Genomic DNA, 227,451 nt, shown 5'->3' on the forward strand with positions numbered 1-227,451 from the left:
CGCCTGCCACCTGCTCGACGTGCCGCTGACGTTCGGCAACTTCCACGGTCCAACGGCGGCCATGCTCTTCGGCGACTCGGTCCCGCCGGAGGCTGTCGGCCTGGCGCAGGAGGTCCGCACGTCGTTGACGGCCTTCGCCGCCACCGGCGACCCCGGCTGGCCGCAGTACCGGAAGGGTGAGGCGCTCACGCGGATCTGGGACGTGCCCGTCTCGGTGGTTGCCGACCCCGTGTCGGCGTCCCGGGAGATCTGGGCGGACAAGGTGTGAGCCAGTCACCTTGATCGCGAGGGGATCGTTGATCACTCTCGGGTTCGACGGCCGCGGAGGTCACTGCGGCGGGACACCGTGTCCCCGGCATGCCGCAGGGGAGGGTTTCATGAGCCACCCGGGCCGGGAAGACGGTTCCAGGGCAGCGCCACGGCGCCCCACGACGATCGCGGGACCGCTGCGATTTGAACAGTTTCCGCTGGTAGAGCGGTGCAACGGAAGGACCTCCACAGTGGGCGACAACGTGTACCACGTCACCGAGATCGTCGGGACTTCCACGGAGAGCGTCGACGACGCCATCCGCACGGCGATCCGCCGCTCGGCGCGCACCTTGCGCAACCTCGACTGGTTCGAGACCACCGAGATCCGCGGGCACCTGGAGGACGGCGAGATCAAGCACTTCCAGGTGACGCTCAAGGTCGGGTTCCGCCTCGAGGACCTCACCTAGTACACGGACGAGACCGGCCCGGCTCCCCCGGAGCCGGGCCGGATTGTTCGCCGACAGGTTTCAGTGCGTGAGCGCGTGGGCGCGCTTCTTCGCGTCCTTCGCGACGCCCCCGGCCTGGTGCGCGGCCTCGGCCCCGAGCGCGGACGCCCGAGCGGCCACGTCCTGGCCGAGCTTGGAGGCCTGGTCGAGGACGTTGGCGGTGGTCCTCTTCTCCAGCGCGGCACGCTTCTTGCCTGCCGCCTTCTGCAGCTCCGCGGTGCGCTTGGCCGCCCGCTTCTGCAGCTCGGCGCCTCGCTTCTCCGCGACCTTCTGCAGCTTCGCCCCGCGCTTCTCGGCCCGCTTCCTCGCCTTGGCGGCGCGCTTGGCCCAGTCGGCCGAGAGATCGCCGGCCCGGGACGTCAGCTCGGAGCTCGTACGGGCGGCGCGGGCGGACACGGCGGCGCCGGCGCCCGGTGCGAGGCCGGCCAGCCCGGCGGCGATCCCCGCGACCGCGCCCGTGGCGTCGGAGGCGGTGCCGGAGAGCTTGCCGGTGACCTCGTGGGCCACGCCGGAGACCCTGCCGGAGACGTCGGAGGCGCCACCGGAGAACGACGCGGCCTGGGCACCCGCGGCGGCGGCGGCGAGCTTCGCGGCCTTGCGCCCGCGCCAGGTCAGCGAGGGCTTGCCCTCGGTGTCGGCCGCGGCGATCAGGAGGCCACCGAGCATGCCCATGTTCTTCAGGAAGTGGACGAGCTGGTCCTGCTTCTTCTGCTCGTCGGTCTCCTCCCAGAACCGGTGGCCGGCCAGCGTGGTCGGGATCAGCGAGGCGGCGAGGGCGGCCGACGACAGGCGGGGGAACTTGCCGAGCGCCAGCATCGTGCCGGCGACGACCTTCACCCCGCCGTCGATCCTGACCAGCATCACGTCGTCGGGGCGCTCCTCGATGGGAGCCACCTCGATCGCTTTGTCGACCGCGGGCGCGACCGCGTCGAGCACGGGTTTCGCCACTTGCGCGTGACCCTGCGGCGACCGGAGGGCCTGGATGCCGCCGTGTATGAACAGGGCGGCGAGCATAGGTCGGGCAACACGTCGAAGGAGCATGTCGAGCCGTTCCCCACATCGACCTGGACCAAACGCTGCGAACCGCCGCCAGATGCCAAGATGCCCGGGTGACGGACACGAGGCTCGCCATCGGACTCGACATCGGTGGCACGAAAATCGCGGGTGCGGTGGTCGACGCGCGCGGCACGGTGGTGGCCGAGCACGTCGAGCCGACGCCGGAGGAGTCGAGCGGCGAGGCCGTCACCGAAGTGCTGCTCTCGATGATCGAGCGCTTCCGCTCGGACCACAGGGTCTCCACCATCGGGGTCGGCGCGGCCGGGATCGTCTCGTGGCCCGTCGGCATCATGCTCTGGGCGCCCAACAACGCCTACCGCGACTGGCCCGTGCGTGAGCAGCTGGAGAAGGCCACCAGCCTGCCCGTCATCGTCGACAACGACGCCAACGTCGCCGCGCTCGCCGAGGCCCGTCTCGGCGAGCCGTACCGCAACATGGTGCTCGTGACGGTCGGCACGGGCATCGGGGGCGGCCTCGTGCTCGACGGCCGCATCTACCGCGGCCCCACCGGGCTCGGTGCCGAGCTCGGCCACATCATCCTCAACCCCGACGGGCCTCGGTGTGGCTGTGGCAACCACGGCTGCTTCGAGGCCTACGCGTCGGGCACCGCGCTCACCCGGATGGGCCGCGACGCCGCCGCCGACGACCCCAGCGGGCTCATCGCGCGCCTCGGCGCCGAGGACGGCGAGGTGACCGGCCACACCGTCGTCAAGGCCGTGCAGCAGGGCGACGAGATCGCGAAGGCGGTCTTCGCCCGGCTGGGCCGGTGGCTCGGGGTCGGCATCGCGTCGCTGGCCAACATCTTCGAGGTCGACGCGGTGGTGGTCGGAGGCGGCCTCGTCGAGACCGGGGAGCTGCTGCTGGCGCCGGCCCGGGCCGCCGCGCGGGAGTTCGCGTACGCGCCCACCGCACGCGGCATCGCCCCCGTCGTCCCGGCGACGTTCGGCGGGGACGCCGGCAAGATCGGTGCCGCGCTGCTCGCTCTGGAGCATGTCTGACGCGCCACTAGGGTGAGGCGCGTGTCACTCGTACTGGGTCCCGTCCTGCGCCATGTCGACGAGACCACCGCGTCGGTCTGGGTGCAGACGGAACACGCAGCCACCGTCTCGGTGCTGGGCTGCGAGGCGCGCACCTTCGAGGTGTCCGGGCACCACTACGCGCTCGTCCCCGTCACCGGTCTCGCACCGGACAGCCGCATCGCCTACGACGTGGAGATCGACGGCGAGCGGGTGTGGCCCCCGGCCACCAGCCCGTTCCCGCCGAGCGTGATCCGCACCCGCGGCCCGGAGTCCGACCGCAGCAACCGCATCGTCTTCGGGTCCTGCCGCTACCCGAAGGTGGCCGACCCCTCGATCGCCGCCGGCCTGGGCATCGACGCGCTCGACGCCTACGCGGCGCGAATGGCGAAGCGCGCGCCGGAGGAGTACGCCGACGTGCTGCTGCTGCTCGGGGACCAGGTGTACGCCGACGAGCTGACGCCCCGGAACCGGCGCCGTATCGCCGGGCGGCGCGACCGGCACCCGGACTGGCCGGACGAGGAGATCGTCGGCTTCGACGAGTACGTCGAGCTCTACCGCGACTCGTGGACCGACCCGGAGATCCGGTGGCTGATGTCCACCGTGCCCACCGCCATGATCTTCGACGACCACGACGTGCGCGACGACTGGAACACCTCGGCGTCGTGGCGCGACGAGATGCGCGGTACGCCGTGGTGGCGCGACCGCATCCGCGCCGGGATCGCCTCGTACTGGGTGTACCAGCACATCGGCAACCTCCGTCCCGACGAGCTGGCATCCAACCCCGACTACCGCAAGATCCTCGAGCACGACGGCGACACGTGGCCGCTGCTCGTCGAGCTCGCCGACCGCGCCGACGCCGAGACCGACGGCGCGAAGGGGGTGCGGTTCAGCTTCCGCTGGGACCTCGGCCGCAGCCGCTTCATCATGATCGACTCCCGCAACGGGCGCATCCTCGAGGGCGGCGAGCACCTCATGCTCGCCGACGCCGAGTTCGACTGGATCGAGGCGCAGGTGGCCGCCCCGGGACCGGTGGAGCACCTCGTCATCGGCACGTCGATCCCCTGGCTGCTGCCCCACGCCATCGGTGAGCTCGAGACGGTCAACGAGATCGCCTCGGGCCGGCCCGGCTGGCGGGGCCGGCTGGCCGAGCGGATCCGGCAGGCCGCCGACCTGGAGCACTGGGCGGCCTTCCGCGCATCGTTCGACCGGCTCACCGCGATGATCGACAAGGCCGCAGCAGGCGGCCCCGTCACCGTCAGCGTCGTGTCCGGGGATGTCCACCACAGCTACGCCGCCCGCGCCGACCTCCCGTCAGGCGCCACTGCCCGGGTCCACCAGCTGACGTGCTCCCCTGTGCACAACACCATGAGCTGGATGATCAAGCCGGGGTTCCGGCTCGGCTGGTCGCGCACCGTGGGCAGGCTCGCGAGCCGCTGGGCGGCCCGGGTCGGGGCGCCGCCCATGCCCCTGTCGTGGAACCGGCTGGCCGGGCCGCTGTTCGGCAACATGATCGCCACCCTCGACATCGACGGCGCGAGCGCCGCGGTGGTCTTCGAGCAGCCGCGCACCGCGGCCACATTGACGGAGAAGGCACGAGTGGAGCTCACCTCATGACCGGGCTGACAAGCGAAGCAGCGGCGCAGCGGATCAACGCCATCGCCGGCCAGACCGTCGTGCTCCGGCCCACCACCGCGGCACACGTCCCGGCCTTCCTGGAGATCCTCGGACATCCGGAGATCGCGAGATGGTGGGGCGGCTACGACCTGGAACGGGTGCGCCGCGAGCTGCTCGGCCCGCACTGCTACGCCATCGAACTGGCGCGCGAGGTGGTGGGGCTGATCATCTACCGCGAGGAGCTCGACCCCGACCACCGCCATGCCGCCATCGACCTCGCCCTGCACCCCGACCACCAGAGCCAGGGCCTGGGCTGCGACGCGATGCGGGCCATGGCCCGCTTCCTGTTCCGGCACAGGGAGCACCACCGCGTCGTGATCGACCCGGCTGCGCACAACGAGCGGGCCATCCGCAGCTGCGAGCGCGCCGGCTTCCGGCGGGTAGGGGTGCTGCGCAGCTACGAGCGCTCCAGCGACGGTCAGTGGCACGACGGGCTGCTGATGGACCTGCTCCCGGACGACCTGAGCTAGTACTCCGCTGCCGCGGATCGTCAGGCCCGGTGCGCGACCGGAGAGGCTCGATGCGGATTCTGATCATCACGGCGGGCTCGCGGGGTGATGTCGCCCCGTTCACGGGCCTGGGCCGGCGGCTGCAGCAGGCCGGCCACCAGGTGGCGCTGGCCGCCCACGGCCGGTTCGCCGGTCTCGTGCGCGAGTGCGGGCTGGAGTACCGGGCCCTTCCCGGCGATCCGGTCGAGCTCGTACGCGCCCGCACCGCCGCCCCCTCCCCGGAGGCCGCGCGATCGGTCTTCGCCGCGTTCCTCGACGAGCTGAGCGAGGGGGTGACGGCCGCCGTTGCCGCCGGCACCGACGTCCTGCTCACCGCGTTCGGGCCGGCCCCGCTGGCCCGGGTCGTCGCCGACGGCTTCGGCATCCCGAGCGCCGGGGTCTATCTCGCGCCCGGGGTCCCCACCCGGGAGTTCCCGCCACCCGGCTGGCCCAGCACCGGGCAGCTCTCACCTGCCGAGAACCTCGCCGCGGGTCGCGAGGTGCTCACCCGGACCGGCTCCCTCTACGCCGACGTCCTGCAGCGGCTGCGCACCCGGCTCGGTCTCCCCGCCACCACCACGGAGGCGTCCGGCCCGCAGGACGACTGGCCGATCTTCCACGGCTTCAGCCCGGCAGTGGTCCCCCGGCCCGCCGACTGGCCCGCGACCGTGCACGTGACCGGATACTGGTGGCCGGCCGGACCGCCGGCATGGCAGCCCCCGGATCAGCTGGTCGACTTCCTGGCGGCCGGTCCCCCTCCGGTGTTCGTCGGGTTCGGCAGCATGACCCCGGCCCACGAGCGACTCCACGACGTCGTCGCGGCCGCCGTCGAGCGTGCCGGCGTGCGCGCCGTCGTCCAGTCCGGGTGGGCCGAGCTCGGACCCGCCGGTGACGACATCCTGGTCGTCGGGGACCTGCCACACGACTGGCTGTTCCCCCGGACCGCTGCCGTGGTCCACCACGCCGGAGCCGGCACCACCGGGGCCGGGCTGCGCGCGGGAGTGCCGGCGGTCCCGGTGCCGGTTCTGGTCGACCAGCCCTTCTGGGCGGACCGGCTGCACCACCTCGGCGTGGCGCCGCGCCCGGTGCCACTGCACGAGCTGACCGCCGACACGTTGACCGACGCGCTGCGCTCCTGCCTCGACCGGCCGGCCTACCGCGACCGCGCCACCGAACTCGCTCGCACGATCCGCGCCGAGGACGGCCCCGCTGCCGTGCTCTCGCACATCACGCAGCTCGACCAGCAATGACGCGGGTCAGAAGGCGGTGCGGTCCCGCCAGGCCGTCCAGGTGGGCCCGTCCCCGATCACCTGCAGGCCCGGGGCGTCCGCGTCGATGCGGCGCATGAGCGCCAGCAGGAGGTCGGCGGCAGTCCCGCGGACGGCCGCGGTGCCCTTCCCGTGACCGTGCTCCCAGGCGAGCCCGGTCTCGCCGCCGCGCACCATCCACTCCCCCGCCGCGCCGAGCCCCTCGTCGGTGGCGTGCAGGTGCAGCATGGCCCCCGGAGCGAGCGGAGGTGCCTCGTCGGACGCGGGGCGCGCGGCCAGCAGGTCCAGCCACTCGGAGACGCCGTCCGCCGCCACCTCGGGCTCCACGGCGTACGGGACGCCCAGGGCGATGGCCACGTCGGCGCGGTGGACGACCGACTCGTGCAGCCGCCGCCGGACCCACCAGGCTGCGGGTCGCGACCCGACGAACGTCCACACAGGGGCGTCCGCTCCGGTGGCCGCGACGGCGTCGAGGATCAGGCGGGCACTGTCCGTGAGCCAGTCGACAGCGGCGGGCAGCTCGGCGGGCGGCTTCCCGTCGGGGACCGAACGCACCTCTACGCGGGCATCGGCCCGCTCGCGCACGATCATGGCTGCCCACCGGTCCAGGCGCCCCACATGGGTGAGGAGCTGGTGCACGTTCCAACCGGGGCAGCTCGGCACCTCGAGGGTCGGGTCGGCTTCGGCGATGAGCTCACCGAGTAAGCGGTTCTGCTCGATCAGCGCGTCGGCGTGCTCCACGTCCGTGACGGTAGTCCCTCCACGGCCCCCACCTGTGACGGCGCGTACGCATCGGGGGGCGCCCGCATGGGTGATACCCGGATCGGGTAGGAAATTGCCATGGCGCGCGACGCACGGGAATGGACAGTCCCCGCCCCGCTGCGGGCATTGATGTGGTGGCCGGCAACGGCATTTGTGCTGGTCATGGTCGCTCCGGAGGCCGCGGCCACCTCGATCGCGGCGGCCGGCGTGGCCCTGGTGGCCCTCGGCGCGGTGACCCCCCTGGTGAGCAAGCGGCTACGGCGGCCCGCCGTCAGCGCCCCAACGGTGGAGCCGCCCGCTCAGGACCCGCCCACCATCGAGATCGAGATGCCCACCATCGAGATCTCGCCGACCCGCCGGGTGGCCTGACCACGACCCATGACGTGATCGCCGGCACGCGCGCTCGTGCCGGCATCGCCGCCTTTCCGACCGCAAGCCCGTCCCCTGCGGACCGTCGCGACGGGTGACCCCCGTCCGGCCGGTCCAACACTCGTACTTCCGATAGTAGGATTCCCTAGTATCTGGTCCTGCCTGAGGAGGAGTGTCGTGGCCGAGCTGCACGTGCCCACCCACCCGGTCCGGTTCGTCACCGCTGCCAGCCTCTTCGACGGCCACGACGCCGCCATCAACATCATGCGGCGGATCCTGCAGCGCCAGGGCGCCGAGGTGATCCACCTGGGCCACAACCGCTCCGTCGACGAGGTGGTCGCCGCGGCGATCCAGGAGGACGCACAGGGCGTGGCCGTCAGCTCCTACCAGGGCGGGCACGTCGAGTACTTCACCTACCTCGTCGAGCTGCTGCGCGAGCGCGGCGCCGGGCACGTGAAGGTCTACGGCGGGGGCGGCGGCGTGATCGTGCCCGCCGAGATCGAGCTGCTGCACTCGCGCGGCGTCTCCCGCATCTTCTCCCCCGAGGACGGCCAGCGGCTCGGCCTGCCCGGGATGATCAACCTGATGATCCGCGAATGTGACGTCGATCTCGCCGAGCAGCCACCGCCGTCGTTCGACGGCCTGTTCGCCGGCGAGCACACCACGCTCGCCCGCACGCTCACCCTTGCCGAGGCCGGCCGGCTGCCGGCGGGCCTCGACCTCGAGCCCCGCCGCCCGGTTCCCGTGCTGGGGGTCACCGGCACCGGAGGGTCGGGCAAGTCGAGCCTCACCGACGAGCTGGTGCGCCGGTTCCGGCTCGACCAGGAGGACAAGCTCCGCATCGCCGTGCTCGCCGTCGACCCGACCCGCCGCCGGGGCGGAGGCGCGCTCCTCGGTGACCGGATCCGGATGAACTCCCTCAGCGGCGACCAGGTCTTCTTCCGCTCGATGGCCACCCGGGGCGCCGACGCCTCGCTCCCGGAGCGGCTCGGTGACGTGCTCGCCGTGCTCAGGGCCGCCGCGTTCGACCTGGTGATCGTCGAGACGCCGGGCATCGGGCAGGGCGACGCCGGCATCGTGCCGTTCGCCGACCGCTCGCTGTACGTGATGACGCCCGAGTTCGGCGCCGCGTCCCAGCTCGAGAAGATCGACATGCTCGACTTCGCCGACGTCGTCGCGATCAACAAGTTCGAGCGGCGCGGCGCGGAGGACGCCCGCCGCGACGTGGGCCGCCAGCTCGTGCGCAACCGCGAGGCGTTCGGCGCGTCGTGGGAGGACATGCCCGTCTTCGGCACGAGCGCCGCCACCTTCAACGACGACGGCGTCACCGCCCTCTACCAGCACATCGTCCCGCTGCTCGGCGAGAACGGGCTGGTCACCGGCGAGGGCAGGCTCCCGCGCACCGACCGGAAGACCTCCTCGGAGCACGCCGCGATCATCCCGTCCCAGCGCACGCGGTACCTCTCCGACATCACCGCCACCGTCCGCGACTACCACGCGAGGACCGCAGCGGCCGTCGACGCCGCCCGGCAGCGCCAGCACCTCCGCACCGCGCGCGCGGCGCTGCAGGCGGCCGGCGCCGACGAGGGTGGCCTGGCCGGCGTGCTGGAGCAGGCGGAGCAGGCCCTTCCCGCGGAGGCCGCCCAGCTGCTCGACACGTGGCCGGAGGTCGTCGAGGCCTACTCGGGCGACGAGATGGTGGTGCAGGTCCGCGACAAGGAGCTGCGCACCCGGCTCACCCGCGAGACCCTCTCGGGCAACCGGGTGCGGCGGGTCGCACTGCCCCGCTACACCGAGGACGCGGAGCTGCTGCGGTTCCTGCGCAAGGAGAACCTGCCCGGGAAGTTCCCGTTCACCGCGGGGGTGTTCGCGTTCAAGCGCGAGGGCGAGGACCCGGCGCGGATGTTCGCGGGCGAGGGCGACGCCTTCCGCACCAACCGGCGCTTCAAGCTGCTGTCGGCCGACTCGGAGGCCAAACGGCTCTCCACGGCGTTCGACTCCGTCACGCTCTACGGGCGCGAGCCCGACACGCGCCCTGACGTCTACGGCAAGGTCGGCACCTCCGGCGTCTCGATCGCGACGCTCGAGGACATGAAGGCGCTCTACGACGGGTTCGACCTCACCTCGCCGACGACCTCGGTGTCGATGACGATCAACGGCCCGGCCCCGACGATCCTCGCCTTCTACCTCAACACCGCGATCGACCAGCAGGTCGAGAAGTTCCGCGCCGAGCACGGGCGGGAGCCGTCGGCGCAGGAGCACGAGGAGCTCACGGCGTTCGCCCTGCAGAACGTCCGCGGCACGGTGCAGGCCGACATCCTCAAGGAGGACCAGGGCCAGAACACCTGCATCTTCTCCACCGAGTTCTCCTTGCGGATGATGGCCGACATCCAGGAGTGGTTCATCCAGCACAAGGTGCGGAACTTCTACTCGGTCTCCATCTCCGGCTACCACATCGCCGAGGCCGGGGCCAACCCCATCAGCCAGCTCGCGTTCACCCTGGCCAACGGGTTCACCTTCGTCGAGAGCTACCTCGCCCGCGGGATGGACGTCGACGACTTCGCCCCGAACCTCTCGTTCTTCTTCTCCAACGGGATGGACGCGGAATACTCGGTGATCGGGCGGGTGGCGCGGCGGATCTGGGCCGTCGCCATGCGCGAGCGGTACGGCGCGAACGAGCGGTCACAGAAGCTCAAGTACCACGTGCAGACCTCGGGGCGGTCGCTGCACGCGCAGGAGATGGACTTCAACGACATCCGCACCACCCTGCAGGCACTGTGCGCGCTCTACGACAACGCGAACTCGCTGCACACCAACGCGTTCGACGAGGCGGTGACCACGCCGACCGAGTCGTCGGTACGGCGCGCGATGGCGATCCAGCTGATCATCAACCGCGAATGGGGCCTGTCGATGAACGAGAACCCCTTGCAGGGTTCGTTCGTCATCGACGAGCTCACCGACCTCGTCGAGGAGGCCGTGCTGGCCGAGTTCGACCGGATCTCCGAGCGCGGCGGGGTGCTCGGCGCGATGGAGACCGGGTACCAGCGCGGGCGGATCCAGGACGAGTCGATGCTCTACGAGCACCGCAAGCACGACGGCACGTTGCCGATCGTCGGCGTCAACACGTTCGTGCGGGAGGGGTCGGAGGCGCCGCACGAGATCGAGCTCGCCCGCGCCACCGAGGCGGAGAAGAAGAGCCAGCTCGACAGGCTCGCCGACTTCCGCACCCGGCACACCGGCGAGGCACAGGCCGCGGTCCGGCGCCTGCAGGACGTGGCGACGGGTGGCGGCAACGTCTTCGACGAGCTGATGAAGGCCGCCCGCGTCTGCTCGCTGGGCCAGCTGACGGACGCGTTCTTCGAGGTGGGCGGCCAGTACCGGCGCAACATGTAGGTCGCGATCACGACCCTGCTGCGGCGGGCGGGAGCGCGATCTCGTCGAGCAGCCCGGCCGCGATCCCGGCCGCCGCCGGGTCGTACCGGGCAGCCAGCGTGCGGAACACCTTCTCCGCGCGGACGGCAGGCCAACCGGCCGGGAGATGCTCGGCGGGCAGGTGGGGGTCCTGGCGGACGAGCTGGAGCCAGTCGGTGTGCAGCAGGAGCTGCCGGGCCAGGTCGTCACGGGCCTCTACGGCCGGAGCGGGGACATCCCAGCGGCTCAGGAACGCCTGGTAGCGCGCGGCGATCGTCGGCAGGTCGAACGCCTTGCCCACGAGATCGGCCGACTCGGTCGGTTTCGTGGCCTGTGCGGTCAGCACCGTGACGGCGTCCGCGAGCCCGAGATCCTCGACGATCCGCACGACGTCGACCTCGCCCGCCGCGATCCACAGGCCGTTCTGGAGCGGTCCGAATCCCGCCCATACCAGCTGCGATCGCAGGTCGTGGCGTTCGCTGCGGCGTGAGTCCGGCAGCGAGAAGCCGACGAGCGTCCAGCTGCCGTTCCAGTCGCGGTTGACCGCACCGGTCTCCCAGATCCGCCGGTACCCGTCCTCGAGGACGGCCACGGCGCGCGGGGTGAGCGCGAGGTACACCTTCCGGCCACGCCGGTGCCGGGCGAGGAGGTCACGCGTGGCCATTCGGGTCAGCGTCGAGCGCACGGCCTCCTCGGAGATGCCGATCCGCTCGAAGACCTCGATGACGCTGCCCGAGTAGACCGCGGTGTCGCGTCCGCGCACGTAGATGCCGAGGAAGGTGAGCATGAGCGACTGCGGGCGGGCGCTCGCCACGCCCGGTTCGTCGTCTCGGATCGGCACCCGGCGAGGGTAGCCCCGGGCAATACTGGGCACAACATTGACGGTCGTCACAGTTGCGCCTAACGTTTCGCCGCATTCGAGCAAGGGATGTGGCGATGGACCTGACAGGACGGGTGGCGGTGGTGACCGGCAGCGGTCGCGGCCTCGGGCTGGCCTACGCCGAGGCGCTGGCCGCTGCGGGCGCCGCGGTCGTGGTCAACGACGTCGACGCCGACGCGGCCGAGCGCGCCGTACGGCGGATCGGCGAGCGCGGCGGATCGGCCGTCGCCGAGCTCGTCGCGGTGGGCTCGGCCGACGCCGCCGACCGGCTCGTGGACCGCGCGGTGTCGGCCTTCGGACACCTCGACGTGATGGTCACCAACGCCGGCATCCTGCGGGACAGGGTTCTGTGGAAGATGACCGACGAGGACTTCGACGCCGTGGTCGAGGTACACCTGCGAGGGACGTTCACGTGCGCCCGCGCGGCCGTCGTACAGATGCGCGCGCAGGGCACCGGCGGCCGGCTGATCCTCGCCGCGTCCCCTGCCGGACAGCGCGGCAACTTCGGTCAGACGAACTACGCGGCCGCCAAGGCCGGGATCGCCGCGATGGCGCGGACCTGGGCGTTGGAGCTGGCGAAGGCCGGGATCACGGCGAACGCGATCGTCCCGGTGGCGGCCACCGACATGACCCGCACGATCCCGGCGTTCGCCCCGTACGTCGAGGCGCTGGAGCAGCGGGCCGAGCCGCTTCCATCATGGCTGCGCCACGACGAGGGGTTCGGTACGGCCCAGGACGTCGCCGGCCTGGTGGTCTTCCTGGCCTCTGACGCGGCGGCGGACGTCACCGGGCAGGCCATCGGCATCGGCGGCGACAAGCTCACCCTGTGGGCCCACCCGCACGAGCGCGCGACGGCCTACGCCGAGGGCGGCTGGAGCGCCGACGCCATCGCGGCCGCGTGGCCGGGCGGCCTCGGCAGCACCCCGGAGACCTACGGCATTCCGATGCCCGCCGTTCGGGCGGGGCAGCCGTGAGCGCATCCACCGCCACGATCGACGTCGACGCGCTCGTCGCGATCGACGTCCACACCCACGCCGAGGTGTCCGCCACCGGTCACGTGTCGTTGAGCCCCGAGCTGTTCGATGCCTCGGCCGACTACTTCGGCGCTCACGACCACCGCCGGCCGACGATCCCGGAGATGGCCGCATACTACCGCGAACGCCGCATGGCGGCGGTGGTGTTCACGGTCGATGCGGAGCACGCCACGGGACACCCGCGGATCGCCAACGAGGAGGTCGCGCAGTCCTGCGCGGAGCACGCCGACGTGCTGATCCCGTTCGCCAGCGTCGACCCGTGGAAGGGCCGGGCGGGCGTGCGCGAGGCGCGGCGGCTCGTCGAGGACCACGGCGTGCGCGGGTTCAAGTTCCACCCGAGCATGCAGGGCTTCTCCCCGAACGACCCCATGGCCTACCCGCTCTACGAGGCGATCGAGGAGCTGGGCGTCCCCGCGCTGTTCCACACCGGCCAGACCGGGATCGGCGCCGGCGTGCCCGGCGGGGGCGGAATCCGCCTGAAGTACTCGAACCCCATGCTCGTCGACGACGTGGCCGTCGACTTCCCCGACCTGCGGATCATTCTCGCCCATCCGTCGTTCCCGTGGCAGGACGAGGCGCTGGCCGTGGCCACCCACAAGCCGTCCGTCTACATCGACCTGTCCGGGTGGTCGCCGAAGTACTTCCCGCCGCAGCTCATCCGGTACGCGAACTCGCTGCTCAAGGACAAGGTGCTGTTCGGCTCGGACTACCCGGTCATCACGCCGGACCGCTGGCTGGCGGACTTCGCGAAGCTGGAGATCAAGCAGGAGGTCCGGCCGAAGATCCTCAAGGACAACGCCGCCGCGCTGCTCGGCCTCACGGAGCGGCGGTCATGACCAACGCTGCGACCACCGTTGCCACCGGCATCGAGGAGCTCACGGCGCTCGCCGGCGCCGATCTCGGCGTCACGGCATGGCACGAGATCACCCAGGACCGCGTCGACACCTTCGCCGATGCGACCGATGACCACCAGTGGATCCACGTCGACGCGGAGCGGGCCCGCACCGGCCCCTTCGGCACGACGATCGCGCACGGCTACCTGACGCTGTCCTTGATCATCCCGCTCTTCGGCGAACTGCTGGAGATCCGCGGGACGTCGATGAGCGTCAACTACGGGCTGGAGAAGGTGCGCTTTCCCAGCCCCGTCCCCGTCGGCAGCCGGATCCGGCTGCACGGCACGGTCGACTCCGTCGACGAGGTCGGCGGGAACGGCGTGCAGATGGCCCTGACCTTCACGATCGAGATCGACGGCTCCACGAAACCGGCCTGTGTCGCACAGGCGCTGTTCCGGCACTACGCATAACCCCTCGCCCGCGCCCAACGTAGGGATGTCCACCATGGCGAACCCGGCAGCCACCACCCACTCCACCGTCCAGCTCCGACGTGCGGTCGCATCCAGCTTCGTCGGGAGCGTGATCGAGTACTACGACTTCCTGCTCTATGCCACCGCCTCCGCGGTGGTGTTCGGGAAGGTGTTCTTCTCCACGCTCGATCCGTTGACGGCAACCGTGGCGAGCTTCGGGACGTTCGCGGCGGGCTACCTCGCCCGGCCGCTCGGCGGGATCCTGTTCGGCCACTTCGGCGACCGCATCGGCCGGAAGAAGATGCTGGTCACGACCATGACGCTGATGGGCGTCGTGAGCTTCCTGATCGGGGCGCTCCCGACCTACGGGCAGATCGGCATCTGGGCGCCGATCATTCTCGTCACGCTGCGCATCCTGCAGGGCGTGGCCGTCGGCGGCGAATGGGGCGGCGCGGTGCTGATGTCGGCCGAGCACGCCACATCCCGCCGCGGGCTGTGGGCGAGCTTCACCAACGCCGGTGCGCCCTGCGGCATGGTGCTCTCGACCGTCGCGCTCACGGCGTCCGCGGCGATCGCCGGCGAGGAGGCGTTCCTCGTCTGGGGGTGGCGGGTGCCCTTCCTGCTCAGCATCCTGCTCCTCGGGATCGGCCTGTTCATCCGGCTCAAGGTCGAGGAGACGCCGGTCTTCGCGGCAGCCGGGAAGACCGCGCGCGTCCCGCTGTTCGACGTGCTGCGCAACCACCCCCGCAACCTGCTGCTCGCCGTGGGGATCGGGCTGGCCGCGTTCGTGGCGCAGGGCACGCTGACCACGTTCCTCATCGCCTACGGGGTGGAGGCCGGCTACAGCCGCCAGACCGTGCTGAACGGCCTCACCTTGTCCTCGGTGCTCGCCGTGATCGGCATCATCGGCTTCTCGGCGCTGTCGGATCGACTGGGACGCCGGCCCGTCGTCCTCGCCGGGGCGGTGGCGATGGCGGTGTTCAGCTTCCTGCTGTTCCCGATGGTCGACAGCGGTGACGTCGTGGTGCTCGTGGTCGCGCTGGTGATCGGGCAGGCCGTGATCCAGCCGGCGATGTACGGGCCGCTCGCCGCGTTGTGCACGGAGCTGTTCAGCACCCGCAGCCGGTACACCGGCGCGTCGCTGGGCTACCAGCTGTCCGGGCTGGGCGCCGGGCTCGCGCCGGTGCTGTTCGCCTCCGTTCTCGCCGGCGGCGGCTCGACGACGACGATCTCGCTGATCATCGCCGGGTTCTGCCTGCTCACCGTGGTGTGCGTGGTGCTGCTCGCGGAGACGAGCGGGAACAGCCTCACCGAGAACCCACCGTCCCCGGCCGCCGCCACGACGACGACGATCAGCTGAGCATGCGCAACCACGGCATCGGGGGGTGGCCTGCGCGGCGGGCGCAGATGTCGCCGGGGCGCGCCGCGTTCGTCCACGAGGATGCGACGACCACGTTCGCCGAGGTGTACGAGCGGGCGACGAGGCTGGCCGCACAGCTGCGTTCGGCCGGTGTGCGCCGCGGCGACCGGGTCGCCTTCCTCGGCCCGAACCACCCGGCGTTCGCCGAGACGCTGTTCGCCACCCACCTGCTCGGCGCCGTCTTCGTGCCGCTGAACTGGCGGCTGGCCGCCCCCGAGATCGGGTACATGATCGAGCACTCCGGAGCCTCGGTGCTGGTCCGCGCGCCGAACTGCCCGGCACCGGCGGACCGGGGGGCGCTGCGGGCGGTCGTCGCCCTCCGCGACCCGGCGGCCGGCGAGATCGACTACGAGCCCTGGGTGCGCTCCGGTGACCCGACCCCGATCGACGAACCCGTGCACCAGGACGAGCCGGCGCTGATCCTCTACACCTCCGGCACGACCGGGCGCCCGAAGGGAGCCGTCCTCACCCACGCGAACGTCGTGTGGAACTGCGTCAACATCATGATCGGTGTCGACGTCGCCTCCGACGAGGTCACGCTGGTCAGCGCCCCACTGTTCCACGTCGCGGCCCTGAACCAGACGCTGCTGCCCACCTTCCTGAAGGGCGGCTGCTCGGTGATCATGCCGCGCTGGGACGTGGACTCCTGCTACGACCTGATCGCGCGGCACCGGATCACGTGGATGTTCGGGGTCACCACGATGTTCGCCGAGCTCGCCCGGTCGCCGCGGTGGTGCACCGCCGACCTGTCGTCGCTCCGCAACCTCATGACCGGTGGTGCGCCCGTGCCACCGGCCCTGATCACGACCTTCCAGGACCGCGGGCTCGTGTTCTGCCAGGGCTACGGGCTCACCGAGACCGCGCCGGGCGCCACGTTCCTGGAGGCGCGGGAGAGCGTCGCCAAGGCCGGGTCGGCCGGCGTGCCGGTCTTCTTCGCCGACGTGCGGGTGGTCCGCCCCGACCTCACCGACGTCGAGGTCGGCGAGCCGGGCGAGGTGCTCGTGCGGGGGCCCAACGTCACCCCCGGCTACTGGGGCGACCCGGCAGCCACGGCCGCGGCGTTCACCGACGGCTGGTTCCACTCCGGGGACCTCGCGACCGTCGACCAGGACGGGCACCTGCACATCGTCGACCGGCTGAAGGACATGTACATCTCCGGCGGGGAGAACGTGTACCCCGCGGAGGTGGAGGGCGTGCTGTTCGAGCACCCCGCGGTGGCCGAGTGCGCGGTCATCGGCGTCCCGCACGAGAAATGGGGCGAGGCAGGCAAGGCGTTCGTGGTGCTGCGCCCCGGCGCCACGGCAGGCGCCCGGCAACTGCACCAGCACGTGGCCGAACGGCTGGCGAAGTACAAGGTCCCCGTCGATTTCGAGCTGGTCGACGCGCTGCCGCGCACCGGCTCCGGCAAGGTGCAGAAGGGCAGGCTGCGCGCCATCGCGCCGGGACCGGCGTAGCTCCGGCGGAGTATTACGGTCTGACAAGGGCCGTCGCCAGGATGTCCCGGCAAGGAGTCCGCCCCGTGCCCCAGCGCAGCGTCGACGTCAACGGCATCGAGATGCACGTGGTGGAGGAGGGGAGCGGGCCACCGGTGATCTTCGCCCACGGGTTCCCGGAGCTCGCCTACTCCTGGCGGCACCAGATCGGCGCGGTCGCCGCGGCCGGCTACCGGGCGATCGCCCCCGACCAGCGGGGATACGGCCGGACGTCGGCCCCGGAGGGCATCGACCAGTACGACATCCTGCATCTCACGGGTGATCTCATCGCCCTGCTCGACGAGCTCGGCGAGGAGAAGGCCGTGTTCGTGGGCCACGACTGGGGCTCGTCGGTCGTCTGGCAGACCGCCCTGCTGCACCCCGACCGCGTCGCGGGTGTGTGCGGGATGAGCGTGCCGTTCACACCGCGGGCACAGCGGCCGCCCACGGAGCTCTGGCGCGCCGCGACCGGCGACTCGTTCTTCTACATCCTCTACTTCCAGGAGCCCGGCGTCGCCGACGCGGAGCTGGACGCCGACCCCGCGCGGACGATGCGACGGCTGCTCGCCGGCACCCGGACCGAGCGGGGAGCCGGCGAGATCCTGCGCGGCGACGACGACGGCCGCGGGTTCATCGACCGCTTCCCGGAGCCGCAGGAGCTGCCGGGCTGGCTGGAGCCTGCCGAGCTGGAGCACTACGTGGCGGAGTTCCGTCGCACGGGCTTCACCGGCGGCCTGAACTGGTACCGCAACGTCGACCGCAACTGGGAGCTCACCTCACAGCTCGCCGGCGCGCACGTCACGGTGCCGAGCTTCTTCATCGGCGGGCAGCTCGACCCGGTGCTGGCGATGACCTCGCCCGGCAGGCAGGACGAATGGCTCGACGACCACCGCGGCACGGTGATCGTCGACGGGGCAGGCCACTGGGTCCAGCAGGAGGCGGCGGAGCAGGTGGACCGCGCGCTGCTCGGCTTCCTCGACTCGGTCACGCCGTAGCGGCGACGTGCTGCGGGGCGGGGACCCTGCGCAGCCACAGGGCCAGTCCCAGCGCCGCCACCAGCAGCCCGCTCACGTAGACCACCACACCCAGCCAGCCGGCCTCGTCGTAGGCGATGCCCCCGACGGCCCCGCCGATGCTGCTGCCCAGGTAGTACGTGCAGAGGTACAGCGAGGACGCCACGCCCGGCGACCCGCCGGGCAGGAGCGTCGCGCGCCTGCCGACCCAGCTGCTCGCCAGGGAGTGGGCGCCGAAGAACCCGATCGTGACGAGCAGGAGGCCGGCCAGCACGGCGAGCAGGTGGTCCGGCACCGTCACCCACGCACCCAGCACACCGACGAGCACCGCACCCCACATCACCTTGCGCCGCCCGATCCGGTCACCGAGCCGGCCGGCGGTCGTCGACGCCCAGGTGCCGGCGATGTAGCCGAGGAAGATCAGGCCGACGAGCTGGGGCGGCAGGTCGAACGGCGGGGCCAGCAGCCGGAAGCCCAGGTAGTTGTAGACGGTCACGAAGGCGCCCATCAGCAGGAACCCGATACCGAACAGGCACACCAGGCCGGGGTCGCGCAGGTGCACGCGCACGAGCGGGCCCAGCTCGCCGAGCCGCACCTGCGCGGGCGCCGGAGCTTGCGCGGGAGGCAGCAACAACCGGAACACCACCGTGCAGATGATCGAGAGCACGCCGATCACTCCGAGGGCGATCCGCCAGCCCGCGACGTCGGCCACGGCTCCGGCGATCAGCCGCCCCGAGAGCCCACCGAGGGTGTTCCCCGCGATCAGGAGCCCGACGGCGCTGCCGAGCCACCGCGGCGCCACCTCGCGCGTCATGTGGGACATCGCGAGCGCCGGGAGCGCGGCGATCGCCACCCCCTGCAGCGCCCGGATCCCGACGAGCGCGGGGAAGTTCGGCGCCAGGGGGGCGAGCACGCCCAGCACGGCCGTGGTCGCCAGTGCCATCGTCATCACCCGCACGCGGCCCCACGACTCGGCCAGCGTGGCGAGCGGCACCACGGCGATGGCGAGTGCCCCCGTCGTCGCGGACAGCGCCAGGCTCGACGTCGACGACGAGAGGTGGAACTGGTCGGCCAGCGTCGGGAGCAGCCCTTGCACGCAGTAGACCAGCACGAACGTGGCGAGACCCGCGCACCACATCGCCGCGCCGAGCCGGCGGTAGCCGGGGGTGCCCCGCTCGTGGCCGGTGGTGGCGGCGGGAGCGGCGTCAGCAGAGGTCGTTGTCATCGCTATCGACCGTAGGACGGGAAGACCGATGCGTCCAATGCATCTTCGGCTAGGCCATGATGCAGTTATGGATGAGATCGGCGCCCTCGCCATCGCGCCCCGGCTGAGCCAGTTCGTCGCCGTCGCGCGGGCCGAGCACATGACCCATGCGGCGGAGGAGATCGGCGTCCCGCAGTCGACGCTCAGCCGCAGCATCGCCCGGCTGGAGGCCGATCTCGGCGTCGGGCTGTTCGTCCGGACCGGTCGCACGGTGCGCCTCACCCGGGAGGGCCGCACCCTCCTGCGGCACGCGGAGCGCGCGCTGGGCGAGATCGCCGCGGCCGTCCGGGAGATCCGGGGCGACGCCGACGAGCTGCGCGGCCGGGTGGGTCTCGCCTTCCTGTCCACACTGGGCGCCGCGGCGGTCCCCCGGCTCCTGCGCGACTTCCGGGCGTTCCACCCCGGTATCCGCTTCGACCTGGTGCAGGGGCCCCACGCGTTGCTGCTCGATCGGCTCCGGGCGGGAGACGCCGACCTGGCCCTCACCTCACCCCTGCCGGACGAGCCCGGGCTGGAGACGGAGCCGCTCGGCGAGGAGGAGCTGCGGCTCGCGGTCCCGGCCGACCATCCGCTCGCGGCGCGCACCGGCGGCGTCGCACTCGCCGAGGCCGCCCGGGACCCGTTCGTCGGCTTCCTGCCGGGCTTCGGCATGCGCGGCACCGTGGACGCGTGGTGCCGGGAGGCCGGGTTCGTGCCGCGGGTGGCGTTCGAGGGCGGGGACGTCGAGACCCTGCGCGGGCTCGTCGGCGCCGGCCTGGGCGTGGCGCTGCTACCGGTAGCTGCTCACCCTGCCACCCCCGGCGTGGTGGAGCTGCCGATCACCGAGCCCCGCACGACACGGACGATCGGTCTCGTGCGGGTACGCGACCGCCCACTCACCCCGCCGGTCGGGGTGCTGCAGGACTTCCTGCGCAGCAGACCCCTCCTCCCACCCCCGCCCCCGCCCGCACCCCCGCGGTGAGGGCCTCCCCGAATTGCAGCAAAGCCACTTTCATGCAACCTCGTTGCGTGAAAGTGGCTTTGCTGCAACGGAGGCCGGCGTGCGCAGGGCCGCGAACTGCACCCGGCGGCGCAGGGTGAAGCCCAGGTGCTCGTAGAGCCGGATCGCCGTGGTGTTGCTCCCCGCCGCGTGCAGGAACGGGACGTCGCCCCGCTCCCGGATCACCGCGCCGACCGCCCGGAGGAGCCGCGACGCCAGGCCCCGGCCCTGGTAGGCCGGGTCGGTGCACACCGCGCTGATCTCCGACCAGCCCGGCGGGCGCACCCGCTCCCCGGCCATGGCGACGAGTGCGCCACCGTCGCGGATCCCGAGGTAGGTGCCCATCAGGCGGGTGTTCGGCTCGAACGGGCCGGGGCGCGTGCGGGCCACCAGGTCCAGCATCTCCGGCACGTCGGCGGCACCGAGCAGGACGGCCTCGGGATCGGGGCGAACCTCCAGCGCGGAGCCCTCCATCTGCACTCCCTCGCCCGCGCCGAGGACCTCCCAGCCGGACGGCGGCGTGCGCGGGCGGCCGGTGATCACGACCTCCCCGCTCGGGCCGGCGACGGCGGCGAGGTCGGCCCAGTCCCCCTCGTCCGGCTCGCTGGGCAGGGCGGCGAACGGCGACACGTCCGGCCGGTAGCGGGCCGTGCGGCCCCGTCGTTCTGCGAGGTCGGCGTGCGCTCCTGTGAGCGCAGCCCACACGGCGTTGTCCAGGACGTGTTCCACCACGACGGGAAGAACCACATCGCGGAGCAAACAGTTCCCGTTCCGGGCGTGATCTCAGGCGAGGCGGAGCAGCGCCGCTGTCACGGGGCCGACACTGCGCGCTCGCCCATCGCGCACAGCAGTTCGTAGCCGACGTGTGCGGCGGCGATCCCCGTGAGCTGCGCGTGGTCGTAGGCGGGAGCCACCTCCACGATGTCGGCCCCCACCAGGTTCAGCCCACCGAACACGCGCAGCGCGGCCAGCAGCTCGCGGCTGGTCATCCCGCCTGCCTCGGGTGTGCCGGTACCGGGGGCGTGCGCGGGGTCGAGCACGTCGATGTCGACCGAGACGTACACCGGCCGGTCCCCCACCCTGGCCCGGATGCGCTCGAACACCCCGCGCATCCCCTCGGCCTCGATGTCCGGGCACGTCACGGTGGCGAAGCCGAGGCGCAGGTCGGTGTCGAGGTCACCCGAGCCGTACACGGGGCCACGGATGCCCACGTGCAGGCCGGCCTCCGAGTCGAGCAGCCCCTCCTCCGCAGCGCGGCGAAACGGGGTGCCGTGGGTGTAGGGCGCGCCGAAGTAGGTGTCCCAGGTGTCGAGGTGGGCGTCGAAGTGCACCAGCGCGACGGGGCCGTGCCGGCGCGCGACGGAACGCAGCAGCGGCAGCGCGATGGTGTGGTCGCCGCCGATCGTCAGCAGCCGCGTCCCCGAGCCGCTGAGGGCGTCGGCTCCCCGCTCGATCGCGGTGATCGCCTCCGCGATGTCGAAGGGGTTGACGGCGAGGTCACCGGCATCGGCCACCTGCTGCACCGCGAACGGCGCCAGCCCGGTGGCCGGGTTGTAGGGCCGGAGCAGCCGCGAGCTCTCCCGCACGTGCGACGGCCCGAACCGGGCACCGGGCCGGTAGCTGACCCCGGCGTCGAACGGGACGCCCAGCACGGCGACGTCGGCACTGGTCACCTCCCCGAGCCGAGGGAGCAGCGCGAACGTGGCCGGCCCGGCGTAGCGCGGGGTGAGCGAGGCGTCGATGGGGCCGACGTGCCCCGTGGCCTCGTCCACCACCCGGGACGGGCCCGGCTGCGGCACGGGGCCGCTCATGCGGTGGCACCGATCATGGGGACCTCCCGGAGATCTGCGGGCGAAGCGTCGGGCGACCAACTCCGGGCCAAGCTAACCCAGCACCCACGCCCCGATCTCCCCGCCGATGACGTTCCTCACGCGGCGATGGTCGCTGCGAGACCCCGCTTTCGGCCCGGCAGAGGGCGAACAAACAGATCTCGCACCGATCAACGGCCGCCTCCACGGAACCCGGGCGACTCGCGCGCCGAAACCGGGCGACTCGCGCGGCAAATCCGGGCGACTCGCACGGCGAATCCGGGCGACTCGCGCGGCGGATCCGGGCGACTCGCGGAGGGGTGGCGCTGCACACCCGCGAGTCGCCCGTCCCGCGTGCGCGAGTCGCCCGTCCCGCGTGCGCGAGTCGCCCGCGACGGACCGGCCGGGCGGTCCGGGGGCGGATAGGGTCGGGGGGTGGTGGTCGACGACGAGGGTCGGGCCGTGCCGGTGGCCGCCGACGTCCGGCGGGTGGTGTCGATCGTCCCCTCGCTCACCGAGGCCGTGGCCGAGACGGCGCCCGGTCTGCTGGTCGGGGCCACCGCCTGGTGCACCCATCCCGCCGGCCTCGACGTCACCCGGGTCAAGGGCACCAAGAACCCGGACGTAGCGGCGATCGTCGACCTCGCGCCCGACCTCGTGGTGGCCAACCAGGAGGAGAACCGCCTCCCCGATCTCGATGCGCTGCGCGCCGCGGGCGTGCCCGTGTACGTCACCGACATCCGTACCGTCGACGGCGCCTTCGCGTCGCTGGCCCGGATGCTGGGGGCGTGCGGGCTCGACCGGCCGGGCTGGCTCGACGACGCCGAGGCCGCCTGGAGCGCGCTACCGGAGCCCACCCACCGCCGCCGGGCCGTGGTGCCGATCTGGCGCAAGCCCTGGATGGCGGTCGGGCGCGACACCTTCACCGGCGCCGTGCTGGCCCGCCTCGGCGTGGACAACGTCCTGGCCGGGCACGCCGAGCGCTACCCGCGGTTCGACCCCGCCGCGCTGCCGGAGCACGACCTCGTGGTGCTGCCCGACGAGCCGTACCTCTTCACCGCCGACGACGGCCCCGAGGCATTCCCGGGCGTGCCGGCGGTGCTGGTGAGCGGCAGGCTGCTCACCTGGTACGGCCCCAGCCTGGCCACGGCGGCCCGGGAGCTGCCGCCGTTGCTCAGCGGGTGACCAGCAGTTCCTCGACGCGCTCGGCGAGCAGGGAACGCAGCACCTCGGAGTCCCGCAGTTCCGGGTCGAAGACCTCGTCGACGGCGAGCATGCGCTCGACCAGGCCGCCGTCCGAGCCCGCGGCGGCCGCGCGCAGCCGGTCGGCCAGTGGGTCGTCCAGCGGGAGTGCCCGCCCGGCGGCGTCGCGTCCCCTGGCGACGTAGACCATCCACGCCGCCACGGCCATCGCGGCCCACCGCGGTTCGGCACCGGCGCGCAGCCGGTCGCGGACCGTGCCGAGCAGCCGGACGGGCAGCTTCATCGAGCCGTCCATCGCCACCTGCGTGGTGCGGTGGCGCAGTGCGGGGTTGGCGAAGCGGTCCAGCACCGACCGCTGGTAGTCGTCCAGGTCCAGGTCGTCGGGACGGCGCAGCGTGGGCAGCGCGTCCTCCGCCATGAGCGACGCGGCCGCCGCGGCCAGGGTCTCGTCCCGGACGGCCTCGGCGATGGTCTCGTAGCCGGCGAGCGCTCCCGTGTAGGCCAGCAGGGAGTGGGTGGCGTTCAGCAGTCGCAGCTTCACCGCCTCGTACGGGGCGACGTCGGCGGTCAGCGTGGCGCCGACCCGGTGCCATGCGGGAACGGGTCCGGCGAAGTGGTCCTCGATCACCCACTGGCGGAACGGTTCGGCCACCACCAGCCCGGCGTCCCGCAGGCCCATCAGGTGCTGGGCCTGCTCCCGGTCGTCGTCGGTGGTGGCAGGCACGATCCGGTCGACCATGCTGCTCGGGAACGACACGTTCGACGTCACCCACTCCCACAGCGGCTGGCCCTCCGCGGCCGGCAGCGCGGCGCAGAAGTCCGCCACCAGCGTGCGGACGACCTCGCCGTTGCCCACGAGGTTGTCGCAGGAGAGCACGGTGAGGGGGGCGCCGTTCTCCTCCCGGCGCCGCTGCAGACCGCGCGCCAGCCTGCCGATCGCCGTCTCCGGCGCCGCGGTGCCCGCCAGGTCCGCCTGCACGGCAGTGTCACGGAGGTCGAGCCGGCCGCCGGGTTCGCGCCGGTACCCCTTCTCCGTGACGGTCAGCGTCACCACGCCGACGGCCGCGTCGGCGATCCGCGACCGCACCAGCTCCGGCTGCTCGGCGGCCGACACGACCTCGAGCACGGACCCGACCACCCGCACCGAGACCTCACGGTCGCTGCGCTCGAGCACGCCGTACAGGCCGTCCTGCGGGGCCAGTTGGTCGACGACGCCGCGCGAGCGCTGCGTCACCCCGCAGATGCCCCAGCTTCCGACGCCCTCGGCCGCCATCGCCTCCTCGGTGAACACCGCCTGGTGCGCCCGGTGGAACGCGCCGATGCCGAGGTGGACGATGCCGATCGCGGCGTCCGGGCGGCGGACGCCCACCGGCACGCCGGGGGTGATGTCGTCGAGAGTCGAGGTTGCGAGGCGGGGAACGTCCATGCTCACGGTTCGGGAGTCTCCTTGACCCTGGCCACCAGCTGCGTCGGGTTGACGAACCGCAGCGCGACGACGAGAAGGACCAGCATCGTCGACGTGTAGATCACAGCCATCGCGTCGACGGACTGCTGCGCCCTGATCCCGGCCGCCGACATCGAGTAGTACAGGGCGACCACGAGGGTCTGCGAGTCCGGCCCGGCGGTGAGGAACGTGAGCTCGAACATGCCCACCGTGCGCACCAGCACGAGGATCGCGGCCGCGAGCATCCCGGGCACGAGCAGCGGGCCGAGCACCCGGAGGAACAGCGCCCGCGTGGTGGCGCCGCACATCCGTGCCGCCGACTCGATGCTCGGGCTGATCTGCTCGATGAACGGCGTCATCGTGAGGATCACGAACGGCACCGAGGGCACCAGGTTGGCCAGCACCACACCGGAGGCGTTGCCCGCGAATCCGAACTTGTAGAGCACGGTCGCGAGCGGGATGCCGTAGGTGATCGGCGGCATCAGGATCGGCAGCAGGAACGCGAAGTAGACGATCTTCTTGCCGGGGAAGGTGCGCCGGGCCAGCACGTACGCCGCGGGGACGCCGATCAGCACCGAGATCACCACCACGAGCAGCGACACCTGCAGCGTGACGCCGACGACGTCGAGGAGCCCGAACTCCCGCCAGGCCGTGGCGTACCAGCTGGTGGTGAAGCCGTTCGGGAACCAGGTGCCGAACCACTGGGTGCCGAAGGAGCTGACGAGCACCGCGCCGATCACGCCGGCGAGGTTCACGAGGAAGAACGCGACCGCGCCCCAGATCAGCCAGCTGCTCGGGCTGCCGACGATCCGGCGCCGCGCGCGAGGCGCCACCGTGGTGGCCATCAGCCCTTGCCTCCCGTCGAGCCGGTGTAGAGCCGCGAGCGCCACAGCAGCACCACGCCGATGACGATCAGCTCGACGGCCCCCATCACCATCGCGATGGCCGAGGCCAGCGAGTAGTCGTACTGCTCGTAGGCGGCCTGGTAGGCGGCGAGGGCGAGCACGCGCGTCTCCCCCGCCGGGTTGCCCACCAGCACGGCCGACGGGAACACGCTGAACGCGAGCACGAAGGCCAGGCAGAACGTGGTGGCGAGGCCGGGCGCGAGCAGCGGCAGCGTGATGTGCCGGAACCGCTGCCGCCAGTCGGCACCCAGCGTCGCGGCGGCCCGCTCCAGGGTGGGGTCGATGCCCGACAGGTACGACAGGATCAGCAGGAACGCGAACGGGAAACCGGTGATGACCAGGGAGAAGAACACGCCCCAGTAGTTGTTCACCAGTCGCACGGGGTCGTCGATCAGCCCGAGCGTCATCAGGATCTTGTTGAACCAGCCCGCCGGGCCGAGGTAGTTCAGCAGCCCCTGCGCGGTGAGCACGGTGCCGAGCGTGATCGGCACGACGAGGATGATCGTCAGCAGCCGCTTGCCGCGGAAGCTGCCGCGCATCCGGTAGGCGATGGGCACCGAGGCCAGCACGTTGATCAGTGCGGCGGGCAGCGCCAGCTTGAGCGTGATCCAGATCGTGCCGCTCTGGTAGGGGTCGGAGAAGAACGCCTGGTAGCTGGCCAGCGGGCCGCCCTCGTCGGGGGCGAAGGACAGCTGCAGCCCGTAGAGGAACGGGTAGAGGAACAGCAGCACCACGAACAGCACGGCCGGCACCAGCAACAGCAGCTGCCGGTCGATGCCGCGCTCGGCCAGCCGGTGGCGCAGCCCGGGATCCTGCGCCTGGCGCGCCTCGCCGGGCACGCGCTCCACGGTGAGGCTCACGACGGCCCCCTCACGACGGCACCTTCACGACGACACCGGGGGCGACGAGCGGTGCGGGGACGTGCTCGCCCGCCGCCAGCGGGTAGACGAGCAACCGTTCCGGGTCGACGGTCAGGGTGACGGCGTCGCCCGGGGCGAGCCGCTGCTCGGTGCGCAGGTGCAGCGCGCGCCCGGCCGCGGTGCGGACCTCGACGGCGAGCTCGCGGCCCTGGTACCCCACGACCTCGACGGTGGCGGGCGTCGCGTTCGGCCCGTCGGCCCCGTCAGCACCTGCGGCGCCGACCAGCACGTCCTCGGGACGCACGGCGGCCACGACCCGGTCGCCGACGGCCGTCGGCGCGGTCGCCGTGCCGCGCAGGCGCAACCCCTCGCCCTGCACCACGACGTCGGTGCCGTCCACGTGGGTGGCGTCGACCTCCACGATGTTGCGGAAGCCCATGAAGTCAGCGACGTGCCAGTTCGCCGGCCGGGTGTGCAGCTCCTCGGAGGTGCCGATCTGCTGTACCCGCCCCTGGCGCAGCACGACGAGGCGGTCGGCGAGCGACAGCGCCTCCTCCTGGTCGTGCGTGACGTAGACCGTGGTGAGTCCGAGGGACTGGTGCAGCCTGCGGATCTCCGAGCGCATCTCCAGCCGCAGCTTCGCGTCGAGGTTGGACAGCGGCTCGTCCATCAGCACCAGCGACGGTTCGAGCACCACGGCCCGCGCGATCGCCACCCGCTGCTGCTGGCCGCCCGAGAGCTGGCCGGGCAGCTTGTCGGCGTGCTCCTCCAGCTGGACGAGGCGGATCGCCTCCGTGGTGCGGCGCGCGACCTCGGCGCGGGCCAGCCGGCGCATCTGCAGCCCGAAGGAGATGTTGCGGCGCACCGACATGTGCGGGAAGAGGGCGTAGCTCTGGAACACCATGCCGAACCCGCGCTTCTCCGGCGGCAGCGTGTCGATCCGGCGCTCCCCGTCCGGGCCCTGCTGCCAGATGCTCCCCGCGGTGAGGGGCAGCAGCCCCGCCAGGCAGTTCAGCGCGGTCGACTTCCCGCACCCGGACGGCCCGAGCAGCGCGATGAACTCGCCCGCCCGGATCGTCAGGTCGAGGTCGACCAGCGCGTCCTTGCCGGCGAAGCGGCGCCCCACACCGTCGAGCCGGAGCTCGGTGAACGCCCCCTCCGTCACTGCCCCCCACCGCCGATCTCGCGGTCCCAGCGGTCGAAGGCGGCGACCATGTCCTTCGTGGCCAGCGGCGTGGCCGTGGGGTGGTCGCGGATCAGCGCCTCGTACTCGGGACGGCCGAACTGGGCGATCACGTCGCGGCTCTGCTGCGGCGCCATGTCGAGCGTGACGCCCTTGATCGCGGGGCCCGGGTAGAAGTAGCCGGTGTCGTAGGCCTTGGCCTGCTGCTGCGGGGTCAGCATGAACGCCAGCAGCGCGAGCACGGCGGACTGCTTGTCGGCCGAGACGCCCTTGGGGATCGCGGCGTAGTGGGCGTCGGTGACCCAGGTGAACCCGTCGAGCGCGGTCACCTTGTAGTCGGCGGGCACGGTGCCCAGCGCGCGGGGGTTGATGTCCCAGCCGGTGGTGCTGACGACGATGTCGTAGGTGCCGTTGGCCAGGTTCTTCATCGTGTCCGCCGTGCCCGACGGGTAGGACTCGATGTGCTTGTCCAGCTCGGCGAGGTAGGCCCAGGTCTTCGACCAGCCGTTGATCGGGTCCTTGGGGTCGGAGTCACCGAGGATGTAGGGCAGCCCCATCAGGAACGTGCGGCCGGGCCCGGAGTTGGACGGGCGGGCGTAGCCGACCTTGCCGGGGTGGGCGGCGGCGTAGGCGAGCAGCTCGTCGGCGGTGTTCGGCGGGTCCGGCACCCGGTCGGGGGCGTACTCCAGGAGCGGGCCCGACGGGTAGTAGGTGACGACGACGCCCTGGTCACCGGCCAGCTCCTGCATGGCGGCGGCCGGTTCGAGGTAGTCCTTCATCCCGGTCAGCCGGCTCTCGAACTGCGGCAGCAGCGGGGTGAACAGACCCTGCTCGGCACCGGCGGAGAGCCCGTCGGTGCCGGTGAGCACGAGGTCGATGTTGATCCGCCCGGCGTCCTGCTGCGCCTTGATCTTGCCGGCCATCTCGGGCGCGGCCGCCTTCTCGTAGGTGACGCGGGAGACGACGTCCGGGTTGTGCGCCACGAAGTCGTCGATCATCCCCTGCGTGAGCTGGAGGTTGCCCGCGATGTCGAGCACGTTCAGCGTCACCGGCTCGCTCGGGCGGTCGGGCACCTCTCCGGCAGGCACCTCCGCCCCCGGTCGTCCACTCGGCGCGCCACAGGCCGTCATGAGCAGCAGCGCGCAGACCCCACCTGCGGTCAGAGCGGTGCGCCATCGCATCGTCATCGGGTGGTTCCCTTCGTGGAGTGACCGCCCGCCGTCCGGCGGTCGGGGTGGGGGGCGACGCCGGTGGTGGCGCGCACGATGAGCTGGGCGTGGAGCTCCCGGTGCGGTGCGGGAGCCCCCTCGGCCGCCGCGCCGGTGTCGGCCAGCAGGGACAGCAGCAGCGCGACGCCGGCCCGGCCTGCCTCCCGCTTGGGGATGGAGACGGTGGTGAGCGCGGGGTGCGTCATCGCCGACATGCTGATGTCGTCGCATCCCAGGACGCTGATCTGGTCGGGCACCGACACCCCGCGCGCGCCGAGGCGGCTCAGCAGGCCCAGCGCGACCACGTCGTTGTAGGCGATCACCGCGGTGGCGCCCGAGGCCAGCGCCAGGTCCGCGGCGGCGACACCGCCCTCGAACCGGGGCGGGAAGTGACCGAGGTGCACGAGGTCGGTGCCGGTGTCCTCCGCGCTGCGGTGCAGGCCCTGCTCGCGCTGGCCGTTGGACCACGACGTGCGCGGCCCGGCGACGTACGCGATCCGCTCGTGGCCCAGCGCCGCCAGGTGCTCCACCGCCTGCCGCATCCCGTCGGCGTTGTCCACGGTGACGCTCGGGCGCCCCTCGATGCGACGGTTCATGAGGACCACGGCGCTCTCGACGCCGACCCGCGCCAGCTCGGCGTCGGGGGTGCGGGGCGAGCACAGGACGATCCCGTCGACCTGCCGGGTGAGCGCCAGCAGCAGCTCGACCTCGGCGGTGGCCTCCTCGTCGGTGTCGGCGATGAACAGCGAGTAGTCCGCGGCCCGCGCCGCCGCCTGCACGCCCTTGACCACGGAGGAGAAGAAGGGGTTGGACAGATCCGGGACGATCAGCCCGAGGTTGCCGGTGCGCCCGGTGATCAGCCCGCGGGCCGCGCGGTTGGGCTGGTAGCCGAGCCGCCGGGCCGCCGCCAGTACCCGCGCCCGGGTGGCCGGGTTCACGAGGTCGGGCATCGACAGGGCGCGGGAGACGGTGGACTGCGAGACGCCTGCCGCTGTGGCGACGTCGCGGATCGTGGCGGCCACGGCGTCCCCCCAGCGTTGGATCGTGTCGCGTGCGGGAGAGTCTGAAACCGTTTGTTGCCTCCGTCAAGGCCGGATCTGTGAGCATCCTTGCCAATCGATGCGGGATGTTGCAATCCTTTGCAAACCGAATTGGAGGTCGCATGCGTCCACTGCTGCTCGATGACGACCGGGCCCTGCCGGCCGACCCCGCGACGCGGGCCGTCGCACGAGAGGTCTACGGCGCGACCCGTGACCTCCCGCTGGTCTGCATGCACGGCCATGTCGACGCAGCCGTCCTGGCCCAGGACCGCCCCTTCTCCGACCCGGCGAGCCTGTTCGTCGTGCCGGACCACTACCTGCTGCGGATGCTCGTGTCGCAGGGGGCCGACCTGCGCGACCTGGGTGTCGCCACCACCGGCGGCGGCACCGTCGAGACCGACCCCCGGGAGATCTGGCGGCGGTTCTGCGCGGGATGGCACCTGTTCCGCGGCACGCCCACCCGGTACTGGCTCGAACACGAGCTGCACGAGGTCTTCGGGGTGACCACCCAGCCCGGTGAGGACACCGCCGACGCGCTCTACGACCACCTCGCCGACCAGCTCGCCAAGCCCGACTTCCGGCCACGGGCCCTGTTCGAGCGGTTCGGGATCGAGGTGCTGGCCACCACCGACTCGCCGCTGTCGACGCTGCCCGACCACGCCACCCTGCGCGACCAGGGGTGGGGCGAGAAGGTCGTGCCGACGTTCCGCCCGGACGCCCTGCTGTACGTCGACCGGCCGGCCTGGGTCGCCGACGTCGACCGACTGGCCGAGCTGACCGGCATCGACACCGGCACCTACGACGGGTTCGGCGAGGCGCTGCGCGCGCGTCGGCGGGTGTTCGTCGAAGCCGGGGCGATGGCCACCGACCACGGCCATCTCGGCACCGACACCACGCCGCTGTCGCCGGCCGAGGCCGCCCGGGTGTACGCCGACGCGAGGGCGGGGCAGGTCGACCCCGCCGACGCCGCCGCGTTCGCGGGCCACATGCTCCACGAGATGGCCCGGATGAGCTGCGAGGACGGGCTGGTGATGCAGCTGCACCCGGGCGTCCTGCGCGACCACGACCGCGCCGCGCGGGCCCTGCACGGCCCCGACCAGGGTTTCGACATCCCGGTGGCCACCGAGTTCACCCGGGGCCTGCGCCCGCTGCTGGAGTCGTTCGGCCGCGACCCCCGGTTCCGGATCGTCGTCTTCACCGTGGACGAGACCACCTACTCACGCGAGCTCGCCCCGCTCGCCGGCGTCTACCCGGCCATGCGGCTCGGCGCACCGTGGTGGTTCCTCGACACCCCCGACGGGATGCGCCGCTTCCGGGAGGCCATCACCGACACCGCGGGCTTCTACAACACCACGGGGTTCGTGGACGACACGCGCGCGTTCGTCTCGATCCCCGCGCGGCACGACCTCGCCCGCCGCGTGGACGCCGGGCACCTCGCGAGGCTGGTGGCCGAACACCGCCTGGGCCTGGACGAGGCGCTGGAGACGGCCGTCGACCTGGCGTACAACCTGCCGAGGTCGAGCTACGCGCGCCGCACCTGACCCGTCACCCGGCATGGACACATGTCGCTGTTCCGAGGCCGGTGGCGACAGCGACATGTGTCCATGTGTGACGGAGAGGGCTCAGCGGACGCGGATGCGGGCGTTCTCGGGCTTGCCGTACTCCTCGCGGAGCGCCGGCAGCAGCTCGTGCTCGGCGAACGCGATGAAGTCCGTCTGCGTCTCCCCGCCCACCTGCACGAGCGCGACGTGCGTGAACCCGGCATCGACGAAGGGACGCACCGCCTCGACGTGCGCCGCCACGTCGGGGCCGCAGGGGAACGCGTCGGCGACGTCGTGCGGGCGCACGAACTGGGTGGCCGCGGCGAACGCGGCGGTGCCGGGCAGCTCGGCGTTGACCTTCCAGCCCCCGCCGAACCAGCGGAACTGGTCGTGGGCCCGGGCTACCGCCTCGTCGCGGTCCACACCCCAGCTGATCGGCTGCTGTCCGATCTTGGGCAGCGACACCCCGGTGGCCGCGTCGAAGCCCTGCACCAGCTCCGGGAGCGGCTCGACGGCGACCATCGCGTCCGCCACCGGGGCGAAGGTCTCGATCGACTGCTTGCCCGAGACCGCCACCGCGATCGGGACGCCGCCGTCCGGGACGTCCCACAGCTTCGCCGAGTCGACGCGGTAGTGGGTGCCGCTGCGGTTCACGTAACCGCCCGCGAACAGCTCCCCGATGATCTCCACGGCCTCGCCGAGCATCTCGTGCCGCACGTTCGCCGGTGGCCAGCCCTTCCCGATGACGTGCTCGTTCAGGTTCTCCCCCGCCCCGAGGCCGAGGGTGAAACGGCCCTCGCCCGCCAGGAGTGCGACGGTCGCCGCCTTCTGCGCCACCACGGTCGGGTGGTAGCGCATGATCGGGCAGGTCACGTAGGTCATCAGTGACACCCGCTCGGTGGCGGCGGCGATCGCTCCGAGCACGGGCCAGGCGTTGGGCGCGTGGCCCTGCGAGTCGAGCCACGGGAAGTAGTGGTCGCTGATCACCTCGAAGTCGAATCCCGCCTCCTCTGCGGCGACGGCGTCGGCGACGAGCTCGCGGGGCCCGCGCTGCTCGCACAGCAAGGAGTAGCCGAAGGCGACCATGACATCCCTCTCGTCCGTGGACAGGTCGTCCGGCGGGTACCCCCGCCCGCCGCGACCTACGCCGCGACCTGTGCCGCGGGCACGCGCCGGGTACCACGCGCTCACGAGCGGCCGGACGCCGATCCCCGGCGTGCCCACTCCGCGGCTCGGGCGGGCGGCGCGGCCGGACCCCTCGATCCCGGACGCGCCGCCTCCCGCTCAGGCCACGCCCTCGAGGGCGCCGTCGGCCCGCTTCGCGGCCACCAGCTGTGCGTGGGCCCGTCCGGTGGTCTCGGCGAGCCGCAGGGCCTCGGCCTTGGAGGCGGCGCCGGCCTCACGCAGATCGGCCATGGCCGGGACCGAGTCGGCGAGGGTCAGCTCGGCGACGACGACCGTGAGGTCGGCACCGAAGAAGTCGCCGAACATCTGCCGCAGGTACGGCGTGGCGTGGTCCCAGCCCTCGCGCGGCGTGCCCGGGGCGTAGCCGCCACCGCGGGCGATCACCAGCGTCACCGGCTTGCCGGCCAGCGGCTGCGCCATGAAGCGCGGGTCGGTGATCAGCAGGTCGATCCACGTCTTGAGGTGCTGCGCGATGCCGTAGTTGTACAGCGGGGTCGCGATCAGGACGGCGTCGGCGGCCAGCAGCTCGTCGCCCAGGTTCGACGCCAGGGTCACGGCGGCGCGCTGCTCGGGGGTGCGCTCGTCCTCGGGCACGAGACCGGCGCCGACCGCCAGCGGCCACGCTCCGGGCGGCAGCGGCGAGGCACCGAGATCGCGGTGGAGCACCGCGTCGTGCGGGTGGTGCTCGGCCCATGCGCGCTGCCAGGTGTCGGCCACCTCGCGGCTCACCGAGCCGTCCCGGCGGATGCTGGCGTCGACGCGGAACAAGGTCATCGGAACTCCTTCGAGTCATTTCGCTGTCCGGCAGATCGTCTGCCATCAAGACGATAGTGTCAACCGAACATCGCTGACTCCTGTTCCGGGCGGCTAAGCTGAGAGGGTGACCACACCGCCCACCGCCGAGTCCGATCTCGGCTGGGCGCTCGGCGCCGTGATGCGGTCCTACCTGCGGGCCGCCCACGACGCCGTCGGCGCCGTGCCCGGTGGGCCGCGGGGCTACCAGGTGCTCTCCATGGCCTTCCGCGGCGAACAGCGCAGCCAGCTCGCGCTGGCCCAGCACCTCGGCGTCGACCGCACCGTGATGACCTACCTGCTCGACGATCTGGAGAGCGCAGGGCTCGTCGAGCGCAGACCCGATCCGGCCGACCGCCGGGCCCGGCGCATCGTGCTCACCGACGCGGGCACCGAGAAGCTGTGCGACCTGGAGCGGCGGCTGCGCGCCGCCGAGGACGAGCTCCTCGACCCGCTCGACCCCGCGGAGCAGGAGGTGCTGCGCGGCCTCCTGGATCGCGTCGCCACCCGCACCGCCACCGCCACCGACAACCCCTGCGCGGTTGCGCAGGAGATGCAGGACGAGCTGGCCGCACCGGCTGTCACGCCCCGTCGCAGGCGCTGAAGCGGTACGCATCGCGCAACGGCGATCGGGGTAGGCCGCAGTCATGGCTGATGTCGACGACGAGCTGTGGGACGAGTTCCACCGCGTGGTGAACATGACCTCGCACGAGCTGAGGGACTGGCTCCTCACCCGCGACGCGGGCGAGGAGGCCGAGCAGATCCCGGACCAGGCCGGCTCCCCCACCGGGCGCGAGGTGCTGGCGATCCTCGGCAAACGGCGCCGCGACGTCACCACGGAGGACGCGCACGTCATGCGCCGTGTCGTCGACCGGGTGCACGAGCAGCGCCGCGACGACCTCGAACCTACGGCCGGCCAGGCCGCGTGGCGGCATAAGCTGATGTCGCTCGGACACGACCCGCTCAAACCGGTGGACTGACGTGCCGCGGCCGGTTCGCCCCTGACGCCGGTGACGGCGGCGAGGAGGACCTGTGGCAGGCACCACCCATCGCATCGCGATCCTCGGGGCCGGAGCCGTCGGCGGCATGCTGGGCGTGCTCCTGGCCGACGCCGGGCACGACGTCACCGTGCTGGCCACCGACCGCACCAGCACCGCGATCAACGTCAACGGGCTGAGCCTGCGCAGCGGCCGGTACGGCGACATCGACGTCCGCGTCCCGGCGCGGCCGTGGCTCACGGCCCCGGTCGACCTCGTCTTCGTCACGGTCAAGGCCCCGGCCCTGCTCGATGCGCTGACGAGGGTCCCGCCGGCGCTGGTGTCCGGGGCCACCGTGGTCCCGCTGCTCAACGGGATCGACCACGTGCCGTTGCTGCGCGCCGTCCTCCCCGGCGCCGCCGTGGTGCCCATGACCGTGGGGGTGGAGGCCACCCGCATCGGTCCGGGCGTCATCGAACACGTCTCCCCGTTCGCCGACTACGCGATCTCCGCCGGGGCCCGCGACGGCGGGCTCGACCCCGGTTCCGTGCTGCGGGAGGCGGGCCTCGACGTGGATGCCTCGGCGCCCGACGAGGCCACCCTGCTGTGGCGCAAGCTCTCGTTCCTCTGCCCGCACGCGCTGATCACCACGAGCACGCGGGCCCCGCTCGGACCGGCCCGTGAGGGCCGGCCCGATGTGCTCCACGGCCTGGTCACCGAGACCGCGGCCGCCGCGGCGGCCGACGGCGCCCGGATCGACCCGGCCGCGGTGGCGCAGCGGCTCGCCTCGCTGCCGGGGACCATGCAGTCCTCGATGCTCAAGGACGCGCTGGGCGGATCCGTCCTGGAGCTCGACGCCATCGCCGGTCCGGTGCTGCGCTCCGCTCCCGACGGTGCGCCGGTCACCCGCAGCGTCGTCGCCCAGATCGTCGGCGCAGGCGAGCCCGCCGCTACCCCTTCCTGATCACCTCGTACAGGCTCGGCCAGCCGTCCTTGCCGTGGCCTGCGGCGATGGCGCGGTCGTACAACGCCTTGACCGCCACCGGCAGGGCGGGCTCGATGCCGGTGCTCCGCGCGGTGCCCACGATGTGGTCCGCCGTCGCGCCCATCATCGTGACGTTCGCCTGGTCGCCCGGGTACCGGCCGGCGTCGATCTCCCGGGCGGCATCGGCCAGGTACATGGACAGCGAGTTCGCGTTGTCCACCGCGTAGGGGAGGAACTCCGTCGCGGACACACCGGCCGTGCCCACCAGCGCGGTCGCGTACAGGTACGCCGCCAGCGACGTGAGGAACAGCGACAGCTGGGCCTGGTAGTACAGCTGGGCCAGGCCGGGGTCCTCGCCGCGGTGGTCGGGCCGTCCGATCACCCGCAGCGTCGGCTCGTGGGCGTCGAACGTCGCCCGCGGGCCGCTGTAGAAGACGTAGGCCGCCTCGGTGCCCACCAGCTCCTCCGGCACCATGATCCCGCCGGTGAGCAGCACCGCTGCGCGCTCGGCCAGCCACGCCGCCGCCTCCCGCGTCCGCTCCGGGGTGTCGGAGCTCAGGTTGACCACCACCCGGCCCGCCAGCTCGGCTTCCGCCTGCCCCAGCACGTCGTACATCGCGGCGTAGTCGGTGAGGCTCAGGAGCACCAGCCGGTTCGCGGCCACCGCCTCCCCCGCCGTGGCCGCCCGTACCGCGCCGGCCTCCACGAGGGCATCCGCCCGGCCGGGCGTGCGGTTCCACACGGTGGTGCGGTGCCCGGCTGCGAGGAACCTGCGCACCATCGCCTGGCCCACGGGCCCAGGCCGATCACCGTCACCGGCTCGATCTCACCCATCAGTTCTCCCGTCCGTCGATCTCGTTCAGTGACCGGCGCCCCACCAGCAGCTCGATCACGCTCGTGATGTCCTCGTGGCCGTGCCCGTCGGCGACCCGGCGGTCCATGAGCCCGGCCAGCGGGAGCAGCAGCTCCGTGCCGACCCCCTGGGACTCGGCGACCTCGACGAGGTGGACGTAGCTCGCCGCCTGCATGGCGAGCGTGGCGTCCACCCCGGTCCCGTAGTCGCCCGTGTCGATCTGCTCCGCCGAGCCGGTGACGAAGTCGCTCATGCTGCCCAGCCACTCGCGGAGCACGGGAGCGAACTCCGTGGCCGAGCCGCCCGCCGAGCGGATCAGCGCGAAGGCTTGCAGGGCACCACCGAACATCCCGTACATCCCGCTGAGCAGGGCAAGGTCCTGCAGGGACGCCGCCCCCGGGTCGGCACCGGCGAAGCGGCTCCCACCGAGGGCGTCCAGGGTCGCGCGGTGGGCGTCGAACACCCCGCGCGCTCCGCTGTAGAGCACGAACGCCCCGGGCGTTCCGATCATCGGCGGGACCGCCATGATCCCACCGTCCAGGTGCTCGGCTCCCCGCTCGCGGGCCCAGGCGTCCAGCTCCCGGGCCTGCTCCGGGGTGCCGGTGGTGAGGTTGACCAGGACTCGGCCGGCAAGGGCGTCGCCCACCGGGTCGAGGACCTCGTGCACCGAACGGTGGTCCTGCAGGCAGACCACCACCAGCCGGTTCGCCGCGAGGGCCGCTTCGGCCGTCCCGGTGGTCGCGGCACCCGCGGCGACGAGCGCCGCCTCCTTGCCCGGTGTGCGGTTCCACACCGTGACCGGTCGCCCGGCGGCGAGGAACGCCCCGGCCAGCGCGCTGCCCATGGCGCCCAGGCCGAGCACCGTCACTCCCTTGTCGTCATCGGTCATGGCGTCAGCCTGGCGAGGGCCGCGCACGGTTCGCTGGTGGTCCACGCACGATTCGTGGCCCATTTCGTCGGGGCCGCCGGTTACGGTCTGTTCGTGCGCTTCGGAGTGCTCGGCCCGCTGGCCGTGTGGACGTCGGAGGGCCGTTCCGTACGCGTTCCCGAGCGGAAGGTCCGTGCGCTGCTGGCCGATCTGCTCGTCCACGACGGGCGGCCGGTCTCGGCCGAACGGCTGCTCCACGACCTGTGGGGCGAGCAGCTGCCGGGCCACCCGGGCAACACGCTGCAGACGAAGGTGTCGCAGCTGCGCAAGGCGTTGGAGGACGCCGAGCCCGGCGGCCGCGAGCTCGTCGTCCATCAGCCACCGGGCTACCGGCTGCGGGCCGAGGCCTGCTCCGTCGATGCCCGGCAGTTCCGTGCGCTCACCGCGCGCGCCCGGGCGAGCGCCGAGCCACGGGCACGCGCCGGCCTGCTGTCCGAGGCGCTGGCGCTCTTCCGGGGGCCCGTGCTGGCCGACGTCGCCCACGAGCCGTTCGCCGCCCCGGCGATCCGCGCGCTGGAGGAGGAGCGGCTGGTCGCGGTGGAGGAGCGGGCCGAGGCGCTGCTCGCGCCGTCCGGGCCCGTCGACGGCGCGCTGCTCGGCGAGCTGGAGGAGCTGGTCACCCGGCATCCGTTGCGGGAGCGGCTGCGTGCCGTGCACATGCGCGCGCTCCACCGGGCGGGGCGGCCCACCGAGGCCCTCACGAGTTTCTCCGTGCTGCGGAGACGGCTGGTCGACGAGCTCGGGCTCGAACCCGGCCCCGAGCTCTCCGCCCTGCAGCAGGCGGTACTGGCGCAGGATCCGGCGCTGGCCGGCCCTCCTGCACCCGCCCGCGCCCGCACGAACCTCCCCGCCCGGATCACCGAACTGGTCGGCCGGGCCGCCGCCGTCCAGGAGGTGCACGCGCTGCTCGGCCGCGCCCGGCTGGTCACGCTCACGGGGCCGGGGGGCGTCGGGAAGACGAGCCTGGCGGTGGAGACGGCACGCCGGCGGGCCGACGCCGGCGGTGACACGTGGCTGGTCGAGCTCGCCGGCATCGACCGGCAGGTCGGCGCGCAGTCACACTGCCCGGTCTCGGAGCGGCTGGTGGAGGTGGTGGCGGCGGCGGTCGGCGTGCGCGACGACCCGGGCGCCGCCGACCTGGTCGAGCGGCTCGCCGAGGCGCTGCGCGCGCAGGAGGCCCTGCTCGTGCTGGACAACTGCGAGCAGGTCGTCGAGCAGGTCGCGGCCGTGGCCCAGCGCCTGCTCCATCTCGCGCCCGGCCTCCGCATCCTCACCACCAGCCGCGAGCCGCTCGGCGTCACCGGCGAGGTGCTGTGGAACGTCACGCCGCTGGAGCTGCCCGAGCGCGGCGCGGAGGGCCACCTCGCCTCGGTGCGGGAAGCCCCGGCCGTCCAGCTGTTCGTCGCCCGAGCCGCCGAGGTCGCGCCCGGGTTCACCCTCGACCACACCACCGCCCCCGCCGTTGCCGCCATCTGCCGGCGACTCGACGGGATCCCGCTCGCGATGGAGCTCGCCGCCACCCGGGTGCGGGCACTCGGGGTGCACGAGCTGCTGCGCCGCCTCGACGACCGGTTCGGGCTGCTGTCCACCGGCGCCCGCGGCGCACCGGCCCGTCAGCAGACGCTCCGGGCGATGATCGACTGGAGCTGGGAGCTGCTCACCCCGCCGGAGCAGGTCGTGCTGCGCCGCCTCGCGGTCCACGCCGAGAGCTGCGGTCTGTCGGCCGCCGAGGAGGTGTGCGCCGACCAGGCCGTGCCGGCGGGCGACGTCCTCACCCTGCTCACCAGGCTCGTCGACCGCTCACTCGTGGTCGCCCAGCCGGGCCCCGCGGGCGAGCCCCGGTTCCGGCTGCTGGAGACCGTCGCCGCCTACTGCCTCCGCCGCGTCGCCGAGGCGGGCGAGACGGAGCCCCTCCACCGGCGGCACTCCCGCCACTACCTGGAGCTCGCCGAGCACGCCGAACCGCTGCTCCGCGGCCCGGAGCAGGGCAGGTGGCTCGAGCGCCTCGACACCGAGTCGGCCAACCTGCGCGCAGCGTTCGAGCACGTCTGCCGTCAGCCCGACGGCGCAGAACCCGCGTTGCGTCTGGTCGCGGCACTCTCCTGGTACTGGCTCCTACGCGGCAGGGTCGGGGAGGCCCGCCGGTCGCTGCGCCGGGCGCTGGCCGCGCCGGGAGCTGCGCCTGCCGGTCTGCGGGCCGTCGTCATGGCGTGGGAGCTCGGCATGGGTGTGCTCGACGGGGAGCGGGCGGTGGATTCCGCTCTCGACCCCGTGCTCGACCTGTCCGGCCCGCACGATCCGGCGGCCTGCGCGCGGGCGCGGTGGTTCGTCGGCTACGCGCTCACCACCGTCGGCCATGTGCGGGGCGAGCAGTTCACGGAGTCCGCACTCACGACGTTCCGTGCACTCGACGACCGCTGGGGCGTCGCCGCCGCTCTCGTCGACCGCATGAGCCAGGCCATGACGAGGGGCGACCTCGCCGGGGCCGGGCACGCCGCCACCCAGGCCGCGGATCTGTTCGGCGAGGTCGGTGACCGGTGGGGGCAGGTGCAGGCGTCCTACGCCGTGGGCACCCTCGCCTCCATCGCGGGCGACTACGAACGGGCCGCCCACCAGCACCGCGCCGGCCTGCGGATGGCCGAGGAGCTCGGCCTGTGGGCCGAGGTCTCCTACCAGCTGTCCTGGCTCGGGCGGGTCGCCCTCCTCACCGGGCGGCACGCGGAGGGCAGGCAGCTGCACGAGCAGGCGGTACGGATGGCCGTCGACCACGGCTTCGCCCCGGGCCGGATCTACGCCGAGACGGGGCTCGCGCTGGGCGCACGCCGGGCGGGCGACCTCGATGCCGCCGAGGAGCACCTGCACACCCTGTTGGGATGGCACGGCGGGGTCGCCCCCGTCCCGGGCGCAGAGCCGGGCAACGCACTCCTCCTCGCCGAGCTCGGCTTCGTGGCCGAACTGCGCGGCGATGCGGCCACGGCCCTGCGGCTGCAGCTCGAGGGCTTCGCGGCCGCGCGTCGCCTCCAGGATCCCCGCGCGGTCGCCCTGGCCATGGAGGGTCTGGCCGGAGCCCTCGCGCTCGCCGGCGAACCCACACGGGCGGCGCGGCTGCTCGGGGCGGCCGGCGCGGCGCGGGAGGCGGTGGGGGCGCCCCTGCCCGAGGCCGAACGCGGCGACGTCAACCGGATCACCGCTACCGCGCGCCGGCAACTGGGCGACGAGGCCTTCACCACGGAGTTCGAGCGGGGTGCCGCGGCACAGCCGGACGACCTCGTGCAGGACGCCACCGCCCACCCCAGCGAGTTGCCCCCTTCCCGCGCGCGAGTCGCCCCGTAACCGCGCCCGAGTCGCCCGGTGATCGCTGCGATATCCGCCGATCCGCCCTCCCCAGGGCCAACACCCGGATCTCGCACGCTCGCCCGGCGGCCCGCCCCCAGCTCCCCCGCGAGTCGCCCGATCTCCACCCGCGAGTCGCCCACTTTCCGCGCCCGAGTCGCCCTGTGCGCCGCACCGGGCCGGACCGCGCGGTACCGAGCGCGCCGCGAGGGATTCGCCCGTTCGCGCGTCTTTTCCCCATGAGGCCGGCTGCACAGTGGGCTACCGTCCGAGGCGGTGGGGGGATGCGCTGAATGCTCCGGGCGGCACCGCGATCGGACGTGCCGTCCTGGGCCGCACGGCGGCTCGGCCCGGCGCCGGTGGGCCGCCGTCGTGGTCGTCCTCGTGGCCGTACTGCTGATCGGCGCCTGCACCGCGCCCGCACCTCCGGTCCCGCTCTCCCCGCAGGTCACGGCGCCAGGCGCGCCCACCACCGTTCTCCCCAGCGACGATCCCGTCGAGCTCGCGGTGGCCACCAGCGCCGCGCTCTACGCGACCGCGCCGGTGGCGGTGCTCACCGCGGCAGGTGACGAGGCCGGGCGGGCGGCCGCGGTCGCGGAGCGGATCGGGGCGCCGCTGCTGCTGACCCCCGCCGACGGGGACACGGCCGGGGTGCGCGCCGAGCTGTCCCGGCTCGGCGCGCGGGCAGTGCTGGCCGTCGGTGACGGGGCCGCGCACTGGGCGTCGGCCGCCGACGGCTCCGCCGAGATCGTCACCGACGAGGCGGCGCTGCCGGCGGTCACCGCACCGCCGCGGCGGCAATCGGTGCTGGTGCTGGCCCAGGACTCCCCCGCCCAGGCCGCCGCCACCGCCACGGCCCGCGCCTCCGGTGCCGAGGTGGTCGTGGTGCCCGGTGCCGACCCGCGGCGCGCTCCCGAACCGCCGCGCCGTCCCGAGCACGTGCTCGCCCTCGGCAGCGCGTTCGGCACGTCCGAGGTGCTCGACCGGCGGCTCGCCGTCGCCGCCACCGGTGTGCAGCTTCCCGGTGGCGGCCAGGTGCTGTTCCCCGGACGACGCATGGTCGCCCTCTACGGCCATCCCGGCGCGCCCGCGCTCGGCGTGCTCGGCGAGCAGGGCGTCGAGGAGTCGGTGAAGCGCGCGCAGGCCCTCGCGGCCGAGTACCAGCCACTGGTGGGCGAACCGGTCGTACCGGCGTTCGAGGTGATCACCACCGTCGCCGACTCCGGCCCGGGGCCGGACGGCGACTACTCCTCCGAGTCGTCCGTCGCGGACCTCCGCCCGTGGGTGGACGCGGCGCGCGGAGCCGGGGTCTACGTCGTGCTCGACCTGCAGCCCGGCCGCAGCGACTTCCTCACCCAGGCCCGGCGCTACGAGGAGTTGCTCGCGCAGCCGCACGTGGGGCTGGCGCTGGACCCCGAATGGCGGCTCGCCCCGCAGCAGCGCCACCGCACCCAGATCGGTTCGGTCGGCGTCGACGAGATCAACTCCGTGATCACCTGGCTCGCCGACCTCACGCGCGACCGCGTGCTCCCGCAGAAGCTGCTCATGGTGCACCAGTTCCGGCTCAGCATGATCAGCGGACGGGAGAAGCTCGACACTTCGCGCGACGAGTTGGGCGTCATCCTGCACGCCGACGGCTTCGGCACTCCCGACCTGAAGCTCCAGACGTGGGCCACGCTGCACGAGGCCCAGCCGTCCGGAGTTCACTGGGGCTGGAAGAACTTCTACGACGAGGACCGGCCGATGTTCACTCCCGCCCAGACAATGGCGGTCGGGCCCGAAGCACCGGTGTTCGTCTCCTTTCAGTAGGTTCGGTCGCGCGGCGCCGGGGTGAGGATCACCACCGGGATCGTCCGGCTCGTCTTCTCCTGGTACTCCCCGAACCGGGGCAGGGCGGCCGCCTGCCGGGCGAAGAGCTCGCTGCGCTCCGGCTCCTCCGCGACGGTCGCAGTGGCGGGGAGGGTCTCGTCACCCACCTCCACCTGCACCGACGGGCTCGCGACGACGTTGTGGAACCAGTCCGGGTGCCGCGGCGCGCCCCGGTCGCTCGCGAAGACGACGAACCGGTCGCCGTCGGGGAGATACGTCAGGGGATTGACCCTCTCCTGGCCGGTCCGTGCGCCGACGGTGTGCAAGAGCAGTATCGGCGAAGCCGCGAAACGGCCGCCGACCTTTCCCCGGTTCGCCCGGAAGGTGGCGATGACGGGTGGATTGACCTCGGCCCAATTGGGCTGTTCCGACATGCTCTCCACCGCATCATCGCCACCACCGGACGTCAAATCATCGTCGGAGCAGTTCGCTCGCTTTCTCCCCGATCATCATGCAGGTGATGTTGGGGTTGATCGCCGGCAGGAACGGCAGGATCGACGCGTCGGCCACCCGCAGCCCGGCCACCCCGCGCACCCGCAGCTGCGGGTCCACCACGGCCATCGGGTCGCCGTCCGGCCCCATCTTCGCGGTGCACGCCGGGTGGTAGACGGTGTTGTGCGTCTTGGTGACGTAGTCCACCAGCTCGTCGTCGGTGACCACGTCCGGTCCGGGCGCGAGCTCGCGCGTCACCCACTCCTTGAGCGGCTGCTGCTCGCCGATGCGACGCGCGAGCTTCAGCCCGGCGAGCATCACGGCCATGTCGTGGCCGTCGGGGTCGGTGAAGTAGCGCGGGTCGACCTTGGGCCGGTCCCGGAAGTCGCGCGTGCGCAGCCGCACGGTGCCCCGCGACCGGCCCCGTGTGACGTTCGGGGTGAGGCAGAACCCGTTGTCGGTGGTCGGGTAGCCCCACCGCACGGTGTTCAGGTCGAACGGCACCGAGCCGTAGTGCATCATCAGGTCCGGCCGGTCGAGTCCGGGTTCGGTGCGCGTGAACAGCCCGATCTCCCACCACTGGGTGGACCGGGTGACCATCGGCTTCGCCGCCTCCCACATCACGAGGCCCTCGACGTGGTCGTCCAGATTGGACCCGACGCCCGGCGCGTCCACCAGCACGTCGATGCCGAAGTCGCGCAGGTGCTCGGCCGGACCGATCCCGGAGAGCATCAGCAGCTTCGGGGTGTCGATCGACCCGGCCGACAGCACCACCTCGCGGCGCGCCGTGACCGTGCGCCGACCGGGGCCGATGTCCTGCTGGTACTCGACGCCCGTGGCTCTGTTCCCCTCGAACAGCACGCGGGACGCCCACGCACCCGTGCGGATCTCCAGGTTCGGGCGCGAACCCATGATGGGGTGCAGGTACGCCCGCGACGAGGACGCACGCGTGCCGTCGGGCTCCCGGTTGATCTGGAAGAACCCGGCGCCCTCACAGACCGTGGCGCCGTCGTTGAACCGCACGGTCGGCAGCCCGACGGCGGCGGCGGCCTCCAGCACCGCCACGCCGCACGGGTCGTCCGGCTCAACCTGCATGATCGTGACGGGGCCGGAGCGACCGTGCCCCGACCACGGCCCGTCGTTGGTCTCCAGACGCTCGATCAACGGCCAGCACTCGTCGGCGCTCCAGCCCTCGCACCCCATCGACGCCCACTCGTCGAGGTCCTCACGCGGCGTCCAGAACGCGATGCACGAGTTGTGCGACGAGCACCCGCCGAGCACCTTCGCCCGCGCGTGGCGCAGGAAGCTGTTGCCGTGCTCCTGGGGCTCGACGAGGTAGTCCCAGTCGTAGCCGGAGTCGAGCAGCGCCATCCAGTCGGTGAGCTTCAGGATCACCGGGTCGTCCACATCGGACGGACCTGCCTCCAGCAGACACACCGTCACGTCCGGGTCCTCGGACAGCCGGGCGGCGAGAGCGCAGCCCGACGAGCCGCCGCCGACGATCACGTAGTCGAACAGCTCACTCACGCCTGGCTCCCCTCCGGGAACGGGTCAGCGGGCCGGGGGGACGGGTCGACGTCGAGCTGCTTCGCGAGGTGCTCGGGCAGGGTGCCGACCTGGTGCCGGCCGCGCAGCAGGAACCAGCCCAGCCCGATGACGACCACACCGCCGATGAAGATGAACGCGGTCCAGGCCAGCACGCCCTCGCCGTAGACCTCCGGGCGGGGCCACGCGAGGTTGAGGGCCATCAGCCCGCCCCACAGCACGGCGATGATGTTGACCGGCAGACCCCAGCGCCCGAGCGAGAAGTAGCCGTCCTTTCCGCCCGACGGCCCCGGCCACTCGCCGCGGAACCGCTTGACCAGCATCGGCGCCGTCACCAGCAGGTACGCGATGTAGATCATGATGATCGCGACGCTGGTGACCGCCGTGAAGATCTCCCGCGAGCCGATGTTGACCACGAGGATCAGCACCGCGGCCACGCCGATCAGCACCGCCGGGATGAGCGGGGTCTTGCGCTTGGGGTCGAGGTGGGCGAGCCGGGCGGAGCCCGGGAGCGCGTTGTCACGGGCCATCGCGAACATGAGCCGGATCGCCGCGGTGTGCACGGCGAGCGCGCAGACCGTGATCGCGATGATCACCGCGAAGAGCAGGACGGTGCCGGTGGGGCCACCGAGCACGGACAGGATGATGTACTGCAGGCCGTTCTCCGCGATCGCCGGGTCGGAGAGGTCGGGGGCGGCGAGGATGGCGAACAGCAGGATCAGCCCGCCGATGATGAACGACGCGATCACGGCGCGCAGGATCGCCGAGGGCGCGGTGCGTCGGGGGTCGACCGTCTCCTCACCGAGCGAGCTGGCGGTGTCGAAGCCGTACATGACGTAGGCACTGGCGAGCGTGGCGATGAGGAACGGCCCGAAGTAGCCGAGGTTCGTCCCGGCGCCGAGGCCCTGGGTGTCGAGCAGCACCGTCGGCGGGTTGACGATGTTGATCGCGAGCAGCACCACCAGGATCACGGCGGCGATGAGCTCGATGAAGACCCCGACGCTGTTGATGCGCGACATCAGCTTCACGCCGATGGCGTTGACGATCGTCGTGAAGGCGACGAGGACGATGCCCCAGAGCACGCCGGAGACCGCGAAGTCGGTGTCGCCCGACCCGTCCCCGATGAGCTGGAAGCCGCTCCAGATCTGCGGCAGCGTGGTCTGGTAGCCCAGCGCGACCGCGGCGATCGTGACGACCGAGGCCATGAACATCATCCAGCCCGCGAGCCAGGACGTCGTGGGGCCGGCGAGGCGCTTCGACCAGTTGTAGACCGAGCCGGCCACGGGGTACCGCGCGGCCAGCTCCGCGAAGCACAGCGCCACCATGACCTGGCCGATGAACACCAGTGGCCACGACCACCAGTAGGCGGGGCCGCCGAAGGCGTAACCGAAGTAGAACAGCTGGAACGTGCCCGTCAGGATCGAGATGTAGCTGATGCCAGCCGCGAAGCTGGCGAACTTTCCGATGCTGCGGTCGAGCGACTGGCTGTAGCCGAATTCGGCGAGCCCGTCGTCCTGGGGAGCGCTCACCGCGGACCTCCTGCTGATGGGGTGATTAGTGCGTGAACCACCGCACCGGCTTCGGTGCGGTGTTGTGCCAGATGTGCTTGTGTTCCTGGTACTCGGCCAGCCCCGTCGGGCCGAGTTCCCGTCCGTTCCCCGAACGCTTGAAACCGCCCCACTCCGCACCGGGGATGTACGGGTGGTAGTCGTTGATCCAGACCGTGCCGTGCCGCAGGGCCCGCGCCACCCGCTCGGCGCGGCCGATGTCGGACGTCCACACCGCGCCTGCCAGGCCGTACTCGGTGTCGTTGCCGAGCGCGATGGCCTCCTCCTCGTCCGCGAACCGCTCCACGGTGAGGATCGGGCCGAAGGTCTCCTCGCGGACCACGCGCATCTCGCGGTGCACGTCGGCGAACACGGTGGGCCGGTAGAAGAAGCCCTTCTGCAGCTCGGGCTCCTCGGGACGCCGGCCGCCCACCACCAGCCGGGCGCCCTCGGCCTGCGCCGACGCCACGTACTCCTCGATCTTGGCGCGGTGGGCGGCCGACACGAGCGGACCGACCTCGCTGCCCTCGTCCAGACCGTTGCCCAGCCGGATCAGCTCGGCCCGCCGTCCGATCTCGGCCACCAGGTCGTCGTGCATCTCGTCCTGCACGATCAGCCGGGCGCCTCCCGAGCAGACCTGCCCGGAGTGCAGGAACACCGCGGTGAGCGCGTAGTCGACCGCGGTCTCGAAGTCGGTGTCGGCGAAGACGATGTTGGGGTTCTTGCCGCCGAGCTCGACGGCCACCCGCTTCACGGTGGCCGCGGACGCCCGGATGATCGCCTGGCCGGTGGCGAGGCCGCCGGTGAAGCTGACCATGTCGACGGCCGGATGCTCCGTGAGCGGGGCGCCGACGCTGCGGCCGTCACCCAGCACGACGTTGACCACGCCGGCAGGCACGCCCGCCTCCTCGAGCAGCCGCACCAGCAGCACGCTCGTCAGCGGCGTCACCTCGCTCGGCTTGATCACCATCGTGTTGCCTGCCGCGATCGCGGGCGCGACCTTCCACGACAGCTGCAGCAGCGGGTAGTTCCACGGGGTGATGAGCACGCACACGCCGATCGGCTCGGGCACGACCCGGCTCAGGACGTGCGCCTGCCCGGTGTCGACGACGCGGCCCGCGTCCTTGCCTGCGAGATCGGCGTAGTAGCGGAAGACCGCCGTGACGTCGTCGACGTCGATGCGGCTCTCCACGAGCGTCTTGCCGGTGTCGAGCGTCTCGGTGCGGGCGATCTCCTCCTTGTCCCGCACGAGCAGGTCGGCAACACGCCGCAGCAGCGCCCCGCGCTCGGCCGCCGGGACCCGGCGCCACGGCCCCGTGTCGAACGCGGCCCGGGCCGCGAGCACCGCCCGATCGACGTCGTCAGGACCGGCTTGGTCGACCGTCTCGAGCACGCTCGCATCGAACGGGTTGATCACATCGGCGGTTCCACCGGACCCGGAGATCCATGCTCCGTCAACGAAGAGGCTGGGCACGCGCTGATCGTCCTCAGCCCGCTCCGGACGTCAAGCGCGGTATCCGTTTTGATGCATATAGTTTCGTTATGAGCAACATGGGGGGGCGAGACGGCGGAGTCCAGTCGGTGGATCGGGCGATCAGCGTGCTGGAGATCCTGGCCCGGCGGGGCGAGGCGGGGGTCAGCGAGCTGGCGGCGGAGATCGACGTCCACAAGTCCACCGCGTTCCGGCTCCTCGGCGCCCTGGAGGGCCGCGGCCTCGTCGAACAGGCCGGTGAGCGCGGCAAGTACCGGCTCGGGTTCGGCCTGATCCCGCTGGCCGGAGCGGTCGCCGACCGGCTGGAGGTCACGCGCCAGGGCCGGGTCGTCTACGAGCAGCTCGCCGCCGACCTGGGCGAGACGATCAACGTGGCCGTCCTGCAGGAGCACTGGGCGGTCAACATCGACCAGGCCATGGGCCCCTCCACCGTCGCCACCCACAACTGGATCGGACGCCTCACCCCGCTGCACTGCACCTCGAGCGGGAAGGTGCTGCTCGCCCATCTCGACACCGAACGGCGGGCCGCGCTGCTCGCCGCGTCCGGGATGCCGGCGCTCACCCCGAGCACGGTCACCTCCGCCGAGGCCCTCGATGCCGAGCTGGATCGGGTGCGCAAGGCGGGCGTCGCGGTGGTCGTCGAGGAGTACGAGGTCGGGCTGAACGCCGCGGCCGCCCCCGTGCTCGACCGTTCCGGCGAGGTGATCGCGGCGCTGAGCGTGAGCGGCCCCGCCTACCGGATGGACGCCGACCGCCTGTCCGAGATGACGACGCCCCTGTGCACGGCGGCGGCGGAGATGAGCAGGAGGATGGGCTGGTTCGGGCGGTGAGATGGACACCAGTGCGGCCGGATCGAGGTCCGAGAGCACTGGTGTCCATCTCACGCCCCGAGCGCCCGGCGGATCTTCGCCGCGATCTCGTCCGGTTCGCCGTACACCTCGTACTTCGCGAAGCGGTACATCCGCCAGCCCTGGTCCACCAGCGCCGTGTACCGGCCGACGTCACGCAGCACGCGCTCGGGGCTCCCGTGGTCGGCGCCTTCGTACTCGATACCGATCCGCTGCTCCGGGTAGGCCATGTCCAGCCAGACCGCCCGGCGCACGCGGTCGTCGAGCACCGGATACTGCACCTCGGGTACAGGCAGCCCGCGCAGCACGAGCACCAGGCGCAACCGTGTCTCCATCGGCGAGCCCGCACGGGCGTCCGACAGCGAGACGGCGCGCGGCAGACCGGAGCGGCCGCGCGCCCGCGGATACCGGGCGGCGAGCCGAAGGATCTGCTCCGGGGCGAAACGGCCACGGTTGGCCAGGGCATCGACGGCAACGACCGCCTCCACCGGCTCCTGCCACCTGGCCAGGTCGTAGGCCGTCCGCACGGGCGTGGTGACCAGCACCCCGTTGCACTGCTGCACCTCGTCACGGGCCAACCGGTCGCGGTGCAGCACCAGGCCGGGATGCGACCGTGGCCCACCGCCGGGCACCGTCAGTTCCGCGGGTGCACCCTGCGGTCCGCAGGAGGCGCCGAGCAGCGCGGCCGCCGAGTACCCCGACACCACTCCACGACCTCCGCCGAGCAGGTAGGCGGCCCGGGAACGCAGCACCGGGTCCAGCGGCTGCGCCCGGACCGGGGTGTAGATGTCGGGGAAGATCCGGAGGTATCTCGGCCCGCGCAGCTGGGCCTTGGTCACCAGCCCGGCCCGCACGGCAGCGGACCCCCGGAACACATCGGGCAGTGACACGCCTGGAGCATCGCGGAGCCCCCGCAGTCCCGAGGCGTTTCGCGGATATCCCCGTGTGAGATGGACCTGAGCGCTGTCCCTTCTGTGTCGAACGACGCTCCTGTCCATCTCGCGGACTTCCCGGTGCGCGGTGTGGATCACAACGTTGCGTCACCCAGGGTGACGGTCCTCTAGCGTGGCCGCGTGATCACGCGCGTTGCACTCGGCCTCACCACCGCACTGGCTGCGGTCGCCGTCGGGACCGTCGTCGGACCGGCCGCGCCGGCGAGCGCGGCCACCCCCGACACCGGCCACGCCTGCTCGCCGTCGGTGGACATCACGTCGTTCTCCGACGCCCTCGACAAGACCACCTTCGACAACACGTTCGTCGGCAACCTCTCGGCCCTCGCGGTCGACCCGGACGGCGGGATCGACGCCCTCTCCGACCGGTCGTCGCTGTTCACCCTCAACGCCACGACGTTCGCGCCGACCCGCGTGGTGAGCCTCGCCGACGAGAACGGCCAGCCGCTCGACTCCGAGGGCCTGGCCATCGACCATGACGGCACCCGGTTGATCACGTCCGAGGTCGAGCCGTCCATCCGCCGTTACGACCGCGACGGCAAGCTGCTCGGCCGGCTCCCCGTGCCGGACGCCCTGCGCGTCGCCCCGGCCGGGCGGGCGACCACGAACCTGACGTTCGAGGGCCTGACCCTGCAGCCGGGCGACCACACGCTGATCGCGTCGATGGAGGGCCCGCTCTCCGGCGACGACGCCGACCTCGTGCGCTTCCAGACCTGGAACCGCAAGGGCGCGAAGGGCGGCGACTTCACCCTCGCCGCCCAGTACGGCTACAAGGTGGACCCCGGCCTCGGTGTCTCCGACATCACCGCCACCGGTGACGGCAGGCTGTTCGTGCTCGAGCGCGGCTTCACCACCGGCGTGGGCAACACCATCCACCTGTACCTCGCCGACCCGCGCCACGCGACCGACGTCAGCGGCGTGCAGGACCTCACCGCGAAGACCGACGCGAAGCTCATCCCCAAGACGCTCCTGGCGGACATCGGCAAGTGCCCCAGCCTGGGCGCCACGGCCAAGCAGCCCCAGCCCAACCCGCTGCTGGACAACATCGAGGGCATCGCCGTCGTCGGCAAGGACCGCAACCGGCTGAAGCTGCTCCTGGTCAGTGACGACAACCAGGGCGCCAACCAGACGACCCGGCTGTACTCGCTGACCGTGGACCTCCCGAAGGGGTGAACCGCGGGTTCACGCCAGCTGCGCGGCCACCCAGGCGTGGAACTGCCCGATGTGGTGCTCACTGGGGACGAGCACGCCGCCGTCGCGGTAGGCGCGGCTGCTCATCCCCGGCTGCGTGCGCTCGCAGGCGGCGAAGTCCTGGGCGTTGACGCGGTGGAACAGCTCCACCGACGGGCCGAGGTCACGCCCCGCCGCCACGACGTCCGGGGCGAAGAGCCAGTCGCACTCCACGACCGTGCGGTCGGCGGCCAGCGGGGTCATGCGGTGCACGATCACGTGGTCGGGCACCAGGTTGACGAAGACCTGCGGCTTGATCGTGATCGCGTAGTAGCGGCGGTCCTGGTCGGCGGTGACGCCCGGGAGCCGCTCGACGCCCGCGCTCCCGTCGACCGTGAAGCCGTCGATCTGCGTCCCGAACTCCGCGCCGTGCCCCACGTAGTACTGCGCCGCGTAGCCGTCGGCGAACTCGGGCAGTACCTCGGTGAGCTCGGGGTGGATCGTGGCGCAGTGGTAGCACTCCATGAAGTTCTCGACGATCAGCTTCCAGTTCGCCGCCACGTCGTAGGTGATCCGCCGGCCCAGCGCGAGGCGCTCGACGCCGTAGCTGTCGATCGCGGTGACGTCCCCGAGGCGCGTCACGACCTCACCGAGCACCTCGGCCTCGAACGAGGGCGGCTCGGGGGCGAGGCAGATCCACACGTAGCCCAGCCACTCCCGCAGGTGCACGGCCAGCAGCCCGTACTCGTCCCGGCCGACGTCGGGCATCGACGTCAGGTTCGGCGCGGCGACGAGCCTGCCGGCGAGGTCGTAGGTCCACGCGTGGTACGGGCACTGGAGGTTGCGCCGCAGCTGCCCCGACTCCTCGGTGCACAGGCGGGCACCGCGGTGGCGGCACACGTTGAGGAACCCGCGCACCGTGCCGTCGCGGCCGCGGACGAGCACCACGCTCTCCCGGCCCACGGTCACCGTGCGGAACGCGCCGGGCGCGGCGAGGTCGGCGGCGAGCGCGACGCACGTCCAGCGACGTTCGAAGATCTTCTCCTGCTCGGCGCCGAACACGGCGGGATCGGTGTAGGCGGAGCCTGGGAGGGTGCGGATCAGGGACGGCCGGTCCAGGTTGGTCTGCACGGCGGTCATGCGAACCTCCTCGGGTCGAAAAGGGAGATCGGGTGCGCCGTTGCCCCGCTGGTGGCCAGGTCGGCGAGGATCTCCCCCACGACCGGCACGAACTTGAACCCGTGGCCCGAGAACCCGCAGGCCACGGTGACGGCTGCATGCTCGGGGTGGGTGGCGATCACGAAGTGCTCGTCGGGGGTGGTGGTGTACATGCACGGCACCGTCTTCACGACCGGCCCCACCAGCCCGGGCAGGGTGTCGGCGACCCGGGTGCGCATCTCCTCCACCTCGGCGTCGGTGACCACGCGGTCGAGCGCGTCCGGGTCGGTGTCCCGGCCGCGGCGGAAGAACGCGACCTTCACCCCGCCGCCCGGGCCGTCCATGGCGGGGAAGCCGTAGATCTGCGCTCCCCCGGCTTGTTCGGCCACGTAGACGGGGTTGCCGGTGAACGGCTCGACGCCGGCGGGCGGGTCGAACCAGTACTGCACCTGACGTTCCACGCGCAGTGGGAGCCCGAGCCCGGTGAGCAGGGTCGGCGCCCACGCTCCCGGTGAGATCACGAGCCGTTCCGCGGTGTGCTCGCCCTCGGCGGTGCGGACGCGCACGCCCCCGCCCGTCGCGTCCCACGAGAGCACCTGCTGGCCGAACCGCAGGTCGGCGCCGTCCCGCGCGGCGAGGTCCAGGTGCGCCGCCACGGCCGCCTCGGGGCGGACGAACCCGGCCCGCTCCTCGAACAGCGCCATCTCGTCGGCGGCCGGGGCGAACGTCGGGAAGCGGTCGCGGACGGCGTCGGGCGACAGCACCTCGTGCGGCAGGTCCCACTCCTGGGCCGCGCGCAGGCTGCCGGCGAAGGTCGTGCTGTCCGGCGGTCCCAGGTAGAGGCCGCCCGTGAGGGTGAGCAGGTCGGCGTCGGCCTCCTTCTCGGCCTCCGCCCACAGCTCGTAGGCCCGCAGCAGCAACGGGACGTAGGCCGGGTCCTCGAAGTACGACTGCCGGATGATCCGGGAGCCCCCGTGGCTGGACCCCTGGTCGTGGGCCGGGGTGAACCGCTCGAGTCCGAGCACCCGCACCCCCCGCGCCGCGAGGTGCCGGACCGCGGCCGAGCCCATCCCGCCCAGCCCGACCACGATCACGTCGTGGGCGGTCATGCCTTGATCCGTTTCATCTCGGGGTCGAAGAGGGGCTCGGCGGCCACCACCGCCGGCAGTCGCTCGCCGAAGTACTCCACCTGCACCGGGGTGCCGGGCTCCGCGGCCGACGCAGGCAGCCACGCGTAGGCGATGCTCGCGTCGATCGTGTAGCCGTAGGCCGCGCTGGTGACGTACCCGGCGGGCGCACCGGCATGCCACACCGGCTCCTTGCCCATGACGACGTCGGCCGGGTCGTCGAGGAGCAGCGGGACGAGCCGCCGCGCCGGATTCTCCCGCCCGGCGATCGCCGCACTGCCGACGTAGGAGCCGGGACGCACCGCGAAGCCCAGCCCGGCCTCGTACGGGTCGTGCTCGGTGGTCATGTCGGTGCCGGAGCTGCGGTAGCCCTTCTCCAGCCGCAGAGAGTTGAAGGCGCTGCGCCCCGCGGCGATCACGCCGTGGCGCTGCCCGGCGTCCCACAGCACGTCCCACAGCCGCAGCCCCAGCTCGGCGCTCGCGTACAGCTCCCAGCCCAGCTCACCGACGTACGACAGCCGCATGGCCGTGACAGGCACGCTGCCCACGTGGATCCGGCGGGCCCGGAAGTAGCCGAACCCGGCGTGGGACACGTCGTCGCGGGTGACCGAGGCGAGCACGTCGCGGGCCCGCGGCCCCCACAGCCCGATGCAGCAGGTGGCGCCGGTGACGTCGCGGATGACGACGTCGTCGCCCGCCGCGCGGGTGAGCCGGTCGAGATCCAGGTTGCCGTTGGCGCCCACCTGGAACCGCTGCTCGCCCAGGCGCGCGACGGTGAGGTCGCTGCGCACGCCGCCGGAGGGTTCCAGCAGCAGGGTGTAGGTGACCGCGCCCGGCTTCTTGTCCAGGTTGTTGGTGGTGAGCCGCTGCAACAGATCCAGCGCGCCGGGGCCGGTGACCTCCAGGCGCTTGAGCGGGGTCATGTCGTACATCGCCACCCGGTCGCGCGTGACCAGTGCCTCGGCCCCCGCGATCGGCGACCAGAACCGCGACGCCCACTCCCCGCGACCCGGGATCCGTCCGACCTCGGGCAGCTCGGCGTTGGCCTCGAACCAGTGCGGTCGCTCCCAGCCCGCACCCTCCAGGAACACGGCCCCGAGCTCCACCTGGCGCGGGTGGAAGGGGCTCACCCGCAGCGGCCGCGGCTGCGCGGGCGGCTCCAGCGGATGCAGGATGTCGTAGACCTCCACGAAGTTCCGCGCGCTGCGCGTCTCCACATAGGACGGTGCGAGCTGCGCCTCCTCGAACCGGTTGAGGTCGCACTCGTGCACGTCGACGCCGGGTTCGCCGTCCACCAGCCAGCGCGCGAGCGCCTGCCCGACGCCGCAGGAGTGGGTCACCCAGACGGCCTCGGCCACCCAGAAACCGGCCAGCCCGGGGTGCTCGCCGACGAGCGGCATCCCGTCGGGGGTGAAGGAGAAGATGCCGTTGAAACCGGTGTCGATCCCGGCGTCCCGCAGCGCCGGGAGCAGCTCGCGGGCATCGGACCAGGACGGCGCGAAGTCCTCGGGGGTGAAGTCGAGGACGCTGGGCATGCCCTCCACCGGCAGGGCGTCGAGGTCGACGGGCAGCGGGCGGTGCGCGTAGGAGCCGATGCCGACGCGGTCGACGTGCTCACGGAAGTACAGGTCACGGTCCTGGTGACGCAGGATCGGCGCGCTCGCCTCGGCGAGGTCGGTGTTGCGTCCGGCCAGCGCGGCCACCGGCGTGGTCGTCACGTACTGGTGGGCCATCGGCAGCAGCGGGATCGTCAGGTCGACCAGTGCGCCCGTCTGCGGCCCCCAGAACCCGGTAGCGGAGACGACGAGATCGGCCGGCACGTCACCGTGGTCGGTGCGGACGCCGGTGACGCGGCCCCTCTCCGACAGCACGTCGAGCACCCGGTGGTTGCCGAGGACGCGCGCACCGCGGTCCGTGGCCCTGGCGAGCTGCGCGGCGACGGCCCGTGGCGCCTTGGCCAGCCCGTCGGTAGGTGTGTGGAACCCGCCCAGCACCCGGTCGGCGCCGATCAGCGGGTGCAGGGCCGCACACTCGTCCGGGTCGACGAGCCGCGACTCGATGCCCCAGCTCGTGGCCAGGCCGTGCCGGCGGCGCAGGTCGGTGAGCCGCTCCGGTGTCGTTGCGACCTCCAGGCCGCCGACGGCGTTGAAGCACCACGGCCCGTCCAGCGCGGACAGCTTCTCCACCGTGTAGCGGGCGAAGCCGGCCATGGTCTTCGACGGGTTGGTCTGGAACACCAGACCCGGAGCGTGGGACGACGACCCGCCCGGGAGCGGCAACGCGCCCCGGTCGAGCACGGTGACGTCGGTCCAGCCGCGGGCGGTGAGCTCGTCGGCGACAGCCGCACCCACCACCCCGGCCCCGATGACGACGACCCGGGGGCCGCTCACGACGCTGCTTCGAGTGCGTCTGACGGGGATAGGACGACGTAGACGGCATCGGCCTCGACGACCACCCGGTGCGTGCGGACCGGCTCGCGCGCGAGCAGGCCGTCGGGCTCACCGGTGCGCAGGTCGAAGATCGCGGCGTGCAAGGGGCATTCGACCTCGCAGCCCTCGAGCCAGCCGTCGGCGAGCGAGGCGTCCTGATGGGTACACGTGTCGTCGATGGCGTAGAGCTCGCCGTCCGTGGTGTGGAACACCGAGACCGGCGGGCTGAGTGGGAGGCGGCGGGCGCTACCGCGAGGAAGTTCGTCGAGCGCGCAGACGTGGATCATGCTGTTCTCCGGAGCGCTGTGCGGAACGTGGTGCACGACTCGCAACAGAGTTCGCCCCAGATCGGCCGCCGTCAAGCCCCGAATCGACCCGGAAAAGCGACCGTAACCTGGGCCTCGACCCAGCCCGGGTGGCAATCAGCGGTCGACGGGCTCCCCGACCGGCAACGGCTTGGTGGCCCCCGAGACGAGAAGCCCCAGCGCCAACGCCCCGAGCACGACCAACAGCCCGCGCAGGATGCCGATGTGCTCGCCCAGCAGTCCGATCAGCGGCGGTCCTGCCAGGAACGCCGTGTAGCCGATCGAGCTGACCACCGAGACGCGGGCGGCGGCTCGGGCCGGGTCGTCCGCCGCGGCGCTCATCCCGACGGGGAAGCCCAGTGATGCCCCGACCCCCCAGAGCAGGGCACCACAGAGCGCGACCGGCGTGGACCCGCCGAACACCACCAGCAGCAGGCCGAGCAGCGCGAACACCGCGGTGGCGCGCAGCACGACGACCCGCCCGAACCGTTCCAGCACCGGGACCCCCACCCAGCGCGCGGCCGTCATCGCACTGACGAAGAACCCGAACGCCACGGCTCCGAGCGCCTCGCTCGTGCCGTAGCCCTTCACCAGCGCCAGCGCGATCCAGTCGTTGGCCGAGCCCTCCGTGAACGCGAACCCGAGCACCAGCAGGCCGATCAGCAGCGTGCGCGGCTCGCGCCACGCCGCGAGCACCCCGGAACCCGCGGCCTTCTCCTCCTCGGTGGACACCGGGACGGGCAGGAAACGGCGGGTCGCGACGGTGACCACGACGGGGATCAGCAGGGCGACCACGATCAGCTGGACCTCGATCGGCACGCCCGTGGCGGCCGACGCGGCACCCACCCCGGCGCCGGCCACCGTGCCGAGGCTGAACGCCGCGTGCAACCGGGGCATGAGCGGACGACCGAGCCTGCGCTCGACGTCGGCGCCCTCGACGTTCATCGCGACGTCCCAGACCCCGACGCCCAGACCAGTGAAGACCAGCCCGATCGCCGCCGGCGCGACCACCCCGGCGAACAGGCCCACGATCAGCAGGGCCAGCCCGAGGCTGACCGTCAGCGAGCCCGCGAGCACGGCGCGAGCCGGTCCGAGCTTGTGCACGATCGGCCCGGAGAGCGGGAGCCCGGCGACGGCACCCCCGGACACGCACAGCAGCAGCAGTCCGAGCTGGCCAAGGGACAGGCCCAGCACCCCCTGGATGGACGGCGTGCGGGAGATGAACGAGGCGAACGCGAGGCCGTTCATCCCGAACGCGATGACGGCGGCCGTGCGGGCCCGGAGGATCTCGGCGGCGGGCAGAACCCCGGTCGTCGTCACATGCGCTCCTCGTCGAATCGATTCGATCGCCGTTGACGGTACGCGTCGACCCGGCCGGGCTCAACCCGTAATCGGGCGGCACCGCTACCGTTCGAGCGTGTCCACCCGCCCGACGCTCGCAGCCGTCGCGGCGCATGCCGGGGTCTCGCCCTCGACGGCGTCGCTGGCGTTCTCCGGCAGCCCGCGGGTCACGCCCAGCACGCGGGAGCGGGTGCTGTCCGCCGCGGCCGAGCTCGGCTACGCCGGACCCGACCCCCTCGCGGCCTCGCTGCGTCGCGGCCGCAGCGGGGTGGTCGGCGCGTTCGTCGGGGAGCGGTTGCTCTACGCCTTCCGCGACCCCGTGGCCATCCAGCTCCTCGACGGGATCACCGAGGTGCTCGGATCGCACGGAGTCGGGCTGCTGCTGCTCGCCGGCGACACCGGGCGCCCCTCCACCGAACAGATCGGCCGCATCCCCCTCGACGCCGCGATCTTCGCCACCTGCGGCCTCGAGGACGATCCGGCGCTCGACCAGCTCCGCTCCCGCGGGGTACCCCTCGTCGTCGTCGAGGGCCCGGTGGTGGACGGCGTCGTGCTCGTCGACATCGACGACCGGCGCGGCACCCGTGATCTCGCCCGGCATCTGCACGACCTCGGCCACCGCCGGGTCGAGATCCTCGCGATGCCGTTGCGGCTCGACGGGCGCCGCGGCTTCATCGACCCCGCCAGGCGGTCCCGCGCCCACTACCGCGACGTGCGCCACCGGCTGGAGGGTGTGGAGGACGTCTTCGGGCCGGTGCCCGCGTTCGAGACCGCCAGCAACGCCGTCGCCGAGGGCGCCGCCGCCGCACGGGTGCTGCTCGACGTGCCGGCCCACCGCCGCCCCACCGCCGTGATCGCCCAGAGCGACGTCCTCGCCGCCGGCGTGCTGCAGGCCGCGGCGGCCCTGGGGCTGCGGGTACCGGAGGACGTCAGCGTCGCGGGGTTCGACGGGGCGGACCTGTCCTGGCTGGGCGCCACCCGCCTCACCACGGTGGTGCAGCCGAGCGACGAGAAGGGCCGCGCCGCCGCCCAGGCCGCGATGGAGCTCGTCGCGGGCGGCCACCCCCCGGACCTGCTGCTGCCCGTCACGCTGCGGGTCGGCACCACGAGCGGGCCGCCGGCGTCCTGACCCCGGCGTAGCGGTGCGGGCCGCTCGCGGCCCCGCTGTCCCCTCAGTACGGTCGCAGCAGTTGGAGCGCCGACCGGAACTCGTCCGCCCGGTCCGGTCCGAGCGGGGCGAGGAACTGCGCCTCGGCCTCGGCGGCAACGGCGTCGGCCCGTTCCAGCACCGCGGTGCCCTCCGCCGTGAGCACCAGCGTGTTCTTGCGCCGGTCGGCCGGATGCCCGCGCCGCTCGACGAGACCACGCCGCTCCAGGCCGTCGACCAGCGCCACCATCGTCGTCCGGTCGATCATCAGCAGCGCGGCCGCATCCCGCTGCGACAGCGGCTCGGGTGCCGCAGCGAAGACCGACAGCACCGCGAACTCCCGACCATCGACACCGAGCGCCGCCAGCCCGGGCTCGGCGAGGTCGGACACCCGGACCTGGGCGCGCTTGAGCAGGAACACCAGTCGATCCGGCGGCACCGGGCCACTGTAGCGCCGCACACTGATCGTCAGTAATCTGATCGTCAGTATTTCGACCTATTGGAGGGTTTTGCATGACCTTCGGCCTCAAGGTGTCGCAGCAGTTCGCGACGATCGACCAACTACGCCGGGTGTGGCGCGCCGCTGACGACGGGGGCTGGGACGGCTGCTGGATCTTCGACCACCTGGCGCCCATGGGGCCGGTGCGCAGCGGCGACATCTTCGAGGCGTGGACGCTGCTGGCCGCGATGGCGGAGGCGACGCGGCGGGTCCGCATCGGCTGCATCGTCAGCGGCAACCATTACCGGCACCCCGCGCTCCTGGCAAAGATGGCAGTCACCGTGGATCACCTCTCCGGCGGACGGCTCGACGTCGGCCTCGGAGCAGGCGGCGACGACCACGTCGACCGGCGGATCGGGCTGCCGGAGCGATCGGCGCGGCAGCGGATCGCCGCCCTCGCCGAGTCGTGCCAGGTGCTCGACGCGTTCTGGTCGGACGAGGTGGCCGACGTCGAGGGCGAGCACTACCGGCTCACCGACGCGGCCGCCCTGGGCCACCCGAAACCGGTGCAGCGGCCCCGGCCGCCGGTGTGGATCGGCAGCAGCGGCGAGCGGCACGGGCTGCGGGTCGTCGCGGAGCATGCGGACGGCTGGTTCAGCGCGGCGCTGCCGGGCGCCGGGCCGCAGGAGCACGCACGGCTGTCGCGCGTGCTGGACCGGCACTGCGCCGACGTCGGCCGCGACCCGGCCGCGATCCGGCGCGCGGTGCAGTTCCCGCTACCCGCCACGGCGGAGGAGGCGGTCGCCGCGGTGGCGGAGTACCGCGCGGCCGGCTTCGCCGATGTGGTGTTCATCGTGGGTGGCGGCGGGGCCACGGCGGCCGACCGCGTGGAACGTGCGGCCGAGCTGCTCCCGCTGCTTCGGCAGCTCGACTGACGAGCCGTCCGCCGCCGTCCTGAGGGCGCTCAGCGCGGGAACGTGCCCAGCTCGCTCACGTCGTAGCCGTCGGGATAGCTGCGGATGTTCGCCGACTGCCGGACGAACCACGGCTCCTCCCGCGGCGGCATGAACCGCACGACCCGCCCGCGCAGCCAGACCATCCGCCGCGCCAGCGCCTGCTCGAACGCGGAGATCCGCGGGTAGCGCAGCGCGGCCCGCAGCCGGTCGTCCATCAGCCCGTAGGAGAACCGCCGGACCAGCCGCGCCGGTGCCCGGTTGTTGGGCGGGAACGTCCCGAGCAGCGCCAGCGTGCTGTCGGCGACCGCCCGGGCGCCCGGGTCGTAGGCGAAGTGCTCGGCCTCGTAGGCGTCGAGATGTGCGGCGAACTCCTCGTGGCCTGACGGGATGCCGGTGATGCCCATGTGCCGGCCGAGCCGGCGGTAGTAGTGGGCCGCGGCGACCTTCTCGTGCTCCGAGAGGCGGCGCCAGCCGAACTCGTCGATCCAGCGGATCGGTACCGTGACGAACGTCGAGAGCACGTAGAGCATTTCGGCGTTCGAGATGTCGTACGCGCCGTGCATCTGGTTCATCCGACGGATCCCGGCACGGCCCTCCGGGGCGGCGAACCCGTGCTCGAGGACGGCGTCGAGGATGAGGCAGGTGTCGTCGTAGCGCTTCTGCACCCGCCCGGTGAGCTCGCCGGTCGACGCCAGCAGCGCGCCGATGGTCGGCACCGCATAGGTCCGGAACAGCGCGAACGACAACGACTGGGTGTAGTCCCAAGGGAACTCGTGGCTGACGCTGATGCGGTAGATCTCGAGGTGGTCTGTCTCCGGGTCGAGCTGTTCGATCCGGCGTAGCCAGTCGTACCGCTTCATGCGTGCACCGTAGGGCTGCGTCCGCTCCGCGGAAAGGATCACGCAGACCGCCACCCACTATCCTTCGCTGGCATGTCGTCCCCCGTCGATGCGACCTCCCCCGCCGCCCCGCGCGGGCGTCGTGAGGAACGCACGGCCACGAGCCGCGCACGCATCCTGGACGCGGCGGTCGCGTGTCTCGTCGAGTCGGGGTACGCCGGCGCCACCACCCTGCAGATCCAGGCCCGTGCCGGGGTCTCACGCGGCCGGCTGCTGCACCACTTCCCCTCCCGCGAACAGCTACTCGTCGCCGCGTCCCGGCACCTGGCCACCGAACGGCTCCGGCGCAACGGCGAGCGGATCGAGAGTCTCGCCGGCGGGCTGTCGGGAGCCGAGCGGCTGGACCGCGCCATCGAGCTGATGTGGGAGACCTTCTCCGAGCCGCACTTCTGGGCCGCCGTCGAGCTGTGGACCGCGGCCCGCACCAACGCGGAGCTGCGCGCCGCTCTCCTCCCCCAGGAACGTGAGATCGGTGCCGCCATCCGCGGCGGGCTGGACCGGTTCTTCGGCACGGCGCTGACCGGGCACCCGCGCTATCCGGACGTCCGCGACCTGCTCTTCACCAGCATGCGCGGCGTCGGGCTCGCGTACGCGATGGAACACCGCGACCCCCGCACCGACCCCCACCTGGCGCTCTGGAAGCGGACGGCCCACACCCTCCTGACCTGACGACCCCGCGAGCCGCCCCTTCCCCGCCCGCGAGTCGCCCGTTTCGCGTGCGCGAGTCGCCCGTTTCGCGTGCGCGAGTCGCCCGGTTTCCGTCCCTGAGACGCCGGGAGTCCGGGGCACATCACCAGCGAGATCGGGCGACTCGCGCAGTCAGAACGGGCGACTCGCGGGTTCAGGGTGGGCGACTCGCGCGGCAGGAACGGGCGACTCGCGGGGTCGGGACGGGCGACTCGCGGGGTCAGGGGCGGGCCGGGAGGATGCGGCCGCGGACCTCGCCCAGGCCGATGCGGATCCCGCCCGTCCCCGGCGCGGTGGCCGTGATCGTGACCTCGTCACCGTCCTCGAGGAACGTGCGGGTGGCGTCGTCGAGGAGGGGGATCGGGTCGGTGCCGCCCCAGCTCAGCTCCAGCAGCGACCCCCGTTGCTCCTTCTCCGGGCCCGACACGGTGCCGCTCGCGAAGACGTCACCCGGACGCAGCGACGCACCGTTGACGGTCAGGTGCGCGAGCTGCTGCGCCGCCGTCCAGTACATCGTGGCGAACGGCGGGCGGGACACGACGTGGCCGTTGAGCGCCACCTCCAGCTCCAGGTCGAGACCGCGGTCGTCGACGTCGCGCAGGTAGGGCAGCAGCGGTGGGTCGCGGGGCGGCGGGGCGACGCGGGCCGCCTCCAGCGCGTCCAGCGGGACCACCCACGGCGAGACGGACGTGGCGAAGGACTTGCCGAGGAACGGCCCGAGCGGCGTGGACTCCCAGGCCTGGATGTCGCGGGCGGACCAGTCGTTGAGCAGGAACAGCCCGAACACGTGCTCGGCGACGTCGCCGACCGCGACCGCCTCGCCCATCCGCGTGCCCGTGCCGACGACGAACCCGACCTCGGCCTCGATGTCGAGCCGGGCGGACGGTCCGAACTCCGGGCCGTCCTCGCCGCGGCGCTGCCCGCAGGGCCGGACGATGTCGGTGCCGGACACGACGATCGTGCCCGTGCGCCCGTGGTAGCCGATGGGGAGGTGCTTCCAGTTCGGCGAGAGCGGCTCGGAGCCGGGCCGGAAGATCTGTCCGACGTTCCTCGCGTGGTGCTCGCTGGAGTAGAAGTCGACGTAGTCCCCGACCTCGACGGGCAGGTGCAGCTGCACGTCGGCGGCCGCCAGGAGGTGGGGCCGCAGCACGTCCGCCGGTCCGTGCACCCACTCGACGAGACGCTCGCGCAGCTCGGTCCACGTGCGACGACCTGCTCCCAGCAGCGGGTTGAGCACGGGCCCGGCGAGCAGCGGCACCAGCTCGGCGGCACCGTGCGAGTCCGCGAGAGGAGCGACGTCGAGCACCTGGTCGCCGATCGCGACACCGATCCGGCGGTGTGGGTCGCCCGGGGCGGAGAACACGCCGTAGGGCAGGTTCGCCGGGCCGTACAGCGTGCTGACCGGAAGCTCGATCACGAGGCCGGCCCCCGCCCCGACCAGGTCCACGCGTAGCCCGGGTCCTCGGCGGCCCGGCCGCCCTCCCCCAGCTCCATCGGTCGGAACGTGTCGACCATGACGGCGAGCTCGTCCACCTCCTGCACCCCGATGCTGCGCTCGTAGGCACCGGGCTGCGGGCCGTGGCTGTGGCCCCCGGGGTGCAGGGAGATCGAGCCCTGCCCGATCCCCGACCCCTTGCGGGCCTCGTAGCTCCCGCCGCAGTAGAACATCACCTCGTCGGAGTCCACATTGGAGTGGTAGTAGGGCACCGGGATCGACAGCGGGTGGTAGTCGACCTTGCGCGGCACGAAGTTGCAGATCACGAAGCCGTCGCCCTCGAACACCTGGTGCACCGGCGGCGGCTGGTGCACCCGGCCGGTGATCGGCTCGAAGTCGGCGACGTTGAACGTGTAGGGGTACATGCACCCGTCCCACCCGACCACGTCGAAGGGGTGGGTGGGGACGACGTAGCGGGTGCCGGTGATCCCCCGGCTGCCGCGGTGCTTGACCAGCACCTCGACGTCCGTGCCGTCGACGAGCAGCGGCTCGGCCGGACCGTGCAGGTCGCGCTCGCAGTAGGGCGCGTTCTCCAGCAGCTGACCGAAGCGCGACAGGTAGCGCTTCGGCGGGTCGATGTGGGAGTTCGCCTCGATCACGTACAGCCGCAGCGGCGCGCCGTCGCCCGGGTCGACCGGCACCCAGCGGTGGGTCGCGCCGCGGGGCAGCAGCACGTAGTCGCCGTGGCGCGCGTCGAGCGCACCGAACACCGTCTCGACGGTGGCGGCCCCCGACTCGACGTAGACGCACTCGTCCCCGACGGCGTTGCGGTAGAGCGGTGACGCCTCGCCCGCCACGACGTAGGAGATCCGGACGTCGGCGTTGCCGAGCACGAGCCGCCGCCCGGTGACGGCGTCGACGGCCTTCCAGTCCTCGCCGGGGAACAGGCCGTGCAGCTTCAGGTGGCGCGGGACCAGCGGGTGGTTCGCCGTCGTGTCGACGTTCGGCAGCTCCCACGGGGTCGCGTCGACGATCGCCGACGGGATGCCCCGGTGGTAGAGCAGGGACGAGTTCGACGAGAAGCCCTCCTCCCCCATCAGCTCCTCGTAGTAGAGGCCGCCGTCGGGCGTCCGGTGCTGCGTGTGCCGCTTGGGCGGCACCTCACCTGACCGTCGGTAGTACGCCATGCTCGCTCTCCTCCCGGTCGGTGGCGCCGGCCAGCGCACGGCGCAGCGCAGTTTCGATGGTGACCGACGTCGGCTGCTCCAGCACGGCGGCGACGTAGGCGTCCGGGCGGACGACCCAGACCTCACCCGGCCGTACGGCCAGCGCCCCGGCCAGCACACCGGTGGGGTCGCCGTCCACGAGCTCCACGACACGCACCGGCGCGCAGATGCGTTCCGCCGCCGTGCGCGCCGCCGACACGTCGGCGCCGGGGGTCAGCAGCAGCAGGAACCCCTCGCGTGCGAGCACCCGGAAGCGGAGGGAGACGTCCCACGGAGCGTCGGGCGCCAGGATTCCGGGACCGGGGTCCTGCAGGGCACCGCTCGGCGGCCGGCCACCGACCGGGCGGCTGGGGCTGCGCGTCGTCAGTGGCGAGTCGGTGTACCAGAACGGCTCCACCAGCCGCCCGGAGTTGACCAGCGCGCGGGCGGCGGGGTCGTGCCGGGCGCGCTCGAGCACGTTGCGGCGGTACGCGGCCTGCTCGGCGGTCTGGGGCACGAGGAAGTCCATCGTCGCGCTGGTCACCGCGAGGTTCTCGCGGGCGGCGGCGTGCCGCTCGTCGTGGTAGCTCTCCAGCAGCTCCGGTGGTGCCCAGCCACGGGCGACGAACGCGATCTTCCACGCGGCGTTCTCGGCGTCGGGGACCCCGGAGTTGAGCCCGCGCGCCCCGAACGGCGCCACCAGGTGCGCGGCGTCCCCGGCCAGCAGCACCCGCCCGACGCGCATCCGGTCGACGCAGCGCGCGTGGAACCGGTACACCGACTGCCACAGGATCTCGTACGGGCGGTCGCCGATCACCGCCGTGATACGCCGGTCCAGCGCCCCCGAACGCATCTCGTCGTCGAGGTCGAAGTCGGGCGGCACCTGCCAGTCGATCCGGAACGTCGAGTCCGGCGACGGGTGCATCAGCACCTGACGGCCCGGGTTCCACTCGGGGTCGAAGTGGAAGTGCCGCTCGGTGGCCTGTTCGGGCAGCTCGGTGCGGATGTCGCAGATGAGGAAGCGGTCGTCGAAGGAATGTCCCTCGAACCTGACGCCGAGCAGCGCCCGCAGCTCGTCGGACCGGGCCCCCGCGCACACGACGACGAACGACGCTTCCGCCTCCGTGCCGTCCTCGCACGTGACGGTCACGCCGTCGGCGTCCTGCCGGAGCCCGACGACCCGCTTCCCCCAGCGCACGTCGATCAGCAGCTGGGCGGCGATGTGCTCGTCGAGGATCTCCTCGGTGCGCGACTGCGAGATGTTCACGAACGGCGGGAACGGCGAGCTGCCGGCGTCGACGAAGGTGTGGTTGAACAGCTCGGTGCCGCGGTGGAACGTCCGCGAGGTGGTCCACGTGACGCCCTCGGCCGCGATCCGGGCACCGGCCCCGACGGAGTCCCAGATGTCGAGGACGTCGCGATGCTGGCAGATCGACTTCGACCCGACGAGATCACGGGCGTGGCGCTCGTCGAGCACCACCGTCGGCAGGCCCCAGCGGGCGAGCAGCAGCGCAGCGGTCTGGCCGACCGGCCCGTTCCCGATGACGACGACCGGCTTCATGACTGCAGTTGCTCCCAGACCTCGCGGTCCCGCTCCGCCGTCCAGATGATGGGGCGCTCCACACCGGACAGCTCGTCCCACAGGCGCGAGACGTCGAACGGGAGGCAGTGCTCGAAGATCGGCCAGTGCCCGTACTGGTCGACGAGCGCGGCGTGGGTGCGTTCGAACGCCTCCTTGAGGGAGCCGCCGCGCTCCTGCACGCCGCCGACCTCGCGGATCATCACCTGCAGGAAGTACCGCGTCTGGTCGATGGCCGACCCGACGGCGGCCGCGCCGCGGCTGACCCCGCCCCGGCCGCCGATGAGCGTGTCCGCGCCGATGGCCGCGACCCGGTCGAGCGTGGTGGTCGACCAGTCGCGGTGGAACGCGTCGCCCGTGTAGAGCGCCGCCTCGGCCTCCACCAGGTCGCCGGCGAACAGGATGCGGTGCCGCGGCAGCCAGGCCACGATGTCGCCCTCGGTGTGCCCGCGGCCGCAGTACTGCAGCACGAGGTCGCCGCGGTCACCGCCCAGGTCGATCGTCATGCGATCGGAGAAGGTCAGGGTGGGCCAGGTGAGGCCGGGCACCGAGTCGGCGCCCTCGGCCAGGCGCGGCATCCGGGCGAACTCGCTCGCCCAGTCCTCCTTGCCGCGCTCCGCCACCAGTGCCCGGGTGTTCTCGTGCGCGACGATCACCTCGGCGTCGAACGCGGACGCCCCGAGCACCCGCACGGCGTGGTAGTGGCTGAGCACGAGGTAGCGCACGGGCTTGTCGGTGTGCTCGCGTAGGCGGGCCAGCCACTTCTGCGCGGCGACCGGGGTGGCGAGTGCCTCGAAGCAGACGACGAAGTCCTCGCCCTCGACGGCGCCGATGTTGGGATCGCCCTCCGCCGTCAGCGCGTAGACCCCGTCGGCGAGCACCTCGAGGGTCTGCTGCTTCGCGGACAGGTCCGTGGACGATGCGAACGGCTTCGCGGCCATCGGGGCCTCCCTTTCGATCAAACCTTTGACCATTCGGACGCTACCCGGCTCCGGTCGGCACGGGAACCGTGTGTCGGTCCATGATGGGCCCGTCGGGCCATCGAGAAGGAGTTGCGCATGTCCGCACCGAACGGGATCGACCTGGCTGTGCCACCCAGCGGCCCGGGGTGCGTGGAATGCGACCGGGACGGCGGCTGGTGGGTGCACCTGCGCCGGTGCGCCCAGTGCGGCCACGTCGGGTGCTGCGACACCTCGCCCCGACAGCACGCCACCGCGCACTTCCGCGCCACCGGACACCCGATCGTCCGCAGCTTCGAGCCCGGCGAGTCCTGGTACTGGGACTACAGCAGCAACGAGATGCTCGACGGCCCCGACCTGCCCGAACCCCAGCACCGGCCGGCGGACCAGACGGTCCCCGGCCCCCGCGACCGGGTCCCCGCGGACTGGCAGCAGTACATCCACTAGCGGCCCGGACGTTCAGGAAAGCCACTTTCCTGCCCTCTCCGGACCTGAAAGTGGCTTTCCTGAACCGGCGTGGGGGCCAGGTCAGGCCACCAGCGCGGTCAGGTCCGCCACCAACCGGTCGACGCCGGGCAGGCCGAGGATCCGGCGCTGGAAGCCGCGGGCCGCCAGGTGGAACGACGTGTCCTCCAGCACCTCGCGGCACGCCGCCGCGACCGTCGACGCGTCCACCCCGGTCGGGTCCAGCGCGACGGCCACGCATGCCTCGGCCAGCCGTTCCGCGTTGGCGGGCTGCTCCGCGAACAGCGGCACCGCGACCATCGGAACTCCCGCGGCCAGCGCTTCGCGGACGCTGTTCAACCCGGCGTGGGTGAGGAACAGGTCGCAGGCGGGGAGCAGCAGCCGCTGCTGCACGAACGAGGTCAGGTGCACGTTGGCCGGCCGTGGACCGGTCCAGTCGGACGGGTCGAGGCCGCGCCCGAGTGCCACCACCGCGATGCAGGGAAAGGTGCCGAGGGCCTCGACGATGCGGGGCAGCGGCGACGACTCGGGCGCCGGCGCGACCCCGGTGCTGCTGCCCAGGGCGGCCAGCACGAGCGGCCGGTCCACCGGGAGGCGACGATCGCCGGGTCGAGCACCTCGGGGGCCGCGTCGGGCGCCCGGTACGAGCGCACCGTGGCGCGGATGTCGTCCGGGTACCACGACTCGGGCAGCCAGCTGATCCCCGGCTCAGGCAGCAGCCCCGCCAGCCCGTCGAGCGGAGGCAGGTGGGAGTACACAGGCTGGCTCGTCAGTAGAACGCGCACGGCACCCCCGAGGTCGTGACTGCGCGAACATAACCCACCGGAAAAGCGCGTCCGTTTTCGCGCGGATTGCGCCGCGCAACCCCCGGGAGAGGTTCAGGAAAGCCACTTTCCTGCCCTCTCCGGACCTGAAAGTGGCTTTCCTGAACCTGGGGTGGGGCCGAGCCGCATCTGCCGCCGGGGCAGGATCTAGCCGTGAAACCTCTTCGGATCGGCGTTCTCGGTGCTGCCCGCATCGCCGAGGCCTCCATCGTCGCCCCCGCCCGCCTCACCGGCACCAGGCTCGTGGCCGTCGCCGCGCGCGACCGCACCAGGGCCGAGGCGTTCGCCATCACCCACGACGTGGAGCGGGTGCTCGACTCCTACGCCGACGTGCTCGCCGACCCGGAGGTCGAGGCCGTCTACAACCCGCTCGCCAACGGTCTGCACGGGCCGTGGAACCTCGCCGCGGTGGCGGCGGGCAAGCACGTCCTCACCGAGAAGCCGTCGGCCAGCGACGCCGGCGAGGCGCGGGAGGTGCGGGACGCCGCCGCACGTGCCGGGGTGATCGTGATGGAGGCGTTCCACTACCTCTACCACCCGGTCACCCGCCGGCTGCTGGAGGTGCTCGCGTCCGGTGAGATCGGAGAGCTTCAGCGGGTGGAGGTCGACATGATGATCCCCGCGCCGGCCGACACCGACCCGCGCTGGTCCTTCCCGCTCGCCGGTGGGGCGCTCATGGACGTCGGCTGTTACGGCCTGCACCTGCACCGCGCTCTCGCCCCGTGGGCGGGCGGGGAGCCGTACCTGACCGGCGCCGACGGAGCGGAGCGCGCCGGGCACCCCGGCGTGGACGAGTGGGTCGACGCCGAACTGGAGTTCCCCGGGGGTGCCACGGGCACCATGCGCTGCTCGATGGCGGCCGACGACATCCGCATGACCGCCCGGCTCGTCGGGAGCCGCGGGGAGGTGAGCGCGTTCAACTTCGTGCTCCCGCACCGCGACGACCGTGTGCTGGTGACGGTCGACGGCGTCGAGCGGCTGGAGGAGCTGGGCAGGCGCCCGTCCTACGCCTACCAGCTCGAGGCGTTCACCGCGGCCGTGCGCGACGGCGCGCCGCTGCCCACCGGCGCCGACGACGCCGTGACGACGGCCGAGCTGATCGACGCCTGCTACGAGGCGGCGGGCTTCGACCTGCGCCCCCGCACCCGGCTGTGACGGGAGGGCTACCGGAGGCCGGCGCGTAGCGCGTCGATCCTGGCCAGCGCGGCCTGGGAGGCACCCTGCTGGAGCTTCCCGTCGGACAGCGCGGTGGCCAGGGCGGCCGCCGCGTCGTCGCCCTGCTGGACGTTGCGCGACCCGGTCAGGATCAGGTCGGCGCCCGCCTGCGCGGCGAGCACCGCGCGGTTGCCGGTGGCGCCGTAGGCCTTCAGCGCACCGGCCTCCAGCGCGTCGCTGATCGTCACCCCCGTGAAGCCGGTACGGGACCGCAGCTCCTGCTGCACCACGGGCGACAGACCGGCCGGCCGCGTGGGGTCCAGCGCGGGGTAGACCGCCCAGGACAGCATGACGAGCTTCGCCCCGGCCGAGACCGACTGCCGGTAGGGCGCCTCGTCCACGTTCCGCAGGGTGTCGAGCGGGACGGGCAGGGTGACCGGCCGCAGGTCGGTGTTCTCGGCCGCGGCCGCGGGGCCGAGGCCCGGGAAGTGCTTGACGGTCGCGGCCACGCCTTCGGCCTGCTGCGCCTTCACGTAGTCGGCGCCGAGCCGCCCGACGAGGGCGGGGTTCTGGCTGAACGACCGCTGGACCTGGTCCATCAGGTCCCCCGATGCGTGATAGACGTCCAGCACCGGCGCCAGGTTGACGTTCAGCCCCATGCCGGAGAGGTCCTGGCCCGCACTGCGCCCGTCCGCCGACGCTCCCGAGTCAGGGTCGGCGGACTGCCCGACGGCCTTGAGCGACGCCGCGGGACCGCCGGGGAGGCGGCGGACCTTCCCGCCCTCCTGGTCGGTCATCAGCAGCAGCGGTCCCTTCAGCGGGCTCTTCGCGGCCGCGTCGCGCAACTGGCGCACCACCCCGGTGATCTGCTTCGGGGTGGACACGTTGTCGCTGAAGAAGATCACGCCGCCGGCCTCGCCTGCCCGGATCCTGTCGAGCAGGGCCTGCGGCGGCACCAGCCCGGGATAGGAGTAGATGATGCGCTGGCCCGCGGCCTGCCGTGGGGTCAGCGGGGCCACCGGAGGCGCCGAGGTCACCGGCGCCGCCGACGCGACCGGTGTCGCCGAGGCCACCGGGCGGGCCGAGTTGTCGGCGGCATTCGCTGATCCGTTGGTGGCCCCGCACGCCGTGGCTCCGCACATCATGAGAGGCAGAATTCCGGCATACCACCAGGACCGTCGAAAATGCCGCACCCGGTTCCCCGCTTTCCTCGTTTGCATTGGTAACGAACGCCGGGAAGTGTAGGTCGACGACGACTTCCGGTCCGCATGTGACGCCGTCGACCGGACCCTCCGAACACGGTCGGCCGCAGAAGGGGGAGTATCGACCAGGTGTTCTCCGCTTCCGACGTCGACGCCGCTGCCGCCAGGCTCACCGGCGTCGCCCTCCAGACCCCGCTGCACCACAACGAGCGCCTGACCGCCGCCACCGGCTGCCAGGTGTGGCTCAAGCGCGAGGATCTGCAGGTCGGACGCTCGTACAAGCTCCGCGGTGCCTACAACCTCCTGGCCCAGCTCGACGACGCCGAGCGCGCCGCGGGTGCGGTGTGCGCCAGCGCGGGCAACCACGGGCAGGGCGTGGCGTACGCCTGCCGGCAGCTGGGCATCCGCGGCCGGGTGCACGTCCCGAGCACGACGCCGCGCCAGAAGCGTGAGCGCATCGCGGCGCTCGGCGGCGACAGCGTGGAGCTGGTGGTGGGCGGGGAGACCTACGACGAGGCAGCGGCGGCCGCGGCCGACCACGCCCTCCGTACCGGCGCCACCGTCGTCCCGGCCTTCGACGACGTGCGCACGATCGCCGGGCAGGGCACCGTCGGCATCGAGATCGTGGCGCAGCTGGGCCGCGCGCCCGAGGTCCTCGTCGTGCCCGTGGGCGGCGGCGGGCTGCTCGCCGGGGTCGGGGGCTGGTTCGCGGCCCACCACCCCGAGGTCCGGATCGTCGGCGTCGAGCCCGCCGGCGCGGCGAGCATGGCCGCGGCACTGGCCGCCGGGGGGCCGACGACGCTGCCCGAGCTGGACACGTTCGTCGACGGTGCCGCGGTCCGCCGGGTCGGGGACGTCAGCTTCCCGCTGGCCCGCGCCTGCGGTGCGGAGTTCGTGAGCGTCGCCGAGGGCCGGGTGTGCACGGAGATGCTCGACCTCTACCAGGTCGACGGCATCATCGCCGAACCCGCGGGTGCGCTGGCCACGGCCGCCCTCGACGGGCTCGACCTGCGTCCCGACGACACCGTCGTCTGCCTGCTCTCGGGCGGCAACAACGACGTGAGCCGCTACTCCGAGGTCGTCGAGCGCTCGCTGGTGCACCGCGGGCTGAAGCACTACTTCCTCGTCGAGTTCCCGCAGGAGCCGGGCGCGCTGCGTCGCTTCCTCGACGAGGTGCTCGGCCCCGACGACGACATCGTCCTGTTCGAGTACATCAAGCGCGACAACCGCGAGACCGGCGCCGCCCTCTGCGGCATCGAGCTGTCCGAACGCGACGGGTACGAGTCGCTGTGGAAGCGGATGGAGGCGAGCCCGCTGAAGATCCAGCTGGTGGCGCCGGGCACCACCGCATACCGCTTCCTGGTCTGACGCCGGCGGCCGCCGGCTCACCCGGCCGGGTCAAAGCGAAACGGTCCGTCTCATATTGCAACGTCCAGACCCGTGACGTGGGCATACCTCGTGCGGTACGAACAGAGTGCGGGTCGGCGGCCGCGGGACCGAGGGGGGTTCCGCGGCCGCGGACACGCTCCTGGTTCAGTACCCCCAGGGGGTGTTAACCTCGACACATGGCCAGCTACAGCAGCGACAAGGACGCCTACCTCAAGCGGCTGCGCCGCATCGAGGGGCAGATCCGGGGGCTGCAGCGGATGGTCGAGGAGGACAAGTACTGCATCGACGTCCTCACCCAGGTCGCCGCGGCCACCAAGGCACTGCAGGCGTTCTCCCTGGAACTGCTCGACGAACACCTCGCCACCTGCGTCGTGCAGGCCGCGGCCGCCGGCGGCGAGGAGGCCGACCAGAAGGTGCGCGAGGCGTCCGACGCCATCGCCCGGCTCGTCCGCTCCTGACCCGCCCCCGAACCCGCGCGAGCGCCCGAATCCCGCGCGCGAGTCGCCCGGTTTACGCCCGCGAGTCGCCCCTTCTGCGCCCGCGAGTCGCCCGGATCCCGCCCGCGAGTCGCCCCCTTCCGCGCGTGTCGCCCCACACCCGTCATGTCGCCCCGGCCGCGCCGCGCACCAGATGTCGCGGTCAGGGGACGCCGAGCCCGTGCAGCAGGAGTTCGGCCAGCCGGGCGTAGGCGTCGGCGTCGTCCAGACCGGTGGCCGCGGCCACCTGCCGCTGCTGGATGCGCACCATCACCGACGTGACGACGTCCGCCACGAACCCGGTGTGCACGTTGCGGAACGCTCCGGCCGCCACCCCTTCGTCGACGAGCTGCTGCACCCGCCGGGCGGCGGCGCGGGTGTTGCGCGCGTACACCTCTGCGGCGGGCGGGAAGCCCGCGACGTCCTCCACGAACCGCGCGGACGCCGGGGCGAGCTCGATGGCGACCGCACCGAGGTACCTGCCCACGCGCCGGCTCGGGTCACCCTCCGCGGCGACGGCGGCCTCGACACGCTCGGTCGCCCCCCGGAAGAAGTGCACCACCGCGGCCCGCACCAGCTGTTCCTTGCTCCCGGCCAGCGCGTAGAGGGTGCGCTTGGAGCAGTGCAGGCGCGCGGCGAGGTCGTCGAGCGTGAGGTGCGCGAAGCCCTCGGCCAGCAGCAGCCCCACGAGCTCGTCGAACAGCTGCTCCCTGCGAGCGGCACCGCGCCGGACGGGGACGGGGGTCGACATGACGGCTACTCTAGACGGTACTGAAGTCTTCTACTCAGTACCGTTAGGAGCTCGGATGGCCGTCGACCGACTGCTTCCCACCCAGGAGGCCGAGGACCTGCTCGCGCTCACGCGCGAGATCGCCGACAAGGAGCTCGCCACCCGCGTCGAGCAGCACGAGCGCGCCGAGACCTACCCGGACGGCCTGTTCGCGACGCTCGGCGAGGCCGGCCTGCTCGGCTTGCCCTACGCGGAGGAGCTCGGCGGGGGCGGCCAGCCCTACGAGGTCTACCTGCAGGTCCTGGAGGAGCTCGCGGCCCGGTGGGCGGCCGTCGCCGTGGCGGTGAGCGTGCACGGGCTCTCGTGCTTCCCGCTCGCCAGCTTCGGGTCGCCCGCGCAGCAGGAGCGCTGGCTGCCGCACATGCTCGCCGGGGAGATGGTCGGTGGGTACAGCCTGTCGGAGCCGCAGGCCGGCTCCGACGCCGCCGCGCTCGCCTGCCGGGCGGTGAAGGTCGACAACGGCTACCGCATCACCGGCACGAAGGCGTGGATCACCCACGGCGGGAAGGCCGACTTCTACGCGCTCTTCGCCCGCACCGCCGACGGCCCTCGCGGGGTCTCGTGCTTCCTCGCGCCGGGAGCCGCCGATGGTCTGTCGTTCGGCAGGCCGGAGGAGAAGATGGGCCTGCACGCCATCCCCACCACCACCGCCCACTGGGACGGCGCCGTGCTCGACGCCGAACGGCTGGTGGGAACCGAGGGCCAGGGTCTGCAGATCGCGTTCGCGGCCCTCGACTCGGGCCGGCTCGGGATCGCCGCGGTCGCCACCGGCCTCGCCAGAGCCGCCCTCGACACCGCAGTGGCCTACGCCAACGAGCGCACCACGTTCGACAAGAAGATCATCGACCACCAGGGCCTCGGGTTCCTGCTCGCCGACATGGCCGCCGCCGTCGACTCGGCCCGCGCCACCTACCTCGACGCCGCCCGCCGCCGTGACGCCGGGCGGGACTACAGCAGGCAGGCGAGCGTCGCGAAGCTCGTGGCCACCGACGCCGCGATGAAGGTCACCACCGACGCCGTGCAGGTGCTCGGCGGCTACGGCTACACCCGCGACTTCCCGGTGGAGCGCTACATGCGGGAAGCCAAGATCATGCAGATCTTCGAGGGCACCAACCAGATCCAGCGGCTGGTGATCGCCCGCTCTCTGGCCAGGGGTTAGATCGAGCACGTGGGCGATGGGTCGGCGGCCGGCGCGCGACGGTTCGAGACCTACGCGCGCTGGTCCACGTACGGCGCCGTCTCGACCCCGGTCGTCACCCTCCTCGGTGGAGCGATGAGTGCCGACGGACTCGTCGGGGCGCACCTCGTCGTGTTCCTGGTGGCCGTCGCGCTCGCGCTCACCCTCGTCACCGGGAACATCCTCGTCAGCCGGTGGAGCTTCGACGTGCTCGGCGGCCGCGCCCGGCGGTTCGGCGCCGGTGGTGCCATCGCCTGGGGGCTCGCCCTCGTGGCGCTCGTCGCCGCGACCCTCCTGGTTCCGATACCCGCGATGGGCGTGACGGCCGCGGCGGCGATCGGGTCGGTCGGCGCGAGTGTCGTGCCTGTGCTCGACGCGCGACGCGCGCTCGTCCTCAACGCGGCGATCCTCGCCCTGGCCGTCCCGCTCGTCGGCGCGAACATCCCGCTCCTCGTCGTCGAGGCGGTGGTGATCAGCGTCATCCTGTGGGCGTCGTGGTCGAGCGCGTGGACGCTGCGGGTCCTGCGTGAGCTGCAGAGGGCGCACGAGGATCGGGCCGCCCTCGCGCTCGCCAACGAGCGTCTGCGCATCTCGCGCGACCTCCACGACGTGTTCGGCCGCACCCTCGCGACGATCGCGGTCAAGAGCGAGCTCGCGTCGGAGCTCGTTCGCCGCGGCAGCGACGACAAGGCCGCCGACGAGATCACCGGCGTCCGGCGGCTCGCCGAGGAGGCGGGCAGCGAGGTCCGTCGCGTCGTGCGCGGCGAGCTCCGCGCAACCTGGGACGGCGAGATCTCGGGCGCGCGTTCGCTGCTCGGCTCCGCCGGCATCCGCTGCACGGTGACCGGCGACCCGGTGCCCGAGGAGTGCGCCGAGGCGCTCGCGCAGGTCGTCCGCGAGGGCGTCACCAACGTGCTGCGCCACTCGGCGGCGACGCAGGTCACGCTCACGACGGCGAGGCAGGTCGGGCAGGTCGTCCTCACGATCGCGAACGACGGGGCCGACCCCGCCGGAGATGGACCCGACACCGGCACGGGACTGCGCGCGATGTCCGAGCGGATCCGAGCGCTCGGCGGGCACACCGCAACGCGCCGCGACGGGGACCGGTTCCTGCTCGAGGCCGCGGTCCCGGTCCCGGCGGGAGACCGAGCGTGATCCGCATCCTCCTCGCCGACGACGAACGGCTCATCCGCGACGCCATCGCCGGACTGCTCGACCTCGACGACGACTTCGAGGTCGTCGGGCAGGCGGCGTCCGGTGACGAGGCGATCGCGACGGCGCTCCGGCTCCGTCCCGATGTGGCCCTGCTCGACCTGCAGATACCCGGGCCCGACGGCATCGAGGTGGCCCGACGGCTCGCGACCGAGCTGCCGGACTGCCGCTGCGTCATCGTGACGTCGCACGGTCGTCCGGGCTACCTGAAGTCGGCACTCGCTGCGGGCGTGCGCGGCTTCCTGCCGAAGACCGTCTCCTTCCCGACCCTCGCCCACGTCGTGCGGAAGGTCGCGGCCGGTGGCCGGTACGTCGACCCCGAGCTCGCGGCCGAGGCGATCGGCGCGGGCGACTCCCCGCTCACTCCGCGCGAGACCGATGTCCTCGCCTTCGCGCGCGACGGCGCGCCCGTCGAGGAGATCGCGCAACGGGTCTCGCTCTCGCGCGGCACCGTGCGCAACCACCTCGCCGCCGCCATCGGGAAGCTCGGCGCTGCGAACCGGCACGAGGCGGCTCGCATCGCCGCCGAGCACGGCTGGATATGACCGAGGCCGCACCCCCATGGCAGATGTCATGCCCGTTCCGGGCAGATCGCCGACCGGCTCATGATCGACGACACTGCCGTGGCGGCGATTCCCGGACAATGCTGGAGGAATGCATTCCAGCTCCCCGGCATTCGGCTCGGACTCCCTTTCCCCCGACACCGCGCCGATCGTCTCCCCCGGCCCGTCACAGCATCGCCGCCGTCCGCGACCGATCCCGCCGGGAATTCCTTACCACCGCGTGCTGGCCGGGGAGAAGCGCCGTGTCGGACGCGGCATTCTGGCCCTCGTGCTGCTGCTCGTCGGGCTGTTCGGCATCGGCGGCGTCCTCACCGCTCTCGGCTCCGCCGTCGACCAGGCGCTGGGCCGGGTCAACCCGATCGCGGGCGGTACGGATTTCACGCCCGTCTTCCACGGCGCGAACCTCATCTCGATCGCGCTGATGACTCCCTGGAGCATGGCCATCCAGCGCTGGCTCTACGGGGTGCAGGGGTCGTCGCTGCATTCCGTGCTGTCCGTGTTCCGGCTCGCCGCGTTCGGTCGGGCCGCGCTCACCCTCGTGCCGATCTGGGTGCTCTACATGACCGGGTTCTTCCTGCTCTCCCCGTACACGGAAGGGTCGTGGCAGTTCTCCGACCTGATCGCCGTATTCGTCGTCACGCTCCTCCTGTCGCCCCTGCAGTCAGCGGGCGAGGAGTACGGCTACCGCGGGCTGGCGTTCCGGGTGGCTGCGAGCTGGGGCCGCGGGGCCCGGACCGCGCTGGTGCTCGGGCTGGCCGTGTCGAGCGTCCTGTTCGCGGCCATCCACATGTCCGGCGACCCGTGGCTGAACCTCTACTACCTCACCCTCGGCGTCACGTTCGGCCTGATCACCTGGCGGACGGGCGGCCTGGAGACGTCGACCGTCATCCACGCGGCCAACAACACGCTCGCGTACCTGTTCATGATCGTCACGCACGCCGACCCACTCGCCGGCTCGGATCGCTCGGCCGGGGCCGGGTCGATCGTGATGCTCATCCCCTGCGTCCTGCTCATCGCGGTCACCGCCGTCATCTGGGCACGCACGCGGCGGACCGGTCCGGCCCTGACACCGGGCAACAGTCCGTCCACCCGGTGATCGGCGGCGGCCGGAAACCCGATGGACGATCCACGTGCTCCGTCGCCATGGTGGGCACCGTGCGGGAGGACATCTGGGACGTCGAGGTCGCTCGTCGTTACGACACGCCCGGGACCGGCATGTTCGCCCCGGAGGTCCTCGGGCCGACCGTCGACCGGCTCGCGGAGCTCGCCGGTGGTGGGCGGGCGTTGGAGCTCGCGATCGGGACCGGCCGCGTGGCCGTGCCGCTCGCCGAGCGGGGGGTGCCCGTCACCGGCATCGAGCTGTCACGTCCCATGGCCGACCGGCTGCGGACGAAGGTGGACGAGGCGACGATCCCGGTGGTCATCGGCGACATGGCCTCCGCAGTCGCCCCCGGCTCCTACACGCTGGTCTACCTCGTGTTCAACACGATCTCGAACCTGCTCACCCAGGCCGAACAGGTCGCCTGCTTCCGCAACGCGGCCCGCCACCTCACCCCCGGTGGCCGGTTCGTGATCGAGCTCTGGGTGCCCGAGCTGCGGGCGCTCCCCCCGGGCCGGGAGGCGACGGTCTGGCACAACGAGCCCGGCTACATCGGGCTCGACACCTACGACGTCCAGAACCAGCACGTCGTGTCGCACCACTTCCGGTTCTCCGACGGCAGGCAAGCGGAGCTGTTCCGCAGCCCGCACCGCTACATCTGGCCCGGCGAGCTCGACCTCATGGGCCAGCTCGCCGGCTTCGAGCTGGAGTCGCGCCACGCGGACTGGGCCGGGTCGGAGTTCACGGCCGAGTCCCGCTCCCACGTGTCGGTCTACCGGCTCCCGCCGCAGGAGTCCGGGCGACCGTGACGGCGGTCTCGGGCAGAGCGCGGCGACGGTGACGGGGCGCCGTGCGCGTTCTATCGATCCCGTCTAATGGCCGCCGCGACCGCCAGAATGTTGACGTAGTCGCGCAGACGGACGATCTGCCCGTCGCGCACGGTGAGCACAACGATGTTGGGAAGCGCGAACTCACCGGTGAATGGGCTGACCCCGAGAGCCTCCTGCTCGACGATGATCGTTTCCGGGTCGTCGGTGTCGTGGATGGCCTGGGTGCGGTAGCGCTCATATCTGAGCGGGTAGGCCTTCCACCCTGCGGCGATCCAGTTCACGATTTCGTCCCGCCCGACGAGCCTGGACGGCACGCCTGGGGGCGTGAACGGAAACTCATGGACCGCGTCCTCTGCGTACACGCGGCTCATCTCATCGGCGGACTGGTGGACAGCGGCCTGGCGGAGACGCTCCAGAACCTCACGCGCACCAGCTTCTTGCGCGCCGAGCGCCAGGTGGTCGGTGGTGACCCGACCTTCTTCCGACGTCGCCATCAGGGCGGCCCTCCATGCTCCGGGTGGGTCATTCCACTAAAGTGAGACACGGTCCGGTTAGATGGGCACGGTACCGGACCGTGTCCCCGGTTGGGAAGGATGGCCTGGTCGCGTTGGCAGGTCCCGATCCGCGGTCACATCCCGAACGCCCGAGGCGTGCAGACGCCCGGCGCAACCACGGGTTGCTGGTCGAGCAGGCGCGAATCGCGTTCGCCGAGTTCGGCGTGGACGCGTCATTGGACGAGATCGCCCGGCGGGCCGGGGTTGCCAGCGGCACGCTGTACCGGCATTTCCCCACTCGCCTGGATCTCATAGAGGCGGTGCTCGCCGGGCAGATAGCCGAGCTGATCGACCGTGGTCGTGAACTGCTGACGGCCGAGGACGAGTTCGACGCTCTGGCCACGTGGTTGCGCGCTGCGCTGACCCACGCCCTGACCTATCGAGGTCTGTCGGCCGCGGTGATGAGTTCGGCGCTCGACCACGAGAACGGCGTGGTGTCGACCTGGCATGCGGAGCTGTTCGCGGTGGGGGCCGCCTTGTTGGCGCGGGCGCGGGAATCCGGTGTGGTCGTCGCCGATGCGGATGAAACGGATGTGCTGAAGATGGTGGGCGCTATCGCCTGGGCCACCCAGGACACCCTGGACAGCTCAGCTCGAGCCGACCGCTTGCTCGCCCTGCTCATGAACGGACTGCGCCACCGCGGCAGCCGGCTGTGACCAGACCTGGCCGGTGAGCCGACACCCGTCCCGGAGCGCCTCTACCGAGCTGGCCTTCTCATGGTCGCGAGGAGAACGGGGAGGGCACCGAGAAGGGCGAGACCCCGGATCGCGCCCGCGATGGGGTACGGGGCGCGCAGACCCACCTTCTCGGCCACCAGGCCACCCGCCAGCGCTCCGAGCGGGATCAAGCCCCAGCCGATCATCCGGTAGGCGCTGTTGACGCGCCCGCGCAGGTCATCGGGTACCTGTTGCTGGCGCAGGCTCAGGGTGAGCACGCTCCAGATCGTGGTGGCGAAACCACCGAGCGCCAGCAGGACGGCGAGGACCACGAGATCGGGCGCGATGCCCGTGACTACGAAGATCAGCGCGTTCGCCGCGAGGGACGCCAGCAACGCGGGCAACGTGCCCGACCAGGCCACCAGGCGCTCGCTGACCACGCCCCCGATCGCGCCCCCGACGGCCGCGGCGGTCAGGAGCACGCCGAAGCCACCGGCGGTGACGTGCAGGGTCTGCGTGGCGAGCAGGACCAGGGTCGAGGTGCCCATCGCGTAGCAGAAGGTGTTGACGGCCAGGAGCACCGCGAGGGTGCGCAACTGGCGGTGGCGCAGCAGCCAGCGCAGCCCGTCCCTGATCGCGGTGTGCATCGGTGCATGCTCGGCCGCTGATCGCCGCCCCGGAGGCAGCGCGGCGATGAGGGCGGCGGAGCCCAGGAAGGACACGGCGTTCAGCGCGAACGGTGCGGCGGCCGTGACTGCGAACAGGAAGCTGCCCGCCGGTGGGCCGAGGAACTGCTGCCCCGTGTTGGTCACCGTGTTCTGGTAGCCGTTGGCCCGGTTCAGCAAGGATCCCGGAACGATCTCGGGCAGCATCGCCTGCGCGGCGTTGCCGAAAACGACGTCACACGCCCCGAGCAGGAACGCCATCGCCGCGAGCAGGGCCACGTGCATCTCGCCGGTGGCGACGAGGATCGCCGCGACGGTCACGACCGCTGCCTGCGCGAGCTGCGAACACACCATCAGCCGCTTCCGGTCGTGGCGGTCGACCAGCGCGCCGGCGGGCAGGGAGAAGATCAGCCACGGCAGGTAAGCGGCTGCCGATACCGCCGCCACCAGCACGGGGGTAGGGGCCAACTGCACCGCCAGCAGGGGCACCGCCGTGACGAACGCACCGTCGCCCACGTTGTCGATCGCACCGGCCCACCACAGCCGCCAGTACGGCGTCGGGAGCCGGCCCTTCACCTCCGTCGTGGCCGCCTTCTCCGCCGTCACAACCCGCAGCCCGTCGCCATGGAGATCGAGTAGAACGTATGTTCGAGTGGCGGTCAAGCCGCCGGGCCTCCACCCCGGACAGGAGACGAGCGTCACCCGACACTCTTAATCGAACGTACTAGTCTGTTCGATTAAGGAGGTGCGCCATGGTGACACGGACCAGGAAGACCAACACCGAGGAGAAGATCCTCGCGACGGCGGCCGAGCTCTTCTACGCCAACGGGCTGCGCGGGGTGGGCATCGACCAGGTGATCGCGGAGTCCGGCGTCGCCAAGTCGACCCTGTACGTGCACTTCCGCACGAAGGACGAGCTCGTCGCGAGGTACCTGCGCAGGACGGACGACTCCTGGATGGCACAGCTGCAGGCCGCGGCGCAGCGCGCCGGGGACGATGCCGGAGCTCAGCTCGTCGGGCTCTTCGATGCCCTCCTCGACGCCTTCGACCGGCACGGCTTCTTCGGATGCCCGTTCGTCAGCGCCGCGGTCGAGACCGGGCTCGGTTCGGAGGCGCGGGCGATCACCGTGCAGCACACGCAACGTCGCCAGGCCTGGCTCACCGAGCTCGGCGCAGCGGCAGGCGCGGAGGATCCGGGCTCGCTCGCCCGGCACATCGGGCTCCTGATCGACGGTGCTCTCGCCTCCGGCCGGCTGCTGCAGGACCGCGCGGTCGTGGACGAGGCGAAGGCCGCGGCGCGCCTGCTCGTGGCGGGACACACCTCCCGGCAGAACCGATCAACGACACAAGAGACGAGGTAGCGCCATGCGCGCCGCACTGTTGGAAGAGTTCGGTAGTCCGCTCACCCTGGGCGAGATCGAGAAGCCGGTCGCCGGTCCGGGCGAGGTTCTGGTGAGGGTGGCAGCGAGTGGCGTCAACCCGCTGGACCTGAAGCTCACTGCAGCAACGGCCGCCCGGGGCGGTGCGACGCAGGGCCGCCCGACCCGGTTGCCCGCCGTGCTCGGCATGGACCTCGCGGGAGTGGTCGAGGAGATCGGCGCCGGTGTCACCGGCTTCGCCCCTGGCGACGAGGTGTTCGGGCTGACCGGTGGCATCAGGGACCTCCAGGGATCACTCGCCGAGTACGTCGCCGTGGACGCCGCGTTCCTGGCTCGCAAGCCGGCGTCGTTGAGCCTGCGGGAGTCGGCGGCGCTCCCGCTGGTCGCGATCACCTCATGGGAAGCCCTCGTGGACAGGGCGCAGGTGCACGCCGGTCAGAAGGTGCTGGTGCATGCCGGCGCCGGCGGCGTCGGGCACGTCGCCGTCCAGATCGCCCGGGCCCGCGGCGCCGAGGTCTTCGCCACCGGGTCGGCCGGCAAGCTGGCGGTCATCGAACGCCTCGGCGCCACCCCGATCGACTACACCACCACCCCGGTGGAGGAGTACGTCACGCAGTACACCGGCGGCGAGGGGTTCGACGTCATCCTCGACACCATCGGCGGAACGACGCTCGATGCGTCCTTCCCGGCGGTGCGCACCTACACCGGGCACGTGGTGAGCGTGCTGGGCTGGGGCGCCCACGACCTCACGCCCCTGTCCCTGCGGGGCGCCACCTACTCCGGCGTCTTCACGCTGGCGCCGATGCTGACCGGACGAGGACGCACGAACCACGGCGAGATCCTGCGTGACGTCGCCGCGCTGGTCGACACCGGAGCGCTGCGGCCCGTGCTCGACCCCCGGCGGTTCACCCTCGAGACCGCGGCCGACGCCCACGCCGCGATGGGCAGCGGCACGGCCTCCGTCAAGGTGGTGGTCGACGTGAGCTGACGGGCCGTGGCGAGTCCACCGGCCGTGAGCGGTGAGGGTCAGGTGACAGTCGGCGCCGGTTGCAGCGGTTTCGCCATCTGCTGGGACGTGACCTCGTAGCCGAGGCTGCGATAGAGCCCGATCGCCGCGGTGTTCCTCCCGAAGACGTTCAGCTCCAGCCGCCGGACGCCCAGCCCGAGCAGCTCCTCCTCGGCGGCGAGCAGGATGGCCCGGCCGTAGCCGTTGCCCCGGTACTCGGGGTGGACGGTGACGAAGAAGACCCAGGCCGCCTCCGGGCGGTCCGGCGGGGCGGGCAGAGCGCTCCAGATGTGGCCGACCGGCTGGTCGGCGACCCACGCGGTGCGGAACAGCATGCCGGGCGTCTCCAGAGCTCGGGGCAGCACCTCCTCGATCTTGCGCGCGGCCTCTTCCCGGGCGTCGGAGAGGGAGATCCGCCGGGCCTCGGCGACGCCTCCTGCGTGGCTCTCGAGCACGAGCAGGCGGATGGCGGCGTACTCGTCCGCAGTCGCCGGCTCGAGCCGCACGAGCGGCGTCTCCCGGTGGTGGCGACTCATCGGTTCACCGGCTGGGTGATCACGCCTCGATCATGCCCCGCCCGAGCCAGGCCCGTCGTCGTTCGGGTGGAGGGCCTTCTCAGACACCTACGCTGGACAGCGGCCTGCAGCAGCATCCTCGTGGGCCGCCGCGAACGGAGCGAGGCGATACATGGAGATCTTCGGGGGAACCGGCCGGGCGACGTGGCCGGTGATCGCGCGCTCGCCGGTGCGCCGCCGTGGCTGACGTCCCGGCGGCGAACAGCACCGAGCGGCTGTTCAAGCTCGCCATGGTCATCAAGGGGCTGGACGGCGCAGCCGAGCTGATCGGCGCCATCGTGCTGCTCCTCGTGCCCGGCGCCGCGGTGCAGCATCTGGTGGCCGAGGTCATCAGCCGGGACCTGCTCGGCGCGCCCGACGGCCTCCTGGCGCGCCACCTCGTCGCCGGCACGGCGGAGTTCGCCTCGGGTAACCGCACCTTCGTGGTCCTCTACCTCGGGTTGCACGGCATCGTGAAACTCGCGCTGGTGGTGGCGCTGCTGCGGCGGTGGGTGCCCGCGTACCCGGTGGCGGCCGTCGTGCTCGGCGTGTTCGTGGTCTACGAGCTGTACCGCGCCGTGCACACCGGCTCGGTGGTGTTGCCGCTGCTGGCCGCGCTCGACATCGTGATCATCATCCTGGTGATCCGCGAGTACCGGCTGCTACGGGCGCTCAGGACAGAGCATTGATCGCGCGGGCGACCACGAGCACCACGATGACCAGCGCGACGGCGGCCTGCACCAGCATCGTCAGCTTCGCCCACCGCGAGAGCGGCATCACGTCGGTGGGACTGAACGCCGTGGCGTTGGTGAAGGACAGGTAGACGTAGTCGACGAACGCGGGCTTCCAGTTGCGGGGGGCGAAGTCGGGGCTCTGCATCTGCTGGAACAGGAAGTCGGGCAGATCGGCCACGGCGTGCGCCCGTGCCGCCGGGCCACCCCGGTCCAGCTCCCAGTACACCAGCGCGAACGCCAGCATGTTGATCAGCCAGATCTCACCGCCCGCGAGGAGCAGCTCGACGGGAGGGGCCGGACGCCCGCTCACCAGCTCCCCGACCAGCAGCACCACCGACCACGCGTTCGCCAGCACCACGAGCCCGGTCAGGCCGAGGCTGGCCATGCGCAGCGCGGACGACTGACGGTCGATGCGGAACGGGTTGACCACGACCAGCCCGACGAGCACCACGAACTCGAGCACCGGGAGGACGTACCGGGCCTGGGGCACCACCTGGTCGGGCAACATCAGCTGCAGGCCGATCGCCACGATCACCCCCACCACGACCGGCCATCGGTGTTCCCCCGGCGTACGCCGTCTCCAGGCGGGCCGCGCCGCAGCGCCGTGCCCGTCCACGCCGTCCACCTGGTCCACCACCGCACCGAGTGTGCCTGCTCGACGCGGTGGGGCGTCGAGAACCGGACACGCACTATTCAACAACTGTTGAGTTCAAGGCCTTTCGGCGCTACCGTCAGTCATGGCCGCCGAGGGTTTCGTCATCGATCTACGCCGGCTCCACTCGGGCGCGCTCGCCGAGGTGGGCGGAAAGGCAGCGAACCTCGGCGAGCTCATCACCATGGGGTTCCCGGTGCCGCCGGGTTTCGCCGTGACCACTGCGGCGTACGCCCAGGTGGCGCGCGCCGCCGGCCTCGACCACGCGCTCGGCGGGGAGCCGGCACAGCTGGGCGAGCGGGCCCGCGCCACGCTGCTGGCCACGCCCGTGCCGGACGGCGTCGCCGACGCCGTGTGCCGGGCGTATCTGGCGCTGGGAGTGGACGTCCCGGTTGCCGTCCGGTCGTCGGCCACCGCGGAGGACCTGCCGTCGGCGAGCTTCGCCGGGCAGCAGGACACCTACCTCAACGTCGTCGGGGTCGGTGCCGTGCTCGACGCGGTGCACCGCTGCTGGGCCTCGCTGTGGACCGACCGGGCTGTCAGCTACCGGACCGATGCGGGGATCGACCATCGCGCGGTGCAACTGGCCGTCGTCGTCCAGCGGATGGTCGACGCGCAGGTCGCCGGTGTGCTCTTCACGGCCGACCCCGTGACCGGCAGGCGGACGCGCACCGTGCTCGACGCCAGCCCCGGGCTCGGGGAGGCGGTGGTGTCGGGTGCGGTGAACCCCGACCACGTCGTCGTCGAGGGCGACGGCCGGATCGTCGAGCACCGGTTGGGTGACAAGGCCGTCGAGGTGCGGCCGCTGCCGGGCGGTGGCACGGAGCAGGTCGTCACGGCCGACGGGGCGGCGCGGACGAGCCTGACCGACGAGCAGATCGCCGCTCTCGTCGCGCTCGGGCGGCGCGTCGAGGCCCACTACCGCACCCCGCAGGACATCGAGTGGGCCATCGACGGCGACGGCACGCTGTGGCTCACCCAGTCCCGGCCGATCACCACGCTGCACCCGCTCCCCCACCCGGCAGGCGCGGGCCTGCGCGTCTACTTCTGCGCCAGCCTGGCCCAGGGGCTCACGCGGCCGATCACGCCGATGGGTCTCTCGGCGTTCCGGGTGATCACGTCCGTCCCCGCCGCCGCGTTCGGCGTCCCGATCGCCGACCCGGTCGCCGGGCCGCCCGCGTTCGTCACGACAGGTGGACGGGCGTTCGTCGACATCACGCCGGGCATGCGCAGCGCGGTCGGCCGTACCGTTCTCCCCCGGATCCTCGACGTCATGGAGACCCGCTCTGCCGTCGTGCTCCGGGCGCTGTTCGACGAGCCCGCGCTCGCGGTCCGCACGACGTCGCGGTGGCCGTTCGTCCGGCGGGTGGTGGGCACGCTGGTGCACCACCGGGTGCCCCCGCTCCTCGTCCTGTCCGTGCTGCGCCCCGCCGTGGCGCGGCGGCGGGTCGACCGGATCGGTCACGGGCTACGCACCCTCACCGCGCTGCCGGTGGACGCCACCGCGGAACAGCGGCTGCACGAGGTGCAGCGGGTGCTGACCCATGTCTTCTCGATGATCCCCCGGGTCGCGCCGGTGTTCTTCGCCGGACTGGCGATGCTCGCGGCGGCACGCAAGCTCGCGGGCGGCGATCTCGACGAGGCGACCTCGCACGACGTGCTGCGGTCCCTGCCGTACAACGTCACCACGGAGATGGACCTCGAGCTGTGGGGCCTCGCCACGCGGCTGCGCGCCGACGCCGGCTCCGCCGAGGCGCTCCGGGCGGCGCCGGCGGCGGAACTAGCAGCCCGGTACGGGGAGGGCACGCTGCCGCCCGTGCTGCAGGACGGGCTCGGCGCGTTCCTGCGCCGGCACGGCCACCGCGCCGTCGCCGAGATCGACCTGGGGATGCCCCGCTGGTCCGACGACCCGACCCACGTGCTGGGTGTGCTGGCCAACTACCTGCGTCTCGAGGACCCGGAGATCGCCCCGGACGCCGTGTTCGCCCGCGGCGCGGTGGGCGCCGACGCCGCCGTCGCGGCGGTGGTCGCGCGCGTGCGGCGCCGCGGCCGCGTCCGGGCGCTCGCGGTGCGGGTCGCGCTGCGGCGGGTACGCGAGCTGGCCGGGCTGCGCGAGACGCACAAGGACTTCCTGGTCCGACTGCTGGCGCACGCGCGGACGGAGCTCCGGGCCGTCGGCGAGCTGCTCGCGGCACGCGGGCTGCTCAGCGAGCCGGCCGACGTGTTCTTCCTCGACCTCGCCGAGGCGCGTTCCGCGCTCGCGGGCGCCGACCACCGGACCACGGTGGTCCGGCGCCGGGAGGAGTACGACCGGGAGCTGCGGCGGCGGCACGTGCCGAGGGTGCTGCTCTCCGACGGCACGGAGCCGGAGACGCTCTGCCGGCCCGCCGATGTCGAGGGCGCGCTGACCGGCACCCCGGCCTCCGCCGGCACCGTCACCGCGACGGCACGGGTGGTGCTCGATCCGGTCGGCGCCCACCTGGAGCCGGGCGAGATCCTGGTCGCGCCCTCGACCGACCCCGGGTGGACGCCGCTGTTCCTCACCGCGGGTGGCCTGGTGATGGAGATGGGCGGGCCGAACTCACACGGGGCCGTCGTCGCCCGCGAGTACGGCATCCCCGCGGTCGTCGGGGTCGCCGACGCGACCACCCGGATCACGACCGGGCAGCAGGTGACGGTGGATGGCGCCGCCGGGCTGGTACGCGCGCCGGCCTGAGGCCCCCCGATCGGCCGACGACACCGGTTCGTCGACGACCCGGCGGGGCACTCCCCCGGCATGCCCGCGGATCTCGACCAGGTGGCCGACGAGCTCTACGCGCTGCCCCGCGACGAGTTCACCGCCGCACGCAACGCCGCCGTGAAGCGCGCCCGGCAGCACGACAAGGAGCTGGCCGAGCAGATCGGCGCGCTGCGCCGGCCGTCGACGGCGGCCTGGCTGGTGAACCTGCTGTCGCGCGAGCATCCCGACGAGGTCGCGGCGCTCGTGGAGCTCGGGGACGGGCTGCGCGCGGCGCAGGACCAGTTGGAGGGTGAAGCCCTGCGCCGGCTGTCGCAGCAGCGCCACGAGGTGGTGCACGGGCTCGTCCAGCAGGCGAGAGCGCTGGCCCGGTCGGCGGGGCACCCGGCGAGCGAGGCGGTCGCGCGGGAGCTGGAGAACACCTTCACCGCCGCGGTGAACAGCAGCGCAGCCGCCCAGGCCGTGGCGGGTGGCCGGCTCACCACGGCGCTCGACCCCGCCGACGTGGATGGCCTGCCGGAGCAGGTGGCCGCGACCCCGGCGGCGCGGGACGACGCCGGGCCGGACCGGGACGAGCGGTTGCGCCGCGATCTCGAACGGGCGCGTTCCGCGGCCGCCGACGCCGACGCCGAGCGCGAGAAGGCGCAGGGCGAGCTGACCGACGCCGAACACGCCGCGGACGACGCGGCCGGGACGCTGCGCGAGCTGCGCAGCCGCATCGAGGCCGCCGAGCAGGCCGAGCACGACGCGCGCAGGCGGGCCCGGTCGGCGCAGCGGGACCTCGACGCCGCCGATCGCGCGGCCCGCGAGGCGCAGCGGCGGGTGCGGGACCTGGAGCGCCGGAAGCAGCACTAACGCGGCCCGCGACGGGGTACCTGGCCGAGGACGACAGGAGGCGCGCCATGGCACGGGCGATCTGGACGGGGTCCATCAGCTTCGGGCTGGTGTCGATACCGGTCGGTCTGTTCAGCGCGACGGAGGACCACACGATCCACTTCAACCAGTTCGAGCGCGGCACCGCCGACCGGATCCGCTACCAGCGCGTCAACGAGCGGACCGGCAAGGAGGTCGAGTACTCCGACATCGTGAAGGGCAAGGACGTCGGCGGCGGTGACTACGTGCTCGTCGAACCCGACGAGCTGGCCGACATCGCCCCGGGCCGCTCCCGCACGATCGACATCGTCACGTTCGTCGACCTCGACGAGATCGACCCCATCTTCTTCCAGAAGACCTACTGGCTCGCGCCCACCGCAGAGCAGTACGCCCGGCCCTACGCCCTGCTGCGCGACGCGATGACCCGCACCAACCGTGCGGGCATCGCCACGTTCGTCATGCGCGGCAAGGAGTACCTGACCGCCGTCCGCGCCGACGACGACGTGCTGGCGCTGGAGACCCTGTTCTTCGCCGACGAGATCCGCGACCGGTCGAGCCTGGACGAGCTGCCGGGGACGTCGAAGGCCAAGGGCAAGGAGATGGAGATGGCGACGGGGCTGATCGAGTCGATGAGCGGCCCGTGGCGCCCCGAGGACTTCCGCGACACGTTCACCGAGCGCGTGGAGAAGCTCATCGAGGACAAGCGCCGCGGACGCGAGATCGTCACCGAGGCGGAGCCGCCCGAGCCCACGGCGATGTCGGATCTGATCGCGGCACTGGAAGCGAGCGTCGCCGAGGCGCGCGGTGGCCGGAAACCGGCGGGGACGAAGGCCGGCAAGGCGGGTGGGAAGGCGGAGAGGAAGACGCGGAAGGCCGAGCCCGACCCGCCGGACCTGTCGGAGCTCAGCAAGGCCGACCTCACCGCGATGGCGCGCGACCTCGACGTCGCGGGGCGCTCGTCGATGAACCGCGCCGAGCTGGAGAAGGCGGTGGCGAAGGCGTCCGGGGCGGCGCAGAAGCGGCGGAAGGCGTCATGAGCGCCGCCTGCCCGTACTGCGCCGCACAGGCCGACCACTGCCACGGCACGCTGGTCCGGCACGCGGACGGCACCGTGGAGTGCACCGACGTGACCTGCCTCGAGCTCGGGGACGAGCGCCACGATCTCGTGGTCGTCTGTGAGGTGCAGCCGGACGGGTGCACCTGCGTGGTCACCCGTCAGGCTGAGGTCAGCCACTCAGAGTAGTTTCGATCGACGTCCGCGCCGGGAACAAGATCTCGTCACCCGAGCAAAGGACGACGATGACCGCTGCCCGGACCACCACGCTCCTCTTCGGCGCCGCCGCCGCGATGGCCGCCCTGCTGGTCGCGCCGCAGGCGAGCGCCGCCGAACCGGTGGCGCCCGGCGCCCCCGGCGAGAAGTCGACCTGGGCCCCTGCCGACAAGCACGGGTTCGGCACCTCCCGCACGCCCGACAGCGAGGTGTGGTTCACGTTGCGGCCGGGCGAGCTGAGCGAGGTGTACTACCCCGACCTCGGCACCCCGGCCCTGCGTGACCTCGAGTTCGTCGTCACCGACGGCGCCGGCCTCGTGGAACGCACCTCGGAGTCGGGGGGCTCCACCGCAGCGCCGGACGCGCGGGTGCCGGCGTACGAGCAGGTCGACGAGTCCCCGACGGGCCGCTGGCGGATGGTCCGGAGCTACGTCACCGACCCCGGACGTGACGTGGTGCTGGTGGACGTCCGGTTCACCTCGCTCGACGGGCGCCCGTACTCCGTCCACGCCGTGGCCGATCCGGCGCTGTCCAACGAGGGCGACGACGACCGCGCCGCTCTCGGGGAGTCCGACCTGGTCGCCTCGGACGGCGCCGCGGCGCTCTCGCTGGCCGCCGACACCGGGTTCGACGACCGGACGGTCGGTCACCTCGGCACGAGCGACGCCCGCACCGACCTGCTCGCGGACGGCGACCTGGACGCGCGCCATGCCGCCGCCGGCCCGGGCAACGTCGTGCTCGCGGGCCGGCTCGCCGGCGTCACCGGCGTGGGTGACGCGCAGGAGACCGTGGTCGCACTCGGTTTCGGCGCCGACGCGGGCGCGGCGAGCACCGCGGCCGCCGGCAGTCTCCGCGACGGCTTCGACACCGTCGCGGCCGCCTACACCGACGGCTGGCACCGCTACGTCGACGGGCTGCACGACGCTCCCGACAGCGCCGCAGGCATCGCCGACGCCTACTGGGCGTCGGTGGTGGTGAACGCCGCGTCCGAGGACAAGCGCAACCCGGGCGCGTTCGTGGCGTCGCCGAGCATGCCGTGGGTGTGGGGCCAGGAGGTGGACGACCTGTCGTCGCCGTCGGGGGCGTACCACCTGGTCTGGTCGCGGGACCTCTACCAGCACGCCACCGCCTTGCTGGCGGCGGGCGACCGGGCGGCCGCCGAGCGGGCGCTGGACTTCCTGCTGCTGCGCCAGCAACGCCCGGACGGATCCTTCCCGCAGAACTCCGACGTCAGGGGCGCCACGGTCTGGGAGAACCTGCAGCTCGACGAGGTGGCCCTGCCGCTGGTGCTGGCCTGGCAGCTCGACCGCACCGACCAGCAGACCTATGACCGGGTCAAGCGCTCGGCCGAGTTCCTGCTGGGCTACGCCGGTGAACGCCCGGCGCCGTGGTCACCGCAGGAGCGCTGGGAGAACCAGAGCGGCTACTCGCCGGGCACCATCGCGGCGGAGGTCGCGGGCCTGGTGTGCGCGGCCGACCTCGCCCGCCGGGCCGGGGACGCGGCGTCCGCCGACCGGTGGCTGGCGACGGCCCGCGACTGGGCGGGACGGATCGAGGGCTGGACGGTCACCACGACCGGCCCCCTGTCCCCCGAGCCCTACTACCTGCGCCTCACCAAGGACGGCGACCCGAACGCCGCCACCGTCTACAACGTCGGTGACGGCGGCGCCGACCTCGACCAGCGTGCGGTGGTCGACCCGAGCTTCCTCGAACTCGTCCGGCTGGGCGTCCGCAAGGCCGACGACCCGGTCGTCCGCAACACGCTGGCGGTGGTGGACCGCGAGCTGGGGGTGCAGACGCCGAACGGGCAGTTCTGGCACCGCTTCACCGACGACGGCTACGGCGAGGACGCCACCGGGGGTCTCTGGCGGCTGACCGACCCCGGCAGCCAGCAGACCACCGGGCGGGCCTGGCCGATCTTCGCGGGCGAGCGCGGGGAGTACGAGCTGCTGGCCGGTGCCGGCGACCCCGCGGCCCGGCTGCAGGCGATGGCGGACTCGGCGAACGACGGACTGATGATCGCCGAGCAGGTCTGGGACCAGCACGCCCCCTCCGGAGAGCCGGACTTCCCGACGGGCGAGGGCACGTACTCGGCCACGCCGTTGACGTGGTCGCACGCCCAGCTCGTGCGGCTGGCCTGGTCCATCGACGCAGGCCACCCGGTGGAGCGCCCGTCCGTGGTGGCGTGCGAGTTCCTGCGCGAGGACTGCTAGACCGCCGCGTCAGGTCGCGCCCGGGTGCGCGGCCTCTGCGACGTGGTCGAAGAAGGCGCGGGCGGCGGGCGTGGAGTCCGCGCTCCCCAGCGCGATGGCCAGGGTGCGCGTGGGAGGCTGCTCGAGCGGGCGGATGACGACGCCGTCGAAGGCGGCGGGAAGGCCCAGGGTGGGCACGATGCTGACGCCGAGGCCGGTGCCGACCATCTGCATGATCGCGGTGAGCTCCCTGGCCTCGTACGCGACGTCGAGGCGCGTCCCGGCGTTGCGGGCGGCCGCCATGATCACGGGCCCGCAGCCACTGCTGGAGATGAACGGCTGCCCGGCGAGGGCGGAGATGCTGACACGGGGACGCCCGGCGAGGGGATGCCCGGCCGGCAGCGCGGCGACCATCTCGTGGGTGTCGAGCACGGCGATCTCCCGGCCGGGGGCAGGCAGGAAGATCACTCCGACGTCGGCGGCGCCCTGGTCGAGCCAGGTGCGCACCTCGGGTTCCTCGCCCTCGAACAGACGCACCTGTACCTGGGGGTAGCGCTCGGCGAAGGTGCCCAGCTGGGGGGCGATGAGGGTGCCGGTGGCGCTGGGCACGCTGGCCAGGCGGAGGGTGCCGGTGACCTGTCCGCCGATCGCGGCCACCTCGGTGCGCAGCAGGTCGAAATGCGTCAGAGCGCCGCGGGCGTGGAAGACCGCGCGGTGCCCCGCTTCGGTGAGGGTGATCCCGTCGCGGCGGCGGGTGAACAGCGACGTGCCCAGCTCGTCCTCGAGGGTGGCGACGGCCCGACTGACGGCGGGCTGGGACATGCCGATCCGCTCAGCGGCGAGGGTGAACCCGCCCTGCTCTGCGACCGCGAGCAGCACCCGGAGTTGCAACAACGTCATGACCGAACCTCCTGGCACTCATAGCAACGCCGGCAAGCAATCATATCAGTAACGGTATTATACGACTCCTCATCAGATCAGTACTGTTATATATGTGCGGGCGGGTGGCCAGGAGGGGGCATACCCGCCCGCACACACGGCGCGCCCGAGACGACGTGCTGGCCCGCGCTCGGGAGGCAGGCAATGACCTCGAACAGTGGGCGGCACATGATCTCCAGGAGAGTGCTGATCACCGGAGAGTCGAAGGGAATCGGGCACGCCCTTGCCGTGCGCCTCGCCGACGCAGGCCACCGACCGGTGGGCATGGCGCGCACCGCACCTGGCGACTTCCCGGGGGAGTTCCACACCGTCGACGGCGTGGTCGACAACGTCGCGCTCGTCCGCCCGGCGATGCTCGGGTCCGTCGACCTCGACCACCTGGTCGACGTCTACGACGTCAACGTCCGGGTCGCCGTGCAGGTCACCCAGGCCGCCCTGCCCGCCATGACCGCCCAGGGTTGGGGGCGGATCATCAACGTCACCAGCATGGTCACGGTCGGCAAATCCGACCGGACCTCCTACCGCGCCGCCAAGGCCGCGCTCGAGTTCTGCTCCCGCGCCTGGGCCGGCGAGCTCGCCACCACGGGGGTCACCGTCAACTCGATGGCACCGGGCCCGACCGAAACCGAGCTGTTCAGGGGCATCAACCCGCCCGGGTCGGCGGGTGAGGCGCGCTACCTCTCCGGCGTCCCGATGGGCCGGTTCGGCCGGCCGTCCGAGATGGCGGCGGCGATCTTCTTCCTCCTCTCGGAGGAAGCCGGGTTCATCACCGGGCAGACGCTGCGCGTCGACGGCGGGGGCAGCGTCGCCGTCGCGTGACCAGCGGGCCGGCCGACGCAGCTCAGCTGTCGAAGTCGACCGTCACGTCCTCGGTGACCGGCCGGGACTGGCAGGTCAGGACGAACCCGGCCGCCACCTCGTCGTCCTCGAGGGCGAAGTTGCGCCGCATCGTCACCTCGCCCACCGTGACGCGGGCCCGGCACGTGCCGCAGACCCCGCCCTTGCACGCGAACGGCAGGTCACCGCGCACCTTCTGCGCGGCGTCGAGGATGCTCTCGTCCCGCGGCAGCGCCAGGGTCGTGGCCCGCCCGTCGAGCACGACGGTGACGTCGCTCGTCTCACCGTCTGTCCCGGGCTCCCCGCGGGACAGCTCCGGCGGGGGCTCGTCGACGTAGAACAGCTCCCGGTGCACCCGCTGCCGGGGCACGCCGAGCTCCACGAGCACCGTCTGGGCGTCGGTGGTCAGCCCGAGCGGACCGCAGAGCCACCAGTGGTCGACGTCCGCCACGTCGACGAGCGCGCCCAGCAGCAGGCGCAGCCGCGCGGCGTCGAGTCGTCCGGAGAAGACCTCGGCGGCCATCGGCTCTCGGGAGAGCACGTGCACGAGCTGCAGGCGGGGGCCGTGGGCGTTCTTGAGGTCGGCGAGCTCCTCGGTGAACATCACCGTGTCGGTGCGGCGGTTGCCGTAGAACAGCGTGACGCGGGTGTCGTCGTGGGCGGCCAGCACGGACGCCGCGATCGACAGCACGGGGGTGATCCCCGAACCGGCGGCGATCAGGCCGTGGTGGGCGCCCGGCTCCAGGTCGGGGGTGAACGAGCCGGCGGGTGGCGCGACCTCGATCTCGTCGCCCGGCTGCACGCGGTCGACCAGCCACTCGGAGAAGAGCCCGGTGTCGACCCGTCGCACCCCGACCTTCGGCGGCGCCCCGGCCGGGGCGCAGATCGAGTAGGAGCGACGCTCCTCGCCTCCGTCCACGACCATGCGCAACGTCAGGTACTGGCCGGGGCGGAACGCGAAGGTCTCCCGCAGGTGCTCGGGCACCTCGAACGTGACGGCCACCGCGTCGGAGCAGAGCCGTTCGACGGCGGCCACGCGCAGGAGCCGGAAGCCGCCGGCAGCAGGCGCCACGACGTCGTCGGCCCGATCGGCAGCACGGTCGCGGGTGGCGGTCTCGGTGGCCGGCACCACTCAGATCTCCTTCATGTGCTCGAACGGCTCCCGGCACGCCGGGCAGCGGCGCAGTGCCGTGCACGCCGTGGGTCCGAACCGGGAGATCTCCTCGGTGGTCGGCGCCCCGCACCGCGGGCAGCGCACCGCGGCCGACGGCGCGGTCAGCGTGAGCGGCACCGGCCCGGCGGCCCGCGGCCCGGCGCGCCCTGGCGCCGCGATGCCGTGCTCCGTGAGCTTGCGCCTGCCCTCGTCGGAGATCCAGTCGGTGCTCCACGGCGGCGAGAGCACGGTGCGCACCTGCACCTGGGCGAACCCGGCCTCGGCGAGGGTGACGCGCAGGTCGTCGCGCATGGCCTCGATGGCGGGGCAGCCGGAGTAGGTGGGCGTGATCGTCACGGTGACGGCGTCGGCCACCACGTCGACGTCGCGGATGACGCCGAGGTCGGCCAGCGTGAGCATGGGCATCTCCGGGTCCACCACCGCGGCGGCCGCCGCCCGCGCGCGGACCTCGGCCCCGGTCACCACGTCGCCCCCGGGTGTTGGCGCGCCAGGCTCTGCATCTCCGCGAGCACGTGTCCCAACTGCTCGGTGTGCAGGCCCTGGCGGCCACCGCGCCCGCCGATGGTGCCGATGGCCGGCCGCTGCGGACGCGTGAGCGTGGCCGCCGCGAGCACCTCGTCCAGCACGGCGTCGACCTCCGCGCGGACGTCGGCCGGGTCGACCGCCACGCCCGCCGCGGCCAGGCCGCGTTCGACGTCGGAGGTGCGGAAGAGCTCCCCGACGTAGGGCCACACGCCCTCCAGCGCCGCCTGCATCCGCCGGTGCGACTCAAGGGTGCCGTCGCCCAGGCGCAGCGTCCAGCGGGCGGCGTGGTCACGGTGGTAGGCCACCTCCTTGACGCCCTTGCCCGCCACGGCAGCGAGCACCGGGTCGCGCGAGCCGAGCAGCCGCTGGAGCAATGCGAGGCGCCAGGTGGAGAACAGCAGCAGCCGGGCGATCGCGCGGGCGAAGTCGAGGCCGTCGCCCAGCTCCGCCAGCGCGACGTTGCGGAACTCGGCCTCGGTGCGCAGGTAGGCCAGCGCGTCCTCGTCGCGCTGCCCGCCTTCGACGTGCCCCGCCCTGGCGAGCAGGACGCGGGCCTGCCCGAGCAGGTCGAGCGCGATGTTGGCGAGCGCCACGTCCTCCTCCAGCTCGGGGGCGTTGCTGACCCACTCCGAGAGGCGGTGGCTGCAGATCAGGGCGTCGTCGCCGAGCATGAGGCAGTACTGCGCGAGCTCGCCCGCGTCGACACCCTCGGGCACCGGCGAGGTGATCTCGGCCTGCACGTCCTCGACGCCCGACCCGAACGCCCAGCGCGGGTCGTCGTGCCCGACCGTCTCCGCGAGCGACTGGTAGGCGTTGGTCGCGTCCTGCTCCTCGGTGTGCGAGTGCGTGTTCACAGGTGCGGCACGTCCTCGGGGATCGCGTAGAAGGTGGGGTGCCGGTAGACCTTGTCGCCCGCCGGCGCGAAGAACGGGTCCTTCTCCGCCGGGCTCGACGCGGTGATGTCGTCGGCGCGGACCACCCAGATGCTCACGCCCTCGTTGCGGCGGGTGTAGAGGTCGCGGGCGTTGTGCAGGGCCATCTCGGCGTCGGGTGCGTGGAGGGAACCGACGTGCACGTGGTTGAGCCCGCGCTTGCCGCGGACGAACACCTCGTAGAGCGGCCAGCTGCGCCGCTTGGGCTCCCCCGAGCCCGTCTCCACGCCCGTCGTGGGGACGGCGCCGTGCCCGCCCTCGGCGGTGTACTCGCTCATGCCGCCGTCTCCTTCAGTCGCCGGGCCGTCTGCTTCTCGGCGTAGGCCTGAGCGGCCTCGCGCACCCAGGCGCCGTCCTCGTGGGCCCGGCGCCGGTGCGCCAGCCGCTGCGCGTTGCACGGGCCCGAGCCGGCCAGCACGGCCTTGAACTCGTCCCAGTCCGGCTGGGTGTAGTCGTGCGCCCCGCGCTCGTCGTTCCATCGCAGGCCGGGGTCGGGCAGCGTGACGCCGAGCGCGGCGGCCTGCGGCACCGTCATGTCGACGAAGCGCTGGCGCAGCTCGTCGTTGGTGTGGCGCTTGATGCCCCAGGCCATCGACTGCGCGGAGTTCGGCGAGTCGGCGTCCGGCGGCCCGAACATCATCAGCGACGGCCACCACCAGCGGTCGACCGACTCCTGCACCATCTCCCGCTGGGCGTCGGTGCCGTGCACCATCGCCAGCAACAGCTCGTAGCCCTGCCGCTGGTGGAACGACTCCTCCTTGCAGATCCGCACCATCGCCCGCGCGTAGGGGCCGTAGGAGCAGCGGCACAGCGGCACCTGGTTGCAGATCGCGGCGCCGTCGACGAGCCAGCCGATCACGCCGATGTCGGCGTAGCTCAGCGTCGGGTAGTTGAAGATCGAGGAGTACTTCTGCTTCGACTCGATCAGCTTCTCGGTGAGCTCCTCGCGGTCGACGCCGAGCGTCTCCGCCGCGGAGTACAGGTACAGACCGTGCCCGGCCTCGTCCTGCACCTTGGCCAGCAGGACCGCCTTCCGGCGCAGGCTCGGGGCGCGCAGGATCCAGTTGCCCTCCGGCTGCATGCCGATGATCTCCGAGTGCGCGTGCTGGGCGATCTGGCGGATCAACGTCCGGCGGTAGGCCTCAGGCATCCAGTCCCGCGGCTCGATCCGCTGGTCGGCGGCAATCGTCTCCTCGAACCGGGCCTCGAGCGCGTCCATCGAGTTCCTCCAACCGAATGTTCGTTCGGTTAATGGTGCCGTACGTGCCCCCGGGAAGCAAGCGGCCGCCGACTCAGCCCGCGGCGGGCAGGATCCCCTCGAATACGGCACGGGTCACGTCCTCGGGGAGGGTGGCCGCGCCGGGACGTCCGGGGCGGTACCACTCGACCACGGAGTTCACGAGGCCCGAGAGCAGCCGCGCGGCCAGCGCCGGCTCGACGCCCTGGCGGATCTCCCCGGCCTCGACCGCCTCCCGCACCAGCGCCGCGATCTGCGCGTCGAACGCACGGCGGCGCTCCAGCGCCCACCGCTCGCTCTCGGTGTTGCCACGCACGCGCAGCAGGAGCGTGACGTAGGGCAGGTCGCGCTGGAGCAGCGCCACCTGCCCGCCGACGATGTGCCGCAGCCGGGCCAGCGGCGTGCCCGTGGTGGCGCCGGACTCGTCGAGCAACCCGAACAGGCCGCTCAACGCGCGCTCCAGCGCGGCCCGCAGCAGTGCCTCCTTGCCCGCGAAGTGGTGGTAGAAGGACGACTTGGTGATCCCGGCGGCCCGGGACAGGTCCTCCATGCTCGTGGCGTCGTAGCCGCGGGTGATGAACTCCCCCACCGCCACCTCGAGCAGCGAGCCGGCCCCGCCGCTGGGCCTACGCGCCCGGCGGCCTGCCGTCTCCGTCGTCATCGACCCTCGAACGTCGGGCGGCGCTTGGCCAGGAAGGCCTCGACGGCGCCTGCGTGGTCGGCCGTGACCGCCAGCCGCGCCTGGGCGGCGCCCTCCGCGGCGAGGACCTCCGGCAGGGTGGCGACCGCGCCCAGCCGCACCGCCTGCTTGACCTCGGCGTACGCCTTCGTCGGCCCGGCGGCCAGGCGCCGGGCCAGGTCCGTGGCGGTGGACAGCACCTCATCGGCAGGCACGACGGCGCGCACCAGGCCCCACGCCTGCGCGTCCTCCGCGGTGAACGGCTCCCCCAGCAGCAGCAACTCGGTGGCCCGGGAGACGCCGACGGCGTGGGCGAGGCTCGCCGAGAGCCCGGAGTCGGCGGTGAGCCCGATCCCCGTGAAGGCGGTGGCGAACTTGAGCCCGGCCGCGGCGATCCGGAGATCGCAGGCGAGCGCGAACCCGAGACCGGCGCCGACACACGGGCCGTTGACCGCGGCGACCACGGGGAACGGCAGGGCGGTCAGCCCCGCGACGATCGGGTTGTAATGCTCGGTGACGGTGTCGAAGGCCGTGGACGGCTCCGTGCGCAGCGCCTCGGCGTGCTCCACCAGGTCCTGCCCGACGCAGAACGCCTTGCCCGCCCCCGTCAGCACGAGCGCACGGACGTCGTCGGCCTTCGCGAGCTCCTCCACCGCGGCCAGCAGCGCAGACTTGAGCTCGACGGTGAGCGCGTTGTACCGCGCCGGACGGTTCAGCGTGAGCAGTGCGACCGCCGGATCAGCGTCGTCGCGCGTGACGAGCACAGCAGGGTCGTCGGGCATCGGAACATGCTAACGACCGACCGAACGATCGGTCGACAGTGTCGTCCCTCCGCGGGACGACGGCGCCACCTCGCCGCCTAGACGTTTCGCGTTCCTCGCATTCCGCAATAACGGGGACGTTCTTCCACTACGACTCGACGCGGCGGCAGCAGAGATCGACATGCGACGATTTCACCGACACTTTCCTGGAACCCTCGACGTCCCCGCGTCGGCAGAAACGGTGGCTGTGACTACTCACCCGACCTCCCCAGCAATCACTGTCGCGCCCTTCGGTGAATGGGACTCACCGATCACCGCCGTGGTGGCCACCGCGGGGATGAGCGCCGGGCGGATCGGTGCTCCCGCGTACGTCGGGACCGTCGGCGAGGAGGTGTGGTGGGTCGAGCCCCGACCCGAGGAGGACGGTCGCATGGCGCTCGTGCGGAGCCGCCCGGACCGTCCCGCACTGGCACTGCTGCCCGCGCCATGGGACGTGCGCAGCCGGGTGATCGAGTACGGGGGGCGGCCGTGGGCGGCCGCCGCCGGGGACCGGGGCGTGCTCGTGGTGTTCGTGAACCTCGCCGACCAGCGGCTGTACGCCTACGAGCCCGACGTCGACGGGGCCGAGCCACGGCCGCTGACCCCGCTCTCCTCGGTCGGGGGCGGGCTGCGCTGGGCCGAGCCCGAGATCGACCTCGGCCGCGGCGAGGTCCGCTGCGTACTGGAGGAGTTCACCGGCGACGGCCCCCTGGACGTACGCCGGGTGCTCGCCGCCGTCCCGCTGGACGGAGCGGCCGCGGAGGACCGGTCCGCCGTCCGCGAGCTGTGCGACGACCGGCGCCGGTTCGTCTCCGGCCCCCGGTACTCCCCGGACGGCTCCCGCGCGGTGTGGCTGGCGTGGGACCACCCGCACATGCCGTGGGACGCGGCGGAACTCGTGATCGCCGACGTCGCCGAGGACGGCCGTCTACACCGGGCACGCACGCTGATCGGCGGTCCGGGCGATCCGGTCGCCCAGGCCGAATGGCTGCCGGGCGGTGGCCTGCTGGTCGCCTCCGAGCGCACCGGATGGTGGAACCTCTACCGCGTCGACCCGGGCACGGGTGATGCCGTGGCGCTGCATCCGGCCGAGGAGGAGTTCGCCGGACCCCAACGCCTCGGCCTGCGCTGGTTCGTCCCACTTCCGGACGGGCGGGTCGCCGTGTTGCACGGGGTCGGCCCGCAGCGACCTGCCGTGCTCGACGCGGCCACCGGGGAGCTCACCGAGATCCCCGGGGAGCGGTCCGAGTGGTTGCCGTCCCTGGCCGCATCGGGCACCCGGGTGGTCGGCATCGCCGCGAGCCCGTCGCAGGCCTACGCCGTCGTCGAGTTCGACGCGACCACCGGATGGAGCAGGGTCCTCAGCGAGCAGCGCGACGGCGTGGACCCCGGGGTCCTCCCCGAACCGGTGGAGCGCGTCGTCACCGCCTCGGACGGGCAGCAGATCCACGCGCAGGTGTATCCGCCGCGCAACCCCGCCTTCCGCGCGCCGGAGGGCGAGCTGCCGCCCTACGTGGTGTGGGTGCACGGCGGCCCCACCGCCCGGGCCCCGCTCGCGCTCAACCTGGAGATCGCCTACTTCACCTCACGCGGCATCGGGGTGGTCGAGGTCAACCACGGGGGCTCCACCGGGTACGGGCGGGCCTACCGGGAGCGGTTGCGGGAGCAGTGGGGCGTGGTGGACGTCGAGGACTGCGCGGCGGTCGCGCGTGCGCTGGTCGACGAGGGGTCAGCGGCCCCCGGACGGCTGGCGATCCGCGGCGGCAGCGCCGGCGGCTTCACCGCCGCGGCCTCGCTGATGTCGACCGACGTCTTCGCCTGCGCCACGATCCAGTGTCCGGTCCTCGACCTGCAGGACTTCGCCTCGGGTGAGACGCACGACTTCGAGTCCCGTTACCTGGACGCGCTGATCGGCCCGCCGGCGGAGGTGCCCGAACGCTACCGGGACCGCTCCCCCACCTCCCACCCGGACCGCTTCACCGTGCCCTTCCTGATCCTGCAGGGCACGGACGACGTGATCTGCCCGCCCGCGCAGTGCGAGCGGTTCCTGGCACGGATGGCCGACCGGGGCGTTCCCCACGCCTACCTCACCTTCGAGGGCGAGGGCCACGGCTTCCGGCGCCAGGACACCATGGTCACGTGCCTGGAGGCCGAACTGTCCCTGTACGGGCAGGTCTGGAACTTCAGCCCACCCGCCATCCCCGCCCTACCCCTGACCACCGACCCCATCCCCTCACCCAGCCCGCACACCCCGGAGCCGTAGTGCTGGGCTCCTGAACGCAGAGCAGGTGGGGGCAGTCGCGTTCCGGAGCCCACCCCAGCAGCACTACGGCTCCATAGTGCGCAGCGGGTGGGGGGCTGGTGGATGTTGGTGCTGTTCCCTCGATCGGGCCCCGTGCTAGCGTCCCGAACGAACGGTCGGTAGAGCGTTTCGGGGAGGCTTGCGATGGCACCGGTGCTGGGCAGCTACGTCCGCGGCGGATGGCATGTCCCGTCCGATGAGGGACGTCCGCTGTTCGACGCCGTCACCGGTGAGGAGGTCGCCCGCGTCTCCTCCGCGGGGCTCGACATGGCGGCCGTGCTCGACCACGGCAGGCGGGTGGGTGGGCCGGCTCTGCGGGAGCTGACCTTCCACCAGCGCGCCGGGCTGCTGAAGGCCCTCGCCGGCCATCTGCGTGAGCACCGCGAGGAGCTCTACGCGGTCTCCGCCCGCACCGGCGGCACGCCGTTCGACGCGAAGTTCGACATCGACGGCGGAATCGGCGTGCTGCAGGCCTACGCCAGCAAGGGCAGGCGCGAGCTGCCGAACGACACGATCTACGTCGAGGGCGACGTCGAGCCGCTCTCCCGCGGCGGCACGTTCGTCGGCCAGCACATCGCCACGTCACTGCACGGTGTGGCGGTGCAGGTCAACGCGTTCAACTTCCCGGTATGGGGGCCGCTGGAGAAGTTCGCCCCCGCGTTCCTCGCGGGTGTCCCGTCCGTGGTCAAGCCGGCGAGCCCCACGGCGTTCCTCACGGCGAAGCTCGTCGAGCTGATCGTCGGCTCCGGCCTGCTGCCCGAGGGCACGCTGCAGTTCGTCGCCGGTTCGGTGGGCGACATGTTCGACCACCTCACCGAGCAGGATCTCGTCGCCTTCACCGGCTCGGCGTCCACCGCCGCGAAGCTGCGCACCCATCCGGGCATCGTCGGGCGCAGCGTGCGGTTCTCCGCCGAGGCCGACTCGCTGAACCTCTCCGTGCTGGGCCCGGACGCCAGGCCGGGCACGCCCGAGTTCGACCTGTACGTGAAGCAGCTGGTGCAGGAGATGACGGTCAAGGCCGGGCAGAAGTGCACGGCCGTCCGCCGCGCGTTCGTGCCGGCCGAGCACGTCGACGCCGTTGTCGAGGCGGTGTCGGCCCGGCTGGCGTCCACCGTGGTCGGCAACCCGGCTTCCGAGGGCGTCCGCATGGGAGCCCTCGCGAGCCTCGAACAGCGCGAGGAGGTGCGCCGCAGCGTCAAGGCACTCGCCGACTCCGGCCGCATCGTGTTCGGCGACCCGGAGAAGGTCGACGTCGTCGACGCCGACGCCGAGCGCGGCGCGTTCATCTCCCCGATCCTGCTCACGGGCGACCCGGACCGCGCCGAGCCGCACGAGGTGGAGGCGTTCGGCCCGGTCTCGACCGTGCTCCCCTACTCCTCCACCGAGCAGCTGATCGGCTACGCCGCCCGCGGGCAGGGCAGCCTTGTGGGCTCGGTCGTCACCGGCGACACCGGCTTCGCGCGGGACGTCGTCCTCGGCGTCGCACCGTGGCACGGACGGCTGCTGGTGCTCACCCAGGCCGACGCGAAGGAGTCGACGGGCCACGGCTCGCCGATGCCGCAGCTCGTGCACGGCGGTCCCGGCCGGGCCGGTGGCGGCGAGGAGATGGGCGGCATCCGCGGGGTGCTGCACCACATGCAGCGCACCGCCGTGCAGGCCGACCCCGACACGCTCACGGCCATCACCGGCCGCTGGGTGGCGGGCTCGCGGCGCACCGAGACCGACGTGCACCCCTTCCGCAAGCACCTCGAGGAGCTGCGCATCGGCGACGCGATCGTCGCGGGTCCGCGCATCGTCACGCAGGAGGACGTGGAGCACTTCGCGGAGTTCACGGGCGACACCTTCTACGCGCACATGGACGCCGCCGCCGCCGCGGCCAACCCGCTCTTCGGCGAGCGCGTGGCCCACGGCTACCTGGTGGTCTCGCTCGCCGCCGGCCTGTTCGTCGATCCCGACCCTGGTCCGGTGCTCGCCAACTTCGGCGTCGACCGCCTGCGCTTCCTCACCCCGGTGCGGTTCAGCGACGCCCTGACGGTGACGCTGACCTGCAAGCAGGTGACGCCACGCGACTCCGCGGACTACGGCGAGGTGCGCTGGGATGCGGACGTGACGCGTCAGGACGGCGAGTCCGTGGCCCGCTACGACGTGCTCACGCTCGTGGCGAAGAAGAACACGAAGTCGGCGTGATGGGCGCGCCCGTCACCCGCAGGTTCGGCACCGCGCCGCCTGCCGAGCTGCTCGACCCCGCCGAGCGCATGTCGGTGGACGAGCTGCGCGCCCTGCAGCTCGAGCGTCTGCAGTGGACGTTGCGGCACGCCTACGAGAACGTCCCGCACTACCGGGCGAGCTTCGACGCGGCCGGCGTGCGTCCCGAGGACTGCCGCGAGCTCTCGGACCTCGCGAGGTTCCCGACGACGTCGAAGGCCGACCTGCGCGAGAACTACCCGTTCGGGATGTTCGCGGTGCCCCAGGATCAGGTCCGGCGGATCCACGCCTCGTCCGGCACCACGGGCAGGCCCACGGTCGTCGGCTACACCGAACGCGACATCGACACGTGGGCCACCGTGATGGCCCGCTCGATCCGCGCGGCGGGCGGGCGCCCGGGGCACAAGGTGCACAACGCCTACGGGTACGGGCTGTTCACCGGCGGCCTGGGCGCGCACTACGGCATCGAGAAGCTCGGGGCCACGGCCATCCCGGTGTCGGGCGGCATGACCCCCCGGCAGGTCCAGCTCATCCAGGACTTCCGGCCCGAGATCATCATGCTGACGCCCAGCTACATGCTCACGATCGTCGACGAGTTCGAGAAGCAGGGAATCGATCCGCGGTCCTCGTCGCTGCAGGTCGGGATCTTCGGCGCGGAGCCGTGGACCGAGCAGATGCGCGCCGAGATCGAGGAGCGCATGGACATCCACGCGGTCGACATCTACGGCCTGTCCGAGGTGATGGGCCCCGGTGTGTCGCAGGAGTGCGTGGAGACGAAGGACGGGCTGCACATCTGGGAGGACCACTTCTATCCCGAGGTGGTCGACCCCTTCGAGCCCGGCGAGGGCGCGCCGCTGCCCGACGGCGAGGAGGGCGAGCTGCTGTTCACCTCGCTCACCAAGGAGGCCTTGCCGATCATCCGGTACCGCACCCGTGACCTCACCCGGCTCCTGCCGGGCACCGCCCGGCCGGGGATGCGCCGGATGCAGAAGATCACCGGGCGCAGCGACGACATGATCATCCTACGTGGGGTGAACCTCTTCCCCACCCAGGTCGAGGAGATCGTGCTCCGCACCGCGGGCCTGTCGCCGCACTTCCAGCTCGTGCTGAGCAGCGAGGGCCGGATGGACGCCCTCACGGTGCGGGTGGAGGCCCGGCCCGACACCCCGGCCGAGCGCAGGCTCGGTGCGGCGCGCGAGCTCATGACCGCGGTCAAGGAGACCGTCGGCGTCACGGTCGGCTGCGACGTGGTCGACCCCGAGACGCTGGAGCGCTCGGTCGGCAAGCTCCAGCGCCTCAAGGACCAGCGCAACCGGTAGCGCTCAGGAGGCCATCGCCTGCTCGTGAGCATCGCGGTGCTCACGGAACTCCGGGCGGTCGTCCATGGCCGCAGCGATGCGGAAGTGGACGCCTGCCTCCCGGTGGCGGCTGCGCCGCTGCAACGTGCGCCCCAGCGCGAACCGGGCGTAGGCGTCGGTCGGCGCCAGTGCCACAGCGCTCTCCAGCGCCTCCTGGGCCTTGCCGAGCTGGGCGGAGTGGTAGTACGCGCGTCCCAGCAGCAGCTGCCCTGCCGCCTGCCCGCGCAGTTCCTCCGCCAGTGGCTCCAGCAGGTTCAGCGCCTCCAGTGGCTTTCCGGCATCCAGGTACGCCCCGGCCAGCCGGTACCGCTCGTTCTCCAGCATCGCAACCACCTCCGGCGAGAGGAACCGCATACCCCTGGCCGGTATTCCGGAGATCAGTCCTCGGGCTTCGGCAGGCCGGCGAGCACGCGCTCGAAGGCGGCGGTGAGGACGGTCAGCTCGTCGTCGGTGAGGGCGTCGAAGAAGAGGCTCCGCACGGACTCGACGTGCGACGGCGCGGCCGCGACGATGGCCGCCCGGCCCGCTTCGGTGAGACGCACCATCGATCCCCTGGCGTCCTCGAAGCACTCCTCGCGCACGACGAGACCACGCTTCTCCATGCGTCCGACCTGGTGGGAGATCCGGCTGCGCTCCCAGCCCACCAGCCGGCCGAGATCGCGCGCCCGCAGCAGGCCACCCGGGGCCTCCGACAGTGGCACCAGCAGTTCGAACTCGGGGCCGGACAGCCCGCTGTCCCGGACGAGCCTGCGCCACAGCGCCCCGTCCAGCCGCACCCGGAGGCCGCGATAGCTCCGCCAGAGACGCGCTTCCCGCTCGTCGAGCCACCGCGCTTCCGTCACGAGCCCAGCTTACCGGGATGTTGACACATCATTAACGGTTACGAGTCGCGAACGTCCCGCACCCGATACGGATGCGGGACGTTCGCGTCGAGCCCTGGATCGACGCGGAGATCAGGCTGCGCGAAGGGGGGCGAGCGCGGCGCTCCAGGCGACGACCTGGTCGAGCACCGCGGAGACCTGCTCGGCCTGGTGGGCACCGGGGGTGAACTGACTGAAGTTGGTGAAGTCGGTGTGCAGGGACAGGGTGACCTGGGCGCGCACGTCGGCCACCTGCAGCTCCCCCATCACCAGGCGCAGGTGCTCCACCGCGCGGGCGCCACCGACGGCGCCGTAGCTCACGAAGCCCGCCGCCTTGTTGTTCCACTCGGCGAAGAGGAAGTCGATCGCGTTCTTGAGCGCGCCGGAGGTGGAGTGGTTGTACTCGGGGGTGACGAACACGAAGCCGTCGAAGGAGCGGATCTTCTCCGCCCAGACCTTCGTGTGCGGCTGGCTGTACTGGCCCATCGACGGCGGGATCGCCTCGTCGAGGTGGGGGAGCTTGTAGTCGAGAAGGTCGACGAGCTCGTACTCGGCGTCGCTGCGCTGCTTGGCGATGTCCAGGACCCAGCGGGCGACGGCCTCACCGTTCCGGCCGGGGCGTGTGCTGCCGAGGATGATCGCGATCTTGGTCATGACTGTTACTGCTCCTGTGCTGGACTCAGCCCCGATCGGGACTCTGATGACGCATCAACAAAGTATGCCGGGGATGATGTCGTGTCAACAACATGCGCCCGCGCTCACCGCTCGGACGACCCCGGGCCCCACATCCCGTGACGCTCCGCAGCCCGCCCTCGCCTGCCGCCATCCGATCGCCGAGGAAAGGGCCCGACAGGGTGGTTGCCGTTGAGCGAGCGGGCCGACGGGGTACCCGATGAGATGTGGATAGCCGCCATCGTCGTCCCACTCGTGTTGCTAGCAGCGCCACTCTGGCTCGCACACCTGGAGGATCGCGTGATCAGCGGCGTCCGACCGGCCGGCACGCCTGACCCCGCTCTGTCCAGCGGGCTCGAGGCGGCGCCCGAACCCACCGAACCCGACGCGGCCACCCGGGAGCTCAGCCCGGAGCCCGTGCACATCGGCGGCGCGAGCCCGTTCGCCGGCGCCGGACGCCCGGAGCACCGGGCCGCGTGAGCGTCGGCTCCGAGGAGTCGGGCCCCCTCCCTAGAGCCCACCCGGTTCGCGGCGCTGCACCACACCGCGGACGAACGCGGCCTGGCCGGCATGCTGCAGGTCGTCGCTCACGACGCTGACCAACCGCACCGCGAGCGTCACCGGCGGATCCCAGTTCGCGTCGACCACCCGCGCGAGCTCGGCCTCCTGGAGGCTCTCCAGGAACCGGAGGGTCTGCGCGTGCACGGCGTCGTGGTAGCCGAGAAGCAGCTCCGCGGAGTCCACCCGCACGCTGTCGACGTCCGCCGAGCGGTGGCCGTACCCGATCTCCGTCGCGGAGAACGGGAACCCGAACCGCTCCGCCCAGCCCTGCGCCGTGTAGACCTGCTCGACGCCCGCCACGTCGGCGATGTGGTCGTCCTGCACGCGGCTCAGGTGCCACACGAGCCAGCCGATCGAGTTGGCACTGCCGTCGATGCGGTACGCCAGCTGTTCGGCGGTCAGCCCGGTGGCCGCGCCGTGGACCTCCTCACGGATCCTGCCGAAGGCATCGGCCAGCAGCTCGGCACTCGTCACAGGTCTCTCCTCGGGGACGTGGTCGTGGGGCTCCCACGCTGCCCGCCCGGCCGAGTGTGTGCACGGCGGGGGTCGGCGGATCAGCCGGCGAACACGCCGATGCCGTTGGGCACCAGGCGCGCGGACGGGTCCGACGGGTCGTTGACGACGGCGACCTCCGGCGCGCCCGGAGCGCGGTGCACCAGCGTGGACGAGCCCCCGCCGTCGAGGTTGACGGCGTCGTCGAGCCCCATCTCCCGCAGGAGCGTGGCCAGCTCCGCGAGCGTCGCACCGACGCTGTCGGACTGGCGGCCGTCGAGCGTGACCAGGGCGATGTGCCGACCGTCGCGGCTCATCCCCACGGCGCTGCGCGGGGCGCGGGCGCGATCGTCGAGCCCGGCGACGAGCCTCGAGTCGACGAGCACCGGGGTTCCCCCGATGGCGAACTGCGGCTGCACCCCGCTGGCGGGCACCAGCGAGTACGCGACCGTCACGGGATCACCGACCCGGAGTGAGCGCACGGCGGCGGCGCCCTCGTCGCGGCCGGTCAGCACGACGTCGCCGTCCGGGATCCGGCCGCCCACCGGTGGGCCGGCCATTGCCACCGCACCGTCGTGGACCAGCACCTCCGCCTGCTCCGCCGCGCACGGCGCGTCGCGATCGACGTCCGTCCCGCACAGCGTCCGCGCGCGGTCGACCACACCCCAGTCCGGGGTGAAGACCCCGACCCCGCCCACGGGGACCGCGTACTGGTTGAGCGCCCGCACCGGGAACGTCCCGCCCTTCCCGGTCACCTGGCCCTCCAGACGCAGCCGGTCGATCCGGCCGACCCGGTCGACGCCAACGGCGAAGACGTAGTCGATCTCCGCGCCGGGCACGGCCGGTCCCATCCGCCTGCCGTGGGGCACCGCGGCCTTGAGCGGCTGGCCCCTGGTCACGGCCGGTCCCGCCGGCGCGTTCGTGCGGCCGATGTCGAAGAAGTCGCCGTTGATCCCCGCGACGGCACCGCTGCCGTTCGCCATCGCGGCGACCGGGGCCCGCGCGGCCACCGCACCGGGCGTGAGCAGGTCGGTGCGGACCTCGGGATGGGTCAGGTCGACGTCGACGACGTCACCCATGACCCGGCCGGCCGCCGCGGTGGTGACGAAGTCCCGGTGCGTCACCCCGAGAGCAACGGGCGACATCGGTCCGACCTCGCCGAGGACGCGATCGGGACCGCCCTCGGGCGTCGGACTGGGCGGCGTCGGCACCTCTGCTGCGGGTACGAACATCAGCACGGCCGTCGCGAGCAGGGCGAGCACCTCGCGCGCCCGGCCGATCCGTGGTGCCCGCATCGGCCCTCCCGTGGCGTGATCACGATCGCGGAGGGCGATCTGATCACGCGGCGTGCACCGCGGGCAGCACATCGGACGCAGCTTCACCCGGCGGAGACCGAGGCACCGCCCAGCCCGGTGACGCCTCTGGACACGGTGAGGGGGGTGCGCCGCGGTGCAGGAATGGGCGTGTCGCACGGCGTCCGCTTGCCCGTTCCGGCTGCGCGGGCCACCCTTGGGGGCGTGACCGAGCAGGCGATCGAACTCGATCTCGACGAGACCGGCGTGGCAACCGACCTTCCGCAACCCGTGCATTCGCGGGACGGGGTCCAGCAGGTTCCCTACCGGCCCGTGCAGTTCCGCGATGACGACCTTCCCACCGCGCTGGAACGGTCAGCAGCCTGGCTGCGCCGTGCCCAGGACTGGCTGGGCGAGCCCCTCGACGTCATCGCCGTGCACCTGGACTACGACGACAGTGACGCCGGGCCGTACTACGACGTGAAGCTCCTCTGCAACGAGGAGGACCTCGCCGGCGCGCCCATCGCCGTCCGTGCTCAACAGGCGCAGGCCCCCGCAAGCTAGGGGGTGTCCACCCACTGACGATCACCGGACTGGACGGCAGCGCTGCCGTCCGGTCCGGGGCAGGATGACGGGGTGGAGGTCTGGCCGGGGGACGCGTATCCCCTGGGAGCCACCTTCAACGGCGCGGGCACCAACTTCGCACTCTTCTCCGAACTCGCCCACCGGGTCGAGCTGTGCCTGTTCGACGACGAGGACGTCGAGCAGCGGGTGGATCTGACCGAGGTCGACGGTTCCATCTGGCACTGCTACCTGCCAGGTGCCGGGTCGGGGCAGCGGTACGGCTTCCGGGTGCACGGCCCGCACGATCCCGCCGCCGGTCTGCGGTGCAACCCGGCGAAGCTCCTGCTCGACCCCTACGGCAAGGCGTTCGACGGTCCGGTCGACTGGGACGAGTCGCTCTTCGACTACCGGTGGGCCGAGCCGTGGCACCGCAACGACGACGACTCCGCGCCCCACCAGACCAGGGCGGTGGTGATCAGCCCCTTCTTCGACTGGGGCAACGATCGGCCGCCGCGCACGCGCTACAGCGAGTCGGTGATCTACGAGGCACACGTGCGCGGCCTGACGGTGCTGCACCCGGAGGTGCCGCCCGCGCTGCGGGGCACCTACGCGGGCCTCGCCCACCCCGCCGTCGTCGAGCACCTGCAGCGCCTCGGGGTGACCGCCGTCGAACTGATGCCGGTGCACCAGTTCTTCGACGACCACCACCTCGTCCAGGCCGGTCGGGCGAACTACTGGGGCTACAACACGGTCGGCTACTTCGCCCCGCACCACCGCTACGCGGCCAGGGGCGGGCGCGGCAACCAGGTCACCGAGTTCAAGGCGATGGTCCGGACGCTGCACGAGGCCGGCATCGAGGTGATCCTCGACGTCGTCTACAACCACACGGCGGAGGGCAACCACCTCGGTCCGACGCTCGCGTTCCGCGGGATCGACAACCACTCCTACTACCGGCTGGCCGACGACCGGCGCTACTACGCCGACTACACCGGCACCGGGAACACCCTCAACGTGCGCCACCCGCACACCCTGCAGATGATCATGGACTCGCTGCGGTACTGGGTGCTGGACATGCACGTCGACGGGTTCCGGTTCGACCTGGCCGCCGCGCTCGCCCGAGAGTTCTACGAGGTCGACCGGCTCGCCGCCTTCTTCGACCTCGTCCAGCAGGACCCGGTCGTGTCGCAGGTCAAGCTCATCGCCGAGCCCTGGGACCTCGGCGAGGGGGGCTACCAGGTCGGCAACTTCCCTCCGCTGTGGACGGAGTGGAACGGGCGCTACCGCGACGCGGTGCGGGACTTCTGGCGGGGCACCCCCGGTACCGTCGGGGAGTTCGCCTCCCGGCTCACCGGGTCGTCGGACATGTACGAGTCCAGCGGGCGGCGTCCGTACGCCTCGATCAACTTCGTCACCGCGCACGACGGGTTCACGCTGCACGACCTGGTCTCCTACAACGGCAAGCAGAACGCCGCCAACGGCGAGGACAACCGCGACGGCACCGACGACAACCGGTCGTGGAACTGCGGCGCGGAGGGCCCCACCGACGACCCGGCGGTCCAGGAGCTGCGCGAACGGCAGAAGCGCAACCTGCTGACCACCCTGTTCCTGTCCCAGGGTGTCCCGATGCTGCTGCACGGCGACGAGCTGGGCCGAACGCAGGGCGGCAACAACAACGCCTACTGCCAGGACAACGGGATCTCCTGGGTCGACTGGAAACGGGCGGCCACGTTCGGGTCGCTCACCGACTTCACCGCCCGGCTCGTGCGGCTGCGCCGCGAACACCCGGTCTTCCGGCGGCGCCGGTTCTTCCAAGGCAGGCCGGTACGGGGCACGAGCCTCGAGGACCTCGCCTGGCTCACCCCGGCCGGTCTGCCGATGAACGAGGGGCACTGGACCAACGGCGGCACGCACGCGCTGGCCATCTTCTACAACGGCGACGGGATCCCCGAGCCGGACCGCCACGGCCGCAAGCTGCGCGACGACTCGTTCCTGCTGCTGGTGAACGCGACCTCGGACGTCGTGGCGTTCACGCTGCCCGGTCCCGCCTACGGAGCCGGGTGGACCGCCGTCCTCGACACGGCCGACCCGCAGCGTGGCACGCCGGGACCGGTCGTGCCGCCCGCCGCTCGCGCCCGGGCCACGCTCCACGTCACGGCCCACTCGCAGCAGTTGCTGATGCGCACCGCCTGAGCGGTACCGCTCAGCCCGTTCCCGACCGGGCGCGCCGGATGGTGGACAGGGCACCGGTGAGGAGGTCACCGGGCCGGGGCACGTGCTTGAGGAGATCGGTGACCACGCTGCGGCGGAGCACCTTTCCGGAGTAGCTGCCGTGCACCTGGCCCGGCTCGTCGAGCGGCGCGTCGAGGTTGTCCGTCCCGTTGTCGGGGCGGTCGGCCGTCATCTCCTCCACACCGAGGCGCGGGATCGACATCACGGCGTCCAGCAGCGCCGGAGAGAGCCGCTGCCCGGCGACGAAGCCGACGGCCACGCCTCCGACCGCCACCTCGCGCCGGGGATGCTCGGCCGCGTGGACGATCGTGTCGGCCACGATCTCCGGCGCGTAGACCGGTGGTGGGGGCTTCGGCATCGCCCCGACCTTGCTGCGGGAGTGTTCGAAGAACGGCGTGTCGATCGCCGCGGGGAGGATCGTGGTCACGGCGATCGGGGCGCCCTCCGCTGCCAGCTCCATCCGCAGCGTGTCGTAGAGCGCGCGCACCGCCCACTTGCTCGCCGCGTAGGGGCTCTGCATCGGCACCGACCGCACGCCCTCCAGCGACGAGACCCCGATGATCCCGCCGCCGCCCGCCCGACGCAGGGCCGGCAGGGCCGAGTGCATGCCGTGCACGTGGCCGAGGACGTTGACCCGCATGACCCGGTCGAACTCCTCGGAGCTGATGTCCTCGACGCGGCCCCACACGCCGACGGCCGCCGTGGTGACCCACGTGTCGATGCGGCCGAAGCGCTCCTCGGCGGCCGCGGCGAGGGCCCGCACCGCCTCCGGCTCGGCGATGTCGGTCGGCACCGCGACGGCCGTCCCCCCTGCGCTCGTGATCTGCTCCACGAGGCTCTCGAGGGCCGCGACCCCGCGGGCAGCACAGACGACCTTCGCCCCGCGCGCGGCGAACGCGAGCGCGCTCGCCCGCCCGATCCCGCTCGAGGCGCCCACGATGACGACCACCTGGTCCGACACCGGTCTCGGCATGTCGCATTCCTCCCGTCCGTCGCGGCGACGGACTACCCCCACGCTCCCGCCGCAACCTCGCCACGGTCATTTCCGGCGAACGGGCCCGGGACGGAGGACGATGGGCCGTGACGACCCCCGTGGAGGTGGACGTGCCGCAGGACCGCCCCGGATCCGGACCTTTCGACGACCTGTTCGAACGCCTGATCGGCAACCTCGAGACCACTCTCGGCAGCGCCATGCCCCGTCCCGACGCCGGTCCGAGGCCGCCGGGCACCCATGCCCGCACTCCCCGTCTCGACCGGTTCGGGCGGGATCTCACCGCAGCGGCCGCGCAGGGGCGCCTCGACCCGGTCATCGGCCGGGACGCGGAGGTCGAAGAGGTGCTCGAGGTGCTGGCCCGCCGCACCAAGAACAACCCGGTGCTGGTCGGCGACCCGGGCGTCGGCAAGACGGCGATCGTCGAGGGCATCGCCCAGCGGGTGGCCGACGGCGAGGTGCCCGAGACGCTGAAGGACGTGCGCGTGGTCTCGCTGGACCTGGCGGGCATGGTGGCGGGCACCCGGTACCGCGGCGACTTCGAGCAGCGGCTCACCGGCGTCATCGACGAGGTCGTGGCGGCCGAGCGGTCGATCGTGCTGTTCGTCGACGAGTTGCACGCCGTCGTGGGTGCGGGGGCGGCCGAGGGCGGGGCGATGGACGCCGGCACCCTGCTCAAACCGGCGCTCGCCCGCGGCGAGCTGCAGCTCATCGGCGCCACGACGCTGCAGGAGTACCGCAAGCACATCGAGAAGGACGCCGCGCTGGAACGGCGCTTCGAGCCCGTCCGGATCGCCGAGCCCACCGTCGCCACGACGATCGCGATCCTGCGCGGGCTGCGGCAGCGCTACGAGGAACACCACGACGTCCGGATCAGCGATGCCGCGGTGGTGGCCGCCGCCGAGCTGTCGCACCGCTACGTCACCGACCGGTTCCTGCCCGACAAGGCCATCGACCTCGTCGACCGGGCGAGCGCACGCGCCCGCATCCGGGCCGGCCGCGCGAACGCCGACCCGCCGGTGGACGAACGGGTCGAGCAGCTGCGCCGGGCCCGCGACATCGCCGTCGACGCCGAGGAGTTCGAGCGCGCCCACGCGCTCACCCGCGAGATCGACGCCGCGGAGACCGCGTCCGGTGCCATGGCCGGCACCGTCGAGATCACCGCCGACGACGTCGCGACCGTCCTCGCGCAGAGCACCGGCATCCCGGTCGCCCGGCTCACCACCACCGAACGGGACCGGCTGCTCGACCTGGAGACGCTGCTGCACCGCCGCGTCGTCGGGCAGGACGACGCCGTGGAGGCCGTGGCCGACGCGGTGCGTGCGGGCCGGGCCGGGCTGGCGCACCCCGACCGGCCGATCGGGTCGTTCCTGTTCCTCGGCCCCACCGGTGTCGGCAAGACGGAGCTGGCCAGGGCGCTGGCGGAGGCCCTGTTCGGCTCGGCGGACGCGCTGCTGCGCTTCGACATGAGCGAGTACGCCGACCGCAGCAGCGCGATGCGGCTCGTGGGGGCCCCGCCGGGGCACATCGGGTACGACGACGCGGGCCAGCTCACCGAGGCCGTCCGGCGCACGCGCTACGCGGTGCTGCTCCTCGACGAGATCGAGAAGGCCCACCCGGACGTCACCGCCACCCTGCTCCAGGTGCTCGACGCGGGGCGGCTGACCGACGCCCACGGGCGCACCGTCGACTTCACGAGCACGGTCGTGATCATGACCAGCAACCTCGGTGCCGACCGGCTCCTCGCCGCGGCGCAGGCGGGACGCCCGGCGGAGGAGGTGCGCGACCCGGTGCTCGCCGCGATGCGCGCCCACTTCCGTCCGGAGTTCCTCAACCGGATCGACGACATCGTGCTGTTCCACGCCCTCGACCGCGCCGAGCTGCGCCGCATCACCCACCTGCTGCTCGCCGAGACCGGGGAGCGGCTGCACGCGCAGGGCATCACCCTGGACCTCACGGAGGGCGCGGTCGACTGGCTCGCCGAACGCGGCTACCAGCCCGAGCTCGGTGCCCGGCCGCTGCGGCGCACCATCGCACGCGAGCTCGACCGCAAGCTCTCCCGCATGATCATCGCGGGCGACCTCGGGCCGGGGCAGCGGATCGTCGTCGACGTGGTGGACGGCGCACTGGTACTGCAGCCACGAACGGACTGACCTGCACAGGCCCCCGCGCCGACGTTTTCGGCGGGGGACGGTAGGGGACCTAGTCACGAGAGCACGAATCCGGACCAGAGCGGGAGGACGTCGCATGACGTCGGTGAAGAAGCAGCTCAAGACCCTGAAGAAGCGTCAGGACGACCTCGAGCGCGCGCTGCAGGACCTCAAACCCAAGCGGATCCGCAAGCTCACCCGCCGACTACGCAGGACGAACGGGGACGACAGGTTCGCCTCCCGGCTCAAACGGCGCATCACCCGCTGACCTCCACACCACACCACCCGGGCACGTGAGCGCCTACTTCCGCATGCCCGCCCCCCGCCATCGAGCCGGCCAGCCGGCTGCGCGGCGCACCCCGGCCACCCGATGGCCGACGAGCTACGGGCCCACGCCCGCGCTGATCGTTCCGAGATGCGCCTGTTCGCCCCCGCCGGGGCCGATCCGCGGATCTCGCGGCGATCAGCGGTCCAGGGCCGCCCGACGGTCCGGCGCCGCCACTCACCGCGACCGCAGAATCACCTCCCGCACGCGGAGCCGGAGTACGTCCCATTTGGACCGGTTCGGGAAGGTCATCTCTGCCGTCACGTCACTGTTTTGTGAGGGGATAGACAGGCGAATCGGCCCCCCGACCAGCAGTTACGGCGTTCACTGGAAGTGGTCTCCCTCACGGACGAGGGAGAAGTTCACCGGAGTCGCCTCGGGATTCGCACCCGGACGGCCGCCGGGCGGAGCGGCCCGGCGAGACCTGGGAGGCAAGAATGAGCATCGACACCAACAGCCGTTCGACCACCGCCGTCGAAGCGCCGGACTACAGCTTCTGGCGCGAGCACACCACGATCGCGCTCTCGCCGGTGGCCGCACCGTCCATCCTCGGGCTGTTCGGCTTCGCTGCGGCCACCTTCATGGTCGCGGCCAACCTGGCCGGCTGGTACGGCAACGCGCAGACGCCCTTGGTCCTGTTCCCGTTCGCGCTGGCCGCGGGCGGGATCGCGCAACTGCTCGCCGGCATGTGGTCCTACCGGGCGCGGGACGCGGTCGCCACCGCCATGCACGGCATCTGGGGCTCGTTCTGGATCGGCTACGGCATCTACAACCTGCTCATCGCACTGGGCGTGCTGCCCCCCGCAGCCACCAACGCCACAGCCGCGAGCGCCTTCGGCTTCTGGTTCGTGGTGCTGGCCGCGATCACCGTGACGGGCGCGATCGCCGCGAGCCGGGAGAACGCCGCGCTGACCGCGGTGCTGGGTACCTTGGCCATCGGCGCCGCCCTGCTCGCCGTCTCCCTGCTGGGCGCCCTGCCGGTGGTGCAGACCATCGCCGCCTACGTGCTCCTCGTCTCCGCCCTCCTCGCCTGGTACGTCGGCAGCGCGCTGATGTTCGAGGCCACCTTCAAGCGGGCCGTCCTGCCGGTCGGCAAGCGCACCGCGGCGGCGACGGACTCCGGCGCCCTCCCGAACAACCTGATCCAGTACGAGGCGGGCGAGCCGGGCGTCAAGGCCGGGCAGTGACCAGGCCGCACCAACCAGCGCCCTGAGACACCGCAAGAACTGAGACACCGCGAGCACTGAGACACCGCCACCGCGCACCCCGCCGGGGTGCGCGGTGGCGGTGCTGCGCAGCACGCCTGCCGATCGTCGACGCCCGTAGCCGCTTTCGCGCGTAGCGTCGTCCGGTATGGCCGATCAAAGTCCGAGCGAGCAGGCCCGTGAGGCCGTGCTCAGGGCGATCATCAAGTCCGCTCCGTCGGTGGGCAACAGCCCGGCAGGCATCCGCGACCTCGCCGAGGCCTACGCGCTCCTGGAACGGGACCTGATCCCCAACGCCGGTGTGGTGCACAACAAGACCTGAGCGCCGCCGGGAACCGTAGATTCCACGGCATGGTGCAGACGATCCGGTTCCACGAGACCGGCGGGCCCGAGGTGCTGCGCTACGAGGACCTCCCGATCCGTGCCCCCGGTCCGGGTGAGGTGCGGATCCGGGTCGACGCGATCGGGCTCAACCGCGCCGAGGTCAACTTCCGGCGCGGGACCTACCTCGAACGGCCCGTGCTCCCGGCCGGCCTGGGCACCGAGGCCTCCGGCGAGGTGCTGGAGGTCGGGCCCGGCGTGGAGCGCTGGGCGGCCGGGGACGCCGTGAGCGTGGTGCCGGCGTTCTCCCAGAACGACTACCCGGTGTACGCCGAGGAGGCGATCGTGCCGGCGACGGCGCTCGTCGCCCGCCCCGAGGGCATGGACGCGGTCACCGGCGCCGCGATCTGGATGCCCTACGTCACCGTCTACGGGATGGTGCAGGAGATCGTCCGGGTCCGGCCGGGAGACCACGTGCTCGTCACGGCCGCTGCCAACAGCATCGGCATGGCCGCGCTGCAGGTCGTGCGCCATCTCGGCGCGATCCCGATCGCCACCACCCCGCGCGGCGACCAGCGGGCCGCCCTGCTCGACGCCGGAGCCGCCACAGTCGTCGTCACCGGCGCCCACGACGACCCCGATGGCGCCGCCGACGTCCCGGCAGCCGTCCGCGCCACTACCGGCGGCCGCGGCGCCGACCTGGTGCTCGACGCGGTCGGCGGACCGCAGGTGGCGCAGCTCGTGGCCGCGTGCGCTCCCGGCGCCACGGTGATCGTGCACGGCGGCCTGTCCGGGCAGCCGACGCCCCTGCCCGGCGGCGGGTACGCGCCGGTGTGGCTGCGCCGGTACCGCGTCTTCGAGATCACCGCCGACCCGGCCGCGCTGCGCCGTGCCGAATACTTCATCCGCTCGGGCCTCGCCGCGGGAGCGTTCGCGCCCGTCGTCGACCGCATCTTCGACTTCGACGACGTCGCCGCCGCGCACCGCTACGTCGACTCGCCCGAGCGTGGCCCGGGCAAACCGGTCATACCGGCTCCAACGCCCCTCTCGCTGAGCACGGTGGCCCGGCATCGGCGACGCTGTCCGGTACCACCGGGCGGCAGGCCCCGGGTCAGGAGGGACGATGTCTCGACCGCTTCCCGTCGCGCTGGTCCAGGCCTCTCCCCACCGGATCGACGAGCCGTGGGGCGCGTTCGGCACCGAGGTGTCGGAGCTGGTCGCCGACCTGCCGGCGACCCGGCTGGTGGTCTACCCGGAGCTGCACCTGCACGGTGCGGACGGGCCGGTGAAGGAGCGGAACCGGCGACTCGCCGACGCCGCCGTCCGCCTCGACGACCCCCGCCTGAAGGAACTCGGTGAGCTCGCCGGGGACCTGGGCATCTGGCTGGTTCCGGGGAGCCTGTGCGAACGCGGTGCCGACGGGAACCTCTACAACACCGTCGTGGTCCTCTCGCCCGCCGGGGAGCTCGTGGCGCACTACCGCAAGATCTTCCCGTGGCGGCCCTACGAGCCCTACCACCCCGGCGACCGGTTCGTGACCTTCGAGCTCGACGACCTCGGCCGGGTCGGGCTGTCCATCTGTTACGACGCGTGGTTCCCCGAGCTCACCCGGCACCTGGCGTGGATGGGCGCCGAGGTCGTCGTCAACGTCGTGAAGACCACCACCGCCGACCGGGCGCAGGAGCTCGTGCTGGCCCGCGCCAACGCGATCGTCAACCAGGTCTTCATGGTCAGCGTCAACGCCGCGGCCCCGGTGGGCGTCGGGCAGAGCCTGGTGGTCGACCCCGAGGGCCTGGTACGGGTGGCCGCGCCGAGCGAGGCGCCCACGGTCCTGACCGACGTGCTGGACCTCGACCACGTCGCGCGCGCCCGGCAGTTCGGGACGGCCGGGCTGAACCGGATGTGGGACCAGTTCCGTCCCGGCGACGAGCCGGTGGCGCTGCCGCTGTACGAGGGCCGGATCGACCCGGCCAGGTGGGGCACCGGCCCCGACGACCGGCCCGGCTGACACCCACCCGCTCTCCCGAGACGGCCGACACAACCCCCGGAGGATCAGGCATGGCCTCGTCACCAACGCTCGTGCGGGCACTGACGTTGCGGTCGGTCGTGCTCTTCGGACTCGCCTACATGACCCCGCTGATCGTGCTGGGGATCTTCGGCGTGATCGCGTCCGCGACCGGTGGCGCCTCGGCGTCGGCGTACCTGCTCGCGCTCGTCGCCATGATCTTCACGGCGCTGAGCTACGGGAAGATGGCCGCGGCCTTCCCGGTCGCCGGCTCGGCCTACACCTACGTGCGCCGCACCGTCGACTCGCGGGTCGGGTTCCTCGTCGGGTGGGCGGTCCTGCTGGACTACCTCTTCCTGCCGATGGTGATCTGGCTGATCGGCGGGTCGTACCTGCAGGCCCAGTTCCCCGCGGTGCCGTTCTGGGTGTGGATCATCGCGTTCATCGCGATCACCACCGTGCTCAACGTGGTCGGCGTGCGGGTTGCCGAGAAGGCCAACTACCTGCTGATGGCGTTCCAGGTGCTGGTCGTGGTGATCTTCGTGGCCCTGTCGATCGCGCACGTCGCCGGGCTGGGCGGGGCGCCGGCGGTGTTCGACGCGGGGCCGTTCTGGAACGACTCCGCCTCGGTCGCCGGGATCGCGGGCGGCGCCGCGATCGCCGCGTACTCGTTCCTGGGCTTCGACGCGGTCACCACCCTCACCGAGGAGACGGTCGACCCCCGCAGAACCATCCCGCGGGCCATCCTGCTCGTCGCGCTCATCGGCGGCGTGGTCTTCATCGTCGTCAGCTACGCGGCGCAGCTGGTGCGGCCGGGAGGGGTGTTCGACACCCCCGACGCCGAGTCCTCCGCGGCGTTCACCCTCGCCCGCGACATCGGCGGGACGCTGTTCTCCTCGATCTTCCTCGCCGGCCTGGTGCTCGCCCAGTTCGCGTCCGGCCTCGCCGCGCAGGCCGGGGCGTCCCGACTGATGTACGCGATGGGCCGCGACTCGGTGCTGCCCCACCGCGTCTTCGGCTACCTGCAGCCCCGGTTCCGCACCCCGGCGCTGTGCATCGCCCTCACCGCGCTGGTCGGGCTGATCGCCCTCACGATCGACGTCGCCACCTCCACGTCGTTCATCAACTTCGGGGCGTTCACGGCTTTCACGATGGTGAACGTCTCCGTGGTGGCGTACTACCTCCGGCAGCGCAGGCAGGGCGTCACGCTCAACCCGGCCACGTACGTCGTGCTGCCCGTCCTCGGGGCGCTGGTGGACCTCTACCTGCTGACCCGGCTCGACAGCACCGCCATCGAGCTCGGGCTGGCCTGGCTGGCGCTGGGCGTGGTCTACCTCGCCGTGCTCACGAAGGGCTTCCGGGTGGCTCCCCCCGAGGTGGAGTTCACCGAGGACGTGGACACCGATTCCCCGGCCCGCACCTCCCGCTGACCGCGAGCATCCGCGTGGTGACGCGGGTCACGTGCCGGTCGTGAACCGGACGGAAGATCACGGAGTCTCCTCCTGTGGGCGGATTGCGATGTCCGCCGACGGGAGAGGTGGACATGGCTCGGATTGTCGTACTGGGCGGGGCAATGACCGGCCTCGCCACTGCAGCGCTGCTCGGCCGCGACGGGCACGACGTCACGGTGCTGGAGCGCGACGTGGCGGAGCCGAAGGGTGATGCGGACGAGCTGTGGCGCACGTGGGACCGGCCGGGCGTCAGCCAGTTCCGGCTTCCCCACATCATGCTGGGCGCCTGGAACAAGGTGATGGAAGAGGATCTCCCCGAGGTCCTCGACGAGGTGGTGCGGCTGGGCTGCAGCCACGTCAACACGATCGCGATACAGCCGGACACCCTCACCGGCGGCCCCCGCCCGGGTGACGAGGAGCTGCGCAACCTGATAGGTCGCCGCCCGGTCGTGGAGGCGGCGCTGGCGACGGTCGCGGCGCGCACGCCGGGCGTGACGATCCGGCGCGGGACGAAGGCCGAGTCGCTCGTGGCCACCGCGGGAGCCGACGGAGTTCCGCAGGTCGGGGGCGTGGTGACCCAGGACGGCGAGGTGCTGACCGCCGACCTCGTGGTCGACGCGATGGGTCGTAACACCACGCTCGACCGGATGCTCGACGCAATCGGAGCGACGGGACCCGAGGTGCAGGCGGAAGACCTCGGTTTCGTCTACTACTGCCGGCACTTCCGCAACAACGAGCCTCGGACGATGCCCGTGGTGGGCGCGGTCATCCCCTATGAGGGGATGACACTGCTCGTCATCCCCGCCGATGCCGACACCTACTGCCTGGTCTTCTCGGTGGCGAGCAACGACCACGACATGCGCGGCCTGCGGGAGGTCGACGCCTGGGAACGCGCACTGGCCCTCTTCCCGAACTTCGCGCCGGTGCGTGCGGTGTCCACACCGATCACCGACATCCAGGTGATGAACGGTGGCGGCGACCGGCGCCGATCCCTCCTCGTCGACGGCGCGCCGGTGGTGACCGGGCTGGTCGCCGTCGGCGACTCCGCCGTCAGGACCAACCCCCTGCTCGGGCGCGGCGCGTCGACGGGCCTCGTGCAGGCGCGCACGCTGCGAGACGTGCTCCGGGAGGTGACACCCGATCGGCCCGACGAGCTGGCGCTCCGCTTCGCCGAGGCGGTCGAGGCGACCGTCGGCCCGATGTACCGGTTCACGCTCGACCAGGACCGGCACCGGATGGCCGAGGTCCAAGCGGAGATCGCCGGCAGACCCTACCCGCCGGCAGGAGCGGGCTGGCGGCTCCAGCGGGCGCTCCAGATGATGTTCGCTCAGGACCCCGACGCGCTGCGCGCCCTCTTCCGGGCGGCCCACCGCATCGAGGCTTTCGACACCGACACGCTGCCGGACACGCTGCGCGTCAAGATCGAGGAACTCGACGCCGACCGGCCCGTCTACCCGCCGGGCGGCCCGACCCGAACCCAGCTGCTGGCCGCCGTCTCCGGACGGGCCGCGCAGAGCGCCCCGGCGTAGCGGTCACGGCCGACGACACCCGCCGTCGCCCGGGGCAGCGGTTCAGCTGCCCTGGGCGAACGGCACGAGCAGCTCGTGTTCCAGCAGGTAGCGCAGGATGAACTCGTGTGACGTCGCGAGGTGCATGCGGGTCAGCTCGGCGGCCGCGGCGGCGTCGCCCACCCGGACCGCGTCGAGGATCTGCCGGTGCTCGTCGTGCAGATGGTCGACCTTGCCGATCACGCCGACGTGGAGGTACAGGTAGCGGTCGGTGAGCCGCCTGAGGTGCTCGGTCAGCTCGATCATCCGCGGCCGGTCGGCGCAGGTGTAGACGTGCTCATGGAACCGGGCGTTGGCGTCGAGCCATTCGGCCGGCGACGGGTCGGCCTCCATCACCTCGACCAGCGCCGCCATCTGCGCGATCTGGGCCCGACCGACGTTGGGCACGGCCAGCCGGGTGAGCACCGGCTCGACGGCCTCCCGCAGCTCGTAGAGCTCCTGCAGCTCGGCGATCGACAGCTCCCGCACGACGGACGTGGTCGGGCCGAGATCGACCAGCCCCTCGCTCGCCAGCACCTGCAGCGCGTCGCGGGCCGGCATCCGGCTGACGTCGTACTCCGCCGCGAGCCGGGCCTGCGACAGCACGGTGCCCGGCTTCAGGTCACCGCTCAGGACCCGGCGACGCAGATCGCGCGTGATCCGCCCTGCAGCCGACTCGGCCGCCATATGACCCTCCTGCCCGTCCCCGCGGCCAGTATGCACTTCCGGCGCAAATCCTCAAGATCGGCGTACCCCTGTGCCCCTTGTCACCCCATCGGCACCGAGCTAGCGTCACCCCGTATACCGATAACGGCAAGGCGTATACGAGTTGAGGAGTTCGACGATGACCATCACCGCTCCGTCTACCGCGGACACGGACCCGCTCGGAGGTCTGCCGACCGGGTTGCGCATCGGAGGCCGTGTCGTGGACGGGCGCGCCGCACCGATCCCCGTCACGAACCCGGCCACCGGCGAGGTCTTCGCCCACGTGGCGGGCGCCAGCGAAGAGGACATCGACGAGGCCGTCCGCGTCGCGGACCGGACCTTCCGCTCCGGCGTGTGGCGCGATCTGCCGATCCAGGAGCGCGCCCGCCTGGTCAACCGGTTCGCCGACGGCATCGAGGCCCGGATGACCGAGCTCTACCGGCTCGAGACGATGAACAACGGCCGGCCCATCACGGAGACCAAGGCCCAGATCACACGGCTCGCGGAGTGGTACCGGTACAACGCGGCCCTGCTGCTGGCCGACCGCGGCTCGGTGGTCCCGCTGCGCGGTGACTACCACGCGTACACCAGCCGGTTCCCGCTCGGCGTGGTCGGGATCCTGTCCTCCTTCAACCACCCGATGATGATCGCGTCGAAGAGCCTCGCTCCCGCGCTGGCCACCGGCAACACCGTGGTCCTCAAGCCGTCCGAGCAGACCCCGCTCACCGCACTGCTGCTGGGCCAGATCGCCCAGGAGGCCGGGATCCCCGACGGCGTCCTCAACGTGGCGCCCGGGCTCGGACCGACCGCCGGCGCGGCACTGACCGAGCACCCGCTGGTCAAGAAGGCCGTCTTCACCGGCGGCACCGAGCCCGGCCGGGCGATCGCGCTCGCCACGGCCAAGCGGTTCGCCAAGGCGACGCTGGAGCTCGGCGGCAAGTCCCCCGTCCTGATCTTCGACGACACGCCCATCGACGTGGCAGCCCGTGGAGCAGCGTTCGGTGGCTTCATCGGGGCCGGCCAGACCTGCATCGCCGGCAGCAGGCTGCTGATCCAGCGCAGCATCTACGACCAGGTCGTGGAGGCGCTGTCGCAGGTCGCCCGGTCGATCCGCATCGGCGACCCCGCCCTGGAGAGCACCCAGCTCGGGCCGGTCATCTCGAAGCGGGCGCAGGACCGGATCCTCAACTACGTCGAGATCGGCCGCTCCGAGGGCGCCAGGGTGGCCGCGGGTGGCCGCGCCGCCGAGGTGCCCGGCCTGCCCGGCGGGTTCTTCATCGAGCCCACCGTGCTCGCCGACGTCACCAACGACATGCGGGTGGCCCGCGAGGAGATCTTCGGGCCGGTCGTCGTGGCCATCCCCTTCGACGACGAGGAGCACGCCGTCACCCTGGCCAACGACTCGCCGTTCGGGCTGGGTTCCTCGGTGTGGACGCGGGACGTCGCGCGGGCCCACCGGGTGGCCGGACGGCTCGAGATGGGCATGGTCTGGATCAACGACCACCACCGCCTCGACCCGTCCTCCCCGTGGGGCGGCCTGCGCGAGAGCGGGGTCGGCCGTGAGGGCGGCTGGGAGTCCTTCAACGACTTCACCCACGTCCGCGCGATCACCGTGCGGACGGCTCCGGACGACGTCGACTGGTACGGCGGCGTCGCCACGGAAAGGCTCAACTGATGTCCGGTCTCACCATCTCCTCCCCGGCCGAAGGCGTCGTGGAGGTGGAGCTGGACAACGGCACCGACAACCTCCTGACCATCGCGATGTGCGAGGAGCTCACCGAGCTTCTGCTGCACCCCCCGGCCGGGGCGCACGTGCTCCGGCTGTGGGCCAACGGCCCGGCGTTCTGTCTCGGGCGCGAGCGGGCCGGCACCACGCCTGCCGCCCTGCACGCCGAGACGCAGGTGCTGGTGGGTCTGCAGCGCGCGCTGCGCAGGACCCCGCTGGTGACCGTCGCCGAGGTGCAGGGGGACGCCGCCGGTTTCGGCGTCGGCCTCCTCGCGGCGTGCGACGTCGCGGTCGCGGCGGCGGAGGCGCGGTTCTGGTTCCCCGAGATCGGCATCGGACTGGCACCTGCCCTGGTGCTGGCCTGGCTGCCCAAGGTCGTCGGTGAGCGGCAGGCGTTCTGGCTCACCGCCACCGGCGAGAAGATCACCGCCGCGCGCGCCGCCGAGCTCGGCCTGCTCAACGCCGTGGTCAGCGGCCCCGACGACCTGTCGAAGGACGTCGACGAGCGCGTGGCCGCACTGCGCGAACGCGATCCCCGCCTGCACACCGAGATCCGGGAGATGTTGCAGGCCGGCCGGGGCCTCGACGAGGACCAGGCCCTCGAACTGAGCGTCGACCGGTTGGTCGTCGGCTCGCTGCGCCGCCTCGGCCAGCTCCCCGGCACCACCTGACCCCCGTAGGGCTTGGCAAAGGAGCCGATGTTGCGAGTAGTTGACCACGGCGCGCGCACCTGGCGTCATGAGATCAGCCGTTACCAGTGGGCCGTCCTGGTCGCCACCACCATGGGGTGGGCGCTGGACGGCTTCGATTCCAGCCTCTTCACCCAGGTCGCCGGGCCGGCGACCACCGACCTGCTCGGTCATGCGTCCTCGTTCTACAGCGGCGTGGCTGTCACCGTGTTCCTGTTCGGCTGGGCGGTGGGCGCGGTGGCGTTCGGCGCGCTGGCCGACTACGTCGGGCGCGTCCGGGTGCTGATGATCGGCGTACTGACGTACTCCGTGTTCACCGCGCTGGCGACGCTGTCCGGAGAGTTCTGGCAGTTCGCGGTGCTGCGCTTCGTCGCCGGGATCGGTTCCGGGGTGGAGCTGCCGATCGGCGCCGCGCTCGTCGCCGAGGCGTGGAACAACCGCCACCGCGCCAAGGCCAGCGGGATCATGATGTCCGGACTGGCGATCGGCTCGTTCCTCGCCGCGATCGTCTACAACTTCGTCGGCGGCTTCGGCTGGCGGATCACCCTGGCCTTCGGCATCGTCCCGGCGCTGCTGGTGCTGTTCATCCGCAGCCACGTGCACGAGCCCGACTCGACAGCGCAGGTGAAGGCCGCCCGCGCGGTACGCAAGCAGGAGCGGGCGGCGGGCGCGCACAAGATCGCGGCCGACCGGTTCGTCCTCACCCAGCTGTTCACGCCGCCGATGCTGCGGCGCACGTTGCCCTGCACGATCATCTGCATCGGCGCGTTGTTCGCCTTCTGGGGCGTCACCACGTGGACCCCGCAGATCGTCCGGGTCGTGGTGGGCGAGCACGGCGTCACCGGGAACGCCGCGGTGAGCTACGTGTCGTGGGCCGTGGCCATGCTCAACCTCGGCGGCCTGCTCGGGTACGCCAGCTGGGGCTTCATCGCCGACAAGATCGGGCGCAAGCCCACGTTCGCGATGAGCCTGGTGATCGGCATCGTCGCGGTCGGCGTGCTCTACCCGTTCGGCACGACCTTCACGACCTACATGTGGCTGTTGCCCTTCGTCGGCTTCGGGGTCTTCGGTGTCCTCTCGGGCAGCGCCGTGTTCTTCCCCGAGCTGTTCGGGGCGTCGGTGCGGGCCTCGGCGCTCGCCGTCACCAACAGCATCGGCCGGCTGTTCACCGCGGCGGGCCCGCTGCTCGCCGGCGTCATCGCGACGCAGTGGTTCCACGGCAGCCTGGCCCTGGCCACCACCGCGGTGTCCGGCCTGATCGTCATCTCGTTCATCGGCCTGGCGTTCACGCCCGAGACCCACGGCCGGTTCCTCTACAACGACGACCCCACGACCTCGGTCGACGGGCGGGTCGCCGCGAACATCGTCAGCGAAGGAATACGACCATGAAGACCATCGATCACTGGATAGGCGGCAAGCCGACCGCGGGCACCGCGCAGCGCACCGGCGCCGTGTTCAACCCGGCAACGGGACGCCAGCAGGCCGAGGTCGCACTCGCCGACGGCAGCGACGTCGACCTCGCCGTGCAGGCGGCGTCCGAGGCGTTCGTCTCGTGGTCGCAGACCTCGCTGAGCAAGCGGACCGCCATCCTGTTCGCCTTCCGCGAGCTGATCCGCGCCCACACCGACGAGCTCGCCGAGCTCATCACCGCGGAGCACGGCAAGGTGCTCTCCGACGCCCGTGGCGAGGTACAGCGGGGCCTCGAGGTCGTCGAGTTCGCGTGCGGGATCCCGCAGCTGCTCAAGGGCGAGTTCTCCGACCAGGTCTCCACCGGCATCGACAGCTTCTCGTTCCGTCAGCCGCTCGGGGTGGTCGCGGGGATCACGCCGTTCAACTTCCCGGTGATGGTCCCGATGTGGATGAACCCCATCGCCATCGCCTGCGGCAACACGTTCGTGCTCAAGCCGAGCGAGCGGGTGCCGTCGGCATCCGTGCTCCTCGCCGAGCTGTGGGCCGAGGCCGGGCTCCCCGACGGCGTCTTCAACGTGGTGCACGGCGACAAGGTGGCGGTCGACGCGCTGCTCGACCACCCGGACGTCGCCGCGGTGTCCTTCGTCGGCTCCACCCCCATCGCCCGCTACGTGCACGAGCGCGCGACGCGCGCCGGCAAGCGCGTGCAGGCTCTCGGCGGGGCGAAGAACCACGCCGTGGTGCTCCCGGACGCCGACATCGACTTCGCCGCCGAGCACCTGTCCGCGGCGGGCTTCGGCTCCGCGGGCCAGCGCTGCATGGCGATCTCGGCGGCGGTGGCCGTCGGCAGCGCGGCCGACGCCCTCATCGAGGCGCTGCGGGCGAAGGCCACCGCGGTGCAGGTGGGTCCGGGCGTCGAACCGTCCAGCGAGATGGGTCCGGTGATCACCCAGGAGGCCAAGGACCGCATCATCGGGTACGTGACGTCGGCGGAGAGCCAGGGCGCCACCCTCGTGGTCGACGGCCGGGCGATCGAGGGCGACGCCCTGCAGGACGGCTACTTCGTCGGGCCCACCGTGGTCGACCACGTGACGCCCGAGATGGACGTCTACCGCAACGAGGTCTTCGGCCCGGTGCTGGTGGTGCTGCGCGCCGAGACCCTCGACGAGGCGATCGCGCTGATCAACGCCAACCCCTTCGGCAACGGCACCTCCGTCTTCACCGGCAGCGGGCAGGCCGCGCGCCGGTTCCAGCGTGAGGTGACCGTCGGCATGATCGGGGTCAACGTGCCGATCCCCGTGCCCATGGCCTACTACTCGTTCGGGGGCTGGAAGGACTCGCTGTTCGGCGACATGCACGTGCACGGCGCGGAGGGCGTCCGGTTCTACACCCGGGCCAAGGTCGTCACGTCCCGCTGGCCGCAGGCCGACACGAGCAGGGGCGCCAGCTACAGCTTCCCCACCTCCAGCTGAACGGAGCCCGCCCCCGTGGCGGACTACTCTGCCGGGGGATGGCAGGACTGTCTGTTCGACCCCCGGGCCCCCATCTCCAGCCGACCGCCGCGACCGCACCGTGAGCGTCCTGCGTTCCGCTGAGCTGGTCGGGCGCGACGCGGAGTGGCAGTCGGGCCTGGCCGCACTCGCACGGCTGGAGCAGGGGCACGGCGGCCTGCTGGTGCTGGCCGGGGAGGCCGGGATCGGCAAGTCCCGGCTGGCCGCCGACCTGGCGGAGCGGGCCGCGGAGCGCGGCGTGGCGGTACTGCGCGGGCGTGCCGTCCACGGCGGTGGGGCGCAGGCCTACCGTCCCCTCGCCGGGGCCGCCTCGCAGGCACTGCGCACCAGGCCGCTCGACGAGGCCGGCGGGGCCGCCGTACAGGCCGGGCTGGCGGCCCTCCTGCCCGGCCTGGTGCCGGGCCCGAGGGCCGCGCTCTCGCCCCTGCTGGTGGCCGAGACCATGCTGCGTCTGAGCCGGGCGCTCGACTCGGGTTCCGGTGTGCTCGTCGTCCTGGAGGACCTGCACTGGGCCGACTCGGAGACGCTCGCGGTCCTGGACTACCTCGCCGACTACCTGCACGAGGAGCCGCTGCTCCTGCTGGCCACGACCCGCACCGACGACGTGGCGGCAGGCCGGTTCGACGAGTGGGCCCGGCGCCCGGCCGCCGCGGTCCTGCACCTCGGACGCCTGAGCCTCACCGACGTTCAGCGGCTGGCCAGGGCCTGTGCCCCCGACCGGGAGCTGCCCGACGACGTGGTCGAGATGGTGGTCTCCCGCAGTGACGGGATCCCCTTCCTCGTGGAGGAGCTGCTGGCGAACGGCTCGGGTGCGGTCCCGCTGTCCTTCGCGCACAGCGTGGCCACCCGCCTAGACGAGCTGGGTCGCCCGGCAGCCGACGTGCTGCAGGCCGCGTCGGTGCTGGGCCGCGACGTCGACTGGTCCCTCGTCCGGGACGCGGTGGGCCTGTCCGACGGCGTGGTGCTGGATGCGCTGTCGCGGGCGATCAGGTGTCAGGTCGTCGAGGAGACCACCGACGGCCAGCTCCGTTTCCGGCACGCGCTCACGCGGGAGGCGATCTGCGCGACGATGCCGCGCCCTCGCCTCGTCGAGCTGGCGGCCCAGCTCCTCGACCGCCTCCTGCTCCATCCCGTCACTGCCGACCGCTTGGCCCAGTGCGCCGAGCTCGCCCTCGTCGCCGGCCGTCCGGAGGACGCCTGCCGCCATCTCGTCGACCAGGCCGAGTCGGCGCTCGCCAGCGGTGCCGTGTCCACCGCGCTCACCGCGGCGCGCCGCGCCCGGGAGCTCGTCGACCCCGGGACGCCCGCCGGGATCGCGGCCACCTGGACGCTCGTGCGGGCGCTCGACGCGGCCGGCCACACCGCGTCGGTCGACCGGCTGGGCACGCAGCTCCTGGCGGCCGTCCCGGCGTATCCCGACGGCCCCTACCGGGCCGCGCAGCTGCAGCTGGTGCTCGCCCGGGCCGCCTCGCGGGCGATGGACCCCGTCGCCGCGCGGGGGTTCTGCGAGTCCGCGCTGCGCACTGCAGATCTCGACCGCGGGCTCGAACTGAGCCTGCACCTGACGCTCGCCGAGATCTCGTTCGACGCCCAGGACCACGACGTGGCCGTACGGCAGGCCACAGCCGCGCTGGCGGAGGCCGACGGCGGCGGGGGCTGCGCGGAAATCGCCTGCTCGGCGCTGGATCTCCTGGGGCGGTACCACATGCTGGTCGCCCACGAGCTCACCATCGGGCGCCACTACCTCGGTGAGGAGCTGCGCCGCGCCCGCCGCGCGGGACTGGACCTCGTCGAGCTCCGCGCGCTGCACCAGCTGGCCCATCTGGACGTCGCGATGCTGCGCGACGGCGCGAACCTGGACGAGGCCTCCGCGTTGGCCGAACGGATCGGCGGCCTCACCATCTCCGTCGACCTCGAGCAGCTGCGTGCCGTCACCGCGCTCACCGCGCACCGCCTCGACCGCGCCGAGGAGTACGGCCGGTGCGCTCTCGCCGCCTCCCGCCGTTACCAGCTCGGCGAGCAGTCGGCGGTGCTCACCGGCGTGCTCGCCACCGTCGAGGCGATGCAGGGCCGGGCGGTGGACGCCGCCCGGCGCATCGCTGCGGAGCTGGCGCAGCGGCAGCACAGCCCGCACGTCGAGGCCGCGATCGTGGGCGCGCCGACGGTGTTCTCCGCGCTCGTCGACGACGACCTCGCCGCGGCGCTCGGGGCGGTGCAGCGGACCCGTGCGCTGCTGCCCCGGCACGACATGATCGTCCAACCGTTCTTCCTGGGCATGTTCCACGGCGTCGCCGCTGTGGTCGTGGCAGCGTCCGGCGCCGGGGAACTGGTGGTGGGGCGCGACTGGGTGGACATCGACGACAGCTTCATGGCCGGCAGCTTCGCCGTGGCCCGGGCGATCGTGGCCGGCCGAGGCGGAGACGCCGCACGGGCCGAGCAGCTCTTCGCCCGCGGTGACGCGGAGCTTGCCGGTGCGCCCTGGATCCGTGCCGTCTTCCGCCGCCATGCCGCCGAGGCGGCGCTGCGGGACCGGTGGGGGGACCCGCAGCGGCTGCTGGCCGAGGCGGCCGAGGTCTTCATCGCCTCCGGCGACCACCGGCTGGCCCGCGCCACGGCCGCACTCGCCGGCAAGGCTGCGCCCTTCCCCGACCTCCCGGGGCTGACGAGCCGGGAGTCGGACGTGCTGTCCCTGGTGAGTACGGGGATGACCAACCAGCAGATCGCCGACCGGCTGCTCCTGTCCCCGCGCACCGTCGAGAAGCACGTGGAGCGGCTACGGGCGAAGACCGGCACCGCCAACCGCACCGAGCTCGCCGCGCTCGCGCTCACCTCGGCCGGGGGTCGGGCCCGCGCCGCCGCCGGCGGGTAGATCTACCCACCGCACGCCGCCGGTGCCCGGTGCGGCGCCGGATGAACCATCGTGGTTTCACCGCTGTGCGCTCCCCCGGCGACGGCAGACGATCAAGGCCATCTCTGATCGCACTGCCCGAGGAGCACCACCCGTGGCCGGGACCTTCACGACGAACGACGGCGCAACCCTGCGCTACACGACCACCGGAGCCGGGGAACCCGTCGTCTTCGTACACGGCTGGCTGCTCAGCTCACGGTTCTGGGAGCCGATCACCGCGCAGCTGCCCGGGCATCTGCGGGTGACCTACGACCACCGTGGTCACGGCGCCTCCGCCGACGCGGCCGCCGGGTGGCATCTGCACCGGCTGGCGTTCGACCTGCACGAGCTCCTCGAACACCTGGACCTGCACGACGTGACGCTGGTGGGCCATTCGATGGGCTGCGTGGTGACGTGGGCCTACCACGAGCTGTTCGGTCCGGCGAGGTTGCGGAAGCTGGTGCTCGTCGACCAGGCTCCGACCGTCTGCCACGATCCTGAGGAGGACGCGCAGGCCCGCGCCCGCACCGGGTCGGTGCTCACCGACGAGGAGCTCGCGGGTCTCGTGCACGCCATCGGCGACCCGGAGACGCATGAGGGCGCCGTGGAGCAGTTCTTCTCCGGGATGGTCACCCCGAACTTCTCCGACGCGGCCATGCGCGACCTGCTCGCCGTGACCGGCCGTCCTGGCGCGGCCTTCTCCGCAGCGCTCGTCGCGGACTTCGGCCGGCAGGACTGGCGTCGCGAGATCCGGCGGATCACCCTGCCCACCCTCGTCATCGCCGGCCGCGAGAGCCCCCTGCCGTGGGCCGGTTCCCGCTGGGTCGCCGACCACATCCCGGGGGCTCGGCTGGAGGTCGTCGAGGGCGCCGACGGCGGCTCGCACATGCTCATCGTCGAGGCGGACAAGCGCGTGGCCGAACTCCTGGCGACGTTCCTCGCCGAGTGACCCTCCGGGTCGGCGTCACCGCCGCCGGCCGGCGGCCGCGTCGTCCAGCGCCGGGGCCAGGAAGAGGACAGCGACGACGAGGGCACCGGCGCAGGCCAGGGCGAGCCGGTACCCGAACGCCGCGGCGAGCGGGCCGACGAGAACCGGCCCGACGAGGAACCCGAGATAGCCGCAGGTGGCGATGGCCGAGACGGCGCGGCCCGGGTTGTCCGGCTGCTTCCGCGCGGCGCTGCTCCAGGCCAGGGGAACGATCGCGGCGAGGCCGAGCCCGACCACGCCGAACCCGAGGACACCCACCCCGGCCACCGGGACCGCGATGACCAGCCCGAAGCCCAGCAGGGCGACGAGCGTCGCCCCGCGCATGACGACGACGATCCCGATCCGCCCGCTGAGCCGGTCGGCCACGAGCCGGACCGCGATCATGGCGATCGAGAAGGCGAAGAAGCCGAGGGACGCGACGGCGTGCGACGCGTCGGTGACGGTGGTGAGGTAGACCGCGCTCCAGTCGTTGACGGTGCCTTCGGCGAGGAACCCGCAGAACACGATGACCCCCACCGGGATCAGGCCCCTGCCCGGCAGCGCGAAGGGCGACTCCCCCTGACCCTGGTCCGGCCCCGCCAGGAAACCCCGGGTGGTGGCGGCCAGCGCGACCAGCAGCAGGACCGCGCCCGCGACGGGGAAGTGCGCCGCCACCGGCACCCGCTGGGCGGCCAGTACTGCCGCGACCCCGGAGCCCGCGAGCCCCCCGATGTTCCAGAACGCGTGGAAGCTCGCGAAGATCGGCCGTCCGTAGGCCTGCTCCACCCGAGCCGCGTGGGCGTTCATCGAGACGTCGAGCAGGCTGTTGCCGATCCCCAGCACCACCAGCGCCGCGACGAACCCCTCCAGGTTCGGGGCGAAGGCGACGAGCGGCAGGCCGACGCACAGGATCGTCGCTCCGACGAGGGCTCCCGCGCGGCTGCCGATCATGGTGATCAGCGGTCCCGCAGCGAGCAGGGTGACGACGGAACCGGCGGCCAGCCCGAACAGGCCCACCGCGAGCCCCCCGGGACCCAGCCCGAGGTCCGCCTGCACGGCCGGCACGCGGGCCGCCCACGTCGCGAAGGCGGCACCACAGGCGGCGAAGACCACCGAGACGCCGACCCGAGCCCGGAGCGGTTCGGCTGTCACCGGTGAAACGATAGTGATCAGCACTCGCCGTCGGAGCGGGGCGGTACCCCGGCCCCCCACCCGCGAGTCGCCCGCTCCGGCCCCGCGAGTCGCCCGCTTCGCGTGCGCGAGTCGCCCGCTCCCGACCCGCGAGTCGCCCGGTTCGCGTGCGCGAGTCGCCCGCTCCCAACCCGCGAGTCGCCCGGACCCGACCCCCGGCACGAGCCGCCCCGCTGCCCGATTCGCACGTCCTGCTGCTACTAGTCTCCTCGGCGTGATTGCTGCCGGCGCGTCCAGTCAGGCCGACCTCGACCTCGTCGTCTGGGGAGCCACCGGGTTCACGGGCCGGCTCGTCGCCGAACGCCTGGTGAGCCACGGCCAGGGTCTCCGGTGGGGGCTCGCCGGGCGGGACGTGGAGGCGTTGCACCGCCTGCGCGAGAAGATCGGTGCTCCTGCGGACACCCCGCTCCTCGTCGCCGACGCCCACGACGCCGAGTCCCTGCGCGCGCTCGTGTCGCGCACCCGTGTGGTGCTCAGCACCGTCGGTCCCTTCCTCCGGCACGGCTCGCTGCTGGTCGACCTGTGCGCGGCGAGCGGCACCGACTACGTCGACATCAACGGCGAGCCCCTCTGGGTCCGCGACATGATCGACCGCTTCGAGTCCGACGCCCGCCGTACCGGCGCCCGGATCGTCTTCTCCTGCGGGTTCGACTCACTGCCCTTCGAACTGGGCGTGCACGTGCTGGAGACGCAGGCGCGGAAGCGGTGGGACGCCCCGCTCCCCCGGGTGAGCAGCCGGATCGCCTTCACCGACGTCGGCGGGTTCACCGCAGGCACCGTCTCCACCCTCGTCGCGTCCGCCGACGCGGCGCGGGCAGACCACGCGACCGGCGCGCTGGCGGCCGACCCGTTCCTGCTGACAGGCGGCTTCCGGGGGCCGCAACAGCCGCGGCCGACCGGGCCGGAGTTCGACGACCGGCTGGGGATGTGGGCCGCACCCTGGGTGATGGCGTCGATCAACGAGGCCAACCTGCACCGCTCGAACGCGCTGCAGGGGCACGCCTGGGGCGAGGACTTCACCTACGACGAGATGATGCTCGCCGGTCCGGGAGAGGCGGGACGGGAGATCGCCGAGGGGATCACGGAGGTGATGGCGGCGATCGTGGCGCCTCGGGTGGCCGGCGCGCCTGCGATCGACCAGGCCGGTCCGGTGGTCGGCGGAGCGCCCTCCTACAAGGTCCTGGTGCTCGGCACGGACGCCGACGGGCACCGGATGACGGCCACCGTCTCCGGGGAGGGCGACCCCGGCTCCGACGCGGCCGCCGCGATGGCCCTCGAAGCCGCCCGCTGTGTGCTCCACGACCTCCCCGACGCACCGGGTGGCATGTGGACCCCCGGAGCGCTCGCCCCGGCCCAGATCGCTGCCCGGCTGATCGAGAACGGCGTGCTGACCTTCTCCGCGTTCGCCCGCTGAGGAACGGCACCTCCGCGGCGCCGGGCCGAACGCCTCATTCCGAGGCGACCTCCTTGAGGAGCGCTCGACGGGCGGCGTCGCGCAGCCATTCCTCGGCCTTCTGATAGGACCACCCGTTGTCGTCGACCAGGGTGAAGAACCCGGCGTACCCGAAGTAGAACCACAGGATGTCCAACGCCTCCTCGACGGTCAGCCCGTCGCGGAGGGCGCCGAGGTCGGCGAGGCGCTGCGCCGCGAGCAAGGTGCCGTCGCGATAGCGGGCCGTGCCCGTGGCGAGGCCTTCCGCCGCCGTGGCGTCATGCGGGGCTGCCGCGATGACGAGGCGCATGATGTCGCCGTAGTCCTGGCGCATGCTCCTGGTCAGTGCGGCGAGGAAACGCAGGAGCTCCTCCGGGTCGTCGAGCTTCGCGATCTCCGCCCGGGCCTCGGCGACCACAGGCGCGTCGGACCACTCGTCGACGAGCGTCCTGAGCAACCCCTGCTTGCCGCCGGTGACGGCGTAGACCGTGGCAGGCGCGACGCGGGCGGTCGCCGCGATCTCGTCCACTTTCGTCGCGAAGTAGCCCTTCTCGCTGAAGAGCGTCCGCGCCGCAGCGACGATCGCGCGCCTGGTCGTCTCGGCGTACTCCGCCCGGCGAGTCACGCGGCCGGGGCGGGCACTGCCGGTCGACTGCGTCACAGGACGCACCTTACCGCTCTTCTCATCAGAGTTTCACTCTGATCGATATAGAGTCGATCCAGTAAGAAGACTGTGTACGTGGCAGAGCTGTCACGTCGGCGCGCCGCTGCCGCGGCACGAGGAGGAACGATGAGTACGAACGAGCCCGCGGTGTCCGCGGTGAAGGACCTGTCAGGGCAGCTCGACCCGGACCGGGTGCTGGTCTCGGGCCCTTCGTACGACGAAGCCCGGGGGCTCTGGAACGGTGCCGTGCAGGACCGACCAGCGCTGATCGTGCGGGCCGAGACAGCCGCCGAGGTCCAGGCCGCGGTCCGGGCCGCACGCGATCACGGGCTGCCGCTGTCGGTGCGCGGGGGCGGCCACGACTGGGCCGGCCGTGCGTTGCGGCCCGACGGCCTGGTCATCGACCTGACGCTCATGCGGGAGGTCACGGTCGACGCCGGAGCGCGGGTCGCCACCGTAGCGGGCGGCGCCACCGCGCGGGACGTCATCGCTGCCGCCGCTCCCTCCGGGCTGGCGGCCGCCACCGGCGCGTCCGGCGCGGTCGGCATGGCCGGCCTCACGCTCGGGGGCGGCTACGGCCCGTTGGGCGGCCGCGTCGGCCTGGCGCTGGACAACCTGCTCGGTGCGGACGTGGTCCTCGCCGACGGGCGCTCGGTCACCACCGACTCCGAGCACGAGCCCGAGCTGTTCTGGGCGCTCCGCGGCGGTGGGGGCAACTTCGGCGTCGTGACGTCGATGCGGGTGCGGCTGCACCCGCTCGACCGGGTGCTGGCGGGGTTCATCCTGTTTCCCTGGGAACAGGCCACCGACGTGCTCCTCGGCCTGAACGAGGTGCTCGCCGGGTGCACCGACGAGCTCACGGTGCAGACCGGGGTCCTGTCCGGCCCGGACGGCAGCCTCATGGCGCTCGTGTCACCGGCCTGGAGCGGCGACCTCGCCCAGGGCGCGGGCGTCATCGACGAGCTGGAACGGCTGGGTACTCCCCTCATGTCGCAGGTCGGACCCATCACCTACGGCGAAGCCATATCGCTGCAGGACCCCTTCATCATCCCCGGCAGCCACTACGCGATCCGCACGCGCACCGTGGCCGGCCACAGCCCGGAGGTCGTCTCGGCGGTCGTCGACGGCGGCACGGCCAAGACCTCGCCGCTGTCCGCCATCCTGCTCCACCACTTCCACGGCGCCGCGGCGCGCGTGCCGCTCGACAGCACCGCCTTCGGCATCCGCCGAGACCACCTCATGGTCGAGATCATCGCGGCGTGGGGGCCGGACGATGCCGACGGCGACCGTCACGCGGCATGGGCCGACTCGGTCTCCTCCGCGCTGGCGCCGCACGCCATCCCCGGCGGCTACCCGGGCATGCTCGCCTCCGACGCCGACGAGCAGATCGCGCACGCCTACGGCTCCAACGCTGCGCGGCTGCGCGCGGCCAAGACCCGCTTCGACCCGGACGGGATCTTCGCCGCCATCCCCCTCCCGCCCGCGTCGGGCGGCTGAGGGCCACTCATTCGGCCAGTACGCGACGTAGCCAGTTCACCCGGGCAGCGCGCGCCTCGCGCGACATCGGGGCCGCGGGGACCACGCCGTCGAAGCCGTGGCAACCACCGGGCCAGACGTGCAGCTCGGCCTGGCCGCCCGCCTGCCAGATGCGGGACGCGTAGTCGACGGACTCGTCGCGGAAGGTCTCGACGGAGCCGGCCTCGATGAACGCCGACGGCAGCCCGGAGAGGTCGGTGGCGCGGGCCGGTGCGGCGTACGCCGAGACGTCCGGTCCGCCCGCGGCCGGGCCGAGCAGCGACGACCATCCGGTGGCGTTGGAGACGCTGTCCCAGACGCCTTCGCCGACGAGCTCGGTGCTCGACGGGGTGAGGGCGCGGTCGTCGATCATCGGGCACATCAGAAGCTGCCCCCGCACCCGCGGGCCGCCACGGTCCCGGGCGGCCAGGGCGGTGGCGGCGGCAAGGCCCGCTCCGGCGCTGCCCCCGGCGATCACCATCCGGTCGGGGTCGATCCCCAGCCCGGCGGCGTGCTCGCCGAGCCACGCCAGGCCGGCGTAGCAGTCCTCGACGGGCGCCGGGTGCGGGTGTTCCGGCGCGAGGCGGTACTCGACGCTGACCGCCACCATCGGGATCGCCGCCATCCACTCCAGCACCCCGTCGATACCGGTGCGGTGGTTGCCGGCCACCATCCCGCCGCCGTGGATGAAGTACAGACCGGGGAGAGCCACAGCCGGGTCGCGGTCCGTCGGGCGCAGGACGAGCAGCGCCACGTCGGGGTCACCTGCGCGCCCGGGCACCGTCAGCTCTTCGGCATGCACGTGCCGCCGGATCTCGTCCAGGCCCATCGCGTAGCCGGCATCGGTCATCTCGCGCAGCAGGCCGATCAGATCCGGGGTGATGGACGACGGCAGTGCCCCGTTGACCGCCACCAGCGCGGCGGCCACCTCCGGATCGAACGGCGGGTGCACCTTCGTCATGTCCTGCTCCTCATCGTCCGGACGCTAGGCGGTCGGACGACGTGGTCCGTAGCCGTCGCACGGCGGCTGTTCCCCGCCGACTGGCGGGCTGCCGGCCCTACCAGCGGTTTCGCCGCAGCCGCCGGAGCGCCAGGGCCACCGTGAGCCGGGTCCGGCCGAGCGCGGTGGCGACCGGGTAACCCAGCGCCCGGTCGAGCAGCTCCACCCGGCCCTGGACCGTGGAGTGATGCACGTGGAGGGCGGCCGCCGCACCTCGGAGGCTGGCCTCGGCCGTCACGGCGGTGAGGGTGTCGAGCGCCCACGGGTGCGCCGAGATGACGCGGTCGAGCAGGGCCGTCTCGGCGACCGCGGCCGGTGAGTCACAACCCTCCGCGAGCGCCAGCATCCCGCCCAGGGCAGCGGCATCGACATGTGCGGGCCCGGGTTCGTCCGCAGCGCAGGTGAACCGCAGGGCGAGCCGGGCCTGCTGGTAGGACGACGGAAGGTCCCGCAGCTCGACGGGCGGACCGGCCGCGGAGCATCGCGTCCGGGGTGCGCCGCGCCGGCCTGCCGGTTCGATCGTGACGTCGAGCTCGCCGAGCCGCGTCGTGAGTGTCCGGCGGTGCCCCGGCGCGGCACCGATGCCGACCGTCACGACGAACACTCCGTCCACCGGCAGTCCGAGGCGCCGGGCCGCGGCGGCGCGGGCGCTCTCGTCGACGGCGGCGTCCACCAGCAGCTCGACGGAGGCCGGGTCGGCCATCGGCGCGTCCGACCAGGTGCGGTCCAGCACGATCCGGACCGTGGTCGCGAGGCGCTCGACGAGGATCGCGTCGAGCTCCATCCGGGCCGTGCCGGTTCCGTCACCGGACCGTTCCAGCCAGACGACGGCGTCGTCGCGGCCGGACGACACCGGCACGGTGGCGCCGGTGGGCTCGCCGTCGGCCCGCCGCCCGTCGGGAAGGACCCGGATCCGCAGGCGGCGTGCGCGATCGGCCATGCCGGCCGGACAGCCGGCGAGCACCGCCGCGGCCCGGACGATCGCCTCCAGACCGGCGCGCGCGTCGACGAGCGCGTCGAAGTGAGCGATCACCTGGAGCGCCGCCCCGGCGTCAGGATCCACGGAACGCAACCGCCCGGCGAGCTCACGCACTCCGGCCCCTCCCGTCACATCTGCACCGGGCCGGTCGGCCACCGGCCGATGCGGCCTCGGTGCTCGCCCGGCTCACTCGCCTGCGGGGGCGCCGGTCTCGGCCAACCGCCCCCCGGACAGCCGGAGCCAGCGGTCGACCCTGATCTGCGAGAGGAACCGTTCGTCGTGGCTGACCACCACGAGTGCGCCCTCGTAGCCGTCGAGCGCGCTCTCCAACTGTCCCACGCTGAGCAGGTCGAGGTTGTTGGTCGGCTCGTCCAGCAGCAGCAGTTGTGGCGCGGGCTCGGAGTAGAGGATGCAGGCGAGCGTCGCCCGCAGCCGCTCGCCACCGGAGAGGACCCGGGCCGGGAGGCGGATCCGCGATCCCCGGAACAGGAACCGGGCCAGCAGGTGCATCAGCTCCGCGTCCGGCATCTCCGGCGCGAAGGCGCGCAGGTTCTCCGCCACCGTGCGGTCGGGATCGAGCAGGTCCAGCCGTTGCGACAGGTGGGCGACCCGCCCCTCCGCACGCCGCACGGCACCGCTCTCCGGCTCCAGGTCACCGCCGACGACACGCAGCAGCGTGGACTTGCCGGAGCCGTTCGGACCGAGCAGCCCGATCCGCTCCGGGCCCCGGATCGTCAGGTCGGCACCTGTGAAGATCGCCCGGTCGCCGTAGCGGGCCTGCATCCCCCTGCCCTCGAACACCGTCCTCCCGGCGGGAACCCGGGTGCCGGGCAGTGCCAGCGCGATCTTCTGCTCGTCGCGCAGGACGAGGCCCGCCTCGTCGAGCTTCGCCCTCGCGTCGCTGACCCGCTGCGAGTGCAGGTCGTTGGCCTTTCCGGCCGACTCCTGCGCCCGGCGCTGGTGGTTCCCGGCATGGAGCCGGGAGAGGCCGGCGGACTTGATGGTGCGGGATGCGTTGCCGGCCCGTCGAGCGGCACGTTCGCGCGCGGTCTGCAGCTCCCGCTTCTCCCGCTTCAGACCCTGTTCGGCGGTGCGAATGTTCTTCTCCGCGACCTCCCGGGCGGAGCGCACCGCCTCCTCGTAGTCGGTGTAGTTCCCGCCGTAAAAACGGATCTCCGCCCGGTCGAGCTCGGCGATGCGGTCCATCCGGTCCAGCAGCGCGCGGTCGTGGCTGACCAGGAACAGCAGGCCCTTCCAGTCCTCGAGGACGCCATAGAGCTTGCGGCGCGCGTCGATATCCAGGTTGTTCGTGGGCTCGTCGAGGAGCAGGACGTCGGGCTGGCGGAGCAGTTGCGCCGCCAGCCCGAGGGACATGGCCTGCCCGCCGCTGAGCGTCCGGAGGCGGCGGTCGAGCACGACATGGCCGAGACCGAGCCGGTCGAGTTCGGCGAGAGCACGTTCCTCGATGTCCCAGTCGGCGCCGACGGTGGTGAAGTGCTCCTCGGCGGCGTCGCCGGACTCGATCGCGCGCAGGGCGTCCAGCACCGGGGCGATTCCCAGCACCTCGGCCACGCTGAGGTCGCCGGTCAGCGGAAGCGTCTGCGGAAGGTAACCGAGCACGCCCTCGACGGAGACGGATCCACCGAGGGGCCGGTATTCGCCGGCGATCAGCTTGAGCAGCGTGCTCTTGCCCGCACCGTTGGGTGCGACCAGACCGGTGCGGCCACTGCCCACGCTGAAGGAGAGGTTGTCGAAGACCGGGGTGTCGTCAGGCCAGGAGAAGGTGACGTTCGAGCAGACGATGACGTCGGACATGAAAAGACTTTCGGGTTCGGCGCAGGTACGCAGAAGGCACACCTGGCGGCGGGCAGGAAGGCTCGACAAAAGGGGCAAGCCGCCGACACCAACAGCGCAGCGCGCGGGTGCCGATGGCGTCACACTCCGGGCTCACCCGGAGATGTCGTCGCCTTCTCCGCCTGTCATGCCGAACTCCGCTTCACGATCACGAGTGGCCCGATGCACAGGTCCACCTGAACCTGCCGGGAGGCTACCAGGCCGGGTGAGCCGGGATCTGTGATCCGGCCGACGGTCGCGGCCCCACCACACCCGGCCTTCAGGAAAGCAGCTGCAGAAGCCGCTCTGCCTGCCCGTCGACACTGCCGACCGGGTTGCGATCACGACCTGGGGCGCCGGGGAGCAACATGATCAGCCAGTACAGCGCCAGCAGCCTCCGCGCCTGCTGGGCGCGGCGTGCCTCATCGGAGTCGAGCGCGAGGTGCCGGAGCAGCGCATCCCCGTCGAGGACACCACCGATCCCGCAAGCCACATGCTCGACGAGATCAGCGACCTCGAATGCACGGTCGGTGCCACCGGAATCCTCGAAGTCGACAACAGCACAACGCGTACCATCCCAGAGAAAATTGGCGATATTGCCGTCCCCGTTCCCGAGAACCGGCCGGACCTCCTGCTCGCAGAGCCGGGCGACGTCGGCCGAGGAGAGCCAGTCGGCGCCGAGCACAAGTGCACGACGAATCGCCGGTCCGAGTCCGGGCGGCCGATGCTCCACCCGCTTCCGCAACTCCTGCACCGCCTCCGGCACGTACCACAGGCGCCGCGGGAGCATGTCGACCTCGCATGTGGGCACAGCGGCATGGAGGCGGTCCAACGCTGCTGCCACTGCCACCACCTGATGCTCATCGAGAGGCCGTCCTCCGAGTGACGCACCGGCAAGTCGCGACATGACGATCACCGGACGGCCGTGGTCGTCGATGCGCCGCAACGGGCAGGGCGCAAGGCCGGACGCATGCCTCTCGAGCAGGTGCAGCGCGCGCCATTCCCGATCCGGTTCGCCTCGCGCCCAGGTCCGATAGCGCTTGATGACCTCTACGTCACCGATCTCTGTCTCATGGGTCGACGCCATGGCGGGACGCTAGCGCGGACTGCAACGGAAAATCCTGACCGAAGGGGGAGGCGAAGGTGCGCAATTCACTTCTCCGCGGCAGTGTTGCAGTCGCGGGTGCAAGGTCTCCTGGCAGCGCTACTACTAGCGGCAGCGCCACCTTTGCACCATACGATCCAAATCGTACGATGCCCATATGGAAATAACGGCTCTCACGGTCACAAGGAGCAGATCTGCTCCCGAGGAACCGGAACCGTGAAACCATCCGGGGCTCACAATCAGAACGATCAGGCGAATACCGTCGAAAGTCCCGCCGGGCGAGCCTGAGCCGGCGACCGGGTCGCCCGCCCGCGCCGTTTCGCCGCTCCGGGCAACCGCGGCGCGGCCTCGTCCCATCCAGCCGCGCACGCGTGCGGCGACAAACCCGCAATCCGACGAGCTCGGACCGCGATACCGCCTCGCCTCGCGGCCGAACCTCGACCACCACCAAGGGAGAGCACCGCAACATGAGTCGCGACCAGGACCCTGCACAACCAGTGCTCGGCCCGAAGGAGGCGGATGTCTTCGCCCGAGCGCTCTACGACTGCGTGGCCGGCCCCTTGTTCACGTTCGTCCTGCGCCTGACCCGAGACCACGCGCTCGCCGAGGACGTCGTGCAAGAAGCACTGGTACGCGCCTGGCGCCGAGCCGACCGCATCGATCTCGGCCCGGACAACCTGCGTGCCTGGCTGTTCACGGTCGCCCGCAACATCGTCACGGACACCTGGCGCGCCTACGCCACCCGCCCGGTGCTCACATCCAACGACCACGTACTACAGGCGATCCCCGCGGACGACGAGATCGAGCAGATCCTGGAGCGCTGGGTGCTGCTCGACGCCCTCAACAGACTCACCAGCAAACACCGCGACGTACTCGTGGCGGTCTACTACCAGGACAGTTCGATCGCCGAGACCGCGCGACGGCTCGGCGTTCCCCCCGGCACCGTGAAATCACGTACCCACCACGCGCTCCGCGCCCTACGCCTCGTACTGCAGGACGCGAAGGCGGCGTGACGCGCCACGGCTGGTTGGACGCCGCGGGGCGGGCCGATCCCGAGCACGCCGAGATCCCCGACCTAGCATGAAGCGACCCCGATATCCCCGGCGCCGGACCTGACGTGAAGAGGAACCATCGTGATCTCCGCAGTCGTGATGCCCGGACCCGGGGCGCCGCTCGAGTTGCGCGAGTTCGACCGGCCCGATCCCGAACCGGGCGGGGTACTGCTGAGGACACTCGGCAGCGAGGTCTGCGGAACGGATGCGCACCTGTGGAAGGGCCAGCTCGCCGGTGTGCCGTACCCGATCATCCCGGGGCACGTCAGTGTCGGTCAGATCGCCGAGATCGGTCCGGTGGACGCATCGGCGCCACCCCCGACGGACGTGTCAGGGGCGCCGCTGGTGGTGGGCCAGATCGTGACGTTCCTCGACGTGTACGGCACGTGCGGCCGGTGCTGGTACTGCACCGTCGGGCACGCCACGACGCGGTGCCCGGCACGGAAGGTCTACGGCGTGACCCTCTCCGCGGACGACGGCCTGCTCGGGGGCTGGTCGGAGTACATCTACCTGCGGCCTGGCGTGCATGTGGTCCCCCTGCCTGCCGAGTTGCACTGGCGCGCTTTCCTGGCAGGTGGCTGCGGAATGCCCACCGCGCTGCACGCGGTGACTCTCGGCGAGATCGCGTTCGGTGACACCGTCGTCGTCCAGGGCGCCGGACCCGTCGGTCTGTGCGCCGCCGTCCTCGCTCAACTTCGGGGCGCCGGGTCGGTGATCGTCGTCGGAGGTCCCGAGCTCAGGTTGGACGCGGCGACCCGGTTCGGAGCCGACGCCGTGATCGACATCGGCTCGACCACCCCGCAGGAGCGGCTCGCGACGATCCGGGAGATGACCGGGGGACGCGGAGCGGATGTCACGATCGAGGCGACGGGAGCGCCGGCGGCGGTGCCCGAAGGGATGCGGCTCACCCGCGACGCCGGACGCTACGTCGTCGTCGGGCAGTACACCGACGCCGGTGACGCCGGCTTCAACCCCCACCTGGACCTCAACCAGAAGCACCTGGACATCCGCGGATGCTGGGGCAGCGATGTGGGGCACGTCCATCGCGCGGTTCGGGTGATGGCGCGCTACGCGCAGCAGTTCCCCTGGACCGAGCTCATCAGCCGGGAGTACGCCCTCGACGACGCCCAGACCGCGCTCGAGGACGTCGCCGCACAGCGCGTGGTGAAGGCGCTCATCATTCCGTGACCGGCGCGGGCCGGTCGGCGGTCTGCGCCCGCTGCCGAGCACGATAGGCGCGGAGGTTCGTCGCGTTGCCGCAGACCCGCACGTCGTGCCAGACGCCGGTCTTGTTGCGGGAACGGTCGAAGAAGGCGCACGCGCAGCGTTCGTTGCGGCAGATCTTCAGACGCCGCAGGGCGTCGGTCTGCTGCGCCTCGAAGCACTCGATCAAGGCAAGCGAGGCCACCCGCCTCCAGCCCGTGCCGGCCGCCTCGGTGGTGATCGTGCCGCTCTCGTCGACCCGCACGGACGCGGCCATGGAGGGGAACGCCGGCGATCCCGGGCCGGGTGATGCTCCGTCGCCCTGCCTGGCGAGCATGCGGCGCAGGCTCCCGCGGAAGTCGTGCAGCGACTCGCGGTCCCGGTCGTCCAGTTCCACCACCGGCGCTCGTCGCCCGGTGGCCCGACTCCATCCGGACAGTGCGGCGTCCAGCCACACCTGGGCGGCACCGAGGTCCTCCAGCCAGTCCGGCTTCCGCGGTTTTCCTGCGGAGAACGTGTTGAGCAGGTCCTGGACGAACGCCAGTCCGCCGGGTGCCGCGTCCATCCCGTAGCGGTCCGTTGCCGACCACGTCATGCGGACACCCCTCGTAGATCGATGACAGACCAGGACAGAGCCATAACCATTATGACTCTTCTCCGATTCGGGGCGTCAGAGTGCGAGCAGGACCCGGCCGAACGGTCCGCCTTCGGCAAGGTCGCGCTGCGCCGCTGCCGCCTCCTCCAGCGGGAAGACGCGCGCGACCACCGGGTGGAGAGCGCCCCGGGCGAGCATGTCGAGCAGGGCGGTGTCGGCCGCGGTGACCTGCTCGGCAGTGAAGAGGGCGAAGCGGAACCCGTGGATGTGGGCGTTCTTCCAGATCAGGTCGGTGACGTTCACGGTGGCCTGCATGCCGCCGGCGTAGCCGATGCTGATCAGTGTGCCGCCGACGGCCAGTGAGCCCAGAGCCTCCCCGGTGACCGCTCCCCCGACACCGTCCAGGACCACGTCCACACCCGTGCCGCCGGTGAGCCGGGCGACGCCGTCGCGCAGCGACTCCCGGGTGAGGTCGATGACCTCGTACCCCGCGGCCCGCCCCTGTTCGGCCTTCTCCGTGCTGGTGGCGGTGGTGATGGCGAGCGAGGCGCCGAGTTCGCGGGCGACCTCGACCCCACCCTGGCCGACCGCGCCTCCCACACCGGGAGCGAGGACGCTCCGGCCCGCCCGGAAACCGGCCAGCTCGGTCAGGGCCAGGTAGGCGGTGAGATAGCCGGCGCCGGTGGTGAGCGCCGCGGCCGTCACGTCGTCGATCGCATCCGGGACCGGGACCAGGTGGGCCGGGTCGACGGCGACGAGGTCGGCCCAGGTGCCGTCGTCGCTCACGCCGTAACGGCCACCGCTCAGCACCACCCGGGTCCCCGCGGCGAGCCCGGCGACGCCCGGCTCCTGCACGACCCCCACCCCGAAGCCACCTGGCCGGATCGGCAGCGGCTTGTGCAGGGCCGGGGCCAGCTTGCCCGACCGCACGGTCTCGTCCAGCGGGTTGACCCCCGCGACGGTCATGCGGACGACCACCCGCCCGGGGGAGGCGACCGGCTCGGGCACCTCCACGAGTTCGAGGACGTCGTAGCTACCGAAACGGTCGTACTGGACGGCACGCATCGTCTGGTCTCCTTCGCTGATCGGGCTCACGCGATCAATTCGACAGAACCGTATCGCTTTAGTCTCTGTCTGACAGCATGCTGCTCATCACGTCTCACCCCCACAGCTACCGTGCGCAGGGTCGTCAGGAGCCGGAGGAGCGCGTGATGCTGGGTCTGGTCGGCCAGGCAGCAGGAATGTTCGCGGTCACCAACATCGACGACGTCCTCGTCCTGGCGCTCTTCTTCGGGCGCGCCGCAGGCCACCGCGGGGGTGCGACCCGTGTGGTGATCGGCCAGTACCTCGGTTTCGCCGCGATCCTGGCGGTGTCGATCGTGGGAGCCCTCGGGGCCGGCCTGCTTCCGGACGCGGTCATCCCCTACCTGGGCCTGCTGCCACTCCTGCTCGGCATGCGCGCCGCCTGGCAGGCCTGGCGGCACCGCGACGACGCCGAGGACGCCGAGGACGAAGTGGCATCCGACGGCACGGGCGGCCCGTCGATCCTCACCGTCGCCGCGGTCACGCTGGCGAACGGCGGCGACAACATCGGGGTCTACGTCCCCGTCCTCACCGCCACCGGCAACGGCGGCCTCGTCGTCTACGGCGTCGTCTTCCTCGTCCTGGTGGCGGTCTGGTGCGCCCTGGGCCGGTTCTTCGCGACCCGGCCGCTCGTCGCTCGTGCCCTGAGCAGGTGGGGGCACATCCTGCTCCCCGTCGTCCTGATCGGGATCGGACTCGTGATCCTCGTCGAGGGCGGGGCCTTCGGGCTCTGAGCTTCCGGGAGGAGTCGGAGCTCACCCATGCTGACGGGCATGGCAACCGAAGGGACGGTCCGGGCCTGGGACACCGGGGCGGGGTGGGGGATCGTCGACTCCGCTTCGACCCCCGGCGGGTGTTGGACGCATTTCAGCCACATCGCTGTCCCGGGGTTCCGCAACCTCGAGCCGGGGCAGCTCGTCGATCTGGAATGGGAGCCCGCGCAGCAGGACGGCTACGCCTTCCGTGCCGTCCGCGTCCGCCCGTGGGGCCGACAGCCCGACGAACCTCCCGCTGACCACAGCACCGCTGATGACGGGAGCGCCTACCGAAGCGCCGTGACCATCACGCTGGACGGGCATCCGCCCGACTGACACCGACCCGAGCTCAGGCGACGGCGGCCGACGACACCGCGCAGGCGGGGCCGGTGATCGTTGCGAGATCCGGTCCTTCGCCCTGAGAAGGGCCGAAACCCGGATCTCGCGGCAATCACGAGACCCAGGCGGGCGACTCGGCCACGCAAAACGGGCGACTCGCGCGGGGGAAGTGGGCGACTCGCGGGGGCGGGGCGGTGGGCGGGATCGCGGCATCGTGCCTGCTGGGTGGCGTCGGAGCCATACTGGTCGGTGTGCCTGTGCCGCCGTGGAATCCCGCGTGGGAGCCGCTCCGCCTCGCCGGGCCGGCCCGGATCACCGTCGTGACGACCGGTCGGCACCGCCGTGCGCCACACCGAGCGAGGGACTCCGGGTGACCACGGGCCTTCTCGTGGCCACGGCGTTCCTGGTCGTCCTCGCCGCCTTCGTCCAGGGCGCCACCGGGTTCGGCTTCGCGCTGATCGTCGCGCCGGTGATCGGCCTGATCGAGCCGCACCTGCTCCCGGTGGTGCTCCTCGTTCTCATGATCCCGCTCAACGTGTACGTCGCCTGCCGCGAACGGCACGCCATCGACTTCCGCGGCGCGGGGTGGATCACCGCGGGACGCGTCGCCGGGACGGCGGTCGGCCTGTGGGTCCTGGCGGCGGTGTCGACCGGCGGCCTCAGCCTGCTCATCGGCGGGTCCACCGTGCTCGCCGCCCTGGTGTCGCTACTCGCTCCGTCGTTCGTGCCGGGCCGGGGGGCGCTGGTCGCCGTGGGTGCGGTCACCGGCGTGACCGAGACGGCCACCGGTGTCGGCGGGCCGCCGCTGGCGCTGGTCCATCAGCACCGGCCGGCGCCGGTACTGCGGTCCACCGTCGCGGTCTGCTTCGTCATCGGCGAAGTCCTCTCGCTCGGGCTGCTCGCCGCCACCAGCAAGGTGAACGCACACCAGATCCGAACGGCGCTGCTGCTCCTGCCCGCCCTCGCCGTCGGCGCCCTGCTCAGCCGCACCGTTCACCGCCGTGTCGACGGACCGCTCATGCGCACGCTCGTGCTCGGGTTCGCGATCATCTCCGGCATCCTCTTGCTCGTGACGGGCTGACCTCTCGATCGACCTTCGGCGCGCGAGTGGCGCTCAGGCCTTGCCGTAGTCCGTGCTCAGCCACTTCTCGGGGCGCATCCGGACGAGCAGCGAACTCGCGCCGAGGTTGTCCTTCACCCAGCGCACAGCCTCGTCCTCGGGCAGGTAGCGGCTCGCGATGCCGAGAGCCTGCTCCTCGGTGGGGGCCTGGTCGAGCGCGACGATCGGACCTTCGGCCGTGACGTACTTGTAGGGCGGCGTCTCGACCTGGGCGCAGATGCTGAAGCGGCCCGCCTCCCGGAACAGGCGTTCCTTCACCGATCCGCGATCGATCCAGATCAGCAGGTCACCGCCGGGTTCGTAGTCGTACCAGACCGGCACGGCGAGCGGGGCCCGCTCGGGGCGGTTCACCGCCACCACGCCGACGTGCACTCCGGCCAGGAACTCCTGGCGCTCCTGGGCGGTCATGGCAAACGACATCGCTACCCCTCGAACAGGACTCGGAGGACAAATACCCCAGGGGCAACGTCTACAGCATCCGGCTCATTCCACTGGCCCGGCGACCTGCCCGCGGCGTCCGTGACTCATGCGGGTGGGTCGACGGCGTCCCGGACCGTCAGTGTCCTGCCCGCAGCAGGTAGGCGCGTGCACTGTCCAGGATCTCGTCGGACAGCGGGTCACCCGCGGTGCCGCGAGCCAGATGGAGGGCCCCGACGAGAGTGCACAGCGTCAGAATGTGATCACGGCGCGCGGCAGCGGCGTCGTCGTCATCGAACCCGGCGAGCACCTCGATGAACCGGCGTACACCTTCCACGTAGGCCGCCCGCAGCGGGCTCGTCGGTTCCTCCCGGGCCACATCACTGCCGAACGCGGTGGAGGGGCAGCTCGAGCCGGGAAAATCCCGAGATTCGGCCGATAGGTAGAAATCGGCGAGCTCCTGGCGAGCACGCTCGCGATCATCGCGATGCTGATCAACGAACCCGGCCATGGTTCCCAGCGTCTCGCTGAAAGCCTCGCCGATGGCTTCGGCGGCCAGGGCGTCCTTCGAGTCGAACTGACGATAGAAGCCGCCAGTCGTCAGTCCCACCTCAGCCATGATCTCAGCAACGCTCACCCCTTCGAGCCCACGCTCCCTGAGCAGTCGAGCGGCAGCCGCCACCACCTGCTCGCGGTGCTGATCCGCCACGGCCCGTGACACCCGACCCATCAGAACTCCTCTCCTCGTGTCGCCATACATCATGATTATCATCTACCTGGTCCGCTGTCGTGATCGTGTGGCGCAGGCGATACTCGTCCGGATCAGCCAGATGCACGATTCGCCCGGCCGTCACCGCGCCACAGGCAGGCGGTGGGCCCGAGACCCGGGGCGCCGTCCCCGACGGTCCGGCACGGGTGGGAAGTCTCGAGGATCACGCAAGAGGCGCGAGAGCGCGAAGACGAGGCATGATCATCTCACCGATGCGCTTGAACGACTGAATCATCTGCTCATGGTCGCCGACTATGTGGCGCACCAGTACGTCGTCGAAGCCGAGTGCTCGGTAGTCCTCGAGCTGTTCTGTGACCGTACTCGCAGAACCCACCAACAGCTGGTCCCGACTACCGCCACGGTAACCTTCGGAAAGAATCTCGGAGACCACCCGCTCTGCCTCGCGATCGGATTCGCCCACATAGATGTCACGGCGCAGAACCGGGAGAGCCGGGCGACCGTGGCGGGCCGCCGCTTCCCGGTAGGTATCGAGTTGTTCCACGAGCTCGCCGCGAGTCACGTTCTGTCCCGTCAGCCAGCCGTCCCCGAGTCGCCCGGCCCGCTCGGCAGCCGCGCGCACGGTACCCGCCAGCCAGATCGAAACCGGTATGCGAGGAGAGGGACCGGTCCGGACGGCGTCCAACTGGCAGTAGCGCCCCTCGATCGTCGTGGCCTCCCCGGCAAGCAGTCCACGCAGAGCGCGCACCGTCTCCTCGAGGCGGACAATACGGCTGCGCTCTTCCATACCGAACGCCGCGAACTGGCGCTCGTTCTCACCGAGCGCCAACGTCGCGACCAATGGTCCTTGGGCGAAGGCCGCCAAGGTCCCGATCTGCTCGGCCAGCACTATCGGATGATAGAAGGGGGCGAGGAACACCGCACCCAGCGGCATCGAGCCCGTCGTCGCCATCAGACGTCCCAGGGTCGGGATCGGCGAGAAGGAATTCGCATAGGTCGGTGGCACTGCATGGTGATCCCCGACGATCAACATATCGAGATCTGCGTCGCGGACAGCGGCAGCGACATCGACCAGGTTGGCGGCCTGCGTCTCGGTCGAAATCGCCCCCATGGGCCGCTCGATGAAGCCGCCCGGAGGCAGTGCATCCAGCATCTCCCGGAATGTGGCGAAGGTGGTCGAGGATACGGGGAAGAGGAAACGCAGAGACGTGCCGAGCTTCACTGGACAACTCCACTTCGAGAGCAGGAAGATGGGTCCCGGGGGCTCCTACGATTCCCGTGACGAGTATCGCGCGCGCAGCTCGTTCTTGAGGACCTTGCCGGCGCCGGACAGGGGCAGCGTGTCGACGAATGCCACAGTGCGGGGCGCCTTGTAGCCGGCGATGAACTGCTTGACGTGTTCGCGCAGTACCTCGACATCGGGCCGATCATCACCAGCCGGCACGATAACCGCGTGCACGCGCTCACCCCAGTCCTCGTCGGGCAGGCCCACCACCGCGCAGGACTTCACCGCCGGGTGTGAGCTGAGCGCGTTCTCCACCTCTGCAGAGTAGATGTTCTCGCCCCCGGAAATTATCATGTCCTTGATCCGGTCGACGATGAACACGTATCCTTCCTCATCCATGTAACCGGCGTCGCCGGTGTGCATCCAGTCATTTCGCAGCACATCGGCAGTCATGGCGAGGAGGTCCCAGTATCCCCGCATCACGCTTGCGCCACGGCAGATGATCTGACCGATACCACCTCGCGGCAGTTCCCGATCCTGCTCGTCGACCACGAGCACCTCACAATGGGGTGCCGCCCGGCCGACCGAACGGCGCAGGCGGGCATCCGCATGGTCCTCATGGGAGAGGACCGTGATCACCGGCCCCAGTTCGGTCATCGCGTAAACCTGGGTGAACTCCGTGGTGGGCATCCGATTCATGGCCCGCTGCAGGACCGACTCGGATATCGGCGACGCGCTGTAGGTCAGTCTCTGCAAGCTCGACAGGTCCGCATCCGCGGCGTCCTCGGAATCAACCAGCAGCTGTATCATGGTCGGCACCAGCAGCGTGTCGGTGACATCGTACTGTTCGATTGCTTTCGCCACCCCGGCAGGAGTGAAGCGGGGCACGTACACGTGTGTCCGGCCCAACGTCATGGATTCCGTCCAGGGTGCGCACCCGGCGATATGGAACATCGGAGCGACATGCAAGACGCGCCCGCCGGAAAGTGAGCCGCCCGGCACCCGCTGCCGGGTCGCCTCCATCCCGAATGCCGACGCGAGGATGTTGGCGTGACTGAGCATCACACCTTTCGAACGTCCGGTGGTGCCGCCGGTGTAGAAGATTCCAGCCAACGCATTGCCACCACGACGCGCATCAGGAACAGGATCGTACTTCGCGATGAGCGCTTCCATGCTCAACGCGCCCTCGGGCACCGGCCCGGAACCGATGTGGATGACCGTCCGCAGCAGCGGTACGACGTCGTGGAGCTGAGGGACGATCGAGGTGAACGCGTCGTCCACCAGCAGTACCTGAGTGTCGCAGTCACGCAGCGAATAGCCGATCTCCACCACGCTCCACCTGGTGTTCACCGGGTTCATGATCGCGTCCGCCCAGGGCACTGCCAGTAAGTACTCATGGTAGATGTCCGAGTTGTGGGCGAGGATTCCCACTCGGTCATCGGTCCGCACTCCGACGGCTTTGAGTGCCGCAGCGAGACGAGCCACCCGCTCCCCCGACTCGGCCCAGGTCCGCACCCGATCGCCGAAGATCGTCGCCGGCCGCCCTGGAGTCCGTTGAACAGCGCGGTGAAGACCTTGCGTCAAATACATGACTCTCCCTCGATGTGTTCCCGGAAAGCGCGCGCACGCTCGTGGACGCCTCAGGCGGCCAAGTTTAGATTATCGTCCACATCTAAAGATCGCTGGTGGCGGGTGGTGCATCTCACGCGGAGCGGGCCGGAGTCCAGCGGGAGCGCGAGGAGCCGCGGCAAGTGGACCGACCGGGCGCCTTCACGGTCGAGGGCGCGGTGGTGGCGAGGTCCCGGAAGTGCGGTCACCACCTGCACGTCCGGGATCCCGGCACCTGCCGGCAAGCCGGCCGTCGACCACACATTCGCCGACGGCGTCCTGCGGGTGCGGAGCGCGGCCCTCTGGCCACGACCTGACACCGAACTTCGCTGGGCACAGGCAACTGACCGCTGACCCCTCCGACAGCGTGCGACTGCCCGCGAAGACATCTCCCGTCCCGGGTCGATCATGTGGGCACCGCATCCTCCTGCACCCCACCATCACCTCCTTCCGCAGACGAATCACGAAACCCGTCGCTGGGCCCGCGAGGTGATCTGAAGCTTCGGGAACACCTGCGAGAGGTGCGCACCGACGGTTCGATGCGATACGTACAGCCGCTGCCCGATCTCCCGGTTCGTCAGCCCCGTGGCGGCGAGCTGGGCGATCTGCAGCTCTTGCGGAGTGAGCCGGTCGACCGCCGAGCTCCGGCGTGTTCCGCTCTGCTCGCCCGCGGCCCGCAGGTCGCGTCGCGCCCGCTCGCCCCACGGCACGGCGCCCAGCGCGTCGAACGCGTCACGCGCCGAGCGCAGCGGTGGCCGCGACTCCGCCACCCGGCGTCGACGGCGCAGCCACTCGCCGAACGTGAGTTCCGTGTACGCGCGGAGGAATGGCTGGGCGTGGACCGCCTGGAGGGCCTGAGCGAACCGGGACTCGGCCTGCTCGCCATCGGCCAGCAGTGCACGTGCCAGGCGCAGTCCCGCATGCAGCGACGGCGCGGTGGTCACCGTCGCCGCGTGTTCGAGACCGGCCACGATCCCGGCTGCCGCGGTGTTCAGGTCGACGAGGTGCGCGGCGCTCCAGGCCTGGGCCGCGAGTGCACGGGCGAGCAGTCGAAGGCGCCGACCAGCACCGCGGCGGTGCCGAGCAGGCGTTCGGCCTGGGCGTCGAGCATCGACCCAGCGGCGAGGCGGCGAGACCGGTCGATGACCACCGCGCCTCGCTCGATCGGCGCAGGTCGAGTGCGGCCAGTGCGACGAGGAAAACGTCTACGACGGTGCCCTCGTCGAGGCCGAGTGCGGCGCGCAGCGCGTCACGCTGGCGCGGCGGGAGCAGGTCGATGTCCCGGCGGACGGGCCGCAGCAACTGGTGGAGGCCGGCGAAGTGCAGGTGCGCCTCCGACTCGATGCCGACGGTCGTCAACACCCGCAGGCCCATGTCGGATGCTCGTTCGGCCAGCTCGGCGAGCAGCGCCGACTTTCCGATGCCCGCCTCACCTCGGAGCAGCACGGCGCCGCCGCCGATGCCGACCCCCTCCAGGAGCCCCTCGAGCCGGCGAAGCTCCTCCTCGCGGCCGATCAGGCTCACACCACCCACCACCAGAGTTCGCCGTTACCGGAGTCACCCATCGCCCCCCGATGTGACGCCTTCCGTCCGTGCATGCCTCATATCTGACGGAGGAGCCGATCAAGTGTGCGGCGCCCCAGGCGGCTCAGCGGCGGACTCGACGTGACGTAGTACCAGACCAAGCCCATGGCCTGCTGGAACGCCCATGCCATGCCCCGGGACCACTCGATGTCACCAGAGCCCAGCGCCTTCCGCAGTTCTGCTCGTGGTCCGTGGTCGAGGAGGTGCCACGCGGCCACCAGATCAAGAGCGGGATCGGCCGGGCCGAACCCGCCACCGTCCAGGACCCCGGTGAGGCGCCCGTTGTCGACCAGCACGTTGCCGGGAATGAGGTCACCGTGTGACATCACGTCGGCCCCGGCCCGGGGCAGTTGTCTGAACTCGCTCCACAACTGTTGTAGCGGCTCGACGTCCAGCAGCCCGGCGGATTTCCGGAAGCACGTCTGCATCCACTCGTCGTGGTCTTTCAGGTTGCCGCCGCGGTGGGTTCCGGAAAACGTGCGCCCTCGCGTGTCCGTTGCGCGGAGTGCGCCGATGAAGCAGGCAAGATCGCGAGCGAAAGCCTCGGAACCACTGGGGTCGTCGTCCGACGCCACGCGACCGTGGACCCAGGTCTGGACCGTCCACGGCAAGGGGTAGCCCTCTCCGGGGTGACCGAGCGCGACCGGTTCAGGCGTCGGAACCGGGCTGCACCGTGCCAGTTCACGAGCCGCGGAGGCCTCGGCCACCAACCGGCGTCGGGTCTCGTCCGGATCCAGTGCACGCAGCGGGAAACGGGCGGCGAGTTCGTCGCCGACACGGTAGATCGCATGAACGGTGCCATCGGCGGCGACCGCACGGATCGGCAGGTGCCGCCACTGCGGAAACTGATCGGTGATCAGCCGGTGAGCGACCGCGGGAGCTACCCGCACCTCGTCGCTGTGCATCACGTGGGCAAGTATCGCGAAGACGACCGGACGGCACGTCCGATTTCGATCGCCCCCGACGGCGGCTGGTCTCACGCCGCGGCGATCCGGAATCACCCTCACCACGAGCCGGTTGACCCGAGCATGACGACCAGGATCGTGGCCACCGCGTTCGGCGGCCCGGAGGTACTCGCAGCAGTCGACGCCGACGTACCGACACCCGGCGACGGCGAGGTCACCATCGAGGTCAGAGCCGCGGCGATCAACCCGGTCGACTACAAGCGGTTCAGTGGCGCCATGGGCGCGGACCCGTCGCTCCTCCCGCTCGCCGTGGGCAACGAGCTCGCCGGGGTGGTGACCGCCGTGGGCCCGAGCGCCACCGGTCGCGACGGGGCGCTGGCCGTCGGCGACGAGGTGATCGCCTACCCCGCGCCCGGCGCGTACGCCGCCGCGATCACGCTCCCGGCGGCGAACGTGGTGCACAAGCCGGCGCAGCTGCCGTGGGCGGAGGCGTCCGGGATCATGCTCACCGGAGCCACGGCGGTGCACACACTGACCGTGGTCGGGGTGACCGCGGGCGACACGGTGCTGATCCACGGCGGGTCCGGAGGCGTCGGCCAGCTCGCCGTGCAGCTCGCGGTCGCGGCAGGCGCCACCGTGGTCACCACCGCGAGCGCCCAGCACGACGATCTGCTGCGGAGCTACGGCGCGATCCCGCTCCGCTACGGGCCGGGGCTCGCCGACCGGGTACGCGACGTCGCACCGTCCGGAGTGGACGCCGCGATCGACACCGTCGGCACCGCGGAAGCGGTGGACGTCTCGCTGGAGCTCGTGGCCGACCGCGCCCGCATCGTCTCGATCGCGGCGTTCGGGCGCGCCGACACCGAGATCAAGCTCGTCGGCGGCGCCCCCGGAGCCGACCCCGGCACGGAGATCCGCCGCAACGCCTGGCAGCAGCTCCTCCCGGCTGCGGCGGCGGGAACGCTGCGTGTCGTGGTGGCCCGGACCTTCCCCCTCACGGACGCCGAAGCGGCCGTCCGCCTGGTCGCGGACGGACACGCAGGCGGAAAGGTCGTGCTCCTGCCCTGACCGGCGGGCCGCCCGGCGATCACGGCCCGTCGCTCACCGGGAGCCCCGGACGACGTCGTAGACGGCCCCGACGTAGGCGGCGGCACGGCTCGACCCGAGCAGGTCGGCGTCCATCCGGTTCATGACGTAGCTGATGGTCATCCGGCGGTCGATGTCGGCGATGGCCATCGAGCCACCCCACCCACCCCAGAACGCGATGCGCCCGCCGGGCAGCCACGGCAGCGTGCGCCGGTCGGGCAGGGCGAACCCGATGCCCCACCGGAGGTGCAGCCCGTTGACCAGGTCGACGCCGTTCGACTGCTCCCGGAAGATCAGGTCGACCGTGTCCGGGCGGAGCGACGGCCCGGCACCCGAGCCGGCCACCAGCGGCGACAGCACATCCGCCACCGACGCCGCGTTGCCGTGCCCGTTGGCGGCACCGAGGTCCGCGGCTCGCCAGTCCGCCGTGTTCGCGGCTCCGGCGCTGAACGCCGGCCCGGTGAACGTCCGGTAGGCGGCGGAGCCGCGGTCCAGGACCGACGGGTCGACGTCGAGCACGGGCACGATGACGTCCGAGACGCGGTGCAGGTCCTCCGTGCTCAGCCCGATCTGGAAGTCCGCACCCAGCGGCGTGGCGAGCCGGTCCCGGACGAGGTCACGCAGCGACGACCCGGCGATCCGCTGGACCAGCTCACCGACGAGATGGCCGTAGTTCAGCACGTGGTACCCGGACGCCGTCCCGGGCTACCACCACGGCGCCTGCGCGGCCGCTCCGCGTACGTCGTAAGGTCGCGCAGGTGGGCGGGGGGCTCGAGCGCGGACACCCCGGAGGTGTGCGACAGCAGGTGTCGAACCGCGGACGCCCGCCTTGCCGTTCGCGGCGAACTCCGGCCAGTACCGGCACACCGGCGCGTCGACGTCCAGCTCCCCGGCATCGACGAGGAGCAGGGCCGCGAGGCTCGTCACGGTCTTCGTGATCGACCAGACGTTCGTCACGGTGTCGCGCTGCCAGAGCTCCGTCCGGCGGGCGTCGCGGTGCCCGCCCCAGAGGTCCACCACCCGTTCCCCGTCGATGTCGACGACGATCGACATCCCCACCTCGGAGCCGTCGCCGAGGCGGCGTGCGACGACCCCGCGCACCGGTTCGAAGTGGCTGCTGACCGTTCCCTGCAGGTTGACCATGCGGCCAGCGTCCAACCTTGACGTAGGTGTCAAGGTCAAGCGCTACCCTCCCGGCGTGCGCATCGGTGAACTGGCCGACCGAGCCGGCGCGACGCCGAGACAGGTCCGCTTCTACGAGGCCAACGGGCTGATCACCTCGACCCGCTCGGCGAACAACTACCGCGACTATGACCAAACGGCGCCGGCGCGCGTGCAGCAGATCCGGGAACTGCTGGACGCCGGCCTGTCGACGAAGCTGATCCGGGCGATCCTCCCCTGCCTGGACTCACCGCAGGACCCGATCATCTTCGAGGGAGTCACCGACGAGACGGTCGAGCTGCTGACCCACGAGCGCGAGCGGCTCACCTCCAGGATCGAGGTGCTCACCCGCAACCGGGACGCGGTCGCGCGCTACCTCGACGAGCTCCGCCGCCGGTCGGCAGCCGCCCCCCGCGAGAGAGGTATCGATGCAGCCCGACGCAACGATGATCAGTGAGCAGACTGCCGCTCTCTTCGTCAGCTACCGCCACCTTCTCCTCCTGGACCTCGCGTCGGCCGGACCTCGGATTGGCTGTTCCGTACGAGGTCCCGCCGCACCCGGACAGCGAGGCGTACCTGTGCGGCGCGGGGACGCGCTGGTCGTCGGCTACGCGACCCCGGCGGACAGCGCCTGGTCGGGCGCACTGGACGCGCTGTGCGCGGTGCTGTCGCGCCCAGAACTCGGTTCTAGAATTCGCCATGAACATTTGCGTCTTCCTCTCCGGGGCCGACCTCGACGAGCGCTACACAGGGCCGGCTCGCGAGTTCGCCGAGCTCATCGGAAAGGGCGGCCACACCCTGGTGTGGGGCGGGTCCGACACCGGGCTGATGAAGGTCGTCGCCGACGGAGTACGGGAGACCGGAGGTCGGCTCGTCGGGATCTCGGTCAGCTTCCTCCGGGAGTGGGCCAGGAAGGACGCCGACGAGATGGTGATCGCCGAAGATCTGGCCGAACGGAAGTCGCTGCTGCTCGCCGGAGCGGACGCGGTGGTGGTGATGGCCGGCGGCCTGGGCACGCTGGACGAGGCCACCGAGATCCTGGAGCTGCGGAAGCACAGGCTGCACGACAAGCCGGTGGTGCTGCTGAACACGGCGGGCTTCTACGACGGCTTGATACTCCAGCTCCGGCGGATGGACGCGGAGGGGTTCCTCCCTGTCCCCCTGGCCGACTTGGTCTTCTTCGCCGACGAGGGCACCGACGCGCTGGGTCATCTGGAGGCGTCCGTCGGGACGCGCTGACCCGTCGCACTGCCCGCCACCGGCCCTCGGCGAGAACGGAACGCTCCAGTTCTGCAACGGCGTCGGCGTCGGGTCCGGCAGGCAACTGCCGGGCGACGCTCTGAGCCAGGATCTTCGGCGAGTCGCTCCCCCGGGCGGCCTCGATCAGGTTCTGGGTTGCAGCGCTGACCGTCCGGCTCGCGCTCATCAGCCTCGTCGCCCAGATCCGCATCACGCCCAGCGGCCGCCGCTCCGGCCTGTGAACGAGCGACGCAAGCCCGTCGGACCGGTATCAGCCGAGGTAGAAGTCCTTGCGCACGGCCACGAACGCCTCGACCGTCTGGGCGGGGACACCGGTCACGCGCTCGACATCGTTGCTCGCGCGGTCGTAGCGATTCTCCCGGTGCAACCGGGCCATGGTCGCGATGTGCTGCTCGGTGTGCGGAGGCAGACCCGCCTGCGCGAGCACCTCGGTGAGCCACCGGTCCAGCGGAACGTCCACGTACGACACCGTCCGACCGAGTGCTCTCGTGAACTCCTCGGCCACCCCGTTCATGTCCTGTGTCCGAGGTCCGGTCAGCTCGTAGACCTGACCGACGTGCGGTGCCGGGTCGCGGAGCACGGTCGCCACCACCCGTGCGACGTCGGCCCCGGCGACCGGTGAGGTGCGGCCCGTGCCGAAGGGCAACGCGAGAGTGCCGTTCTGCCGGATCGTCCGCGCCGCCAGCGTGGTGAAGAGGGGGTTGTCGAGGAACGTCGTCGGGCGTACGTGCACCACCGGCAGGCCCGACCAGTCGAATACCTGCTCGGCCAGCCAGTGCAGCCGCTGATGGTGGGACTCCGCGGTGCTGGTGGCGGTCATCTGCGACACCGTCATCTGCGACAAGTCCACCACGACGTCGAGCCTCCCGAGCTCGCGGGCCACCGTGGCCACGACGGTCGCCGCCAGCAGATGATCCGGCGACACGCTCATCCCGAAGTACATTCGCCCGACGCCCTCGAGCGCGGCCGCGACACTCTCGGGCCGGGTGAAATCACCGACGACCACCTCCGCGCCGAGCCCGCGCAACTCATCGGCACGCCCATCGTCGCGTCGGACCAGGGCACGCACCGGTAGTTCCCATGCGAGCAACTGGTCGAGGACGTCGCGGCCCACGCCGCCACCGCCCGGGACGAGGAACAGGTTGCTCGCAACCATTGATGACACTCCTTCTCGCTCACCACGAAGATGACATGGACACATGTCGCGGTCCTACCGCCCCATATTCCGCGACATGTGTCCATGTCGCGCCCGCGCCCGCGGCTGGCGGGGGCCATGGGGATCATGCGCCTGTATGCCGATGAGGACGCGGTGCGTTAGGACGCCCGCAGACCGCCGTCCACGACGGACAGGCAGTGCAAATGGGTGATTGCCCACTATCCAGCCCTCCTTGCATTCCGGCGGTCGAGGGGCGAAGCGATGGCGACAGTCCGTAACCGGTACTGCAGTCGTGCTACCCAGCGTGAACAGGGCGTGTGGTTATTGGCCGATCTTCACCTGATGGAACCAGCACCTCGGCCATAATCGTCATTTTCTGTGGAACTTTCTCGCATTCGGGTTGATCGCGTTTGCCCTGACGGCCGAGCGGGTGAACGCTCCGTAATCGCGAAACGCTCGCAGTCGGCCCCACGACTCCCCTCGGCGTCTCTATTACGGCCTACGGATCCACGAGTTCCTACGGCCGGCAGCGGGCCACGCCCCGCAGCACGGGCAAGAACGAGTGCGCGCCGCGCACTCGAAGGTGCTGAACAGATCGGCTCGCCGGGAGGAATCATGGTCGTTGGCCCGCGGACGGTGATCCCGTGATCGCCGGAGTTGTCGGGAGCGGCCAATCCGCCCGAGGGACTTGCGAAATCGAACGACTTAACCGATGCTCCTCACCTCAGATCCATCCACCTACGAGTCATCCATCGGCAACTGTCGACCAATAGCGCCGCGCGAGTTTCGAATCTCCGCCGCCTGGTCACATTCCCGTAATGACGTCGAGTATCGACTTCATCACAAGAAGTTACGTCGCCGCGACGATCTCGTGGCCAGCCCGGATGCATCCGTCCACCAAGCATGCCAGGGGACTCCATGGAAACCGCTGATCGAGAGGCGACGAAGAACTCCGACGCGAATTCGGTGGTGACTACAGAAGGCGACCATTCCCTGTCAGCCGGTACTGGAGTGCGTTACTCACCGAGCACAGTCGGTGAGGCCGATGGGAGCTCGACCGTTGTAATTCAGGACGTATATCCACGCTTCGCGAACGACCGGCGAGCTGTCGGTCCGCAGAGTTCGATCGTCGTGTGGAAATTCGGCGGAACGTCGGTGGCCGACCCGGCTCGGCTCCGCGCTGCCGCCGAACGCATCGTGGTCGCCCAACGGGACGGCCTCAAGGTGGTGGCCGTGCTGTCCGCAATGGGTAGCTCGACCAACGACCTGGTCACCATGGCCTACACGATGTCGGAGCGGCCGTTACTGCGTGAACTGGACGTCCTGCTCTCCGTCGGCGAGTGCATCTCGTGCGCACTGGCGTCGATGGCGGTGAACGATCTGGGGTCACACGCGGTCTCGCTCACGGGACCTCAGGCGGGTATCCACACCGATGGTCAGCACGGAAACGCGCAACTGGCCGATCTCTATCCCCGACGCATCCTCGACGCGCTCGACACCGGGGCTGCGGTAATGGTGACGGGATATCAGGGCATCTCGCCGGCAGGCGACGTGACCACGCTGGGCCGCGGCGGCTCCGACACCTCGGCAGTGGCGGTCGCGGCCGCCCTCGGACTGAGCGAGTGCGACATCTTCACCGACGTCCCTGGCGTCTTCACCGCTGATCCCCGGCTCGTGCCGGACGCACGGAAGCTCCCGGCGGTCAGCAGAGAAACGATGTTGCAGTTCGCAGCGGCGGGTGCCGCGGTGCTGCAACCGCGTGCCGTCGAACTTGCCGCTGCTCATGACGTCGACATCCACGTTCGATCAAGCTTCACGACCGACGTGGGCACCTGGATCCTCGAGGAGGAACCCTTGTTCGAAACCGCGGTCGTCACGGGAGTGGCCCACCGGGAACGGGAGACGTTGTACGCCGTCCGGGACGTCTCTCCTGCCGCGATCACCGCGGCTCTGGCACATCGCGGCGTGGCGATAGGCACGATCGGCCGCGACGGTCAGTCCCTCCGGTTCACCGCTCCGGATTCCGAGGACGCCGCGGTCGTCGCAGCGCTGTCGCTCGCCGGTGTCGGCGTGGATGTCCACAACGAGTTCGGCTCCGTCAGCCTGGTCAGTGCCGGAATCGCGCGACGACCGGATGTCACGGCTCAAGCGATGCTGGCGCTGGAGTGCCACGGCATCGAGCCGCAGATGGTCACCAGTGCGCCGTCCCGCGTCTGCTTCCTCATCCGCACCGACGCGGTCCATCACGCAGTCCGGCTGCTCCATGACCTCTTCGGGCTGCAGAACGGGCACTACGCCACCCCGACCGAGGACCGCGACACCTACGCGAGTCGGACCGGTTCTGAGGCACGAAGGGAGTTCGAATCATGCGCACCACAGCATCTTCAGTGATCCCTGGCTTCAGCGACGGCCCGACGGTGGGGCGCGGCGGGCCCGTGAATCCGTTCGGTCATGTGCTGACGGCAATGGTCACGCCGTTCACCCCGGACGGCCGCGCCCTCGACCTCGAGTGCGCCGCCGGCCTGGCAACCCACCTCGTCGACTCGGGCAACGACGGGCTCATCGTCAACGGAACCACCGGTGAGGCCCCGACGACGTCCGACGCGGAGAAAGCGGCGCTCATCCGAACCGTCGTCGCCGCAGTCGGAGACCGGGCGACGGTGATTGCGGGAGTCGGAACCTACGACACCGAGCACAGCAAACGGTTGGCCCGGCAGGCCGCGGCGGCCGGCGCCCACGGGCTGCTCGTTGTCACGCCGTACTACTCGCGGCCACCACAGTGTGGGCTGATCGCGCATTTCACCGCTGTCGCCGACGCGACCGAGCTACCCGTGATGCTGTACGACATCCCGCCACGCACCGCCGTTGCGTTCGAGGCGGACACGTTGTGCACGCTCGCGGCGCATCCGCGGATCGTCGCGATCAAGGATGCGCGAAACGATCTGCACTTCTGCGCGGAGATGGTCTCCCGGAGCGGCTTGCACTACTACTCCGGTGACGATCCGTTGAATCTCCCGTTCCTCGCACTCGGCGCAGTGGGCTTCGTCAGCGTGCTCGGACACGTCGCGGCGGACCGGCTCCGGACGATGCACGACGCCTTCACCGACGGTGATGTCGAGGCCGCCCGCGCCACGCACGTCGCACTGTTCCCGCTGCACCGGGCGATGCGCCTGGTCGGTGGCGCCGTCTTCGGGAAACTGGCCGTCGGCCTCAGCTGGCGCGACGTGGGCACCACGCGGCTGCCGCTCCCCCCACCGACGGGGGACCAGGTCGCCGCGGTCGCTGCCGACCTCGCCGAGGCCGGCGTGCCGTTCAGCGCGGCTCAGTTCCCCCGCCGGCCTCTGGCCGAGCGCCGCGTGCCGAAGGAGAGGGCCAGGCACGCGAAGCGGCCCGTCCCGATCCCGTAACCGGCACCGACCTCCCCGACACCGCTCATGCGGTGTCTGGCCACCGCACGAACTGCTGCGACGGAGTATTGATGACTATCGAACAGAACTTCCTTCCGACCGGGCTGGCCGGGCCCGAGATCGGCAACCGCCTCGCCGCCCAGCCGTACCAGTATCGTCGCCGCGAACTGGTCGAGCCGGACTGGACGCGCCTTCCCGGCTGGCGCGACGTGACCCGCAGCGAGTGGGAGTCCGCCCAGTGGCAACGGGCGCACTGCGTCAAGAACCTCCGGCAGTTGCGCGACGTGTACGGCGACCTCATACCCGAGACGTTCTACCGGGATCTGGAGCACGACCAGGCCGAGTCGGCCACCATGTCGCTGCTCATCCCGCCCCAGATGGTCAACACGATCGTGCCCGGCCGCGTCCCGGATCTCGACGCCGTCTACGCCGACCCGGTGCGTCGCTACATGTTGCCGGTGGCCTCCGACCGGGACCGTGAGTGGCCGAGCCATCCACATGCGACCCGGGACTCGCTGCACGAGAAGGAGATGTGGCTCGTCGAAGGCCTCACCCAGCGCTATCCCACCAAGGTGCTGGCCGAACTGCTCGCGACCTGCCCGCAGTACTGCGGGCACTGCACGAGGATGGACCTGGTCGGCACCTCGACGATCCAGTTCAGCAAGCTGAAGCTGGAGACGAAGCAACCGGCCCGCCTCGACGGAATCATCGACCACCTGCAGCGGTCGCCGCAGATCCGTGACGTCGTCGTGTCGGGTGGCGACGTGGCGAACGTGCCGTGGCGGCTGTTGGAGGACTTCCTGACCCGCCTGCTCGCCATCGACTCCATCCGGGACATCCGGCTCGCCACCAAGGCGCTGATGGGCCTCCCCCAGCATTGGCTGCAGGACGACATCGTCCGCGGGATGGAACGGGTGGCAACGCTCGCCCGCCGGCGCGGCGTCAACATCGCGATCCACACCCACGTCAACACGGCGCAGTCGGTGACGCCCCTGTTCGCCCGGGCCGCGAAAACGATGCTCGAGACCGGGATCCGCGATGTCCGCAACCAGGGGGTGCTGATGCGGAACGTCAACGACTCGCCCGACCAGCTCCTCGATCTGTGCTTCGCCCTCCTCGATGAAGCGGGAGTCATTCCGTACTACTTCTACATGTGCGACATGATCCCGAACTCGGAGCACTGGCGCCTGGCCGTGTGGGAGGCCCAGGAGATCCAGGACCAGATCATGGGCTACCTGCCGGGCTTCGCGACACCGCGGATCGTCTGCGACGTTCCGTACCTCGGTAAACGCTGGGTGCACCAGCTGACGGGCTATGACCGCACCCGCGGCGTGTCCCACTGGACGAAGAACTACCTGACCAGCATCGAGGCCGACGACCCGGCTGCGGCGTACCGGCTCTACGAGTACTTCGACCCGATCAGGTCCCTCCCCGGATCGGGGCAGATGTGGTGGCGTCGGGAGTTCCCGGCCACCGACCGGAGCCCGGCGATGGCGGGTGCCCCGGCATGCACGAGCTGACGGCGCCGACCATGACATCCGGTACGCACGACACCCTCGCCCTGGAGCCGGCGAGCCGAGCGGTGCTCGGGGAGGCTGTCTGCCTGCACGAGCTCTTCGAGGCACAGGCGGACGCGACTCCCGACCTGACGGCGCTCGTGTGCGGAGGCCGGAGCCTGAGCTACGCGCAGCTCGACGCCGAGGCGAACCGCCTCGCGCGCGTGCTCCGGCAGCGCGGTGCAGGGCCCGGCGCGTTCGTCGGGATCTACTCCCATCGTTCCGAGCTGCCGATCATCGCCGTTCTCGGTTGCCTGAAAGCAGGCGCCGCGTACATCCCGATCGACCCGACCTACCCGCCGGAGCGCGTGCGCTACATCGACGGAGAGGCCCGGCTGCTGCTCTGCCTGACCGACCGTGCGCTGTCCTCGCGCGGCGCGGAGCTCCTCGGGGCCGAGCGGCTGATCGAGGTCGAGGACTGTCTCGGCCGGGACGACCTGCCGGCGTCGAGACTCACGCGCGCCGAGACCGGCGCATCACCGCGGGACCTCGCCTACGTCATCTACACCTCCGGCTCCACCGGGCGGCCCAAGGGCGTGATGACCGAGCACCAGCACGCCACCCGCTTCGTCTCGGCCTTCAACGAGGTCTGCGGTACGACCACCACGGACCGCGTCTACCAGGGCTTCTCGCTGAGCTTCGACGGCTCGGTCGAGGAGATGTGGATGGCCTTCTCGAACGGGTCGACGCTGGTCGTGCCCACCGCCGACGCACCGCGCTTCGGGGACGAGCTCGGCGAGTACCTGCGCGCCCTCGGCGTCACCTACTTCTCGACCGTCCCGACCCTGCTGTCGACGATCGCGGCCCCGGTGCCGAACCTGCGAACCGTCGTGCTGAGCGGGGAGGTCTGTCCGCCACGGCTCGTGGACACCTGGGCAGGAGACGACACGCAGGTCCTGAACGTGTACGGGCCCACCGAGGCGACGGTGAACACCACGGCGTTCGCATGCGTGCGCGGCCGGCCCGTCACCATCGGTCGGCCACTCGGGGGTTACGAGGTCCGCATCGTCGACGAGAACCTCGATCCCGTCCCGCCAGGCGTCGCCGGCGAGCTGCTCATCTCCGGCGCCACGCTGGCCCGCGGGTATCTCAACGAACCGGCGATGACCGAGGAGAAGTTCCTCACCGTCATCGACGACACCATGGGCCAGGACCCGGTGCAGCGCTGCTACCGCACGGGCGATCTGGCCCGCTGGAGCGAGCACGGCGATCTCGAGTTCCTCGGCCGTCTCGACGGGCAGGTCAAGATCCGCGGCTACCGGGTGGAGCTGTCCGAGATCGAGAACGTCCTGACCGAGCTCGACGACGTCCGCTCGGCAGGCGTACGCATGGTCTCCCACGCCGGCCTGGACGAGCTCGCGGCGTACGTCGTACTGAGCCGGCCCGCCGCCGCGCTCGAACCCGGCGCGGTGCTCTCGCTGCTGGAGTCGAGGCTGCCGGCGTACATGATCCCCAGCTCTCTCGACGTCCTTCCCGAACTCCCGCGGACGACCAGCGGGAAGGTGGACCGGAAGAACCTGCCGGACCCTGTCACCCCCCTCGTCCGGGTCTCCGGCACCGTCGTCGCGCCGCAGAACGAGCGGGAGCATCTCGTCGCCGAGGTCTGGACCGGTGTCCTCGGCATCGACGTGACGTCCGTGGCCGACGACTTCTTCCTGGCTCTCGGCGGACATTCCCTGGTCGCCGCTCAGATGGTGACCACGCTGCGGGAACGGACCGGGCTGCCGGTCGCCGTCCGGGATGCCTACGCGCATCCGACCGTGCAACTGCTCGCCGCCCGGCTCGACGAACTGGCCCGGGCCGGGGAGAGCCCGGCGGGAGTGGCACCGGCGATGACCTCGAGCCGGGAGGTCTTCGAGTCGACGCCTCGACGGCAGCGGTGGACCACCGTCGGTGCGCAGGCGATGTCGATGTACGTACTGTCGGCGCCGGTGATGATCCCGACCACCGTCGTCTTCCTGCTGGCCCTGGGCTGGATCCAGGGAACGGTGTCGACGGTCCGGCTCCTCGTCATGGCGTTCGTCGTCGTCCCGATCATCACCTGGCCGATCCTGCTCCTGGTCTCGATAGCGGCGAAGTGGGTGCTGATCGGCCGCTACCGGCCGGGAGAACACAAGCTGTGGGGCTTCTACTACCTCCGCTGGTGGCTCGTGGCCAGGCTGACTGCGCTCAGCGGTGCCGGGGCACTGGTGGGCACCCCGCTCCTGCCCGTCTACTTCCGGTTGATGGGCGCCCGCGTCGGGCCGCGCTGCACGCTCAACTCGGGGCAATGCTTCGCCTGGGACCTCGTCTCGATCGGAGCGGACACGAGCATCGGCGCCGACACCCAGATGCTCGGTTACCGGGTCGAGGGCGGGATGTTGCGGCTGGGCGAGGTGCGGATCGGGAGCCGGTGTTTCGTCGGCATCCACTCCGCGCTGGGCCTCGACGTCCGGATGGGCGACGGGAGCAGCCTCGACGACCAGTCGCTGCTGGGCGACGGCGAGGAGATACCTGCCGGTGAGGGGCGCCAGGGGTCGCCGGCCCGGAAGGCGGAGGTGAGCCTGCCCGCGGAACGTCCCGACCCGCGCCAGTCGACGGGCCGGCGGGCGCTCTTCGGGCTCGCACACGTGGTGCTGACGGACCTCCTGGCGCTCGTGAGCCTGCCTCCGGCTGTCGGGTTCCTGCTCGCCTACTGGTTCGCGTTCACCCGCGGCGGCGTGGTCGTCGGAGCTTTGACGCTGGTGGGCTCGGTACCGGTGGGGATCATCTTCTCCTGCTTCTACATCGCCGCTGTGAAGAGGCTGCTCCTGCGCGGGATCCGGCCGGGCACGTACTCGGTACTGAGCGGGGCCTACCTGCGGAAGTGGGCGTCCGACGGCCTGATGGGCGTGACGCGGGGCCTCATGCTGCCGGTGTACACGACCCTCTACCTGCCGCCGTTCCTGCGGCTGCTCGGCGCCAGGATCGGACGTCGTGCGGAGATCTCCACCGTCTGGTCGGTCGCGCCCGAACTGGTCGACATCGGCCCGGAGAGCTTCTTCGCGGACGGCGCGATCATCGGTGGGCGCCGGACGCACCTGGGTGTCTTCCAGATCGACGTCAACCGCATCGGACGGCGCAGCTTCATCGGCAACGGCGCTGTCGTGCCGGTGGGCAACAGCGTGGGAGACGGCTGCCTGCTGGGCGTCCAGTCGATTCCGCCCGCCGGTCCGCGCACCCCCGACGGCAGCGAGTGGCTGGGCTCGCCGTCGTTCCCCTTGACCCATCGGATCAAGGTGGGCAACTTCGACGAGAAGACCATATTCCGTCCCACCGCCAGGCTCTACGCGGAGCGCGCCGTCATCGACGGGCTCCGGATCCTGATCCCCGCCTATCTCGGGCTGCTCACCTTGACGGCATCGGTACTGAGCCTGTTCCTGGTGTACCGAGCGGCCGGGGTGGCGGTGATGGTCGCGGTGGCACCGTTGATCGGGCTCGCTCTGGGAATCGCGGCGGCGGCGGCCGTCGCGTTGCTCAAGAAATGCGTCATGGGAACGTACCGCCCGGAGATCCGGCCGCTCTGGTGCCGGTACGTGTGGCTGAACGAGATGGTGAACGGGGCGTTCGAGTCGGTGTTCGCACCCGTGGCGTCGACGATGCTCGGCACCCCGTTCATCGCCGCGTTCCTCCGCATGATGGGCTGCCGGATCGGACGTCACACCTACATCGCGACAACGCTGTTCTCGGAGTTCGACCTCGTCGACATCGGCGACCACGTCGCGTTGAACCACGGGGCCGTCATGCAGAACCATCTCTTCGAGGACCGCGTCTTCAAGTCGTCGGCGCTCACGATCGCGGACGAGGCGTCGATCGGCAACATGAGCGTGGTGCTCTACGACTCGGAAGTCCGCCGAGGCGCCGTCATCGGGCCGCTCTCGCTCGTGATGAAGGGGGAAGCGATCGAGGAACGCACCTGGTGGCAGGGCATTCCCACGTCGCGGGTGGAAGGAGGTGTGGGATGAGCGCTCTGGCTCTGGTGTACCGCGGTCCCGCGGCCTGCGAGGGGTGCGCGGAGGAGGTGGCCGCCCTGCTCCGCGCCTCCGGGCACGACCTCGACATCGCCTATGTCGGCCCGCGCGAGGCACTTCCGCTCACCAGGGAGGTGCTGGACTCCGCCGTCCTCTATGCGCAACCAGGAGGCGGCAACAGCGTCAAGCGAGCATTCCGCCAGATGAAGCGGTTCGCTCCGGCCATCATCGACTACACGCAGTCGGGCGGCCGTTACCTCGGTATCTGCATGGGCGCCTACCTGGCCGGTACGTGGGCGGGCTTCGGGTTCCTCCCGGACACCGACCAGTTCATCACCTCGGCCGGAGCCGACGTGCGGACGAGCCGCGACACCGTTGTCGCGGTCGACTGGCGCGGAGTGCGGCGGCACATGTTCTTCCAGGACGGCACGGTTCTGACGCCACCGGCATCGGGCTCCGGCGTTGCCGTCCTCGCCAGGTATGCGAGCAACGGCGAGATCGCCGCGCTCGTGGCGCCGTTCGGGCGCGGGAAGGTCGGCCTGTCCGGCCCGCACCCCGAAGCGTCGCAGGAGTGGTACCGGAGCAACGGCCTGACGAATCCCGACGGCATCCGTTACGACCTGGGCTGCGACCTGGTCGACTCACTGATGGGACCGTGATGATCTGCGCCCCGCCGAAGCACGGAAACCGACCCGCCCGGCCCGGCCGGCCGCCACCGGGCATCGTTCGATGAGCGGCGGCCGCGGGCCCGCCGTGCGGCTCGTCGCCACGGCGTCGATCGTGCTTCTCGCGATGGCGGCCTGCTCGTCGGGTCCGCCCCGGGAGGACGGCTGCAACGGCGCCCGGCAGCGATCCGGGAACACCTTCTACGAGAACAACCCGACGTACACCGACCGCGGCGACGTCGCGTCCGGCGCGACGATGTCGACCCCGGAAGCCGAAGGCATCGACGGCGCGAGGCTCGATGCGGGAGTGAGCGCCCTGGCCGGCAACAACTCCGTGCAGAGCGTGGCGGTCGTGCGCCACGGCCGGTTCGCCTACGAGCGCTACGTCAACAGTGGGGGCATGGACCAGAGCAACAACGTCCACTCCGTGTCGAAGAGCATCCTCCAGGCCGTGCTTGCGACCGCCATCGAGAAGGGGTTCATCAACAGCCTCGACGACACGGTGTCCCGGTACCTGCCCGGCTACCCGAACGCGGACAGGATCACCCTCCGGAACCTCATCGAGATGAGGTCCGGGCTGAGGTGGACGGAGGATCGGACGGAGTACCGGATCGAGAAGGAGAGCGACTGGGTCTGGGCGATACTCGACCAAGGTCTCGTCGCGACACCGGGGACCGTGTTCACCTACAGCAGCGGCAACACACACGTCCTTTCGGCGGTGATCCAGGCGGCCACCAAGACGGGCACCTGCCAGTTCGCGGAGAACAATCTCCTCACACCGCTCGGCATCACCGTCGAGCACTGGGGACGAGACCCGCAAGGCATCTACTCGGGCGGGTACAACGTCTACCTGAACACCCGGGAGATGGCGACGTTCGGGCTCCTCTACCTCGATGACGGAATCCACAACGGGACGCGCGTGATCCCCGAGTGGGCCGTGACGGCCGCCGCCACCACCACGACCACGGAGAACGGCTCGGGTCCCGGCTACTCGCAAGGATGGTGGACGCGCACCATCGCCGGCCACCACATGTACTTCGCGTGGGGATACGGCGGCCAGTTCATCTACGTGATGCCGGATCTCGCCACGGTGCTCGTGATCACCCAGAACACACTCCGACGGGACCGGGAGGTCGACTCCGCCGCATTCGTCGAGCGGTACGTGATCCCCGCACTGCTCTAGTACGGCCGGCCCGGCAGGACCGTCGTCGCAGAGCGAGCGTGCTCCTCGCAGGGCCCCCAGCATCTGCGAGGAACCCACGCCCTCTGCGAGGACGCCGGGGCTGGCCGAGCGGCGGGATCAGGCCGGGACGACGTACGGGAAGTCGGGCGTGCGCAACTGCTCGTTGGTGGCCGGGGTCAGACCGGAGGGCACCGCGACCCCGGTGACCAGTGACAGCATCACCTCCGGGGCATTGTCGGCCAAGGTCCGCCCGTTGCGGCCGGCGAACCCGTAGGTCGCCGGCGTACCCACGGTGTAGGACAACACGTCCGGGAACAGCTCCGCCGCCACCGTCTGGCCATAACCGGCCGGGTCGGCGGCGGTGCCGGTCGCGGCCGCGGACGCAGCAATGTGCTCAGCGACCTCCTGACGGTCGGACTCGACATCCTGCGACGGGTGCTGGGTGTTGGACGCCAGAGCGAACTGCACATCATCGGGCCAGAAGATCGGCCACATCATCGGATGCCCCGCCCGGTTGATCTGCCGCCACCCACCAGCATCGGTCGCCAGCTTCGTCGCCGCCCACACCCCGATCTGCGCGCCCGGGCGCAGCTGCGGATGCCGGTGCGACACCTCCAGCACGATCGAGTCCACCGTCGTGTCCGCGAAGCTGTTCCTCGCCTCCCGCGGCTGCCACCCCGACAAGTCCAGAACCGTGCCACCGCGGACCGCAGAGTTCACCATGTCCAACAACGACAGGTCGATGTAGAACCAGTCCTTGATCCGTCCGGCCCACAACCGCACCCCCGACCCGTCCGCGCTCGACCCGGTCCGGCCCTCCAGCACCAGCTCCCCGGTCGCCGCGTCCTCGCGCGCGTCGGCGCCGGTCAGCTCGTGCAACTGCAACGCCTGGCGCCCCTCGGCATCCGCATCGGCGAACGACACCCGGAAGGTCAGCTCCTCCACCTCCGCACCCTCGAGATGGACCTTGAACTCATACCGGGCCTCGGAGTGGAAACTCGGCTCCGAATGCAGACCGTTGACCGTCGAGTTCACATCCATCACGAACACGGTGCTGTCCTCGCCACGGAAGACACACAGATCATCGAGGAACAGCTGCCCGGTCTGCGCCGCCAGCGGGGTATCCAGATGGTGGGACACGGTAGGTCCTTTCGGTTCGGGTGGTGCATCGGTTCGTGCAGTGGCGTGGGTGCACGGCCCCCCAACGTGCCGGGTGCCACGCGTGATCGCAGTTCCTGCAACCGATTGGGTATGCCGCTACGTGGGCAATTCGGACAGGCCGACCGAAATCACATCAACGGCGTTGATCATAATGCCCTGCGGATCACGCAAGTCGATCATTCCGAACAGCAGCACCAGCGAACGACTCGCGGGTTGACCAGCTGGACGTTCATGGTGCACAACGGGCGCGTCTCGAGCGCATTCACTCCCCTGGACGACAGCTGACCGTCATTTATTCGTTTACGAAGGTTCGCGATCCGCCCGGTCCCCTGGTAGATGGTGCCGAAGACCGCCACCCCGGCGACGAAGCCGAACTGCAGCACTGTCGTCGCCATACCGCTGGCATCCGGGATGTGCTCGGGCCGGACGTGGGCGACCGTGAGCGACACCAGCGGACTGAACGACACCCCGAACCCAGCTGTACTTCGGGACGCCAAATACGCATGTCCACCGATCCGCCTGACGGCCGGCCCGGACGCGAGGGCGAGCCGCTACCGCGCCCGGGGGTCACGACAACACATCTGCCAGTAGTAGAGCGAGCGTTCGCTCTATGATCCGTCCATCGGTGCCTCGATCACTGGCGACGTGGGTCGGCTCCGAGGCACCGGGTGAGGGGTAGTGGTGCCACGGGTCAGCACGGAGCATCTGGCGGCACGTCGTCGGCAGATTCTGGATGCGGCGGCCACGCTGTTCGCCGAACGCGGCTTCGCCAGGACCAGCATGAGTGACGTGGTGCAGGCATCGGGCTTGTCGATGGGCGCGATCTACCGCTACTTCCCGAGCAAGGTCGAGCTGGTCGTGGCCACGGGCGAGGGGCACGGCGGAGAAGTGGGCGACGGGTTCCCGGTCGAGCGCGCAGCCGAGCTGTTGGCCCGGCTGGCCGACGAGGTCGGACCCGGACGCAGCCACGCCCGGCTGTCCATCCAGATCTGGGGGGAGGCCGCGGTCGAGCCGCAGCTGGCCGCCCGGGTGGTGCCGATCCACCAGCGGCTCCAGGACCATCTCGTCGAGCTCCTCCGCGATGGCGTGGAGCCGGACGAGCACGGTCCGGAGGACGAGGCCCTCGCCCAGGTCGCCCTGTCCGCGGTCATCGGGCTGGCGGCGCTGGTCGCGGCGGGGGTACCCGTCGACCAGCCGCGGTTCGTCGCCGCCCTGGCGGGTCTCGTCGACCCCCCGCCCGACGAGGCGCCGCGCGGCTGAGCGATCCGCCCGAGCGCGCGGCGCCGGATGCTCATCCGCCCGCGGGTGCCCCGGCCGGGAGCGTCGACGGGACCGGGCTCAGGTAGAAGCGGGTCCAGTTGATTCGTCCGTCACGCGTGGTCATCACCACCGGTCCGCACATGAACGCCTGCGCCCCGCCCGGGCCGGTGCCGACCATCTCCCACTCCGACCAGATCTCCGAGCCGGACACGGCACGTCGCAGCACCGTCGCCCGCAGATCCGGCAGCCGGTCGAAGATCGCTGTCCAGTTGGCGAGCACGCGGGCCGAACCGGTGAAGCTCTCGGCCGGCCGATGCGGCAGCTCGCACCGGTAGTCGGCGGTGAAGCAGTCCGCGACCTGCTGCACATCGTGCGAGTTGATGGCGGCGTGGAGACGGTCGATCGGATCCGTCGCGGCCGTCGCTGCTGTCCTGTCGTCGTTCACTCGCGCAGTGTAAAACGAGCGCTCGTTCTCTTACGAAGGACGGTTGCTATTGGCCACCTGGTCAATATACTATCGGCCGTGTGGTCAATAGCCGGACGATGACGTCTCCCGCCTTCGATGTCGGCCCACCGGCCCGGGCCGTCGGGGTCTACGTGGCCCTCACGATCGGCACGCTGATCGCCCTGATCGTCCTGACCTCCTCCGCTCCCGGTCTCGCGACCGACGAGGCGTGGGGGCACGCCGTCGTGGTGGCCGCATTCGCCGTGCTGCTGCCCCTTCGCCTGCGAGCAGCGAGAAGAAGCCGACGCGCCTTGCAGGCGGTGGCGGTCATCGCGGGCGTCCTCGTCGCGGTGAACGTCGTCGAGGCGGCGCTACCGGGTGTCTTCCCGGCCTGGATGCGCCTGGAGATGGTGGCGACAGCCGTGGTGATGGTGCTCGTGGCGTTCCTGACCGTGCGCGCCGGGCGGCGATGACGAGGCGCGACGCCTCCCGGGTGCGGCCGGCTGCCGAAGGGAAAGGGCGGGTCCGGCAACGTCTGAGCGAGGACGAGCGGCGTGAACAGATCATCGGCGCCACCATCGCCGCAGTGGCCGAGCACGGTTATGACGGCGTCTCGCTGGCCCGGATCGCCGAGCACGCCCAGATCTCGAAGGGGCTGATCTCGCACTACTTCACGGACAAGGACGACCTGATGGCACAGGCCGTCACGGTGACCGTCGTGAAGATCCGGGATCTGATCGTCGCCCGGCTGGACCTGTCAGCGCCGGTCCCCGAGGTGATCCGGTCGGCGATCCGGGGCGCCGCAGCGCTCCACCACACCCACCGGGCCGAGCTGACGGCGATCGACCAGATCGTCCGCAACCTGCGCGCCCCCGACGGGAGCCGCCGGCTGAGCCTCGCCGACTACGAGGACACCTACCGAGGGCAACAGGCCTTGTTCGAGCGAGGACAGGCCGAGGGCTCGTTGCGCCCGTTCGACACCCGGGTGATGGCGGTGACCTATCAGGGGGCGATCGACATGATGCTGGGCTACGCCGAGACCTACCCCGACACCGATCTGGACCGCTACGCCGACTCCCTCGCCGACATCCTCCTCTCCGGCATCACAGCACCGGGCGGAGGCGGGTCGGCCTCGTCGGCAGGGGTAGCGAGCGTGGCCGGATGACGTGCTGGATCGCACGTGGACCAGCGGGGGTGACGGCCGCGAACCTCAGACCGCGAGTCCCAGCATCGATCGGAGCTGGGCGAGCAGGACGGCGCGGAAGTTGGCCGGGGACCGCGCGGGGTGCAGTACGTGGGAGACGATGGCTCCGGCCAAGGCGGACTGCACGAAATCCGCGAGGTCGCCGGGGCTGGCAGTGGGGATGAAGACACCCTGCTCGCGACCTTCGCTCACCGCGGCCAGGAAGCCCACGTTCAGCTCGGCCCCCAGGTGTTCGGCGAGCACCGCGGTCAGTGCACCTGATCCGCAGCCGACGTCCAGGGCGCCGCCCCTGCGGCCGTGCCCGAGCACTTCAGCCTGGTGATCTTCCCCGCGGTGCGCGCGCTCAGCGTCCCGGTACCGGGGCCGGTCGAGCCCGATCCGGCGACGCTCCGGCCGTAGCCCGCCACCAGCGGCGCGACGCCAACGCGGCCAGCCCGGCCCCGGCAGCGTTGAGCAGGACGTCGTCCACAGACGACACCCGGTCCAACCGCAGGACGTACTGCGCGACCTCGACCAGGACCGAACAGCCCGCCGCGAGCACCAGAACCCGCGGGACCGACGCCAGCGCCGCGAACCGCATCGGGGCGAGGAACCCCAGCGCCGCGAACACCAGCAGGTTGCCCACGACCTGGCCCGTCGCCGTCAGCGGCCCGGCTGCGATGATCGTGACCAGATCCCGCAGCGGCACCAGGCTCACCCGACCCGGGACGGCACCGGCCTGACTCCCCGGCAACATGATCATCCACACCAACGGCACCGTCCCGTAGACGATGCCGACCTCGGCCAGCGCCATCCGCCACGCCGGCGTGGCGCCGGCGACCCGCCGACGACGGGCCAGAACCCACACCAGCAGCGCAGCCAGCGGCAGTACGGCCACCGTGAGGAGCACGCCACCGGTGAACGTGCCGAACCATAAGTGCCACCCCCCGGTCATTTCACCCCCGCTTCCGTCCGGCGGCGGAATCTACCCGGGCCCGGCCGCGCGCCCTCGCGTCAGTCCGCCACCAGGACCCGTTCGAGCGTGGCGTAACCGGCCGGTTCCCACGTCGGTTTGCCTCCGGGCAGACCACGCCTCCCGTTCCGTCCGATCCAGATCAGGCCCAGCGCCCGGAGTACCGCCCAGCCCCGCGCCCGGGTGATCGTCGCGTCGTCGGCGAGCGCATAGGCGTCGAAGAACCGGCTCGCCGTGCCGGCGGGCAGGAGGATCCAGGCGGCTGAGAGGTCAGTCGCGGGATCGCCTGCGCACATATCGCCGAAGTCGATGACCCCGGCGAGCATCCCGTCCCGGACGACCACGTTCGCCGGATGCAGATCGCCGTGCAGCCAGAGCGGCGCCCCGTGCCAGACGGGCGCGGCCACGGCTTCCTCCCAGACCTCCCGGGCGCGGCCGACGCTCGGGTGGTCGGCGATGACGTCGAACCCGCCGTCGACCCCCTTCTGCATCTCGGCCAACGGCATGCCACGCGTGGGGTTGGCCGGTGCGTCGGCGGGCGCCTGGTCGTGCAGCGCGCGAAGGAACTCCGCGAGGATCTCGGCCGCATCGATGCGGGTGATCGGCGCGCGATCGGCCGGATCACCCGGAACCCAGCGCGCGATCGTCCAGGTGTGCTCGAACAGGTTCGAAGGCCTGCCGATACGCACCGGGACGGGCGTCGGCAGCGGCAGGCGGTTCGCCAGCACCGGCAGCCACGTCTGCTCGGTGTGCAGCAGAGCAGGCGCGCGCTCGGTACGTGGCAGGCGCACGGCCAGCTCGTCCCCGAGCCGCCATTGCTGGTTGTCCCAGCCGCCGTCGACGTCCCGGAGCTCGAGGTCGGCGAGATCCGGATGCTGATCCCGGAGCAGAGCCCGCACCAGGTCCTGCTCGAACCTGAGCTCCTTCATCGGTTGGCCCCCGATCGCTGCACGCGCAGGCACGTTAGACCCAGGACGAACGCCGTCAGCGGGTAGGTTTGCCCCGACGCAGGTGGCATCGAGCCATTGAGGGGGCGTATGGCCAAGAGGCAGCCCGGGGCATTCGACACCTGGGAACTCGATGCCCCCCAGCTTCAGGACCGATCCGCCGAGCTGTGGGACCACTCCTACGGGCCTGTCGCGAGGCGCCTGCTGACCTCCGCGACCCGTTGTTATGCCTCCAAAGGCTTCCAGGCGACCACCACCCGCGACATCAGCGGTGGCGCCGGGTTGAGTCCCGCCGCGATGTACGTCCACTTCCCGTCCAAGGAAGCGATCCTGTTCGAAATCGCCCGGACCGCCCATGTGAAGGCCCTGGACGACATGCGCTCCCCTGCACAGGACGACCTGGTGGAACGGATCTGGCACATCGTCTATCGCCACGTGGCCTGGAATGCTCGCTATCACGTGGCGGCCAGGGTGGCGCAGTACGAGCTGGCCAACCTGACCCCGGAGAACTACGCGTCGATCCGCGAGATCCGGCGGGAGACCAACCGTGTCTACCGCAGCATCGTCGCCGACGGGGTCGAAGACGGGGTCTTCGTGCCCATCGACATCAAGCGTGTCGTCCGGGGCATCATCGCCCTCGCCGTCGACCCGGTCCGCTGGTACCGGCACAGCGGCACCGACAGCCCGGAAGACCTCGGCGAGTTCTACGCAGGTCTCGCGCTCGCGATGCTGACCAGCACACCGCCGGTGCCTGCCTCGCGCACGGAGCCTTCGGACCCCACGCAGGCGGGCGAGCCCGCTCGCTGACGGTCGACGCCGGTTCCGGCGCTTGACATCAACTCCGGCAGGCACGATCCTTTGGCCAGCCTGATTATGCGCTTAGTCATTGGCCGGTTAATGACGCTCCGGCGATAGAGGCATGTGATGGTCAGTGGTTCTCAGCCCGCCCGCATCAGCCACCGCAGGGCAATTCCGGTTTGCCAACGACGACATAACGGATTCGAGGTCACGATGGGACAAGGTGCGCCGTCAACTCGTGAGGTGACGGTCGTGCTGGACGGATACTCCTTCCTGGAGTGTCCGCGGTGGCATGACGGCCGGCTGTGGGTCTCCGACTTCTACACCAACCAGGTTGTGTCGACCGACGGTCGCGGTCACGTCGAGGTTGTGGCCGAGGTGCCGCGCCAGCCCGGCGGGATCGGTTTCCTTCCTGACGGACGCGCGCTCATCGTGTCGATGCGTGATCACCGCATCCTGGTGCGCGATGAGTCAGGGTCGCTCGCCGAGCACGCCGATCTGTCCGGCGCGGTCCCGGGGCTGCTCAACGACATGGTCGTCGACGATCGCGGACGTGCCTTCGTGGGCAACTTCGGCTTCGACCTCATGGGTGGAGCCCCGTTGCGTCACACCACGGTCACGCGGGTCGACGTGGACGGCACTGTGGCCACTGTGGCCGACGACCTGTGTTTTCCGAACGGCATGGTGATCCTCGGCGGGAACGTTCTGGTCGTCGCGGAGACGTTCGCGGGGCGGCTGACCGCGTTCGACATCGCGGAGGACGGCGGGCTGGGCAATCGGCGCGTGTGGGCCCAGTTCGGTGAGCCACCGCAGACCGAGGACGTCGGGGAGGCCGTCGAGCTGCTCCAGGTCGGTCCTGATGGCATCTGCGCAGACGCGGAGGGTGCGATCTGGGTGGCTGACGCCCTCCACGCCCGCGTGATCCGGGTGCAGGAGGGCGGCGAGATCCTCGACGAGATCCCGACCGGGCTCGGGGTCTTCGCCTGCATGCTCGGCGGTGACGACGGCTGCACCCTCTTCCTGTGCACTGCTCCTTCCTTTCCCGAGCACGAACGCCGGCCGGTCCGCGAGGCGCAGCTCATGGCTGTCCGGGTGGACGTTCCCCACGCAGAGCTGCCTTGATCGTCGACCCCGCCGCCCATGGAATGGAGGCTCCTCGTGGAGGTGTCCTGCGCTTTTCCGACCGCTCTGGATTCCCCTGCCAACATTGCTCTGGCCGAGCAGCTGGGATACGCGCGAGCGTGGGTCTATGACACGCCCCAGCAGAGCACGGACGTGTGGATGACCCTGGCGCTGGCCGCTGAACGAACCGAACGGATCGGTCTCGGTCCGGGTGTGCTGGTGCCCAGCCTGCGACACCCGATGGTCAACGCTGCGGCGACCGCCACCCTCGCCGCGCTGGCTCCGGGTCGGGTCTCGATCGCCTTCGGCACGGGGTTCACCGGCCGCCGCGCGATGGGATACCGCGCCATCACGTGGGCCTACATGGAGTCGTACATCCGCGCGTACCGCGGGCTGTTGCAGGGCGAGGTCGTGGAGTGGGAGGGGGCGCAGATGCAGATGCTGCATCCCGCTGGGCACGCGCCCGCACGCCCGGTCGACGTCCCCATCCTGGTCGGCGCGCTGGGCCCCAAGGGCCACGAGGTCGCCAAGGAACTCGGCGACGGGCTGTATGTGACCCTTCAGCTGCCCGAGTTCATCACCGAGTACTCCTGGGTGCCCAACCTCGTGTGGGGCACGGTGCTCGACGAGGGAGAGGCCACCGACTCCGAACGCGCCCGGCTCGCCGCCGGGCCGGGGTGGGCGCTGGCCTATCACGGGGCCTACGAGTTCGGGGGGCCCTCTGCCGTGCATGACCTGCCGGGCGGCGCGGAGTGGATGGAGGTGGTGAACCGGACTCCGGACGATCGACGGCACCTCGCGGTTCACACAGGTCACTGCGTGGAGATCGGTGAAGCCGATCGAGCGGCATGGGACGCCGGCGGCCACGCGATCCTTCGGGACGTGACGATCAGCGGTACTCGCGACCAGGTCCGGCATCGCCTCGACGAGTTCGCCTCGAAGGGCGTCACCGAGATCGTGTTCCAGCCGTGCGGGCCCGACACCCGGGGCGAGCTCGAGAGGTTCCTCGACGCAGCGACTGCCTGACAGCGACGTCGCTCCGAGTCGGCGACGTGCTCGGCAGCGGCTGGTGGAAACGGTCGGTCAGGTGGTGGCGGCTGCGCAGCTCAGGACGAACCCGAGTAGCAGCAGCCAGGAGCGCACGCCTTGGAAGGACTCCCAGCGGCGGCGGGTCCGCTCCCAGTCGGCGGGCGGGTGTGCGGGGTCCCAGCGTCCGGTGGCGGCGTTGATCGGGACGTTGACGACGACGGTGGACGCCACGGCAACGGCGAAGGCCGCCGCTGCGGACCAGGACAGCAGCGCGGGACCGCGCCCGTCGGCCGCAGCGGCGATGCCGAGGACGACGCACAGGGTCATCCCGACGGGCATGACACGTCCGTAGGTCCTGAGCAGGCCTTGTTCGACGATGATGCGCTCGGTGGCGGGGAGGCGGCGCAGGACGGGGTGGACGAAGGCATAGGAGCCGAACTCCGCGCAGGAGATGAATCCGGTGACGAGCAACGTGGCGAGGGTCAGCAGGTTCACGGTGCCTCCTGGGGTCGGGGCCGCGGTGCCGCGGCGGCACGCACGGCGGTCAGGGCCGCGTCGATCAGGGCGTCGGGGTCGGGCCAGGGCATGTCGGGTTTGGTGATGCGCAGATCGACGATGCCGTGGAGGGAGGCCCACAGCTCGGTCGCCAGCATGGGCGCCGCGTCCCGTCGCTCGGCGTGCACGCACGCGGCAACCGCGTCGAGCAGGGCCCGGTGAGACGCCGCCCCGGGGTGTTCGGTGTCGGGATCGAGGCCCAGGCCTGCCGCGCCCGCGTTCGCGGCGCTGAACAACACGCGGTAGTGCCCCGGCCGGTGCAGGCCGGACCGCACGTAGGCGCGCGACATCGCCTCGAGGCGAAGCAAGGGCACCTCGCCCGCCGAGTCGGCTGCGGTCCGGAGCTCGTCGGTGAACGCGGCGAACCGCTCGGCAACGACCACGCGGAGCAGCGCTTGTTTGTCCGGGAAGTGGCGGTACACCGAGGGTGCCGTGACTCCGGCGGCGGTGGCGACGCTGCGCATCGTGACCGCGTCGACGTCGCCGAGCTGCGCGAGCAGGTCGGTCGCGACGCTGACCACGAGGTCACGCAGCTCGTGCCCGGTGCCGCGGCGACGGCGGTGGGGTGCGGTCACGGGGCGGTCGTGTCGTCGGGGAGCTGCACCCGCACCAGGACCCGGCCGCGCCCGACCTCCGCGCGCACGTCGGCGGCGTCGGGGGTGCCGTCGGCGCCGACCCGGACGCGTGCCCAGCGCCCGTACGGGCGGTGGTCGCGCACGAGTGCGGTGAGCGCCTCGGCGACGGCATCAGGTTCGCGCACGGCCTCGGCCCGGGCGCCGACCCTGTGTCCCCGCAGCCGTAGCTCCACCGGCACACCACCGGCGAGGTTGCGCCACCACCTGCTGTTGGTGGTGATGAGCAGCTCACGGCCGCGTTGCAGATAGTTGACCGGGATGGCATACCGCACGCCACTGCGGAGCCCGACGAAGGTCAGGACGAGCCTCCTGGTGCTCAGCAGCGGATGCAGCGGCGAAGACAGGACAGCGGCCGGGACCCGGTTGACCAGCGAGGTCCTGGCCATCACGCACCGCCGCCCCGTCGCCGACCCATCCGGTCGGCCTCCGCCCCCGCTACCGCCTCGAGTGCCTGCCCCAGCTGGTGCAGCATGGATCCCCCCGTATGCTAACAAGCGTTATCATAACGGACGTTAGCATACATGAGGATGCGAAAGAGATCGCACCGCCCGGGCTACGCGACGATCTGTTGGCGCCGTCTCGCCGCGGCGGGAAGGATCACCAGGTCACTCCGCATCTCCATCCGGCTGCCGCCCCAGGTGGTAGCCCAGGCGAAACTCGTAGTCGCCGGCCTGGTTACGCCCCGCCGCGATCGCTGCGGGCAGCCTGCGCTGGGAGCCCGGCCAACCGAAGGACGCGAAGTAGATGTCATAGGAGGACTTGATGTCCTCCGCGGACGGCAACGTGTACCGGTTGACCTGCCCCTTGACCGCAGTGATCGAGTCCTTGTCGAACGACGCGATCCGCCGGGCGAGGGTGTCCACCAACCCGTCCAGTTCGGCGTCGGGGACCGTGCGGTTGACCCAGCCGTACCGCTCGGCCAGTTCGGCCGGGTAGTCGTCGCTGGTGAGGATGACCTCCAGCGCCCGCGCCCGGCCGAGCAGCAGCGGCAGGTGCTCGAGACCACCGCCGCCGGGCAGGTTGCCGTTCGCGGTCTCCGGCTGGCCGAACAGTGCCCCGTCACCGGCGAAGCGCATGTCCATCGCCTGGGCGAACTCGCAGCCGACTCCCCTGACCCGCCCCCGGATCTTCGCGATCGACACCACGGGCAGGCGTGACAGCCGCGTGCCGGCGTCGATGACCAGCGGGTAGCCGGTCACTCCCAGGCCCGTCGGTGTCTCGGCGACCCGGGAGGTGTCGTAGTGGTTCAGGAAGTAGTCCGGGTTCGCCGACTCGAACACCACCACCCGCAGGTCGGGCGCGGCTTCCATCTCGTCGATCAACTCCGGAAGCTCGGTGAGCATCTCCGGGGTGACCAGGTTGATCGGCGGGCTGTCGAACGTCACCCGCCACAGTCGCCCGGTCTCGGCGGTCACGGTGAAATGGGTCCATTGCCTCACGGTTCGGTTCCTTTCTCCCAGGTGATGCCGCTCAGACTCACCCGTGTCGCCAACCGGCGCACGACGCCCGGCAGCGAGTTACGCGGAACAGGCGAGCCGGAGGTCTGGCTCGAGCGCGGCTACCCAGCCTCCGTCCGCCGTGGGCTCCGCCCAGCGGCGACAAGACGGCGACCGTGAGCAGCCCTGCCTCTCACTGGCGTGGACCATCCAGAGGCGTCGCCGGTACCTCATCGGCAGAGCTGTTTCGTCATGAACAGGTTCGTCCCGTGGACCGCATGCACTTCCGTCCGCCCGGTCTCAGTGAACCCGATCTTGGCCAGCACACGGCGAGAAGCGACGTTCCACTCCCAGACCGTGGCCCACAGCCGTTCGTATCCGGACGATCTCGCCCAGTCCAGAACCGCTGATGAGGCCTCGGTGGCGTATCCTTGACGCCAGACTCGGCGCAGCAGTTCGAACGCCAGTTCCGGCTCCCTGTCCGGCACTTTTTCGCTGTCGACCAGTCCGCAGTAACCGATGACGTCCCCAGTGGCTTTTCGCTCGACCGCCAGCAATCTGGACGACCACAGCCGATTGGTGCGGATCGACTCTTCAATCTCCGCGACCGTGGGGCGTCCCTCGGCATCTATTCGACGGTGCGGCGGCACTCGTGGGTCCCGTTCGGTCCACAGCTCACGCTGGACGGCAGCCTCGGTCACCCGCCACGGTCTGAGCAGCAGCCGAGCCGTCTCCAGCACCACCTCGGGTTCCGGCGTCACTCCAGCTGCCATGACAGCAACAGTCTCACGGTCGCCGACAGCGCTCACGTACTCGAAACTCCGCTCGATCGGTTCGACCGTTGCCGGGTGCCGAACCCGTGCGCAGTGCCCCGTCCCTCGTGGTCGCGCGCGCCGCCGCGGCTCTCGCAGGACCCCCACGACACTCGGCGTCAATACGTTACAGTTTAGTCTTGTAACTCTTCGTCCAAACTCCACAGAGGAGCATCGTGACTGCTCAGCGGCCCACGCTCGTTCTTGTTCCGGGCGCCTGGCACCTCCCGTCCACCTGGAATCTGCTGCGCGGGGAGCTCGACGACCTCGGCTACGCCAGCCGCGCGGTGAAGCTGCCCACCACCGGCCCCGACCCGCGTGGCGGCCTGCGAGAAGACGCCGAGGCGGTCCGCGCGGCTACCGAGGCGATCGGCGGCCCGGTCGTCGTCGTGGCCCACTCGTACGGCGGGATCCCCGCCACCGAGGGCCTCGCCGACCTGCCCGACGTTCAGCAGCTCGTGTACCTGGCCGCGTACGTCCCCGACATCCACGAGTCGCTGTTCAGCCTGCACGGCGCTCCCGATCCCGACTCGAAGGAGGAGCTGTTCCCGATCGGCTCGGACCCGCGGGCCCGGCTTTACGCCGACGTTCCCGAGGCGGTCGCCGACCTGGCCGTCAGCCGGCTCGTCGACCAGCGCCGCCAGCCGTTCGCCGACCGTGCGACCCGGGCCGCGTGGCAGACCGTCCCGTCCACCTACATCATCACCGAAAACGATGCCGCAATCCCGGTCCGGATTCAGGAGCAGATGGCCCTTCGCGTGAAGAGCATCCGTCGGATCCCGACCAGCCACTCCCCGTTCCTGTCCCGTCCCGCCGAGCTGGCCGCGCTCCTCGACGAGATCGCCAGGGGCTGACCGAAAGATCACGCGCGGGTATGGAGGTCTGCCTGACAAAGGCAGGGTGAAGCGGCGCCCTTCTCGACGACGCCGGCCCAGGGCGACTCCGCTCTGGACCGGCCAGGCCGTCCGCTCGCACCTTGCGTTGCACGCAGTTTCACGCAACGACGTTCTCCGCGGCCACGCGCCTGCGGCCGAGCTGAAGCGTCAGCAGCAGGGCGACCACGACGAGGCCGAAGCCTGCACTGAGCAGGGGGAGCGCCAGCAGGCCTCCAGCGCCGATCACGATTCCGCCGACCAACCCACCGACGGCGGTGCCGAGGTAGATCGCCGATGCGTTGAGCGAGAGCACCATGCCGCCGGTGGGAGCCAGTTCCAGCAGAAGAGACTGCATCGGGGGGTTGAACGCCCAGCTGAAGACAGCCCACAGGGCGAGGACCACGGCGGCACCCACGATGGTGCTCCCGGCCGGCGAGAGCACCGCGACCGTGATGACCGACCCGCCGAGGAGGGCGAAGAGCGTAGGCACGGCGCCGAACCGGTCGGCAGCGCGGCCACCCCACACGTTGCCTGCCATCGCCCCGATGCCGTAGATGAGCAGCAGGAGCGCGACGGTGGCGCCGTGGATGCCGCCCGTGGCGTTCAACAAGGGCGCCACGTAGATGAAGACGACCATTGCGGCGAGGACGTTGACCACGGTCATCGCGAGCGCCGTCAGCACGCGCCAGTCAGCGGCGACGGCGAAGCGTCCACGCAGCGGCACCGCCGGGGGCGCCGGGAGGCGGGGTAGGCAGAGCGGCGCGGTGGCGGCGACCAGTGCGGTGACCACGGCCACCGCCCCGAAGACGCCGCCGTAACCGATCCTGCTGCCGAGCAGGTCGCCCGCGGGCACACCGACGGCGAGTGCCAGCGTCAGACCACCGAACACGATGCCGACGGCGCGGGCGCGCTGGGCGGGCGGAAGCATGGCGGTGGCGACGAGCGTGGCGGCCGGTGTGTAGGCGGCCGCGCCGAGCGCGGCGATGATCCGGCCCACGATCAGCAGGGGGTACGTGGTCGCCAGTGCGGACAGCCCGTTCCCGACGGCGGCCACGACGAGGGCGGCAACCAGCAGAGTCCGGCGGTCCCACCGGCCGGCGAGGGTGCTGACCAACGGGGCACCGACGGCGTAGGCGATCGCGAAGGCCGTCGCAAGCTGGCCGGCAGCGGTCAGCGAGACACCGAGCTCCCCGCTCACCGCGGGAAGCACGCCCGACACCACGTAGGCGCTCGTGCCGACCGCGAAGGCACCGGCGGCGAGCAGATAGGTGCGCACGGACATCGAGAGCCTTCCGAGTCCTTGGTCGGATGATCGTCGTACTACCTGTTCCATCGAGGTCGAAGCTCGTCGCACAGGGCTACGCGGGCGACGGCTGTGAGGCCTTCCAGCCCGGCCCGCTCGACGTCTGCTCGCCGAGCAGCGTCAGGCGACCTCCGCCCGCGCCCACCAAACGTTACATTGCTTGAGTGTATCGTATCCTCGTGACGGCACCCCACGACACGAGAAGGGCTGGTCTCCCTGGGGAAGCATGATCGCGTTGCGGGCGGCGCACACCCGGGGTGCTCCCGAAGCGCTGCATCCGGCGGAAAGGGATGAAAGTCCCGCTGTTACCGCATGACCGCGAAAGAACTGCTGGACGTTGCGCCGCCGGTTGTCTCGGTTCCCGAATATCCGCACCAGTAAGAGGATGTATGTCGATGAGTTTCTATGATTCGTCCCTGCCTCCGGTCCTGAGGGAGGATGCCGCGGCTCTCGGGGCGGCGGTGGCGGGTTCGGTTCTGCTGCCGGGCGACCCGGGATATGACGACGAGCGTGCGGTGTTCAACCTCAATCACGAGTTGGCGCCCGCGGTGATCGTGGTGGCGCAGAGCGCGGCCGACGTCCAGGCCGCCGTCACTTTCGCAGCCCGGCAGCACCGGCCCCTCCTGGTGAAGACCACCGGCCACCAGATGATCGGCACCGCGCACGGCGCCGTCGTGATCGCAACCCGTCGGATGAACGAGGTGGACATCGACCCGGTCAGCCGCACGGCCCGGGTCGGCGCCGGAGTGCTGTGGTCCGATGTCATCCCGGAGGCGGCCAAGGCCGGACTGGCCCCGCTGAACGGGTCGAACCCCACGGTGGGAGTCGCCGGCTACGTCCTGGGCGGCGGTCTGAGCCCGACGCTGGGCCGTTCCCAGGGCTACGCCGCCGACCATGTGCGATCGCTGGAGGTGGTGACCGCCGACGGCGAACTACGGCACACCGACGCTCAGTCCGAACCCGAACTGTTCTGGGCGCTGCGCGGGGGCAAGGGCAACTTCGGTGTGGTCACCGCGCTGGAACTGGACTTGTTCCCGGTGCCCTACCTCTACGGCGGCGGCATCTACTTCCCCGGCGAGCGGATGGCCGACGTGCTGCGGGCCTGGACCGCGTGGCACCCCGACACCCCGGAGACCATGGTCTCCTCGTTCGCCGTGCTGCGGCTGCCACCGGTGCCCGACGTGCCCGAACCACTGCGCGGGACGTTCGTCGTGTCGTTGCGGTTCGCCTACAACGGCACGGCCGAGGACGGCGAGCGGCTGATCGCGCCGCTGCGCACGGCGGCGCCGGCAGTCCTGGACACCGTGCGGGACATGCCCTACACCGAGGTCGCGTCCATCCACAACGAGCCGACCCAACCGGTGCCCTACTACGAACGGGGCATCATGCTGCGGGAGTTCCCCACCCAAGCGCAGGACAAGCTCGTCGAGCTCGTCGGCCCGGACTCCGACACCACCTTGTGGATCGCCGAACTGCGGGCCCTGGGCGGGGCATGGGACCGGGAACCGACAGTGCCCAACGCCGTGGCGACCAGAGGCCTGCCCTACAGCCTGCTGGGCGTCGCGGTCGGTCCACTGCCGGAGGAACCGCAGCTCAAAGCATCGGTCGCCGCACTGCTCGACGGCATGCAGCCCTGGCAGGGCGAGCGGCGGCTGGTCAACAACCTCGCACCGGACGAGGCACCCGACGCCGCCGCGATCTACGGCGCGCAGCGCTACGAACGCCTGGCGACCATCAAGAAGACCTACGACCCCGCCAACATGTTCCGGCTCAACCACAACGTGGCGCCGGCCACCTGATCAGGCGCTGGCCGACCGGGCGACGCCGGACGTGATCAACTCGTCGATCATGTCCGGCACCGCCGACGGTGGTCCGGGTGAACACACAGCTGCATTCGGCAGGACAGCTGCTACTCCGGCGACTGGAACGGGGCGCCGTAGTCCCCGGGGACCGAGCGCGCTGAGCGTCGCGGTCGCGGAGGTTCGCCCAGGTGGAGCTGTCTGCGTGAGGTGATGTCGAGCTTGGCGAAGATCCGCCCCATGTGCCACTCGACGGTGCGCGGGCTGATGAACAGGCGGGCGCCGATCTCTGCGTTCGAGAGGCCTTCGCGGACCAGGCTGACGACCTGGGCCTCCTGGGGGGTGAGATCGATGGTGGTATCAATGCTGCGTTTGCGTGCGGACTCGCCGGTGGCCCGTAGTTCAGCGGCGGCGCGGCGGGCGAAGGCCTTGGCGTCGATCGTGGCGAAGTTGTCGTGGGCGGCGCGTAGGTGCTCGCGCGCGTCCACTCGCCGGCCCTCCCGGCGCAACCATTCGCCGTAGAGGAGATGGGCGCGGGCGTGCTCGCCGCGGACGCGGGTGCGGCCGAGCCGGTCGATCGCCTCGCAGTAGGCGCTCTCGGCGTTCTCGCCGCAGCTCAGCAGGGCACGGGAGCGGGCCTGGATGCCCAGCGCCCAGTCGGTGCCGCTGGCGCGGGTGATCTCGGTGAGCCGCTGGAAGGCGTCGGCAGCGCGTTCGGGTGTGCCGCAGCGGGTGGCCGCTTCAACGAGTTCGGCCAACGCCGCCCACGGTGCCACGCCCAACACCGGCGGCTGATCGGCGGCCTCCTCGGCCGCGGCGAGTGCGTCCTCGTAGCGGCAGCGGCTGTTGTCGAGAATTGCTGCTGCCCACTGGGCTTTGACCAGCCCGTCCCCCTCGCCGCGACGCAGCACCTCCGCGGTGGTGCCCTTGATCAGTTCGCGTGCTTCGGCTTCGCGGCCCTGCCATGCGGCGAGCAGCAGGACGGCGATGGGCGGTGGGGGGTCTCCGGTCACGTCCGTGACCGAGTTCAGCTCCTCACGCAACGAGATGGCTTCGGTCAGCTGGCCGAGGAAGACGTGCACGCCGATCCGTTGGCTGAGGGCGAGGGGGAGCATGGTCAGCGCGCCCGTCTCCCGTGCGGCGCGGACGAAGCGGGTGGCGAGCAGTTCCCAGGTGTCGTAGTCCCAGAGGTGTGCTGCGGTGATGCACGCGTGCCAGAGCCAGCGCAGCCCTTCGTGTGGGGAGAGGTGGTGGTCGCGGAACGCGCGCACTGCCCGCTTGAGTACCGGCGCCCCAGCGACGTAACCGTCGTTGAACCGCACGGCCAGGGCATTGAGGAGCAGGTCGGGAGCGCGTTGGTGACAGGACGGCGGGGAGGCGGCACGGGCGGCCTGGGCGGCCTGGGCGACCTCCCACACGCTGTCGCCGTCGGCGAGGGCGCCGGCGAACATGGCCGCCAACAACGCTTCCAGGTAGGTCTGGCCGGCCAACTCCATGTCGAGCTGCTCGAGCTGCTTGGCGGCTTGCAGCAGCAGTGGGGGAGCCTCCCTGCCGCGGTTGAGGCTGAAGGCGATCCTGGCGCGTTGCAGGTTCAGCTTGGCTCGTTGGAGCTCGGTGAGCGGGCACGCTTCTGCCAGGCACAGCAGTTGGAGTGCGGCGTCGTGGGCACCGGCGAGGTGCGTGGCCTGTGCCGCGGCCAGCGCGCGCTGCGCCCGGCGGTGGGGGTCGACGGTCAGCTCGGCGGCGCGTCCCAGGAAGGCCGCGCCCGCGGCCAGGTCCCCGCACGCTTGGGCGCGGCCGGCCGCGTGTTCGAGGTCTGCGGGGATGTTCTCGTCCTGCCGGGCTGTTGCGTGTGCCGCGTGCCAGGCGCGGCGACCGAAGTCGGCTTCGGGGTCGGTGGCGTCTGCCAGTGCCCGGTGCGCGCTGCGCCGTTCCTGTCGCGACGCCGCTCGGTAGACCGCTGAGCGCACCAACGGATGCCGGAACCAGACTTGCGCGCCGATCTTCAGCAGCCCGGCCTCGGCCGCCGGGCCAGCGGCATCGGCACTGATTCCGAGTTGCGCAGCGGCCCGGAACATGAGCGCTCCATCACCAAGCGGCTCCGCCGCCGCAACCAACAGAAGCCGCCGGGTTTCCGAAGGCAGCCGAGCCATCTGCCGTTGGAAGCCCGACTCGATCTGCTGCGGCAGCGCGTGGGGGCCCGGCACGCCGCCGCTCAGCTCCGCGGGGGTGAGGCCCCGTGGCAACTCCAACAACGCCAGCGGGTTTCCCTTGGTCTCTGCGATGAGACGGTCACGCACGCGGTCGTCCAAGGGCCAATGCAATGTCGAGCAGAGCAGCTTGCGCGCATCCGCGTCGGGCAGACCTGTGATCATCAGTTGGGCCAGGTCCGTCAACTCCGTCGTTTCACCAGTGCGCGCCGCGAAGATCACACCCACGGATTCCGACATCAGCCGCCGGGCAACGAATGCCAGGGCCTGCACCGAGGCCCGATCGAGCCATTGAGCGTCATCCACCACGCAGATCAGTGGCCGTTCCTCGGCGACCCCGGCCAGCAGCTCCAGTACGGCCAAACTGACCAGGAAACGATCCGGCGGGTCCCCGGCACTGATCCCGAACGCCGTGGACAACGCATCACGCCGCGGCTGAGGAAGATGTTCGAGCCGGTCGAGCATCGGCATGCACAGCTGATGAAGCCCGGCGAAGGCCAACTCCATCTCCGACTCGGTCCCGGTGGCATAGGCCATTCGACACCCCGACGCCTGCCCAACCAGGTACTGCAGCAGCGCCGTTTTGCCTACCCCCGGCTCGCCGCGCACAACCAGTGCCCGGCTCTCGCCTGCCCGCACTGCCTCCAGCAGCCGGTCGAGCACCTCGCACTCGCGCTGCCGACCCAGTAACACCAGAAACACCGTCCGCCAGTAGTAGCACGTTGTCGATGTGGGTCTCCGAGCACGCTCCACCCGGTCCAGATCCATCCACACCTGCCTAATGACCGTACATTAGTTCGTAGCTCCGGAATGCCAACGAGACTGCGGTCACCAAGTTCGGTCAGCAGCAAAGGAATATCCCTTCGATATGTAGCCTGTTCGAGAAACCGCATAAATCACCCAATGGGGCTGTATGCACAAGGAACAGACATTCGCGTGCTCCACGCCGTGCTGGGGCCGGGCGCGGCGCAGACTCGGTAGGCCCGGGGTCCCGTTCCCGTGGTCGACCGCGTGAAGTCCCGCGTCGACCACGGGGGCGATGCGAACGACGCCGGCTCGAGACTGGTCTCCTCATAGCGATGCAAGCGCCGAGGCCTGCAGGGGCTCTCGCGGCGGAACGTTCGAGGCTGAACCCCGGCCATCGCGGACCTCGTCGTAGATCGCCTTCGACGTGGTTACGTTACGGCCCTGTGGCGTAAACTTCGTGGAGCAGCCACAGCGTTAAGGGGTTTCAGAGTGCGACATATCGAATCGATTCGATCGTCCGACGTCGGAATGGGAGGTTCCGCACCCCAGGATCTTGGCGTCTTGCGGGCGGGATATCCGACTTGTGCCGGTACCGGGACGCGACCCTGGACGCGCCGGCGACCAAAGCCGGCCGGACCGATGAGCGGTCGGCCCGGATCAGCTACGCGGAATACGCCCGTTACGGCGAGCGGGTGGCGGGCGCCGGGTCCGCGGTCGCGTCGCGCATGTCGCGCGCCGCGGCCGGCCCAGAGAATCGACTCGGAACTCAGCAGGATCGCGACCGAGATCACGTTATCCCAGATGTTGCACCCGGATAGGAAAGGCTAGTGGTGGCAAAGATACTTGCTTACCAGACACCCGCGATGGGTCACCTGTTTCCCACCAGCGTGCTGCTGACCGAACTGCGCCACCGGGGTCACGACATCGCGCTGCGCACCCTCGCCGCCGGCGTGGAGATCGGTCGCGACCTGGGTTTCGCGACCGAGGCCGTCGATCCCCGCATCGAGAACATGCCCCTCGACGACTGGAAGGCCACCAACCCCCAGGACGCCCTGCAGCGGGCGTTGGACGTGTTCGCCCGCCGCGCCGAGCACGAAGTCCACGACCTGCGCACCGCGATCGACCAGGTCCGCCCCGACGTGATGATCATCGACGCGAACTGCTGGGGCGCAGCCGCGGTGGCCGAAGCCAGCGGGCTGCCCTGGGCGTCGTTCTACGCCTTTCTCCCCTACCTGCGATCCCGAGGGGTACCACCGTGGGGACCCGGGCTACGCCCCTGGCCGGGCCTGCTCGGCCGCGCCCGCGACGCCCTGGTCCGACCCAGGGTCAGCGGCGTGTTCACCAAGGCGATGGTGCGTTCACTCAACCCCGTCCGCACACAGGTCGGCGTACCGCCCGTCGGCTCGGCGGACGAGTTCGTCCTCCGGCCACCGCTGAAGCTCGTCGCCACCGCACAGCCGTTCGACTACCCGCACCCGGACTGGGACGACTCGATCCAGCTCATCGGTGCCTGCGCCTTCGACCCCACGCCCAAGGCGGTGCCGGAATGGCTGACCGCGATCGACCGGCCCATCGTGCTGGTCTCGACCTCGTCGGAGTTCCAGGGCGACATCGACGTGGCACTCGCGGCCCTCACCGCCCTGGCCGACGAACCCGTCCACGTCGTGGCAACCTTCCCCGCCGGGGTGCCGGCCGGGATCACCGTGCCCGCGAACGCAACCGTCCGCGAGTTCGTCCCCCACAACATGGTGCTCGACCGCGCCGCGTGCGCCATCACCCACGGCGGAATGGGCACGACACAGAAGGCTCTGGTGCGCGGCGTCCCGGTATGCGTGGTGCCCCAGGGCCGCGACCAGTTCGAGGTCGCCCGCCGCGTCGAGGTCGCGGGATGCGGCACCCGGCTGCTGCCCAAGGCGCTCACCCCGGCCCGGCTGCGCAACAAGGTTCGGCAGGCGATGGCGATGACCGGCGGCGCCCGCCGCGTCGCCACCGGGTACGCCGCCACCGGCGGAGCGGCGCACGGGGCCGACATGATCGAACAGCGGCTGCTCGGTCAGCCTAGGCCGACGTCCTGGGCATGGAGTGGGCCGAGCAGTGACGGCGTTGGTGGCCCTGCCCAGGTGCCACCGACCGAGGCGACCAATCCTGCCGTCCACCGCAGACATCCCTGAGCCGTTTCCTGCGGCACGGAGAGACCGGTCCTTTCGTTTCGAAGAATTTTGAAGGGGGCACCGCCATGTCTGCTGTACCCGAGAGCGACCTCACGCGCGTGACCAACTCGTTTCGACGGGTGGGAAGTCGTGCCACCCGGAAGGCGACGATCATCGCGTTCTTCGCCTGGCTTTTCGCGGTGTTCGACTTCATCATGTTCGGCACGTTGCTGCCGCAGATCTCCGCCGGCTTCGGCTGGGACAACGCGATGGCGTCCCTGGTCTCCACGCTCGTCTCGGCCACCACCGCAGTCATCGCGCTGGCCGTCGGGCCGATCACCGACCGGATCGGGCGGCGCAAAGGGATGATCCTCACCGTCTCGGGCACCGCGGTGGCATCGGCCCTGTCGTCCGTGACGCCCAGTGCCGCCTACCTCATCGGTGTCCGGTCCCTCGGTGGTCTCGGCCTGTCCGAGCAGGCGGTCAACGCCACCTATCTCACCGAGATCTACGCGGTCACCAGCGACGAGAAGATCAAGCGGCGTCGTGGCCTGATCTACAGTCTCGTGCAGGGCGCCTTCCCCCTCGGCGTGCTCCTGGCCTCCGCCTGGGTCGCGATCTTCCTGCCGGTGATCGGCTGGCGAGGCTGCTTCCTGCTCGCGGTGTTCCCCGCCGTGCTCATCGCCCTGATGCGCCGGGGGCTGCGCGAGAGCCCGCAGTTCGAGCTGGAGCTGCAGCTGCGCCGGCTGCGCAAGCAGGGCCGGGCCGCCGAGGCCGCCGAGCTCGCGCGCTCCTACGGTGTCGACGAGCGGCCCGCGGCTCCGCTGGCGGCGATCTTCACGGGCCAGGCGCTGCGCAACACGTTGGTGCTCGGTGCCGCCTGGTTCATCAACGCGGCCGGCATGCAGCTGTTCGCCGTGCTGGGCACCACGGTGCTCACCGAGGGCAAGCACGTGAGCTTCACCAACTCGCTGGTGCTGCTCATCGTGGCCAACGCCGTGGGTTACCTCGGCTACGTGGCGCACGGCTTCCTCGGCGACCGGCTGGGTCGCCGGAACGTGATCGCTTTCGGATGGATCATCTCGGGGATCCTGTTCGCCCTGATGCTGACGGTGGCCAACGGCACCTTCGCCGTGGTGATCCTCTACTCGCTCGGCTTGTTCTTCCTGGTCGGCCCGTACGCGGCCATGTTGTTCTACATGGGCGAGTGCTATGACACGACGTGTCGCGCCACAGGCACCGGGTTCCTCAACGCCCTGTCCCAGCCCGGCGCGATCGTGGCCGGGTCGATCGTCACCGCGATGCTCGCGAGCGGCTCGAACTGGGCACACGCCACGCTCCTGGTCGGCGCGGTCGGGACCTTCGTCTCCGGGTTCGTCATGTTCGGTGCCCGCAAGGCAGCGGTGCTGCAGGGCTGATCGGAAGGCCGACGTCCAACGAGGCGCGAGTCGCGCCCTAGCGCCGAGGAAACGGTGTCCTAAATCGCTGACGAAACCGGCCCAAGTGGGGCCGAGCAAACCTGTTGAAAACGATCCACTGACGAGGAACGAATAGTCATGTTTGAGGACTCTGGTCCGGTCTTGTCCGATGATCTGCTCAAGACGTTGCACTCGCGTGCGGGTGACTACGACCGGGAGAACGCGTTTTTCGCCGAGGACTTGGCGGACCTGCGCGAGGCTGGATACCTGCGGGCTGCCATTCCCGCCGATCGCGGCGGGCTGGGGCTCGGTCTCGCGGAGCTCAGCCGGGAACAGCGGCGGCTGGGCTACTGGGCGCCGGCAACCGGGGTGGGCATCAACATGCATCTGTACTGGACCGGGGCGACTGCGGACCTCGCCCGGGCCGGGGACGCCGGGGTGGACTGGTTGGTTGAGGACATCGTGGCCGGCAAGGTGTTTGCCGCCGGCCACGGTGAACCCGGCAACGACGTGGGTCTGTTCGACTCGTTGACCGCGGCGGTCCCCGTGTCGGGCGGCTACCTGGTCAGCGGGCACAAGGTGTTCACGTCCCTCTCGCCGGCCTGGGACTGGCTGGGCATCCACGCCCGCGACGACAGCGACCCGAACCATCCCACGGTGGTCCACGGATTCGTCGCGCGCGACAGCGAGGGTGTGCGTACCGTGCCCACCTGGGACGCCCTCGGCTTGCGCGCCACGGCCAGCCACGACACGCACCTGGACAGCGTGTTCATTCCGCACGAGCGGGTCGTCGGGATCAGCGAGGTGGGCGCGGTGCCCGACGGGTTCGTCTCCGCCATCCTGCCGTGGGTGCTGCCCATGTTGGGCAACGTCTACCTGGGCCTGGGCCGCCGGGCGGTGGACCTGGCACTGGCCACCGCGCGGCGGCGCACGACCAGAAGCACCGGCGACGCTCCGGTGGCCAGCAAACCCTTCGTCCAGTACCTCGCGGCGGAGGCCGAGCTCGTCCTGGAGGGGGCGACGGCGCAGCTGGACGAGCTGACCGCCGGCCTGACCGCGGGGGTGGACTACGGCGAGCGGACCTTGCCCCGGCTGTTCGCGGCGAAGGAGAACGCCACCCGCGCCGCGCATCAGGCGACCGAACTGGCAATGGAGATCGTCGGCGCAAGCTCGCTGCACCGGCGCGGCGAGCTGGAGCGGCTCTACCGCGACGTCCGGGCCGGGGCGTTCCATCCGCCCAACAGCGAGGCGGTGCACAACTTCATCGGCCGCTCCGCGCTAGGGCTGCTGTAGCCGTGCCGTTGCAGCCGCCGCGGTAGCCCATGGCGCCTCGCCTGACGGTATCCGGATCCCGGTCGGCTGACCTGGATGATCACTGGTCATGGTCCGGCTGGAGGCGTCGTGCCGGACCCGCTCGTGAGCTTCCTGCCGCCCAATTCGGCCGGCTCGCCAGGGGCCTGTGGCCCAGTGCAGCGCTGGCCGTGGGCTGACTCAACAGAGGTGTGATCGCTCCGGAGCCGGAAAGTCGGAATATCAACCACGGTCCTTCTCCCCCGGATCTTCGGCCGTCATCCCGCTCAATGGCTGGTAGCCCGGGGCGAGTGTGTGGTCGACGTCTCGGCACCGCGACCGCCCGCGTGCGAGAGTTGTCTCGGGGCGGCCGGAGCATGACCAAATGCGCGGACCGGCTGAGCCGTTCCGCGCCTCAGAAGTCGCCCAGCACGTAGCCGACCCGGGTATCACCGGCGGCAGCAGATCGTCGGGCAACCGCGGACGACGCGACAACCCAGGACTTCAAAGGTAGATCAACACTGGAGGCAACTCAGCGATGCCGATCAACGAGCCGAGGTCCACCGCCTGGCAGACGGCGCTCACCACCCTTCAAGAGGTGGAACCACCCTTCATCCCCGACGGCGCGGGGGTGATGACTGCGGTCATCGAGTTTCCGCCCGGCGACCCGGGCACCCCGCCGCACCGCCACTTCGGACCGGTCTTCGGCTACGTACTGGAGGGCGAGATGTTGTTCGAGCTGGAAGGTGAGCCGGAACGCGTCATCCGAGCCGGGGAAACATTCTGGGAGCCGGGAGGCGACGTGATCCACTACCAGGACGGCAACAACCGAACAGACATCCCGAGCCGATTCCTCGTCACGATGATGTGCACGCCCGGCAAGCCCATGCTCACCCTCGTCGACGATGAGGAGCTGGCCCAGCGCCAGGACCGGCGCGCACCACGCCCGTCGTCCTGAACACCGGTTCGCCCGCTGTCGTGCCAGTGGTGGTCAGTTCGGGGTCTGCGCAGCGCCGCTCCGCGCGCCGTACCGAGGTGCGTCGGAATCCGCACCTTCCCACGGTGCCAGGTTCAGCAGCGCCATCCCCGCGCGGCGGGGCTGCTGGGGGGTGACCTCGAACTTGTTGTGCTTGGAGATCGTCTCGACGCTACTTGCCACGACGCCGCGTGACGTCCCCCGGTACATGCTGATGATCGAGCCATCCGCTGCGCCTGCCAGCAGGACCTCCCGCACCCGTTGCAACAGGAAGTCGAGGAACAGGTGTTCGCTCGAGCGTTGCCGGGGCAAGTTGGCCCACACCGTCAACAGGTGCGAGCCGGCGGGAGCGCCACTTTGATCATTCACCGACCATTCCATCACGATGGAGCAGGCTCCGAACCGGCTCGTCGTCGAGGCGAGGTCGATCCCTCCACGGTCTGTGTGGGTTACGCGGACTGCGTCCAGCACAACGTCTCGGGCGATGAGATCGCCTACACCAGAACGAACGTCCACGGTGATCCTCCTGTGGGCCGATGCCGTGCCGCGGGAGTCGTCAACCGGTCGCGGCTGGGCTGGTCGCTGCCGCGTGGTTGCCGTGCCCTCGGTGGCGAGCCTGCTGACGTGCGTGAGGGTTGTTGTGAAGGCTAAGCACCCGACCGCAAGTGGAGGCACAGCAGAGGGCCAGAGGAGGGTAAAAACCTCGCCCGGCGGTGGGCTCGCGGGCGCCAGAGGCCCCGAGTCGGCCCACGCTCATGTGGATGGCGTCTCCAGCCGGTAGCCGAAACCCCGCAAGGTGATGATCCGTGGGACGGAGTCGGCGGTGGAGTGCTCCGCGAGGCGGCGGCGCAGCGCGGCGACGTGGACGTCAAGCGTCTTGGTTGAGCCGACCCAGTTCGTGTCCCACACGTCGGCCATCAGCGCCTCCCTGCTGACGGCCGAGTTCGGCTCGGCGGCCAGGCGAGCCAGCAGATCGAACTCCTTGGTTCGCAGTGTCACTTCGCGTCCGCCTACTGTCACCATCCGGCTGACGGAATCAACGGTGAGATCGCCGATCGAGGCCTGCAAGGGCGTCCTCGCCGCTGGTCCTCCGCGCCGCAGGTGCGCCCGGATCCGGGCGTGCAGCTCCGTCAACCGCATCGGCTTGGTGAGGTAGTCGTCCGCGCCGGCTTCCAGCGCCACGACGACATCCATCTCGCTGTCGCGGGCAGTGAGGACGACCACGACCGCTCTCGGCTGGGCACTCCGCATCTGCCGGCAGACCTCCAACCCGTCGAGGTCAGGAAGTCCCAGGTCGAGCAGGACGAAATCAACGTCGGAGAGTGTCGACGCGCGGAGAGCCGCTCGCCCCGTGCGGTGCCATAGGACGTGGTATCCGTGGGCTCGCAGGCTGGACTCGAGCACGGTGCCGATCGTCTCGTCGTCCTCCACCAGCAGGAGAAGTCCCATGCGCATCAGGATAGGGAAACTGCGCGCCGCTTGACTGACAAATGATCTACAAAGGTCTGGACAACGTTTGGCAAAAAGCATTTAACCTTCGATATTGCCCTTGCCGCGCGGCAGCGCACGTGCCTAACCCGACATGTCGGCCCATGATCCATACTTTGTGGACCGCGCGCGTTGTGCTCCCTGTAGCGCCAGCGCGGATCCAGTTACAGCTCCGAGCCACAGGTTTCCCCACAACGCATTGATGCAGGGAAGGCTCACATTGTGGGAAAACCCGTGGTGTGTGCATTCTTCCGGTCCTGTTGAAGGGGATGCTCGTCGGCCGGTGGAAGCGTCAGCAGATCCGTGTCTGGAGCTTGACGTACGTCCGCTTCTGGCTGGCCAAGACCTTGGTTCGGTCGAACCCACTGCTGCTGATGATCGGTGGCCGGTCGCGCACCAGCGCAAGCTCACCGCTCTACACGCTCTACCGCGCGTCTTCGACGACGGCTGCAGCATCATCGAGAAGACGATGGTGACCCTCGGAGACCACCGCATACTGAACGCGGGGAGCCGGATCCAGTGCCACTCGCAGGAGGACGGAGCCTTCAAGTCCGACCGCATCACGATCGGCGCCGGCTGCACCCTCGGCACCAGCTCCTTGGTCCACTACGGCGTGACGATGGGCGACGGTTCAGAGCTCGCTCCCGACGCCTTCCTCATGAAGGGCGAGGAGATTCCTCAGCGCGCCCGCTGGGCGGGGAACCCCGCCAGGGAGATGCGAGAGATCACTACTCGCGTTCGATGCCTCTGCCGGTTGAGGCGGTGGTGTTGCTCACGCTGCGCGCTGTGACGCGCCGACATCTCACGTCCATACCGGACGGCCCGGCGTAGTTCAGCGCAATTCCGACATTTGCACTCAATCGTTCTTCGATCAAGTACGCGTAGGCTGACCTCCAGCACTTACTCAGTGAGAGGTCGGTTGTCGATGACTGGCGAACAGCAGGACTGGGACATCGTTTCGGGCGTCGGAATTACTGCACTGTCGGTGGCGGCCGCGCGCGCCGTGGACACCAGCCGGGCAGACGGTCTCATTCGGGATCCGTTCGCGGCCGCCTTTGTCGAAGCCGCGAGCCCGCCGCTCCCGATTCCTACGCGTGCCGACGAAATTCCCGCGGATGACCACACCTGGGAGCCGTTGTCCCGCCTCCTGGCCTTGCGGTCGAAGTTCTTCGACGACTATTTCTTCGCCGCCACGGCCTCCGGGTTGCGCCAGGTGGTGATCCTGGCCGCCGGCCTGGACTGCCGGGCCTTCCGCCTGGATTGGCCGTCCGGGACCACGGTCTACGAGATCGACCAGCCACGCGTACTGGAGTTCAAGGACCAGGTACTCGCCGGCCTTGGTGCGCGACCGGCCGGTGCGCGCCGCCTGGTCCCGGTCGATCTGCGCGACGACTGGGTCACCGCCCTGCGGGAGGCGGGGTTCGACTCGGCGCGACCGACGGCATGGCTGGCGGAGGGCTTGTTGCCGTATCTCCCGGACGAGGCGATCATGCGGCTGATCGACGCCATCCATGAGCTTTCCGGGCCCGGCAGCACCGTCGGCATCGAGCACTTCGACAATGCACAGGCCGTTTTCGATGATCCCAAAGTCGCCAAAGGGGCGGACGGCCTCGGAATCGACACGGGATCGCTGTTCGCGGGCGGATCGAGGAAGAGCCCGGACGAGTACTTGTCCAGCCTGGGCTGGCAGACGACCACCGAGTCGATTTTCGAGCTTTCCGACCGGTACGCGCGCCCGCTCGGCGGGGTCGAGTCTCAGCTGTTCGGTGGCAGGTACATCACCGGCACCTTGGGGAGATGAGCTCGCCGCCCGGGCAGGCCGGATTTGTGGTCGGACCGGCACATGCCGGTCGCGCTGCTCGCTATCGGCTCACGCGACGCTCGCCGTGGTCGGGGACACCGCCGGTCGCGCTTCGACGGGCTCGGTGAACCAGCCGGCGTAGGTCAGCAGGAGACCGACGACGGCCAGGGCACCGAAGAACACGCGGGCCAGGGTCGTCGCGGTCGGCGAGAGCGCGGTGGCCTCGACGCCTGAGCGGATCACCGTGGGGGCGGCGAGGAGGAGCAGCCCCCGCAGGGCGACGAACCAGCCGAACAGCGACACCGTCAGTGCGAGGGGGCCGCGCCAGCTGCGGTGTCCGCCGATGATGACCAGTCCTCCGCCCAGCATCAGGGCCCCGAGCATCCAGGCCAGTACGGGTTCTGCGAACAAGCTGGTGGCCAGCCCGATCGTCTCGGGCAGGCGGATCGCGAGAACAGCGGTGACGGTTGCGATGTAGGGCCCGAGGACGCGGGCGAACGCCCGGGTGCGCATCTGCGCCTCGAAGCTGGCTGGCTTCATGGTCGGTTCCTTTGTCGTGTGTTCGCGTCGGGCCGGTACCCGGCCTGGCGTAGTACGGCGCGCAGGAAGTGTTCGACGTCGGCCGGGCCGGTGGTGTCCGGGCGGGTCGCCAGGTGTTGCCAGACCGCGCCGGTGAGCATGTCCAGCAGTACGTCCGGGTCGGTGTCGGGGGGCAGCTGCCCGCGTTCCCGAGCCTGCTCGAGCACGTCTCGACGAGCTTGATCCCGATCTTTGCCGAACTGGTCGAAGTAGGTCCGGGCGAGCTCGGGGTGGTCCTCGATCGTGCCGTAGAGGCGCCGCAGCAGACGGCGCTGGTGCGGATCGGCGAGGACGTGCGCCCAGCCGGCCAGCAGATGTTCGACGTCGCGGATCTCGGGTCGGGGCGGGGGATCGCCGTAGGAGGCCTCGACCGTGGCGATGAGCAGCCTGGTCTTGTCCGGGAAGCGCCGGTACACGGTGGCCCGGGTGACTCCCGCACGCCGGGCGACCTGCTCGATGCTGGTCGCCTCCACGCCGCGCTCGATCAACAGCTCCAGCGCGGCGGTCAGGATGGCGGCGTCGGCCTCCCTGCTCCGCGGGCGGCCAGGAGCCGGCTCAGGACTGCTCACGCGACATACAATACGGAGCTGCTCCGTATTCAATCAAGCCGCGGCGGGCCCGATCACAGCGACCTCCGGGGGAAGAGCAGGACGGGCTTGATCGTCGTCCCGGCCTCGGAGTCGGCGAACGCCTCGTTGATCTGCTCGAACGGATAGGACCTGACCAGCTTCTCGAACGGGAAGCGGCCCTGGCGCCACAGCTGCACCAGACGCGGGACGAAGTCCTGCGGCACCGAGTCGCCTTCGATGATCATCTTGAGCGACCACCCGCGCGTGATGGACAGACCGGTCTCGAAGCTCACCTCGGTGCCGGGGGCGGCCGCACCGACGAGACCGACCGTGCCCCGGATCGCCAGTGAGTCCGCGGCCTGGCGCAGCACGGACGGCACGCCCGTCGCGTCCAGCGCCACGTCCACCCCGCGCCCGCCGGTGATCTCCATGACGGCGTCCACCGGCGAGCCCTTGCTGCTGTGGACAACGTGCGTCGCGCCGAGTTCCGTGGCCATCTCCAGCCGGGACTCGTGGATGTCCACCGCGACGACGGTGGTGCAGCCGGCGACGAGGGCCGCCAGGATCGCGGCGGACCCGACCGCTCCGGCGCCGAAGATCGCGATCGACGAGCCGGCGCGGGGACGCAGCGAGTTCAGCACTGCTCCCGCGCCCGTCATGAGCCCGCAACCGAGAGGCCCGGCGAGCTCGAGCGGGATGTCGTTGTCGACCTTGACGACGGCGCGTTCGGCGACGTTGGCGTGCGTCGCGAACGACGACTGCCCGAAGAACGGCGAGGAGATCTCCTTCCCGCCGTCCGTCAGCGTGGTGCTGCCGTCCGGCCTCCTGCCGCCGAAGTTCAGGGTGTAGCAGTTGACGCAGTACATGGGGGAACCCGTCAGGCACTGCGTGCACCGGCCGCAGCTGTTGACTGTCAGGATCACATGGTCGCCGGGCCGGACCGACGTCACCGCAGATCCCACCGCCTCGACGACACCGGCACCTTCGTGGCCCAGCACGGCGGGCAGCGGGGTGGGATAGACCTGGTCCCGGACGACGGCGTCGGTGTGGCACACGCCGGTGGCGACCAGCGCCACCCTGACCTCGGTGGGCGCGAGATCGTCGAGCTCGAGGTCTCGGAGCTCGAACGGTTGGCCCGGCCCGACCGCGACGGCAGCGGTTGTCTTCATCGGCAGGTGCTCCCCTTGGTGCTCGTCGATGCAAGGGAGTCTGGGGGGCCGGGGTGGGACGCGGGTAGGGGAAGAACACCTCACCGCTACCCGATTCCGCCTCGCCGCCGCGGCCTCACGCGCCGCCGGTGACCTCGGGCCGCCCGTGGGCGTTCTGGGTGACCCAGGTCGCCACCTGCGCCCGGTTGGAGACGTTGATCTTGGCGAAGAGCCTCGCCACGTGTCCCTCCACCGTGCGGCGGGACAGCAGCAGCTTCGCGGCGATCGCCTTGTTCGTCAGGCCCCTCGCGATCAGTCCCGCGACCTCGCCCTCCCGTCGGGTCAGGACCGGTCCGTCGGGCAGGACGGGCTTCCCTGCATCGGCCGGACCGGTCTCCCCACTCGTAAGGAGGTCCTGCCAGTGCACCCGGCCGTCGACGAACAGCGTGTCGAACAGCGGGCCGCCGAGGTGCGTGATCACTGTCTCCCGGCACGCGGCGGAGTGCTCGGCGAAGTCCGGGCCGAAGGCGGCGATGTCGGCGCCGAAGGACTCCCACATCGCGGCGCTCGCGCCCAGCAGGGCGGCGGCCTCCTCGTGACGCTGCCGGGACGCGGCGATCCAGGCGAGCAGTTCCACGGTCAACACGGTGCTGACGAGGTTGGCGTCGGGCGTCATCGCGAGTGCCCGGCGCGCCTGGGCCTCCGCGCTCCCGTCGAGGTCGCCGCCGACGTCACCGCTGCGCCAGCGGTCGAACGCCTGCGCCCACATCGCCGCTCCTTGCGCCCACTCCTCACCGTGGCGCCGGGCGAGCCGGATGGATTCCTCGCACCGCTCCTGCGCGGCGGCGTGGTCCCCGGTGTGGGAGAGGACCAGGCTGTACTGGAACGACCCCCACAGCACAGCCGCCGTGTCCCCGCACCGGCGCATGAGCGAGATGCCCCTGTCGAACTGCTCGCCCGCCGAGGTGAGGTCGCCGCTGAACAGGCCGATGGTTCCGCGCAGAAGGTGGCCGTACGCCTGCAGGTGCTCGTCGTCGAGGTCCCGCGCGAGCTGTTCGCACTCCTCGACCCGGGCTGCTGCGGCGTCGCGCTGCCCGACCAGGAGCGCGACCCAGGCCGCCACCCAGAGCGCGTCCCCCCGAGCCCGAGTCGGGTGATGCGCGGCGCGCAGGACCTGCTCCAGGCGCCTGTGGCCGGCGGCGAGGAAGCCGCCGAGGGTCCAGTGGTACCGCAAGGCGGAGACCAGCTCCAGCGCCACCTCCTCCTCACCCGGCTCGGCGAGCGAGAAGTCCATCGCGGCCTCGAAGTTGATGTTCTCCAGCCGCAGCCTCGTCAGGATGTCGGACTGGTCCGGGCCGCACCAGCGCTCGCACAGCTCGGCGGCGGTGCGGACGTAGTGGTCGCGGTGCCGGCGACGCACCTCGCACTCCTGCCCGGAGGCCGCCAGGATCTCGCCGCCGTACTGGCGAATGGTCTCGAGCATCCGGTACCGGACGCCCCGCGAGGTGAGGCTTGCGACGACGACGGACCTCGCGACCAGGTCGTCGACCAGGTCGACCACCGCTGCCGGGACGACGCCGGGGCCGCCGCAGACGTTCTCCACAGCATCGAGGTCGAACTCACCCGGAAACACGGACAGGCGCGCCCACAGCAGCCGCTGCTCCTCGGTGCACAGGGCGTAGCTCCAGTCGATGAGCGCGCGCAGGGTCTGCTGCCTGGACAGCGCGAGCGGGTTGCCCCTCGTGAGGAGGGCGAAGCGATCGTCCAACCTCGCGACCACCTGCTCGACCGACAACGACCTCAACCTGCTCGCCGCCAGCTCGATCGCGAGCGGCAGCCCGTCCAGCCGGGCGCACAGCGACGCCACCGCGTCACGGTTGCCGGAGTGCAGGGCGAACGACGGCTGGACCGCCGTCGCCCGGTCGATCAGCAGGGCGACCGCGTCGCATCTGGACATGGCGTCCAGCGCCACGGCGCCGTCCACGTCGGGGAACGCCAGCGGCTCGACCGTCAGCACGTGCTCGCCCGCGATCTCGAGCGGCTGCCGGCTGGTCGCCACCACCCGCAGGCGCGGCGCGCTGCGCAGCATGTGGTCGACGAGCTCGGCGCACCCGTCTCGCAGGTGCTCGCAGTTGTCGAGAATCACCAGTGCCAGCCGGTCGGCCAGGAAGTCGCGCACCTGCTCCTTCGCCCCCCGCGCCGAGAGCTCCTCGACGCCGAGCCCCGCCGCGACGGCGTCCGCGAGGCGGGTCGCGTCGTCGACCGCGGCCAGGTCGACCAGCCACGTCCCGTCCGGGAACGCGCGCCGCATCCGGAGCCCGGCCTCGACGGCCAGCCGGGTCTTCCCCACGCCGCCCGGGCCGGTCAGGGTGAGCAGCCGTGAGGAGCCCAGCAGCCGGCGGACCTCGGCCAGCTCCGGCTTCCGCCCGATGAAGCTGCTGTTCAGGGTCGGCAGGTTGCCTGTGGGCCGCGACACCCTGTCCTCCGCCATGACGTCCGTCAAAGTGGCGTCCTTCCGCCCGGTGTTCGAGGAGCCGGCCGCAAGGCCGGGACGAATGACGTAGGCGCGTCGGGACATGCCTCCGGACGGGCCCGGTCATTCGCGAGTTACCCCGCACCCCCCGCGTCTCTAGCGTCGTTGTCGCCGCCACCGCGCAGGCGCGGTGGCGTGAGACTGCCCGTGGCCCGCTCCCCCGACCGGGGCCGGAGGGACGGCCCCCGCGCCCCTCCGGCCCCTCCCGTCCCACGTCCAGAGAGAAGGACCCGGCGATGACCACACCGTCGCGAGCGCGGATCGGGGTACTCGTCGTGGACGACCACGCCGTGGTCCGGCGCGGCGTCGCCGCCTACCTGGAGGTGCTCGACGACGTCAGCGTCGTCGGTGAGGCCGTGGACGGCGAGGACGCGCTGTCGGTGCTCTCCGACCTCTCGGCGCACGGGCGGCTGCCCGATGTGGTGCTGACGGACCTGCAGATGCCGCGGCTCGACGGGGTGGCGGCCACCAGGGAGATCGGGTTGCGCTTCCCCGAGGTCCGGGTGGTCGTCCTGACCAGCTTCGGGGAGAGCGAACGCGTCCACGCGGCGTTGAAGCAGGGCGCTGCGGGCTACCTGCTCAAGGACGCCGGACCGGACGAGGTCGCCGCCGCGCTGCACGCCGCCGCCCGGGGCGAGGTCTTCCTGGACGTCACGGTGGCCCGCCGGCTGACCGACGAGCTCCGGACGCCCCGCATCGGGCTCGGGTCGCTGACGACACGGGAGCGGGAGATCCTGGTGCTCGTGGCGGACGGGCTGTCGAACAGGGAGATCGCGGACCGTCTGATGATCAGAGAGCGCACCGCCCGCACCCACGTCAGCAACCTGCTGGGCAAGCTCGGCCTCACCTCGCGGACCCAGGCGGCGCTCGTCGCGGTGCGGGAGGGCCTGGCCGAAGCGCGCTGACGGGACGGTCGCGTCGGGGAAGGTCACTGGAAGACGACGGTCCGGTTGCCGATCACCGCGATGCGGTTCTCGGTGTGCCAGCGGACCGCCCTGGCGAGCGCGCGGCTCTCCGCCTCGCGGCCGCGGGCCGCGAGCTGGTCGGGGCTCAGCGAGTGGTCGACCCTGATCAGCTCCTGCTCGATGATCGGGCCCTCGTCGAGGTCGGCGGTGACGTAGTGGGCGGTCGCACCGATGAACTTCACGCCGCGGGCGTGCGCCTGGTGGTAGGGCTTGGCGCCCTTGAAGCTCGGCAGCATCGAGTGGTGGATGTTGATGGCCTTGCCCTCGAGCTGCGTGCACAGGTCGTTCGAGAGGATCTGCATGTAGCGGGCCAGCACCACGAGATCGACGTGCTCCGTGCGCACCAACCCGAGCAGAGCGGCCTCGGCCTCCGCCTTGGTGTCCTTCGTGACCGGGATGTGCCTGAAGGGGACCCCGAAACTGTCGGCGATGCGGCCGAGGTCGGGGTGGTTCGACACCACGGCGACCACGTCGAGGTTCAGCTCGCCGATGGAGTTGCGGAACAGCAGGTCGTTGAGGCAGTGGGCGAACTTGCTGACCATGATCACCACGCGCTGGCGCCGGGCGGCGTCGGCGAGCTCCCAGGTCATGTCGAAGGTCTCGGCCAGCCGCGCGACGCGCTGCCCGAGGCCGTCGAGATCGAGCGGCGAGCCGTCGACGTGGGCGAACTCGACGCGCATGAAGAAGTTGCCGCTCGTCGCGCTGCCGAACTGCTGGCTCTGGACGATGGTGCACCTCTCCTGCACGAGCAGTCCGGTGACCGCGTGCACGACGCCCGGTACGTCCGGGCAGGACAGGAGCAGGGCGCCGTGCTGGGCGCCGGGCGGCGGGGTCATGACGCCTCCTGGAGCGTGGGGGCGGGTCGAGCAGTGGGCAGGGATGGCCGGGCCTCGTCGGTCGGATGGCCGGCGAGCAGCCGCGCCGCGGTGACCGTGTTGCGGAGCAGCCAGACGTCGGTCACGGGACCGACCCCACCGGGGACCGGGGTGATGGCGCGGACGCGGGGAGCGACGGAGGCGTGGTCGACGTCGCCGACCATGTGCACCCTGCCGTCGGCGCCCGCGGCCGGGTTGATGCCTACGTCGATCACCACGGCGTTCTCGCTGACGTGCTCGGCCTTGATCAGGCCGGCCTTGCCCGCCGCGACGATCAGGACGTCCGCCCAGCGGGTGTGCCTGCCGATCCCGGTGGTCCGGTCGGCCCATTCGTCGACCGACACGACGGTCGCCTGCCGCTCGTAGCCCAGCGAGATCGCCGGCTTGCCCACGTTGTTGGACCGGCCGACGACGACGATCAACGACCGGTGGTAGAAGTCCGCCCGGTCCTCCCCCACGGAGTCGAGCCAGGTGTCGAGGAGGTGGAAGCACGAGGCCGCGGTGGACGGCACGAAGCGCGGCACACCGAGGGCGAGCAGTCCGGCGTTCTCCGGGTGCACCGCCTCGATGTCCTTGCGGGGCTCGATCGCCCGGAAGACCGCGGTCTCGTCGATGTGGGGGGGCAACGGACGGAGTACCAGGATTCCGGACACGCCGGGATCGGCGTTGAGCTCGGAGATCCTCGCCATCACCTGGTCCTGCCCGGCGTCCGCGGGGAGGACCTGCGGCGAGTAGGCCACGCCGAGCTCGTCCGCGAGTCGGTGCAACCGCCGCTCGTAGGCGGCCGAGCCGTACTCCTCGCCGACCACGACGGTGGCCAGGCCGATTCCGAGCCCCTCACCGCGGAGACCGGCCACGTCCGCCTCGAGGCTCTGCTTGAGGGCGCGGGCGCACGCGCGCCCGTCGATGACCTGGACACTCATCGGTGATGAACTCCTCGGGTGGTACCTCCCACGAACCGGCGCGGGGAGGGATCAGGACAGCCTGGCGAGCCAGCGCTGCCGCCATGACTCCGTGCTCTCCAGGTCGTTGAACGTGAAGACGTGGAAGCCCTGCAGGTTGTTGTCCGACTCGGCGAAGGCGGGAACGAGCCGCTCGACCAGCTTGTCGGGGCTGTACCCGCCGGGCAGGAAGAAGCGCCAGAACATGTTCTGCTGCTTCTTGAGGAACTTCGCCGACTGACCGAGGCCGAGGCCGGCGGAGATCCGGATCAGCTTCTGACGGCTGACGGCGCCGGGAATGCCGACCCGGATGGGCAGGTCCACTCCGTCGGAGTGCACCTTGCGCGCCCAGCGGATCGTCGTGTTCCCGTCGAAGCACAGCTGGGTGATCACCTGTGTGGCGTGCGGAGCCTTGGCCTTGAGGGCCTGCTCGATCAGCTCGTCGCTGATGGTGCCGTGGCCCTCGGGGTAGCCGCCGACCCCGACGGTCGAGAACGGGTGCCCGATCTCCTCCAGCGCCTCCAGCAGGCTCAGGGCGTCGGGATACTTCCCGGTCTCCCGCGCGTCCCCACCGATCACGAAGACGCTGTCGGCGCCCGCCTCGCGCAGCCGCGCGACGATGTCCGTGAGGTGGGCGCGGTCCTCGACCTGGCGGGCAGCCAGGTGGGGCGCCGCCCGGTAGCCGTGCTCACAGAGGTTGACGGCAAGATCGACGGTCGGGCCGAGCCCCTTCGCCTCGGTCGTGGTCACCGTGAGGGGCACGTTCGTGGGCACGTGATCGAGCACCTTCTCCTCGGTGCTCGCGAACGGGAGGATCTCGTAGGTCGCGGCGCGCAGGGCGGCGGCGACAGCCTGCCGGGCGGTCCTGGCCGCCGGGTTCGAGTTCTGCTGGTTCGCCACCGGCGCCATCACCTGCGCCGGTAGCTGGTGCGCGCGAACTGGACGAAGGGCACCGGCGCAACGGTCGCGCGGATCGGCCAGGTCCGGTGCTCCTCGACCTGCGGTTTCGCGGAGTTCGGCTCCTCGCCCCAGACGACGGTGACCTCGGTGCCGGGCTCGGCGTGCTCCGTGGCGATGGTCGCCAGCGAGACCATGGCGCGTTCGTTGGCGATGTAGCCGCAGTCGAGCGAGATGCCGATCTGCTCGCCGTTCACCAGGACCTTGTCCTCCTGGTGCAGCGCGTACCGGATCTTCGGCAGGTCGAAGTACTTCGCGCCGAGGCCCTTGCCCAGCAGCGACCCGATCGCCGCGGTGACGTCGTCGTTGTTCCAGACCAGCGTGACCTTGGTCCGCGGCGGGTTCTTCGCCAGCTCCTCGAGGGCCGCGCGCCCGACGAACTCGTGGTCGAACTTGACGTTGCGGGCGTAGCCGATGTCGTACGGGGTCAGGTAGTAGTCCGTGATGTCGTCCGAGTCGACGCTGCCGCCGATCGCACCGACCGCGGAGGCGGGGAGCCACTCGCGATACTCCTGGAGCAGCGGGTCGTCCCCGAAGATCGCCGGGAGCGGCGCCGGGACCCAGCCCGACTCGAGGTTGGCGGTGGAGTACGCCTTCGCACCCGCTCGGACCAGGCCGTGGCCCGTGCCGGCCGCCAGCAGCGCCGCGAGGACGGCCTCGCCGTCGGCCCACGGTCCGAACAGCTCGAACCCGGGCTGACCGGCCATGCCGTGGCGCAGCCCACGCACCGTGTGCCCGGCGATGCCGAAGTCCGCCATGTTGAAGAACTTGGTCTCCGGCAGCGCGGTACCGGTGGCCTGTTCGAGCACTGCGGCCGCGCTCGGGCCCTGCAGCTCGTAGCGGTAGAACTTCGGTGGCCCGGACGTGCGGACGGCCGAGTTCTCGTCCCGCTCGGCGACGACCCGGTAGTCCCCGCGCTCGAGGTGGAACAGCACCCAGTCGATCGCCATGGGGTGACCGACGAGGTCGAACAGCTCGTCGTCGAGGTGGAAGAGGATGGCGTCGCCGATCAGCCGGCCGCCCGGGTCGACCGCGACGAACTGCTTCGCCTTGTTGACGCCGAAGCCGGCGAAGGAGTTCACGGCGAGGTCGCTGAGGAGCCTCAGCGCGTCCGGGCCCTCGAGGAACAGGTCCGTCATGTGGTGCGACTGGTCGAGCAGGGCGCAGGTCTCGGCCCAGGCGCGCTGCTCGGAGCGCCAGTTGGTGAACTCCGGAGCGACGGGGAACGTGTGGGCGCGAGCCGCGGTGTTGCGCAGCAGATCGACCGGGTTCCCGACGCGGGCGATGGCCGCAGCAAGACTCTCGGAGGTCATGATCGTGTGCGAACCTTTCCTCGGGGCCGTGATGCCGGGAGCACCGCCTGCGAAGCCACCTCTGCGGGGCCCCCGGGCCGGGTTCCGGACCTCCTACGACGCTAGAAAGACGCTCGTCACCAGGGATGACGCGAATGACTGGAGCCGTATTGGCGTGCTGTCTCGGCCGGTCCAGGACAACTGACGTAGACGCTCCGCAGAGGTGACCTCCTACGTCGGATGACGGCGTCGCGGACGCGACGGACGGCCGGGCATCGACGGACCGACCGCCGATCCGCCCGGTCACGGGCGCGGGGCACGATCGCTGGTGCTGCGGCATCCGCAGACCGCCCGCGGAAGGACGACACATGCTCGGCGCACCGGAGCCCTGGGGGCGGTTCGACGATCTGATCAGTGGCACCGCCGTGCGGTTCACCGGCGTCCGTCGGGTCCTCGTGGCTGACCGACTCGACGAGGTCGTGCCGGTACTGGACGAGGTGGACCGGGTGACCCGCGCGGGGCAGTGGGCCTTCGGCTTCGTGGCCTACGAGGCGGCGTCGGGCCTCGATCCCGGCCTGACCACCCATGCCCCGGGCGAAGGCCTCCCCCTGGTCTGGTTCGGCGTCGTCGACCGCCCGGAGGACGTGGCGGTGCTGAACCCGGCCGGTCCCGCGGTTCCCGACCTGCGGTGGGTGGGCGAGTGGGGCCCCGACGCCCACCGCACAGCCGTGGAGCGGGTTCGCGACCGGATCGCCGCGGGTGAGACCTACCAGTGCAACCTCACGACCCGGATGCACGCCGCAGCGCCCGGGGGCCTCGACCCCGCCGACCTGTACCGCGAGCTCGTCCACGGTCAGCGCGGTGCGCACAACGCCTACCTGGACCTGGGCCGGTTCGTCGTGGCGAGCGCAAGCCCCGAACTGTTCCTCGAGCGGCGCGGCGACCGGATCCTGATGCGCCCCATGAAGGGGACCGCCGGCCGCGGGCGCACCACGGCCGAGGACGAGGCCGCCGTCGCGCGGCTGCAGGGCAGCGAGAAGGAACGCGCCGAGAACGTCATGATCGTCGACCTGGTCCGCAACGATCTGGGCCGCGTCGCCGTTCCCGGCAGTGTGACGGTGTCGCGTCTGTTCACCGCCGAGCGCTACGAGACCGTCCACCAGCTCACCTCGGACGTCACCGCGCAGGTACGCCCGGACGTCGCGTTGACGGACCTGTTCCGCGCCCTCTTCCCGTGCGGTTCGGTCACCGGCGCGCCGAAGGCCCGCACCATGGAGCTGATCCGCGAGCTCGAGAGCGGACCGCGGGGGGTGTACTGCGGGGCCGTCGGGATCGTCGGTCCGCCGAGCGCCGAGGTGCGGGCGCGGTTCTCCGTGGCGATCCGCACCGTGCTCCTGGACCGCACGCGGCAGCAGCTGGGCTACGGCACCGGGGGCGGGATCACCTGGAGCTCCCGGCCGGCCGCGGAGTACGCCGAGGTCCGGGCCAAGGCACGGGTGCTCGACGCACGCCACGACGACTTCCACCTGCTGGAGACCCTCCACCACGACTCCGCCCGGGGACTGCGCCACCTCGACGCCCACCTCGCCCGGATGGCGGACTCCGCGCACTACTTCGGGTTCTCGTTCGACCAGGCCGCGGCGCGCGCCGTACTGGACGACCGGCTCCGCGAGGTCGGCGAGGCCCGCGTCAGGCTGCGCTGTCGCCGCGACGGGACCCTCGGCGTCGATGTGTTCGACCCGCCTCTCCCCCTCGGCCGTCCCGTCCGGCTCGTCGTCGACCCGGAGCCGATCGACACCACCGGGTGCTGGTCGCGTCACAAGACGAGCAGGCGCGACCCGTACGACACGCGACTGCGCCGCCACCCCGGGGCGGACGACGTCGTCATCGTCAACGAGCGCGGCGAGGTCACCGAGACCTGCACGGCGAACGTGGCGGTCCGCCTCGACGGACGGTGGTGGACCCCGCCGCTGGGGAGCGGCTGCCTGCCCGGCGTCGAGCGTGCGCACCTGCTCGCTGCGGGCCGCCTGCGTGAGCGCGTCCTGCGCCTGGAGGACCTCGCCCGGGCCGAGGGGCTGGCCCTGCTCAACTCGCTGCGCGGATGGCGACCGGCGCACCTCGTCACGGGCAGCGCCGTCGCTACGGGCGCGGCCCGCGACCACCTGGTACGGGAGAGCTGAGCCCGACCCGGTCCACGACCCCCACCGCGTCCGCGGACGCAGCGACGTCGTGGACCCGGACCCCCCACGCCCCCGCCTGGGCGGCGAGCACGGTGGTGGCGACGGTTACCGCGTCGCGCTCGTGAGCGGGGCCGCCGGCCCTCGTCCCCCCGAGGGCCTCGGCCAGGAAACGCTTTCTGGAGGAGCCGACGAGGACGGGGAAGCCCAGGGCGACCAGCTCGCCGAGCTGGGCGAGCAACGTCCAGTTGTGCTCGGCGCGCTTGGCGAACCCGAAGCCGGGATCGAGGATCAGCCGCTCGGGCGCGACCCCGGCCTCGACCGCGTCGTCCACCCGCATCAGGAGCTCGGTGGTGACGTCGCGGACGACGTCGTCGTAGACGGCCGCGGAGTACATGTCCCGGCTGGCGCCCCGTGAGTGGTTCAGCACCCACGGCACCCCCGCCGCCGCGACGACACCGGCCATCGCGGGATCGTGCAGACCGCCGCTGACGTCGTTGACCAGGACCGCCCCCGCGCCGACGGCGGCCTCCGCCACCGCCGCCCGCGTGGTGTCGATGCTGACCGCGATCCCGGCCGCAGCCAGCTGCTCGACCACCGGAACGACCCGGCGCAGCTCGTCGCCGACCTCGACGCGCTCCGCACCGGGCCGGGTCGACTCGCCACCGACGTCGACGTAGTCGGCTCCCGCATCCCACATGAACCTGCCGTGGGCCACGGCCGCCGCCGTGTGGTCGTAGAGACCGCCGTCGGAGAACGAGTCGGGCGTGACGTTGAGAACGCCCATCACCAGGCACCGACCGGCGCGGGGCACCGCGCCCCGTGGGGCCGAGGCCCGGCAGGGCGTGTCGATCGTCATCAGCTGCTCCTCGCGGCTACGCCCGGCCGGGCGGCGTTCAGGCGGGCTGGGCGACCCGGTTGTCGAACAGGGCGAGTCCGGCGGCGGTGTTGGACGCCGGGACGTGGTAGGCCGAGTGGACCTTGCGGACCTGCTTGCGGAGAGCGCCCCGCATGACGAGCCACATGATCAGCTCGATCCCCTCGGACCCCGCCTGGCGGATGAGCTCCTCCCGGCTCAGCGACGCGAGCTTCTCCGGGTCGTTCTCGATCGCATCGAGGAACATGTGGTCGAACGTCGGGTTGATGAAGCCCGCCCGGGCGCCCGCGAGCTGGTGGGACATGCCGCCGGTGCCGAGGATGCCGACCGTCCCCGCGCCCTGGTAGCTCGCGATCGCCCGGCCGAGGGCCTGGCCCAGGGCGTAGCAGCGGGCAGCGGTCGGCTGCGGGTAGCGGATGACGTTGACCATGATCGGGATGACCGGGCACGGCCAGGCGTCGCCCGGCTCCGGCGTCCACACCGACAGCGGCACGGTGAACCCGTGGTCGACGTCGAGCTCCTGGAAGACGGTCAGGTCGAAGCCCTCGTCCACCAGGTTCTCCAGCAGATGGAAGGACAGGTCGGGATCGCCGACGACGTCCGGGACGGCGCGCCGGCCGAAGCCCTCGTCCGCGACGCGGTACGTCTCGGCGGTGCCGATCGCGAAGGTCGGCACGATGTCGAGGTCGACGCCGTTGGCGTGGTCGTTGTAGACCAGGATCGCGACGTCAGGGGTGTTCCGGGCCAGCCATTCCCGGGCGGGCCGATAGCCCTCGAACAGCGGCGCCCACACCGGCTGGTCGGTCATCCCGCGGTCCATCGCGGCGCCGATCGACGGGACGTGCGAGGTCGCCAGACCCCAGATCACCTCAGACATCGGTGCGCCCTCCTGCCAGCATCGCGGCCTTGAAGTCGTCCTCGGACATCCCGGTGAACACACCGCCGAGGTACTGCATGGAGCGTCCGTCCATCATGGCGAGCTTGTAGATGTAGAAGATGCTGCCTCCCAGGTCGAGCATCGCCTGCCAGTCGCGCTGCAGGATGGCGGTCGTCTGCTCGTCGGAGAGCCGGAACCGCGCGCAGTAGGCGGACTCGTCGGCCAGGAACTCCGTGCGGGCACCCGCGTCGGTCAGCGACATGAACAGCTTGTTCATGTTGTGCCCACGTCGGCTGGTCGGGCCGTCGAAGACGTAGGTTCCCGGCAGGTCCGGCCTGCTCTGGCTGGTCATGTGAGGCTCCCTCGGTCGGGCCGCGTGGACGCTCCGACGACGATATATACGTCCGACGCTAGGGCCGTGGCTCGTTCGGGCCATCGCGCTGTTGTCGTGACTCGCCGTACGTCGCATGACGTAGTGCGACCGGCCGGTCCCGGCCGCTCGTCTCGCGCCATTCCACGGTGCCGCCGGGCATCGCCGAATCCGTAGCGTGAGCCACGATGGCCGTCGACCCCACGTCTGGCCGTGCATCAGCGCAGAACACGCAGACCGAGAACGGTGGCAGATGAGCGCCAAGAACCTTCAGGAATTGCTGGACGAGTCCGGGAACACCGTCGAGTTGCTGCGCAACTCCAAGCTCGGCGCCTACATCTACCCGGTCGTGCCCGCCGAGTTCACCAACTTCCGCCGCGAAGTGATCGCCTGGCAGAAGACCGCGGTGCTGTTCGACCAGTCGCACCACATGACCAACCTGTGGGTGTCGGGCCCCGACGCCCTCAAGCTCTTCACCGACACCGGCATCAACAGCACCGCGAAGTTCCCGGTCGACTCGGCCAAGCAGTTCGTCCCGGTCTCCCCCGAGGGCGGTGTGATCGGGGACGGCATCCTGTTCCGGCTCGCCGAGGAGGAGTTCGTCTTCGTCGGCCGCGCGCCGGTGGCCAACTGGCTGCAGTTCCAGGGGAGCACGGGCTACAACCTCGACATCCGCCTCGACGACCGCTCCCCGTCCCGCCCATACGGGAAGCAGGTCACCCGTGACGTGTGGCGCTTCCAGATCCAGGGCCCGCGCGCCTGGGAGGTCATCGAGAAGGTCAACGGCGGCACCGTCGAGCAGGTCAAGTTCTTCAGGATGGGCTACCTCAATGTCGCGGGCGAGCGCGTCCGCACGTTGCGCCACGGCATGGCGGGAGCGCCCGGCCTGGAGATCTGGGGCCCGTACGAGACCTACGACAAGGTCCGCGAGGCCATCCTCGAGGCCGGCCGCGAGTTCGGCCTGGAGCCGGCCGGGGCCCGCGCCTACTCCTGCAACACGCTCGAGTCCGGCTGGATCCCCTCGCCGCTGCCCGCCATCTACACCGCCGAGGAACTGCGCCCCTACCGCGAGTGGTTGGGCGCCACCAGCTACGAGGCCATCAACGCCCTCGCCGGCAGCTTCGTCTCGGACAGGATCGAGGACTACTACCTCAACCCGTGGGAGCTCGGCTACGGCGGATTCGTGAAGTTCGACCACGACTTCATCGGTCGCAGCGCCCTCGAGGCCGTCGACCCGGCGACCCAACGCCGCAAGGTCACGCTGGAGTGGAACGCCGAGGACGTCGCCACGCTGCTCGCATCGCCGGTCTCCGAGGCCCCCGGCTACCAGTTCTTCGACCTGCCCAACGCCAACTACGGCTCGTCGAACTTCGATGCGGTGAAGGACGGGGACGGCAACACCGTCGGCCTCTCGATGTTCACCGGCTACAGCGCCAACGAGCGCAAGGCGCTCTCGCTGGCCACGATCAACCCGGACGTCCCGCTGGGCGCCGAGGTCCGGGTCATCTGGGGTGAGCCGAACGGCGGCTCCGAGAAGACCACCGTCCAGCCGCACGAGCAGTTCCCGGTCCGCGCGATCGTGAGCCCCGCGCCCTACACCGCCATGGCGCGTGACACCTACCAGCCCGGATGGCGCACCGCCGCCACCGTCTGATCCGGAACCCGGCGACGCCGGCCCCGGTCCGAGGTCGGCGTCGCCGCGTGTCCGGGACGCCTCAGCTCTGCGGCGGGACCAGCCCCGCCCGGACGGCCACCAACGCCGCCTGGGTCCGGGAGGTCAGCTGGAGCTTGCGCAGGACGTTGCTGACGTGCGTTCGCGCGGTGCGCTCACTGATCACCAGTTCGTCGGCGATCTTCTGGTTCGACCGTCCCGAAGCGACGAGGACCAGGACGTCGCGCTCCCGGGTGGTCAGCGCGCCGATCCCGGTCGGTGGAGAGACGATCTCCTGGGTGAGCCGGCGGGCGACGGCCGGGTCGAGGAACACGTCGCCGCGCGCGGCCACCCGGATCGCCGTGATGACCTCGGGCGGTTCGGCGTCCTTGAGCAGGTACCCGGAGGCCCCGTTCGCGAGGGCGGCGTGGACGCGTTCCATCTCGCCGAAGCTGGTCAGCACGACGACCCGCACCCCCGGGAAGCACTCGGTGATGCGTGCGGTCGCGGCAGCGCCGTCCATCTTCGGCATGAGCAGGTCGATCAGGACGACGTCGGGGAGCTCCCCGTGGGCGGCCATCGCCTCGAGCCTGTCGAGGGCCTCCTGGCCGTCGCCGGCCTCCGCCACGACCTGCAGGTCGTCGAGTACCTCGAGGTAGGCGCGGATACCCCGGCGCACGACCGCATGGTCGTCCACGATGAGCACCCGCACCTGTTCCCGGCCCTCCTGGCTGCGCGCCGCGCTCGAACCGCTGGGCGCGTTCATGACGTGCTGACCTCGGACCCCGTGTCGCTGATGCGGTCCGGCGCCGCCCAGGCCCGAGGCAGCGGCACGACCGCCCGCACCGAGGTCCCGCCGACCGCGCGGGACCGGACCCGGACGGTCCCGCCCCAGCGCGCCGCGCGTTCGCGCATGCTGGTGAGTCCGTAGCCGCCGCCCGCCTCGCGGCCGCCTTCCGCCCGGGCCTTTCGGATCCCGCGACCGTCGTCGGCGACGGAGACCGTCAACGCGTGCTCACGGATCCCGATGCGGATCGTCACGTGACCTGCCTCGGCGTGCTTGACGACGTTGTGGATGGCCTCGGCCACGATGCGGTAGACGTCCTCGGCCATGTCCGGCGGGACCTCGTCGACGGTGCGCCGGACGCTGAGGCTGAACCGCAGCCCGGTCCGGTTGGTCGTGCTCTCCGCCAGTGCCCGCACGGCCTCCGCCAGGCCGAGCCGGGTCGACAACGACGGTCGCAGCTCGTGCACCATCGTCCGAAGGTCCTCCAGTACGGTCTTCGCGAGCAGCCCGACCTCGTCCGCGACCCGCCGCACGCTCTCCGCGGGGACGCTCGCCCCTCGCGCGGCGAGGACCTCCATCGACTTGGCCTGCATTCCGATGGAGAACACCTGCTGGACGATCGAGTCGTGCAGGTCGCGCGCGAGCCGCCGGCGCTCCTCGCGGCGGGCGAGCTCCCGCTCGTTCTGCAGGAGCGAGGCGTAGTCGATCGCCACGGCGGCCTGCTCGGCCATGGCCAGCAGGAACTCCAGGTTGCGCTGCCCGACCACCTGGCCCGGCGCGAAGAAGGCGTTGAGGATCCCCGCCGACCGACCCCGGATGACGAGAGGGACGCTGGCGAACCAGCCCCAGCCGGGCTCGGAGAGGTAGTCGTGCATCGGCTCCCACGAGGGGTCGCCCTGGATCATGTCCCAGCGGTCCGGGACCACGATGGGTTCGCGGCGCTCGAACGCCTCGATCATCTCCAGGGTGGCGCCGCGTTCCCGGCACTGCATGAGCCGCTCGAAGAAGTCCGGCCAGCGTCGGAAGCCTGCCGAACCCATGATCTGCAGACCGGCACCCGACTCGTCGAGGGTGAGGATGTGCACTCCCGCCAGCGCATCGGTCTGGAGGACCTCACGCGCCAGTGCGTCCAGGGTCGCGGTGATCGAGCCCTCCGACGCCATTTTCACCGACGAGCGGGCGATGGCCGCGACCCGGCGCTGGCGATGCCGCTCGGCTCCGACGTCGCGGAAGGCGACGACGGTCCGGCCGGGCGCCTGCGGGAGCGGACGGGTCCGGTACGCGAACTCCCGGTGCACCCCGGCCGCGGGCGCCCAGGTGCAGATCTGTTCGGTGGCGCCGTCGTCGAGCAGCCCCAGTGAGTCGGCGGAGAACCCCGAGGCGAGCTCGAACGGTGCCCGCATCCCGATCAGGTCGTCGACCGGGCGGGCACAGAGCACCACCGCCGCACTGTTGAGCTGGACGAACAGACCGTCCTCGTCGACCACGGCCAGGCCGTCCGGTGCGTTGGCGGCAAGCTCCGACAGGTCGATCGCAGGGTGCGGACCGCCGCGGGTGGCCGGAGGTGCGCTGCCGGACGTGCCGGACATCCGGCCTCCTTTCCTGTCCCCGACCTGTTCCTCTCCCCCCTGCAGAACTCGAATCTACGTCCTCCGTCTCGGGCCCGAAGGGCCGGCTTGCCGAGTGTGGCCGGTCGCTCGTCAGGCGCTCGACCGCTGCCACCGGTCAGGGGAAGTCGGGTGAGTGTGCGGCGGCAACGGGGCGACTCGGGGGCGGAGGGTGGGCGACTCGCGGGGAGCGGCACCCGTGATCGCCACGAAACCCCCGATTCGTCCTGGGAAGGGCGAGTGCGCGGACCTCGGAACGATCTTCGCGGCGAACCGCACCGGTGATCGCTACGTCCGAGCGGATCCGCGAAGCGAGACCGGTTCGCCGTGAAGCAGGAACACACTGCCGACGAGCCCCTCGCCCGCCGTCACGCGCCACGAGATCATTGGTTCCGTGACCAACTCCGACGAGGCAGCCGTTCCCGTGAGCCTGCCGGCCCGCTCATGGTCAGTGATCGACGCGACGATGGACAACGTCTTGTCGGTCAGTCATCGTCGGAGGCGAGCACGACGTCGAACGTGGTGCACACAAGGTCCACGAAGGCAGCGGCAGCCGCCGTGAGGTGCCTGTCGGACGAGGCGATAAGGGAAACTCCCCACTGCGGCAGGCCGGATACCGTCCGCCAGGTCAGCCCACGCGATCGGATCATTGATTTGGGCATGATGGCGACGCCGAATCCGGCGCGGACGAGTTCGGCGCAGGTCAGGATGTCAGCCACCTCGACCACGATCCTCCGCTGTATCCCGGCGTTCCGGAATGCCTGATCCGACAGCGTCCGCGCACCCCAGCCCTCCGGGAATTCGACGAACGCCTCGTCGCTGAGATCGGCGAGTTCAAGCCTGCGGGGCAGGCGGCGACTGGTCGGCACGACGAGCACGAAGGGTTCGGTTGCCAATTCGGCCACGCGCAGCCCGCGCGCGGAAGCTTCGGGCTGCCAGGCAAACGCCAGGTCGAGCTCACCGTGCCGGACGTGTTCAGCAAGAGCGACAGAGCCGCCGTGGGCAGGTTGGGGTTCGATGACGACCCCCGGGTGTGCCTGGTGGAACGCCGCGAACATCCGGCCGGCGTCGATCAGGGCGAGCGACTGCATGATGCCGATCCGAAGCCGCCCCCGAACCACGCCGCGCACCGCGTCCACCTCATCCCTGACGGTTGCAACCTCGCGCAGGACACGTCGGGCCGCCGGCAGAAGTGCCTCGCCCGCCGCGGCCAGCCGCACACCGCGGCTCGTCCGGTCGAACAACGTTGCTTCCAGGTCCTTCTCCAGATTCCGGATCGACACTGACAGCGCGGACTGCACGAGGTTCAGCCGCGCCGCAGCCCTGGTGAAGCTCGATTCTTCTGCGAGGGCGATGAAGTGTTCGAGATGACGTAGCTCCACGGGTATTCCTTGAGTAGATGGCTTCGATCAAAAGTCTTCGTTGGACAGCATAGCTCCGGTGCATGACAGTAGAAGGGCTGGTACAACACCCATGCTGAGGAGATGTGGCAACGGACGAAACCGACGACAGCGTGTCCAGCGACTGCGGCGTCTCATGATCACGAGGGGTGCCAACGGGCATGGGCACCGCTCACCGACCAGCGAATCCTGCCGCAGGCATCACCCTCACCGGGGCCGACGGACAGCCCGCTGACCCGTCCGTTGTGCCGGGCTCGTCAACGACGAACCGGATAGCGCGAGGCGCGGAATACGCTGTTGATTTCCACACCGGAACGACAACCGCCCGACAGCTCGGCTAGTTCACCGAACGGGACAAACGCCGCGCGCAGTACTCACCTCTCCCTCCGTGTAATCAGCCGTGACGTGTCATCGACTGAACACCACATGTGAACAATGTTAATAGAAGGAGCGTGACTGAAGATGAATGGGCTCGCAGCGAAGATCGGAGCAACCTTCTACGTGATCTGGGGCCTCGTGCACATCAATGCCGCATACGCCCTGTTGACACTCGGGCAATCGGTCGATCCGAGCATGGTCCAGGCCCGCATCTTCCAGGACGCCTGGAACATCTTGGTCGGCGCTGTCGCCGTGATCATCGTCGGTATCGCCATGAACTGGCGCAACTCCAAGACCGGCTTCTGGATCAACCTAACCGTTGTGTCACTACTGGATATACCCTTCGTCATCTTCGTCATCGTGCCCGGTTACGCGCCGTTATGGCCAGGACTCCAGGGCCCGATCGCCTGGGTGATCGCCGCAGTCTTCAGCGCACTGGGACTGGCCGGCCACCCGGTCCGGCCCAAGAGCGCCCACGTGGCCGCAGGACATTCTCACTGACGCCGACAACGTGGGGTGCGGCAACCAGTGAAGGCGCCGCACACATGTTTCACCGACAGCTTCAGCAGAACCTGGGTTACGTCGGACGGGTGGCCGTTTGCAACCACGACTCCAGCTCGATACGGGCCGGCGCGTAGACCTGAAAACTGTATCGGTGGACCCAGGTAGCCGCCGCACTTGCGGTCGCGACCTTCCCGGCAGATCGCACCTGGATGAAGTCGGTGTCTCGCCACCCTCTTCCGCGCTCGCGCGGTTGATCGTTCGACATCGACGTGGGTCATCCTGGAGGAGTTGCCGCACGTACCTGCTCGACCAGGGCATGATCGAGTGGTACCTGCCGTCTCGACTGGAGTACGTCGAGACTCTGCCGCGCAACGACAACGGCAAGGTGGCACAGAAACTACTTCGACGCTTGCTGCAGGGCGAGGCCGTCCTCCCTGAGTGAGGCAGGCCCGCTTGCCAACCTGTGTTCCACGGCAGCGCGCAGGACCGCAGCGCCGGGGGCGCACGACCTACCCCGTCAGGGCGGTGGGCCATGCGCTGGTGACGTGCATACCGTTTCCTGACGGGACGGGAGCTGAAGGCAGCTGAAGGGCAGGTATGAGCTCATTCGGGAATCAAAATGACCTTCCCGAACTTTCCGGGGCTGGCGAGGCGGGCATAGGCGGCTGCGTACCGATCGAGGGAGAAGGTCGTGTCGACCGGAACTCGCAAGCGTCCGTGGGCGAGCAGGGGAACGACCGAATTTCGAACGATGGTGGCGAGAAGCACCTTCTCGGCGTGCGCGCGGCCGCGAATGGTCGTCCCGATCAGCTGACCGCGTGCGAGCATGAGGTCGAACATCTGAAGCGGGACCGTGGCACCGGCCTGAACACCGACGATGAGGAGCTTGCCGCGACTGCGCAGCAGAGTGACCCGTTGCAGGCAGTTCGGTCCGCCGACGAGTTCGACGATCACGTCGTAGGGCCCGTTCCGCGCCTCGTCGGCGGGAGTGACGACGTCCACCTCGGCACCGTCCGGGGCAAGCGCCTTCACCTGGTCGTGGAGCTGCGTTCGTCGCACGCTCGCGACCGTGTGAGCTCCGGATATCGCGGCGACCTGCACCATGGCTGTTCCGACGCCGCCCGCTGCGCCGGTGATCAGCACGCGATCGCCGGCACGGACCTGGGCCTGGGCGACCAGGGCGTCCCACGCGGTGCTGAAGGCCTCCGGAAAGCCGGCAGCCTCATACCAGGACAGAGCACGTGGCACCGGAAGCAGGAGATCGGCAGGAACGGTGATCCGCTCAGCGTGACCGCCACCACCGACCAGAGCCATGACCCGGTCTCCCGGGACGATTCCCGCAACGGCGCTCCCGACCTGCTCGGCTTCACCGGCGACCTCCAGGCCGGGCACGTCGGCTGGCCACCCCGGCGGCGCCGGATAGTGCCCCCGGGCCTGCTGCAGGTCGGCGGCGTTGAGACCCGCAGCGCGCACGCGAACCACGACATCTGCCGATCCCGCCAGCGGATCCGGCCGTTGCTCCAGGTGGAACTGCCCGTTCGAGTCAGTCACCACAGCCCGCACGATCAAACCTCCCATCCGGGTCCTGATGGTGCCCGCCTGGCATAGCAGACCTGTTTGCTACTCCTTGACGACTGCGACGGGCGGCGTGGTTGCCCGGGATCGCGGTGCAGCGTCGAGCTCCCACCGGGCCCGATCCGGCGTAGTGGACACTGATCGAGAAGGCCCGACCATTTCGAATCGTGTCCAGCAGTGCACCCCAGTAGCGGTGACCATGAAGCCTTTGGCGTCCGATCCTGCCGATGTTTAGCAACACTGTGGTGTTCCGAGCAGCGAATTCCGTGTTCGGCTCGAGCGAGCGACCTCCTGCGGTCCGGTGAATCGCTTCACTACCGCAGGAGGTCGGCATCCCCGGGGGGCCGGTTACCGGGCGGTACCGAGGAGCTGCTGGGCCCGCGAGATCACGGGCCTGTCGATCAGCTGGCCGTCCAACCGCACCATGACCTCGCCATCCGCGCCGTCGATCGCCGCGAGCACCCGCCTGGCCCAGTCCAGGTCTCCCTCGGACGGGGCGAACGCACCGTTCACCGCGTCAATCTGCCGCGGTTCGATGCACAGCTTCCCTCCGAAGCCGAGGTGGCGAGCTCGTCCGGCGTCCGCGGCGGCGACCCCGGGATCGTCCAGGTCGGTCGTGACCCCGTCGATCGGCGGCGCGATTCCGGCCGCACGGGAGGCGATCACCAATCGCGACCGCGCGTACAGGAGGTTCACGTCGTCCTGCCCGGCGCGGACGTCGATCCCGAGGTCCAGGCCGAAGTCGAGACTGCCGAAGATCAGCGCCGCGACCCGGGGGGTGGCGGCCACGGCCGAGGCGTTCTGGAGCCCCGCCGCGGTCTCGACCAGTGGCAGCACGGGGACCGCGGCCGGGAGGGCGGAAGCCGTCCTCTCGATCGGCGCCGACCCGTCGGCCTTGGGCAGCACCACACCCTGCAGGCCCGGAGCGCCCGCGACGGCGGCCAGGTCGTCCTCGTACCACTCAGTGTCGACCGCGTTGATCCGTACATATGCCTGGTGCTCCGTCAGCCAACGGGCCACTGCCCTCCGTGCCGCGTCCTTCTTCGCCGGACCGACAAGATCCTCGAGATCGAGGATGACCGCATGCGCGCCGTTCGCGACAGGCTCGTCGAACCGCTCCGGACGATCACCCGGTACGACGAACCAGGAGCGAGCTTTGTGAGTCCCCATGAGGGGTCCTTTCCTCGTGAGTCCGCTTGTGTGCGTCAGAAGACGGCAACGGGATTGACGGCGCTCGACGTCACGCCGATCATTCGCCACGGCACCAACGAGAGCAGGAACTCCCACCGGTTCTTCTCCTGACATGTCCGTGCGAGCTCGTCAAGCGCAGCGTTGTCGACGAGCCAGAGCCCCAGCGCCACCAGCCCCACGACATGAATGGGCATCCGAAGGTCGAAGTCGGCCGACTCGGCAGGCGAGACCTCCTGCTGGCCATCCGTGCTGAGCAGCGCGACGTCCCGTTCGCGGAGGAACGGCAGAGTGGCGGCACTCAGCCCGGCCGCGTGATCGTCGGGGTGCGGCCCCTCCGCCGCCGTACGGGCAAAGTTACCCGTGCGCACGAACAGGGCGTCTCCTGCGCGCACGGTCACCCCCTGGCGCTCCTCGGCGGCCGCGAGCTCGTCCGGGTTGATCGCGTGGCCGGGCTCCAGCCACGGCACACCATGAAGCGCTGGAATGTCGAGCAGAACGCCCCGGGTGATGATGCCCTGGGCCGCGTGGTGGACCGACAGCTTGGTGGCGCCACCAACGGTGCGCACATCCGACATGTCGAAGCCGTTGTAGTTCTTGCCGTCCCATGAGAAGTGGGCCAGGCCGTCGAGGTGAGTGGGTGAACCGTGGGCGATCAGGCCCACGTACTCGCGCACCGCGTCGAAGCGCCCCGCCCGGCCGAACAGGGCTTCGACCTCGTTCAGCTCCATGTACCGCTGGATCACCGTGCCGTGCCCGAGGGGGTCTGGATTCTGCGGATCCATGTCGAACGACAGCGATACGGCCGTACCGTCGCGAACCGTGCCTGCTGCGGCACGCCGGACGTCGTCGGTGACCAGGTTCAGTGTCCCGAGGCGGTCGTCATGGCCCCATCTGCCCCAGTTCGACAGCTTCTGGAGGTACCCGATCACCTCTGCGTCCTGCGGCTTCCCTGACATGTCCACTCCTCGGTGTCGAACCCTCCCGGACTGACTGGAGGTTCTTATACGTGTAAGTCCCAGGTTGGCACGCGGGGATGAGGCGGGCAAGGGCGTGTGCACCGGGTCATAGGGGCGGCTACAGGGCGGGGAACGCGGCGAGCCCGGCCCGGGGCTCGGGGTCTTCTACGCTGGTCACATGGTCGATCGCCGGAGCCGGGCTCGCCGCACCACGATGAACGACGTCGCGCGTGTGGCCGGCGTGTCGTCCGCCTCCGTCTCCTACGCCCTGACGGGGGCACCCGGCGTGAGCGACGAGCTGCGCGAGCGGATCCGGGCGATCGCGAACGAGCTGGGTTACCGGCCGAGTCTGGTGGCTCAGGGCCTGAAGACCGGCAGGGCCCGCAGCATCGGCCTGCTGCTGGCAGATATCACCAATCCCTTCTATACCGAGATCGCCGCCGGCGCCGTGGCCGCCGCGGGGGACTTGGGCTACGAGGTATTGATCTCGCACGTCGGACTTGGGCAGGACGCCGACGGGGACGATGCCGACCACGCCGGTGCTGCACGGTTGGCCACGGTGGCACGCGCACACATCGACAGGTACAGCAGCGGGTTGTTGCTCACCTCGCTGCTGGCGCGCGACCAGCCGCTGCTGGCTGAACTGCGTCGCACGCACGTTCCGGCGGTGCAGCTCTACCGGAGGGTGCCCGGCGAGCCGTCGGACTGGGTGGGCATCGACGACCACGCTGCTGCCGGAGAGATCATCAACCACCTGCTGACGACCGGGCGCCGCCACATCGCGGTGCTCGGTGGGCAGCGCTCGTCCTATGCGTCGGCGGCTCGCGAGGCGGGCTTCGTCGACGCCCTGAGTGCCGCCGGCCTGCAACCGGCCAACCTCGATCAGGGACGCTGGGGCGACATCAGCCGCCGCTCGGGGCTCGAACGGGCGCGAGAGCTGTTCGCCCGCGGCACGCCGATCGACGCCGTCGCCTGCGGCAACGACCTCATCGCCCTCGGTGTGCTCGACGCCTGCCGTGAGGACGGCTTTGCAGTCCCCGATGACGTCGCCGTCACCGGCCTCGACGACATGAGCTTCGCCAGCGTCGGACCACTGCAGCTGACCACGGTCACCGTGCCGAGAGAGCTCATCGGGCGGCGCGGCGTGCAGATGCTGTTCCGGCGGATCGAGGGCAACTCGGGCCCGCCGGTCGAGGAGGTGCTCCCTCACCAGCTTCGGCCGCGCGACACGACGTGAGGAATCTGCAGGCGCGGCACGGGCGTTGAAGGCCCTTATACGTTTAAGTAGCTGCTGCCATGCCCCTGACTCGAGGAGAAGCCATGGCTGCCATGGTTGCCGACCAGATGATCGAGGTCCTCGTCCAGGCGGGAGTGCGGCGCATCTACGAGCTGGTTGGTGACAGCCTGAATCCGGTGGCGGACGCGGTCCGGCGTCATCCGGACATGGAGTGGGTGCATGTGCACAACGAGGAGGCCGCGGCGCTCGCGGCGGCCTCCGAGGCCCAGCTCACGGGACGGCTGGCAGCCTGCGCGGGCAGCTGCGGGCCCAGCAACGCACCTGGTGCAGGACCTGTACGACGCGTCCCGTAGCGGCGCTGCGGTGCTGGCGATCGCCTCGCACATCCCCTCGACGCAGATCGGGACGGGCTACTTCCAGGAGACCCATTCGCAGCAGTTGTTCGCCGAGTGCAGCGTGTACTTCGAGCTGGTCTCCCGCCCTGAGCAGCTGCCCCGCATGCAGCGCATCGCGATGCAGACCGCGCTGGCGCGCCACGGCGTGGGCGTACTGGTGCTGCCCGGCGAGACCTCGGCGGAGAACCGGCGCCGCACCCCACCGGGGACAGTGACCTCGTCATACCGCGGGCCGTCGTGCTGCCGGATCCGGAGCAGGTGCGGGCGCTGGCCGAGAAGATCAACGCCGCTGGTTCCGTCACGCTGTTCGTCGGCGCCGAGGTCCGGGACGCCCGCGCGGAGGTGCTGGAGCTGGCCTCCAGGGTGCACTCGCCGATCGGGCACTCACTGGGCGGCAAGGAGTGGATCCAGTACGACAACCCATACGACGTAGGCATGAGCGGCCTGCTCGGCTACGGCGCCTGCTACGAGGCCACCCAAAGTCCGACCTGCTCGTGCTGCTCGGCACCGACTTCCCCTACGACACGTTCCTGCCCCAGGCACGCACCGTGCAGGTCGACCGGGACGCCGCTCACCTGGGCCGGCGTACCCGACTTGATCTCGGAGTGCAGGGGGATGTCGCCGCCACCTTGCGCGCGGTGCTCCGTTGATCGCGCAGAAGAGCGGCCGCCGCTTCCTGGATCGCATGCTCCGCCGTCACGCCGAGGTGCTGGAGAAGGTCGTCGCGGCCTACACGAGCGCCCAATCCATCCGGAGTACGTCGCGGCGTTGCTCGACGAGCCGATGGACGACGACGCGATCGTCACCGTCGACACGGGCATGTGCAACGTCTGGGCGGCCCGCTACATCAGCCCGACGGGGCGCCGGCGGATCATCGGCTCGTTCCGCCAAGCACCGTCGCCGATCCGGCCGAGTTGCCCGAGGAGCTGCACAGGGCTCTCCACACGTCTGGGCCGTACCTGCTCGACGTGCGTACCGATCCCAACGCCCTGTCCATTCCACCTCACATCACCGCAGGCCAGGTCCGTGGCTTCGCGCTGGCCGCGACCCGCACCGTCCTCGACGGCGGCTCGGCAAGATGATCGAGCTCGCCCGCAGCAACCTGCGTTCCGTACCACACCCCTGAACGCCGTGCTCGCCGTCACCTCTGTGGCTACACAGGGCTCATGTCGCCTGGCTGATCCGCAGTTCGTGGACAAGGTCGTCGATGTGGTCGGCTCTACCACCACCCGCCGGAGAGTGCGGTGGTGTCGTGCGTGGATGAGAAGTCCGGGATGCAGGGCCTGGACCGCTCCCAGCCGATGATGCCGGGCATGCGGCAGCGACGTACCCACGATTACGCCGCCACGGCACCTCGAGCCGGTTCGCCGGCGGTACTTGGGCCGTCGATCGCGGGCGTCAGGAAGGCACGTCATTCGGCGGCCTGCCGTCCCGACCTAGTGACCAGGGCGACGCCGACGGCGGCCAGCGCGGTTCCGATCATCGCCCCCACCTGGAGCGGCTGACCCAGCAACGGAATGGCGGCCAACGCGGTCACGGGCGGAACCAGGAAGAGGTAGCTCGTGGCCGCTCCGCCACCCCGGCGCCGCAAGAGGGTGAAGAGCAGGACGAGCCCACCGATGGAGCTCACGACGCTCACCCACACGATGGGCCAGATCGCAGAGAACGTGACCGGTACGGACAGGCCGCCGGGGCCGAGTGCGAGCGGGGTGATCGACGCCGTCGCCACGACCAGCTGGACCGTCAGACCGGTGCGCAGATCCATCACCGCGCCGAATCGCTTCTGGTACAGGGTGCCGCCGGCGAATGCCGCCAACGAGACGAGCAGGGCGATCAATCCGGCGCCCGAGACACCGCCACCGAGTTCCGAACTGACGGCGGCCGCGACTCCGAGCAGCCCGAGCAGCAATCCGACCCACTGACGCTTTTGCAGCACCTCACCGAAGACGGGGACGGCGATCGCAGCGATCACCAGCGGGCCCGCGCTGGCGATCAGCGACGCGAGACCTGCGGACACCCCCAGGTCCAGGCCGATGTAGATGCCGCCGAACTGAACGGCGTGCAACACGAGTCCGGTGACGATCAGATGGATCCACGCCATTGGCCTGCGGGGCCACGGAGCGCGGGTCACGAGCGCAACGACGCCCATCACCACCGCGGCCACCAGGAAACGCCACCACAGCAGCGTGAGTGCCGGCATCTCGCGCATGCCGATCTTCCCGACCAGGTAGCCGCTCGACCAGATCACGATGAACAGCGCACCGGGCAGGGCGCCGAACAGAAGGGCCTTGCCCGACGCACGCAGCCGGCCGGCTCGGCTCTTGCGCACCTCGGCGGAACACCAGCGGCGCCCGGTGGCGACATCGGCATCGCCGGGCGCGGTCGGCCCGGCATCGGCCCCGGCATCGACGGAGTCTGCACAAGCGCCGGTGCGGGCAGGCGAGACTTTCATGTCCTGATCCGTTTCGTGAATGAATCGCCGAAGAAGTTCTGGAGTGCGTGAAATGTGCCGGGCGGGGTGCCGAACGGACGCGCACGGAGTGCCAGCGGTGGCCGCGGCACGTCGAATGCCGCTTATCGAGGCGGGCCGGCCAAGTCACGGCGAGGATGTGCCGAACGTAGTTTCGCCAGGCTCACGCAGAACCCCCGGCACGTTGAACGGCCGCCGCTGCGGCGCGTATCGACGCGGGGCGGATCGACGTCCTGGCTGCCGGCAGAGGGGTCGGGAGGCCGCCGGGATCGTGGGACGCTCCGGGAGGTCAGCCCTTGGCCGGCTTGCCCACGGCGTGCTTCGCGAAGAATTCGGCCAGCGGGGCGGCGACGGACCTGGGGTCGTTCTCCGTCGGGATGTGACTGGCGTTCGCGACGCGCACGAGCGTCGTGTTCGGCACCTCGGCGGCGAACCGCTCGGCGTTGTGGATCTGCTGGAAGGGGTCGTCCTCGCCCCAGACCAGCAGCTTCGGCGTGGTCGACGCGCGCAGCGACGGCACCAGCTCGAGCGTGTAGCGCTTATCCGCCGCGCCGGCGAGGGCCATCCACGACCGCGCCACACGCTCCTCGGCCAGCGGCTCGAGGTACTCCTCCACCAGCGCGTCGTCTGCCGCCCCGGCCAGCGCAGCGGCGACCGCCCCACGCCGGATCCCCACCAGGTCGTGTGCCGACGTTGCGGCGACCAGTGCCGGATCGCTGAACTGAGCGATCCTGGGCAGCGGCCACGAGTCGTAGGTCACGCCGTTGACCAGCGCGAAGGCGTTGACGTCAAGCGCGTCCGAGAGGAGCAGGTGCTGCGCGATCGCGCCACCGATGTCGTGCCCGACGATCGACACGGGCCCGTCCACGCCCAGCGCGCGGACGAAGCGGACCACCCAGGCGGAGAGCTCGGGGACGGTCGCGGTCTTCGGCGTCAGCTCTCCCCCGGAGCGACCGAACCCGGGCAGGTCGACGGCGACGGGCCGAAGTCCCGCGGCAGCGAGATCGTCCAGGATCGGGAGAAAGACGCGACTCCAGTACGTTCCGTGCAGCAGCAGGACGACCGGGCCGTCGCCGGCCGTCAAGTAGCTCGCCTTTACGCCGTCGACGTCCACGGACGCGCGCTTCTCATCGTTCGATGGCACCTGATCTCCTCCACCTCTCGTTCGCCGAGTGACGAACTTACTCGTATAAGTAGAGAGCAGCGGGTCTTATGCCCGGCCGGGGCGGGCGGAACGTGTGCGTCGAGTCACGAACCCGGACGCATGCGCCACCGAGAGCCGCGCAGGACTACCCGTGATCAGACCGAAGCGCGTTGTGCGGCGTGCTCCTTGCTGCGCCCATGAGCACGTGAACCAGCTCGCTGGGGACGGGAGTGGCACCGACCCACTGAGTTCGGCTTCAACCCGATCCGCGGATACACCGGCGCCCGGAGACAGTCACGTGCCGACCGGCGCGGGTCGGCACGGTCGCCTGGCCGCCCTCATACAGCGCCCTGACCCGAGCGAGGGAGAGGAGGCTCAGGCGGCGAAGCCGCCGTCCACCAGGATCGAGCTGCCGCTGACATGGCGACCGCCGGGGCCGGCCAGGTAGGCCACCATGCCGGCGACGTCCCGCGCTTGCCCGTAGTGACCGAGGGCGATGAACTGGCGGAGGAAGTCCGCCGTGGGTCCCTCGGCCGGATTCATGTCGGTGTCCGTCGGGCCGGGATCCACCACGACCGCGGTGATGCCACGCGGGCCCAAGTCCCGGGCCAGCCCCTTGGTGAGGCCCGTCAGCGCCGACTTGCTCAACGCGTACAGCGTCATCCCCGGTCCGGGCAGCCGTTCGATCAAACAGCTGCCGATGTTGATGATCCGGCCCCCGTCGGTCATGTGCCGAGCCGCGGTCTGCGCGGCGGCGAACACAGCTCGGACATGGATCGCCAGGGTACGGTCGACGTCCTTCAACGTGACCTCGTCCAGGGGACCGGACGGAAACACGCCCGCGTTGTTGACCAGGATGTCCAACCCGCCGAACAAGGCCACGGTTGCCTGGACCGCTGCCCGCACGGCCTCGGGGTCCGCATTGTCCGCCTGGATCGCCAGCGCGCGTCCGCCGTCCGCCTGGATCTCCTTCTCGACACCATGCGCCTGGTCCTCCGCGCTGTGGTAGGTCAAGCCGACCGCCGCGCCGTGCCTGGCCAGCGTCCGGGCGATCTCCGCCCCGATACCCCGGCTCCCACCCGTCACCAGCGCCACCTTGCCCGACAGGTCACCCATGTGCGTCCTCCCATTTCTATGTCGATCGACACAGAAATCTAGCACCCGGAAGGCTTGCCCCCGGGCTTCTGTTACGGTTGACACAGAAAAGAGGGGCACATGGGACAGCGAGGCAGACCGCGCGGCTTCGACCGAGACACCGCGCTGCGCAAGGCAATGGAGACGTTCTGGAAGTACGGCTACGACGGCGCCTCGATGACCCGCCTCACCACGGCGATGGGCATCGCCTCACCCAGCCTGTACGCCTGTTTCGGCAGCAAGGAGGCCCTGTTCCGGCAAGCCGTCGAGCTGTACGGATCGACGGTCGGCGCGCCGGCGCAACGGGCCCTGGAGGAGGCGCCCACGGCCTACGAGGGCATCCGCGCGATGCTCCGTGCCAACATCGTCACGTTCACCGACCTCGAGCAGCCGCCTGGATGCATGGTCGTCCTCGCAGCGGCGGCCGGCAGCGCGCGGAACGAAGAGGTCAGCGCTTTCGTGACCGAGCGTCGACAGGCGGTGCGGGAGCTGTTCCGGCAACGGCTCAGCCGGGGTGTGGCGGCAGGCGACGTCCCGGCCACTGCGGACCTCGACACCCTTGCGGGTCTGTACACCACGGTGCTCCACGGGCTGGCCATCCAGGCTCGCGACGGCGCCAACCGCGAGGAACTGCAGGCGATCATCGAGTCAGCGATGCTCAATGCCCCAAGGGCCAGCCGATAGACCTCTGGATTCGCCGAGCCGCGCACCTCGGGGTGAA

At 71.2% G+C, this 227,451-nt stretch carries 205 protein-coding genes and 5 pseudogenes (1 of these 210 cut by a window edge); 103 read left to right on the top strand and 107 right to left on the bottom strand.

Features of this window, described 5'->3' with window-relative positions:
• Window positions 1-268, top strand: partial view of a carboxylesterase/lipase family protein gene (locus ACQPZA_RS26235; RefSeq protein ID WP_433274713.1) — the 3' end only. 1,130 nt of this gene lie to the left of the window's left edge; only the last 268 of its 1,398 coding nucleotides appear in the window; its start codon lies beyond the left edge, outside the window; the stop codon is at window positions 266-268.
• Window positions 269-500: 232 nt separating this feature from the next.
• Window positions 501-716 (top strand): dodecin, encoded by a 216-nt coding sequence (locus ACQPZA_RS26240; RefSeq protein WP_169397682.1) that lies wholly within the window; start codon window positions 501-503, stop codon window positions 714-716.
• Between the two features lie 60 nt (window positions 717-776).
• On the opposite strand, the gene ACQPZA_RS26245 is transcribed toward ACQPZA_RS26240, so the two are convergent.
• A complete protein-coding gene (locus ACQPZA_RS26245; RefSeq protein WP_433274716.1) occupies window positions 777-1,796 on the bottom strand; it encodes a DoxX family protein in 1,020 nt (339 codons plus the stop codon).
• Window positions 1,797-1,864: 68 nt separating this feature from the next.
• Here ACQPZA_RS26245 and ACQPZA_RS26250 point away from each other — a divergent pair, with 68 nt between their 5' ends.
• From ACQPZA_RS26250 to ACQPZA_RS26265, 4 genes are read left to right on the top strand one after another with little or no spacing between them, the layout of a single operon-like run.
• On the top strand, window positions 1,865-2,809 hold the full coding sequence (locus tag ACQPZA_RS26250; protein ID WP_433274718.1) for an ROK family protein: 945 nt from the start codon (window positions 1,865-1,867) through the stop codon (window positions 2,807-2,809).
• Between the two features lie 21 nt (window positions 2,810-2,830).
• Window positions 2,831-4,444, top strand: a complete 1,614-nt coding sequence (locus ACQPZA_RS26255; RefSeq protein WP_433274720.1) for an alkaline phosphatase D family protein — start codon at window positions 2,831-2,833, stop codon at window positions 4,442-4,444.
• Complete coding sequence (locus tag ACQPZA_RS26260; RefSeq protein WP_169397678.1) at window positions 4,441-4,974, top strand: GNAT family N-acetyltransferase; 534 nt, start codon at window positions 4,441-4,443, stop codon at window positions 4,972-4,974. The genes ACQPZA_RS26255 and ACQPZA_RS26260 overlap by 4 nt, the downstream gene beginning before the upstream one ends.
• Window positions 4,975-5,024: 50 nt before the next feature.
• Window positions 5,025-6,242, top strand: coding sequence for a glycosyltransferase (locus ACQPZA_RS26265; RefSeq protein WP_433274722.1), 1,218 nt, complete (start codon window positions 5,025-5,027; stop codon window positions 6,240-6,242).
• A gap of 6 nt (window positions 6,243-6,248) precedes the next feature.
• Here ACQPZA_RS26265 and ACQPZA_RS26270 read toward each other — a convergent pair whose 3' ends face one another.
• A complete protein-coding gene (locus ACQPZA_RS26270) occupies window positions 6,249-7,001 on the bottom strand; it encodes a maleylpyruvate isomerase family mycothiol-dependent enzyme (protein ID WP_433274724.1) in 753 nt (250 codons plus the stop codon).
• Between the two features lie 99 nt (window positions 7,002-7,100).
• Between ACQPZA_RS26270 and ACQPZA_RS26275 the strand changes: the two genes are divergently transcribed.
• Window positions 7,101-7,391 carry a hypothetical protein gene (locus ACQPZA_RS26275; protein WP_433274726.1) on the top strand — a complete coding sequence of 97 codons (291 nt, stop codon included), beginning with the start codon at window positions 7,101-7,103 and terminating at the stop codon, window positions 7,389-7,391.
• A 177-nt stretch (window positions 7,392-7,568) separates the two neighbouring features.
• Complete coding sequence (gene icmF, locus ACQPZA_RS26280; protein WP_433274728.1) at window positions 7,569-10,784, top strand: fused isobutyryl-CoA mutase/GTPase IcmF; 3,216 nt, start codon at window positions 7,569-7,571, stop codon at window positions 10,782-10,784.
• 7 nt (window positions 10,785-10,791) lie between these two features.
• On the opposite strand, the gene ACQPZA_RS26285 is transcribed toward icmF, so the two are convergent.
• Window positions 10,792-11,643, bottom strand: a complete 852-nt coding sequence (locus ACQPZA_RS26285) for a PaaX family transcriptional regulator (RefSeq protein ID WP_433274730.1) — start codon at window positions 11,641-11,643, stop codon at window positions 10,792-10,794.
• Window positions 11,644-11,738: 95 nt separating this feature from the next.
• On the opposite strand from ACQPZA_RS26285, the gene ACQPZA_RS26290 reads away from it, so the two are divergent.
• From ACQPZA_RS26290 to ACQPZA_RS26315, 6 genes are all read left to right on the top strand, one after another.
• The gene (locus tag ACQPZA_RS26290; protein WP_433274732.1) at window positions 11,739-12,656 is read left to right on the top strand and encodes an SDR family oxidoreductase; all 918 of its coding nucleotides are present in this window, start codon (window positions 11,739-11,741) and stop codon (window positions 12,654-12,656) included.
• A 17-nt stretch (window positions 12,657-12,673) separates the two neighbouring features.
• Window positions 12,674-13,552, top strand: coding sequence for an amidohydrolase family protein (locus ACQPZA_RS26295; protein WP_433282996.1), 879 nt, complete (start codon window positions 12,674-12,676; stop codon window positions 13,550-13,552).
• Window positions 13,549-14,019: a MaoC family dehydratase gene (locus ACQPZA_RS26300; RefSeq protein ID WP_169397673.1), complete on the top strand. Its 471-nt coding sequence runs from the start codon at window positions 13,549-13,551 to the stop codon at window positions 14,017-14,019. The genes ACQPZA_RS26295 and ACQPZA_RS26300 overlap by 4 nt, the downstream gene beginning before the upstream one ends.
• Window positions 14,020-14,053: 34 nt before the next feature.
• Entirely contained in the window at window positions 14,054-15,379 is a 1,326-nt protein-coding gene (locus tag ACQPZA_RS26305; RefSeq protein WP_433274735.1) for an MFS transporter, read from the top strand.
• A gap of 2 nt (window positions 15,380-15,381) precedes the next feature.
• Window positions 15,382-16,893: an acyl-CoA synthetase gene (locus tag ACQPZA_RS26310; RefSeq protein WP_433274737.1), complete on the top strand. Its 1,512-nt coding sequence runs from the start codon at window positions 15,382-15,384 to the stop codon at window positions 16,891-16,893.
• Window positions 16,894-16,958: 65 nt separating this feature from the next.
• Entirely contained in the window at window positions 16,959-17,906 is a 948-nt protein-coding gene (locus tag ACQPZA_RS26315; RefSeq protein WP_433274739.1) for an alpha/beta fold hydrolase, read from the top strand.
• On the opposite strand, the gene ACQPZA_RS26320 is transcribed toward ACQPZA_RS26315, so the two are convergent.
• Complete coding sequence (locus ACQPZA_RS26320) at window positions 17,896-19,149, bottom strand: MFS transporter (RefSeq protein WP_433274741.1); 1,254 nt, start codon at window positions 19,147-19,149, stop codon at window positions 17,896-17,898. The two genes, ACQPZA_RS26315 and ACQPZA_RS26320, sit on opposite strands and share 11 nt — an antisense overlap.
• 67 nt (window positions 19,150-19,216) lie before the next feature.
• On the opposite strand from ACQPZA_RS26320, the gene ACQPZA_RS26325 reads away from it, so the two are divergent.
• Entirely contained in the window at window positions 19,217-20,149 is a 933-nt protein-coding gene (locus tag ACQPZA_RS26325) for a LysR substrate-binding domain-containing protein (RefSeq protein ID WP_433274743.1), read from the top strand.
• Between the two features lie 30 nt (window positions 20,150-20,179).
• Here the strand turns inward: ACQPZA_RS26325 and ACQPZA_RS26330 are convergent, their stop codons facing one another.
• Window positions 20,180-20,914, bottom strand: coding sequence for a GNAT family N-acetyltransferase (locus tag ACQPZA_RS26330; protein WP_433274745.1), 735 nt, complete (start codon window positions 20,912-20,914; stop codon window positions 20,180-20,182).
• A gap of 62 nt (window positions 20,915-20,976) precedes the next feature.
• Window positions 20,977-21,978, bottom strand: coding sequence for an agmatinase (speB, locus tag ACQPZA_RS26335; RefSeq protein WP_433274747.1), 1,002 nt, complete (start codon window positions 21,976-21,978; stop codon window positions 20,977-20,979).
• 435 nt (window positions 21,979-22,413) lie between these two features.
• Between speB and ACQPZA_RS26340 the strand changes: the two genes are divergently transcribed.
• Window positions 22,414-23,160 (top strand): helical backbone metal receptor, encoded by a 747-nt coding sequence (locus ACQPZA_RS26340; protein WP_433282998.1) that lies wholly within the window; start codon window positions 22,414-22,416, stop codon window positions 23,158-23,160.
• On the opposite strand, the gene ACQPZA_RS26345 is transcribed toward ACQPZA_RS26340, so the two are convergent.
• The 6 genes from ACQPZA_RS26345 to ACQPZA_RS26370 are packed head-to-tail and all read right to left on the bottom strand — an operon-like array spanning window position 23,150 to window position 29,800.
• Window positions 23,150-24,604: a mannitol dehydrogenase family protein gene (locus ACQPZA_RS26345; RefSeq protein ID WP_433283000.1), complete on the bottom strand. Its 1,455-nt coding sequence runs from the start codon at window positions 24,602-24,604 to the stop codon at window positions 23,150-23,152. The genes ACQPZA_RS26340 and ACQPZA_RS26345 overlap by 11 nt on opposite strands.
• A gap of 2 nt (window positions 24,605-24,606) precedes the next feature.
• Window positions 24,607-25,467, bottom strand: coding sequence for an ABC transporter permease (locus ACQPZA_RS26350; RefSeq protein WP_433274749.1), 861 nt, complete (start codon window positions 25,465-25,467; stop codon window positions 24,607-24,609).
• A complete protein-coding gene (locus ACQPZA_RS26355) occupies window positions 25,467-26,387 on the bottom strand; it encodes an ABC transporter permease (RefSeq protein WP_433274751.1) in 921 nt (306 codons plus the stop codon). Before ACQPZA_RS26355 ends, ACQPZA_RS26350 begins: the two co-directional genes overlap by 1 nt.
• Before the next feature lie 10 nt (window positions 26,388-26,397).
• Window positions 26,398-27,552: an ABC transporter ATP-binding protein gene (locus ACQPZA_RS26360; protein ID WP_433274753.1), complete on the bottom strand. Its 1,155-nt coding sequence runs from the start codon at window positions 27,550-27,552 to the stop codon at window positions 26,398-26,400.
• Entirely contained in the window at window positions 27,549-28,757 is a 1,209-nt protein-coding gene (locus ACQPZA_RS26365; protein WP_433274755.1) for an ABC transporter substrate-binding protein, read from the bottom strand. The genes ACQPZA_RS26360 and ACQPZA_RS26365 overlap by 4 nt, the downstream gene beginning before the upstream one ends.
• The gene (locus ACQPZA_RS26370) at window positions 28,754-29,800 is read right to left on the bottom strand and encodes a LacI family DNA-binding transcriptional regulator (RefSeq protein WP_433274757.1); all 1,047 of its coding nucleotides are present in this window, start codon (window positions 29,798-29,800) and stop codon (window positions 28,754-28,756) included. The genes ACQPZA_RS26365 and ACQPZA_RS26370 overlap by 4 nt, the downstream gene beginning before the upstream one ends.
• Before the next feature lie 140 nt (window positions 29,801-29,940).
• Between ACQPZA_RS26370 and uxaC the strand changes: the two genes are divergently transcribed.
• Window positions 29,941-31,359 carry a glucuronate isomerase gene (gene uxaC / locus ACQPZA_RS26375; RefSeq protein ID WP_433274759.1) on the top strand — a complete coding sequence of 473 codons (1,419 nt, stop codon included), beginning with the start codon at window positions 29,941-29,943 and terminating at the stop codon, window positions 31,357-31,359.
• Between the two features lie 81 nt (window positions 31,360-31,440).
• Here the strand turns inward: uxaC and ACQPZA_RS26380 are convergent, their stop codons facing one another.
• Window positions 31,441-32,445, bottom strand: coding sequence for a TIGR03557 family F420-dependent LLM class oxidoreductase (locus ACQPZA_RS26380; protein WP_169398433.1), 1,005 nt, complete (start codon window positions 32,443-32,445; stop codon window positions 31,441-31,443).
• 198 nt (window positions 32,446-32,643) lie between these two features.
• Window positions 32,644-33,318, bottom strand: a complete 675-nt coding sequence (locus ACQPZA_RS26385) for an FMN-dependent NADH-azoreductase (protein ID WP_433274761.1) — start codon at window positions 33,316-33,318, stop codon at window positions 32,644-32,646.
• 106 nt (window positions 33,319-33,424) lie between these two features.
• On the opposite strand from ACQPZA_RS26385, the gene ACQPZA_RS26390 reads away from it, so the two are divergent.
• The 3 genes from ACQPZA_RS26390 to ACQPZA_RS26400 are packed head-to-tail and all read left to right on the top strand — an operon-like array spanning window position 33,425 to window position 35,277.
• Window positions 33,425-33,940 carry a MarR family winged helix-turn-helix transcriptional regulator gene (locus tag ACQPZA_RS26390; RefSeq protein ID WP_312859370.1) on the top strand — a complete coding sequence of 172 codons (516 nt, stop codon included), beginning with the start codon at window positions 33,425-33,427 and terminating at the stop codon, window positions 33,938-33,940.
• Window positions 33,941-33,983: 43 nt separating this feature from the next.
• On the top strand, window positions 33,984-34,316 hold the full coding sequence (locus ACQPZA_RS26395; RefSeq protein WP_169398431.1) for a DUF3140 domain-containing protein: 333 nt from the start codon (window positions 33,984-33,986) through the stop codon (window positions 34,314-34,316).
• A gap of 52 nt (window positions 34,317-34,368) precedes the next feature.
• The gene (locus tag ACQPZA_RS26400) at window positions 34,369-35,277 is read left to right on the top strand and encodes a ketopantoate reductase family protein (RefSeq protein ID WP_433274764.1); all 909 of its coding nucleotides are present in this window, start codon (window positions 34,369-34,371) and stop codon (window positions 35,275-35,277) included.
• On the opposite strand, the gene ACQPZA_RS26405 is transcribed toward ACQPZA_RS26400, so the two are convergent.
• Window positions 35,264-36,091, bottom strand: a complete 828-nt coding sequence (locus ACQPZA_RS26405; RefSeq protein ID WP_433274766.1) for an NAD(P)-dependent oxidoreductase — start codon at window positions 36,089-36,091, stop codon at window positions 35,264-35,266. The two genes, ACQPZA_RS26400 and ACQPZA_RS26405, sit on opposite strands and share 14 nt — an antisense overlap.
• A 40-nt stretch (window positions 36,092-36,131) precedes the next feature.
• Window positions 36,132-37,040, bottom strand: a complete 909-nt coding sequence (locus ACQPZA_RS26410; protein WP_433274768.1) for an NAD(P)-dependent oxidoreductase — start codon at window positions 37,038-37,040, stop codon at window positions 36,132-36,134.
• A 36-nt stretch (window positions 37,041-37,076) separates the two neighbouring features.
• On the opposite strand from ACQPZA_RS26410, the gene ACQPZA_RS26415 reads away from it, so the two are divergent.
• Both ACQPZA_RS26415 and ACQPZA_RS26420 read left to right on the top strand, forming a co-directional pair.
• Window positions 37,077-40,412, top strand: coding sequence for a BTAD domain-containing putative transcriptional regulator (locus tag ACQPZA_RS26415; protein WP_433274770.1), 3,336 nt, complete (start codon window positions 37,077-37,079; stop codon window positions 40,410-40,412).
• Window positions 40,413-40,784: 372 nt separating this feature from the next.
• Complete coding sequence (locus ACQPZA_RS26420) at window positions 40,785-42,221, top strand: hypothetical protein (protein ID WP_433274772.1); 1,437 nt, start codon at window positions 40,785-40,787, stop codon at window positions 42,219-42,221.
• Here ACQPZA_RS26420 and ACQPZA_RS26425 read toward each other — a convergent pair.
• The 4 genes from ACQPZA_RS26425 to ACQPZA_RS26440 are packed head-to-tail and all read right to left on the bottom strand — an operon-like array spanning window position 42,215 to window position 47,279.
• Window positions 42,215-42,655, bottom strand: a complete 441-nt coding sequence (locus tag ACQPZA_RS26425) for a nitroreductase family deazaflavin-dependent oxidoreductase (RefSeq protein WP_433274774.1) — start codon at window positions 42,653-42,655, stop codon at window positions 42,215-42,217. The two genes, ACQPZA_RS26420 and ACQPZA_RS26425, sit on opposite strands and share 7 nt — an antisense overlap.
• A gap of 37 nt (window positions 42,656-42,692) precedes the next feature.
• Window positions 42,693-44,240 carry a GMC family oxidoreductase gene (locus tag ACQPZA_RS26430; RefSeq protein ID WP_433274776.1) on the bottom strand — a complete coding sequence of 516 codons (1,548 nt, stop codon included), beginning with the start codon at window positions 44,238-44,240 and terminating at the stop codon, window positions 42,693-42,695.
• Window positions 44,237-45,787 (bottom strand): APC family permease, encoded by a 1,551-nt coding sequence (locus tag ACQPZA_RS26435; protein ID WP_433274777.1) that lies wholly within the window; start codon window positions 45,785-45,787, stop codon window positions 44,237-44,239. Before ACQPZA_RS26435 ends, ACQPZA_RS26430 begins: the two co-directional genes overlap by 4 nt.
• A 25-nt stretch (window positions 45,788-45,812) precedes the next feature.
• Window positions 45,813-47,279 carry an aldehyde dehydrogenase family protein gene (locus ACQPZA_RS26440; RefSeq protein ID WP_433274779.1) on the bottom strand — a complete coding sequence of 489 codons (1,467 nt, stop codon included), beginning with the start codon at window positions 47,277-47,279 and terminating at the stop codon, window positions 45,813-45,815.
• A 68-nt stretch (window positions 47,280-47,347) separates the two neighbouring features.
• Here ACQPZA_RS26440 and ACQPZA_RS26445 point away from each other — a divergent pair, with 68 nt between their 5' ends.
• Window positions 47,348-48,127 (top strand): IclR family transcriptional regulator, encoded by a 780-nt coding sequence (locus ACQPZA_RS26445; RefSeq protein ID WP_433274781.1) that lies wholly within the window; start codon window positions 47,348-47,350, stop codon window positions 48,125-48,127.
• 50 nt (window positions 48,128-48,177) lie between these two features.
• Here ACQPZA_RS26445 and ACQPZA_RS26450 read toward each other — a convergent pair whose 3' ends face one another.
• On the bottom strand, window positions 48,178-49,035 hold the full coding sequence (locus tag ACQPZA_RS26450) for an endonuclease domain-containing protein (protein ID WP_433274783.1): 858 nt from the start codon (window positions 49,033-49,035) through the stop codon (window positions 48,178-48,180).
• Between the two features lie 183 nt (window positions 49,036-49,218).
• Here ACQPZA_RS26450 and ACQPZA_RS26455 point away from each other — a divergent pair, with 183 nt between their 5' ends.
• Window positions 49,219-50,268: an esterase-like activity of phytase family protein gene (locus ACQPZA_RS26455; protein WP_433274785.1), complete on the top strand. Its 1,050-nt coding sequence runs from the start codon at window positions 49,219-49,221 to the stop codon at window positions 50,266-50,268.
• Window positions 50,269-50,277: 9 nt separating this feature from the next.
• Here ACQPZA_RS26455 and ACQPZA_RS26460 read toward each other — a convergent pair whose 3' ends face one another.
• The 5 genes from ACQPZA_RS26460 to ACQPZA_RS26480 form a co-directional block, all read right to left on the bottom strand.
• Window positions 50,278-51,405, bottom strand: a complete 1,128-nt coding sequence (locus ACQPZA_RS26460; protein ID WP_433274787.1) for an aromatic ring-hydroxylating oxygenase subunit alpha — start codon at window positions 51,403-51,405, stop codon at window positions 50,278-50,280.
• A complete protein-coding gene (solA, locus tag ACQPZA_RS26465; protein ID WP_433274789.1) occupies window positions 51,402-52,532 on the bottom strand; it encodes an N-methyl-L-tryptophan oxidase in 1,131 nt (376 codons plus the stop codon). The genes ACQPZA_RS26460 and solA overlap by 4 nt, the downstream gene beginning before the upstream one ends.
• Window positions 52,529-54,940: a GcvT family protein gene (locus tag ACQPZA_RS26470; RefSeq protein WP_433274791.1), complete on the bottom strand. Its 2,412-nt coding sequence runs from the start codon at window positions 54,938-54,940 to the stop codon at window positions 52,529-52,531. Before ACQPZA_RS26470 ends, solA begins: the two co-directional genes overlap by 4 nt.
• The gene (locus ACQPZA_RS26475) at window positions 54,937-55,266 is read right to left on the bottom strand and encodes a bifunctional 3-phenylpropionate/cinnamic acid dioxygenase ferredoxin subunit (RefSeq protein WP_433274793.1); all 330 of its coding nucleotides are present in this window, start codon (window positions 55,264-55,266) and stop codon (window positions 54,937-54,939) included. Before ACQPZA_RS26475 ends, ACQPZA_RS26470 begins: the two co-directional genes overlap by 4 nt.
• Window positions 55,267-55,401: 135 nt before the next feature.
• Window positions 55,402-56,604 carry an MFS transporter gene (locus ACQPZA_RS26480; protein ID WP_433274795.1) on the bottom strand — a complete coding sequence of 401 codons (1,203 nt, stop codon included), beginning with the start codon at window positions 56,602-56,604 and terminating at the stop codon, window positions 55,402-55,404.
• A gap of 97 nt (window positions 56,605-56,701) precedes the next feature.
• Between ACQPZA_RS26480 and ACQPZA_RS26485 the strand changes: the two genes are divergently transcribed.
• Window positions 56,702-57,754 carry a LacI family DNA-binding transcriptional regulator gene (locus tag ACQPZA_RS26485; protein WP_433274797.1) on the top strand — a complete coding sequence of 351 codons (1,053 nt, stop codon included), beginning with the start codon at window positions 56,702-56,704 and terminating at the stop codon, window positions 57,752-57,754.
• Window positions 57,755-57,797: 43 nt separating this feature from the next.
• Here the strand turns inward: ACQPZA_RS26485 and ACQPZA_RS26490 are convergent, their stop codons facing one another.
• Window positions 57,798-58,211: a MarR family winged helix-turn-helix transcriptional regulator gene (locus ACQPZA_RS26490; protein ID WP_433274799.1), complete on the bottom strand. Its 414-nt coding sequence runs from the start codon at window positions 58,209-58,211 to the stop codon at window positions 57,798-57,800.
• A gap of 74 nt (window positions 58,212-58,285) precedes the next feature.
• Between ACQPZA_RS26490 and ACQPZA_RS26495 the strand changes: the two genes are divergently transcribed.
• Complete coding sequence (locus ACQPZA_RS26495) at window positions 58,286-59,146, top strand: LLM class flavin-dependent oxidoreductase (RefSeq protein ID WP_433274801.1); 861 nt, start codon at window positions 58,286-58,288, stop codon at window positions 59,144-59,146.
• Window positions 59,147-59,175: 29 nt separating this feature from the next.
• Here the strand turns inward: ACQPZA_RS26495 and ACQPZA_RS26500 are convergent, their stop codons facing one another.
• On the bottom strand, window positions 59,176-60,027 hold the full coding sequence (locus tag ACQPZA_RS26500) for an oxygenase MpaB family protein (RefSeq protein WP_433274803.1): 852 nt from the start codon (window positions 60,025-60,027) through the stop codon (window positions 59,176-59,178).
• A 72-nt stretch (window positions 60,028-60,099) separates the two neighbouring features.
• Here ACQPZA_RS26500 and ACQPZA_RS26505 point away from each other — a divergent pair, with 72 nt between their 5' ends.
• Window positions 60,100-60,735 (top strand): TetR/AcrR family transcriptional regulator, encoded by a 636-nt coding sequence (locus ACQPZA_RS26505; RefSeq protein WP_433274805.1) that lies wholly within the window; start codon window positions 60,100-60,102, stop codon window positions 60,733-60,735.
• A gap of 238 nt (window positions 60,736-60,973) precedes the next feature.
• Here ACQPZA_RS26505 and fahA read toward each other — a convergent pair whose 3' ends face one another.
• The 4 genes from fahA to ACQPZA_RS26525 are packed head-to-tail and all read right to left on the bottom strand — an operon-like array spanning window position 60,974 to window position 65,913.
• Complete coding sequence (gene fahA / locus ACQPZA_RS26510) at window positions 60,974-62,200, bottom strand: fumarylacetoacetase (RefSeq protein WP_433274807.1); 1,227 nt, start codon at window positions 62,198-62,200, stop codon at window positions 60,974-60,976.
• On the bottom strand, window positions 62,167-63,375 hold the full coding sequence (locus ACQPZA_RS26515) for a homogentisate 1,2-dioxygenase (protein WP_433274809.1): 1,209 nt from the start codon (window positions 63,373-63,375) through the stop codon (window positions 62,167-62,169). The genes fahA and ACQPZA_RS26515 overlap by 34 nt, the downstream gene beginning before the upstream one ends.
• Entirely contained in the window at window positions 63,350-64,954 is a 1,605-nt protein-coding gene (locus ACQPZA_RS26520; protein ID WP_433274811.1) for an FAD-dependent monooxygenase, read from the bottom strand. The genes ACQPZA_RS26515 and ACQPZA_RS26520 overlap by 26 nt, the downstream gene beginning before the upstream one ends.
• Entirely contained in the window at window positions 64,951-65,913 is a 963-nt protein-coding gene (locus tag ACQPZA_RS26525; RefSeq protein ID WP_169400187.1) for an MBL fold metallo-hydrolase, read from the bottom strand. The genes ACQPZA_RS26520 and ACQPZA_RS26525 overlap by 4 nt, the downstream gene beginning before the upstream one ends.
• A 117-nt stretch (window positions 65,914-66,030) precedes the next feature.
• On the opposite strand from ACQPZA_RS26525, the gene ACQPZA_RS26530 reads away from it, so the two are divergent.
• The gene (locus tag ACQPZA_RS26530) at window positions 66,031-66,378 is read left to right on the top strand and encodes a UBP-type zinc finger domain-containing protein (RefSeq protein WP_433274813.1); all 348 of its coding nucleotides are present in this window, start codon (window positions 66,031-66,033) and stop codon (window positions 66,376-66,378) included.
• Between the two features lie 81 nt (window positions 66,379-66,459).
• Here the strand turns inward: ACQPZA_RS26530 and ACQPZA_RS26535 are convergent, their stop codons facing one another.
• The gene (locus ACQPZA_RS26535) at window positions 66,460-66,984 is read right to left on the bottom strand and encodes a glycosyltransferase (RefSeq protein WP_433274815.1); all 525 of its coding nucleotides are present in this window, start codon (window positions 66,982-66,984) and stop codon (window positions 66,460-66,462) included.
• 389 nt (window positions 66,985-67,373) lie between these two features.
• On the opposite strand from ACQPZA_RS26535, the gene ACQPZA_RS26540 reads away from it, so the two are divergent.
• Window positions 67,374-68,375, top strand: a complete 1,002-nt coding sequence (locus tag ACQPZA_RS26540) for a Gfo/Idh/MocA family protein (RefSeq protein WP_433274817.1) — start codon at window positions 67,374-67,376, stop codon at window positions 68,373-68,375.
• Between the two features lie 8 nt (window positions 68,376-68,383).
• Here ACQPZA_RS26540 and ACQPZA_RS26545 read toward each other — a convergent pair whose 3' ends face one another.
• Entirely contained in the window at window positions 68,384-69,520 is a 1,137-nt protein-coding gene (locus ACQPZA_RS26545; RefSeq protein WP_433274819.1) for a glycoside hydrolase family 3 N-terminal domain-containing protein, read from the bottom strand.
• A 177-nt stretch (window positions 69,521-69,697) separates the two neighbouring features.
• Between ACQPZA_RS26545 and ilvA the strand changes: the two genes are divergently transcribed.
• On the top strand, window positions 69,698-70,945 hold the full coding sequence (ilvA, locus tag ACQPZA_RS26550) for a threonine ammonia-lyase IlvA (RefSeq protein ID WP_433283003.1): 1,248 nt from the start codon (window positions 69,698-69,700) through the stop codon (window positions 70,943-70,945).
• 197 nt (window positions 70,946-71,142) lie between these two features.
• Window positions 71,143-71,424, top strand: a complete 282-nt coding sequence (locus ACQPZA_RS26555; protein WP_344015138.1) for a metal-sensitive transcriptional regulator — start codon at window positions 71,143-71,145, stop codon at window positions 71,422-71,424.
• A gap of 181 nt (window positions 71,425-71,605) precedes the next feature.
• Here the strand turns inward: ACQPZA_RS26555 and ACQPZA_RS26560 are convergent, their stop codons facing one another.
• Entirely contained in the window at window positions 71,606-72,193 is a 588-nt protein-coding gene (locus ACQPZA_RS26560) for a TetR/AcrR family transcriptional regulator (protein WP_433274821.1), read from the bottom strand.
• Between the two features lie 55 nt (window positions 72,194-72,248).
• On the opposite strand from ACQPZA_RS26560, the gene ACQPZA_RS26565 reads away from it, so the two are divergent.
• The 5 genes from ACQPZA_RS26565 to ACQPZA_RS26585 all read left to right on the top strand — a co-directional run bounded on the left by ACQPZA_RS26565 (window position 72,249) and on the right by ACQPZA_RS26585 (window position 77,092).
• Complete coding sequence (locus ACQPZA_RS26565) at window positions 72,249-73,391, top strand: acyl-CoA dehydrogenase family protein (RefSeq protein ID WP_433274823.1); 1,143 nt, start codon at window positions 72,249-72,251, stop codon at window positions 73,389-73,391.
• A gap of 9 nt (window positions 73,392-73,400) precedes the next feature.
• Window positions 73,401-74,564, top strand: coding sequence for a sensor histidine kinase (locus tag ACQPZA_RS26570; protein ID WP_433274825.1), 1,164 nt, complete (start codon window positions 73,401-73,403; stop codon window positions 74,562-74,564).
• Entirely contained in the window at window positions 74,561-75,166 is a 606-nt protein-coding gene (locus ACQPZA_RS26575) for a response regulator transcription factor (protein ID WP_433274827.1), read from the top strand. The genes ACQPZA_RS26570 and ACQPZA_RS26575 overlap by 4 nt, the downstream gene beginning before the upstream one ends.
• Window positions 75,167-75,404: 238 nt before the next feature.
• Complete coding sequence (locus ACQPZA_RS26580; protein ID WP_433274829.1) at window positions 75,405-76,280, top strand: lysostaphin resistance A-like protein; 876 nt, start codon at window positions 75,405-75,407, stop codon at window positions 76,278-76,280.
• A gap of 59 nt (window positions 76,281-76,339) precedes the next feature.
• Window positions 76,340-77,092 (top strand): class I SAM-dependent DNA methyltransferase, encoded by a 753-nt coding sequence (locus ACQPZA_RS26585; RefSeq protein ID WP_433274831.1) that lies wholly within the window; start codon window positions 76,340-76,342, stop codon window positions 77,090-77,092.
• A gap of 50 nt (window positions 77,093-77,142) precedes the next feature.
• On the opposite strand, the gene ACQPZA_RS26590 is transcribed toward ACQPZA_RS26585, so the two are convergent.
• Window positions 77,143-77,607 carry a nuclear transport factor 2 family protein gene (locus tag ACQPZA_RS26590; RefSeq protein WP_433274833.1) on the bottom strand — a complete coding sequence of 155 codons (465 nt, stop codon included), beginning with the start codon at window positions 77,605-77,607 and terminating at the stop codon, window positions 77,143-77,145.
• 182 nt (window positions 77,608-77,789) lie between these two features.
• Between ACQPZA_RS26590 and ACQPZA_RS26595 the strand changes: the two genes are divergently transcribed.
• The gene (locus ACQPZA_RS26595; protein WP_433274835.1) at window positions 77,790-78,323 is read left to right on the top strand and encodes a TetR/AcrR family transcriptional regulator; all 534 of its coding nucleotides are present in this window, start codon (window positions 77,790-77,792) and stop codon (window positions 78,321-78,323) included.
• 41 nt (window positions 78,324-78,364) lie between these two features.
• Here the strand turns inward: ACQPZA_RS26595 and ACQPZA_RS26600 are convergent, their stop codons facing one another.
• Window positions 78,365-79,594 carry an MFS transporter gene (locus ACQPZA_RS26600; RefSeq protein WP_433274837.1) on the bottom strand — a complete coding sequence of 410 codons (1,230 nt, stop codon included), beginning with the start codon at window positions 79,592-79,594 and terminating at the stop codon, window positions 78,365-78,367.
• Window positions 79,595-79,740: 146 nt separating this feature from the next.
• Here ACQPZA_RS26600 and ACQPZA_RS26605 point away from each other — a divergent pair, with 146 nt between their 5' ends.
• Both ACQPZA_RS26605 and ACQPZA_RS26610 read left to right on the top strand, forming a co-directional pair.
• A complete protein-coding gene (locus tag ACQPZA_RS26605) occupies window positions 79,741-80,349 on the top strand; it encodes a TetR/AcrR family transcriptional regulator (RefSeq protein ID WP_433274839.1) in 609 nt (202 codons plus the stop codon).
• 4 nt (window positions 80,350-80,353) lie between these two features.
• Entirely contained in the window at window positions 80,354-81,355 is a 1,002-nt protein-coding gene (locus ACQPZA_RS26610; protein WP_433274841.1) for a zinc-dependent alcohol dehydrogenase family protein, read from the top strand.
• Window positions 81,356-81,393: 38 nt separating this feature from the next.
• Here ACQPZA_RS26610 and ACQPZA_RS26615 read toward each other — a convergent pair whose 3' ends face one another.
• Window positions 81,394-81,909, bottom strand: coding sequence for an N-acetyltransferase family protein (locus ACQPZA_RS26615; RefSeq protein WP_433274843.1), 516 nt, complete (start codon window positions 81,907-81,909; stop codon window positions 81,394-81,396).
• A 269-nt stretch (window positions 81,910-82,178) separates the two neighbouring features.
• Between ACQPZA_RS26615 and ACQPZA_RS26620 the strand changes: the two genes are divergently transcribed.
• Window positions 82,179-82,616 carry a DUF2127 domain-containing protein gene (locus ACQPZA_RS26620; protein ID WP_169398525.1) on the top strand — a complete coding sequence of 146 codons (438 nt, stop codon included), beginning with the start codon at window positions 82,179-82,181 and terminating at the stop codon, window positions 82,614-82,616.
• Here ACQPZA_RS26620 and ACQPZA_RS26625 read toward each other — a convergent pair.
• A complete protein-coding gene (locus ACQPZA_RS26625; RefSeq protein WP_246267242.1) occupies window positions 82,600-83,298 on the bottom strand; it encodes a DUF1345 domain-containing protein in 699 nt (232 codons plus the stop codon). The genes ACQPZA_RS26620 and ACQPZA_RS26625 overlap by 17 nt on opposite strands.
• Before the next feature lie 100 nt (window positions 83,299-83,398).
• Here ACQPZA_RS26625 and ACQPZA_RS26630 point away from each other — a divergent pair, with 100 nt between their 5' ends.
• Genes ACQPZA_RS26630 through ACQPZA_RS26650 form a run of 5 tightly spaced genes read left to right on the top strand, consistent with a single transcriptional unit; the run spans window position 83,399 to window position 90,406 of the window.
• The gene (locus tag ACQPZA_RS26630; protein WP_433274846.1) at window positions 83,399-86,029 is read left to right on the top strand and encodes a PEP/pyruvate-binding domain-containing protein; all 2,631 of its coding nucleotides are present in this window, start codon (window positions 83,399-83,401) and stop codon (window positions 86,027-86,029) included.
• A gap of 60 nt (window positions 86,030-86,089) precedes the next feature.
• The gene (locus tag ACQPZA_RS26635; protein ID WP_433274848.1) at window positions 86,090-86,905 is read left to right on the top strand and encodes a hypothetical protein; all 816 of its coding nucleotides are present in this window, start codon (window positions 86,090-86,092) and stop codon (window positions 86,903-86,905) included.
• Window positions 86,906-86,952: 47 nt separating this feature from the next.
• Window positions 86,953-87,960, top strand: coding sequence for a Ku protein (locus tag ACQPZA_RS26640; protein ID WP_433274850.1), 1,008 nt, complete (start codon window positions 86,953-86,955; stop codon window positions 87,958-87,960).
• Window positions 87,957-88,166, top strand: a complete 210-nt coding sequence (locus ACQPZA_RS26645; RefSeq protein WP_169398510.1) for a hypothetical protein — start codon at window positions 87,957-87,959, stop codon at window positions 88,164-88,166. Before ACQPZA_RS26640 ends, ACQPZA_RS26645 begins: the two co-directional genes overlap by 4 nt.
• 56 nt (window positions 88,167-88,222) lie before the next feature.
• Window positions 88,223-90,406: a glycoside hydrolase family 15 protein gene (locus ACQPZA_RS26650; protein ID WP_433274852.1), complete on the top strand. Its 2,184-nt coding sequence runs from the start codon at window positions 88,223-88,225 to the stop codon at window positions 90,404-90,406.
• 9 nt (window positions 90,407-90,415) lie between these two features.
• On the opposite strand, the gene ACQPZA_RS26655 is transcribed toward ACQPZA_RS26650, so the two are convergent.
• Window positions 90,416-91,285, bottom strand: a complete 870-nt coding sequence (locus ACQPZA_RS26655) for a LysR family transcriptional regulator (protein WP_433274854.1) — start codon at window positions 91,283-91,285, stop codon at window positions 90,416-90,418.
• 183 nt (window positions 91,286-91,468) lie between these two features.
• Between ACQPZA_RS26655 and ACQPZA_RS26660 the strand changes: the two genes are divergently transcribed.
• Window positions 91,469-92,143 (top strand): SDR family oxidoreductase, encoded by a 675-nt coding sequence (locus ACQPZA_RS26660; RefSeq protein WP_433274856.1) that lies wholly within the window; start codon window positions 91,469-91,471, stop codon window positions 92,141-92,143.
• A 22-nt stretch (window positions 92,144-92,165) separates the two neighbouring features.
• On the opposite strand, the gene paaE is transcribed toward ACQPZA_RS26660, so the two are convergent.
• The 7 genes from paaE to ACQPZA_RS26695 all read right to left on the bottom strand — a co-directional run bounded on the left by paaE (window position 92,166) and on the right by ACQPZA_RS26695 (window position 97,490).
• Window positions 92,166-93,233 carry a 1,2-phenylacetyl-CoA epoxidase subunit PaaE gene (gene paaE / locus ACQPZA_RS26665; RefSeq protein ID WP_433283004.1) on the bottom strand — a complete coding sequence of 356 codons (1,068 nt, stop codon included), beginning with the start codon at window positions 93,231-93,233 and terminating at the stop codon, window positions 92,166-92,168.
• Between the two features lie 60 nt (window positions 93,234-93,293).
• A complete protein-coding gene (gene paaD / locus ACQPZA_RS26670) occupies window positions 93,294-93,800 on the bottom strand; it encodes a 1,2-phenylacetyl-CoA epoxidase subunit PaaD (RefSeq protein WP_433274858.1) in 507 nt (168 codons plus the stop codon).
• Window positions 93,794-94,714 carry a 1,2-phenylacetyl-CoA epoxidase subunit PaaC gene (gene paaC, locus ACQPZA_RS26675; RefSeq protein WP_433274860.1) on the bottom strand — a complete coding sequence of 307 codons (921 nt, stop codon included), beginning with the start codon at window positions 94,712-94,714 and terminating at the stop codon, window positions 93,794-93,796. The genes paaD and paaC overlap by 7 nt, the downstream gene beginning before the upstream one ends.
• Window positions 94,711-95,070, bottom strand: a complete 360-nt coding sequence (gene paaB, locus ACQPZA_RS26680; protein WP_169398506.1) for a 1,2-phenylacetyl-CoA epoxidase subunit PaaB — start codon at window positions 95,068-95,070, stop codon at window positions 94,711-94,713. The genes paaC and paaB overlap by 4 nt, the downstream gene beginning before the upstream one ends.
• A complete protein-coding gene (gene paaA, locus ACQPZA_RS26685) occupies window positions 95,067-96,011 on the bottom strand; it encodes a 1,2-phenylacetyl-CoA epoxidase subunit PaaA (protein ID WP_433274862.1) in 945 nt (314 codons plus the stop codon). Before paaA ends, paaB begins: the two co-directional genes overlap by 4 nt.
• A 73-nt stretch (window positions 96,012-96,084) precedes the next feature.
• Window positions 96,085-96,690, bottom strand: a complete 606-nt coding sequence (locus tag ACQPZA_RS26690) for a TetR/AcrR family transcriptional regulator (RefSeq protein ID WP_433274864.1) — start codon at window positions 96,688-96,690, stop codon at window positions 96,085-96,087.
• Complete coding sequence (locus tag ACQPZA_RS26695; RefSeq protein ID WP_433274866.1) at window positions 96,687-97,490, bottom strand: enoyl-CoA hydratase/isomerase family protein; 804 nt, start codon at window positions 97,488-97,490, stop codon at window positions 96,687-96,689. The genes ACQPZA_RS26690 and ACQPZA_RS26695 overlap by 4 nt, the downstream gene beginning before the upstream one ends.
• 298 nt (window positions 97,491-97,788) lie before the next feature.
• Between ACQPZA_RS26695 and ACQPZA_RS26700 the strand changes: the two genes are divergently transcribed.
• From ACQPZA_RS26700 to paaK, 3 genes are all read left to right on the top strand, one after another.
• A complete protein-coding gene (locus ACQPZA_RS26700) occupies window positions 97,789-99,771 on the top strand; it encodes a prolyl oligopeptidase family serine peptidase (RefSeq protein WP_433274868.1) in 1,983 nt (660 codons plus the stop codon).
• A 183-nt stretch (window positions 99,772-99,954) separates the two neighbouring features.
• A complete protein-coding gene (paaZ, locus tag ACQPZA_RS26705) occupies window positions 99,955-101,997 on the top strand; it encodes a phenylacetic acid degradation bifunctional protein PaaZ (RefSeq protein WP_433274870.1) in 2,043 nt (680 codons plus the stop codon).
• Window positions 101,997-103,334 (top strand): phenylacetate--CoA ligase PaaK, encoded by a 1,338-nt coding sequence (paaK, locus tag ACQPZA_RS26710; protein ID WP_433283006.1) that lies wholly within the window; start codon window positions 101,997-101,999, stop codon window positions 103,332-103,334. The genes paaZ and paaK overlap by 1 nt, the downstream gene beginning before the upstream one ends.
• A gap of 3 nt (window positions 103,335-103,337) precedes the next feature.
• Here the strand turns inward: paaK and ACQPZA_RS26715 are convergent, their stop codons facing one another.
• From ACQPZA_RS26715 to ACQPZA_RS26725, 3 genes are all read right to left on the bottom strand, one after another.
• Window positions 103,338-103,697 (bottom strand): tetratricopeptide repeat protein, encoded by a 360-nt coding sequence (locus tag ACQPZA_RS26715; RefSeq protein ID WP_433274872.1) that lies wholly within the window; start codon window positions 103,695-103,697, stop codon window positions 103,338-103,340.
• Between the two features lie 53 nt (window positions 103,698-103,750).
• Complete coding sequence (locus ACQPZA_RS26720) at window positions 103,751-104,215, bottom strand: MarR family winged helix-turn-helix transcriptional regulator (protein ID WP_169396239.1); 465 nt, start codon at window positions 104,213-104,215, stop codon at window positions 103,751-103,753.
• 111 nt (window positions 104,216-104,326) lie between these two features.
• Window positions 104,327-104,887: an NADPH-dependent FMN reductase gene (locus ACQPZA_RS26725; protein WP_433274874.1), complete on the bottom strand. Its 561-nt coding sequence runs from the start codon at window positions 104,885-104,887 to the stop codon at window positions 104,327-104,329.
• A gap of 318 nt (window positions 104,888-105,205) precedes the next feature.
• On the opposite strand from ACQPZA_RS26725, the gene ACQPZA_RS26730 reads away from it, so the two are divergent.
• A complete protein-coding gene (locus ACQPZA_RS26730) occupies window positions 105,206-105,385 on the top strand; it encodes a hypothetical protein (protein WP_433274876.1) in 180 nt (59 codons plus the stop codon).
• A gap of 30 nt (window positions 105,386-105,415) precedes the next feature.
• On the opposite strand, the gene ACQPZA_RS26735 is transcribed toward ACQPZA_RS26730, so the two are convergent.
• Both ACQPZA_RS26735 and ACQPZA_RS26740 read right to left on the bottom strand, forming a co-directional pair.
• On the bottom strand, window positions 105,416-105,940 hold the full coding sequence (locus ACQPZA_RS26735; RefSeq protein WP_433274878.1) for a mycothiol transferase: 525 nt from the start codon (window positions 105,938-105,940) through the stop codon (window positions 105,416-105,418).
• Between the two features lie 80 nt (window positions 105,941-106,020).
• Window positions 106,021-107,253, bottom strand: coding sequence for a phosphodiester glycosidase family protein (locus ACQPZA_RS26740; RefSeq protein ID WP_433274880.1), 1,233 nt, complete (start codon window positions 107,251-107,253; stop codon window positions 106,021-106,023).
• Window positions 107,254-107,475: 222 nt separating this feature from the next.
• Here ACQPZA_RS26740 and ACQPZA_RS26745 point away from each other — a divergent pair, with 222 nt between their 5' ends.
• Window positions 107,476-107,814: a hypothetical protein gene (locus ACQPZA_RS26745; RefSeq protein ID WP_433274882.1), complete on the top strand. Its 339-nt coding sequence runs from the start codon at window positions 107,476-107,478 to the stop codon at window positions 107,812-107,814.
• A gap of 72 nt (window positions 107,815-107,886) precedes the next feature.
• Complete coding sequence (glgX, locus tag ACQPZA_RS26750) at window positions 107,887-110,004, top strand: glycogen debranching protein GlgX (RefSeq protein ID WP_433274884.1); 2,118 nt, start codon at window positions 107,887-107,889, stop codon at window positions 110,002-110,004.
• Window positions 110,005-110,014: 10 nt separating this feature from the next.
• On the opposite strand, the gene ACQPZA_RS26755 is transcribed toward glgX, so the two are convergent.
• Complete coding sequence (locus ACQPZA_RS26755; RefSeq protein WP_433274885.1) at window positions 110,015-111,016, bottom strand: SDR family oxidoreductase; 1,002 nt, start codon at window positions 111,014-111,016, stop codon at window positions 110,015-110,017.
• Between the two features lie 107 nt (window positions 111,017-111,123).
• Between ACQPZA_RS26755 and ACQPZA_RS26760 the strand changes: the two genes are divergently transcribed.
• The 8 genes and pseudogenes from ACQPZA_RS26760 to ACQPZA_RS26795 all read left to right on the top strand — a co-directional run bounded on the left by ACQPZA_RS26760 (window position 111,124) and on the right by ACQPZA_RS26795 (window position 120,020).
• Entirely contained in the window at window positions 111,124-113,187 is a 2,064-nt protein-coding gene (locus tag ACQPZA_RS26760) for an ATP-dependent Clp protease ATP-binding subunit (protein ID WP_433274887.1), read from the top strand.
• A 94-nt stretch (window positions 113,188-113,281) separates the two neighbouring features.
• The gene (locus ACQPZA_RS26765; protein ID WP_169396232.1) at window positions 113,282-113,452 is read left to right on the top strand and encodes a hypothetical protein; all 171 of its coding nucleotides are present in this window, start codon (window positions 113,282-113,284) and stop codon (window positions 113,450-113,452) included.
• A gap of 494 nt (window positions 113,453-113,946) precedes the next feature.
• Window positions 113,947-114,696: an acetate uptake transporter gene (locus tag ACQPZA_RS26770; protein WP_433274890.1), complete on the top strand. Its 750-nt coding sequence runs from the start codon at window positions 113,947-113,949 to the stop codon at window positions 114,694-114,696.
• Between the two features lie 166 nt (window positions 114,697-114,862).
• Window positions 114,863-115,036, top strand: coding sequence for a hypothetical protein (locus tag ACQPZA_RS26775; protein WP_169396230.1), 174 nt, complete (start codon window positions 114,863-114,865; stop codon window positions 115,034-115,036).
• Between the two features lie 29 nt (window positions 115,037-115,065).
• A pseudogene (locus ACQPZA_RS26780) lies at window positions 115,066-116,028 on the top strand (zinc-dependent alcohol dehydrogenase family protein); the annotation flags it as partial.
• A gap of 130 nt (window positions 116,029-116,158) precedes the next feature.
• Window positions 116,159-117,043 carry a carbon-nitrogen hydrolase family protein gene (locus ACQPZA_RS26785; RefSeq protein WP_433274892.1) on the top strand — a complete coding sequence of 295 codons (885 nt, stop codon included), beginning with the start codon at window positions 116,159-116,161 and terminating at the stop codon, window positions 117,041-117,043.
• A gap of 50 nt (window positions 117,044-117,093) precedes the next feature.
• Window positions 117,094-118,470, top strand: coding sequence for an APC family permease (locus tag ACQPZA_RS26790; RefSeq protein ID WP_169396227.1), 1,377 nt, complete (start codon window positions 117,094-117,096; stop codon window positions 118,468-118,470).
• Window positions 118,471-118,583: 113 nt separating this feature from the next.
• The gene (locus tag ACQPZA_RS26795) at window positions 118,584-120,020 is read left to right on the top strand and encodes an FAD-dependent oxidoreductase (protein ID WP_433274895.1); all 1,437 of its coding nucleotides are present in this window, start codon (window positions 118,584-118,586) and stop codon (window positions 120,018-120,020) included.
• A 42-nt stretch (window positions 120,021-120,062) separates the two neighbouring features.
• On the opposite strand, the gene ACQPZA_RS26800 is transcribed toward ACQPZA_RS26795, so the two are convergent.
• Window positions 120,063-120,725 (bottom strand): GntR family transcriptional regulator, encoded by a 663-nt coding sequence (locus ACQPZA_RS26800; RefSeq protein WP_433274897.1) that lies wholly within the window; start codon window positions 120,723-120,725, stop codon window positions 120,063-120,065.
• A gap of 157 nt (window positions 120,726-120,882) precedes the next feature.
• Between ACQPZA_RS26800 and ACQPZA_RS26805 the strand changes: the two genes are divergently transcribed.
• The 6 genes from ACQPZA_RS26805 (at window position 120,883) to ACQPZA_RS26830 (ending at window position 129,915) form a co-directional block, all read left to right on the top strand.
• The gene (locus tag ACQPZA_RS26805; protein WP_433274899.1) at window positions 120,883-122,418 is read left to right on the top strand and encodes an aldehyde dehydrogenase; all 1,536 of its coding nucleotides are present in this window, start codon (window positions 120,883-120,885) and stop codon (window positions 122,416-122,418) included.
• Window positions 122,418-123,140: an enoyl-CoA hydratase/isomerase family protein gene (locus ACQPZA_RS26810; protein WP_211174239.1), complete on the top strand. Its 723-nt coding sequence runs from the start codon at window positions 122,418-122,420 to the stop codon at window positions 123,138-123,140. The genes ACQPZA_RS26805 and ACQPZA_RS26810 overlap by 1 nt, the downstream gene beginning before the upstream one ends.
• Window positions 123,141-123,167: 27 nt before the next feature.
• Window positions 123,168-124,547 carry an MFS transporter gene (locus ACQPZA_RS26815; RefSeq protein ID WP_433274901.1) on the top strand — a complete coding sequence of 460 codons (1,380 nt, stop codon included), beginning with the start codon at window positions 123,168-123,170 and terminating at the stop codon, window positions 124,545-124,547.
• Window positions 124,544-126,040, top strand: coding sequence for a CoA-acylating methylmalonate-semialdehyde dehydrogenase (locus ACQPZA_RS26820; protein WP_433274903.1), 1,497 nt, complete (start codon window positions 124,544-124,546; stop codon window positions 126,038-126,040). The genes ACQPZA_RS26815 and ACQPZA_RS26820 overlap by 4 nt, the downstream gene beginning before the upstream one ends.
• A 100-nt stretch (window positions 126,041-126,140) precedes the next feature.
• Window positions 126,141-128,948 (top strand): helix-turn-helix transcriptional regulator, encoded by a 2,808-nt coding sequence (locus tag ACQPZA_RS26825; RefSeq protein WP_433274905.1) that lies wholly within the window; start codon window positions 126,141-126,143, stop codon window positions 128,946-128,948.
• A 133-nt stretch (window positions 128,949-129,081) separates the two neighbouring features.
• Window positions 129,082-129,915, top strand: a complete 834-nt coding sequence (locus tag ACQPZA_RS26830) for an alpha/beta fold hydrolase (RefSeq protein ID WP_433274907.1) — start codon at window positions 129,082-129,084, stop codon at window positions 129,913-129,915.
• 15 nt (window positions 129,916-129,930) lie between these two features.
• On the opposite strand, the gene ACQPZA_RS26835 is transcribed toward ACQPZA_RS26830, so the two are convergent.
• Entirely contained in the window at window positions 129,931-131,085 is a 1,155-nt protein-coding gene (locus tag ACQPZA_RS26835; RefSeq protein WP_433274909.1) for an MFS transporter, read from the bottom strand.
• Between the two features lie 253 nt (window positions 131,086-131,338).
• On the opposite strand from ACQPZA_RS26835, the gene ACQPZA_RS26840 reads away from it, so the two are divergent.
• A complete protein-coding gene (locus ACQPZA_RS26840) occupies window positions 131,339-132,538 on the top strand; it encodes a saccharopine dehydrogenase family protein (RefSeq protein ID WP_433274911.1) in 1,200 nt (399 codons plus the stop codon).
• 34 nt (window positions 132,539-132,572) lie between these two features.
• Here the strand turns inward: ACQPZA_RS26840 and ACQPZA_RS26845 are convergent, their stop codons facing one another.
• On the bottom strand, window positions 132,573-133,217 hold the full coding sequence (locus ACQPZA_RS26845; RefSeq protein ID WP_433274913.1) for a TetR/AcrR family transcriptional regulator: 645 nt from the start codon (window positions 133,215-133,217) through the stop codon (window positions 132,573-132,575).
• Between the two features lie 129 nt (window positions 133,218-133,346).
• Between ACQPZA_RS26845 and ACQPZA_RS26850 the strand changes: the two genes are divergently transcribed.
• Window positions 133,347-134,717 carry an FAD-binding oxidoreductase gene (locus tag ACQPZA_RS26850; protein ID WP_433274915.1) on the top strand — a complete coding sequence of 457 codons (1,371 nt, stop codon included), beginning with the start codon at window positions 133,347-133,349 and terminating at the stop codon, window positions 134,715-134,717.
• A 7-nt stretch (window positions 134,718-134,724) separates the two neighbouring features.
• Here the strand turns inward: ACQPZA_RS26850 and ACQPZA_RS26855 are convergent, their stop codons facing one another.
• The 4 genes from ACQPZA_RS26855 to ACQPZA_RS26870 form a co-directional block, all read right to left on the bottom strand.
• On the bottom strand, window positions 134,725-135,696 hold the full coding sequence (locus ACQPZA_RS26855) for an alpha/beta hydrolase (RefSeq protein WP_433274917.1): 972 nt from the start codon (window positions 135,694-135,696) through the stop codon (window positions 134,725-134,727).
• Window positions 135,697-135,793: 97 nt separating this feature from the next.
• Window positions 135,794-136,798 carry a helix-turn-helix domain-containing protein gene (locus ACQPZA_RS26860; RefSeq protein WP_433274919.1) on the bottom strand — a complete coding sequence of 335 codons (1,005 nt, stop codon included), beginning with the start codon at window positions 136,796-136,798 and terminating at the stop codon, window positions 135,794-135,796.
• A 102-nt stretch (window positions 136,799-136,900) separates the two neighbouring features.
• On the bottom strand, window positions 136,901-138,529 hold the full coding sequence (abc-f, locus tag ACQPZA_RS26865) for a ribosomal protection-like ABC-F family protein (RefSeq protein ID WP_433274921.1): 1,629 nt from the start codon (window positions 138,527-138,529) through the stop codon (window positions 136,901-136,903).
• A gap of 298 nt (window positions 138,530-138,827) precedes the next feature.
• On the bottom strand, window positions 138,828-139,634 hold the full coding sequence (locus ACQPZA_RS26870) for a phosphotransferase (protein ID WP_433274923.1): 807 nt from the start codon (window positions 139,632-139,634) through the stop codon (window positions 138,828-138,830).
• 485 nt (window positions 139,635-140,119) lie between these two features.
• Between ACQPZA_RS26870 and ACQPZA_RS26875 the strand changes: the two genes are divergently transcribed.
• Both ACQPZA_RS26875 and ACQPZA_RS26880 read left to right on the top strand, forming a co-directional pair.
• Complete coding sequence (locus ACQPZA_RS26875; protein ID WP_433274925.1) at window positions 140,120-140,665, top strand: sigma-70 family RNA polymerase sigma factor; 546 nt, start codon at window positions 140,120-140,122, stop codon at window positions 140,663-140,665.
• A gap of 120 nt (window positions 140,666-140,785) precedes the next feature.
• Window positions 140,786-141,892: a zinc-binding dehydrogenase gene (locus ACQPZA_RS26880; protein ID WP_433274927.1), complete on the top strand. Its 1,107-nt coding sequence runs from the start codon at window positions 140,786-140,788 to the stop codon at window positions 141,890-141,892.
• Here the strand turns inward: ACQPZA_RS26880 and ACQPZA_RS26885 are convergent.
• Window positions 141,882-142,502, bottom strand: a complete 621-nt coding sequence (locus ACQPZA_RS26885) for a CGNR zinc finger domain-containing protein (protein ID WP_433274929.1) — start codon at window positions 142,500-142,502, stop codon at window positions 141,882-141,884. The two genes, ACQPZA_RS26880 and ACQPZA_RS26885, sit on opposite strands and share 11 nt — an antisense overlap.
• Window positions 142,503-142,577: 75 nt before the next feature.
• Window positions 142,578-143,567 carry a quinone oxidoreductase family protein gene (locus ACQPZA_RS26890; protein WP_433274931.1) on the bottom strand — a complete coding sequence of 330 codons (990 nt, stop codon included), beginning with the start codon at window positions 143,565-143,567 and terminating at the stop codon, window positions 142,578-142,580.
• 146 nt (window positions 143,568-143,713) lie between these two features.
• Between ACQPZA_RS26890 and ACQPZA_RS26895 the strand changes: the two genes are divergently transcribed.
• The 3 genes from ACQPZA_RS26895 (at window position 143,714) to ACQPZA_RS26905 (ending at window position 145,760) form a co-directional block, all read left to right on the top strand.
• Window positions 143,714-144,319 (top strand): cadmium resistance transporter, encoded by a 606-nt coding sequence (locus ACQPZA_RS26895; RefSeq protein WP_433274933.1) that lies wholly within the window; start codon window positions 143,714-143,716, stop codon window positions 144,317-144,319.
• Between the two features lie 39 nt (window positions 144,320-144,358).
• Window positions 144,359-144,676 carry a hypothetical protein gene (locus tag ACQPZA_RS26900; RefSeq protein ID WP_433274935.1) on the top strand — a complete coding sequence of 106 codons (318 nt, stop codon included), beginning with the start codon at window positions 144,359-144,361 and terminating at the stop codon, window positions 144,674-144,676.
• 373 nt (window positions 144,677-145,049) lie between these two features.
• Window positions 145,050-145,760: a TSUP family transporter gene (locus ACQPZA_RS26905; protein ID WP_433274937.1), complete on the top strand. Its 711-nt coding sequence runs from the start codon at window positions 145,050-145,052 to the stop codon at window positions 145,758-145,760.
• A gap of 33 nt (window positions 145,761-145,793) precedes the next feature.
• Here ACQPZA_RS26905 and ACQPZA_RS26910 read toward each other — a convergent pair whose 3' ends face one another.
• From ACQPZA_RS26910 to ACQPZA_RS26945, 8 genes and pseudogenes are all read right to left on the bottom strand, one after another.
• Entirely contained in the window at window positions 145,794-146,219 is a 426-nt protein-coding gene (locus ACQPZA_RS26910) for a pyridoxamine 5'-phosphate oxidase family protein (protein ID WP_433274939.1), read from the bottom strand.
• A 136-nt stretch (window positions 146,220-146,355) separates the two neighbouring features.
• The gene (locus tag ACQPZA_RS26915; protein WP_433274941.1) at window positions 146,356-146,946 is read right to left on the bottom strand and encodes a TetR/AcrR family transcriptional regulator; all 591 of its coding nucleotides are present in this window, start codon (window positions 146,944-146,946) and stop codon (window positions 146,356-146,358) included.
• Window positions 146,947-147,148: 202 nt separating this feature from the next.
• Window positions 147,149-148,165 carry an LLM class flavin-dependent oxidoreductase gene (locus ACQPZA_RS26920; protein ID WP_433274943.1) on the bottom strand — a complete coding sequence of 339 codons (1,017 nt, stop codon included), beginning with the start codon at window positions 148,163-148,165 and terminating at the stop codon, window positions 147,149-147,151.
• A gap of 45 nt (window positions 148,166-148,210) precedes the next feature.
• A complete protein-coding gene (locus ACQPZA_RS26925; RefSeq protein ID WP_433274945.1) occupies window positions 148,211-149,758 on the bottom strand; it encodes a long-chain-fatty-acid--CoA ligase in 1,548 nt (515 codons plus the stop codon).
• Between the two features lie 479 nt (window positions 149,759-150,237).
• On the bottom strand, window positions 150,238-150,747 hold the full coding sequence (locus ACQPZA_RS26930; protein WP_433274947.1) for a helix-turn-helix transcriptional regulator: 510 nt from the start codon (window positions 150,745-150,747) through the stop codon (window positions 150,238-150,240).
• Between the two features lie 20 nt (window positions 150,748-150,767).
• Window positions 150,768-150,926, bottom strand: coding sequence for a hypothetical protein (locus tag ACQPZA_RS26935; RefSeq protein WP_433274949.1), 159 nt, complete (start codon window positions 150,924-150,926; stop codon window positions 150,768-150,770).
• A gap of 89 nt (window positions 150,927-151,015) precedes the next feature.
• A pseudogene (locus tag ACQPZA_RS26940) lies at window positions 151,016-151,312 on the bottom strand (ATP-binding protein); the annotation flags it as partial.
• A 65-nt stretch (window positions 151,313-151,377) separates the two neighbouring features.
• On the bottom strand, window positions 151,378-152,265 hold the full coding sequence (locus ACQPZA_RS26945) for an aminoglycoside phosphotransferase family protein (protein WP_169395567.1): 888 nt from the start codon (window positions 152,263-152,265) through the stop codon (window positions 151,378-151,380).
• Between the two features lie 123 nt (window positions 152,266-152,388).
• Here ACQPZA_RS26945 and ACQPZA_RS26950 point away from each other — a divergent pair, with 123 nt between their 5' ends.
• Complete coding sequence (locus ACQPZA_RS26950; RefSeq protein WP_433274951.1) at window positions 152,389-153,333, top strand: quinone oxidoreductase family protein; 945 nt, start codon at window positions 152,389-152,391, stop codon at window positions 153,331-153,333.
• Window positions 153,334-153,366: 33 nt separating this feature from the next.
• Here ACQPZA_RS26950 and ACQPZA_RS26955 read toward each other — a convergent pair.
• Window positions 153,367-154,494: pseudogene (locus ACQPZA_RS26955) on the bottom strand (serine hydrolase domain-containing protein).
• Here ACQPZA_RS26955 and ACQPZA_RS26960 point away from each other — a divergent pair.
• Window positions 154,493-154,969 carry a MerR family transcriptional regulator gene (locus ACQPZA_RS26960; protein WP_433274953.1) on the top strand — a complete coding sequence of 159 codons (477 nt, stop codon included), beginning with the start codon at window positions 154,493-154,495 and terminating at the stop codon, window positions 154,967-154,969. The pseudogene ACQPZA_RS26955 and the gene ACQPZA_RS26960 sit on opposite strands and share 2 nt — an antisense overlap.
• A gap of 242 nt (window positions 154,970-155,211) precedes the next feature.
• Window positions 155,212-155,751 carry a TIGR00730 family Rossman fold protein gene (locus ACQPZA_RS26965; RefSeq protein ID WP_433274955.1) on the top strand — a complete coding sequence of 180 codons (540 nt, stop codon included), beginning with the start codon at window positions 155,212-155,214 and terminating at the stop codon, window positions 155,749-155,751.
• A gap of 271 nt (window positions 155,752-156,022) precedes the next feature.
• Here ACQPZA_RS26965 and ACQPZA_RS26970 read toward each other — a convergent pair whose 3' ends face one another.
• Window positions 156,023-156,928: an NAD(P)H-binding protein gene (locus ACQPZA_RS26970; RefSeq protein ID WP_433274957.1), complete on the bottom strand. Its 906-nt coding sequence runs from the start codon at window positions 156,926-156,928 to the stop codon at window positions 156,023-156,025.
• A 918-nt stretch (window positions 156,929-157,846) separates the two neighbouring features.
• Here ACQPZA_RS26970 and ACQPZA_RS26975 point away from each other — a divergent pair.
• The 6 genes from ACQPZA_RS26975 to ACQPZA_RS27000 all read left to right on the top strand — a co-directional run bounded on the left by ACQPZA_RS26975 (window position 157,847) and on the right by ACQPZA_RS27000 (window position 167,728).
• On the top strand, window positions 157,847-159,319 hold the full coding sequence (locus ACQPZA_RS26975; RefSeq protein ID WP_433274959.1) for an aspartate kinase: 1,473 nt from the start codon (window positions 157,847-157,849) through the stop codon (window positions 159,317-159,319).
• Window positions 159,295-160,335 carry a 4-hydroxy-tetrahydrodipicolinate synthase gene (gene dapA, locus ACQPZA_RS26980; protein WP_433274961.1) on the top strand — a complete coding sequence of 347 codons (1,041 nt, stop codon included), beginning with the start codon at window positions 159,295-159,297 and terminating at the stop codon, window positions 160,333-160,335. Before ACQPZA_RS26975 ends, dapA begins: the two co-directional genes overlap by 25 nt.
• Before the next feature lie 71 nt (window positions 160,336-160,406).
• Window positions 160,407-161,855, top strand: coding sequence for a KamA family radical SAM protein (locus tag ACQPZA_RS26985; RefSeq protein WP_433274963.1), 1,449 nt, complete (start codon window positions 160,407-160,409; stop codon window positions 161,853-161,855).
• Window positions 161,843-165,874, top strand: coding sequence for a Pls/PosA family non-ribosomal peptide synthetase (locus ACQPZA_RS26990; RefSeq protein WP_433274965.1), 4,032 nt, complete (start codon window positions 161,843-161,845; stop codon window positions 165,872-165,874). Before ACQPZA_RS26985 ends, ACQPZA_RS26990 begins: the two co-directional genes overlap by 13 nt.
• Entirely contained in the window at window positions 165,871-166,539 is a 669-nt protein-coding gene (locus ACQPZA_RS26995) for a BPL-N domain-containing protein (protein ID WP_433274967.1), read from the top strand. Before ACQPZA_RS26990 ends, ACQPZA_RS26995 begins: the two co-directional genes overlap by 4 nt.
• 70 nt (window positions 166,540-166,609) lie before the next feature.
• On the top strand, window positions 166,610-167,728 hold the full coding sequence (locus ACQPZA_RS27000; RefSeq protein WP_433274969.1) for a serine hydrolase domain-containing protein: 1,119 nt from the start codon (window positions 166,610-166,612) through the stop codon (window positions 167,726-167,728).
• A 117-nt stretch (window positions 167,729-167,845) separates the two neighbouring features.
• Here ACQPZA_RS27000 and ACQPZA_RS27005 read toward each other — a convergent pair whose 3' ends face one another.
• Window positions 167,846-168,868, bottom strand: coding sequence for a DUF4331 family protein (locus ACQPZA_RS27005; RefSeq protein WP_433274971.1), 1,023 nt, complete (start codon window positions 168,866-168,868; stop codon window positions 167,846-167,848).
• Between the two features lie 197 nt (window positions 168,869-169,065).
• Window positions 169,066-169,338, bottom strand: a complete 273-nt coding sequence (locus ACQPZA_RS27010) for a hypothetical protein (protein ID WP_433274973.1) — start codon at window positions 169,336-169,338, stop codon at window positions 169,066-169,068.
• A 232-nt stretch (window positions 169,339-169,570) separates the two neighbouring features.
• Here ACQPZA_RS27010 and ACQPZA_RS27015 point away from each other — a divergent pair, with 232 nt between their 5' ends.
• Entirely contained in the window at window positions 169,571-170,149 is a 579-nt protein-coding gene (locus ACQPZA_RS27015) for a TetR/AcrR family transcriptional regulator (RefSeq protein WP_433274975.1), read from the top strand.
• 31 nt (window positions 170,150-170,180) lie between these two features.
• Here ACQPZA_RS27015 and ACQPZA_RS27020 read toward each other — a convergent pair whose 3' ends face one another.
• Entirely contained in the window at window positions 170,181-170,594 is a 414-nt protein-coding gene (locus ACQPZA_RS27020) for a nuclear transport factor 2 family protein (RefSeq protein ID WP_433274977.1), read from the bottom strand.
• A gap of 98 nt (window positions 170,595-170,692) precedes the next feature.
• Between ACQPZA_RS27020 and ACQPZA_RS27025 the strand changes: the two genes are divergently transcribed.
• Both ACQPZA_RS27025 and ACQPZA_RS27030 read left to right on the top strand, forming a co-directional pair.
• The gene (locus ACQPZA_RS27025) at window positions 170,693-171,067 is read left to right on the top strand and encodes a hypothetical protein (protein ID WP_433274979.1); all 375 of its coding nucleotides are present in this window, start codon (window positions 170,693-170,695) and stop codon (window positions 171,065-171,067) included.
• Window positions 171,064-171,759, top strand: a complete 696-nt coding sequence (locus tag ACQPZA_RS27030; protein WP_433274981.1) for a TetR/AcrR family transcriptional regulator — start codon at window positions 171,064-171,066, stop codon at window positions 171,757-171,759. Before ACQPZA_RS27025 ends, ACQPZA_RS27030 begins: the two co-directional genes overlap by 4 nt.
• 45 nt (window positions 171,760-171,804) lie before the next feature.
• Here the strand turns inward: ACQPZA_RS27030 and ACQPZA_RS27035 are convergent, their stop codons facing one another.
• The 3 genes from ACQPZA_RS27035 to ACQPZA_RS27045 are packed head-to-tail and all read right to left on the bottom strand — an operon-like array spanning window position 171,805 to window position 173,679.
• Window positions 171,805-172,107 (bottom strand): hypothetical protein, encoded by a 303-nt coding sequence (locus ACQPZA_RS27035; protein WP_433274983.1) that lies wholly within the window; start codon window positions 172,105-172,107, stop codon window positions 171,805-171,807.
• A 34-nt stretch (window positions 172,108-172,141) separates the two neighbouring features.
• Window positions 172,142-172,732, bottom strand: a complete 591-nt coding sequence (locus tag ACQPZA_RS27040) for a VanZ family protein (protein ID WP_433274985.1) — start codon at window positions 172,730-172,732, stop codon at window positions 172,142-172,144.
• Window positions 172,733-172,791: 59 nt separating this feature from the next.
• Window positions 172,792-173,679: an aminoglycoside phosphotransferase family protein gene (locus tag ACQPZA_RS27045; protein WP_433274987.1), complete on the bottom strand. Its 888-nt coding sequence runs from the start codon at window positions 173,677-173,679 to the stop codon at window positions 172,792-172,794.
• Between the two features lie 108 nt (window positions 173,680-173,787).
• On the opposite strand from ACQPZA_RS27045, the gene ACQPZA_RS27050 reads away from it, so the two are divergent.
• From ACQPZA_RS27050 to ACQPZA_RS27060, 3 genes are all read left to right on the top strand, one after another.
• Window positions 173,788-174,504 carry a TetR/AcrR family transcriptional regulator gene (locus ACQPZA_RS27050; protein ID WP_169395524.1) on the top strand — a complete coding sequence of 239 codons (717 nt, stop codon included), beginning with the start codon at window positions 173,788-173,790 and terminating at the stop codon, window positions 174,502-174,504.
• Between the two features lie 204 nt (window positions 174,505-174,708).
• Window positions 174,709-175,617 (top strand): SMP-30/gluconolactonase/LRE family protein, encoded by a 909-nt coding sequence (locus ACQPZA_RS27055; protein WP_433274989.1) that lies wholly within the window; start codon window positions 174,709-174,711, stop codon window positions 175,615-175,617.
• An 18-nt stretch (window positions 175,618-175,635) separates the two neighbouring features.
• On the top strand, window positions 175,636-176,643 hold the full coding sequence (locus ACQPZA_RS27060; protein WP_433274991.1) for an LLM class flavin-dependent oxidoreductase: 1,008 nt from the start codon (window positions 175,636-175,638) through the stop codon (window positions 176,641-176,643).
• A gap of 57 nt (window positions 176,644-176,700) precedes the next feature.
• On the opposite strand, the gene ACQPZA_RS27065 is transcribed toward ACQPZA_RS27060, so the two are convergent.
• The 5 genes from ACQPZA_RS27065 to ACQPZA_RS27085 form a co-directional block, all read right to left on the bottom strand.
• Window positions 176,701-177,141, bottom strand: a complete 441-nt coding sequence (locus ACQPZA_RS27065) for an anthrone oxygenase family protein (RefSeq protein ID WP_433274993.1) — start codon at window positions 177,139-177,141, stop codon at window positions 176,701-176,703.
• Window positions 177,138-177,776, bottom strand: coding sequence for a TetR/AcrR family transcriptional regulator (locus tag ACQPZA_RS27070; RefSeq protein WP_433274995.1), 639 nt, complete (start codon window positions 177,774-177,776; stop codon window positions 177,138-177,140). Before ACQPZA_RS27070 ends, ACQPZA_RS27065 begins: the two co-directional genes overlap by 4 nt.
• Window positions 177,773-178,222, bottom strand: a complete 450-nt coding sequence (locus tag ACQPZA_RS27075; protein WP_433274997.1) for a hypothetical protein — start codon at window positions 178,220-178,222, stop codon at window positions 177,773-177,775. The genes ACQPZA_RS27070 and ACQPZA_RS27075 overlap by 4 nt, the downstream gene beginning before the upstream one ends.
• A 219-nt stretch (window positions 178,223-178,441) precedes the next feature.
• Window positions 178,442-179,275: an enoyl-CoA hydratase/isomerase family protein gene (locus tag ACQPZA_RS27080; protein ID WP_433274999.1), complete on the bottom strand. Its 834-nt coding sequence runs from the start codon at window positions 179,273-179,275 to the stop codon at window positions 178,442-178,444.
• 227 nt (window positions 179,276-179,502) lie between these two features.
• Window positions 179,503-180,045 carry a GNAT family N-acetyltransferase gene (locus tag ACQPZA_RS27085; protein WP_433275001.1) on the bottom strand — a complete coding sequence of 181 codons (543 nt, stop codon included), beginning with the start codon at window positions 180,043-180,045 and terminating at the stop codon, window positions 179,503-179,505.
• Between the two features lie 215 nt (window positions 180,046-180,260).
• On the opposite strand from ACQPZA_RS27085, the gene ACQPZA_RS27090 reads away from it, so the two are divergent.
• Window positions 180,261-180,938: an alpha/beta hydrolase gene (locus ACQPZA_RS27090; RefSeq protein ID WP_433275003.1), complete on the top strand. Its 678-nt coding sequence runs from the start codon at window positions 180,261-180,263 to the stop codon at window positions 180,936-180,938.
• 139 nt (window positions 180,939-181,077) lie between these two features.
• Here the strand turns inward: ACQPZA_RS27090 and ACQPZA_RS27095 are convergent, their stop codons facing one another.
• Window positions 181,078-182,241 carry an MFS transporter gene (locus tag ACQPZA_RS27095; RefSeq protein WP_433275005.1) on the bottom strand — a complete coding sequence of 388 codons (1,164 nt, stop codon included), beginning with the start codon at window positions 182,239-182,241 and terminating at the stop codon, window positions 181,078-181,080.
• Between the two features lie 416 nt (window positions 182,242-182,657).
• On the opposite strand from ACQPZA_RS27095, the gene ACQPZA_RS27100 reads away from it, so the two are divergent.
• A complete protein-coding gene (locus tag ACQPZA_RS27100) occupies window positions 182,658-184,061 on the top strand; it encodes an FAD-binding oxidoreductase (RefSeq protein WP_433275007.1) in 1,404 nt (467 codons plus the stop codon).
• Between the two features lie 110 nt (window positions 184,062-184,171).
• Here the strand turns inward: ACQPZA_RS27100 and ACQPZA_RS27105 are convergent, their stop codons facing one another.
• A complete protein-coding gene (locus ACQPZA_RS27105) occupies window positions 184,172-187,039 on the bottom strand; it encodes a helix-turn-helix transcriptional regulator (RefSeq protein WP_433275009.1) in 2,868 nt (955 codons plus the stop codon).
• An 842-nt stretch (window positions 187,040-187,881) separates the two neighbouring features.
• Between ACQPZA_RS27105 and ACQPZA_RS27110 the strand changes: the two genes are divergently transcribed.
• From ACQPZA_RS27110 to ACQPZA_RS27125, 4 genes are all read left to right on the top strand, one after another.
• The gene (locus ACQPZA_RS27110) at window positions 187,882-189,189 is read left to right on the top strand and encodes a nucleotide disphospho-sugar-binding domain-containing protein (RefSeq protein WP_433275011.1); all 1,308 of its coding nucleotides are present in this window, start codon (window positions 187,882-187,884) and stop codon (window positions 189,187-189,189) included.
• Window positions 189,190-189,254: 65 nt separating this feature from the next.
• Window positions 189,255-190,586: an MFS transporter gene (locus ACQPZA_RS27115; RefSeq protein WP_433275012.1), complete on the top strand. Its 1,332-nt coding sequence runs from the start codon at window positions 189,255-189,257 to the stop codon at window positions 190,584-190,586.
• 162 nt (window positions 190,587-190,748) lie between these two features.
• The gene (locus tag ACQPZA_RS27120; protein ID WP_433275013.1) at window positions 190,749-191,879 is read left to right on the top strand and encodes an acyl-CoA dehydrogenase family protein; all 1,131 of its coding nucleotides are present in this window, start codon (window positions 190,749-190,751) and stop codon (window positions 191,877-191,879) included.
• Between the two features lie 595 nt (window positions 191,880-192,474).
• The gene (locus ACQPZA_RS27125) at window positions 192,475-192,834 is read left to right on the top strand and encodes a cupin domain-containing protein (RefSeq protein ID WP_433275014.1); all 360 of its coding nucleotides are present in this window, start codon (window positions 192,475-192,477) and stop codon (window positions 192,832-192,834) included.
• Window positions 192,835-192,867: 33 nt separating this feature from the next.
• Here the strand turns inward: ACQPZA_RS27125 and ACQPZA_RS27130 are convergent, their stop codons facing one another.
• Window positions 192,868-193,368 (bottom strand): hypothetical protein, encoded by a 501-nt coding sequence (locus ACQPZA_RS27130; protein WP_169395510.1) that lies wholly within the window; start codon window positions 193,366-193,368, stop codon window positions 192,868-192,870.
• Between the two features lie 237 nt (window positions 193,369-193,605).
• Entirely contained in the window at window positions 193,606-194,301 is a 696-nt protein-coding gene (locus ACQPZA_RS27135; protein ID WP_433275015.1) for a response regulator transcription factor, read from the bottom strand.
• A 964-nt stretch (window positions 194,302-195,265) separates the two neighbouring features.
• Between ACQPZA_RS27135 and ACQPZA_RS27140 the strand changes: the two genes are divergently transcribed.
• Window positions 195,266-196,141, top strand: coding sequence for a class I SAM-dependent methyltransferase (locus ACQPZA_RS27140; protein ID WP_433275016.1), 876 nt, complete (start codon window positions 195,266-195,268; stop codon window positions 196,139-196,141).
• Window positions 196,142-196,210: 69 nt separating this feature from the next.
• Here ACQPZA_RS27140 and ACQPZA_RS27145 read toward each other — a convergent pair whose 3' ends face one another.
• From ACQPZA_RS27145 to ACQPZA_RS27160, 4 genes are all read right to left on the bottom strand, one after another.
• Window positions 196,211-196,681, bottom strand: a complete 471-nt coding sequence (locus tag ACQPZA_RS27145) for a hypothetical protein (protein WP_433275017.1) — start codon at window positions 196,679-196,681, stop codon at window positions 196,211-196,213.
• Window positions 196,678-197,289 (bottom strand): TetR/AcrR family transcriptional regulator, encoded by a 612-nt coding sequence (locus tag ACQPZA_RS27150; protein ID WP_433275018.1) that lies wholly within the window; start codon window positions 197,287-197,289, stop codon window positions 196,678-196,680. Before ACQPZA_RS27150 ends, ACQPZA_RS27145 begins: the two co-directional genes overlap by 4 nt.
• A 53-nt stretch (window positions 197,290-197,342) precedes the next feature.
• The gene (locus ACQPZA_RS27155) at window positions 197,343-198,458 is read right to left on the bottom strand and encodes an NAD(P)-dependent alcohol dehydrogenase (protein ID WP_433275019.1); all 1,116 of its coding nucleotides are present in this window, start codon (window positions 198,456-198,458) and stop codon (window positions 197,343-197,345) included.
• Between the two features lie 115 nt (window positions 198,459-198,573).
• Window positions 198,574-200,913, bottom strand: a complete 2,340-nt coding sequence (locus ACQPZA_RS27160; RefSeq protein ID WP_433275020.1) for an ATP-binding protein — start codon at window positions 200,911-200,913, stop codon at window positions 198,574-198,576.
• Between the two features lie 293 nt (window positions 200,914-201,206).
• Between ACQPZA_RS27160 and ACQPZA_RS27165 the strand changes: the two genes are divergently transcribed.
• Entirely contained in the window at window positions 201,207-201,875 is a 669-nt protein-coding gene (locus tag ACQPZA_RS27165; protein WP_433275021.1) for a response regulator, read from the top strand.
• Window positions 201,876-201,898: 23 nt separating this feature from the next.
• On the opposite strand, the gene purU is transcribed toward ACQPZA_RS27165, so the two are convergent.
• The 4 genes from purU to ACQPZA_RS27185 are packed head-to-tail and all read right to left on the bottom strand — an operon-like array spanning window position 201,899 to window position 206,021.
• Window positions 201,899-202,771: a formyltetrahydrofolate deformylase gene (gene purU, locus ACQPZA_RS27170; RefSeq protein WP_433275022.1), complete on the bottom strand. Its 873-nt coding sequence runs from the start codon at window positions 202,769-202,771 to the stop codon at window positions 201,899-201,901.
• Complete coding sequence (locus ACQPZA_RS27175) at window positions 202,768-203,733, bottom strand: bifunctional 5,10-methylenetetrahydrofolate dehydrogenase/5,10-methenyltetrahydrofolate cyclohydrolase (RefSeq protein ID WP_433275023.1); 966 nt, start codon at window positions 203,731-203,733, stop codon at window positions 202,768-202,770. The genes purU and ACQPZA_RS27175 overlap by 4 nt, the downstream gene beginning before the upstream one ends.
• Before the next feature lie 51 nt (window positions 203,734-203,784).
• Window positions 203,785-204,651, bottom strand: coding sequence for a methylenetetrahydrofolate reductase (locus ACQPZA_RS27180; protein WP_433275024.1), 867 nt, complete (start codon window positions 204,649-204,651; stop codon window positions 203,785-203,787).
• Window positions 204,652-204,659: 8 nt separating this feature from the next.
• Window positions 204,660-206,021, bottom strand: a complete 1,362-nt coding sequence (locus tag ACQPZA_RS27185; RefSeq protein WP_433275025.1) for an aminomethyl transferase family protein — start codon at window positions 206,019-206,021, stop codon at window positions 204,660-204,662.
• A 347-nt stretch (window positions 206,022-206,368) separates the two neighbouring features.
• On the opposite strand from ACQPZA_RS27185, the gene pabB reads away from it, so the two are divergent.
• The gene (gene pabB / locus ACQPZA_RS27190) at window positions 206,369-208,180 is read left to right on the top strand and encodes an aminodeoxychorismate synthase component I (protein WP_433275026.1); all 1,812 of its coding nucleotides are present in this window, start codon (window positions 206,369-206,371) and stop codon (window positions 208,178-208,180) included.
• On the opposite strand, the gene folP is transcribed toward pabB, so the two are convergent.
• From folP to ACQPZA_RS27205, 3 genes are read right to left on the bottom strand one after another with little or no spacing between them, the layout of a single operon-like run.
• A complete protein-coding gene (folP, locus tag ACQPZA_RS27195) occupies window positions 208,140-209,036 on the bottom strand; it encodes a dihydropteroate synthase (RefSeq protein WP_433275027.1) in 897 nt (298 codons plus the stop codon). The two genes, pabB and folP, sit on opposite strands and share 41 nt — an antisense overlap.
• A 37-nt stretch (window positions 209,037-209,073) precedes the next feature.
• Window positions 209,074-209,931, bottom strand: coding sequence for a class III extradiol dioxygenase subunit beta (locus ACQPZA_RS27200; RefSeq protein WP_433275028.1), 858 nt, complete (start codon window positions 209,929-209,931; stop codon window positions 209,074-209,076).
• Window positions 209,924-210,283, bottom strand: coding sequence for a protocatechuate 3,4-dioxygenase (locus ACQPZA_RS27205; protein WP_433275029.1), 360 nt, complete (start codon window positions 210,281-210,283; stop codon window positions 209,924-209,926). The genes ACQPZA_RS27200 and ACQPZA_RS27205 overlap by 8 nt, the downstream gene beginning before the upstream one ends.
• A gap of 271 nt (window positions 210,284-210,554) precedes the next feature.
• On the opposite strand from ACQPZA_RS27205, the gene ligM reads away from it, so the two are divergent.
• Window positions 210,555-211,955, top strand: a complete 1,401-nt coding sequence (gene ligM, locus ACQPZA_RS27210; RefSeq protein WP_433275030.1) for a vanillate/3-O-methylgallate O-demethylase — start codon at window positions 210,555-210,557, stop codon at window positions 211,953-211,955.
• A 61-nt stretch (window positions 211,956-212,016) separates the two neighbouring features.
• Here the strand turns inward: ligM and ACQPZA_RS27215 are convergent, their stop codons facing one another.
• From ACQPZA_RS27215 to ACQPZA_RS27225, 3 genes are all read right to left on the bottom strand, one after another.
• Window positions 212,017-212,718: a response regulator gene (locus ACQPZA_RS27215; protein WP_433275031.1), complete on the bottom strand. Its 702-nt coding sequence runs from the start codon at window positions 212,716-212,718 to the stop codon at window positions 212,017-212,019.
• Window positions 212,715-214,328 (bottom strand): ATP-binding protein, encoded by a 1,614-nt coding sequence (locus tag ACQPZA_RS27220; RefSeq protein ID WP_433275032.1) that lies wholly within the window; start codon window positions 214,326-214,328, stop codon window positions 212,715-212,717. The genes ACQPZA_RS27215 and ACQPZA_RS27220 overlap by 4 nt, the downstream gene beginning before the upstream one ends.
• 503 nt (window positions 214,329-214,831) lie before the next feature.
• Entirely contained in the window at window positions 214,832-215,728 is an 897-nt protein-coding gene (locus ACQPZA_RS27225; RefSeq protein WP_433275033.1) for a LysR family transcriptional regulator, read from the bottom strand.
• Between the two features lie 480 nt (window positions 215,729-216,208).
• Between ACQPZA_RS27225 and ACQPZA_RS27230 the strand changes: the two genes are divergently transcribed.
• Window positions 216,209-216,625, top strand: coding sequence for a hypothetical protein (locus ACQPZA_RS27230; protein WP_433275034.1), 417 nt, complete (start codon window positions 216,209-216,211; stop codon window positions 216,623-216,625).
• 606 nt (window positions 216,626-217,231) lie between these two features.
• Here ACQPZA_RS27230 and ACQPZA_RS27235 read toward each other — a convergent pair.
• The 3 genes from ACQPZA_RS27235 to ACQPZA_RS27245 form a co-directional block, all read right to left on the bottom strand.
• The gene (locus ACQPZA_RS27235) at window positions 217,232-218,191 is read right to left on the bottom strand and encodes an alcohol dehydrogenase catalytic domain-containing protein (protein WP_433275035.1); all 960 of its coding nucleotides are present in this window, start codon (window positions 218,189-218,191) and stop codon (window positions 217,232-217,234) included.
• A 360-nt stretch (window positions 218,192-218,551) separates the two neighbouring features.
• Window positions 218,552-219,463: an HpcH/HpaI aldolase/citrate lyase family protein gene (locus ACQPZA_RS27240; protein ID WP_433275036.1), complete on the bottom strand. Its 912-nt coding sequence runs from the start codon at window positions 219,461-219,463 to the stop codon at window positions 218,552-218,554.
• Window positions 219,409-220,323, bottom strand: coding sequence for a cyclase family protein (locus ACQPZA_RS27245; RefSeq protein ID WP_433275037.1), 915 nt, complete (start codon window positions 220,321-220,323; stop codon window positions 219,409-219,411). Before ACQPZA_RS27245 ends, ACQPZA_RS27240 begins: the two co-directional genes overlap by 55 nt.
• 205 nt (window positions 220,324-220,528) lie before the next feature.
• Here ACQPZA_RS27245 and ACQPZA_RS27250 point away from each other — a divergent pair, with 205 nt between their 5' ends.
• The 3 genes and pseudogenes from ACQPZA_RS27250 to ACQPZA_RS27260 form a co-directional block, all read left to right on the top strand.
• Window positions 220,529-221,587 (top strand): LacI family DNA-binding transcriptional regulator, encoded by a 1,059-nt coding sequence (locus tag ACQPZA_RS27250; RefSeq protein WP_433275038.1) that lies wholly within the window; start codon window positions 220,529-220,531, stop codon window positions 221,585-221,587.
• 83 nt (window positions 221,588-221,670) lie between these two features.
• Window positions 221,671-223,108, top strand: a pseudogene (locus tag ACQPZA_RS27255) (thiamine pyrophosphate-binding protein).
• A 53-nt stretch (window positions 223,109-223,161) separates the two neighbouring features.
• Window positions 223,162-223,351 (top strand): annotated as a pseudogene (locus tag ACQPZA_RS27260) (IS630 family transposase); the annotation flags it as partial.
• Window positions 223,352-223,393: 42 nt separating this feature from the next.
• Here the strand turns inward: ACQPZA_RS27260 and ACQPZA_RS27265 are convergent.
• The 3 genes from ACQPZA_RS27265 to ACQPZA_RS27275 all read right to left on the bottom strand — a co-directional run bounded on the left by ACQPZA_RS27265 (window position 223,394) and on the right by ACQPZA_RS27275 (window position 226,712).
• Window positions 223,394-224,434 carry a DMT family transporter gene (locus tag ACQPZA_RS27265; protein WP_433275039.1) on the bottom strand — a complete coding sequence of 347 codons (1,041 nt, stop codon included), beginning with the start codon at window positions 224,432-224,434 and terminating at the stop codon, window positions 223,394-223,396.
• A 307-nt stretch (window positions 224,435-224,741) separates the two neighbouring features.
• Window positions 224,742-225,596, bottom strand: coding sequence for an alpha/beta fold hydrolase (locus ACQPZA_RS27270; protein WP_433275040.1), 855 nt, complete (start codon window positions 225,594-225,596; stop codon window positions 224,742-224,744).
• Between the two features lie 375 nt (window positions 225,597-225,971).
• Entirely contained in the window at window positions 225,972-226,712 is a 741-nt protein-coding gene (locus tag ACQPZA_RS27275) for an SDR family NAD(P)-dependent oxidoreductase (RefSeq protein ID WP_433275041.1), read from the bottom strand.
• Between the two features lie 99 nt (window positions 226,713-226,811).
• Between ACQPZA_RS27275 and ACQPZA_RS27280 the strand changes: the two genes are divergently transcribed.
• Complete coding sequence (locus ACQPZA_RS27280; protein ID WP_433275042.1) at window positions 226,812-227,414, top strand: TetR/AcrR family transcriptional regulator; 603 nt, start codon at window positions 226,812-226,814, stop codon at window positions 227,412-227,414.
• Window positions 227,415-227,451 lie beyond the last annotated feature (37 nt).

It is taken from the genome of Pseudonocardia xinjiangensis (genome assembly GCF_050948425.1).
In the GTDB taxonomy this organism is placed as follows: domain Bacteria; phylum Actinomycetota; class Actinomycetes; order Mycobacteriales; family Pseudonocardiaceae; genus Pseudonocardia; species Pseudonocardia xinjiangensis.

Coding starts and splice junctions, on each gene's coding strand:
- ACQPZA_RS26245 (WP_433274716.1), bottom strand. CDS start 1,796: ATGCTCCTTCGACGTGTTGCCCGACCTATGCTCGCCGCCCTGTTCATA.
- ACQPZA_RS26260 (WP_169397678.1), top strand. CDS start 4,441: ATGACCGGGCTGACAAGCGAAGCAGCGGCGCAGCGGATCAACGCCATC.
- ACQPZA_RS26265 (WP_433274722.1), top strand. CDS start 5,025: ATGCGGATTCTGATCATCACGGCGGGCTCGCGGGGTGATGTCGCCCCG.
- ACQPZA_RS26275 (WP_433274726.1), top strand. CDS start 7,101: ATGGCGCGCGACGCACGGGAATGGACAGTCCCCGCCCCGCTGCGGGCA.
- ACQPZA_RS26290 (WP_433274732.1), top strand. CDS start 11,739: ATGGACCTGACAGGACGGGTGGCGGTGGTGACCGGCAGCGGTCGCGGC.
- ACQPZA_RS26300 (WP_169397673.1), top strand. CDS start 13,549: ATGACCAACGCTGCGACCACCGTTGCCACCGGCATCGAGGAGCTCACG.
- ACQPZA_RS26305 (WP_433274735.1), top strand. CDS start 14,054: ATGGCGAACCCGGCAGCCACCACCCACTCCACCGTCCAGCTCCGACGT.
- ACQPZA_RS26310 (WP_433274737.1), top strand. CDS start 15,382: ATGCGCAACCACGGCATCGGGGGGTGGCCTGCGCGGCGGGCGCAGATG.
- ACQPZA_RS26320 (WP_433274741.1), bottom strand. CDS start 19,149: ATGACAACGACCTCTGCTGACGCCGCTCCCGCCGCCACCACCGGCCAC.
- ACQPZA_RS26325 (WP_433274743.1), top strand. CDS start 19,217: ATGGATGAGATCGGCGCCCTCGCCATCGCGCCCCGGCTGAGCCAGTTC.
- speB (WP_433274747.1), bottom strand. CDS start 21,978: ATGAGCGGCCCCGTGCCGCAGCCGGGCCCGTCCCGGGTGGTGGACGAG.
- ACQPZA_RS26345 (WP_433283000.1), bottom strand. CDS start 24,604: ATGGACGTTCCCCGCCTCGCAACCTCGACTCTCGACGACATCACCCCC.
- ACQPZA_RS26350 (WP_433274749.1), bottom strand. CDS start 25,467: ATGGCCACCACGGTGGCGCCTCGCGCGCGGCGCCGGATCGTCGGCAGC.
- ACQPZA_RS26365 (WP_433274755.1), bottom strand. CDS start 28,757: ATGACGATGCGATGGCGCACCGCTCTGACCGCAGGTGGGGTCTGCGCG.
- uxaC (WP_433274759.1), top strand. CDS start 29,941: ATGCGTCCACTGCTGCTCGATGACGACCGGGCCCTGCCGGCCGACCCC.
- ACQPZA_RS26380 (WP_169398433.1), bottom strand. CDS start 32,445: ATGGTCGCCTTCGGCTACTCCTTGCTGTGCGAGCAGCGCGGGCCCCGC.
- ACQPZA_RS26385 (WP_433274761.1), bottom strand. CDS start 33,318: ATGACCTTGTTCCGCGTCGACGCCAGCATCCGCCGGGACGGCTCGGTG.
- ACQPZA_RS26395 (WP_169398431.1), top strand. CDS start 33,984: ATGGCTGATGTCGACGACGAGCTGTGGGACGAGTTCCACCGCGTGGTG.
- ACQPZA_RS26410 (WP_433274768.1), bottom strand. CDS start 37,040: ATGACCGATGACGACAAGGGAGTGACGGTGCTCGGCCTGGGCGCCATG.
- ACQPZA_RS26425 (WP_433274774.1), bottom strand. CDS start 42,655: ATGTCGGAACAGCCCAATTGGGCCGAGGTCAATCCACCCGTCATCGCC.
- ACQPZA_RS26445 (WP_433274781.1), top strand. CDS start 47,348: ATGAGCAACATGGGGGGGCGAGACGGCGGAGTCCAGTCGGTGGATCGG.
- ACQPZA_RS26460 (WP_433274787.1), bottom strand. CDS start 51,405: ATGACCGCCGTGCAGACCAACCTGGACCGGCCGTCCCTGATCCGCACC.
- solA (WP_433274789.1), bottom strand. CDS start 52,532: ATGACCGCCCACGACGTGATCGTGGTCGGGCTGGGCGGGATGGGCTCG.
- ACQPZA_RS26475 (WP_433274793.1), bottom strand. CDS start 55,266: ATGATCCACGTCTGCGCGCTCGACGAACTTCCTCGCGGTAGCGCCCGC.
- ACQPZA_RS26495 (WP_433274801.1), top strand. CDS start 58,286: ATGACCTTCGGCCTCAAGGTGTCGCAGCAGTTCGCGACGATCGACCAA.
- ACQPZA_RS26500 (WP_433274803.1), bottom strand. CDS start 60,027: ATGAAGCGGTACGACTGGCTACGCCGGATCGAACAGCTCGACCCGGAG.
- ACQPZA_RS26505 (WP_433274805.1), top strand. CDS start 60,100: ATGTCGTCCCCCGTCGATGCGACCTCCCCCGCCGCCCCGCGCGGGCGT.
- ACQPZA_RS26515 (WP_433274809.1), bottom strand. CDS start 63,375: ATGGCGTACTACCGACGGTCAGGTGAGGTGCCGCCCAAGCGGCACACG.
- ACQPZA_RS26520 (WP_433274811.1), bottom strand. CDS start 64,954: ATGAAGCCGGTCGTCGTCATCGGGAACGGGCCGGTCGGCCAGACCGCT.
- ACQPZA_RS26525 (WP_169400187.1), bottom strand. CDS start 65,913: ATGGCCGCGAAGCCGTTCGCATCGTCCACGGACCTGTCCGCGAAGCAG.
- ACQPZA_RS26530 (WP_433274813.1), top strand. CDS start 66,031: ATGTCCGCACCGAACGGGATCGACCTGGCTGTGCCACCCAGCGGCCCG.
- ACQPZA_RS26545 (WP_433274819.1), bottom strand. CDS start 69,520: ATGATGTGCGGAGCCACGGCGTGCGGGGCCACCAACGGATCAGCGAAT.
- ACQPZA_RS26555 (WP_344015138.1), top strand. CDS start 71,143: ATGGCCAGCTACAGCAGCGACAAGGACGCCTACCTCAAGCGGCTGCGC.
- ACQPZA_RS26560 (WP_433274821.1), bottom strand. CDS start 72,193: ATGTCGACCCCCGTCCCCGTCCGGCGCGGTGCCGCTCGCAGGGAGCAG.
- ACQPZA_RS26565 (WP_433274823.1), top strand. CDS start 72,249: ATGGCCGTCGACCGACTGCTTCCCACCCAGGAGGCCGAGGACCTGCTC.
- ACQPZA_RS26590 (WP_433274833.1), bottom strand. CDS start 77,607: ATGGCGACGTCGGAAGAAGGTCGGGTCACCACCGACCACCTGGCGCTC.
- ACQPZA_RS26605 (WP_433274839.1), top strand. CDS start 79,741: ATGGTGACACGGACCAGGAAGACCAACACCGAGGAGAAGATCCTCGCG.
- ACQPZA_RS26610 (WP_433274841.1), top strand. CDS start 80,354: ATGCGCGCCGCACTGTTGGAAGAGTTCGGTAGTCCGCTCACCCTGGGC.
- ACQPZA_RS26615 (WP_433274843.1), bottom strand. CDS start 81,909: ATGAGTCGCCACCACCGGGAGACGCCGCTCGTGCGGCTCGAGCCGGCG.
- ACQPZA_RS26620 (WP_169398525.1), top strand. CDS start 82,179: ATGGTCATCAAGGGGCTGGACGGCGCAGCCGAGCTGATCGGCGCCATC.
- ACQPZA_RS26630 (WP_433274846.1), top strand. CDS start 83,399: ATGGCCGCCGAGGGTTTCGTCATCGATCTACGCCGGCTCCACTCGGGC.
- ACQPZA_RS26635 (WP_433274848.1), top strand. CDS start 86,090: ATGCCCGCGGATCTCGACCAGGTGGCCGACGAGCTCTACGCGCTGCCC.
- ACQPZA_RS26640 (WP_433274850.1), top strand. CDS start 86,953: ATGGCACGGGCGATCTGGACGGGGTCCATCAGCTTCGGGCTGGTGTCG.
- ACQPZA_RS26645 (WP_169398510.1), top strand. CDS start 87,957: ATGAGCGCCGCCTGCCCGTACTGCGCCGCACAGGCCGACCACTGCCAC.
- ACQPZA_RS26650 (WP_433274852.1), top strand. CDS start 88,223: ATGACCGCTGCCCGGACCACCACGCTCCTCTTCGGCGCCGCCGCCGCG.
- ACQPZA_RS26655 (WP_433274854.1), bottom strand. CDS start 91,285: ATGACGTTGTTGCAACTCCGGGTGCTGCTCGCGGTCGCAGAGCAGGGC.
- ACQPZA_RS26660 (WP_433274856.1), top strand. CDS start 91,469: ATGACCTCGAACAGTGGGCGGCACATGATCTCCAGGAGAGTGCTGATC.
- paaB (WP_169398506.1), bottom strand. CDS start 95,070: ATGAGCGAGTACACCGCCGAGGGCGGGCACGGCGCCGTCCCCACGACG.
- paaA (WP_433274862.1), bottom strand. CDS start 96,011: ATGGACGCGCTCGAGGCCCGGTTCGAGGAGACGATTGCCGCCGACCAG.
- ACQPZA_RS26690 (WP_433274864.1), bottom strand. CDS start 96,690: ATGACGACGGAGACGGCAGGCCGCCGGGCGCGTAGGCCCAGCGGCGGG.
- ACQPZA_RS26695 (WP_433274866.1), bottom strand. CDS start 97,490: ATGCCCGACGACCCTGCTGTGCTCGTCACGCGCGACGACGCTGATCCG.
- paaZ (WP_433274870.1), top strand. CDS start 99,955: ATGGCACCGGTGCTGGGCAGCTACGTCCGCGGCGGATGGCATGTCCCG.
- paaK (WP_433283006.1), top strand. CDS start 101,997: ATGGGCGCGCCCGTCACCCGCAGGTTCGGCACCGCGCCGCCTGCCGAG.
- ACQPZA_RS26715 (WP_433274872.1), bottom strand. CDS start 103,697: ATGCTGGAGAACGAGCGGTACCGGCTGGCCGGGGCGTACCTGGATGCC.
- ACQPZA_RS26725 (WP_433274874.1), bottom strand. CDS start 104,887: ATGACCAAGATCGCGATCATCCTCGGCAGCACACGCCCCGGCCGGAAC.
- ACQPZA_RS26740 (WP_433274880.1), bottom strand. CDS start 107,253: ATGCGGGCACCACGGATCGGCCGGGCGCGCGAGGTGCTCGCCCTGCTC.
- ACQPZA_RS26755 (WP_433274885.1), bottom strand. CDS start 111,016: ATGCCGAGACCGGTGTCGGACCAGGTGGTCGTCATCGTGGGCGCCTCG.
- ACQPZA_RS26765 (WP_169396232.1), top strand. CDS start 113,282: ATGACGTCGGTGAAGAAGCAGCTCAAGACCCTGAAGAAGCGTCAGGAC.
- ACQPZA_RS26770 (WP_433274890.1), top strand. CDS start 113,947: ATGAGCATCGACACCAACAGCCGTTCGACCACCGCCGTCGAAGCGCCG.
- ACQPZA_RS26775 (WP_169396230.1), top strand. CDS start 114,863: ATGGCCGATCAAAGTCCGAGCGAGCAGGCCCGTGAGGCCGTGCTCAGG.
- ACQPZA_RS26785 (WP_433274892.1), top strand. CDS start 116,159: ATGTCTCGACCGCTTCCCGTCGCGCTGGTCCAGGCCTCTCCCCACCGG.
- ACQPZA_RS26790 (WP_169396227.1), top strand. CDS start 117,094: ATGGCCTCGTCACCAACGCTCGTGCGGGCACTGACGTTGCGGTCGGTC.
- ACQPZA_RS26795 (WP_433274895.1), top strand. CDS start 118,584: ATGGCTCGGATTGTCGTACTGGGCGGGGCAATGACCGGCCTCGCCACT.
- ACQPZA_RS26800 (WP_433274897.1), bottom strand. CDS start 120,725: ATGGCGGCCGAGTCGGCTGCAGGGCGGATCACGCGCGATCTGCGTCGC.
- ACQPZA_RS26805 (WP_433274899.1), top strand. CDS start 120,883: ATGACCATCACCGCTCCGTCTACCGCGGACACGGACCCGCTCGGAGGT.
- ACQPZA_RS26810 (WP_211174239.1), top strand. CDS start 122,418: ATGTCCGGTCTCACCATCTCCTCCCCGGCCGAAGGCGTCGTGGAGGTG.
- ACQPZA_RS26815 (WP_433274901.1), top strand. CDS start 123,168: ATGTTGCGAGTAGTTGACCACGGCGCGCGCACCTGGCGTCATGAGATC.
- ACQPZA_RS26820 (WP_433274903.1), top strand. CDS start 124,544: ATGAAGACCATCGATCACTGGATAGGCGGCAAGCCGACCGCGGGCACC.
- ACQPZA_RS26850 (WP_433274915.1), top strand. CDS start 133,347: ATGAGTACGAACGAGCCCGCGGTGTCCGCGGTGAAGGACCTGTCAGGG.
- ACQPZA_RS26855 (WP_433274917.1), bottom strand. CDS start 135,696: ATGACGAAGGTGCACCCGCCGTTCGATCCGGAGGTGGCCGCCGCGCTG.
- abc-f (WP_433274921.1), bottom strand. CDS start 138,529: ATGTCCGACGTCATCGTCTGCTCGAACGTCACCTTCTCCTGGCCTGAC.
- ACQPZA_RS26870 (WP_433274923.1), bottom strand. CDS start 139,634: ATGGCGTCGACCCATGAGACAGAGATCGGTGACGTAGAGGTCATCAAG.
- ACQPZA_RS26875 (WP_433274925.1), top strand. CDS start 140,120: ATGAGTCGCGACCAGGACCCTGCACAACCAGTGCTCGGCCCGAAGGAG.
- ACQPZA_RS26885 (WP_433274929.1), bottom strand. CDS start 142,502: ATGACGTGGTCGGCAACGGACCGCTACGGGATGGACGCGGCACCCGGC.
- ACQPZA_RS26890 (WP_433274931.1), bottom strand. CDS start 143,567: ATGCGTGCCGTCCAGTACGACCGTTTCGGTAGCTACGACGTCCTCGAA.
- ACQPZA_RS26895 (WP_433274933.1), top strand. CDS start 143,714: ATGCTGGGTCTGGTCGGCCAGGCAGCAGGAATGTTCGCGGTCACCAAC.
- ACQPZA_RS26900 (WP_433274935.1), top strand. CDS start 144,359: ATGGCAACCGAAGGGACGGTCCGGGCCTGGGACACCGGGGCGGGGTGG.
- ACQPZA_RS26910 (WP_433274939.1), bottom strand. CDS start 146,219: ATGTCGTTTGCCATGACCGCCCAGGAGCGCCAGGAGTTCCTGGCCGGA.
- ACQPZA_RS26915 (WP_433274941.1), bottom strand. CDS start 146,946: ATGGGTCGGGTGTCACGGGCCGTGGCGGATCAGCACCGCGAGCAGGTG.
- ACQPZA_RS26925 (WP_433274945.1), bottom strand. CDS start 149,758: ATGTATTTGACGCAAGGTCTTCACCGCGCTGTTCAACGGACTCCAGGG.
- ACQPZA_RS26945 (WP_169395567.1), bottom strand. CDS start 152,265: ATGCACAGCGACGAGGTGCGGGTAGCTCCCGCGGTCGCTCACCGGCTG.
- ACQPZA_RS26950 (WP_433274951.1), top strand. CDS start 152,389: ATGACGACCAGGATCGTGGCCACCGCGTTCGGCGGCCCGGAGGTACTC.
- ACQPZA_RS26960 (WP_433274953.1), top strand. CDS start 154,493: ATGCGGCCAGCGTCCAACCTTGACGTAGGTGTCAAGGTCAAGCGCTAC.
- ACQPZA_RS26965 (WP_433274955.1), top strand. CDS start 155,212: ATGAACATTTGCGTCTTCCTCTCCGGGGCCGACCTCGACGAGCGCTAC.
- ACQPZA_RS26970 (WP_433274957.1), bottom strand. CDS start 156,928: ATGGTTGCGAGCAACCTGTTCCTCGTCCCGGGCGGTGGCGGCGTGGGC.
- ACQPZA_RS26975 (WP_433274959.1), top strand. CDS start 157,847: ATGGAAACCGCTGATCGAGAGGCGACGAAGAACTCCGACGCGAATTCG.
- dapA (WP_433274961.1), top strand. CDS start 159,295: ATGCGCACCACAGCATCTTCAGTGATCCCTGGCTTCAGCGACGGCCCG.
- ACQPZA_RS26985 (WP_433274963.1), top strand. CDS start 160,407: ATGACTATCGAACAGAACTTCCTTCCGACCGGGCTGGCCGGGCCCGAG.
- ACQPZA_RS26990 (WP_433274965.1), top strand. CDS start 161,843: ATGCACGAGCTGACGGCGCCGACCATGACATCCGGTACGCACGACACC.
- ACQPZA_RS26995 (WP_433274967.1), top strand. CDS start 165,871: ATGAGCGCTCTGGCTCTGGTGTACCGCGGTCCCGCGGCCTGCGAGGGG.
- ACQPZA_RS27000 (WP_433274969.1), top strand. CDS start 166,610: ATGAGCGGCGGCCGCGGGCCCGCCGTGCGGCTCGTCGCCACGGCGTCG.
- ACQPZA_RS27025 (WP_433274979.1), top strand. CDS start 170,693: ATGACGTCTCCCGCCTTCGATGTCGGCCCACCGGCCCGGGCCGTCGGG.
- ACQPZA_RS27030 (WP_433274981.1), top strand. CDS start 171,064: ATGACGAGGCGCGACGCCTCCCGGGTGCGGCCGGCTGCCGAAGGGAAA.
- ACQPZA_RS27040 (WP_433274985.1), bottom strand. CDS start 172,732: ATGACCGGGGGGTGGCACTTATGGTTCGGCACGTTCACCGGTGGCGTG.
- ACQPZA_RS27045 (WP_433274987.1), bottom strand. CDS start 173,679: ATGAAGGAGCTCAGGTTCGAGCAGGACCTGGTGCGGGCTCTGCTCCGG.
- ACQPZA_RS27050 (WP_169395524.1), top strand. CDS start 173,788: ATGGCCAAGAGGCAGCCCGGGGCATTCGACACCTGGGAACTCGATGCC.
- ACQPZA_RS27055 (WP_433274989.1), top strand. CDS start 174,709: ATGGGACAAGGTGCGCCGTCAACTCGTGAGGTGACGGTCGTGCTGGAC.
- ACQPZA_RS27060 (WP_433274991.1), top strand. CDS start 175,636: ATGGAATGGAGGCTCCTCGTGGAGGTGTCCTGCGCTTTTCCGACCGCT.
- ACQPZA_RS27075 (WP_433274997.1), bottom strand. CDS start 178,222: ATGGCCAGGACCTCGCTGGTCAACCGGGTCCCGGCCGCTGTCCTGTCT.
- ACQPZA_RS27085 (WP_433275001.1), bottom strand. CDS start 180,045: ATGGCAGCTGGAGTGACGCCGGAACCCGAGGTGGTGCTGGAGACGGCT.
- ACQPZA_RS27095 (WP_433275005.1), bottom strand. CDS start 182,241: ATGTCCGTGCGCACCTATCTGCTCGCCGCCGGTGCCTTCGCGGTCGGC.
- ACQPZA_RS27100 (WP_433275007.1), top strand. CDS start 182,658: ATGAGTTTCTATGATTCGTCCCTGCCTCCGGTCCTGAGGGAGGATGCC.
- ACQPZA_RS27105 (WP_433275009.1), bottom strand. CDS start 187,039: ATGGATCTGGACCGGGTGGAGCGTGCTCGGAGACCCACATCGACAACG.
- ACQPZA_RS27110 (WP_433275011.1), top strand. CDS start 187,882: ATGGGTCACCTGTTTCCCACCAGCGTGCTGCTGACCGAACTGCGCCAC.
- ACQPZA_RS27115 (WP_433275012.1), top strand. CDS start 189,255: ATGTCTGCTGTACCCGAGAGCGACCTCACGCGCGTGACCAACTCGTTT.
- ACQPZA_RS27135 (WP_433275015.1), bottom strand. CDS start 194,301: ATGGGACTTCTCCTGCTGGTGGAGGACGACGAGACGATCGGCACCGTG.
- ACQPZA_RS27140 (WP_433275016.1), top strand. CDS start 195,266: ATGACTGGCGAACAGCAGGACTGGGACATCGTTTCGGGCGTCGGAATT.
- ACQPZA_RS27145 (WP_433275017.1), bottom strand. CDS start 196,681: ATGAAGCCAGCCAGCTTCGAGGCGCAGATGCGCACCCGGGCGTTCGCC.
- ACQPZA_RS27155 (WP_433275019.1), bottom strand. CDS start 198,458: ATGAAGACAACCGCTGCCGTCGCGGTCGGGCCGGGCCAACCGTTCGAG.
- ACQPZA_RS27165 (WP_433275021.1), top strand. CDS start 201,207: ATGACCACACCGTCGCGAGCGCGGATCGGGGTACTCGTCGTGGACGAC.
- purU (WP_433275022.1), bottom strand. CDS start 202,771: ATGACCCCGCCGCCCGGCGCCCAGCACGGCGCCCTGCTCCTGTCCTGC.
- ACQPZA_RS27175 (WP_433275023.1), bottom strand. CDS start 203,733: ATGAGTGTCCAGGTCATCGACGGGCGCGCGTGCGCCCGCGCCCTCAAG.
- ACQPZA_RS27185 (WP_433275025.1), bottom strand. CDS start 206,021: ATGACCTCCGAGAGTCTTGCTGCGGCCATCGCCCGCGTCGGGAACCCG.
- pabB (WP_433275026.1), top strand. CDS start 206,369: ATGCTCGGCGCACCGGAGCCCTGGGGGCGGTTCGACGATCTGATCAGT.
- folP (WP_433275027.1), bottom strand. CDS start 209,036: ATGACGATCGACACGCCCTGCCGGGCCTCGGCCCCACGGGGCGCGGTG.
- ACQPZA_RS27200 (WP_433275028.1), bottom strand. CDS start 209,931: ATGTCTGAGGTGATCTGGGGTCTGGCGACCTCGCACGTCCCGTCGATC.
- ACQPZA_RS27205 (WP_433275029.1), bottom strand. CDS start 210,283: ATGACCAGCCAGAGCAGGCCGGACCTGCCGGGAACCTACGTCTTCGAC.
- ligM (WP_433275030.1), top strand. CDS start 210,555: ATGAGCGCCAAGAACCTTCAGGAATTGCTGGACGAGTCCGGGAACACC.
- ACQPZA_RS27215 (WP_433275031.1), bottom strand. CDS start 212,718: ATGAACGCGCCCAGCGGTTCGAGCGCGGCGCGCAGCCAGGAGGGCCGG.
- ACQPZA_RS27220 (WP_433275032.1), bottom strand. CDS start 214,328: ATGTCCGGCACGTCCGGCAGCGCACCTCCGGCCACCCGCGGCGGTCCG.
- ACQPZA_RS27230 (WP_433275034.1), top strand. CDS start 216,209: ATGAATGGGCTCGCAGCGAAGATCGGAGCAACCTTCTACGTGATCTGG.
- ACQPZA_RS27250 (WP_433275038.1), top strand. CDS start 220,529: ATGGTCGATCGCCGGAGCCGGGCTCGCCGCACCACGATGAACGACGTC.
- ACQPZA_RS27265 (WP_433275039.1), bottom strand. CDS start 224,434: ATGAAAGTCTCGCCTGCCCGCACCGGCGCTTGTGCAGACTCCGTCGAT.
- ACQPZA_RS27275 (WP_433275041.1), bottom strand. CDS start 226,712: ATGGGTGACCTGTCGGGCAAGGTGGCGCTGGTGACGGGTGGGAGCCGG.
- ACQPZA_RS27280 (WP_433275042.1), top strand. CDS start 226,812: ATGGGACAGCGAGGCAGACCGCGCGGCTTCGACCGAGACACCGCGCTG.